The sequence below is a fragment of the Gloeobacter violaceus PCC 7421 genome (assembly GCF_000011385.1).
Taxonomy (GTDB): Bacteria; Cyanobacteriota; Cyanobacteriia; order Gloeobacterales; family Gloeobacteraceae; genus Gloeobacter; species Gloeobacter violaceus.
In genome coordinates this window covers 56,839-280,053 of record NC_005125.1, presented here as the reverse complement: position 1 = coordinate 280,053, position 223,215 = coordinate 56,839, and the positions used below count along the sequence as shown (strand labels likewise).

The window sequence follows — 223,215 nt, the reverse complement described above, 5'->3', positions numbered from 1 at the left end:
GATCCGGCTGCGCAGCCGGGCAGAGCCACCGCAGCGGCGCCACTGCGAAAGAAGTACCGAATTCTTGAGCGATTCCCGTTCGGTTTTTATCTGCTGAAGCCGTTTATTATCCAATTGTTCACTCCTGTGGCAGGGACTTGAACTGTTGGGAGCGGCAGCGCATTCGAGGATTTCATAATCGATGTGGTGAACAATATTTGCGCCTTTGTTGCGCTCATCGCCCTGCAAGGCTATGGCCGAGAATTACCGTTAACCCTCCGCAAAGTGCTTTCAAAGTTTGATCCCCGCATTGGATCTTTCGACATTGAGCGAGAATCCACCAAAGAAAAATTCAGCATATTTGTCAGCAACTTGCTGCGCCTGACAAAACAGAAAAGCTTCTTCGGCTGTCAAACAACAACAGAAATCGAAGATGCGGCCATTGACTGGATCGAAAAACCCTTGCCTTCCGCGTCGGTGCGGGATTCGGCCTATGAAGACAGACAAAAATCGATGTCAGGACGCAATGACATTGCCGATAGGTAGCGTGGATTGTTGTGGCTCGGACTGTCGAACCCGAGCGGTCTGTCCGCCGAAAGTGGGCCTGCCCGTCGCAGAAGTGCTCGAATATAGTAGAAGGCTCCCATCGCTGCTCCATGCTGACGCACCTTCGCATCGAGAATTTTGCCCTGATCGACAATCTGGCGCTGGACTTTGCCGGTGGGCTCAATGTGCTTACCGGCGAAACTGGAGCGGGCAAATCGATCATCCTCGACGCGCTCGATGTCGTACTCGGGGGCCGGGTGAGCGGCGCCCAGGTGCGTACCGGCGCCCAGCGCGCCGTGATCGAAGCCACTTTTGGTCCCTCGGCCGCCATCGCAGACTGGCTTGCCGCTCAGCAGATCGACTCGCTTGAGGAAGGTCTGGTGGTCGTGCGCGAAATCAGCGGCAAGACGAACCGCGCCCGCGTCAACGGCGTACTCGTCAACCAGGCGGTGCTGCGCGAGTTGCGCGAGCAGCTGCTGGAGATCACCGCCCAGGGCCAGTCGCTGCAGCTCGAGAAACCGGAAGTGCAGCTGGAATTGCTCGATAATTACGGCGAGATTGCCCCCCGGCGCGAACGGTTCCGCCAAGTCTACGAAACGCTGCAGCGGCGCAAAGGCGAGTTGGCCCGCAAAAAAGCGGCGCGCGACGACCGTCTCCAGCAGTTGGATTTGTTTCGTTTTCAGTTCGAGGAGCTGTCGCGCGCTGCTCTTGACGACCCGCAGGAGGAGGAGCAGCTGTTGGCCGACCGATCCCGACTCGCCCACGCCGTCGAGCTGCAGCACAACAGCCTGAAGCTCTACGAGATGCTCTACGAAGGAGCCCTGGACCAGCCGGCGGTCACCGACCTGCTCGGTCAGTCTTCAGAATTGTTGATCCAGATGGGCGAGTACGACGCGAGCCTCGTACCGCTGGGCGAAATGCTCGAAAACGCCCTGGTGCAGGTGCAGGAGTGCGCCCGCGCCGTCAATCGCTACGGCGAGACGGTCGAATCGGACCCCGAAACCCTCGAATACACCGAGAAACGCCTGCGCCAACTCAAGAACCTGCGCCAGAAGTACGGACCGACCCTCGCCGATGTGATCGCCCATTACCGAAATCTGGAGCGGGATCTGGCCGCCATCGAAGGTAGCGGTGAAGATCTGGAGGTGGAGGAGAGGGAACTGGCGGGGGAGACGCGGCGGGCCACTGAGCTGGCGGCCGAATTGACCCGGGCGCGCACCGAGGCCGCCGGGCGGCTCGAAGGCGACCTGGTGCGCGAACTCGCCCCGCTCGGCATGGGCAAGGTCCGATTTGCCGTGCGCATCGAGCCTTCTCGCCTCGCTTCCAGCGGTGCCGACCGGGTGGGCTTTTTGTGGAGCCCCAATCCCGGCGAACCGCTCCAGCCGCTCACCGAAACCGCCTCCGGCGGCGAGATGGCCCGCTTTTTGCTCGCCCTCAAAGCCTGTCTGGGGGGAGCCGATCGCATCGCCACCCTGGTATTCGACGAAATCGATGTCGGCGTCTCCGGACGGGTGGCCCAGGCGGTGGCCGAAAAACTTTTGCAGCTCGGGGCGTCCCACCAGGTGCTCTGCGTTACCCACCAACCGCTGGTGGCCGCCCTCGCCGACAGCCACTACCGCGTGCACAAGGCGGTGCTCGCCGAGGCCGGCGAGGAGCGCACGGTGGTGCGCGTCGAGACCCTCAACAAAACCGAGGCGCGCCGCGAGGAGTTGGCCCAACTGGTGGGGGGGCACTCGGCCCACGAAGCGCTCGAATTTGCCGGTGCCCTGCTGGCCGATGCCGACCGCCGCCGCAGCGCCGTGCGCCCGTGAAGGGTGCGGCGGCCGGTGCGCTTTGCGGAGCATTCAGGCGGGAGCAGCTGCCGGAGCGGCGACCGGCTCGGGCACCCAGCTCTCGCCATACTTGTTCTTGAGTGCCTGGAAGGCTTCGACCTGCCCCGGCGCGTACTCCCCGGGCCGGCCCCATTGCAGAAACAGGCTCATGGGCGCTTTTTGGCCGTCTTCTTTGAGAAAGCGCACGGCATAGGTGGTGAAGTTGCCGCGCTTGGCGGGCAGTGCTTCGAAGCGGACGAGCTTCACCTCGGCCATGTTCAAGTGAAACTCGAAGTGCTCGCTGTGCAAATTGGCGTAGTGGGGCAGGTGCGGGACGTAGAAAGGATTTTTGAGTTCGCCCCGCGCTTCGAGCACGGCCGTGTCGTTGGTGACGATAAAGCGCAACAGCCCCAGCGCGCCGCATTCGTCCAAAAATTCTTTGAGTGTCATGGCCATCGCCGCCTCCCGAATGCAAGCCTCATGATAGCAGCGGCCGGGGGGATCACTGGCGGCCGTTCGACTCGTAGAGCTTGAGGTAGCGGCTGGTGTCTTCTGTGTAGCGATCGAGGCTGAACGAACCGGTGGCGCAGACGGTGCGGGTGGAGGTCGCTACATCAAAACTGACAAAGGTGACATCCATGGTGTAGGAGATCGGTTTTCCCTTGACACCGCCTCCCAGCGACCATAGCTGATAGGCACTGGCCGCTACGAAGCGCCGGAAAATTTGCGTGTCCGCCGGGTCCGGGCTGATGTCGAGGTAAAACGTCCGATTTTCGAGGATCTCGGGGTTGTTCTCGTTGCCCCGCAAATTGCCCTCGAAGTTCCAGTTGTCCTGCACCGTGCTGGTGCGGTTTTTATACGTCTTCTTGATGAGGACGGCGTAGGACTTGTCGATTCCCAGCTCGCGGATGGACTTTGCGAAGTAGGCGACGCCGTAGATGTTGTCCTTCGAGCTAAAGCGGTGGGTCAGGGCGGCAGGATTCTCGCTGCCGATGACGATGGGCTCCCTGGAAAAAAGGATCTTGCCCGCGTACTTGCTTGGCGCTGCGCTCTGGGCGGCGGTGGATGCCGGGCGCCACAGCCAGGGGACAAGTGCTCCGCCCATCAGCACGCCTCTTCTAGCCAGGGTGTAACGCTCCTGTGGCTGCATAGGCGAGGTCTCTTTTCTCGGCCGTTACCTCTAGGGATAGTTATTCGTGGACGGCAGCCGGGGGAGTATCCGGGCTGTTGGAGCGCTTGAGGGGCAACTCGGGCACCAGCAGGCCCAACAGCAAAGCAATCAGGGGCAGAGGCAGGCTCGCCTGGTAGACCCGCGCCACCGCCTCGGCAAACGAGCGCCGCACGGCAGTACGCACCTGCGCCTCGGTGCGTCGGCGCACCTCCGGCGTGAAGCGGGGAGCCATCTCCGTTCCCAGGGCCGCCAGTTCCGCAGCGGCTTGCTCGCCGCCGTTGCGCAGCCGTCCGGGGTCCAGGTGGGTCGCGAGGCTCGCCGGTAAGCGGGCGGCCACCGGCTGTAGGGAGTCCACCAGGGCAGTATTCAGGTAGGCCACCAGCAGGGCTCCGTACAGGGCGGCGCTCACGGTCTGGCCGAGTTGGGCAAAAAACAGCCGCCCGGCGGTGGCCACCCCGACGTACTCGAAGGGCACAGCGTTCTGCAGCGCCAGGTTCGCCTGGGGAAAGGTAGCCCCGGCCCCGAGGCCGAAGATGGCGATCGAGAACCACACCTGGGCGATCGTGGTCGTGAGCGAAAGTTGGGTGAGCAGAAAAATGCCTATCGACATCAGCACCAGGCCGACCAGCATCGCTGCTTTGTAGCGGCCGGTGCGCTGCACGACGAGGCCGCTGATAAAGGAGCTGACGAGCAATCCCAATGTCTCGGGAATCAAAGCCACCCCCGCCTCGGTGGCCGACGCCCCCATCACGTTCACCAGAAACACCGGCAAGAACAAGATGGCGACGATAAAAGTCGCTCCGACCATCACCGACATGGCGCAGATGAGGCTGAAGATTGGAATGCGAAACAGCGACAGCGGCAAAATCGGTTCTTTGGCGCGCAGCTCGGCAAAGACAAACAACCCAAAGCTCACCGCCGCCGCCGCGAGTAGACCTAGCACCAGGGGAGAATCCCAGGCATATTTTTCTTTTTCGAGGCTCAAAGCGACCAGCAGCGGCACGACTGTGAGCATCAACAGCACCGCTCCCCAGTAGTCGATGCTGCGGGTGAGGCCGCTATTGAGGCGGGGCATGAAGGCGACGATGAACGCCAGCGCCAGCAGGCCGAAGGGCAGGTTGATAAAAAAGATCCAGTGCCAGCCGAGGGTATCGGTGAGCACCCCGCCCAGCAGCGGTCCCACGATGCTGCTCAGGGCGAAGACGGCAGCGATGATCCCCTGCAGTTGGGCGCGCTCCGCCGGCACGTACAAGTCGGCGGGGATCGTGAGGGCCACCGAGGTGATTGCCCCGGCCCCCAACCCCTGGATGCCCCGAAACACGACCAGCATCAGCATCGAAGGTGCCAGACCGCACAGAAACGATCCCAGTAGAAAAATCGCGATGCCGATCAGCAAAATATTTTTGCGGCCGTAGAGATCCGAGAGCTTGCCCAGAATCGGCAGCGAGGTGGTGCTCACCAGCAGATACGAAGCCGAAGTCCAGGCCAATAGATCGAGATCCCCCAGGTCCGCCACGATCTTAGGCAGGGCGGCCACGACGACGGTCTGATCGAGCGAGGTCAAAAACAGGGCAATCAGCACCGCCCCCATCACCAGGCGCTTGGTGCGCTCGTCGAGGGCCGTCGTGTAATCGATGGGTCGCTGGTACTGCACAACAGAGTCCCCGGTCACAAGCGCGCATTTACGATGATACCGCCCGAAACTGGGCCGTCGGGTTTTCACACGACTGTCCTGACCGAGCGGCCATCTGAACACCTTCAGCACCATGGCACCCCCCAGGTTCGACGCCGGTGCGAGATGCGCTCTGCAAAAGGTCGACTTCAATAGTCAATCGAGTTTACAATAAATATTCAATTGCGGCACTGTAAACTAGCTGGTTGTACATCATGCTTGGTGAGCGCATTAAACTTGCCCGCCGGAAGGCGGGTTATTCGCTGCGGAATCTGGCGGATAGGATGGGTGGTCGCGTTTCTGCTCAGGCCATTGGCAAATACGAGCGCGGCGAGATGGTACCGGGTTCGGACAACCTGATTGCGCTGAGCCGGGCTCTAGAGGTCTCCGTACCCTACTTGCTGGATAGCCAGGGGATAGAGCTGACCGGCGTGGATTTTCGTGCCCAAGCCGGTATCACCGGAGCAGAGAGGGCACGTGTGCAGACTGAAGTTCTGGAGTGGGTGGAACGCTACTTGCAAATCGAGCGGATTTTAGAACTGGATGACGGGCAATGGGAGATGCCCTTTGCTGAGCCGCGCAAGCTTGCCAGTGTTCAGCAGGCCGAGTCCCTTGCTGAAGAGGTGCGCAACCGCTGGAATTTGGGTTGGGATCCCATCCCAAACGTGACCGAACTATTCGAAGAGCAGGGCTTTAAGGTACTGGTAGTCGGTTTGCCGGCAAAAGTGTCGGGTTTTACTTGTCTGGTACATAGAAGCCAAGCCCAAAGTGCAGTTCCAGTCGTCGTGGTCAATGAGATGTGCTCGATCGAACGCCGTCGGCTGACTATGGTTCACGAGCTGGGGCATCGTCTTATCGATCCCGAGCCGCTTTGCACAAGTGAAGAAGAGAAGGCGGCCACCCGTTTTGCCGGTGCCTTTCTCATGCCAAAAGAGCATCTGATCCGCGAATGCGGCCGGGAAAGACACAAGTTGAGTTACCAGGAGCTTATTGATCTCAAACAACTCTATAAAGTGAGCGGCGCTGCCCTGCTTGTGCGCCTGCGCGACATTGGCGTCATCTCCGATGCCTACCTCACCTATGCCTTCCAGTCGTTTGCGAGAACCTGGCGCAGCCAGGAACCGGAGTCTCTAGAACGCGACCCCACTTGTGCCAAACTTGAACCGGCCCAGCGGTTCGAGCGGCTTTGCCATCGCGCTCTGGCAGAGGGTCTGATTTCCTTGAGCAAAGCTGCAGAACTGCTCCGTCGCCCTGTAAAGGTTGTCGAAAGCGAATTGAAGGGTCCAGTTGCTTCCGATGCGGATCATCATCAGTGATAGCAGTTGCCTAATCGATCTGCACAAAGTGGCTCTGATCGACGCTCTACTGCAACTTCCGTACGAGGTGGTAATCCCAGACTTGCTGTTTGCAGATGAACTTCTCAGCTTCAGCGCTGAGGAGCGAAAAGCCATGATATTGCATGGGCTGAAGGTGCTCAGCTTACCGGGCGAGGGTGTGGTGCGGGCTTCAGACCTGTCCGGACGGCACCCTAGGCTATCGCTCTATGATTGTTTCGCGTTGGTGCTAGCGGAGCGCACACCTGGTTGCATATTGCTTACGGGAGACAACGAGTTACGGCGCTTGGCCGGTACGCAGTGCATCGAGGTGCATGGAGTGCTGTGGGCTATCGACGAAATGCACCGGGTTGGTGCTGCGGCAAGTGAACTGCTTTATTTAGCGCTTCAATCATTTGAGGTTGAGCCCACGGTGCGTCTGCCGCGTTCGGAGATACAGCGACGACTGGCGTTGCTTAGAAAAAACCTACTGCCGTGAACCGCGATATCTCCAGCCTCGATGAGAATATTGCATTTCAAGAAACGACGCGAGAAGCTACAACAGCGTTAACCGAAGGAAAGAGGCCCAGGACTTTTTGACAGTGAGCATAATTGGCAGCGTGCACTTGACTATCAGTGGCGACGGGCGATGGCTGGAGGAGTTCAGGGCACGCGCCGAAGCCAGGACGCCGTACACGCGGGATCTGCACTTCCCCAACTTCCTGCCCCGATTAAAAGCGCTTGGCGCGCATGTGCTTTCAGACGAAGGGAGCCGCCTGAAGGTGGGTGTCGGCATAGTGACGACGGGTATTACCCCCAAAGGCAACAAATGGCTTAATTTCAAGCCGGATCCCGATTGGCCGGAGCCGGTCGAGTTGCCGAAAGACGCGAACACCAAGCTGATCGAGCGGTCGGAACGACACCTGGTCTACACGGCCTGGCAGAAAAGCTTTTGGGCGCCAAGGGTCATCCACTTTCTGGCGCGCGCACACCCAGAACTGGAGTTTTGGTACAAATTCCGTTTCGAGGCGGTGTACGGTTGGGGCAGAGCTAAGGGGCGGGACGTGTTCCACAACCAGTTCAGTGGCGAGGGACAGGAACAGCACTGGCTTGACTTTGAGCTGTGGGAGTACAACCCGCAGTGCAGTCTGTAGTAGCAGCTCGGGCATCCGTAGAATTGAACAGTCCTGTTTACTCGCTCAAACTTACAACCTGCTGGTGAGTACGCTGCCTTGCCTGGAACTGACCCAGCGGGCTTTGGGCGTGTTGCCGCTCCAGGCGCTCGAGGTAGTATTGCAACTGCTCGGACCACTGGCGCAATGCATCGAGATTTTCACGCGCCTGCTCAAGATGTTGGCGGTGGGTTTGCAGGTCAACTCTCAAACGTGGCCGCTCAGACATTAGGGCAACTCCAATCGCTACGAATTCAAGACCCTTCACTTTGGAGAGTACGGTGTTTCGCTAATATTCCTCGACAATACCTGGTGTCACTGCTGCTGGGCAGGAGCCGCCGCTGCCGGGCTTGCTTTGGGAGTGCCGCCCGCGAGGCGCAAAAGCCACTGTTGCACATCGTCGATGCAGGTGAAGACCACTGGTACGACGATGAGGGTGAGCAACGTCGAAGTGACCAGGCCCCCTACCACCGCCACGGCCATGGGAGAGCGCACCTCGGAGCCCGCCCCCAAACCCAGGGCGATCGGCAGCATGCCCGCGATCATGGCGATCGTGGTCATCAAGATCGGCCGCATGCGCGATTCGCCCGCCTGTAACAGCGCTGTGCGCCGCGGTTGGCCCGCTTCGATGGCCATCAAGCCGTACTCGACGAGCAAAATGGCGTTCTTGGTGACCAGGCCCATCAACATGATGATGCCAATCAGCGCGTACAGACCCAGGGACTTGCCGAAGAGTAACAGCCCCAGCACCACCCCGCCCAGGGACAAAGGCAACGAGACCATGATCGTGAGCGGATGCAAAAAGCCGCCGAACAGCAGCACCAGCACCGCGTAGATCAAGAGCACCGCCGCGCCGATGGCGAACCCAAAGCCTTCGAACACGTCGCGCTGGTTCTCGGCGTCGCCGGTGAGCTGCTCGCTCACCCCGGCGGGCAAATTGCGCAACGCCGGCAGCTGGTGCACCTGCGAGAGGGCCGGTCCCAGTTCGGTACCCGGCAGCAGATTGGCTCCCACCGTCACCTGCCGGGCGCGGTCGTAGCGGTCGATCTGCGCCGAACCGCTGCCCAGGTTCACCTCCGCCACCGCCTTGAGGGGTACCAGTTCGCCCGTTGCCGAAGCGACGCGCAGGTCGCGGATCGCCTCCAGGTTGCCTCGGAAGGCCGCATCGAGCTGCACGCGGATGTTGATCTGACGGCCCGGCAGGTTGAACTTGGCCAGATCCGCCTCCCGGTCACCGAGGGTGGCAATCAGGGCCGTGCGGGCAATCGCCTGCACCGAGACCCCCAGTTCGGCGGCGCGGTCGAACTTTGGGCGCACCTGGATTTCGGGGCGCAGGATCGCCGCCGATGAACTGACGTCGGTGAGGCCCGGGAGCGAACGCATCTGGTCGGTCAGCGCCGCGGCGGTGCGGCGCAGGGCGACCGAGTCGTCGCTTTTGAGCACGATCTGCAAAGTCTTGATGCTGTCCCAGTTGCCGCCGGAAAAAGCGAAGCGCACACCGGGAATCGCGATCAATTCCTCGCGCACCGCCGCTTCGAACTTTTGCTTGGAATTTTTGCGCTCGGACTTGGGTTTGAGGGAAATATAAAACTTGGCTTCGTTGATCTTGCCGCTGTTGTCGTAGGTGCCGACGGTGGTCTCCAGTTTGGAAACTTCCTCGCGGCCCATGACGATCGCGTTGACCCGCTCGACCGCCAGGCGGGTCTGGGCAAAGGTCGCCCCCGGCGGCAGCTCGACGGCGAGGGTGCTCTGGTTGTCGTCGACCGCACCGATGAGCGAGGTGGGGATGGTCTGAAACAGGGTGAGGCTCCCGGCGAAGAAGACCCCGGCCACTGCGAGGGTGACCCAGCGGTGGTCGATCGCCCAGCCCAGGAACCGGTCGTAGAGGCGGGCGAGCGCTCCTTTGCCCTCGGCCTCCGGCAAAGGCTGCATCAGGTAGGCCGCCAACAGCGGGGTGAGCATGCGCGCCACCACCAGCGAAAAGAGCACCGCCGCCGCCACGGTGATCCCGAACTGGCGGTAGTACTGGCCCTGGATGCCGCCCATGAAGGCCACCGGCACGAAGACCGCCACGATCGTCATCGTGGTCGCCACCACCGCCAGGCCAATTTCGTCCGCCGCATCGAGGGCCGCTTGAAAGGGCGACTTGCCCATGCCGATGTGGCGCACGATGTTTTCGATTTCGACGATGGCGTCGTCGACCAGAATGCCGATCACCAGGGCCAGGGCCAGCAGCGTCATGCTGTTGAGCGTGAAGCCCAGGGTCTTCATGACCGCAAAGGTTGGAATCGCCGAAAGCGGCATGGCCAGCCCCGCGATCAAGGTCGACCGCCAGTCGCGCAGAAATACCCAGATGACCACCACCGCAAGAGCCGCCCCCAGCAGCAGTGCGTCCACCGAGGCTTCGTAGGATTCGCGCACAAAGTCGCCCACCGTCCAGGTGGGATCGATCCGGATGTCGGCGGGCAGGATTTTTTTGAGTTCGGCGACCTTCTTTTCGACCCCCTCTTCGACATTCACCAGATTGGAACCTTTGGAGCGCACTACCTCAAAGGCCACTCCCGGCTTGCCGTCGAGATAAGCGATCTGGCGCGGCTCGGTGGTGCCGTCCAGCACGCGGCCCAGGGTGTCGAGGCGCGCGTAGCGCCCGTCGGAAAGCAGAATCTGGGTGGCGGCGAGCCGCTCGACGGTGGCGGCACTGCCCAGGGTGCGGATGGCCTGCTCGCCGGGGCCGACTTCGCCCCGGCCGCCGGGCAAATCGATGTTGAGGGCGCGAATCTGACCGTTGAGCTGATCGGCGGTCACCCCGAGGGCCTGCAGGCGGTTGGGGTTCAATTCGATGCGCACCTCGCGGGTGACGCCACCGGAGCGGTAGACCCGCGAGACCCCCGGCACCGTCAGGACTGCCCGGGTAATGGTGTTGTCCACCAGCCAGCTGATTTCGGCGTTGGTGCGTTGCTTCGAGTAGACCGTATAGCCCAAGATCGGTCCCCCCGCCTCGTCGTTGCGCCGCACCACCGGCGGGTCAATGCTCTGGGGCAGTTGGGCGCGAATTTTGGTGACCGCGTCGCGCACGTCGTTGACCGCCCGGTCGGTGTTGGTGCCCAAGAAAAATTCGACCCGCGTCACTGAAGACCCGTCGTTGACCGTCGAGGTGAGACGCTTGACGTTGCCCAGACCGACCACGGCGTCCTCGATCTTGCGGGTCACCTGGGTCTCCAGTTCACTCGGGGCCGCCCCCAACTGGGTGACAGTCACCGAGACGGCCGGAACGTCGATGTCCGGTTCGGCGGCGATGCTCAGGTTCAAAAAGGCGGCCACCCCTGCCACCGTCAGCATCAAGAAGAGGACGACGGTGGGCACCGGGTTGCGGATCGACCAGGCGGAGATATTCCAGCGCATCGAATCACCCCAAAGTGACGCCCATGAAAGGCGACAAGAGTTGTTTTCTAGTGTAGCACGCTCGATTACGCGGAGCCTGTGATACGTGTCCGCGCACAAATTCTACTTGGACTTGCCGGGCTTCTGCTGGGAGTTGACCTGGGCGCGGTAGTCTTTGAGTTTGCGCAGTTCTTCTTCGTATTTGCTGTCGAGTTCGGCGGCTTTTTCCATCGCGCCGACCGCTTCATCGAGGCGCTTGGCTTCGACCAGTTCGGCGGCCTGGTTGTTGTAGGAACCGGCCAGAGGCACGGTCGTCTTCTCGCGCAGGCTCTTGTCGTAGGTGCGCGCCGCCTCCAGATTCTCGATCGCCGCCGCCCACTGCTGTTTGCCGATCGCTTCGCTGGCCAGGTTGAAGTGGGAGGCCGCCAGGTTCTGCTTCGCCAGCTCGTAGGTCGGATCGACCAGCAGCGCCTCGCGAAACGCTTCGACCGCCTCGGCGTTCTTGCCGTCTTTTTGCAACTCGACGCCACGGTTGTTGGCGAGGACCGCTTTGTTGCGGGTCTCGGCCTCCTGGATCTTGCGCTTTTGTTCCGCTTCCTGCTTGGCTGCCTCTTCTGAACCTGGCTGCTGGGGCTGCTGCTGGGTGGTGCTGCCCGGTCCCTTGTACTCCGGTGCCTGGGCAAAAGCAGGGGCATAGCTTGCCGCGAGGCAGGCCGCGCCGAGCCATGCCAGCCAACCCGGTTGATGCCGTTTTTGCATGGAACCACTCAAGAAAATAAGCCTGAACTATGATATCGTCCACGCTGCGGCGCGCGGCGACGAAAGATAGGCCATGGGTGACAATCGGACAAGCGCGACGGTTGGTGACGCCCTCTTCGACGCGAGCGGCCTGTACCGCTACGCGCTGTGGCGGCGTTGGGATGCGATGGGCGAGCAGGTCGTTTTTATTCTGCTCAATCCCAGCGCCGCCGACGCGGCTCGGGACGACGCGACGATTCGCCGATGCCTGGGATTCTCCCGGCGCTGGGGTTTTGGCGCTCTGGCGGTCGTCAATTTGTTCGCCTGGCGCACCGCCAATCCGCGCGCGCTTGCCCGAGTCACCGACCCGATCGGCCCCGACAACGATCGGGTACTGGCGCAGGTCTGCCGGGGCGCCGGACGGGTCGTGGTGGGCTGGGGCAACCATGGCGCTCTCCATAGGCGGGACCAAGCCGTGCTCGCCCTGATCGACGGCGAGGCACACTGCCTGGGACTCACCCGCCGGGGTCAGCCCTGCCATCCGCTCTACCTGCCGGGCGAGCGGCGCCCTGAACCGTTGCGCGCCAAATCAACAGGCAGGACGCACAATCGAGAGTAGACGCGCCAATAGACTGCCATGCCGATGGTCGCCGTGCGAATTGCCCTGGCTGCGCTGTGGCTGGGATTTGTCGCCTATGCCTTTTTGGGGGGGCCGCCCGAGACCCGGAGCCCTCTCCAACAGGCCGCCTCGCTTGCGGATCTGGCCCTGGGCCGTGGCGAACCGCTCTCGGTGGCACTGTTCAACCTGATGGGGCTGATTCCGCTTGCGTATCTGTTCTTGCTCGTTCCCGACGCCCACGGCGAAAAGTTGCCCGCCTGGCCCTTCGCCGTCGCTTCTTTTGCGGTGGGAGCTTTCGCGCTGTTGCCCTACTTGATCTGTCGGCGGCCCCACGGTGTATGGCCCCACATCCCACCAGCCGGACGGGCTGCGCGGCTGTTCGATTCGCGCTGGTTCGCCCTGGCGGTCATGGCGGGTGTGGCGGGCTTGTTCTGGTTCGGTCTTACCCAGGGGAACTGGGCTGCTTTTGCCGAGCAGTGGCGCACCTCCCGCTTCGTGCATGTGATGGGCCTCGATTTTCTGGTGAGCACGGCGCTGTTGCCGCTGCTCATCGGCGACGACCTGCGCCGCCGCTCGGTCAAGCGCACCTGGCCCCTGTGGATAGCCTGTGCGCTACCGTTGTTCGGCCCGCTGCTCTACCTGGTGCTCAGGCCATCTCTGCCCGCACGCGCCGTCTGATTCCATCCGCAGGGGGAAGGAGGTCCCCGCCGTTGCTCCTAGGCTTGGGGTGAGGAACTCAGGAGCCACGTCCATATATGGATGAACAACAAAAAGTATCGGCGGACGTCGAAAAAGCGTTCGAGCAGGGAGTCGGCATGATCCAGCCCGCTGAAGGCCAGCCCGCGCCGGGCGCCCAGGACGGCAATGCCGGGGCAGGGGTCTCAGGCGAAGAGCTTGATACGATCGTCGAGCAGGCCCTCGACAGCGAAGCGCCCGAGGCGGCCCGCTCGGTGGGGGTGCGCAACGCCGTCGAGCAGTTCAATGCTCTCGAAGTCGACGACAAACTGGCGGTGCTCTACTACCTGTACGAGGCGATGGGCGAGTCGGTCACCCCCGCCGCCCCGGGTGCTGCTGATATCGAATTGACCACTGCCTTCTTCGGTGAATTCAACGCCCTCACGGACGGCGATACCCAACTAGAGGCGATGCGCGCCCTGGTGCGCTGCGAGGACAACACCCTCGGCCGCGAGTACGGCAAACTGAGCGAGAATAACAAACTGGTTATCTGGTACCTGCTTGCCGAGCGCATGGGCGACGACGTGATCGGCATGCCCGACGATTACCAACTTGGCGATCTCGGCCAGCAGAATCTGGTGCACGTCAAGGAACTGGATTTCGAGCAGCAAATCACTTTCCTGCGCGATGTCGTCAATCCCATGGGCCACGATCCGATCGAGCGAGCAGTCTAAAGCAGGCTGACAAGCAATGGGCGGGGACGGCAAAAATCGCCTCTCCCGCCTGTGCTTGCGGAGAGTTGTCGGAAGGCATTGCATTCTCCATAGAAACAGAAAATCGATGTCAAAATGTTTCATTCCTGAGGGAGAAGGCTCACCATCTGTTCTGGCTTACTTTGGTCAGTGACGTTCAAGAGGCGCATCGAAATATGGATGAGCAACAAAAAGCAGGTACAGTGAACGAGGCGAACATCGGTTCTGATCTCGAACAATTGCAGGAGACGGATCAGCCCTTGCGCAGCGAAGCGCCCGAGGCTGTTCGCTCCGCGCAATTGGAGCATGCGGTCGGGCAGTTCAACGCACTCGAAGTTGACGACAAGCTGGCCGTACTGTACGGCGTCTACAAGTTGTCCGGTCAAGCGATCGACTCTGCGACACCCGACGATGCCAATTTCGAGATGACCCGCGAATTTTTTGGCGAGTTTGATGCCCTGCCCCAGGGCGAAGCTCAGCTTGAGGCGATGCGCGCGTTGCTGCGCCGCGACGGCAATGCCATCGGTCACATTTATAGCCGGTATACCGAGACCGAAAGGTTGGCCATCTGGCTGCTGCTGGCCAAGCGCATGGGCAGCGACGTGATCGGCGTGCCCGCAGGGTACCAACTGAGCGAGCAGGCTCAGACGATACTGGCGCTGGTCCAGCCCCTCGATTTCGAGCAGCAGATTACCTTCCTGGGTGATACCGTCAAGGACACGGATCGCTAAGACCCTATAGGAAACCATCGCAGCGGAGGGCTGTCCGCCCTCCGCTGCCCGGCAATGGAGGCCCCTTTGCAGACGACTGAACCGATTGACCGCCAACCCGACTCTATAACTCTACCGACGCTCATCGAAAGTTACGTCGACACTTTCAACCGACACGACCTGACGGCTCTAGGCAAGTTGTTTCACCCACAGGCAACGCTTGTTGCGCCAATCAACGTACAAGTGAAAGGCCGCGAAGCGATCGTCGATTATGTTGCCTTTAAGGCAAAGGGAATGTCCATCGAAGTCGAGAACATTGCCGTCGAAGCGGACACCGTGATCCTGGGCGGCCGGGTACGCTGTCCGGCTTTTCGCGTGCGTGCCCACTGGCATTTTCGGATTATCCAGGGCTCGATTGCCCGGCTGCATTTGCGGCTGGTAGCTTCGATGCAGGAACTGTTACCCCTCAAGGATGCAGGTTACGGCGAATAAATTCAGCGCACCCGCAGCGGTTCGAGCAGGGTCAACTGCAGAGGCTGATCGCCCTTGATAAACACCACCGGGGTGCTGGCGACCGCGGCCCCCACGCCGGCCCCCAGCCCGCCTCCAGCCAGGATCGGGATCAGTCCAAGGCCGCCGGTAAATATCGAGACGATGGCGCCCCCGGCTGCACCGATGAGCGCTCCGCTGCCCGCTTCCGCCCCGACGTTGCGCCTCGGGTCGGTCTGGGTGGGCAAAGCCTCGGTCTGGGCCTTGAAGTTGTAGATCCGGTCTCCGATGGCCACCCGTTCAGCCACGAAGCGCGAGCCTTCCGGCCAACTGGAGTTGTCGCGCGGCTCGCGGCTTGCGGTAGCCGGATCCTCGGGCTCCTTGGCCGCCACGGGTCTAAACGATCCCCAAACGGTACTACCCTTGGGGATGACGACGTCCCCGGAGCCGTCGCGCACGTCGTCGGCCACCTGCAGCGTCATCGCCAGGGTGTCCGACGGGTTGTAGACCAGTTCGCGCACCGCCGAGGCGTTGAACTGGGTACCCTTGGGCAGGTCGTACTGGCTGGTAATCACCTCGAAGGTGGGAACCGCCGCGGGAGAAGCCGCAGGCATGGCTGTCTGCGGTGTCCCAGAGGCAGGCACTACGGGGGTGCGCGGTGCCACCTGGGGCGGCGGCGGGATGATGCGCGTCGGCCCGGGTGAGCTGAGCGAGGGCGGGTTGGGGGCGGGTTTAGAGAAGTTGAACTCCCTGGCGGCGACCGTCATCGGGGCCAGCAGACAGCTCGCACTGAAAATAGCGGCAAAAGCCCGACGCATAAAGCCTCCACACAAAATGCGCTAAGGGGTTTGAAATGGCGCAAACCTGCACCGAGATTACCACAAGAACTAGATATGGTGTGCAACTTTACCCTCGTCGGGGAGCAATCGCTAGCGGTGGCTGAGCCCGGATAGGCTCCCCCTAGGGACCGAAAAATGGTAGTCTCACCAACACCACCGGCTGGCATCGGGTGCTAGTTAGTGGTCTGTTTCGGTTGCGGTGGAGAAAAAAGATTGAAAAAGATAGAAGCAATTATCAGGCCTTTCAAGCTCGATGAGGTCAAGATTGCCCTGGTCAACGCGGGCATCATCGGCATGACCGTCAGCGAAGTGCGCGGTTTCGGCCGCCAGAAAGGTCAGACCGAGCGCTACCGAGGCTCGGAGTACACGGTGGAATTTTTGCAGAAACTCAAAATCGAAGTGGTGGTCGACGATGGGCTGGTCGATCTGGTGATGGACAAGATTATGGTGGCTGCCCGCACCGGCGAGATCGGCGACGGCAAAATCTTTGTCTCGGATGTCGATCGGGTGGTGCGCATTCGAACCGGTGAGCGCGACGACGAAGCGCTTTGAGAGGCGTTGGGTGTCATACCGGCTCCGTTTGGGTTGTCAGGTCGGGCCGAGGTGTCAGGTATCGGGTGTCGGGGTGAGCTTACCGACACCCGATATCTGATACCCGATGCCTAGAGCCCCAGTACTTTCTCAAAGCGCTCAAAATCAAAATGGCGATCGAGTAGCTGCTGAATTCGATCGACTTTGGCCGATTCGCGAAAGCGCGCCTGGCCGAAGAGGCGATCGACGATCTCGGTGGTGGCGAGGGTGTCGTGGCCGACGGTGAGGACCGGCACCTGCAGTTCTTCGGCGCGGGCCAGGACCATCTGGGAGGGGGCGAGATAGCCGGTCAGCACCAGGCAGGTGGTGGAAGTCTCCAGGGCCGCAAGCTGAATGTCGGTGCGGTCTCCGCCGGTGATCACAGCTTTGTTGACGGCGTTGCGAAAATATTTGAGGGCGGCGCTGCCGCTCATCGCCCCGATGTGCACCGATTCGACCATCTGATCGAGCCGCTCGCGGCAGCAGAGCACCTCCGCGCCCAGGGTACCCACCAATTCCCCGACGCTGACGCTCTTGAGGGTGGTGTCGGCGGGCAGGACGCCGAAAACACCGATGCGCTGGCGCTCCAAAAACGGCACCAGCACGCTGCCCACATCCTCCTGCTGGTCGACCGGCACATCGTTGAGGATCACTCCCGCCAGTCGATTGCCCAACTGCGAGCGCAAGATGAGCAGCTGATCGATCACCAGATCTTCTTCGTAGCGGCAGACCAACAGCACGCGGGCGGGCAACTGCTCGGCGAGCACCTGCAGCGTCAGCTCGAAAACGGCTCCCTCCTGCGGCGTGCCGGCCCCTTCGATGAGGCGCACCAGCCCCGGCTCCTCGGGAGCAAAATCGGGCAGCCGCTCGCGGTAGTCGACGGTGTCCTCGCCACTCAGGCGGCGGCGGACGCTGGCGCGGTCCAGAAAGACCAGCGGTACCGGCGGTGGCACCGAAGCGCCCAGATACTCGTTCATCAGCACGCAGTCGGCGTCGCGCCACTGCCCGGCCGCCTCCACGGCAATGGTGCCCAGGGGTTTGGCGTAGACCACCTGCCGGCCCGCCGCGCGCAGACGCAATCCGAGGCCGAGGGCGATGGCGGACTTGCCGCTGCAGGGGGTAGTCGAACCGATGAGCAGATTCATGGGAACCGATGGTGAGGAGTATTGGAAAAGAGTCTAGGTGAGAAGCACCGGTAAAGGCTATAAATCTGGGTTGGCCTTTGCAGGAGCGCCGGATGTCCGAACGGTTGGTCGTCTTCGATCTCGACGGTACGCTCATCGATTCGGAAGGGGGAATTGTGCTTGCCATGGAGCGTACGGCCCTGGCCCTGGCCCTGCCTGGGGGCACCGTCGAGCGCTGGCGCAAGCTCATCGGCATGCCCCTACGCGAGCAAATGCCTGCGATTTTGCCCGCGGAGCGCCTCGCGGAAGCCCCCCGGGTGGTGGAGTGCTACCGCGAGGTTTACCGCGAAATCATGCTGCCCATGAGCCGCCCCTTCGCCGGCACCGACGCCCTGGTGCGCGCCTTGCACCGCCGCGGGGTAATGCTGGCCATCTGCTCGGGCAAGCGCGGCCGCTCGATTCGGGAGGTGCTCGCTCAGGCGGGATGGCTCGAATTTTTTGAAACGATCGTCTCCCCGGACGAAGTGATTCGGGGTAAGCCCGACCCCGAATCGCTCAAGCTCGCCCTTGCCCTCACCGGCTTCGGGGTGGGCGAAGCGCTGATGGTGGGCGACACCACCCTCGATATCGAAATGGCCCGCGCCGCCGGGGTGGCCTGCTGTGCGGTCACCTGGGGCACCCACGGGCGCGAGGAGTTGGTCTCTGCTCGGCCGGATTTTTGGGTCGAGACGGTTGAAGAACTGGCCGGGCGCCTCGACCGTTGGCTGGGCTGGAGCGCTTGAGGTTGCCCGGACAACGGCCAGTTGGATGGAACCTCAATGGGCAACGGTTGCATTTCTGACACCTGGCGGTTGGCTTTGCACGACAGTCTGTGGAGCGAGAGGCGGAACCCCCTTCGGGTTCCCCTCTCGCGCTCTCCAACCTCCCCGCCTCGCGGGGCTGCCGGCCCCCCGACACCCCCCGGACTTATTGGCATGGTGGGCGGGAGAGTCGGTGGATGGGCTCGGTTTACTCTTCCAGTGCGTGCACGCTTTGCGTGTCGACTGCGGCGAGAAGTGTGTCTGGCAATAGTGGGGCGATTTGATTAGGGACTGGGGCGGTTGGGGCACAAGCCGTGCGAAATCTGATAAACCGGAAAACATAGGGCGTCTGCTCCAAAACTTGCGGGCGGCTGAACTGAACCAACGGGTACAGCGTCGAAAGTCCAACACCGAATGTCGAGGCAATCGCATGCGCAGTGCACTGGTTTTGTTGCTTATCGGGTCTCTGGCGCTTCCGGGCGCGGTCCAGGCCCAGACCTATCCTTACCAGGGCTCCTCGCCCTATGGATATGCCAATGGGGCCTATCCTCAGACCGGTGGGACCAACAGCGCAGCCCGGCGGGCACAGCTTCAGCAGCGCTGGGCGCAACTGAGCCCCCAACAACGGCAACAAATCATCCGGCGCTACCAGATGAAACAGCGCTCCCAGGGCGGTGCGGGCCGACCCGGCGGATTCGCCCGGCCTTGAGGCACTGCCCTTTTGCCCCAAATGACTTCCTCTTTCCATAAACAAGATATATTGTCTTGATTGATTGTGTTTATGGTGAGGGGTAGAAACATGCGCGCATTTGCGAAGCGCCTCGGCGCGGCGGGGGTTGCAGCTTGGCTGGTCGGCGCCGTTCCGCCCGTCCTGGCGGCCGAGGAAACGAGCTTTGATTCCGGGTATGCTTGCTGACTGTGCGGGGCGACCGGTTGCGCGTACGCCTCGACACCTCGACGGGCGCATCGACGCCTTTTACCACCTCCCAGGGCCGCATCGGGCGCATCGACTACGCCAACACCACCGGCACCGGCGACACCTTCGACGGCCGCGGCCCGGTGGACATCGACAAACTTTACTAAGACCTTCCGCTGTCGTTCTTGGGCGGTACCGACAACCTGCGTGTCCGCTTTGGGCCGCTGTTGCAAAATATCGAACTGTTGGGTTGCAACAAGTACCCCCAGACCGAGGGCCAGCACTTCCGCTGCGCAACTTCCGGCACGACCCGCTGCTGATCCAGATTCTGGACGACAACCACCCGGGTGCCCACATCGACTGGCGCATCAGTCGCGAGTTTGCGCTGCGGGTGCTCTACCTGGCCCTCGACGGCGGCTTTGCGGGCGGCAGCCCGACTACCCCGGGAGGTGTTCCCTTCGGCGGGTCGGGTCTGTTCGGGGGCAGCACCGCCGCGGCCTACCGATTCCGGCTAACCGATCGCCTCTCACTCACGCCGGAGGTGTACTGTATTCTGGGAGCCAACAACGTCAACCAGCAGGGGCTCACGATCGGCAATGTGCGCGCGACGTTCGAATTTTAGAGCAGGTTTCAGGGAAAACCGCTGTCCATCAAACTGTCGTGGTGTTCAAACTGCTTCGCTTGCCAATACTTTCGCAGCCCAACGACCAGCCACACCCTTCGCCGCAGTCGACACGCGTCGTGCAGGCCCTAAAAGAATAAACCCATCCCACCCACCAAGCCTCGTTCCCGACCATGCCGCTAAGTCCGGGGGGTGTCGGGGGGCCGGCAGCCCCGCGAGGCGGGGAGGTTGGAGAGCGCGAGAGGGGAACCCGAAGGGGGTTCCGCCTCTCGCTCCACAGACTGTCGTGCAAAGCCAACCATCAAACGCCAAAAATCAAGCGGCGTCGTAGTCGCTCAAAAGCGCCTCGACAAACTCATAGCTATTAAACGGCCGCAGATCGTCGATCTTTTCGCCCACGCCCACAAAGCGAATCGGCAGCTGCAGCTGCTCGACAATCGCCAGAGCGATCCCCGCCTTGGCCGACCCATCCAATTTAGTGATGACCACACCAGTCAGTCCCGCCGTCTCACCAAAAACCTTGGCCTGCTGCAGCCCGTTCTGGCCGGTAGTCGCATCAAGCACCAACAACGATTCGATGTGAGCATCGATCGCCTGCTTATCGATGATCCGGCGCACCTTGGCCAGCTCATCCATCAAGTTCTTCTTATTCTGCAAACGGCCCGCCGTATCGACCAAAAGCAACTCGACATCGCGGGCCTTCGCAGCGCTGATCGCATCGAAGACGACCGCCGCCGGATCGGCCTTTGGCGAAGGATTGGCCACCACCGTCACCCCGGAGCGCTCGCCCCAAATCGACAACTGCTCGACCGCCGCAGCCCGGAAAGTATCACCGGCAGCGATCAATGTCCTATATCCCGAGCGGGTGGCCAGCGCCGCGATCTTGCCGATTGTCGTCGTCTTGCCGACGCCGTTGACCCCGACGATCAACCACACATTGAGCTGACCACGCTTGGGAGCAAAACCGGTCGGGTCGTCCCCTTCGAGTTCCAGCTGTTTGCGCAGCTGCGATTTAAGAAAAGGCATCACCTGGTCACCGGGGAGCGCTTCGCGGCGCACCCGCTCCTGCAGCGCCGCTAGAATCCGCTCGCTGACGGTGATCCCCACATCGGCCTGCAGCAGCAAACCTTCGAGTTCCTCCAGTTCATCGGGACCGATCGGCCCCCGCCCGGCCAGCGCCTTGACGTTGTTGACCAGGCTGCGGCGGGTGCGCCCGAGCCCGGCGCGCAATTTCTGCAGCCAGGAAATTTCTTCGACAGTGACATCTTCAGGGCGACGACCCTGGGCTGCGAGCACCTCCGCCGACCACAAAAATCCGGGATCCAGTTCAAAGCGGGGCTTTGGCTGAGCAGGCGGCGTCTGGGCAGCGGCCGGTGGCGGAGGCACCACAGGTTCAGGAGCAGGCGGCGGCTCGGGGACCACAGGCGGCTGCACCGGCGGTGCCTCGGGAGTCCGGGGGCGATTGAGAAAGCGCCGCCAATCGAAGACGGGCGGCTCCGCTGCAGGCGGTGCAGCCTCAGCGGCCGGGGGCTCAGGAGCAGCCGGGGCCGGGGGTTCGGGAGGTGATTCGACCGGCCGATTGCGATTGAGAATGCGGCGCCAATCAAACAGAGGGGCACTCGCCGGAGACTCCGGCGGCGGTTCGGCCGGTGGGGCGGGCGGCGGCGGTTCGACCGGAGCGCTCTCGGCCGCCGCCGGTTGAAAAATTGGCGGCGCTTCGACAGACGGCACCACCTCCTCAACTGTCGGCGGTTCCTCAGCCGGCGGCAGCACTTCAGCCGCCGGCGCCTCAACCGTTTCAGCCTCAAAAACCGGGGATATCTCCACCGCTGCAGGCAACTCGGGCTCTGGCGGTTCCACAACAGGTGCCGATTCTTCTTCAGCCACCAGCAAAGCAGGCAGTACCTCGGCTTCCGGCAGTGGCTCGACCGGTACTTCGGCCACCGTCAACGGCTCCGACTCCACCGGCAAAATTTCTTCCTCAGCCACCGGTGCCGCAGGAAATTCCTCAACTGGCGGCTCAACAACCGGTTCTGCCACCGGGGGTTCCGGCACTTCCACCACTGGGCTTTCAAAAGCGGGAGCCGCTTGCACCGATGCAGGCGGAGCCTCGGCGACGGGCGGTTGGGGAGCCGGTGGCGGCTCGACGGGGGCAGCGGGCCTGGTGCCATACAAAACTGCCTGCCAGTCGAAAGCGGCAGGACTGACCGCAGCAGGCGGTTCCGGGGCCGGGGGAGTTGGAGCGACAGCTGGTGGCGGCGGTGGCGGGATGACCGCCTCGGTAACCGGTGGCGTTGCGGTAGAAGGCGGTGGTGGCTCGACCGGTGCGGCGGATTTGGTGCCGTACAGGACCGCCTGCCAGTCGTAAGCGGGCGCACTCGGCGGCTCGATCGGCGGTGCCGTGGGCGCTTCTTCAAAGGCGGCGGGGGCCTCCGGCTCCACCGCAGGCTGCGCGGCCAGTTCCTGGTTGAGCTTTTCTTGGGCGAGGCGTGCCCACTTCATGTAGTCGGGCTCAGCGGCCGGTTCTTCTACTGGTGCGGGCGGCTGGGCTTCGACCGGCTCCTGGGCTTGGGTGGGTTCGGGAGTGGGCTCTTCTTTTTTGTCCTTCTTGATAAATCGATTGAACCAGTTGAAGACCATAGACGCCCCGCGACACCTCTTCTTCTTTTCATCCTAGTCGGCACGCTGCGATCTACCAGAGACCTCCCGTTACCGCAAACCGAGGATGCTCGTCAGCCAAACGGTTGAGCGGTACACACAAAAAGCCTGGGACAAATTGCATGAATCGTCAAAGCGGAGGCTAAAGAGTTTTGGGAAAGAGCCTAAAGAGTTTTAGGAATCGGGCAATCCCCACCTTCAAACGAAAGTATTGATGTTTAAAAACCTGTCTGCCCGGGGCGACACCGATGGAGTGAAGTCGCCCTCAAATCTCGCCTACCAAAAAGCTTGCCTTCAAACCTAAGGAGACGACCGTGCGATATCCATTGTTCATCTTGACTTCTGTGGTGGTGCTAAGCGCCGGTGCCCTGCCGACCCACGCCCAATGGAACCTTACCGGCAACGCAGGGACTACCCCGGGCACCAACTTCGTCGGTACCACCGACAACAAAAATCTGGTCCTCAAGGCGAACAACACCACCGGGTTGCGGATTTTCCCGGGTGGTCCCCCGAGTGTCGTGGGCGGCAGCTACAAAAATAGCGTCACCTCCGGCGTCAAAGGCGCAGCCATTGGCGGCGGCGGCTCGGAAATCAGCCCCCATCAGATCACCGACGACTACGGCACGATCGGCGGCGGCGTCCAAAATCAGGCGGGCGACGGTGCCGGAACGGTTGCCGACGCCGCCTACGCCACGGTGAGTGGTGGGTTTGGCAACGATGCCACCGCCTACGCCGCCACGGTGGGCGGCGGCTACGGCAACAGCGCCCTGCAAAGCGATGCGAGCGTGGCCGGTGGTTCTTTCAATCTTGCGGACGGCACCGGTGCGGGCGTGGCCGGAGGGTTGTTCAACGACGCTGTCGACGATTACGCGGCGGTGGGCGGGGGCTACGGCAATCTTGCCTCCGGCTACCTCTCCACCATCGCCGGGGGCTACTTCGGCGAAGCGACCGGCTCCTACTCCGCCATTTTGGGGGGCTACTTCAACGAAGCAACCAGCACCGGCAGCGTCGCCCTGGGCTGGCGGGCCAAGGCGGTAAACGCCGGAGCTTTTGTCTGGAGCGATCAGTCAGCCGGGGATTTCTCCTCCACCGCCGCCCACCAGTTTCGCGCCCGCGCCTCGGGAGGGGTGACCTTTTTCACCAACAGCGCCGCCACCGTGGGCGCCACCCTCGCCCCCGGCTCCGGCTCCTGGGCGGTGGTGAGCGACCGCGCCCTCAAGGGCAACTTCACCCCCGTAGACGGCGTGCAGGTGCTCGAAAAGCTGGCCGCGCTCCCCATCGGCACCTGGAACTACACCAGCCAGGATCCGGCTGTGCGCCACATCGGACCCACCGCCCAGGATTTTCGCGCCGCCTTTGCCGTAGGCGAAGACGAACGCCACATCAGCACCGTGGATGCCGACGGGGTGGCTCTTGCCGCCATCCAGGGCCTGCACCGGCTGCTTGCCGCTAAAGACGCGCAAATCCAACACCAACAGCAACAGCTCGCCGCACTCCAGCGGCGCCTAGAAGCGATCGAGTACGTCGTCCAGACGCCGCAGTCTCCGTCCTATCGCGCCGCGGCCCACACCCAGTCGGCCAGCCGCTGAATCTATTCCCACCAGCCAGAAGGAGCAAAACGATGCATTTCTATCGCAAGTTTCATTGGGCGGCAGCGGCGTTGCTGTTGTCCGGCGCACCGGCTTTTGGCCAGAATCTACCCCTGGTCGATCTGCAGGCCGAGGCGGCCTGCGCGCAGAAGCCGAGTCCGCTCGAGCGCGAAGCGCGACAACTGCGCCTGCAGGCAATCGTTGCTTACGAACAGGGCGAAAGGGAGCAGGCTTTTGGTGCGCTCACCCAAAGACGGGCGCTGCAGCAGGGGTTGCACCAGGAGCGTTCCGCCTGCCGCGGGCGCTAAGGGGTGACGTTGGTCGGTCTACTCCCTGAGTCAAGCCGCATCTGGCGGTGATCGGTGCCGCCACTGGATTGCACAGGCCCTGCTCGAACGCCACGGCGAAATCCGCCAGACCCTGCCAAACCCCACCAGACCGGTGGAGAGGTTCCAGGGCTTGGCGGCGATGTCGTGGGTGATGGCGCTCATGGGCTCAATCCTAGATAAGCAGCGCGAGAAAACGCTCAGCGGTGACGATGGGCGGCGCGAAGGCGTCGGCAAGGCTCAACAGGTCTTTGTCGCCGGTCACAAAAAAGTCGGCCTGACCGGCGACGGCCAGGGCAAGCAAAGGGGTGTCGAGCGGATCGCGGCAGGGTAAAGTCACAGGTTGGACAGCGGGCATCTTTACAGGGGTGCAGTATGGCAAATAGTCGGCAAGCAATTCGTGTTGTTCCTGGACGGAAAGTCGAAATTTGGGGTAGCCGAGGGCACGGATCAGCTCCGCCGTGGTGAGGGTACAGACAAGCGGCCGGCAGCGGCCCTGCTGCCACTGTTGGCGCAGCGGCGTCAGCCGTCCTTGAACGAATATCAGGGCGGAGAGGACAACGTTGGTGTCCAGCACCACCCGGGGCGGCAGGGTCATTTGCGCGGCTTGCGCGCCCAGCTCACGGCATCGGCGATGTCTTGTTCCTGCAGGCCGAGTTCGGCCAGTTTGGCGCGCACTGCATCTGAGCGCTGAATGCGAACCGGCGTCAGGATAATCCGACCGTCTTTGACTTCTACCTCGAAGTATTCGGCCGATCCCACGGCGTTGGTCACCGCCCTGGGTAAAGTCAGCTGGTTTTTGGCTGTGAGCTTGGCGAGCATGGCGAATTTTGCAAGGATAAAAAGTAAGGAATCCTTACTTTAGTGTATTGCATTCGAAAGTCAACCTGCCGCTGTCTGCGAAGAGACATCCGGATCGAGCCGGTTTGTCACTTGCCGTCCTGGGCGTAAGCTTCCATCGGCAGGCAGGAGCAGATCAGGTTGCGGTCGCCGTAGACGTTGTCGATGCGGCTTACCACCGGCCAGAACTTGTGCTGGTACAGCCAGGGAGCCGGGTAGGCGGCCTGGGCACGGCTGTAGGGGTGCTCCCAGCTATCGGCCAGTAGCACCGCCGCCGTATGGGGGGCGTTCTTGAGCGGGTTGTCGGCGCGGTCGGCCTCACCGCGCTCGATTGCGGCGATTTCGTGGCGGATGGCGATGAGCGCCTCGCAAAAGCGATCAAGCTCTTCGAGCGATTCGCTCTCGGTAGGCTCGATCATGATCGTGCCCGCCACCGGCCAGGAGACCGTGGGCGCATGAAAGCCGTAGTCCATCAGCCGCTTGGCGACGTCGTCCACCTCGATGCCGGCGGTGGTTTTGAGCTTGCGCAAGTCCAGGATGCACTCGTGGGCCACCAGGCCGCCCGCGCCCTTGTAGAGCACCGGGTAGTGGGGCGCCAGGCGGTGGGCGATGTAGTTGGCGTTGAGGATCGCCACTTTCGTCGCCTCGGTGAGCCCTGGCCCTCCCATCAAGAAGATGTACACCCAGGAGATGGTCAGGATGCTGGCACTGCCCCAGGGAGCGGCGGCCACCGCGCCGATGCCCGCCTGGCCGCCCACCTGGGAAACCACCGGGTGGCGGGGCAAAAAGGCGGCCAGGTGGCTTGCCACACCGATGGGTCCCATGCCGGGACCGCCGCCGCCGTGGGGAATGCAAAACGTCTTGTGCAAGTTGAGATGGCAGACATCGGCCCCAAAATCCCCCGGGCGGCACAGCCCTACCTGGGCGTTGAGATTGGCGCCGTCCATGTAGACCTGGCCGCCGCGCCCGTGGACGATCGCGCAGATGCGGACGATCGCTTCCTCGAAGACGCCATGGGTCGAGGGGTAGGTGACCATCAAGGCGGCGAGCCGCGCGGCGTGGGTCGTCGCCTTGGCCTCGAGGTCGGCCACGTCGATATTGCCCTGCTCGTCGCAGGCCACCGGCACCACCTGCATCCCCGCCATCACCGCCGAGGCCGGGTTGGTGCCGTGGGCAGACTGGGGGATGAGGCAGACATCGCGGTGCGCCTCGCCACGACTGTGGTGATAGGCGCGGATGACCAGAAGACCGCTGTACTCGCCCTGGGAACCGGCGTTGGGCTGCAGCGAGACGGCGGTAAAGCCGGTGATTTCGGCCAGGGCCGCCTCCAGTTGCTCGAAAAGAATCTGGTAGCCCCGCGCCTGCGACAGCGGCACAAACGGGTGGAGCTTCGCAAATTCGGGCCAGCTCACCGGGAGCATCTCGGCGGTGGCGTTGAGCTTCATCGTGCACGACCCGAGCGGGATCATCGACGTGGTGAGCGACAGATCCCGGCTTTCGAGCCGACGCATATAGCGCAACAGCTCCGTCTCGGAGTGGTAGCGGTTAAAGACCGGATGGGTGAGGTAGGCGCTCTGGCGTCCAAAAACTTCCGGCGCCTGCACCTGGCTCACTTCCGCGGCCAGCTCGGCGATCGTAAAATCGGGCTCGCCCTCCAGGGCAAAAATGGCGAGCAAATCTTCGAGATCGCGGGTGGAGGTGGCCTCATCGAGGCTGACGCCGATCGTCCGCTCGTCCAGCACCCGCAAGTTCAGGCGCCGCGCCTCGGCGCGCTCGACGATGGTCCGGGTATCGATCCCGTTCAACTCGACGCGCAGTGTGTCGAAGTAAGGAGCGCTTCCCAGAAGGTGGCCAAGGCGCACGAGTCCGGCGGCGAGCGTGCGCGTCAGGCGGTGGATGCGTGCGGCGATGCGGCGCAGGCCCACCGGACCGTGGTAGACCGCATACATGCCGGCCATCACCGCGAGCAGCACCTGGGCGGTGCAGATGTTGCTGGTGGCTTTGTCGCGGCGGATGTGCTGCTCGCGCGTCTGCAGCGCCAGGCGCAGCGCCCGCTGACCGTGGGCGTCGGTAGAGACCCCGACGATCCGGCCGGGGATCTGGCGCTTGTAGGCGTCGCGGGTGGCAAAGTAGGCGGCGTGGGGACCGCCGTAGCCCATCGGCACCCCGAAGCGCTGGGTGTTGCCCACGGCGATGTCGGCGCCGAATTCGCCCGGGGGCACCAGCAGCGCCAGGCTCAATAAGTCCGCTGCCACGGTCACAAGCGCCCCGGCGCGGTGGGCCGCTTCGACGAAAGCGCGGTAGTCGAACAGGGCTCCGTCGGTGGCCGGGTATTGCACCAGGGCACCGAAGCAAGGCTGCACTTGAAAATCGAACGCACGGTGATCGCCCACGATCACGTCGATCCCTAGGGGCAGAGCCCGGGTCTGAACGATGGCGATCGTCTGGGGGTGGCAATGCTCGGAGACAAAAAAGCGCTTAGCCCTGCCCTTGGCTTTGATCCCGAAGCTCATCGCCATCGCCTCGGCGGCGGCGGTACCTTCGTCGAGCAGCGAAGCGTTGGCAATCTCAAGGCCGGTGAGATCGATCACCATTGTCTGAAAGTTGAGGAGCGCTTCGAGACGACCCTGGGCGATCTCGGCCTGGTAAGGCGTGTACTGGGTGTACCAGCCGGGGTTTTCAAGAATGTTGCGCTGGATGACCAGCGGGGTGATGCACTCGGCGTAGCCCATGCCGATGAACGAGCGGAATACCCGGTTTTGAGCGGCAATCGCCCTCAGGCGCGCCAGCACCTCGTATTCGCTAAGGCCTTTCGGCAGCCGCAAAGGCCGTTCCATGCGGATCTGGGCGGGAACGGCGCGCTCGATGAGCGCATCGAGCGACTCAAAGCCCAATGTGGACAGCATGCGCTCCACCTCCCGCCCGTCCGGGCCGATGTGGCGCCCCGCGAAGCGGTCGGTGTAGTCGAGATGTCCTTTGCCATTGGCCAGGGCGACGGCAGGGATGGTTGTATCAGGCGCCGGCTCGGAAGCGTCCTGCCAGAAGGTGTGCAAATCCAGTTCGCGGTCGATGGTCGGTTCGCTCATCGCAAAACGCTCAAAATAGAGGGCCGCCGGTCGGTGCAGCCAGAATCTTTACATCTAAAAGCTTAACTTTTGTGGGCCTCTTGCGGTAACGCGCTCACAATCCGCCCGCGGAAGGGTGTGTTGCCTGCCGGTAACCTCCAGAGTGGAAGAATGCCCGTGCCGGTCCCGATGGAAGCCGCGGGAATTGCATTGTCTCAAGAGGAAAACCTATGAATGTCACTGGTAGCGGAATCGATCCGGCACCCGCAAACGAAGGGTTGCCTGCCGGCAGCGTGCTTGCCGGCACTTTTGCCGACGAAACGACAGCCCGGCAAGCGATCGACGAACTGTCGCGGGCCGGCTACGCCAACGAGCAGATCTTGGTGGCGGCCCTAGAGCGCCACGAACAGGACGATCTTGTCAAGCAAACCGAAGCCGAGCCGCTCAACAAAGAAAGCGTCGCCACCGGCGGCTTCGGCGGCGCCCTGGTGGAAGGCTTCGCCCGGCTGCTGCCCAAGGGTCGCGGTGTCGCCAATATCGTTTACTCGACGCTGGTGCGCCTGGGCTTTACCGAGGAGCAGGCCCGTTACTACGAACGGGCCTACGAGGCCGGTCGCATCCTGGTGGTCATCGAAGCGGTGCGCGACGCAAATACTGTGCTTGCCGTCCTGGAGCGCCACGGAGCCGACATCGGTCCCGGCACCACCACCGGCCGCACCGTCGAGCAGCGCGATACGACCGTTTCCACCTCCGGCTCCACCCCGCCATCCACAGGCCCGGTTGGTCGCCATCCCGACGAACCCCAGAACCTTTAATGCTTCTAGTGCGTGCTCCCTTCCCCTATGGGGGGAGGGGCCGGGGGTGGATTTCTAATGCACCAAGCCGGAGCGCAGGGCGAGTACTGCCGCCTGGGTGCGATCGTCGGCGCACAGTTTGCTGAGGATGTTGCGCACGTGGGTCTTGACGGTGCCCACGGTGATATAAAGCTGCTGAGCAATCCCTTCGTTGGAATGACCCTGCACAATCAGCTGCAGCACTTCCAGTTCGCGCTCGGTGAGGGGCGAAGCCTCAAGAATCTGCGCAAGCTCAGGATCGGCCGCCTGGATCACCGTCTGGCGAGTGCCGGGAGCGGCGTGAACCGAGCGGGAGCGCACTTCGTTCAGGACGATGCCTGCCACCGACGGATCGATAAAGCTGGTGCCCTCATGGGTCTTTTCTACAACCTGAAGCAAATCTTTTGAGGCGATATCCTTCATGCAGTAAGAATCGGCACCCGAGGCAAAGGCGGCAAGCACCGTCTGGGAATCGTCGCGCATCGTGAGGATGAGCACCAGGATTTCGGGGTGTTCGCTTTTGACGCGCCGAGTCACCTCGATACCGTCGATCCCCGGCAGCCCCACGTCGACAATCGCCAGGTCCGGCTTCATCTGCTCGATGAGCCTGAGCCCCGCTTCGCCGTTGGACGCATCTCCGAGCAGCTTGATATGGTCGGACTGGCTGAGGGCCATGCGCAGACCGGCGCGGGTAAGATCGTGATCTTCGACAAGTACAACGCGAATCGGGTCCATGATGATGCCTCAGCCTTTGGATTGGTGTCTTGACTTTCAAGTACACCACGTCGGCAGCAAACAAGTCGTCTGCCGCAGGACAGAGCGTGCACTCGATGTACTTGTCTTATTTTCAGGGCGCTCAACGCACCAACCAGAAGGTGTCCTGGCGCCTAAAGGCCCAGCGCGGCACCCCGTCGGCGCCGATCATCATGTCCTCCTCCTGGGCCATGCGCACTTTCTGGCCACCCCACTCGGCCACCGGCACGGTCGCCTGCAGTTCGATGGAGAACCACTGGTTGGGGATCACGGCGTGGTCGCCCCGGCCGGGCACCCCCTCCTGGCGATCCCACAGGCCGATGAGCGGACCGGCGCCGTGGCCGTGCAGACCGATGGGGTGGGAATAAATGGTGCCGTCGATATTTTCGGCGCGCATGCGCCGCTGGGATGCTTCGAGAACAGCGTTGCCGGAGCGGCCCGGGCGGGTCTCCTCCAGGACGATGTCCTGCAGCCGATTGGAGCGGGCAAGGGCGGCTTTTAGCCCTGCGGGCGCATCGCTCTCACCGTCCTTGAGCACGTAGGCCAGATGCTGGGTGTCCGTCTGCAGCCGCAGCGCCACGATGCCGGTGTCGCAGTGGAGCACGTCACCTTTTTGAATGACCGGGTCTTCGCCCAACTGCTCCTCGGTGAATCCCCGGCGCTGCAGGTCGACAGAGGGCTGGAACCAGGCTGCCAAACCCCGTTCGGCGATAAACTGGCGCATCCACCAGACCACGTCGCCGGTGCGCGTCACCCCCGGGGCGATTACCTGACTGGAAAAGGCGGTCGAGATCATCTGCCAGGTGAGTTCATTGAGCTTGCGGTAGAACGCTTCTTCCTCCGACAAACGCACGGCGATCAAATCGACCGCAAGACCCTCCGCGCGGCGAAAGCGCTTCGTCCACTCGGGGCCGAGCGCCTCGCTCATCCCTTCGTACTCGCCCGCACTGAGGCCGTCGGCAAAGGCGAAGGTGCGCGAGACGTTGATGGCAATCGTCCTGGGCCGGCGCTCCTCGATCACCTCTTTGAGCATCTGCCACTGCTCGTCGCCCCACAGTTCCGCCTGGCGACCCCCCACCGCCGCTTCCACCTTGCGCTCGGAGCGCCGGGCGGTGTAGACCCCGCCCTGGGAACCGCCGCCTAAAGCCAGCATCTCCACACCTTTGTCCGCGCCGCGATCATAAAATACATAAATCGTCCGGCGGCGGGCCGAGAAAGTCGTCGGAGCCACCAGGGCGCTGAAGACCGGGTCTTCGTTGTACTCGCGCATCGGGATCACCCACATCTGGGCGCCGTAGCGGCGCATCAAGGGCGGCAAAACCGTTTCCATCCGCTTTTTGAGCCACTGCTGCTGCACCTCGGCCTGCTCGCGCATGGTGCCGAAGGGGCGCAAGGAAGCGTCGGCCCGCACCGGGGAGGCCGCAGCCAGAATCAGCAAACCTACCAGGATCGCTCGTTTCATCGTCGCCGATTGGGGTGTGTCGGTAAACACACGTAGTATAGCGGCGCACAGGTCTGCCGATGGCGCTTTGAGTCTGCAACTCGGTGAGTAAAGCCAAGTGCAGCGGGGGCACGAGATTACTGCCGAGGGTAGTGACGCTGGGGATCAAAACTTACCAACATGGAATTATCAGAATCGCACGGTGTACAGCCCATGAACAGCCGCGGTTTTCCGGGTATTCCCAAAGAAGGATCGTGGACACGCAAAGCGAGGCGGCAGGCCGCCGGGCAGGACCAGGTGCTCGTCACCCCACCGCCCGCCGACTGGCGGCCGCAACCGTATCTGGAGGGTGTGGGCGGTCTGGGAGAAGTGCTGGTTACCCTCAAAGAACTGGTCGAGCTGCCGCTTAAAAAACCGGAGGTTCTCGAACAGCTCGGCCTCGAACCGGTGCGCGGCGTGTTGCTGGTCGGCCCGCCCGGCACCGGCAAGACCCTCACGGCCCGTGCTCTGGCTGAGCAACTCGGGGTGCGCTTTCTGGCCATCATCGGCCCGGAGATGATGGGCAAATACTACGGCGAGGCCGAATCGCGCCTGCGGGGGCTATTTGCCAAGGCGGCCCGCCTCGCCCCGTGTCTGTTGTTCATCGACGAGATCGACGGCCTCGCCCCGGATCGGGCCAGCACCGACCACGAGGCCGATCGCCGGGTGGTGGCCCAACTGCTCGGGCTGATGGATGGAGTGACGAAGACCCCGGGCGTGGTGGTCCTTGCCGCCACCAACCGGCCGGACCACCTCGACCCGGCCCTGCGCCGCCCCGGCCGCTTCGACCGTGAGGTACGCTTCGGCGTGCCCGATCGCGACGGGCGGCTCGAAATTCTGCGCATCCTCACCCGGCGGATGCCCTTTGACGAAACGGTGGACCTGGAGGCGGTCGCCGATCGGGCGGTGGGCCTGGTGGGAGCCGACCTCAAAGGCCTTTGCCAGAAGGCGGCCTACCGGGCGTTGCGCCGCCAGGGAGGCAACCTCGAAAGCGCCCCGGGCATGAGCGTGAGCCAGTCCGACTTTGTGGCCGCCCTCAAAGAAGTGAAGCCCGCGGTGCTGCGCGCAGTGCAGGTGGAGGCTCCGGCGGTGGCTTGGGAGGCGGTGGGCGGTCTGGAGCCCGTCAAGCAGACGCTGCGCGAGTCGGTGGAAGGGGCGCTGTTGTATCCGGAACTCTACCGCCGCGCGGGGGCGAAGGCCCCCCGGGGCATCTTGCTCTACGGGCCGCCCGGCACCGGCAAGACGTTGCTCGCCAGAGCCGTCGCCTCCCAGGCGCGGGCCAACTTTATCGCCGTCAAAGGCCCCGAGCTGTTGAGCCGCTGGGTGGGAGCTTCCGAGCAGGCGGTGCGCGAGCTGTTCGCCAAGGCCCGCCAGGCGGCCCCCTGCGTGATCTTCGTCGATGAAATCGACACGCTGGCCCCCGAGCGGGGCAGCGGCGGCGCCGATTCGGGAGTGAGCGACCGGGTGGTGGGGCAGTTGCTCACCGAACTCGACGGCCTGGAGGAAGCCGGGGCGGTGTTGCTCATCGGCGCCACCAACCGCCCGGAGGTTCTCGACCCGGCCCTGTTGCGCGCTGGCCGCCTCGATTTGCAGCTCAAAATCGACCTGCCCGATCGCGAAAGCCGTCTGGCCATCCTGCGGGTGCACAACCGCGAGCGGCCCCTGGCGGGCGTCGATTTGGAATTTTGGGCCGGAAGCACCGAGGGATGGAGCGGCGCGGATCTGGCGCTGTTCAGCAACCAGGCGGCCCTCGCGGCGGTCCGCCGCCACCGTGAAGCCGGCCACACCGACCCGGCTCGGATTGTCCTTGGGCCGGACGACTTCGAGGCGGCCTACCGCACGCTCAAGCAGCAGCGCGGGGATTGACGGCCGGGGCGGGCGGTTACGATGAATCCGGGCTCGGGGCGAATCGATGGACAAGCGCCGACGGGCTTTGCGGGCTGACGTCGAGTAGGGTTGTTTCGCAAGCCGGAGGTCCACACCCGCCATGATCGACATTGCGGTGAAGCTGCTTGGCCCAGGCGACGAGGTCGTGCTCGAGGGGGTGGCGCTGGAGGTGTTCGACGGCCCGGTCGACCCGGCACTGGTGCGCGCCTTTTTGGCCGAGCCGGGGCACTACATCGTCGTCGCGGTGGACGGGGGAACCGTTGTAGGCTTCGCCTCCGGCGTCCGCTACCTACACCCGGACAAACCCTGGGCCTTGTGGGTCAACGAGGTCGGCGTCTCGCCCGACTGGCAGGGCCGCGGTATCGGCAAGGCTGTGTTGCGCTGCTTGCTGGAGGCGGGGGCGGCGGCGGGCTGTACCGAGGCCTGGGTCGGCACGGAGGCGGGCAACGCCCCGGCCCGGGCCCTCTACCGTGCGGTTGGCGGGGCGTTGGACTCGGAGGCGTTTGTGACATTCTCCTTCCCACTGGGCTGCGGATCAGCCGACCCGGAACAAAACGAATCGGCGCCCACGCGCGCTGAAAATCCGGGTGTCGATTGCCCCTAGTCCACCACGGTTTCTCCTGGCCTCCGTCTGATTGGACTGCTCCCAAAGGGTTGGACCAGCCTTTGGGGAGTAGCCCAATGGAGTTTTGAGACAGTCGTTTGGAGACGAGCAGGCGATCTTCGGGACGACGTCCCGCAGGACGACTAGGATATTCGGGAAGTTGCCTGCTCGATCAGCATGTCCGCAGCGAATCATCGGATCTTGTGCACCGCCCTGGCCGCCGCGCTGTCCCTCGCCGCCTGCGGCGCTCCCAAGTACCAACCCAATAACCGCACCCTCCCGGTCAGCAAGGCCGAGTACGGCGAGCGCTGGCCCCTGGCGGTGCAATCGGGCGCACTCGATTGCCCGTTGCCGGGGGCGGTGGTCCTCAAGGCCGACGGCAAGACCTACGCCCTCAACGGCACCGCCGAATCGACCGCCAAATACCAGTTGGTGGACGGTATATTGACTGCCAACCCGTCCGGGGGCAAGGTCGATTCCCAGACCAAGATCGCTCTGCTGCAGCCGCTGGTGGACGCCGGATTGCAGCTGTGTACCGACTAGCCGCCGGGAGGCCCGATGATGTTTGAAGATGTCGCCATTGCCCTGCCGGTGCGTCCAAACGATCTCGACAGTTTTGGTCACGTCAACTACGCCACGGTGTTGGAGTACATGGAGGCGGGCCGCTGGGCGTGGCTGTCGCACCACCACAAGATGGAGCAGGCAAGCAGCGTGCTGCCGGTGGTCTCGCGCCTGGAAATCGCCTACCACCGCGAGATCCGCATGGAACAGGTGCAGGTGAACACCCACCTGGAGCCGGGGGAAGAGTCGCCCTACTACGTGTTTTTCAAGCAGACAGTGGGAGTTGTGCGCGAAGGCAGGCCGATTACTGCGGTCGAAGCGCGCGTGCGCATGGTCTTCATGGACGCCGTCAAGCGCACCCTCACCACCAAGCAGGCGTTTCTCGACAGCAAAGACAGTTAAAACCGGTGCGATACTGGGCCTTGGTAGTAGGAGAGGGCGCCGGGGATGCTATTTGGGAAAACAGCGGCACTGGCCGGTGCCGTACTTGCAGGTCTGCTGTTCGTGCCGCCGGTTTGGGCAGGCAAGATCGTCGATGGGGATCTGTCACTGGAATTTACACCGCCGCCTTACTTTCAGACCACCAAGAATCCGCCGGGAAAGCCCATTCACTACGTGCTCACCCCCCCGGACAAATCGGTCGCCATCTCCACGGGCTCCCAGTTCGACCGCAATCTGCGCAACGCCCCGCCCTTTGACCCGGCCCCGGCCAAGGCTTTCTGCGCCCGCGCCGCCGCGGTGATCCCCAAGGAAGTCACACTCCAGAAGAGCAACCGCTTTTTGCTGGACAACCAGAATGGCGTCGAGTGCCGGTTCGCCGCCCCGAACGGCCGCACCATCCACTGGGTCGCCGCCCCGGTACCGGCTCAGCTATTGATGTTCATGGCCGACTGGCCCAAACCGCCCAGCAAGGAGCAGGTGGCGACCTTTCGGCAGTTTCTGGGCGGCGTGCAGATTTTTTAGCCCCGGCCGGGCTGCAGCCGCACATTGCGTACCGAACCCAACTGGTTGATGGGGCCACGCACCTGGAAGGAGAAGTTGCGCGGCTGCTGTTGGGGAAGTTTCAAGATGCGGCCGAGCAGATTGCCCAGCAGGCGGTCGCCGTCCATCGACACCGCCCCGAGGGGGTTCTGGGTGAAGCTGCCGCGCACCTGCAGGTTGGCCACCTCGTCGACCAGGCGCAGGGTGCCGTCCGCCTGCATGTTGAGCGCAGAGCCGGTGTAGACGAAGTTGTCGGTGCGCGCCACGCCGTTTTGCACCCTGAAGTTACCACCCAGGCGCTGGAATTTGCCGGTGTTGAGCCGGCCGACCGACAGCAGCAGCGTATCGAGACTGAAGCCCTGGCCGCTTCCCAGCCCCTCGGCCACCCCCAGGATGGGCCCCATCAGATTGAGTGTGGCCAGCCGCCCGTTGGTGACATTCATCGATCCCTGCCCGTTCAGCGACTGGAGGAATTGATTTTGATTGCCGCCTTTGGCCTGGAAGGTGAAGTCCATGTCGGTGCGGCCGAAGATCTGGTTGGGCGGAAAGTCGATGAGTTGGCGGGCAAGGGTATTCGCCTCAGCATCGCGCAGGTTGAGGTTGCCCTGCACCGCCTGGGTTTTGAGATCCGTGCGCAGATCGCCCCCCATGCGGCCCCCGGCCGTGTTGAGCCCAAAGTCGTTCAGGACCAGCACCCCCCGGTTGAGCTGGACTTTGGTGCGCAGCTGCTGGAAGGTGAGGCGGCTGACCACCCCCTGGTCGATGGCCAGTTGGCCCTGGCCGCGCAGGGAGTTGAGATCCGCTCCGCCGGAGGATCCTTCCTTTTTGTCACCCCCGGAAGCGCTCGCCAGCAGCCGGTCGATGTTGAGCCGGGCAAGGCGGGCATCGAAGGTGAAATTGGGGTCTTTGAAGTTGCGGACAGTGCCTTTGAGCTGACCCCGGCCCTCCGGGGTCTGGAAGGTGAGCCCCGGGGTGCTCGCTTGATCGCCCGCGACATTCACCGGCCCGGAAAGGCCGCTGATCCCTCCCAGCAGGCCAGGGATCGCCACGCCCTGCAACTTCAGGGCCGCCTGGAAGGCTGCCGAGCTGGCCGGGCCTTTCAAACTCAGATCCAGCCCGGCCCGGCCGGCACTCACGCCCAGATCCGCTACCTGGGGCACCAGCTTTGTGATGTTGGTCAGGTTCAGAGGCTGGGGGGTGCGCGCCCGCAGATCCAGACTTTGCGCCGGGGTGCCGGGTTGGCGGACGGTGCCGCCGCCGTCGAGCACCAGCCCCGCCAGGGCCAGGCGGGTGTTGGCGAAGGTGAGTTGGGCGGGGGTATAGGTGCCCCTCAGCACCAGCCGCTGGGCGGGAGTGAGATTGAGATTGTTGAATTTGAGTTCATCGAGCTTGGCTAGATCCAGATTGCCGGTGAAATCGAGTTTGTTCGTGGTGCCGCCCGCCGTAAATTCCATAGGTACGGCACCTTTCGCCTGGATGGGAGGCGGTGATCCCAGCAGTGCAAAGACCTGGGGGAAGTTGAGCGTGCCTGTGCCCGCTACTTGCAGCGCCCCCGTCGGGCCGAGGCTGCCGCCGACACGGATGTCCGACCCGGCAAGCCGTCCGCTGAGGTTCTCGAAGCGGTTTCCCTGCGGGCCAAGCTGCACGGTGCCGCGTAGATCTTCGACGGGTTTTTTGAGCCCGCTCAGCCCCACCCGCGCCCCTTGAAACTCAACACGACCCTCCGGCTGAGCGCCCCGGATACGCAGATCCACGGCGGCACGGCCCCCGAGGCTGGTGACATTGTCGAGGGCGCGGCTAGCCACTAACTCCGAAGTGAGGATCGACCGCGCCACCCCCAGATCGAGGCTCGGGCTTTTGAAAATAAGTTGGGGTTGGGTTTTGCCGGTGCGATAGCCGTCGATAGCGCCGGTCAGCTCAAAGGGCGAAGGGCCGATACTGCCTTTGAGAGCTTGAAATTGCACCCGGTTGGCCCCGAGCAGGACGGTGCCGTTCAGGCTTTCGAGCGGTTGGGGAAGCCGGGGGTTGCGCAGGGTGAGTCCCTTGAGATCCACCCGCCCGGTGACCAGCGGCTGTGCAACGGTGCCCAGGATGGCCAGATCCGTCGCTATCTTCCCACTGCCGGTACTTTGGGCAATCCACGGCAGCAACGACGTGGGCAGGGCTGCTACAGGCAGGCTGCGGCGGGCTGTAAACGGGTCGAACTCGCCCGTTTTCACATTTAAATCCAGCGCCTGGCCCGGTTGGTTGAAAAAGCGCGGCAGCGTGCCTTTGGCGTCCGCCGTCAGTTCGGGCAGTTTCAATTGCAGCCGCTCGACCGCCACTTGCTGGGGGCCAAACGTCAGATCGCCATCGAGATCCACACTCCGGGCCTTCCAGGCCGTCTTGCCCCAGACTTCCGGCCACAGCCATGCGAGCGCCTGCGCCTTCACCTTGCCTTCGAGCTGATCTTGACTCAGTTCCCAGCGCACATCGAGGTCGAAAAGTCCCTTGAGGCCCGCAAGCGCCGGCTGTCCCAGGAGCCCTACCACCTGATCTGCCGCCAGTTGCTGCGTCTGCAGGCGCAGTTCACCCCCCCAGGCAGCGGCGGGATCGCCCTTCGGGAGTTCGATCGTTCCGGCCACGGCCAGGGGCGTCTTCTCGCCCAGATCGCCTTTGAAAGTGATATCGAGGTCGTAGGGATTTTGGGGTCGCAAATCGAAAGCGACATTGCTCAGACGCAATTGCCGCGGGGGATTCTGGGTCTGGTCGGTGACGCGCACGGTGCTGTCGACCAGACTGACCGCCGGACCGCTGTAGCCGGTTTGCCCCGGCCCGTCCGGACCCTGCGCCGTCAAAAGATCCGCAACGTTCCATTGGCCCGCCGGGTTGCGCTGCAATGCCAGATCGAGCCTTTCGAATTCGAGACGCTTGAGGACGACCTGGCGCGACAGAAGCGGCCAGAGATCGACTTCCACAAAAACGCTGCGCGCATCCAGTTGCTTCTCGCTGCCGCGCAGATTGAACAGTTCTACCCGGTCCGCCCGCAGGCCGATGCCTCCCAGGGTTTGCACCTGCAATTTGCCGAGCCTGACCCGACGGCGCAAGGTCTGGGCGATAGCCTCTTCGAGGGGTTTGCGCAGACCGTCGCTGTCGACAAACAGCGGAACGAGCGCCAGAGCGGTCACGCCCGCTCCCACCAGACCGACCGTGGCTGCAAGGGAAATGATTGCCCAACGGGGGATCCTGCCCCCGGCTCTGCCGCTGGAAACTGTCATGGCAATTAGCCTTTTTTAAAGCATGATTTAAAAGTAGCCCGGACTCAAATCCAAGCCTACCGACGATCGTAGCGCCGTGGGGCAGTTATGGAGTGGTAGGCCGGTGGCGTGGTGGTGAGTTCGCCCGGATTCTACAAACAGGGGAAATCCGCCATCGAAGAAGAATTTCGTACCGGACGAATGGTGCATCGCTACCAGGTAGTCCGTCTGTGGGAGCAGGATCCGGCCCTTTTGCTCAAGCAGCCCGCCCTGATGCCGCCGGCGGCTCTCGCCCGCACCGACAGGCCGGAACAACTTCTGGTCCGAGTTGCTGAGCGGATCGCTACGATAGAAGCACCCGGCCCACGGGCAAATACCCTGGCCTACGCGAAGATACTGGCAGGTCTACGTTTTGCTGAGACGGTCATCGACGAGTGATTGCGGGAGGAGCTGATGCGTGAATCTGTAATTTACCAACGCATTCTGCGCGAAGGTGAAATCGATGGTATGCAAAAGCTTCTACTCAGGCTGTTGACACACCGGTTCGGCCAGATTTCCTCCGAGGTTATCAATCAAACTGAAGCGATCTTCTAATGAAAGTGGGCAGCTTGAACGTTTAAGTGAGGCAGTACTTGACGTAGCTGACCTGGGGCAATTCTGTCAGCAACTTTGAAGACAATCGCCGTTTATCACAGCCCCTCAATTTTGCCCGTAAGTGGCTTGTTCATGGACGGGCAGAATTCGATCGGGAGCAAGGACTTGTGAGATTTTGTAAGCCCTGATACGGCAAGAATTTACATCTACCTTACAGCCTCCGACAGACCGACGCGGGCATCGCCCCGTAAAGTGGCAACGTCACCCCTGTGCGCCCTACCGTCCGAGGAGCCTTTGCCGATGCGCTCGAACATCTCCGCCTGGTCGATCCGCAACCCGGTGCCGACGATCGTGCTGTTTTTGATTCTGACTCTGGGCGGGCTCGCTTCGTTTGGCGGCCTGGGGATCGATCTTGACCCGAATACCGACCTGCCGACGGTGGGGGTGACCGTCACCCAACTCGGGGCGGCACCCACCGAGCTTGAGACCCAGGTAACCCGTAGAGTCGAGCAGGCGGTCTCCAGCATCGGCAATATCCGCCACATCTATTCGACCGTCCGCGACGGCAGCTCGTTTACGCGCGTCGAATTCAACCTGGGCACCAACCTCGATCGCGCCACCAACGACACCCGCGACGCGATTACCAAGATCCGCGCCCAACTGCCCCAGGGTATCGACGAGCCGGTGATTCAGCGCTTCGACGACGGCGGCTGGCCGTTTATCGGCTATACGATCTCCTCCGATCGCCGTGCGCCGGTGGAACTGAGCTGGCTGGCCGAAAACCGGATCGCCCGCGAATTGCTCACAGTGCCGGGGGTCTCCCAGGTTCTTTACTTCGGCTCCAAGCGCGAAATTCGCATCGACCTCAATCCGGTGCGCCTCAAGGCTTTGGGGATCACCGCCGATCAGGTCCACGCCCAGATCCGCGCCCTCAATATTGATCTTCCCGGCGGCCGGGGGGAGGTGGGTACCACCGAGCAGGCCATCCGCACCCTGGGCAGCGCCGCCACGGTCGAAAATTTGCGCTCGGTGCGCATCGCCCTACCGGATGGGCGCCATGCCAACCTCGAAAGCCTCGGCACCGTCACCGACGGCACCGCCGACCAGCGCTGGCTCGCCTACTACGACAGCCGCCCCGCCGTGGTCTTCCAGGTCGTGCGCGCGAGCGGCACCAACCTGGTGGGCGTCGAGGAGGCGGTGCAGGCAAAGGTCAAGGAGATCCAACAATCCCTTCCCGATGACATCAAGTTGCAGCTGCTGTGGACGACCGGCGATTTTGTGCGCGAGTCCTACGACGCCTCGGTGGAGGCGGTGCTGTTGGGGGCGGGCCTCGCGGTGGTGGTCATCTGGCTGTTCTTGCGCGACTGGCGCGCGACCCTGATTGCCGGACTGGCTATCCCCCTTTCGGTAATCCCGACTTTCGCGGTGATGCGCATGGCGGGTTTCACCCTCAACAACATGACGATGCTGGCCCTGGCTCTGGTGATCGGCATTCTGGTCGACGACGCCATCGTCGAACTCGAAAACATCTCGCGCCACATCGGCATGGGCAAGTCGCCCTACCAGGCCGCCGTCGAGGCCGCCGATGAAATTGGCCTCGCGGTGGTGGCGACCACGATGACGATTGTGGCGGTGTTTTTGCCGGTGGCCTTCATGGAGGGCATCCAGGGCCAGTACTTTCGGCAGTTCGGCTGGACGGTGGCGGCGGCGGTGCTCTTTTCGCTGGTGGTGGCGCGCATGCTCACCCCACTGATGGCGGCGTACCTGCTGAAACCCCACACCCACGCCCCCGGCCGGTCGCTCTTGACGCGCCTCTACGAAGGCGTGCTGGGTTGGTCGCTCGCCCACCGCCGGATCGCGCTGCTGCTGGCCGGGGCCTTCTTCGCCGGTAGTCTGGCACTCATTCCTCTGCTGCCCACTTCGTTTATCGGGCCGATCGACCGGGGCCAGAGCAGCCTCGAAGTCGAACTGCCCCCCGGATCGAGCATCGAGACCACCCGCAAGGCGATGTTGCAATTGGGGTCGCTGGTGCAGGGACACCCGGCGGTGGAACACGTCTACGCGCGGGCAGGCTCGATCGACTCCAGTTCGACCCCCAACACCGGCAGACTGGTGATCACCCTCAAGCCCAGAGACAAGCGCCGCCAGACCCAGCAGCAGTTCGAAGCCGAGATGCGGCCCATCCTCAATCAGGTGCCCGGGGTACGCCTTTCCTTCAGCGGCTGGGGCGGTAAGAACGTCCAGATTGTCCTGAGCGGCGACAACACCGTCGAACTGGAGCGCGCCGCCCGAGACCTCACCGACCAGATGCGCGGCCTGCCGGAACTGGTCGATGTCAATTCCACCGCGGCGATTCTGCGCCCCGAGATTCAGGTCAGACCGCTACTGGACCGCGCCGCCGAGCAGGGGGTCTCCGTTGCCGCTATCGCCCGCACCGCCCAGATTGCCACCTTGGGCGACAGCGAGGCCAACCTGGCCAAATTCACGTTGCCCTCCCGCCAGATCAACATCCGCGTCCAGCTCGACCCGACTTTTCGCACCGATTTCGACACGATCGGCGATTTGCAGGTGATGGGCAACGGCGGAGCGCTGGTTCCCCTCAAGTCGGTGGCCCAACTGGCGATGGGCAGCGGCGCGATGCAAATCGAGCGCTACGACCGCGCCCGCCAGGTGACCATCGGGGCGAATCTGGCCCCGGGCGTCAATCTGGGTCCGGCCTTGCAAAAAGTGCACGAACTGCCGGTCCTGCGCAATCTGCCTGCGAGCGTCAGCGAAAAACTGGCCGGGGAAGCCGAGAACCAGCGCGATGTGTTCAACGGTTTCGGCGGAGCGATTGCCGCTGCCATCCTGCTTATCTACGCAGTGCTGGCGCTGCTCTTTGGCGGCTTCTTGCACCCGCTGACGATCATGATGTCCTTGCCGCTGTCGCTGGGCGGGGCGCTGGTCGGCCTACTGGTCTTCCAAAAATCCCTGGGTCTCTACACCCTCATCGGCATCGTCATGCTGATGGGCCTGGTGTGCAAGAACGCCATCTTGCTGGTCGAGTACTGTCTGGTGGCGATGCAGGCGGGCCGGCCGCGCACCGAGGCGATTTTGCAGGCGGGTGAGGCGCGCATGCGGCCCATCTTGATGACGACCGTGGCGATGATCGCGGGCATGCTGCCGATTGCCCTGGGGATCGGTGCGGGCTCCGAGGCGCGCTCTCCCATGGCCGTGGCCGTGGTGGGCGGGTTGCTCACCTCCACGGCCTTGACGCTGGTGGTTGTCCCGGTTGTCTTTACGTTTGTCGATGATCTGCAAAGCTGGTTCTGGCGGCTTGTCCAGCCACGCACCAAAATCGCACCGGTTCCGGCGGCGCTCGAAGTTCCTCCGGCGATGGCTACGCCGCAGGAGTAAGCCGACGGCAAGGGTGGACAAAACAGGGGGCTGCACCGGGGAGCGATCTCCGGTGTTTTTTTGACTGCTATTGCGCGTGAGTACTTGCGAACCATCGCCAAGCGCGTGCTGCGACGCCTATCCCGTTGGGAAAGTGCTGCCGTCCAGACTGCGCGCTTGGTGTCGATGTATTTCTAGCGCACGGGGTGGACCCTAAAAAATGCTGTTTGTCCGTTAAACGGCGCACTTTCCCTGAACAATCGATAGTGGAAGGTAATCGGATTCGACTCGGACTGTCATCCCTTGTTCATGTGCAAGGCTTGCTAATGCCAACAGGTCATAGGCAAGGAATAGCCTCGAATCTAAACGTGTTTCGTCGTCTAGATCACAAAGTTCGTGGTGGCATTCGAGTGCTATGTATAAGGACTTATTGAATGCTTCTTCGTCCTTGCGCATGAGGTTGAACAACAGTTCCATTTGTGAAATGGCTTTGAGGTACAGATATTCTTCCGAACAGAAGTGGAGTTTATCTGGCTTGGCATTGGTCATGGCTGCTATCAGATGGTCAGCAGCATCGTCTTTGCCCTGCCAATAACTCTGCAACGCCGAAATATACGAATAGGTAAACTCGTCGTATCTGGTGCTCGAACGGCGCAACAGTTCGAGAGGAATGCGACAGAGATTATCGAGCACAGGTAAGTCGCGGCAGATGACCGCCAAGTAATAACCTGAACACCAGGCAGAACAATTAACTCCTGAATGATCGACTTTGGCAGGCAGCCGAATCGATGTATCTTTGCTTAGATAAATCTCAAGTTCACTTTCTGAGGTTGATGCCAAAGCGAATAAAGCGGCAGCGGATTTTGCTGCCAGTTGAATTGATTCGCAAATCTCAACTGATTCAGGGAATGAAACAGATAGATAACCTGCGTAGCCTTGGACTAACGAAGATAGCATTCTCAGGGAGCTAGAATTATGGCTTACAGTTAAACCTTCATAAATGGTGTCAACCAGTTGCTTCGCTTTAATGGTCTGCTTGTTCATGAAGTTAATGTCTGTTTGGTGCCGTGTTATTTTTTCCATTTTGGACTTCCTTTTTGTTCTTGCAAAGGCTTATTTTAGGTGAAATTCTCGCACTTGTACTGCACCTATCTGTGAAGTTCCGTTCCTATCTTTGATTGGCAGTTGAACTTTTAGATATTGAACATTCCCCTTTTGTTTTGCAGCGAGCAATTCAGTGCCAATGGATTCATCTTTTCCCTCCATCGTTTTTGCGATTGCTTTGAAGTACTCAGAACTGCCTTGCTGAGCCGTGCCGCGTTCTGTCCGTCTTGCCCCCAATCGACTGCTGCCGCCTTTCGCTTCAATGACCACAAAGGTCTCGTTGCCATCTTCGCCTTTCACTTTCCACACCTGGTCGAAATCCCCGGACTGCGATTTGCTGAATTCTGACCCATCCGTCCGCTTAGGATAGGCCAGTGTCGCATTCTCGCCGTAGGTCTTGTGCATGTACTCCTGTGCTGCTTGCTCGGCCAATCGTCGGCTGCGTTCGTTCATCTGATAGCTGGCTTTGGCCGCCTGTTCCAGTGCGCGCTCGGCGAGGGTGTTGTTGGTGTCGAAGACAAAACTCTATTTGCTTATCAAACCGCACATTTTCCCTGAACGATCGACAGCGGCAGATAATCTGATTCGACATGCACGGCCATCCCCTGTTCGTAGGCTAAACTCGACAATGCCAACAGGTCGTAGGCGAGATAAAAATCGGAATCCAAACGAGTATCTTCGTCGAGGTTGCACAACTCGCGGTGGCTCTCCAGCGCTGTGTACAACGACCGATTGAAAGCCTCTCCATCTTTGCGCATTAGCTGGAACATCATCTCCATCTGCGGCACGGCCTTCAGATACAGGTATTCTTCCGAACAGCACTGGATTTTCTCCGGTTTGGCGTCGGCCATCGCCGCCATCAGGTGCCGGGCGGCGTCGCGTTCGCCTCGCCAGTAACCCTGCAACGCCGCAATGAACGAAAACATAAACTCGTCGTATCTGGTGCTCGAACGGCGCAACAGTTCGAGGGGAATGCGGCCCAAGGAATCGAGCACGGTCAGGTCGCGGCAGATGGCGGCAGCAAAGAAACCCGACATCCAAGCCGAACAGTTGACTTCGGATTCATCGATTTTGGCCGGCAGTCGAACTTTGATGTTGTTGTCCAGGTAAACCTCCAGTTCTTTTTCCGAGGTTGATGCCAGGGCAAATGCGCCAGCCGCGAGTTTTGCAATCAGTTGTATTGCTTTGCAAATTTCGTCCGATTCGGGTTGAGTAACGGACAGGTAACCGGGGTAACTTGGGAGTATAAAGAACAGCGTGCTCAAGGAAAGGACATTGTGATCTGAGATGATGCGCTGATAAATCTTATCAACGAGCTGTTTGGTGTCAATCGTTTGTTTAATCATAAAGTTCATGTCGGTTTGATGGCGCGCTATTTTTGTCATTCCTGGCTCCTTGATTTCCTTGTATACGATTATGAAAGATCAAACTCTCGAATTTTTGCGGAGTTGATTTGTGAGGCTCCTCCCTGCTCTTTGATCGGCAGTTGAATTTTCAAATATTGAACTTGCCCAAGGTCTTTTTTATCGATCAATTCAGAACCGATGGTCGCACCTTTTTTACGCATATTTTCAGCAATTGCTTTAAAATACCGAGGGCTGCCTTGTTGAGCTATTCCAGATGGAGTCTTTCGGGTACCCAATCGACTGCTGCCGCCTTTCGCTTCAATGACCACAAAGGTCTCGTTGCCATCTTCGCCTTTCACCTTCCACACCTGGTCAAAATCCCCGGACTGCGATTTGCTCATGTGCGAACCGTCCACCCGCTCGGGATAGGCCAGGGTCGCACGCTCGCCGTAGGTCTTGTGCATGTAATCCTCCGCCGCCTTCTCCGCCATCCGCCGCGAGCGTTCGTTCATCTGATAGCCAGCTTTGGCCGCTTCCTCCAACTTGCGCTCAGCCAGAGACTCATCACCGACAAGGGCTGCCTGACGGTGCTCGGCGATGGCCCTATCGCGCCGTTCGCGCCAGGCGTCACGCTCGCTGAGCAAATGTTCGTACTGCGCCGTCTGCTCCAGCGTGAACGGCTCCTCCGCTCCTTTGTAACTGGCTGCAAAATCAATCTGCTCTGACCGGGGAACCAGTTTGTCCCCGGCTACTGTGTAGCGCGGCAGATTTTCCGGTTCCCCGGCAAACTCCGGATTGCGGTCCAGGCGCAACCGGCCGCTCTCTTCGAGCACCCAGCGATAGCCTTCTTCCTGGATGCGGTCATGCGCGTCGCGCGGCTTCTCCAGACCGCGAAAGTACGCCTCTTTCGGACCATTCCAACTCGACGACGGTTTGCCCGGCAATTGCAGTTCGGCACTGCCACGTTCGGCGAGCAGTTGCTGATAGCGCCTTTGCACCTGCACGTCGGGATGAACCGCCAGGGGCGATTGCCACAGCGGCGCGACTGGAGCCACCGGCGGCGGCGCCTCGGGTATCGGTGCTGCGGGCGGTGGTGGAGCCTGCGGGCGGGCCGTGGCAGCGGGCAGAATACTCTCGGGATTTGCCAGAGCGGGCGGTGGGGCGAGTGTGTCCGGATGGGGAAGCAGCCAGGCATCGAGGTCTTCCGGCACGCCCCAATCGTCGTTGTCGCCCCGCTCTGCTGTCCCCAGCGCGAGACCATCCTCCTGCCCCGTCCGCCTCGGCAGCTCGGGAGCCACCCGCTGCGCCGCTCCTATCACCCCCTGGGTCGCTTTTTCAAAGCCGAAGGCCATCGTCGCGTTCATCGCCATCTGCGCCGGGCTCAACTGCTGCAGACCACTGGCGAGCACCTGTTCGTACTTCTGCTGCAGGCTCAGTTGCTCATCGAAAGCCACCTGCGCGCCGGTGGACAGCATGCTCGCCCCGGCGTTGTGCACCGTCTCAGACGCCAGTTTCTCCCCCACCAAGCGCGCCGCCGCCTGTACCATCGCCGATTCGGCCGCCTGCTGTCCGGCAATGCGTCCCACCGCCCCGGTGATTGCCCCTCGGGTGATGCCACCGACCGCCGCCGCTCCGGGAATCGGCACTGCCGAGAGCGCCCCGGTGGTCGCTCCTGAAAGCACATCCTCCCCCGCCTCGGCCAGGGTGTATCCATCACCGGAAACGGCGGCATCCCCCGCACCCAAAGCCACGCTCGTGCCTGCTCCAGCGGCAGTCGCGCTCAGCATCGTCGCAGCCACCCCGGCTCCCGCTCCGGCGGTGGCCACCGTCACCCCGAGGGCGGCGGCGGCGACCAGTCCTGTCTTCAGCATTTCGCCCCCGGCCTGGAAGCCTTGCTCGAACTGGCCGACCTGGCTATCGACCGCCGTGACGGTTTGGGCCACCAGTCCCGGCTGTAGCTTACCCTGGGCGTCCTGGCCGCCGAACAGTTCTGTGCGCAGTTGCTCGACTTGAGCGCTGCGACCGGCACGGATGGCCGCTTCCAGTGCGCCCAGCCTGGCAGCCAACTGCTCGAAGCGCTCGGCGGTCTGCTCTTGGACGGCGGCGGCAGAATCTTCTTCGAGCAGTTTGTGCTCGCGCTCTTCGTCTTGGCCGCTCAGCCGGTCCCAGACATCGCCCACCCCATCGGCGACGGCGTTGACGGCGGTGTCGGTCCATTGGTTGATTTTGTCGGCGGCGCGCTCCAGCACGGTGCCGTCCTGGTGGAGGATCTTCTGAAAGTGGCTGTCGACCTGGGCACGGTAGGCCAAAAGTTGGGCGAGCAGGGCCTCCAGTTGGGCCAGTTGCTGCGCTTGCAGAGCCTCAGTATCGTCTTCGGCCGGTGCTTCTGTGAGAGGCGACTGCGGGTCGGGGGGGTCGGTGGCGGCGGGCGGCGGAGGCGGGGTGAGTTCGAGGTGCAGGGCAAAGCCCGCCACCGGTTCGAGTGCATCCTCCTGCAGCGGCAGGTCGTCCTCCAGCGTCTGCTCGGCTGCTTCAAGCTCTTGCTCAGCGTCCGGCAGTGCATCGGAATCTGTCAGCTCGGGCGCGTCGGGCTCTGCCGGGTCAGGCTCAGTGTCTTCTGCCAGTGCACTCTGCTCTGGCTCGCCAGGGGACTCGAACGCTTCCTCGTCCCAGATGTCGGCTTCCCAATCGGGTTCACCGACAGCGGCGGCAGGAGTGTCCCAGAAGGCGAGCGGATCCCAGCCGGACGCTTCTTGCTGATAGGCGAGCGGTGGGGGCGATTCCTGGCTGGACGGCTCGGTATCAGGCATTTCCCCTTGAGGCGCTTGGAGTGTTTGCAAACCGCCTGGACAAGAAAAAATAGACCGACAAACATCAGTGCAGGAGACGCGATCTGCTGGTCTTAGGGACAACCTCGAAAACTTGAAAGGTCGATGTTGGCGCTTGTTGTGCGCCTCCAGCCGCTCCGGAGCACCTGGAGCGGGTCGTTCAGCAGAAACATTTCTACCCCAGGTGGCGCGGCAATCTCCCCCGATGGCGGGAGAATAACATCGGGTGCCGGAAGTGGCTCTGCTTCCTGTACCGGAGGACAACGTTGTTCAAGAGGACAGTTACGATGCGTATTTTCTCCCCTGGCCTGCTCCTGGCCGGTGCACTGCTGCTGAGTAACATCGGAACGGCCCATGCGGCCGAGTGCATGGCCCTCAAGCCGGTCGGCAGCACCGAGGCCGGCACCAGCGTCAAAAAATCCATTTCCCCGGCGGCGGTCGAAGCCCCTCCGGCGATGGTGGCTCAGCAGGAGTGAGCCGACCGACAGGTGTGGACAAAACAGGGGGCTGCACCGGGGAGAAATCTCCGGTGTTTTTTTCGCTCCTAGTGGCCAGACAGGATGCAATCGATAGTCCGAAGCAGGCATCGACGGGGTATGCTCGCTGCTGTGCAGCACCTTAGAATGTTGCTTTCAATGGAACCGCTCAATCGCTTCGAATTTCCCCTTGCCAAAGCAGAGTACTTGTTGAATTACACCACCGCATCAGGAAAAGGTGGCGACAAGCAAAATTTTTGGCGGGTGTTAATGGGTTTTGATTCTGCTGTCGAAATTCAAGCGGCTATTTTGGCGCAGATCTCCTCGGATCTTTTGCAGCTGCAAAGCCAAAATGACTTCGGTGTACTCTATCGCGCCTATCTTCGTCTTACGGGACCCTCGGGTCTTTCGCGACGAATTCGGACGATCTGGATTGTTCGTTTTGAAGAATCCGTGGCTAGATTTGTTACAGCGGTACCGCAACGCACAGGAGAGTCGGGTGAGTAAGTATTCGCTGTTTGATGCCGTCAGGCTTAAAGAATCCGTAGTGCTCGCGGAAGGAGGAACAGCTGGAGCAGGAACTCCTGGAGCGATCGTTGAAATTTTCGAGGACGGCAAAGCCTACCTTGTCGAATTATTCGGCAATTGGGTCAAATATGATTCTCAAGGACAACTTGCACCTGCCCATCCGGATGAGCTCAATGTATTTCAAGAGACCCTTGGTGTAGAACTGGCCTATCCTCACCAGCTTCAGCTGATTGCACCGGCAGCGGAGGCCGCCGGGGTGCGCACCCGGTTGGCGGTGCTACTGGACAAGCTTCCAGAATCGCTACTACTGCAAGTGCACGATTTTGCCGATTTGCTGAATCAGCAGCGGATTGCTGACAAATCCTCGTGATTTTGCGGCATTGGGACAATCTTGGACAGAAAGCCCAGCGGCGCGCCCTATGAAGGTTGAACGGCTGGTGGCTGGAGCGCCCCCAACTGCTGCATCAAAGCCAGATCGTCGCGCACCGCCCAGTGCTCCGCCAGTTTGCCGCCTTCGACCCGCAATATGTGCATCTGCTGCTGCCGAAACGCCCTGCCCGTGGGGGGCAGGCCCAGGATGCTCCCGGTGTGGGTGCCGCTGAAGGTGCAGCGCATCGCCACTTTGTCGCCCTCGGCAAAGAGGTCTTCGATGGCGTGGTGGTGATCCGGAAAGCCTTCGGTGAGCATGCTCACCACGAAGCGGATCCCGGAGGGACCGACCGAGGGTACCCCCGGCGGGGTGGCGTGGTTGATCCCGTCCGGCGTCACCAGTTCATCCGCCAGCGCCAGGTTGCGGCGGTTGAAGACTTCTTCGTAGAACTTGCGGACCAGGGCTTTGTTGGCCTCGGCGGACATGGGCGCCTCCCAATGACATTCGTTAAAAGTACGCGCCCGCCCCCCGACAGGTTCGCGCCCTGGCGGAGACACCGGAGAATGTAGTACGCTGGTAGTATGTCGCACGGATGCGACGTTCGTTCGAAAGTAGGTGGGCCATGTTGATCGACACGATCAAAGCGGACAGTCTCGAAGCGCGCAAGCGCAACAGCCGCGAACCCGGGGTGCACGCGCTGCGCGCCAATTTGCTCGGCACGTTGTTTGCCGAGGCGGCCAAAGTCGGCAAGGACGCGGGCAACCGGCCGAGCGCCGACGAAGAGGTGATTGCCGTTGTGCGCAAATTCCTCAAAAACCTGGACGAGACGATCGCTGCCCTCGAAAAAGCCCACAAGGACACCACCCTCCAGCGCTCCGAAAAGGCGATCTTAGAGAGCTACCTGCCGCGCCAGATGGACCGCGCCGAGTTGACGGCGGCGGTAGAGCAGATTGCAAGCACCCTGGCCGACCGCTCGCCCAGGGCGATGGGCGAAGTGATGAAGCAGCTCAAAGAGCGCCACGGCGGCCAGTACGACGGCAAGACCGCAAGCGAAGTCGTCCGCGCCGTCTTGCACTCGGAGGTCGGTAGATGAGCGAGGAGCGGACCTTTATCAAGCTCGACCAGTTTTTGAAACTGGTGGGCGCCGCCCAGACCGGCGGTCAGGCGAAGATCCTGATTCAAGAGGGTGAGGTACTCGTCAACGGCGCAGTCGAGACCCGCCGAGGCCGCAAACTGCTGGCAGGAGATCAAGTGACTCTTGCGCAGATGAACTATACGGTCCAACTGAATGAATCCAGCCCGTAGCCAAAATTGGTTTGAGGTTTGACACCTGACAGTTGGCTGGGCACGACAGTCTGTGGAGCGAGAGGTGGAACCCCCTTCGGGTTCCCCTCTCGCGCTCTCCCCCTCCCCGCGTCGAGGGGCTGCCGGCCCCCCGACACCCCCCGGACTTCAGGGCACGGTTGGGAACGAGCATTGGTGGGTGGGATGGGCTTATGCTTCCAGGGCCTGCACGATGCGTGTCGACTGCGGCGGAGAGTATGGCTGGTCGCTGGGCTACAAATGTATCAAGGAGTGAGGCAGCTTAGGTATAGGGTGCACGAAACCCGATAGGCAACTGTTTTTCCCTGACACCTGGCACCTGACGCCTAAAAAATTAAGCAACCGCATCGCCTTCGCTCTCAATCCTCCGCAAGAATGCGGTAGATCTCGCGGCGGGAGCGCTCCAGCACCTCGCGCACTTTGTCCACCCGCCCCTGGTTGCCGGGCCGGGCGGTTTCCATCACCGCCGCCGCCAGGCCCAGCATGGCGTCTTTGAGTTCCATCAGCGCCCCCACAGCCTCCGTCCCCTCAGCAGTGCCCCGCTTGCGCCGGCTCGAATTTTGCCCTTCGACCAGCAGTTGCCTGCCGCTGTCGGTGATCGTGTAGACGCGCTTGCCCTCCAGCATTTCGCTGGTAAGATAACCGCCTTCTTCGAGCAACTGCAGCGTCGGGTAGACCGAACCGGCACTCGGGCGATAAAAACCGCCGTGGCGCCTCTCCAGTTCTTTGATCAGTTCGTAGCCGTGGCGGGGCTGCTCCGCCAACAGCTCCAGCAGCAAATATTTGACGTCACCGCGGCGGGTGCGCGGCTCGTCGCCAAAATTCCACGGCCCCCCAAAGCCGAAGGCATTCGCAAACTTGGTCCAGTCCGGCCCGCCGCCGCGACAATCGCGCCGGCTTGCAAATTCAAATGAAAATGGCCACCCCTGCGAGAACATAGCTGTGCCCCTTTGCTCCAGAGTCCTCCCAAGCTAGCACAGCTAAAACCTATCGCGATATATCGTTTCAGCAGATGCCCTCAGGGCGCCTGAAACTTGCAATGGTCCTTCTTGGTGCGGCCCAGATCAATCGAGTGGCCCTGACGGCTGGCCGACCAGCGCTTCGAGTTCACCGAGCAGCGGCTGAATCTGGACGTCGTAGAGGATGCGGCGGGCGTCAGCGGCGGCAAGGCGGTGTTCGAGGTCGTGTTTTTGCTGTTGGAGTTGCTCGCGGCGCTGCTCCGCCTCCCCCAGGCGCTGGGCAAGCCGTTCGCGCTGGTGTGGTCCGTCGCCCAGCCGGGCCAGATGTCGCTCGCAGGCGGTCCGCTCGCGTTCAAGCCGCCGATGCTGGCGGTCGATGGATCCGGCGAGATTCGCCCAGTGCTCCTGGGCGCGTCTTTGAGCAATTTCCAGATGCTGGCGCTCCTCGATGTCGAGATGCCCGTCCGCGATAAGCCGTTCGGCAAGCGCCGCCTGGTGGGCCTTGCGCTGCGACAGTTCCGCCTTTTGGGCGCTCAGCAGCTGTTCGCACTCGTCGCTTTGCCTATGGTCCAGCCGCTCGCAGGCGGCCAGCCCCTCGCTCAGCAGCTGGATCTGCTCGAGAGTGTCCTGCCATTGCCGCTGCCAGAGGTGCCGCTCCTCAGCAAGCGGCACCTCGGCCGCACCCTCGGCCCACAGCTGCTCCAGGGCGCGGCGCAACCGCCGCACCACCGCTTCGCCTCCGGGCAGCGGGCGCGGGTCAGGGTCGAGGAGATTGCCCGGTGCGGTGTGGCGGCGGGACAATTCCTCGCTCTGCAGCGCCAGCGACTCTCGCCAGGCGGCAATCTCCTCAGCCTGGGCGCGCAGATTCTCCCGGCAGTGCGCCATACCGACCAGCAGCGCCGTCAGCGGTGCGTCGGCCGCCTCCAGGCGCTCCACCCGGCCGGCCGCATCGATGTGGGCGAGCACCAGCGCGCCGGGGGCAAAGCGGCCAGCCGCCCCACAGCCCACCTCGCCCTGGGCACTCGCCCAGCAGTACTCGTCCAGTTCCTTGGCCAACAGTTGCAGCGCCCGCTGCTCCAGAAAACCTTTGCGTTGAACGCTTGCCAGGTAGCGCACGGCAATCCCCATCCTCAAGGACCGCCACAGTCTACCCGGCCGCTCCCCGGACGCCCAAACCGCCGCCGCGCGGGGGCGACGGGGCTGTGCGGCGGTGTGTGGCGCACGCGCAGAAGGGCAACCGGCAGAGCCGCCGCGCCAAGATAGACCGCAGTTCGACCTGACGGGGAAGGGCCATGCGAGGCGATTTGCACGACATCGACATCCGCACGCTCATCGAGTGGCTGGCTGCCCGGCGCTCGACCGGCGAACTGCTGGTGGGCGCTCCCGACGACCGCTTCTGGTCGGTGTTCTGGGACGGCGGTCGCTTGTGCTCATGTGCCGAGCAGGAGCCTGGACTCCTGCAGCGTCAACTCGACGAACTGGTGGTTCTGGAGGAAGGCTGGTTTTGCTTCGACGCGGCGGCCGTGCCCCCGTCCGGAGGGCAGGGTGTCGAGGCTGCAGTTTGGCTCGACCGGCTTGCGGCCGGCCCACCACCCTTGTCCCCGGCACCACCAGCCCCCACCGGGCGCGTGGTCTGCATCGACGACAGCACGGCTGTCCAGCGGTGGGTAGCCGATTGCCTGGAGGGAGCCTGCCGTGAAATCCGCGCCTGTAGCGACCCGCTGCAGGGGCTCGCGGTGTTGCGGGAGGCCCCCGCCGATCTTGTGTTGCTCGACAGCGCCATGCCCGGGCTCGACGGACGCCGACTCTGCCGGGTGCTGCGCCGGTTGCCGGGCCTGAACCGCATTCCCGTCCTCTTGATGGTCGACGGCGACGAGCGGACCGAGCAGGCCCATGCCCGGCTGTGCGGCGCGGCGGCGGTGCTTGCCAAACCCTTCAGCCGGGGTGTCCTGCGCTCGCTGGTGGCGCACTGGCTGCCCGGTGCACCGCTAGGCTAGAAAATCAGCACCTCGCGGTCATAGTTGAGCGGTTGCGGCTCGACCTCCCAGACCAGGCCGTCTCCAGGTTCAAGCCGCACATCGATATACAGTTCGTCCACCGCCGTCTGGGCCACATCTTCGTTGTTGGTGAACGGCTGCAGATCCTCGGTGAGCAGCCTGAGCTTCAAGCCGCCGGGGATACGGCCGGCCAGATTGCGCAGCTCAAAGCGCCAGGTATGCTCTTGCTCTTCGTAGAGCGGATAGATGCGCAGTTCGTAGGGCTGACCGGCGACAACCATCTGGCGCACCAGCGTCCGGCCCGCCATCTGATGGCTGCTGCGGCCCCCCGCCTGGGCGGTGCGCAACTGCCAACCCTGGCTGTGGCCCAGCTCGCTCACCCCCCGGCGCAGCCATTCGCCGATCGACCACTGCCCGGGCAGGCCCACCCGTTGCTCATAGAGCCGCTGGCGCCAGCCGCCGTGGCCGACAAGCGGCGCCCAGCACTCCTCAAAGGGCACCTCCAGCCGGGGAAAGGCCACCTCCGCCCTGCCGAGCCGTTCGATCAAGTTGCGGGCCTGGGTGAGCGAGAGTGAGCCCAGGGGCGCGGGTCGGCTCTGCAGGGGTACCTTGAGCTGCTGGGCCGTCCAGATGGTATGCAACTCGGGATGGATGTCGCAGCCGGCCAGGCAGTAGGTGCGGTCGGCGTCGTCGCGCTGGGCGCATTTGAGCAGCCGGGCGCGGCTGACGTAGCCCCAGACGCCCACCAGTTCGCGCTCGCAGTCGACTTCTACCGGCAAATAATAGTCTGCCGCCCACTCGGGGATATCGACCCATTCGCGTGGGATGCGCACTTCTTCGCGGTCGACCTGCTCGGTGGGAATGCACACCAGCCGCATCTGGCCGCAGGTGATCGCGGTGCCGTTGAGAAATTCGTGGAAGTTCGCCAGGGCTTCCACCGAAGGCCAGACCCGCGCTCCAGACTCAAAATCTTCCTGAATCCAGGCAAGAACGGTCGTTTGGGCCAGTCGATTGAGATAGGCATTCCAGCGGGCACCGGCGTGGGAGAAGGCGCGCAGCTCCAGGTCCAGCGCCGCCGTGGGAATTTCAAGCCAGAGGGTCTGCGGACACAGCACAGCAGGGTCGATGGTCACAACAATTTACTCCCCTTCGTCGGAAGGTTGGAAATGCATCTGAAGCCACTCTTCGAGCAGTCGGTTCATACCTTCCACTACATCCAACTCCAGAGAATCATGCAGCTTTTGTTTGGCCCACTGGCCCAGGGCGGTGGCCAGTTGCTTTTTAGCCCGGTTCATCCAGCGTGAGACCGTGTACTGCTTGATGCCCAGCTGCTCGGCGATCTCTTGCTGGTTGAGCTGCTCGCCGTAATACAGTTCGAGTACCCGCTGCAGGGGGGTTTCGAGCACTGCGAGCGTCCCCACCAGCACCGAGCGCAGTTGTAGCCGAAAAGCCTGTCTGTAAGCTTCCTCCTCGCGCTCGCCCGCAGCGTCGAGGGGATTCAAGTCGGGGTCCCGCAGCAACTCGATGCCGTCTCCTTGCTCGTCGGTACTTCCGACGCCAATCGAGAAGTTCTCGGGTGTGAGCATCTGACGTAGGGCTTTGGCGCTCAGTTCGAGCCATTCTCGAAACTGCCCGGCTGCCGCCGGCTGGTGTAGCTGCGGCTCTCGGCGTACCGTGTACAGCCCGGCCATGCGCTGCCAATCTTGCTCGACGGGCGGCTGCAGATGGCGGGTGCCCGCCGGGGGCACCGGCACGTAGGTGTCTTTGTAGCAGCGGCAGGCGAGCAGAAAACTCTTGATCTGCCGCTCGTCGTAACCTTGCCGCTGTAGGGCTTCTTCCAGGCGCTTGAGGCTGTACTTGCGCAACAGCGACCAGGTCGTGCACACTTCCGCCTCGTGAAATTCGCGCAAAGCTTTGTAGAGGATATTGCGAAAGACGCGGGTGGCAAAGCGCTTCAGATCGCTGCCCCGCGCCGGATTAAAGCCTTGCAGCACCAGATCGACATTGGCCACGGCCGTCTGGCAGAGATCCGTGAGGGTCAATTGCCGGTGGAAGCCCGCCCGCACGAACCGGGCCGACCAGTAGGCCGGCTCGTACAAAAACGCAATCAGATGGGCGCGGGCAAAGCGGTCCTCGCCCCCCCTCCAGCGCTCAAACCAGAACAAGCACCACTGCTCGACAGACTGTACTCCGGCGGGTTGCCTCTGCAGATGCGCCTCCATATTGCGCCGCAACTCGCCATCCACCCGCCAGCCGATCCACTGGCTGTCGTCCAACATCGCGTAGGTGCAAAACACCTGAACGATCTGTGTACGCGGTTGCATGGGTACCCCCGGAATGGGACAGGACTGAGAGCGGCAATGGGGCGGCAGGAGCCTACGGCATCAGGCCGTACATTCTATCGGAGAAAGCCGAAATTAAGAAACGATCGGTCACGAATGGTTAACCCGGCACTCTGCCTGCATAAATCTTCAAACCCGGCGCTAAATGAACACAGGAGGCTTCGGTTCCCTCTTCTGGTGTGCCAAGCCGGTCCTGCAGTTGCCTGCAACCCGCGCGTCGGGTCGGCCCCCCTTCCGCTTCCCTGGCCTCGGCGCAATGATTGGCGCGGTTGCAAGTGCTGCTTTTTATCCCAGGCCCATCGATATTCAAAGCAAGTTTTCGAACCACCCAATAGTCAAGAAAAAACTCCGACCGTAGGGTCGGGGTTTTTGGCTTTTGTTGTGGCACCTTAGCGCAAGCTGACGCGGTCCCTGTCGGCAAATTCGACGCTGTAGACGCCGCTGAGTAGGGCGGGCGGCGGTGCGGCGCGGGCGATGCGCTCGCGGGTCACCCGGGTCAGTTGATCGGTGGTGGGCGCGTAGAGGTCGGTGGTGAGCTTCGGGTAGAGCCCGATGCCGAAGATGGGCACCAGCAGGCTCGCGATGATAAAGACCTCCCGCGGTTCGGCGTCTACTAGATCTTCTTCGTGCACCACCGCGTGGTTGAGGGTGCCGTAGAAGATTTCCCGCAGCATCGAGAGCAGGTAGATGGGGGTGAGGATGACCCCAAAGGCGGCGAACAGCACCACCAGGGCCTTGAACTGGAAGCTGTAGGCGTCGGTGGTGGCCATGCCCACGAAGACCATCAACTCGGCCACGAAGCCGCTCATGCCGGGCAGCGCCAGCGAAGCCATCGAGCAGGCGGTGAACATCGCGAAGATCTTGGGCATCTTGGGGGCGATGCCGCCCATCTCGCTGAGGATCAGGGTGTGGGTGCGGTCGTAGGTGGCCCCGACCAGGAAGAACAGCGACGCGCCGATCAAACCGTGGGAAATCATCTGCAGCATCGCGCCGCCCATGCCGATTTCGCTGAGCGAACCGACGCCGATGAGCACAAAGCCCATGTGCGAAATCGACGAGTAGGCGATTTTGCGCTTGAGGTTGCGCTGGCCGAAGGAGGTCAAGGCCGCGTAGATGATGTTGACGATCCCCAGCACGATGAGCAGGGGCGCAAAGAGCTGGGTGGCTTCCGGGAAGAAGCCGACGTTCATGCGGATGAGCGCGTAGCCGCCCATCTTGAGCAGAATGCCCGCCAGCAGCATGTGCACTGGAGCGGTCGCTTCACCGTGGGCGTCCGGCAGCCAGGTGTGCAGCGGGAAGATGGGCAGCTTGACCGCGTAGGCAATCAGCAGGCCCAAAAAACAGAGATTCTGAAAAGTCGGGTCGTAGTTCTTCGCGGCCAGTTCGACCATATTGAAGGTGCGCAGGTCGCCGTAGAAGTACATGGCGAGACCGACCACCAGGATAAAAAGCGAACCGACGGCCGTGTAGAGGATGAACTTGGTGGCCGCGTACAGCCGCCCCTTGCCGCCCCAGATGGCGAGCATCAGGTAGACCGGCACCAGTTCCAGTTCAAAGAACAGGAAAAACAGCACCATGTCCTGGACGGCGAACACGCCCACCATGCCCGCGAGCATGGCGAGCATCAAAAAGTGGAACATGCGTGGCCTGAGGGTCACCGGCCAGGCGGCGAGGGTGGCCAGGGCCGTGATGAAGCCCGTGAGCAAAATCAGCGGCATCGAGAGGCCGTCGGCACCCACCGACCACTCCAGCCCAATCTGGGGCATCCAGCGGTAGCGTTCGGCCAGCTGGATGTCCGGATTGCTCAGGTCGTAGCTGGTAAAAAAGGCGGCCACCATCAGGACAAAGTCCACCAGACAGACGGCAAAGCTGTACCACTTGACCTGCTTTTCGGGGATGAGGGGCACCGCGAGGGCCGCCACCAGGGGCAAAAGAATGATGACAGTCAACCAAGGAAACATGTTTTGCACCTGTGCTTAGAGAAGGCCGAGCACGGCGACAAGGCCGAGCAGCGAACCGAAGATGATGAGCACATAGAACTGGGCGCGGCCCGACTCGAAGTACTTGAGCCCCTCGCCCGCAAGCAGCGTCGTGAGGCCCGAGAAATTGACCACGCCGTCGACACCCTTTTGATCGACTTGCAGGGTGCCGCGGGCCAGAAGGCGCGAGGTCTTGACAAAGGCCTGCTCGTAGAGCCAGTCGAAGTTCCACTTGTTGATAAAGAACAAGTAGACCGCTTCGAAGCGGCGGGCGATCTGCCCCGGCAGTTCCGGCCGCAGGATGTACAGATAGTAAGCGAGGGCGATGCCGCCCACCGACAGCAGCGTCGAGGAGCCGGCAATCAGCAGGAAGTGGCCCAGCTCGAAGGTATGTTTGGCGCCGTGGTAGCCGCTGCCCTCCTCGAGAAAGTGGCCGAAGGCGTTGTCCCAGGGCAGACCCACAAAGCCGATCAAAATCGACGGCACCGCGAGCACCACCAGCGGCAGGGTCATCGACCAGGGCGACTCGTGGGGCGTGCCGCCGTGGCCGTGTTCCTCGCCGTGCTCGTGGCCCTCACCGTGGCCGTGGGCCGCCAACTCATCGGTGTGCATCGCCCCGGGACCGAAGCTGGGCAGACTGCCAAAGCCGCGCACGACCCCTTCTCTATCGACGTTCTGCCGCCAGGCGCGCACCGCCGTAAGGGCCGCCGCGTTCTCGCCGCGGTAGGCTCCTTCGAAGGTCATAAAGTACATGCGGGCCATATAAAAGGCGGTGATCGCGGCGGTGAACGCCCCGATACCCCAGAGCACCAGGCTGTGATCGAAGGTGGCGCTCAAGATTTCGTCTTTGGACCAGAAGCCCGAGAAGGGCGGAATGCCGCTGATGGCGAGCACGCCAATCAAAAAGGTCGCCGAGGTGATGGGCATGTACTTGCGCAAACCGCCCATCAAACGCATGTCCTGGTTGTCGTGGACTCCGTGGATCACCGAACCGGAACCCAGAAACAACATCGCCTTGAAGCAGGCGTGGGTGACCAGGTGAAACAGGCCCGCCCCGTAGGCGCCCACCCCCATGGCCATCATCATGTAGCCCAGCTGGGAGATGGTCGAATAGGCGAGGCCCTTCTTGATATCGTTTTGGGTGATGGCGATGGTGGCACCGACAAAGGCGGTAACGGCACCCGTCCAGGCGATCACCTCGAGCACCCCCGGCACCTCGGAGAAGACCGGAAAGACGCGGGCGACCAGGAAGACCCCCGCCGCCACCATCGTCGCGGCGTGGATGAGGGCGGAGATGGGCGTCGGGCCTTCCATCGCATCCGGCAGCCAGACGTGCAGCGGCACCTGGGCGGATTTGGCCATCGGACCCATGAACACCAGCAAACAGTAGACGACCACCAGGGCGAGCGGCACCGCGCCGCTTTCGATGGCGGCCTGAATGGCCGGGGCGAGGCCCGGAAAATCGAACGTGCGGGTGATCGAGTAGACCCCCAAGATGCCCAACAGCAGCCCGAAGTCGCCGACGCGGTTGACGATAAACGCCTTTTGGGCGGCATCGGCCGCCGCCTTCTTATAGAACCAGAAGCCCACCAGCAGGTAGGAGCACATGCCCACCAGTTCCCAGAAGACATAAATCTGGATCAGGTTCGGCGAGACCACCAATCCCAGCATCGAGCAGCTAAACAGGCTCAAATAGCAAAAAAAGCGGACATAGCCGGGATCGTGCTCCATGTAGCCGTGGGAGTAGATCATCACCAGCATGGCGACGCCGGTGACCACCGTGAGCATCGCCGCTCCCAGATTGTCGACCGTAAAGCCCATGGGTACGACGATGCCGCCCATCGCCGCCCACTCAAACTGCCAGGTATACGCTTCGTGACCGCCGACAGCCTGAAACAGAATCAGCAGCGAATGTACGAAGGTGACGGCGAGGGTGCCGATACTCAGTGCCGCCACCGGCAGGCGCTGGCGCTTCGTCCACTCGGGCACCGAGATAAATCCCAGGCCCACCAGGGTCGCCGCCGCCAGGGGCAGCACCGGAATCAGCCAGGCAAACGTGTAAACCCATTCCATGAGACTTTCCTTGTCAAATCCCTGCAAAAACGACCGCACACGGGGTCAATCGCCCGAGCCGGGCAAGTGCAATTCCTTCCGAGAGCTTATTGTAAGCAACCCAATCAAAGGAATCTTTCCGGATGCAGATTTTTTTAACTGGAATGCAATAAAACTTTGCATCTCGGTCGCAACAGCAGGGAGTGCCTTTCCTGGAGTGTAGGCAAGCTTCCGGTCCTTTCGAAGCAGCCTTAAGACTCTTTTCAGATACCCTGGATATATTGCGAGATCTTTACAAAAATTCCCGCGGGTAAAGGAGCGTGACATGGCGGTGTTTCGATCGCTCTCGGAGGTGGCGACGCCCTGTGCGGTGGCGCTGGGCAACTTCGACGGCGTTCACCTCGGCCATCAGGCGGTGATCCAGGCGGTCCTGGGCCGGGCGGGCATCCCGACGGTTCTGACCTTCGACCCGCATCCGCGCGAATATTTCACGGGCAAAACCGGGTTTTTGCTGGCCCCGGAGCGCGAGCGCACCGCCGCGATTTTGGCCCTGGGGATCGCCCAGGTGCTGGTGTTGCCTTTTGATGAACTACTGGCGGCCACCGAGGCGGGCGCCTTTGTCGAGCAGGTGCTGGTGGCGGGGCTCGGGGCGCGCTTTGTCTCGGTGGGCTGGAACTTTCGCTTCGGCAAGGAGCGCGCCGGCACCACCGAGATGCTCCAGAGCTATGCGCGCGCGGGGGCGTTTGATATCGAGATTCTGGCGGAGCGGCAGGTAAGGGGCCGGCGCGTCAGCAGTTCGGTGATTCGCGAAGCTCTAGGTTGCGGCGATCTCGATCTGGCCCGGTTGCTGCTCGGTCGCGCCTACGGCCTCGAAGGCGAGGTGGTGCGAGGCGATCAGCGCGGCCGTTTGTTGGGATTTCCGACTGCGAATTTGCAGGTGAGCGGGCGCAAGTTTCTGCCCAAGGACGGTGTGTACCTGGTGAGTGCGCGCTGGGGAGTGCAGCAGCGCTGGGGGTTGCTCAATCTCGGGCTGCGCCCCACCTTCGACGGTCTGAAACGCACCATCGAGGTGCATGTGCTCGATTGGGAAGGCGATCTGTACGGCCAGCACATCAAGATCACCCTGGAACGCTACTTGCGCCCTGAGCAAAAATTCGGCTCGCCGGGCGAACTGGTGGCGCAGTTGCACCGCGACCGCGAAGCAGCTCTCAAAGAGATTGCCGGTAACCCGTAGGTGCTTACCGGCGATCGCGCAATTCTTCGATCAAATCCCGCACTGCATCGACACCGCTACGCGCCCAGAAGGCGGACTCGCGGGCGGCCTGGGCAGCTTCGCGGGCGGCTTCTGCCGCTGCCTGGGATGCCCGGGCGCTTTCTGAGACGGCCCGCGTCAGTTCACCCACCATATGCGCCAGGCGCTCGATGTGCCGACTCTGACGCTCCACAACGGCCTCCAGGCGATCCAGACTGCTCTGCTGTCGATCGGCAGCGTCCCGCAACCCCTCAATGCCCGATACCAGACGCTCCAGGCGCAGGTCAATGCTGTCCAAACGTTGTTCCATACCGAACTCAGCCCAGGGACACCGCCTATCGTATCTTCAGTGGGGATTGCGCTGTCCAGCCGACCTGCTTCCTGGACTGGTATTCATCCTGACACCTACCCTACGCCCCCGCCGCTTCTTTGGCAGCGTACATCACTTCGAGGGTAATCTTGTCCCGGCCGCTTTCGCGGGCGAATTTTTCGGTGTTGCGCTTGACTTTGGAGCGCACGAAGCCGGGGATCTTGGCCAGTTCGCGGGTAGCGGCTTCGTCCCACTCGAGATCGCTCTGGGCGGTCATCGTCTTGGTGATCACTTCTTTGGTGTCGTGGCCCCCGAACACCTCCAGCAGGTGATCCTCCATACCGAGGGTGAAGGAGTTGTAGACCAGGTCGGCTATCTGGTTGGTGCCTTCGTAGCCCAGGAACGGCCGGTAGCCCACCGGAAAGTTCTGGATGTGGATGGGAGAAGAGATCACCCCGCAGGGGATGTTGAGGCGCTTGCCGATGTGGCGCTCCATCTGGGTGCCGAAGATGGCGGCGGGTTCGGCTGCGGCGATGCGGTCGCCCACTTCGGCGTGATCGTCCGAGATGAGCACCTCGTCGCACAGATCCGCCACTTCCGCTTTGAACCACTCGGCATCGTACTTGCAAAATGTCCCCGCCCAGACGACGCGCACGCCCATCTCGCGCGCGAGGATGCGGGTCATGGCGGCGGCGTGGGTAAGGTCGCCGTAGACCACGGCGCGCTTGCCCTGAAGGTTCTGGCAGTCAATCGAGCGCGAGAACCAGGCGGCCTGGGAGACGAATAATGTTTGCGAACGAATATACTCTTCGTATTCGACCCGAGCGCCCTGAGTATTCAGGATCTGCTGGACGGCCCGGATGAAGCGGGCGGTCTGCAGGATGCCCATCGGGGTGATGTCGATCAAAGGCTGGCCGGTTTGCCGCTGGAGGTACTCGGCGGCGCCGCGGCCCAGTTCGCGGTAAGGCACGACGTTGAACCAGGCGCTGGGCATCTTCTGGATGTCGTGCACCGAGCAGCCTTCCGGGGCGACGACGTTCACCTCGACGCCCAAATCTGCCAGCAACTGCTTCAATTCGCGGCAGTCGTGGTGGTTGTGAAATCCGAGCGTCGAGATGCCCAGGATGTTGGCTGTGGGCTTTTCGCTGCGGGCCGGGAGATTACCTGCCAGTTTCTCGATGTAGTAGCTGACGATCTGCGTCAACGTCCGGTCCGCCGCGGTGAACTCGTTGTACCGGTAGTGGTTGACGTCGGCCAACAGCACGTCGGCTTTGGACTGCTCCTGGGCGCGGGCCACAAAATTCTGCAAATCCTCCTGGAGGATCGACGAGGTGCAGGTGGGGGTGAGCACGATCAGATCGGGGGCTTCCTCCTGGTCCTTGCGCACGATGTTGGTGACCACTTTGTCCTGGGAGCCGCGGCCGAGCACCTTGCGGTCGACCACCGAGGCGGTGACCGGGGTAAAGTCGCGCTCGCGCTCGAGCATCGAGCGCATGACGTTGAAGTAATCGTCACCCAAAGGCGCGTGCATGATCGCATGGACGTTCTTGAAGGAGGTGGCGATGCGCAGGGTGCCGATGTGGGCGGGGCCGGCATACATCCAGTAGGCAAGTTTCATGGCAAATTCTCCGCGCACAGTCTGGTATTCATCACAATACGCCCAGTTAAGCTATCTGCCGCCTGGGACACCCGTTTTAAGAGCGCTGGTTTTTGTCGGGTCCCTCGGCCTGCTCGATGCCCTGTTCGAGCCGCTCGACAATCGCCTTGGCCGCCTGTCTGAGCGCACTGCCTTGCGCATCGCCCACGGTAATGTTGCGCACCTGAATATCCTTCCAGAGCACCCGTCCCTGCTGATCGACCAGTTCGAACTGCAGCACCACATCCGCCGCCGCGTTCTGCGACAAGCCCACAAAACCGCCGGAGATATACGTCGAACTGCGCACCAGCCCGAGCATCACCGCGTCCACCCCGAGGGCGCGCGCCAACAGTTTCGGGTCGGTAGTAAGGATCTGCGCCGGTTCCAAACCGAGTTGGGCCAGTTGCGAGAGCGCCTCGTCCGGGCCTTCGACCTCCCAACCGAGGGCGTCGCCCAGGCGGGGGGCAATCAGTTGCCCGAGGCTTTCGGGGGTATTGGTGACTTCGTTGAATAGCGATGAATTGGGACCGACCTCCGGACCCAGCAGGGCGACGCGCTTGACGTCTTTGAGGGCATCGTTTTTGAGCAGCGGCGGCAAGTCGGTGCGCCAGCCTTTTTGTTTGATCTCGTTGTAGATGCCTTTGGAGAACTTGTTGGCGATGTCGTGGGCGGTAATCACCAGGGCGTTGGCCAGAAGCACCGTGTCGGTCTTGCCGGCAAAAAAAGCGCTGTCGGAGTTGACCACATCGCCCTTCCAGAGGGATTTGCCCGTCGCATCGAACGCTTCGGCGCGGCTGAAGACCCTGGGCTGAAAAAACTGCGGCACCAGAAAAGCGGCGATCGGGCTGATGAGCGAGCTGAGCGCTTCGAGGCTGCGGTTGGGCATATCGACGCCGATCGGTTCGCCCGCCAGGATGATGTCCGCCCCGAGCAGTGTGGCCACCTGACGAATGGCGTCGGGGTTGCCCATCACCTGATTGCGGCTCAGCTCAAGGCTATCGAGCACCGATTGCACCTGCAAAGGCGGCACGATCTCATAGCGCCGGGTCCAGAGCAGATCGCCGCTAATCACATCGGCGACGTTGGGATAGCGGCCGTAGCGCGGCTGGCCCGTCTCGAAGCCGACCACCGCCACCCGCGGCAGGCTCAAAGCGGCAGCCGGGTCGGGGGGCTCGGCAAGCAGCAGCCGGTTGCCCCCGGAGACGGCGTCGCTAAAGCTCCCCGCCGCCGGCAGGCTGTCTTTGGTGCTGTCCCAGGCGCGCACTTCGGCGGGTTTGCCCTCGCCGCCAGGCGGGTGCAGCGACCAGAGTCGGCCCTTGTCGGCACTCATCGCCACATCCATCGCCGCCACCGGCAACGCCTTGTCGAGCACCGCCCGGGCGTTGAACGGGTCCCACAGCAGCATCCGGCGGTTGGTGAGTACCCAGAGATGGCGATTGTCGAGGGCGCCCAAGACCCGCTGGATGCGGGCCTCCTTTTTGGAGGCCCCGGCGATGCGCAATCGGCGCACGGCGGTGTTGGAGCGGGTGTTGACCACGATCAGGCTGTCGTCGGCCGCCATCAGATAGAGCAAGTTGCCGTCGCGGCTGAGGGCCATCTGGGGTCGGGCCGGGTCGAAGGCCGCCTCCAGCGGGGCGCTCACCGCCCCGGTCACCGGGTTGATCGAATAGACGCGCGCGGCGGGCTCGGGCAACAAGTCGACCGCCGAGACGTACACGCGCAGACCGTCGGCGGTCACCACCAGATCTTTGGGGTTGGCGATGTCTTTGAGGGTAGCGAAGACCTGCACCGTGCGCGCCACCGGGTCGACGCGGTAGAGGGTGGTCACTTCCTCACTTTGGATGCCCAAGTAGGCGGTGCGGGTGCGCGGGCTGTAGTCGAAGCCCACCAGCCGCCGCGTCTGCGCTTCGCTCGCCTGCAGCACCGGGATGTCGGAGTCGCTTTTTTTGAAGCTCGCGGAGACCACCGGCGCCGGCAAAGGGATCTGCTCCACCAGGCGCCCCTCGGCGTCGATGAGGCTCACCGCCCCGTCGCCCGCCACCAGCAACTGACCGTCCGCCGTGCGCGCGGCGTTGTGGTAGACGTTGCCCACCGGCAGGTTCAGCGTCCCGGCGAGCTTGCCGGTCTCCAGATCCACCCGGCGGACTTCCTGGGCTTTAGGAACCAGCAGATAGCCCGTGGCGCTCCAGGCCGCAGTGGCTTGCCACCCCAAAATCCACGCCGTGCCCGCCACCAGCACTACCTTGCCCCAGAAGCCTTGCACCGCGCGCCCTCAAGCTCTGTAGCCCCAATGATAGCCACAGTAGGCCGCCTGTGCGTTCCGCAAAAGTAGTCACACAGATAACAATTTACAGACCGTTACCCATTGCACCGGCTTGCGGAGGTGTGGTGGTGCCGGGGTGACCGCCTCGAAATCGAGCATCTGCGCCAGGCTGCCTATGAGCGCCGATCTTCCGGGCTTCGACTTGAAACGTTCGTTTGAACGGTGCGCGCAGGCGGAACTACCGAAACGGAAGTCGAACGCTTTTGTCGGGTACTGGCGGGGATCGTCTAGTTCCCTTGCCCTGGAGGACTGCCGCTGGAGGTTTGACCGCGCCGGAGCGCTCCAGAGTTTGCCGGTAGTGTCCCCGCTATTCTTTCTCACTAAATCTGGAATTTGCTATTGACTTCTCGAATGCAGGCCAGTATCTTGTCTGAGTCCCCAGCAAAAAAACGCGCTTCTGGCTGCGCAGTCCGGCAAACTTGTCTGCCTTTGGGCTGCGGGATAGCGTCTTGCTTTCGACCTGGCTCAATACCGCGATTTTTCAGCCGTTTCCGGCTTGAGCGCGCCGAGTCGGTGCTCCTTTATCTCCAAAGTTGATGGGTGCCATGCTGCCTATCGGCTTTGGGCAAGGGGGCCATTTGGCCCTTGACGCGGCGTGCACCTGCGCACGCTCAGTAAAACTTATCTAGCCTTCCTCTGGTGGTTCCTTATGAGAAATGCCTTCCTGAGTCGTTGGCGTGCGGCTTTGCGGCGCGCTGTCTGCCTGCTGGTGTTGTTCGTCTACTGCGGTGGTTTCGCGCTGCAGGCGGCGAGCGCCTCGGTGGATGTTGTCAGTGGCCACTACGCCTACGACACGGTGGACTTGGTCCTGGGCGGGCGCTACCCGCTGATGCTCCAGCGGCACTACCAGAGTTCCGAGCAAGACCGCACGCCGCTCACTTCTTATCCTGGTCCCTTTGGCCCCGGTACCCACATGGGCCTCTACAGCCTGCGCGCCGCCCCGGTGCTCGATGTTGCCGGGCAGATCACCAAGGTGCGGCTGTCCCTGCCCACCGGCGGGGCGCAGCTGTTTGCCACTGGGGTGAGCGGTGCTCCTGCGGGTTCCTACGGCAACGCCAACCCCAGCGACCCGATTCGCGGCTCGTTTACCGTGAGCGGCAACGCCACAAGCAGCACGCTGGTGCTGACGCTCGAAAGCGGTCTGGTGCTGAGCTTTTCTGCGACCCTGAGCGGCACGCGCCAGCTCAACAGCCTCACCGACCGATTTGGCAAGGCGATCACCTTTAGCTACAGCGGCAACAACCTCACCCGCGTGCAAGATCCGTTTGGGCGGCGCATCGACTTTACCTACGACGCAACTTTTACCCACCAGGTGCGCACCGCAACGCTCTACGACAACCAGGGTGCCGTCGGCGGCAGTGTGCTTTACGAATACAACAGTGCCGGGGACTTGCAATATTTTCACAACGCCATGGACGGCCAGTCGGTGAACAACCCGGACGGCACCACGCGCACCGTCAACGGCCTGACCACCTACGAATATCAAAATCACTATTTGACGAAGATCACCGACCCGCGCGGCACCGTGCGGCTGACCAACAGTTACGAGAATTTCAACACCAGTGGACAGGCAGGACGGGTCACTCTGCAAACTTTGCCGGGTATGGACGGCAGACCCGGTGCCAACGGCGACCAGTACACCGCCGACGATGTGCTCGCCCAGTACGTCTACAGCACCGGCAGCACGGCGGTCAACGACGCCCTCTACAAGACTTCCGACAAACAAAATTGGGATAAAGTTACTTATAATTTTGATGCCTCGACGCAGCAGATTACCGCTTTCAGCTACGCCATCGATGCCGCTGCGACCTACGGTTTCGAGTACGATCCGAGCACGCGGGATCTGACGCGTTTTACCAACGCCTACGGCCAGCAGACTCGTTTCGATTACGACGGAAGCTACTTTCGCCACTTGAGCGGCATCGAACTGGCGGATTCCGGACGGACTTCCTACAGTTTCACAGCCCCCTTTGGACAGATCGACAGCGTTACGACGCCCAACAACCAATCGACCTACTACGAGTACAATGACCCGGCGGGCAGCTACGAGAACAGCGGCTACAAAGGTTCGCTCAAATCGATCGCCGACCAGTTGCCTGAGAACACCTCTTTTGAAGCTTACAATCCCTACGGTCAGGCGACGCGGGTGGTGGACGGCCAGGGCCGCACCACCGAGTTCGAGTACTTCGATTACCCGAACAACTACATCACACCGGGGACCGCCAACCAGGATCCGCATTATATTACCGACCCTTCGGGGGTGCAGACCTGTTTTCGTTACGACACCCTCTCGCGCCTCAAAGCGGTCTTTTATTGCTATCAGTTCGAGCAGACCAATCGCTGGACCGAATACAGCTACGACACGCTCAACCGGCTCATCAAGATCACCAGCCCGAGCGATGCAAGCAACACTCGGCGCATCACCGAATTTACCTACGACGACAACTCGAACGTCACCAGTGTCAAAGCCCCCAACGGCGTGCTGACCACCTACACTTACGACCCCATGGACCGGGTGGCCACCCGCGCCCAGGCAGGCCGCACCGAGTACTTTTCTTACAACAATCTTGGTTTGCTGAGCAAGTACAAAAACGCCCGGGGTCAAGAAACGCTGTACGAGTACGGTTCCAAGCAGCGCCTGCGCTACGTCACTTTTGCCGACGGTACCAAGCTCACCTACTCCTACAACACCCTGGACCAGGTGGCCTCGATCACCGATAGTAGCGACGCTTCCGGCGCCCGCAACGTCTATTTCGAGTACTTTACCGGCACTGACCAAGTCAGCCGCCTGAAAACCGAGCGGATCGGCACGGGCGAGACAGTCAGATACTTCTATGACGCTTCCGGTAACCTCACGTCGATCAAAAAGGGGACCAGCGACGCCAGCGCCACCCCACTCATCAACTACGACTACAAAGACGACGACGCCAGTCTGGCGACAGCTGGGTTGTGCGGCAATAGCACCTGCGACCAAAACAACGCCGTGGTCGGTTTCGAGTACGACCCGGACGGTTCGCTCAAGTCCATCAACTACCCCAACAGCATCAAAGAAGAACTGTTCTACAACGACGGCGGCGAGGTGGAGCGGGCGCTCTTTAGCGGTCCGGGGGGTACACTGCTTCGGGAAATCGCATACCAGTACGACTATTCGACGCGCGGCTATTTGACTAGCCGCACCGAATCGGGGCCTTCGACGCCGAGTGTGGCCACCTCCCAGAGCTACAGCTACAACGAGACCGGGGAATTGACCGGGGCCACCACCCCGGCGGGCAACTATACCAACGCCTACGACAAAGACGGCAATTTGACTTCCAGCAGTCGGCCGGGCGCTTCGACCACACCAAGTTACGAAGCGGGCACCAACCGGATGACCGCCTTCGAAGGGGGCACGCTTATCTACGACGGGAGCGGCAACCTCGTCGAGCAGAACGTCGGCTCCACCAAGGTGACTTTCACCTACAACGCCCGCAACCAGCTGAGCAGCTACACCAACAACGCCGGCTTTACGGTCAGTTTTGTCTACGACGCGCTCGGGCGGCGCATGGGCAAGACCATCAGCGGCACGACCACCAGCTATTTGCTGAGCGGCAACCAGGTCATCGAGCAAAAAACCGGTTCGACGACGCGGCGCTATCTGGTGGGCCTGGGTCTCGATGAGGTGTTCATGAGCCGCGAGGGGAGCACCGACGAGTATCTGCTGCACGACCCGCTCAACAATTCGGTCGTCGCGGCGGTCAACGGCTCGACCCAGGCAATCAAGACCGGCTACGGCTATTCGCCCTTCGGTCAGGTCACTGCCAGCAACACCAGCAGCAACAACCTGTGGCTGTTTGCCGGAGCGGAGGCGGTCAACAGCGCCAGCGTCGTCTACCACATGCGCTCGCGCTACTACCACGCGGGCAACCAGCGGTTTATGGCCGAGGACCCGATTGGTTTTGCCGGTGGGGACACCAATCTGTACCGCTATCTGGGCAACGCTCCTGTGACGACGAGCGACCCGACCGGCCTGAGGCCCGATGTGCGCCCGCGCGGGGTGGCAACGTTGCCCGGATTGAGCATCAGTACCCCCGAGGCTCCGCGTGCTACCGGGGCAGCCGAGAGCATCTCGAAAGAACGGGCCACCCTTTCGCCTTCAACAATCTCCCGGCCGGTCGAGCGGCTGGCCCAGTCCGCCCAGACCAAGTCCGTCAAATTGGGCCAGCCCGGCTCCAGAACCGACACCGCCCCCGGTCAGGATACGCTCGATTGCACGCCTTTGCCGCTGACGGTCGTGGCGGGCCAGAGCCTGGGCAACATCTGCGGTTATTTCGAAGGGCCGAACAGCGACCTGGTCGATGGCAGCGTCCGGGTCTCGCCGAGTGCCTCCGGGCTGAGCGCGAGCATCAGTCCGGATCCGGTGTATGTTTACAGCACTTTCACCGTCAGGGTGCAGACGAGCACCGCCACGCCACCGGGGGTCTACACCCTGACGGCCGACGGCTACTCGGTGTATGACGGCACCTACTACCAGCCCGATTCGGTCACTTTCGAGGTGCTGCCGCCCGCACCGCAAATCAACAGCATCAGTCCTGGCCGGGGAGTGACAGGTTCCACTGTTACCCTCAGCGGCGCCAATCTCAATTACGCCCCGACCGTCCAATTCGATAACCGCCTTACCGCCACGATCACTTCCACTTCGGCAAGCGAAATCAAGGCGATTGTGCCTTCGGGCTTGCCGAGTTACTACGGCGTGCCGGTGAATGTCACCACCAAAAGCGGCACTTCCAACAATGCGACGTTCACGGTGATTGTGCCGCCGTCGATCTCAAGCTTCAGCCCGAGCAGCGGCAAGGCCGGGGACAACATCGCCGTCACCGGCGCGGATTTTTACAACCTGTACGGCGCGGCCTTCAACGGCACGGCCGCTTCGATTCTCTCGGTGTCCTCCTCGGGCACCCAGATGAACCTGTCGGTGCCCTCAGGTGCTTCCAGTGGTCCGATCAGCGTTTCGACGGAGGCGGGCACGGCCACCAGCCCCAGCAGCTTCACGGTCAACGCCCCCCCGTCGGTCAGTTCCCTGTCGCCTACGGCCGGGGCGGTCGGGGCGAGTGTGACGGTCAACGGCTCAAACTTCACAGGCGCCTCCTCGGTCAAGTTCAACGCTACTGCCGCCGGCTTTTCGGTTGTCTCCGCAAGCCAAATCTCGGCAACGGTGCCCACCGGTGCCACCGACGGGGCAGTCTCGGTCACCACGGCGGGAGGGACAGCCAGCGGCGGCTTCTTCGACGTACAGGCCACCCCGACGATCAATTCCTCCGGGGGCGTGGTCGGCAATCCGGGCAGCGGTGTCTTGAGCGCCAGCGCCTCCGACACCGTGCTCATCAACGGGACCAATCTCAACACCCTCAACTCGGTGACCATCAACGGCATCGCGGCTTATGCCGTTGCCGTCAGTGCCACCCAGATCCAGGTCTCCTTGCCTGAGAACGCCACGACTGGGCCTTTGGTGGTCCAGGCAGCCGGGGTGAATCTAACGGCCTCGTCGAGTTTCAAGGTCAACGCCTCGACGGCTCCCCCCTCGGCGCATCTGGATCTGGTGGGCGTGCTTGGGGCGTTGCAGTTGCTGGCGGATGTCGGTGGGCTGATCCCTGGACTGAACGTGCCCTCCGCTGTGCTGGGTATCGGCGCTTCGATTGTGCTCGGAGACGCAGCCAGTGCGGCCGGGTTCGGGCTGACATTCTTGCCCTTCGGCGGGTTTGCCAAAGCCGGGGTGGGTCTATTCAAAGCCAGAACTGGTCTGAGAAATGGGATTGTCGCTGCGAGCCGGGCATGCGGGTGTTTTGCCGAAGGCACCGAGGTCCAAACCGAGACCGGGACCAAAGCGATTGAGAAGGTCGAACCTGGCGAGAAAGTCCTCGCCAGGAACGAAAAGACCGGCGAGCAGAATTTGCGCAGGGTCCAGAGCACTTTCCAGTTCGACGATAGGCCCGTTTACCGGTTGGAGTTGCGCGAAACGGGTGGGCAGGGTGAGCGCGACACGCTGACGGTGACCGGGGAGCACCCGTTCTTCCTCAAAGACAAGGGCTGGACAGCGGCAGAGCGACTGAGAAGCGGGGAGCGGGTGCAGGCGGTCGATGGCAAGTGGCTGCGGGTCGTTGGATTGCAGCCGCAACAGCAGAGGGCAAGGACGTACAATCTGGAGGTCGAGGGGGAGCACACCTTCTTCGTCGGCGACACCCGGGCCTGGGTGCACAACGAGTGTCTGCCGACCGGCTTGGCTTCTCAATACTTGGACGTGACGCGGCGAAAAACTACTACCAGAAATATCCGAACGGATGTATCTGTTGATGAATTTAGGGAGAACCTGTTGGATAATGGATTCGCCGAACTGCCAGCAATTGAAGCGTTGAAAGGAGATATATTGCGCTTCTCAAAAGGGGCTACTGAGTACTATCTGCGCAGTTTTTCGAAATCTGGTCCCCCAACTGCCGAACTCCTAGTCAACGGTGAGCAGGTACTAAAGCTGCGGCTTAAATAGCTGGAGAAATACATGCCCTATATCACTGATCCAGACAGGTTCATTGCCCTTTATTCCATCGCAAAGAAATTCCCTGGCATTGACAAAGCAGAAGATCCTGTTTTTGCCAAAACATCCATTTTCTTTGACCCTGATAGCTTGCGGTCTAAGGGGTTTTTCGCTTTCCTGAAAGAGGCACTAACAATCAGTGCCGACAGATCTTTCGTGTACATAACGGTGGAGCCGGATCCACTAGAAGGCATCATCAGGCATGGAGAGAGGACAGGAACCTTCTTTCAACTCTACGGTACCTACCCAGCGGTGGGGTTCACGACCGAGGATACCGAATCCGACTACTATCCGACGTTGAATAGCTTCTCTCCGCCCGTTGTATTTGTCGCTAGCACGTACGCAGTTTTTCCACCCTCCTTAGGCTGGTGGATCTACGGCGACGTAGAGCTTGATTTAGCCTACTTCCATGCCCCACAACCAACGTTCGATCGCATCGAGGCTGTCTACGAATTTGAGCACATACCAGTGGAGGAAGTGTTGGAGGCGGTGAAGCGTTTGCACGAAGGGTAGAACCCGCCCAAGTCTACACGGGCGGATCAAGCTGGACTGCAGACGAGCAACTGAAGCTGCGGTAAAGCGGCTGAGGTAAATCCGACGGCTTCGTCGAGCTTCAAAGTCAACGCCTCGACGGCTCCTCCTTCTGCGCACCTGGACCTGGTGGGAGTGCTCGGGGCGTTGCAGGTCTTGGCGGATGTTGGCGGGTTGATCCCCGATCTGAATGTGCCTTCCGCCATTTTGGGCATCGGCGCTTCGGTGGTGTTGGGCGATGCGGCGGGGGCGTTGGCCTCCGGTCTGGCTCTGGTGCCCTTCGGCGGGTTTGCCAAAGCCGGGGTGGGTCTATTCAAAGCCAGAACCGGTCTGAGCAGAGGGATTGTCGCTGCGAGCCGGGCATGCGGGTGTTTTGCCGAAGGCACCGAGGTCCAAACCGAGACCGGGACCAAAGCGATTGAGAAGGTCGAACCTGGCGAGAAAGTCCTCGCCAGGAACGAAAAGACCGGCGAGCAGAATTTGCGCAGGGTCCAGAGTACTTTCCAGTTCGATGATAGGCCCGTTTACCGGTTGGAGTTGCGCCAAACCGATGGGGATGGTGAGCGCGACACACTGACGGTGACCGGGGAGCACCCGTTCTTCCTTCAGGGCCAAGGTTGGACGGCGGCAGACAAGCTGCAAGCCGGGGATCGGGTGCAGGCGGTCGATGGCCGGTGGTTGCGGGTCGTTGGACTGGCAGCACAGGAGCAGAGACAAAGGACGTACAATCTGGAGATCGAGGGAGAGCACACCTTCTTCGTCGGCCACAACCAAGCCTGGGTGCACAACGAATGTATCTCGTTGTACAGAGCCGTCCTTGATAAGGAATTGCAAGATATCAAATCGTCTGGTGTTTTCAGGAACCCATACGGCATCGAGATCAAGTATTTCTCTGTCACTGCTGAGGGTGCAGCCCGTTACGCTCGTTCTCAGTTTATAAACAGGCCGTTTGAAGGACCGTACACTCTGTTGAGAACACGTGTTCCTTCTAGTTTGCTCGCGAATCCGCAAGTCACAAGATTAATTTTGGACAGAGGCATTGGTGGAGTAGACACTGTAACGATTCCGACAGAACTGCTGAAGAATTTGTCGCCTCCAACGATGTTGAGAGCGGCCCCTCTGCCCTCACTTAAATAACGGATACACAAGCGGTGATGCAATGATTAACGGGCCATTCTGCATACAGTTTTGCGAAGGAGTATTTGCGATTCATGTTCAATTCTGACGAAACGCTCAATAGGACAAGTCTATCACCTGATATTCTTGCCAGAATCTACCTTTACACAGAAGAGAAGGGAGGACGAATGTCGCCCTGGCCTAAAATTAAGCATGGCTGCGTACTCATGTTGGAAAATGAAGCATTTGACTGCACGTTCACTGCGGATGACGCATACATTCATCTTCAACCTGGCTCGACTTCAATCCTTGCCGTAAAATTTCTATTTTCAGATTCCGTAAAACCTCGCCTTAGACCGGGTACACAATTCAAGCTGTGGGATGGAAAAGAAATAGGAGAGGGTGAGGTTCTTGCTGTTTATTGATCAGTAATTTATCGCACTGTAACTATTCAGGTCGCATAGAAGGAGCTGTGATTCTTGCTCAGCAAGTCTTTCAAGCGAAAAAGCTGAAAAAGCTATTATCAATAATGATCGCTGCAAGCCCTAATTCTCCGTGCTTATTGACAATGAAGAGTTGTTTTTCCTGAAAATTCAATTCTGGAATCTGCTCTGTGACTGCCTTTAAGGCACCTGAATAGTTACATCGCACTTTTCGTTCCTGACCCGGAAAAACTGCAAGCTTGTGATTCAGCCGCTGTTATACAAACACTGTCCAGCTTCTAAGTATGGGAATCGGAAAAACCGAAGGTCTTTCTGACGAGAGCCTCTCCCTGAGCAGACTTTAAGCCCTGAAGGTTCAGAATTTCCCAGGTCACCTACTGATGACGTGAAGGCCACCCCGAGCATCAACACTTCCGGCGGGGTGGTCGGCAATCCAGGCAGCGGTGTCTTGAGCGCCAGCGCCTCAGACACCGTGCTCATCAACGGCACGAATCTCAACACCCTCAATTCGGTGACCATCAACGGCATCGCGGCCTATGCGGTGGCGGTCAGTGCCACCCAGATCCAGGTCTCGCTTCCTGAGAATGCCAGTACCGGTCCCTTGGTGGTCAAAGTGGCCGGGGTGAATCTGACGGCTTCGTCGAGTTTCAAGGTGAACGCCTCGACCGCTCCTCCTTCTGCCCATTTGGACCTGGTGGGAGTGCTGGGGGCGTTGCAGTTGCTGGCGGATGTCGGTGGGTTGATCCCGGGTCTGAACGTGCCTTCCGCCATCTTGGGCATCGGAGTGGCGGCGGCTTTGGGTGACGCGGCGGGGGCGTTGGCTTCCGGTCTGGCGCTGGTACCGTTCGGGGGGGTTGCCAAAGCCGGGGTGGGTCTGCTCAAGGCCGGAACCGGTCTGAGCAGAGGCATCGTCGCCGCGAGCCGGGCGTGCGGGTGTTTCTCGGAAGGCACCGAGGTTCAGACCGAAGCTGGGGCCAAACCCATCGAGCTTGTCGAGCCGGGTGAGAAAGTCCTGGCCAGAAACGAGCAGACCGGCGAGCAGAGTTTACGCCGGGTGAAGAGTACTTTCCAGTTCGATGATAGGCCCGTTTACCGGTTGGAGTTGCGCGAAACCAATGGGCAGGGTGAGCGCGACACGCTGACGGTGACTGGGGAGCACCCGTTCTTCCTCAAAGACAAGGGCTGGACCGCGGCAGAGCGACTGAAAAGCGGGGAGCGGGTGCAGGCGGCTGATGGCAAGTGGCTACGGGTGGCCGGACTGGAAGCGCAACCGCACAGGCAGAGGACGTACAATCTGGAGGTCGAGGGGGACCACACCTTCTTCGTCGGCCACAACCAAGCCTGGGTGCACAACGAGTGCCCTCTGTTTAAGCTCAACACGCGAGTCGTGGAACAGCTTAAGGACAAAAGATTGGGTGGTCTGGCTGGTCAACTTACAGAAGAGCGATTGAACCGCCTGATCAACGAACCTGGTGCAAGGCGATTCCTGGATGCGGGTCCGATTAATGTAAGCCCCTTTGACAAGCCAAACATAAACGTCATCCAGGAGGTACAAGGTCGTTTGCTAAGAATCACCGTAGCAAGTGACAAGTTTGAGATCATTTCGGTTGGACCGATCAGGGAGAGGAACATTATTAACTCAATTAGGAGTGGTCGTTATGTTCCGTTTTAGTTTCACAAGTTTAAGGAGCTAATATGTCCGAGAATAGATTTTTCTTGGGTGCGGCGATTGAGATGAGTAAAAGGGCTGAACAGGCACAAGAGTTTTTTACTGCATTGTTTGAGCCCGATGAACGACCATTTTTCGTCTCGGACTCGGCGACAATCCATGATATCTATATGGATGATTTGGGGATCGTTTTTGAGAAATGCCTCAAATATTACGGAATTCGTCTCAGCGAACACATGTTCTCAAAGCCTATTTGGCAGGTCTTAGACTTTTTAGAAGCTAACCGTTCTATCAAATAACTTTGTAGCATCCCTTCCGCCCAAATCGACCTGTCGGTGGGAGTGCCTGGTCAACTGGGATAGGTGCCGGTGCCCGGTTCGGCTTACTAAACTACCGCCACACCGCCAGGTATCCCTGATCTGTCACATAGGGATTTTTCAACGAAAGCACGGCCTTTCAGCTCACGAAGATTCAACGTTTCGCCCGTGTTTGACAGATCAGGGCTATAGCTGTCGCCTAGAACCTTAGGACACATGGATCAAGTGCCAATGAACTTGGACATCGTCAAAAAGTCCTAGCCTAAGTGGCGACAGCTATACTTTGCAAAGGGGTACTCGTAACTCATGCCTAATTCTGATGAGCAGTACGATAGACAAAGTCTGAAACCGGATATTCTTGCCAGGATTTACCTTTTCACTAAGGAAGAAGGCGGAAGGGCATTACCTTGACCAGAAATGAAGCATGGCTGTGTGTTTATGTTGGAAAGTGAAGCTTTCGACTGTACGTTTTCCATGGATCAAGCGTACATTTATCTTCAGCCCGGCTCGACTTCGGTTCTTCCCATAACTTTTTTGTTTCCTGAGTACATAAAACCTCGACTTAGATCCGGTACGCAATTTAGACTATGGGATGGAAAAGATATAGGAAAAGGCGAGATTCTTACTGTCTTTGATTAATCATTCTTCGTACTGTCCATCCCAGAAGTGTTGAATGTCAGGAATTGATCCTACAAAAACAGCTCGAAGTCGTGTAAACTTCGAGCTGTGTTCAATTTCATTATGTTGAGACAATGCTACTCGATTTTCCGCAACTTGTCAAAACCGCTCTGTCTTCCTTGCCCAATGATGATTTTCCTGTTCTCGATTCCAGGCTCTTTTTCAGTTGCTGGCTTGCCCTGGTGATGGACAAAAGTACCGTCAGCATGCGGGACCTCTTCAAACGCGTCAACCACACTGGCATCCCCGTCGATATCTCCACTTTTTCCAAAGCCTGCAAGTCCCGCTCTCTCCAAATCTTCGAGCAGTTGTATCAGGCCTTGCTGGTCCGGGTCAGGCGAGAACTGCCCGCTAAAAAACTACATCCTTGCCCAATTGACTCAACGGTAGTCGGCTTGACAAGCAAATTGCTATGGGCACAAGACTATCACCAGGTCAAACTGCTCACCTGCCTTGAACACGGCAGCGGCACCACCGAGGGTAGCCTGATCAACTTTGGCTACGACCACGATTCTAATTTTGTTAATGAAATGCTTCAAGCGATTCCTGAAAATGGCGTAGGTATATTCGACCGGGGCTTTGCAGGACTGGAATATCTAAAAAATGCCCAGGCATCAAGCAAATATTTTTTAATGCGCATCCCGAGCAACTACAAGCTCGCCTTCGAGGGCAATGCTGGACGGATGCGGGTGGGAACGGGCAAAGAGTCCGGGATGTATCGAGTGGTCAACTTCTGCGATATCGAGAACCGGGCTGAGTATCGATTGGTCACCAATTTGCCTGGCGAGGGCGAATGGTTAGTCAGGGACGAGGAGGTGATGGAACTGTACCGTCAACGCTGGCAAATAGAGCTGTTATGGAAGTTTCTGAAAATGCATTTGAAGCTGAAGCGGCTGATGACAAAAAGTGAGAATGGCATCCGGATGCAGCTCTACATCACCCTGATTGCCCACCTGTTGCTGGAACTGGTGAGCGTGCCGAAGATTTGGGGGAGCCAACGGTTGGATAAGTTGCGCTACTTGCAATGTTGTATGTGCCAAGAAATCAGTTATGTGCATTGGCTAGGAAAATTACTCGGTAGCCAGAGGCGTAGAGCGCGGCTGCCCAGAGCGTGTACATATGTCCATTGATTCAACATTTCTGGTGTTGGGGGTGTTGCAGCTGTTGGCAGATGTCGGTGGGTTGATCCCTGGTCTGAATGTACCCTCGGCTTTGTTGGGCATCGGCGCTTCGATTGTGTTGGGAGACGCGGCGGGGGCGGCGCTGTCGGGTCTGGCGTTGGTGCCATTTGGGGGCTTTGCTAAAGCAGGTGGAAGAGTACTCTTGGATACCAATGCTGTTATTCGATTCCAGGATGCTCTAAAACTGATCAACTCAGGAGAGAAACCCTTCGTCACTCGCCAAACCTTGATGGAACTCCAAGATTTGGTGACAAGAGGGGAACTTGACGGACTCCCGAGTGTCGCTCGCAGGCTGCCAATTTTCGAGGAGTCCGTGGATGTGACAACACAGGCTAGACTCCGTAGAGCGATTTCTGATTTTACACTCATGAACAATCCAAAGATCGTTTCTTACAGCTCTATCAAAGGACTTGATGGTGATGCGATTATTGGTACAACTGGCTTACTGAGTGGAACGCCAGTGATCACTTTTGACAAAGCATTTTATAATGCGCTCGTCAAACTTGGGGGTATCGGAGCAGCGAGGATCTCTCCATGATTGAGACAACCGACTCGGCTCGTTCGGGTAGCTATGGCATCAGCTTCGAGGGCCATGGCTATCTCGATTTTGGCTGGAGGGATGCTTGCGTAACGTTTTATCCCGAACAAGACCTACCTATTGACTACAAGCACAGTAGCCTATTAACCGGAAGCATGTTTATCGACTTCTGGAAAAGTGGAGACTCGCGCTACGGAATACTGCTGAATCATACTGGAAAAGACGTTTATCATTTCGACGCGGTCGCAAAAAAGCTCACCATTGCTATTCAACTCAATCGAGAGGAATGTGACGACTTCGGCCTTTATTATACAAAATTTGAACCAGTTTACGAAGATATTTTGCTCATCTATGAGAAGGGTGTTGTACTCCTTGATAAAGAGGGTTCAGTCTGCTGGTTCAAAGATCATCACAAGCTTGACTACCATTTTAGGGGGGTTTATCACAGGTATATCTGGTTTGAAAGCGAATACAAAGGAAAATGGAAGTATGCTGTCAGCAACGGGGCGGAATCACTCCAAACAGACGAATAATATATAACTGATTATCTTCGTTTCTTTTTTGTGCCATATCGGGATCTTTTTGGCGGTATCAATCTTGTCCTGCCGAGGTTCTCATCCCTGACATGGCAGCCACCACGGTGGTGGTCAGCGCCACGCAGATCCAGGTCTCGCTTCCGGAGAACGCCAGTACCGGCCCTCTGGTCGTGAAGGCAGCTGGGGTCAACTTGACGGCCGCCTCCAGTTTGAAAGTCAACGCCTCGACTGCCCCACCATCAGCGCACCTGGACTTGGTCGGGGTGTTGGGGGCGTTGCAGTTGCTGGCGGATGTCGGTGGGCTGATCCCCGGTCTGAACGTGCCTTCGGCTTTGCTGGGCATCGGCGCTTCGGTTGTGCTCGGAGACGCAGCCAGTGCGGCCGGGTTCGGACTGACATTCTTGCCTTTCGGGGGATTTGCCAAGGCCGGGGTGGGTCTATTCAAAGCCAGAACCGGTCTGAGAAATGGGATTGTCGCTGCGAGCCGGGCATGCGGGTGTTTCGCCGAAGGCACCGAGGTTCAGACCTAGACTGGGGCCAAACCCCGGGAAATCGATGGGAACGGCGACCGCGATGTGCTGACGGTGACCGGGGAGCACCCGTTCTTTCTCCAAGGCCAGGGCTGGACAGCCGCAGACAAGCTGCAAGTCGGGGAGCGGGTGCAGACGGTCGATGGCCGGTGGTTGCGGGTCGTTGGACTGGCAGCACAGGAGCAGAGGCAAAGGACGTACAATCTGGAAGTTGAGAGGGACTACACCTTCTTCGTCGGCAATACCGGTGCTTGGGTGCATAACGAGTGCATAACCGATATTTTGTTGCCCTACGGTAATCCAATAGGACAGCCGGGAAGCAGCCCAAGCATTAGAGAAGTTCAAGGCGGCATATATGAAGCACTCAACCTGTTTGACAAGTTGACTCAAGGCGGAAGAGTTGAGATGAATCCTGGGTACCCAGGTCTCAGGATTATTCGCTCCGATGGCGGTGTCATCGGGCTTAGAACACAAGCAACCCGAAGTCCTCGAACAGCTGCTACAGTAGACATCAACGTTCCGGGAATTCCATTCAAAAAAATAAAATTTAACCCTTAGTGGAGGAAGAGCCGTGGCACTGAGTTCAGTGCACAACTCCATTCTCGTTGAGAGTTGTGAAGACTACGTTGGCCTATGGTCTGTCGTTTGGCATTTCCACAAACTACTCAAACAACATGACTCAACCAAGATTCGATACCAAACGCTGCAAATAATAGAAGAGTTGTTGCGGGAGGGATTGATTCAAGCTGGAAGTTTTTCGAGTGATGGGAGTTTTGTGGTTTGGGAAATACAACCGATCGAAGTTATTAAGCGTATAGAGAACGAATGGGATGCTTTGGGTAGAGACCCAAACTTGGGTGAAATTGCGTGGTTCGAAGCAACGGAGAAAGGAGCGTTGGAGGCAAGCCGAATCAAGAACTAGCTTGCCTAGTAGCCGTATTGGAACGTTTCTCTTCGGGCAGGCTTGAATTTGGTGGGTGTGTTCGGGGCGTTGCAGTTGCTGGCAGATGTGGGCGGGCTGATCCCCGGGCTGAACGTGCCCTCGGCTCTGTTGGGCATCGGGGTGGCAGCGGCACTGACGCGGCGGGGGCGTTGGCTTCTGGCCTGGCTCTGGTGCCGTTCGGGGGCTTCGCCAAAGCTGGAGTAGGTCTGCTCAAAGCCAGAACCGGTCTGAGCAGAGGGATCGTCGCCGCGAGCCGGGCGTGCGGGTGTTTCGCCGAAGGCACCGAGGTTCAGACCGAGACTGGGGCCAAACCCATCGAGCTTGTCGCGCCAGGCGAAAAAGTCCTCGCCAGAAATGAGCAGACTGGTGAGCAGACATTGCGCCGGGTGAAGAGCACCTTCCAATTCGACAACCGGCCGGTCTACCGGCTGGAGTTGCGGGAAATCGATGGGAACGGCGACCGCGATGTGCTGACGGTGACCGGGGAGCACCCGTTCTTTCTCCAAGGCCAGGGCTGGACAGCCGCAGACAAGCTGCAAGTCGGGGAGCGGGTGCAGACGGTCGATGGCCAGTGGCTGCGGGTGGCCGGACTGCAGGCGCAGGAGCAAAAGCAAAGGACTTACAATCTGGAAGTTGAGAGGGACCACACTTTCTTCGTCGGCGACTCCAAAGCCTGGGTGCACAACGAGTGCCCATCTGTGGTTACAGAAGAGATAATTAGAGCCGCGCTTCAAGACGCGCCTTTGAAGACCCTTCAAGGAAGCATTTCGCTTCCTGTTGTTGAACGGTATGTTCGGCTTCTCGAAGCAGGTAGCACTCCCCCGGCCATCAAAGTCGCCGATGGGGTTATTATTGATGGAAACCACCGGTACGTTGCAGGAAGAATTTTTGGAACTGTGCCGCCACAAATACCCGGTGTCCTGCGGGCAGGTGTCAAACCCAAAGCTCTCGGTGATTTAAAAATTGATATAGAGGATTACGGAAGCAAATGATTTCGATCGAGTGTGAAACCGGAGAAGTAGTTCATCTTCAAGTTGATACACTTGAGAAAGCGGATTTGAAGGGCTACAACCTGCACCGTGCCATTCTATCCGGAGTGAATTTAAGAGCTGCCAATCTTCAAAAAGCGGACTTGCGCGGCGCAATTTTTGACGATGCATCCCTTGCAGAAGCCGATCTGTCGGAATCGCGCATGATGAACTCGTGGTTAAGAAACGCAGACCTCACCGGGGCGATTCTAACGAAGGCGCGTCCAATTGCCACGGATTTCGATGGTGCGAATTTGACAAAAGCGAATTTAGAAGGCGCAGATATCGCTTGGGCAAGTTTTAAAGCCGCAAATCTTTGCGATGCGAACATGCTGTGCAAGCGCTTGGAAGAAGCGAATTTTGAGGGAGCTTTTTATAACTTAAGAACCCTTTGGCCAAGGGGTTTTGATCCCTCGAAAAAGGGGGCGATTCTGGTGAATAGCTGAATACACAAGTAATAGAAAAATAGGTTTTACAGGCAATCCTAACTGGCGAACTGAAGAGTTGGGTTTGATACCTGTTATACCGGGCTATCCAAGCCGATAACATTGAAGTCATGCAGATCCAGGTATCCTGTTAACGACGAACGCCGGCACCGACCCCTTGGTGGTCAAGGTGGCCGGGGTGAATCTGACGGCTTCGTCGAGCTTCAAGGTCAACGCCTCGATGGCTCCTCTTTCTGCCCATCTGGACCTGGTCGGAGTGCTCGGGGCGTTGCAGCTGCTGGCAGATGTCGGGGGATTGATCCCAGATTTGAACGTGCCCTCGGCCCTGCTGGGCGTCGGGGTGGCGGCGGCACTGGGCGATGCGGCGGGGGTGTTGACTTCTGGTTTTGCTCTGGTACCGTTCGGGGGGTTTGCCAAAGCAGGTATCGGTCTGAGAAATGGGATCGTCGCCGCCAGTCGAGCGTACGGCTGTTTCGGCGAAGGGACCGCGGTCCAAACCGAAACCCGGGCCAAACCCATCGAACAAATCGAACCGGGCGAGAAGGTCCTCGCCAGAAGCGAGCGGACCGGCCAGCAGAGTTTACGCCGGGTGAAGAGCACCTTTCAGACCGGCGAGCAAACTCTGCGAAGGGTCAAAAGCACCTTCCAATTCGACAGCCAGCCAGTCTACAGGCTGCAGTCGCGCGAAACGGGTGGGAATGGTGAGCGCGACACGTCGACGGTGACCGGGGAGCATCCGTTTTACCTGCAAGGCCAAGGCTGAACCGCCGCGGACAAGCTCGAAGTTGGCGAGCGGGCGGGTGCAGGCGGCCGATGGCAAGCGGCTGTGGGTGGCTGGGCTGTAGGCTCTGGAGCACAGGCAGAGGACGTACAATCTGGAGGTCGAGGCAGACCATGCCTTCTTCGTCGTTTTTTTGTTTGGGCTCGGGGCACTGTTTCGAATTTCTTATCTGTATCGATGCTTGGAATGCTTGTTCAGAGAGGATGAGACCCTACTTTGTCGCCTCTTGAACGCCTGGAGAGAGAACGACTTCTACGTACGTACAAGTCGGCTCGTCAAACCGGGAACTCTCGTCCGCAAAGGGCGAGAAGTGTCACTCATTGTCCTGCTCGCCGTCACGGGGACGGCTCTTGCGAAAGGCCGGTTTGGGCAGCGACTGAAACGCTCGTGGCGGGGGATCGCTGACAGCAAGGGTCTCGTAGAGGCTTTTGATCACACCGCTAATCGGGATGGCCAGCAGCACCCCCAGCAGACCCGCGATCTTGGCGCCGATGAGCAGGGCGCCGAAGATGAGCACGGGACTCAGTCCGGTAAAGTTACCCAGGATGCGCGGGGCGAGCACGTTGTCTTTGATCTGCTGGATGAGCACCGAGGCGGCAAGGACCCACAACGCCAGCCACAGATTCTGAGTCAGGCAGATAATCACGACCAGGCCGATACCGAGGGTGGCGCCGATAAACGGAATCAGCTCCATTGTCCCCACAAACAGAGCCAGCACCAGCCCGAAGGGCACATTAAGGAATAGATAAGTGGGTGTGAGCAGCAGCGCCATAAACAGACCCAGTACGAGCTGACCGGTGAAAAAGCCGCGCAGGTTGTACTGGAGCGACTCAGAAAAACGCAGCCGGATGTTCGCGGGCAAAAAGCCGATCGCCTCGCGCCAGAGCTTCTCGCCTTCGAGCAGCATGTAAAAGGCGATGACCAGGATCAAGATAAAGTTCAGCACCCCGGTGAACGTACCCAGCAGAAATTCCACCGACTGCGGCGAGGTGATCACCTGCAGCTGCTCCTGCAGCCTGAGGCCGAAGCCGCCCACCAACCGATCGACATCCACCGGCAGCCCCAGGTTGCGCGCCCACTTCAAGAACGCTTCCAACTGCAGCGAACCGGAGCGGATGATGTCCGGCAGCGAAGCGATCAGTTGCGCCGTCTGCTGCGAGACGAGCGGTCCGAGGGCCACCGCCAGGGTACCGACCACCACCCCCGCGCTCGAGTAGACCACCAACACCGCCGCGAAGCGCGGCAGGCGTTTGCTCAACAGCGCCACCGGGTAGCTCAACAAGAACGCAATGATCCCGGCGATCACAAAGACGCTGATGAATTCACGAAAGTACTCCAGTACCTGGAGGGCCGCCCAGCCCGCAGCCACCAATAAAAGCCAGGTGAGCAACGTGCGTTGCAGGTTCGTCAGCATCGGCATTGCAACCTAGTGTTACATGAGTTTGGGTGGCGCAAGCGCCCGCGGCAATCGCAAAAGTACTCGTTTTGTGATGAATATTGCTTGCATTGGGTTACGAAAAGCGAAGAACTGTGGACTATTCGCGAGGGGCTCCCCCATGATGAGTGCACGGGGAACGCTATTCAATCGGCATGGGGTACCGACCGTGGCAGAAACAGCACAGGGCAAGCCGGCAGAGGCCCGCAAAACTCGGCAAAGCGCTTCATTTGAGAGAGACTCGGTAGGGCTTTACCTGCAAGAGATCGGCAGGATCCCCCTGCTCAAGCCCGAAGAAGAGGTGATGCTCGCCCGGGCGATTGCCCAGGGCGGCCCCAAGGGCGAGTGGGCCAAGCGCAAGCTGGTGCAGGCCAACCTGCGCCTGGTCGTGTCGATTGCCAAAAAGTATCTCAACCGCGGCGTGCCGTTCCTGGATCTGATCCAGGAAGGCTCGATGGGCCTGATTCGCGCCGCCGAAAAATTCGAGCACGAGCGCGGTTACAAGTTCTCGACCTACGCCTACTGGTGGATCCGCCAGGCGATTACCCGGGCGGTCGCTTCCCAGGCGCGCACCGTGCGTCTGCCGGTGCATCTGGTCGAAAAAATCAACCGCGTCAAAAAGGTCCGTCGCACCCTCGCCCAGGAATTGGGCCGCACGCCGAGCCAGGGGGAACTGGCCGAGGCGCTGGAATTGGCCGAAGAGGATCTTGAGCACATCCTGCGCGCCGCCCGGCGCACCGTGTCCCTCAACATCACCGTCGGCAAAGAGGAAGACACCGAGCTGATTCATCTCATTGAAGACAGCCAGACCGACCAGCCCGACGTGCACATCGACCGCGAGTCGATGCGCGTCGAGGTGAGCGATCTATTGGATCGGCATCTCACGCCCCGCGAGCGCGACATTTTGCAGTTGCGCTTCGGGCTGCGCGACGGCCAGCAGCGCACCCTCGATCAGGTGGGCAGAATGTTCGACCTTTCGCGCGAGCGCATCCGCCAGATCCAGGCCAAAGCCTTCCGCAAACTGCGCCGGGTCCGCCAGCGCCAGCGCCTGCAGGACTGGATCGGGATTTAGAACAGGTTCCGGACATCCGGTGCCAAATTTCTTAGGCGGCTTGGAAATCTTTCCAGGCCGCCTGCTGCTATCTGTGTACCAAGATAGGGGCTGCCGTTCTCCGGTTTCCTTGCTGATGCTTATTGACATTCTTGTATGTTCTTGGGGTCGGGAGATCTCTCGATAAAATCTACTCAGGGCAACCAGAGTAGGCGGGGACCGGAACGCTGCTGACATCCTTTGGCTACGCGCCCGCTCGGGAGAGGAGCGTCCGCCCCTCACACTTGTTCCCTCAGAGCGGACGGTATCTTAAGACAATTCTCGCTATTGCTCTTGCATGCACAAGGATGGTCCGAACAAGTACTTACTCCATGCAGCTCTGTGCTCGTATCTGAACAGGAGGTATTTCCATTGAATGAGGCTGTTTTGGGAATCGACATTGCGAAGCTGTCCTTTCAGGCTGCGCTGCTCGTCGCGGGCAAGTTGCGCTCCAAGAGCTTCCAAAATTCCCCCACCGGATTTGAACAACTGTGTGACTGGCTCAATCAGCAGCAACTCCAACACATACATGCTTGCATGGAAGCCACTGGTGGCTATCAGCAAGCTCTGGCTCATTATCTGCATTAACAGGGTCATACAGTCAGCCGTGAACCCCAAACGCATCAAAGGGTACGCCCAAGCTCAGATGCAACGTAGCAAGACCGACCAGCTCGATGCCACGGTAATTGCGCACTTTTGTGCGGCTCTACACCCACAGACCTGGCAGCCACCTGCCGAGGCCGTGCTCGTCCTGCAAAGCCTGCTACGTCGTTTCGAGGGTCTTCAGCAGATGCGCCAGCAGGAGGAGAACCGCCGGCAGATGCCTCAAGTGTGTGCGGAGGTCAAAAGCTCCATTGAGCAGATGCTCAGTTTCCTCGACCAGCAGATAGCTCAGGTCAAACAACAAATTCGCGAACACTTTGAGCAGCATCCTGATCTGAAGCACCAACAACAATTGCTCTGTTCAATTCCGGGGATTGCTGAGTTGACAGCCGCCCGGTTGTTGGGAGAGTTGCTCGGTTTTGCCCCCTTCGGCAATGCTCGACAACTGGCTGCCTTTGCTGGGTTGTCGCCCCGCCAGTATCAGTCTGGTACAAGTATCTCGGGCCGGACTCACTTGTCGAAGATGGGCAACAGCCGTATTCGCAAGGCTCTGTACTGTCCTGCGATTGTGGCGCTGCGCTATAACCCGAAGATTCAAGAATTTAGTGAGCGATTGTTAGCAGCAGGCAAGACAAAAATGTGTGTTGTCGGTGCAGTGATGCGCAAACTGTTGCACTATGCTTTCGGGGTCCTGCAGTCCGGTCGGCCCTTCGACACCCAAGCCCGCCAAGCCCAGGCCGGCTGAAATTGCCTTGAACAAAAGTAGAGTTCGCTCCCACTGGAGGGGGCTGAGTGCGTCAAAGGACACCCAGCCGCCTCTGTGCTGCCTGTGTAGCTGTGATTGCGCAAAAGATTTCGTTAAGAGCTTGACGGACAAGACGGTATCTCCCCAGCCTTGAAGGCCGGAGATTCCTTCCTGCTTCACTGGCCCGGTACTCCGGTGACCTCCACAGGCTTCTTGACGGCGTATCCCGCCGCTGCACCCCAGACGGACTGGAGAAATTCCAAGTTGAAGAGGTCGCTACGCTCTTGGTCTGTTTGTGCTTATAGGAGTCCGGCGAAGGATATCCCGCAAAGGGCGTCCCCAGCGATGTGTGCATATTGTCACAAAGCCGCCCTCGAAGGGCGGGGCTTTGAACCCAGTGCCCTCGGTAAGCTGTCTTTAACGCAACGGGGGCGCTCCGATGATGCAGAGCGCCCCCGTTGCCTTTGCATTGGGCAGCTAAAAGATATTGCCGAAGAAATCGCCAATCCCTTCACCAATTTCCCCGACCGCTCCGAAAAGATCAAAATCACCAAGTTCCGAGGCGACGTCGCCCACATCGCTGAAGGCGTCGCCCAGCAGATCGCCTTCCTCTCCAGGTTCCTCCCCGGGCAAAGAGCCTTCCTCTTCTTCAAGCTGCGCTAATTGTTTTTCGCCGAATTCGCCCTCCATCTCATCGTCCTGGACCCCTGTACCGAATCCGCCCTGCATCTCAGCATCCTCGGCACCCACGTCGAAGCCGCCCATCGCCGTGAAGCTCTCGTCCTCGCCGTATCCCTGGGCAAAACCGAAATCATCCCCACCCATCATCCCGCCGTAGGGTTGCTCGAAACCGGCTTCCAACCCCATAGAACCGTAGTCCGTCATCCCGGACATGTACGGATCGCCCGCCGTCGCGCCGACATCGCTATACCCTCCAGGAGCATAGGCGTCAGTATACATATCCGAGCCGGCAACCATGCCGGCACCCGAGGCGTAGCCCATACTCTCCCCGCCGTAGGGGTCCGTTTGCGCACCCGCCTGGGCAGAGGCACCCTGCGTTCCGTCATCTTCTTTCATTTCGCTGAGAATCGCATCGCCGCCCACAACGGTTCCGATTCCAGCGGCGAGTTGGCTGAGAAATCCACCGCCAGCAAATACCATTTCTGCCCTCCAGGATTCTATGTAGTACTCTGCGGCCAACCAGGAGTGTGTCGTCCTGATTGCCCCTTCGCCTGAGAAAGCGCCGGCTGGAGCGCAAATGGCTCACGATCGTTCAGGAAAGATCAAAAAATGCTTCAGAAATCCGCGCAAAGCACACTCTGCCGGCACAGCTCGTTGCGCATCCCGTGAGCACTTGAACAGGGCAGGTCGATGAGCAGGAGTACGTTTGCCCATGAATGGTCATTGGGTGAGCTCCCCACTCAAGCACACCCGGTGCACGCAACGGAGCCGCCTGGATTCTAAAGCGCCTTTCCGTTGCTGTAGAAGCAGCCGTTCGGCTGAAAACCTGGCTGGGCAGCCGTTTTTACCCTGACCTCCGACACCTGAAAGCTGCTCTAAACTCCTTCAATTGGATATTTAGCTGCTTTCCAGGCTGTCAGTCCCCCTACCAGTTCAGCGATATGCTCATACCCTGCACCACGCAACCTGGATGCGGCCTCTGCCGTTTGTTCATCCGTCTCACCATAAACATAGATGTCACGGACTTGTTCGAGGCTGTCGTTAGCACGCTCAATCAGTTCGCCCATGGGCATTGCAATAGCTCCTGCAATGTGCCTGGTGTTGAATGCATTTTTATCTCTGACATCAACAATGGTCAGAGCAGGTTCGCCCCAATCCAACCGTTTCTTCAAGGCGCTAACATTGGATCTATCCTGAATGGCTTCAGGAGTAGGAATGAACCGAAATAGCTTAGCCATATTTCACCGACTTGGTAGAGATTATGCTCTGAACGCTGTGCTGCTAAGTCAATAATCCTGAAAACAATGAAGCATTCTTCCTGAAACCCAAGCGACTCAAGGATTGGTCTCATAAAACCTTCAGCTTTTCTAAGGTCACTTACAGACGTAATTGTCAATAAGTAAGTGCTCTTGATTGAAGCGAAGTTTCGGCCCGGGAGCACCCTGTACCATTTGGGCTCTAGCGGAAAAAACTCGATTGTTTTGGGCTCTTGCTTATATTTCACACTGTAACGCATCTGGAAGCTTGGATGTAAACTTCGTCACTCGTTAAAGCCGAGACAGCATTTTAGCAATAGATTCGCAAGAGTTCCGTTTATGTCGCAAAAAATAAAAACACTATCTGCGGTGTTTTACGTGGAGCTTTTTCGCCTACTTGTAGCGCTTTTAGGAATTTTTGCGACAGAAGTCACATGAGTCTTCCCTGCCAGAAATCCCTCCACCTCGGAAATTGATGATCTCTAAGGAGTGATGGCAGTTGCCCCTGCGGTGGAGTATGCTGGCGGTAAGTTAAAAAATCTTCACATTCGAGGTTTCGTTCCATGGACTCCAATAAGAGTGTTGAGAACAATGGTCAAGACCGTAATGCTTTTGTCTTCGGTCTATCTCCTCAAGCTGAAATTTGGAACGGACGATTGGCTATGCTGGTAGCTACCTACGTCCTACTGAAAGACGTGCTGCACCTGTTCTAAACTCCCCGTGCTAGGATCTCAGGAACACTTCACTGGCCTCGGCGAATCGACAAGGTGAAGTGCAGCAGTTGAGTTCTGCGCTAATGCGCGCAAAGACGCATACCCCCCACAAAATAAAGCGGACGCAGGCTGCGATATTCGTCACGACTGCAGGAACCGCCACGAGCGTACCTTCTTCAAGATGCTGATGCAGTGCACTTGTCTTGCTGTGGAGATCGCGCACCCGTAGATTTGACGGTGCCAACCCGAAATAGTTCTTTGGATCTATGCCTTGGTTAAAGGCAGGCTCAAGTCCATGTTTACCACGAGGGGACGATGTTGATGACCGTATTTTCTTCTGCACCTGAACTTGCCCTTCTCGGATCAACCTTTGCCCAGGTCGATCCTTCAAACTTATCGGTCTCAGATTCGCTGACCTATGGTCAGTTCAATCTGGTTTACAACGCTTTCTCGTTTGCCATCGCGGCAATGTTCGCATCTGCCCTCTTCTTCTTCAGCGCTCAGGCACTCGTCGGTCAACGATACCGGTTGGCCTTGCTTGTTTCAGCAATTGTTGTGAGTATCGCTGGGTACCACTACTTTCGGATCTTCAATAGTTGGGATGCTGCCTACGTTCTGGAGAATGGCGTGTATTCCCTGACTAGCGAAAAATTCAACGACGCCTACCGCTATGTGGATTGGCTGTTGACCGTGCCTCTGTTGCTGGTGGAGACAGTGGCAGTGCTGACGTTGCCTGCAAAGGAGGCAAGACCCTTGCTGATCAAACTGACGGTGGCTTCAGTTCTGATGATTGCCACGGGCTACCCCGGCGAGATTTCTGACGACATTACGACTCGCATCATCTGGGGTACGGTCAGCACGATTCCCTTCGCCTACATCCTCTATGTGTTGTGGGTCGAACTGTCCAGGTCCCTTGTCCGCCAGCCCGCTGCTGTACAAACCCTGGTCCGCAACATGCGGTGGCTGCTGTTGCTCTCCTGGGGTGTTTACCCGATCGCATACCTTCTACCCATGCTTGGAGTATCCGGTACGTCCGCGGCTGTCGGCGTTCAGGTTGGCTATACGATCGCAGACGTGCTGGCGAAGCCTGTATTTGGTCTTCTAGTCTTCGCGATTGCACTCGTGAAAACAAAAGCAGATCAAGAAAGCAGTGAACCACATGCCGCAATAGGTGCTGCTGCAAATAAATCGGGAGGCAGTCTTATCTCCTAGAAGGAAGCGGTAGCTTGGACTGCTACCTCGAAGAGGTGAAGCAAGGAGAACTGTCCCAGGGCATCTCCTTGCTTCACCTCTTTTTTTTGGCTTCGACTGCTTAGCACGTTGCCCGCGGACGAGAATTGTTGCTCTACCTCCATGAACATCACCCATTTGTGCAACGCCAGAAACTTGGTAGTCTATTGCATCTTGCTCTGGCGTTGCTGCCATTGGGGCGTTGAGGTATTTCGAGGTATTTTTACCGGTTTCGATGATCCGAGCGGCGGGATTCGAACCCGCACTGGAAGGATTTTAAGTCCTCTGTCTCTGCCGTTGGACTACGCTCGGTTAGGTATTCATATAAGCCGCACAGTCTGTACTGTTCGGCTTTGACATTATCTCCCGTCGCCACACATTTTGCCTGCCGGTGCGTGTGCCGACCTATCGCCCAATCCATGGCCATGTACCCCCCGTTTCCTCAAAGTCCGGCGTGTCTGGCCAACACAGAAGAAGATCGCTCCCAGGGTGGAAAGTCCGGCGACTCCTCGCGTTGTAGAACTAGATGCTGTGACTTCACCCAAAGCGAGTGTCATGCCGCAGTACTTTGGCAAGTTACCCACCAACGGTGCTCCCTGGTCTGTTCTCGCCAACGTGTGCGACCTGGAGCGCGACGGGCGGGGGATTACCGTCGATTGTGGTGGACCGAAGTTGCGCGTCGGCGTGCTGGCTCCCAATCTGGTCCGCGTGCGCCTGACGCCGACGGGCGCATTTTTTCCGCAGCGCTCCTGGGCGGCAAGTAAGGAGGACAGCGCGTGGCCCGAAACAGAATTTTCAATGCACCAGCGCGCAGGGAGTATCGAGATTGCCACCGAGCACCTGCGGGTGGTCGTAGAAAGTGAGCCTTGCCGCATTGCCTGCTACGACCGCCAGGAGCGCCCCTTTGCCTGTGATAGTGCGCCTGCGATGGGCTGGCATACCGGTGCGGTTGCCGCGTGGAAAGCGATCGAAGCCGGAGAGCACTTCTACGGCTTCGGCGAGCGCACCGGCCTACTCGATAAACTCTCCCAGCGCAAAACCAACTGGACAAGCGACGCCCTCGACTACGGCTCGCTCACCGACGCGATGTACCAGGCGATCCCGTTTTATATCGCGCTGCGGCCGGGGCTGGCCTATGGCGTCTACTTCAACACCACTTTTCACAGCCACTTCGATCTGGGCGGCGACGAGCCGGGGCGGTTGCGTCTGGAGACCCAGGGTCCAGAGCTGGATTATTACCTCATCTACGGTCCCACCCCGGCCGAGGTGCTGGCCACCTACACCGAACTGACCGGAAAAATGGAATTGCCGCCCATCTGGGCCTTGGGCTATCACCAGTGCCGCTGGAGCTACGGCAGCGAAGCCGAGGTGCGCGAGCTGGCCTATGAATTTCGCAGCCGCCGGATCCCCTGCGACGTCATTCACCTGGATATCGACTATATGCGCGGCTACCGCGTCTTTACCTGGAGCCCGAAACGCTTTGCAGATCCGTCCGGTCTGATCGCGGATCTGGCGGATCAGGGCTTTCGAACCGTCGCCATCGTCGATCCGGGTGTGAAGTACGAACTGGATGCGGGCTACGCCGTCTTCGAGGAGGGCCTGCAAAAAGACTATTTCGTGCGCCAGGCGGACGGACGGCTCTTTCACGGGTACGTCTGGCCCGACAAGGCCGTCTTTCCGGATTTTATGCGCGCCGAGGTGCGCGCGTGGTGGGGCAGTTGGCACAAACAGCTCACCGAAATGGGCGTCGCCGGCATCTGGAACGATATGAACGAACCGGCCATCGACGATCGCCCCTTCGGCGACAGCGGCAACAAAATCAGCTTTCCCCTCGATGCGCCCCAGGGCGATCTCGCCGAGCGCACCACCCACGCCGAGACCCACAACCTCTACGGACAGATGATGGTGCGCGCCTGCCGCGAGGCGATGGCGCGCCTGCGGCCTGCCGAGCGTTCTTTTGTGCTCACCCGGGCGGGCTTCGCCGGGGTGCAGCGCCACGCCGCAGTCTGGATGGGGGACAACCAGTCGCAGTGGGAGCATCTGGAGATGTCGCTGCCGATGCTCCTCAACATGGGCCTGTCGGGGGTAGCCTTCGTGGGGGCCGACATCGGCGGCTTTGCCGAGAACGCGACGGCGGAACTGTTTACCCGCTGGATGCAGGTGGGCATCCTCTATCCGCTGATGCGCGCCCACTCGGCCCTCGGCACCGCCCGCCACGAACCCTGGGTCTTTGGCGAGCGGGTCGAAAATATCTGCCGCGAGTACATCGAACTGCGCTACCGGTTATTGCCCTATCTCTATTCGCTGTTTTGGCGCGCATCAACGGCAGGGGAGCCCGTCCTGAGACCACTTCTCTACCACTATCCCGACGACGAGCGCACCTACCATCTGCACGATCAGGTCATGCTCGGTCCTGCACTGATGGCCGCCCCGGTGCTGCGGCCCGGGGTCGATTGCCGGGCGGTCTACCTGCCAGGGGGCACCTGGTACGACTGGTGGAGCGGCAAAGGCCATACGGGGCCTGGCTGGATCCTCGCCCCGGCCTCCCTCGAACGGCTGCCGCTTTTTGTACGGGCGGGGGCCGCCATCCCGATGGCACCGGTGAGGCAACACACCGGCGACTGGCCACCCACCGGCCTGATCTGGCGCGTCTTTCCCGGCCATGGTACCGGCACACTCTACGAGGACGACGGACACAGCTTTGCCTACCGGAAGCACCAGTGGACGCTCACCACCGTCCGAGTCGAGGGCACCCGCGTCACCTTCGACGAACGCCACGGCGACCACCCCAGGCCCGACCGCGACGTCCAAGTCGAACTGGTCGGCCGGGGAACACAGTCGTTTCACGACGATGGTTCGGCGCGGCAATTGCAATTTGATCCATAACTCAAAAAAGTGCTCTGTGAACAGTTTGCCCAACGATGATCCGACTAGCTGGACATTGACGATGGAGAAACTTCGAATCAGACGGATCAATCCTCGTTGGTCTGGGGGCTGTCGGGGCTGTCGAGTTGCACAAGTTTGATGTGTTTGCGGCCGATCTGAATTTCAAACTCCGTGCCGGGCTCCAATCCCATTTGCCGCGTGTAGGCAGTACCGATGAGCAAGTTGCCGTTTTGCTGAACCTGGATGCGATAACTTGCTTTGCGTCCGCCGCGTACCCCTTCGCCCTCTTCGTGGCGCGGGATGAGAGAGATATTGTTTGCTTGCAAGATTGCACTTTGAAAGGCGAGCATTTTGACCCGCTTTTGTCCCGACTTGGTGGTGGTCGTGTATCCGGCAAGTTCGGCAAGCTGCTTGGCACTTTTGCCTTGATTTTCTTTGATCAACTTCAGTAAATCTCTGCCTTGAAGTGGTGCCATCTTTACTCCGCTGTCGGTTGTACAAATTAATCTGAAGCATAGTACAACAGTTCTACCCGATGCAAACTGATCGCTGCATCACAATTTGAATCGTGGCTTTAATAACCCCAGGCTGCAGTGGTGAACCGCCGCCGCCGCCCCATCAGCACGAACACCACAATCGCCGCCACCAGCGCGGCGAGCACCGGCACAAAGATCGCCAAAGCCGACATCAGTACCGATCCCAACAGTTCAACAGTAGATTGCACCGGATTGGCCAGCCCACCGGTTTCGACCGAACTGGCATCGCGCACAAGGCTGGTGGCTCCGGGCACCGATGCTCTTGGTATTATCGACCCATGACTTTTAGCGCCGTCCAGTCCGAAATCCGGCCCGTGCAGTGGAATGGGCACACCTGCGTGCTCATCGATCAAACGGTCCTGCCAGGGATCTACCGCACCATCGAAATTCGCACCAGCGATCAGATGGCCACCGCCATCCGCACGATGATCGTGCGCGGGGCGCCCGCCATCGGGGTGGCCGCCGCCTTCGGCATGGTGCTGGGTTGGCAAGAAGCACCCCAGGGCGATCCGATCACCCACCTGGAGCGGGTGGCCGCCACCCTGCGCGCCACCCGGCCCACCGCCGTCAATTTGTTCTGGGCTATCGACCGGATGCTCACCGTCGCACGCCGGGATCCGAGCTTCGCGCGCCTGGAGCGCGAGGCGACGGCCATCCTCGAAGGGGACATCGCCACCTGCCGCGCCATCGGTGAGCACGGCCTTCTGGCCCTGCCCGCCGCCCCCGAGCGGTTGCGCCTGCTCACCCACTGCAACGCCGGAGCGCTCGCCACCGCCGGTTACGGCACCGCCCTCGGGGTGGTGCGCTCCGCCCACCGCGCCGACAGACTCGAGCGCGTCTATGCCGACGAGACCCGTCCGCGCCTGCAGGGGGCGCGCCTCACCGCCTGGGAACTGGTGCACGAGCGCATCCCGGTCACGGTCCTGGCCGACACGATGGCCGCCCACGTCATCGGCCGGGGGCTGGTGGACGCGGTGGTGGTGGGGGCCGACCGGATCGCCGCCAACGGCGACACCGCCAACAAGATCGGCACTTGCGGCGTGGCGATTATCGCCAGGCACTACGGTGTGCCCTTCTTTGTAGCCGCCCCCTGGTCGACGGTGGACTTGAATCTGTCGAGCGGAGAACAGATCCCGATCGAACAGCGCGACAGCGAAGAGATGCGCGCCATCGAAGGCGTGGCCCTCTGCCCGCAGGGCGTCGAATTTTATAATCCCGCCTTCGACGTCACCCCGGCCTCTCTCGTCACCGGGATCATCGTCGAGAGCGGCGTCTACGCACCCGGCGAACTCGCGGCGGCCGGACAGGTCCGACTTGGGCGCTAGGGGGCAGTGCCCTGGACTTTCCGCGGCGGGTAAGCGGTAATACTTACCCGGGCAACGGCCAATTCGGGCGCTTTGCGCGCGTCGGTGCACATTTCGTTATATTTGATGGGAGCACAGCAGAGCAAAGCATGAATCTGAGCGATCTTTCCCACCCGAACCAGCTGCGCGATCTTTCTGTCTCTCAACTCGGCCGACTGGCCCAGCAAATTCGCGACAAGCACCTGCAGACGGTGGCGGCGACGGGTGGTCACCTCGGCCCCGGCCTGGGGGTGGTCGAATTGACCCTGGCTCTCTACAAGACGCTCGATCTCGACCGCGACCGGGTGGTATGGGACGTGGGCCACCAGGCTTACCCCCATAAGATGCTCACCGGGCGCTACGCGAACTTTCATACCCTGCGCCAAAAAGACGGCCTCGCCGGCTACCTCAAGCGCGCCGAGAGCCCCTTCGACTGCTGGGGGGCGGGTCACGCCTCCACGAGCATCTCAGCAGCTTTGGGAATGGCCCTGGCGCGGGACTTCCAGGGGCTCAACCGCAAAGTCGTGGCGATCATCGGCGACGGGGCGCTCACCGGCGGCATGGCCCTCGAAGCTCTCAACCACGCCGGGCATCTGAGCAAGACCAACCTGATGGTTATCCTCAACGACAACGAAATGTCCATTTCCGAAAACGTCGGGGGGCTGTCGCTCTATCTCAACCGGCTGCGCACCGACCCGGCCCTGCGCCAGATCCGCAGCAACCTCGAGACGCAACTGCGCAACATTCCGCTGGTCGGTCCCACGTTCAGCCCCGAATTCGAGCGCTTCAAAGACACCGTCAAGTACATGACCATGACCCGCTCGAAGGCGGGGGTCATCTTCGAAGAACTGGGCTTTACCTACCTGGGTCCCATCGACGGCCACAACCTGGGCGATTTGATCGAAACCTTTGAATTTGCCCATTCGCTGCCGGGGCCGGTCTTCTTGCACGCGATCACCGTCAAGGGCAAGGGCTACGAGGTGGCCGAGCAAAACCAGATCAAGTACCACGCCCAGAGTGCTTTTGATCTGGCCACCGGCAAGGCCAAACCGGCCAGCAAACCGACCCCGCCCGCCTACACATCGGTTTTCGCCCAGACCCTGGTAAAACTTGCCGAGCAAAACGAAAAGATTGTGGGCATCACCGCCGCGATGCCCACCGGCACCGGTCTCGACAAATTCAAAGAGCGCTTTGCCGATCGTTACTTCGATGTGGGCATTGCCGAGCAGCACGCCGTGACGATGGCGGCCGGCCTGGCTGCCGACGGGATGCGTCCGGTGGCGGCCATCTACTCGACGTTCCTGCAGCGCGCCTTCGATCAGATCATCCACGACGTGGCGATTCAGGATCTGCCGGTCTTCTTCTGCCTCGACCGCGCCGGAGTGGTGGGCGAGGACGGCCCCACCCACCACGGCGTCTTCGACCTGGCCTACCTGCGCCAGATTCCTGGTCTGGTGGTGATGGCCCCCAAGGACGAGGCCGAATTGCAGCGGATGATGGTGACCGGCATTCAGTACACCAAGGGCCCGATCGCCGTGCGCTACCCACGCGGATCGGGCTCCGGCGCGCCGTTGATGGCCGAGGGCTGGGATCCGGTACCGATAGGTAAAGCCGAGGTGCTGCGCAGCGGCGACGACTTGCTCATCGTGGCTATCGGCACGATGGTTCACCCGTCGCTGCAGGCGGCGGCGCTGCTGAGCGAACACGGCATCGACGCGACGGTGGTCAACGCCCGCTTCGCCAAGCCCCTCGACACCGAATTGCTGTTGCCTTTGGCCCGCCGCATCGGCCGGGTGGTAACGGTCGAAGAAGGCTGCCGCATGGGCGGCTTCGGCTCGGCGGTGCTCGAAGCGCTCATGGACGGCGGGATTGCCGTGCCGACCCTCAGAATCGGCATCGACGACAAATTTGTCACCCACGCCGGCCGCTCGCAACTCCTCGACCTGCTGGGATTGACCCCGAGCGGCATTGCCAAAACGATCCGCGAAAGCCTGTCCACCGAACCGGTAAGCGCCCCGCGCGCCTGAGCAAGCTCCCCTGCGACTGAGCGCCATCGGCGAGCGTCTGGCGGCCCAGCCCGGCTGAAGAGCTGACAGAAGGGCACTGTCTGATTTCAACCGTGCCGCTTCACCCGGGTTCGGTATCACACGGGCGTGCGAGCCGCCTCCGGGTGCAGTGCCGCAAAGATCGCCTGGCAATCGCGCACCAGTTGGGCGAACATCTCCGGGGAGATTGCCTGTTGGGCGTCGCTAATCGAGCGATCCGGATCGGGGTGCACTTCGACCAGCAGCCCATCGGCACCGCAGGCGACGGCAGCCCGGGCCATCGGCAGCACCAGTTCGCGTCGCCCCGTGCCGTGGCTCGGGTCCACCACCACCGGCAGGTGGGTGAGCGTCTTGAGGGCGGGCACCGCCGAGAGATCGAGGGTATTGCGGGTGTGGGTCTCGAAGGTGCGGATGCCCCGCTCGCAAAGGATCACATTCGGGTTGCCCGCCGAGAGGATGTACTCGGCGGCAAGCAAAAATTCCGTCAGGGTCGCGGACATGCCCCGCTTGAGCAATACCGGCTTGTCGGTGCGCCCCACCGCCAGGAGCAAATCGTAATTTTGCATGTTGCGGGTGCCGATCTGCAGCACGTCCGCGCGCGCGGCCACCTTCTCGACCAGCGCCGGGGTCATCACCTCGGTAACTACCGGCAACCCCGCCGCCGCCCCGGCTTCAGCCAGATAGTCGAGGCCCGCTTCGCCCAGACCGCGAAACTGGTAGGGCGAAGTGCGCGGCTTGAAAGCCCCGGCCCGCAGCATCGAGGCGCCGCCCGCCTTCACCAGCCGGGCGGTGTGCACAATGTGCTCGCGGCTTTCGACCGAACAGGGACCGGCCACGAAGGTGAGGCCACTGCCCACGGTGATGCCGGGGGCAATCTTGATCGCCGTGGCCGGTAGACCGCTCTGGCGGCTCGCGAGTTTGTGGGGCGTGCTCACCCGCACCACCCGGTCCACCCCGCCCAGGCTGCTGAAATCTCCCGGCGAGACGGATTCATCGAAACCGATGATGCTGATTGTCGCCTGCTGCACACCGTAGCAGGGGTGACCCGCCAGACCCATTTCGTTGGCGCGCTGACACACGGCCGCGATGTCGGCCTCGGTGGCTTCCGGACGCATAATGACGATCATTCCGCCTCACTCAAATAGATACAAAAGATACACAACACCGGTACTCATAATACACAATGCCCATCCCAAAAGGGGGTTTAAGCATCCCTGGGGACTCACCCACCCAAAAAGTTAAACTGGAAAGACAGCCCCAAGCCAAGCGATGCTTACCATCCAACGTCCCGCCATCGATCCCCGCCTGGATCTGTTTGCTGAGATCGAGCGGCTCAAGCGCGAGTTGAACGCGGTCATCCTGGCGCACTACTACCAAGATCCCGACATCCAGGATGTGGCCGACTACATCGGCGACTCGCTCGGCCTCTCGCGCCAGGCCGCCGCCACCGACGCCCGGGTAATCGTCTTCGCGGGTGTGCACTTCATGGCCGAGACCGCCAAGATTCTCAACCCCACCAAACAGGTGCTTCTGCCGGATCTGGCCGCCGGTTGCTCGCTTTCTGACAACTGCCCGTCCGACCGGTTCGCCGAATTTCTGCGGGCCTACCCGGGCCACATCGTCATCTCCTATATCAACTGCTCGGCGGCGGTCAAGGCACTCAGCGACATCATCTGCACCTCGGCCAACGCCGTGGCCATCGTCAATCAGATCCCCAAAGACCAGCCGATTGTCTTTGCCCCCGACCGCAACCTGGGCCGCTATGTGATGGCGCAGAGCGGGCGGGAGATGGTGCTGTGGCCGGGGACGTGCATCGTGCACGAGACTTTTTCGGAGCGCAAGCTGATCGCCCTCAAGGTGCGCCACCCCGACGCCGAGGTGATCGCCCACCCCGAGTGCGAACCGGCGGTGCTGCGCCACGCCGATTTTGTCGGTTCGACCACCGCTCTACTCAAGTACGCGGGCACCAGCGATAGGCGGGCCTTCATCGTGGTCACCGAGGCGGGCATCTTGCACCAGATGCAAAAAGCCCACCCCGACAAACTGTTCATCCCAGCGCCGCCCGAGGCCGATTGCGCCTGCAACGAGTGCCCGTTCATGCGCCTCAACACCCTTGAGAAGCTCTACCTGTGCATGCGCGACCGCACCCCCGAGGTCACCCTCGACGAAGCCACCCGCCTGCGCGCCCTCACGCCCATCGAGCGGATGCTCGCGATGAGCCCGAAGTAACGCTCAACCGGTCCAGCGGCGCAAGATGTCCAGGTAACTGAGCGCCACCAGGGTATCTGACACTTCGAGTGCGTCGCGGGCGCCAACGACGGCGTTCGCCGCTTCGTCCGTCTCGTCGGCTCCCTCGATGCCCACACTTTGCAGCGGCTGCGGTGTCAGGATATCCGCAAGTTCGACACTCGCTTGCATTCCGTTACCGAGCCAGGTGTGAACGGTTCGTCTTTTTTTGACCTCGACGATCCGTACCCCCTCTGCCTGCTGGAGCCACTGCCACAAAGTCGCCTGCTCCACCGGGCCATTGGCCGTCGGCAAAACAACGCCCAGCACCGCTGCCAGTTCGCGCACCGCCTCTGGAGGAACCGGAAATCGGTAATCCTCGCGCGGATCTTCAAGCCACAACTGCAAAGGGCCGTTGACGCCCACCGGACGCTTGAATTTGAGGCTGCCCTCGCCAAAAGTGCGAAATTTGACGTTCGCCGTGCACTGTGGAGTCCACAGGTAGCTGTCCGTTTCCTCGCGAACGCCGGGCTGGGCGGTAGGCAGTGCTTCGATGCGCTCGCGCACCGCCGGATCCAATGGTCCGAATCCGCGCCATTCCCAGTGCAATCCGTAGGCCATCGCTATTATTTCTGCACTGGCGAAAGTACCGCCAGCGCTTCGTGGAGCAGAGCCCGGCTGCAGACAGAGATGAAGTTGCCGCCGAAGACGACGTCGTCCTCTTTGCCCTCCAGGGTGGCCGCCACACCGCCCGCTTCGCGCACACAGGGCACCAAGGCGGCGGTGTCCCAGGGATTCATCAGGGTATCGACCGCCAGATGCAGCCGCCCCCGGCAGACCAGGGCGTGCTGCACGCAATCGCCCACGAAACGAAACTTCTTGGTGGTGTTGATGAGGGCCGCGAGCCGGTAAGGGGTCTGAGCGGCCTGGTGTTGGATGTCCGAGCAGTGGGCACCGGTTGCCGAAGCGAAGGCCGCTTGCAACTCCACCTCCGGGGCTGCGCGTACCCGCACGGCCCGCCCGCCGCTGTAGGCGAACCAGCAGCCCAACCCCCGGCCCGCATAGACGGTCTCGCCCATCGCCGGCATGTGGATCACCCCGACTACCGGTTGACTGTCCTCCAATAGGGCAATGAGCGTACCGAACATCGGTAGGCCGAGCACAAAGGAAGTGGTGCCGTCGATGGGATCAATGACCCACTGCTCGCCGCTGACGGGCCTTGCCTCCCCCCCGAATTCCTCACCGAGGATTTTGGCCCCCGGATACGCCCCGGCGATGCGTTCGCGAATCACGCGCTCAGCCGAACGATCCGCCGCAGTCACCTCCGAGCCGTCGCCTTTGTATTCGGCAACCGCCGTGCGAAAGTGCGGCATGATCGCCTCCTCGGCAACCCGCGCCAACTCCAGGGCAAAATCCAACTGCTCGCGGCGCCTTTCGTGTTGCCCCATCTGCTTCTCCTCTGAATCGAATCCACTCCCGCTTCACCGTCTACACCCACCGGGCAGCCCGTCGCCCAGAAACCGCAAATGACAAATGACAGATATTGAAATTTGTCATAGCCTGTGAGAACCTGGGCGTATAGCCATCTATTTCAGGATACGAGCCATGGAACAGCGGCAATTGGGCAAAGGGGGACCGCGCGTATCAGCCCTCGGCCTCGGGTGCATGGGGATGTCGGATTTTTACGGCAAAGCCGACGAACAGGAGAGCATCGCCACAGTCCACCAGGCCCTCGACGCGGGGATCACCCTGTTCAACACCGGCGATTTTTACGGCATGGGGCACAACGAAATGTTGTTGCGCGAGGCGCTTGCAGACCGACGCGAGCAGGTGTTTCTCTCGGTCAAATTTGGTGCCCAGCGCGCCCCGGATGGGACGTTTCTCGGTTTTGACGCCCGCCCGGCGGCGGTGAAGACGGCTCTCGCCTACACCCTGCGCCGGCTGGGGACGGACCATGTCGATCTCTACCAGCCCGCGCGCATCGACCCGGCCGTGCCCATCGAGGAGACAGTCGGCGCCATCGCCGAAATGGTCCAGGCAGGCTACGTCCGCTACATCGGCCTGTCGGAGGCGTCCGCTGCCACAGTGCGCCGTGCCCACGCCGTCCATCCGATTGCGGCGCTGGAGATCGAGTACTCGCTGCTCACCCGCGACATCGAAGCTGAGGTGCTTCCGACCGTGCGCGCACTGGGCATCGGGCTGGTGGCCTACGGGGTGCTCTCGCGGGGGTTACTGAGCGATCGGGCCACCGGCACGTTCGCGGCGGACGATTTTCGGGCGCACCTGCCGCGCTTTGCGGGGGAAAATCTGCAGAACAACCTCGCCCTGGTCGAAGCGCTGCGGGCGCTGGCGGCCGAAAAAGGCGTGGGGGTGGCACAGCTGGCGATCGCCTGGGTACTGGCGCGCGGCGAGGACATCGTACCTCTGGTAGGCGCGCGGCGGCCCGCCCGGCTGAGCGAAGCCCTGGCTGCCGCTCAGGTGCATTTGAGCGCCGAGGATATGGCGCGCATCGAGGCGGCTGTGCCCACCGCCGCTGTGGCCGGGACGCGCTACAGTACGGATCAAATGGCCATGCTGGACAGCTGAGCACCGGATAAGCTTCCGGCAGTGTCCACTGGGCCGCAGCCGCCACTGCAGTGTCCGACACCACCCGCTCCCGCATTCTCGAAGCCGCCGAACTGCTCCTGCGCCGCCACGGTCCGGCCAAGCTCACCGTGACCGACGTGGCTCGCCACCTGGGCATGAGCCACGCCAACGTCTACCGGCATTTTGCGAGCAAAGCCGACTTGCTCGACGCCGTCGCCGAGCGCTGGCTGCACACCGTCTCAGGAGCGCTCGAACCGATCGCCCTGGCCGACGGGCCGGCGGCGGAGCGCCTGGAAGACTGGGCGGTGGGCCTCTGGCAGCAGAAGCGGCGCAAAATCAGCGACGATCCCGAGCACTTTGCGATGTACCACGGCGTGGCCGAGGCGGCGCGCGGCGTCGTCGCCCGCCACGTCGAGACGCTGCTGGGTCAACTGGAGCGCATCCTGGCCGACGGCGCCGCCTCAGAAGAGTTTCAGATGACCGACCCGGCGGCCGCCGCACGGGCGGTCTGGAACGCCACGGTGCGCTTTCACCACCCGCACCTGGTAACGGCAGATCCAGCCTGTGAAGCAGAACTGCGAGCCGTCCTTGCCCTGGTGACAGCCGGGCTGCGCACCGGGGCGCTCTAAGGCGGGTGGAGTTGTGCCGCCGGGGAGCCAACGCTTACGCTGGGTACACTCAACGGACGCAGCGATGAACGAATTTCCCGCCGATGCCGGATTCGCCCGGCCTGCCCTGCCGGGTGACCATGACGACGAGCACCTGCCGGAGCTGGAGGGGGTGGAGGAGTTGTCGCTGGCGATCGGTCGGCTCACCGACCGGCTCGACCATTTCGCCGAAGAACTCGAACGGCGTACCGACGCCTACCGCAACGGGGCTCGCCGCGCCATTCCCGAACCGGAGACCGTCGAGCGCTGGGAAACTTTTATTCTGCGCACGCGCCAGGAATTCGACACTTTAAGCCGGCTGGGCTGGCCGCTGTAGGTGCTTAATTTAATGAACTGGCCAGGATGCGCGCGAGCGTCGTCTCCACTCGCCCGATCGGTCGCCCCCGCCAGGGGGTCTGGTCGCAGCGGCCCCGCAAATAGCGAATCGCCGTGTTGCCCACCGGTGCCCCACTCAAAAGCAAAAACTTGTGGATGGCCGAGGGCTTCGCCGGTTTCGTTTGCAGGCAACCTACCAGGATGGGCAGTCGGAGAGCGTTCATCGCTTACACGCGTTCTGAAAAGTTAATGGTCAGCCTACCCGTTGCGACTTGTCGATCCCGTAGATCGAGTAGAAGTCTTCATATTCCAACGGTAGTGCACCAAGCTCTTGGATGATCGTAGGCTACTTTTTGATTACTTATGCACCATATATAGTGGGCTTCTATAGGAGTTAGGTATACTTGTCGGCACAAGTATCCAGCCAGATCTTTGACGCGTCGCCCTGGGGATCGGTGAAGCGGTGGTCCGGTATTGGGTAGGAGTCTTACTCAATCTTGGCTTCGCGCAGTAGCCCAACCAGCACGCCGCCGCTCACCGCCGCACTCACCAGCGGACGCAGGAAAACGGTGAGCGCCGGGCCAAAATAGCCCAGCGCGAGTACTGCAAGCAGCGTGACGATCGGGCCGATCGCCAGGGCGATCGTGTTGCCCAAAATCCACCAGCCGAACTGGGGAAACTGTTTGCGCACTGCCCACCACTGGGCCACCCCCAGACAGGCGCCGACCACCGTCATCCCCAGGACATTGCTGGGCAAATCCGGTAAGCCCATCCGGTTGAGGGCCAGCCACTCCGTCGTACCGCCCAGGAGCGATCCCAGGGCGGAACCGAGGGCAGTCGCGCGGATCCAAGGGGTGCCGGCTTTGAGATAGCGCCCCAACACCACCGCCTGCGCCAGACCCAGGGCCGCCCCGACCACTAACCCGGCGACGGCGGCTCCCAACACCGAGCCAACCGCTTCACCCAGGGGCCGGGCAATCGCCCCACCCGCGAGTGAGCCCAGCGCATAGGCCAGCACCCACTGCAGCCAGAGGTTCCAACCGACGGTCTGTGCGTTCTTCATCGATACCTATTGTGGGGCCGGAGGCTGACCGAGTATAACAGGGCACAGCGCCGATGCCGGTTTGCAGCCCATGCTCAGGCCGTCTGCAGATGGGTCGACCGGCCGGTGGTTTGCCGATAGTCCTTATCGCTCCAGCAGCGCGGCAGCAATTCGCCCGAAGGAAAGACGAGTTCCGCTTTGCTGAAGACTTCTATCTCCTGCACTTCCTCACCGGCTTGCAACCGACCCGTGACCACGGTTTTGAGTGGATTGAACAGATCATCAATGCTCAATACTTCGACCAGATCACCATCCATTTGAGTTTTTAAAAACATGGCGTCTCCCTCCCTTCAAGCTGAAGGTTTCTTGCTTTCCATACTGGCCAGCGGCAATTTCGTCGGAGAGAAGCCGTAAGATCTATTTACCCAACTACTCCCGTCGCAAACGTGTCCCCAAAAGCTTACGCCGGTGAGTCGGGGTGCTGGTGGTTAAAAAGCCCGGCCAGACGGCTGTCGCCGTCCTCTGAACCGGTCGGCTTGAAACCGCTTACGGGTGAAATCCTGGTTCGCAGCACTTGATCCTGCGAGGCTACAAACGATGAAACCCGCCGATAAGCGGGCTTTGGGCAGTGGGCCGTCAGGGATTCGAACCCTGGACCAAGTGATTAAGAGTCACCTGCTCTACCGCTGAGCTAACGACCCGATCCAGGCTAGCACCTCGATTTGGCTGTCGCCAAGGCTGTTGTCAGTCGAACCGACCCTGGGTTAGCATGAATTCTCACTGAGAGCGCTGTTGCTCTACCCGCCCTCATCGTCTAGAGGCCTAGGACACCGCCCTCTCACGGCGGCGACACCGGTTCGAATCCGGTTGGGGGTATGCAAAACGTTTACCAGGTTCCTGTCAATCCGGGAACGGGGACACCCATGAACCAGGGCTGGACCTACTGCGACCGCATCGGCCCCGAGTCCGCGGGTTTGACGGTGCTCGAATATTACCTGTTGCGCTACCGCCACTCCGGCGACCACGAGTGGCAGGCGCGCATCGAGACCGGACAGGTGCTTCTCGATCACAGGTCCACCAGCTCCACCGAACTTTTGCGCTCCGCCCAGGTGCTCACTTACTGCCGTCCGCCCTGGCAGGAGCCTTCGGTGCCGCTCGATATCGTCATCATCTATGCCGACGAACAGGTGCTGGTGGTGGCCAAGCCCGGCGGGCTGCCGGTGCTGCCGGGGGGCGGCTTTCTGGAGCACACGCTGCTGTGGCAGGTGAGGCGGCGCTTCGCAGGCGAGGAACCGCCTGTACCCATTCATCGCCTGGGCCGGGGCACCTCGGGACTGGTGCTGCTCGCCCGCACCCACTCCAGCCGCGCCGCCCTCAGCGAGCAGATGCGCCGGCAACGCATCGGCAAGCTTTATCGGGCTCTCGCCTCGGGTACCGGGATGCGCGATCGCTTTACGATCCGCCAGCCCATCGGCAAAGTACCCCACCCGCTGCTTGGTACCCTCTGGGCCGCTGCCGCGGACGGCCTTCCCGCCCGCAGCGACTGTGTCGTTCTGCGCCGCCAATGCACGGACAGCCTGCTTGCGGTGGCGATCTCCACCGGCAGGCCGCACCAGATCCGTATTCATCTGGCGGCTGCCGGTTATCCCCTCGTAGGCGATCCGCTCTTCGGCCCCGGTGGCGTTGCCCGCCTCGACAACGACGCTTCGGTGCCCGGCGACGGCGGCTATTTTCTGCACGCCCACCGCCTGTCTTTTTTGCACCCGACTTCCGGCCGCCGACTGGTTCTTGAGTGCCCGCCGCCGCCCGAACTCACCTGAGGGCCACCCCCGGCGGTGCACAAATATTCTAATAACTCAATCCCAGGAAATATCCCTTTCAATGGTTGTTCATTCGTGGTTTGTACGGAACATTGAAGTATACAATCTAACGCTCAAAGTGCCGCGTCGGATGCGCTCAGCATTTAGCGGGCGGTGCAGCGAATCGATGTTGAATTTTATGGCCAGGAGGGTCATCCGATGCTTGCCGCGCAAACCCAACCTAAGTTATTCGTCACCGAATGTGGAGTGGTCCTGTTCACCTATTTGGGGCTGACCAAATTCAAAGATGATCTCTATGATGCCTGGCAGACCGCGGTCGAGTTGATGGACGGTCAGACGGTGCACGGCACGGTCGTGCGGCCCCCCGGAGTGCTGCCGGACCTCGAATGCGCCGACGATCTAGCCCAGCAACTCTGGGAGGAAGACCGCGCCGCCTGACGGCGGGTCGGCCATAGGACTGCGGCGAGCAAATCTCAAGCAAAAAGTGAACAGTTTTCAGTCTGGCTTGCGCCTGCCTGGTACCGGACGATACGGATATCGACCTCAGTGCGAATCACTTCAGGAGACGTAAGTTATGGACAATGCGATGCGCGCGGCTTCCCGCCGGTCTGTGCTTCTTGCCGGTGCGGCCGGAACGTTGAGCCTTATGGCGGGTACGCGGCTTGCTTTCGGTCAGGACAAAGGCGATCTGGCCATTTTGCAGGCGGCCCACGATCTCGAAAGCCAGGCCATCTGGGCCTACGGGGCAGCGGCCGGTAAGCTCTCCAAGACCGATGTGGGTAAAACCGTGCTGGAATTGGCATTGCGCAACCAGGCAGATCACAAAAGCCACCGCGCTGCCCTCGCGGACGCCATCAAGAGCCTCGGCGCCACCCCCGCTCCCGCCAAAGATTCCTACGACCTGTCGGCCTATCTGAAGGCGGGCGAAGGCGGGCTCGATTCCGACGCCAATATCGCCAAGCTGGCCCTGGCCCTCGAAATCGACGCGGCCCTCGCCTACCAGTCGGCTTTCGGCAAGCTTAAGACCCCGGCCTTGCAAGCGGCGGCCAGTTCGATTCTGCCCGCCGAGGCCGGTCACGCCACGGCCATCCGTGCGGTCTTCCACGGCCTGATGCCCACAGTGCAGGAGGTGCCCGCCGCCTTCTTGAGCGCCCAGACCCGCAAAGACTGGATCTTGAAGGTGTAGCCCCCGATGTTTCGACCGTTGCCGACTCTGGCACTGGTACTGGCGGCGGTGCCCGCGGCGGTCCTGGCCGCCCCGGCGCCGCCCCCTGCCACCGTGATTGCCATCGAATCGTTCCAGTTCACCCCCGAAGCTGTCGTGATTCCCAAAGGCAGTCGGGTGACTTTCCTCAACAAAGATGCCGCCCCTCACACCGCCACCCCAGAGGAGGATGGAGCAAAATTTGCCGGGACAGGCAGACTGCTTGCCGGTGAGAGCAAGACGCTGACTTTCCCCGACAAGGGCGTGTACAACTACTTCTGTGAGTTTCACACGACTATGAAGGGGCGAGTCACTGTTCGATAGGGTCATGTGTTCTCCGGTTCCTCAAGCCAATCGGGGGCAAGAAATGACCGCCTCAGTTGAGCGAATATGGGGTTGAGTGAACCAGGCACATCCAAAATTGTCTCACTGTCGCCCAGCCGGACGACACTGGCCACGATACGTGTGCCATCCGGCCAGACCAGACCTTTCGGGAAATCCTGTGGCAATCAGCCGACATTGATTTTGGCTCGCAGCAGAGGTTTGCCGTTGGGCTCGATAAATCCCGGATTGGCCAAAAGCCGCTCGGCGGCTTCGAGAAGCTCGGGTTTATCTTGGGCGATAGCAGGGCCACCCGGTACTCGCGCTGTCGTGGAGATCACGAAGGCCGTCCCAAAAATCAGAATGTAGCCAGTGCTTTTCACAGCCATCTAACTGCCGCAAACGGCGATGCCCTTGCCGGTGGTGCGCCCCATCTAACCGGCTTCCGAGCGTAACGGCAGTTGCTGGCGGAAGGCATCGATGTCCATAGCATCAAGGACAGCGATGCCAAGCCGAGCCAATGCGTCCACGTCAGTGATGGCTTGCAAGGCTGTCAGCACATCCTCCGGCATCGGGCCAAATTTATGTTCCAGTTGGTGCTGCAAGAATTGCAGCCTGGCGCGCCGGTCTGCCTCTCGTACGAGTTCTTGGGTCAACTCCTGAAACAGCGGCGTCTCTTGCAACAAGCTCAGCATCGACTTTGTCCTGAAAAATGCTTGAACAATCCTTCTGTCTTTGAGCGATGCAAGCAGGCCCGTGACAGCCAGCACCTCGTTTCGCTCCTGGCCCGATTCTATCTCTGACTCGATAAGCGCGGTGCAACGCTCCAGCAGGCTCGACACATCCTCCCCACGCATCAACGGCACAAGCGGCATCAACCCCACCAGGCCGGAGGCAAGTAGCAGTTCGGGATCTTGTTCCCATAGCCGGATCACGTCGTACTCCACCCGCACCCGGCCCTGCTCGAAGCGGTCGGGCACCTGCCGGGCCGCCTCACTATCCTTGAGCAGGATTAGCACCTGATCAGGGACCTGGCCGTAACGGTTGAGCACGAACAGGGCGTAGGTAGCCATACGAACGGGCATTTCCTCGCTCAGGTCACCTTTTTTGACCAGGGTCTGGAACTCAATATGCAAGTGCGATTCGTTCAGTCGAAATGGGATAGCGATATCTCAAGGATGACTGGCAAGAAGTGAAAGGAGGTTCATACTCCAAACACACCTTGACAACTGATTCATCATGAGAGTGAAAGTCTCTCCCCGCAGGTACAGTGGTGACAGCATCATCCCTACGGTAGCGACTGGCCATCAATCCGTAAAGCGGGATGAAAAGGCGATATCTAATAGCCCTAGCTTGGAAACTCGCCCAGCAAGAATCCACGGGTAGCGAAAGCAAAGATGCATTAATTGCCGTTACGATTAACCAGCCAAATTGGGCTGACAGGCTGGAGCCAAAAGGCGAAGGATAAGGGATAGGCGTTCTACATGCGACCTGTTTGTACTCCCGACAAAAACCCGGCAAATGAGCATCACCCTACAGATTCAATCAATGGTGAATCGGAACGAAGTAACCTGTTGCTAGTTCTCAGGACTCGGTCGATGCCTGAGCAGATGCCAACCGCATGCTCGCGACAGGAAAGATTGCCTAAAAAGCCAATGCCCTGAGTAATGTCAGGGACATGCTGACGTAGGCACGATGACCAGGAATGAATAGGAGCCAGTAGCAGTGCACAGATCCAAGACACGAGAGCAATCTTCGATGGTGGAATGGAATTCTCTCAATTGGCGTCAAATCCAACGCAGAGTATTCAAGCTGCAAACACGCATATTCAAAGCCTCGCAACGTGGTGATTTCAAGGCAGTCCGTAAACTCCAGAAACTACTGATACGTTCTTGGTCAGCAAGATGTCTTGCCGTACGAAGGGTGACTCAGGATAATCAGGGCAAGAAAACAGCTGGGGTTGATGGAGTCAAATCCCTCACCCCAAAAGCGAGACTTGCACTCACCAAAAACCTGAGAATAAGCGAGAAGGCAAAACCAATGCGACGGGTCTGGATTGCCAAACCCGGCACTCAGGAAAAACGCCCTCTTGGTATCCCGACGATGACAGACAGGGCGCGGCAAGCTCTGCTTACTCTCGCCCTGGAACCTGAATGGGAAGCTCGCTTCGAGCCAAACAGCTACGGGTTCCGACCAGGACGCTCATGCCATGATGCACTCCAAGCCATCTACAACGCGATACGGCAACAAAGCAAATTTGTTCTTGATGCCGATATCGCGAAATGCTTCGACCGCATCGACCAGCAAGCACTGCTCAAGAAAATGAACACATCCTCAGCTATCCGTCGGCAAATACGCGCCTGGCTGAAAGCAGGAGTGATGGAAGGTAGTGAACTATTCCCCACACCGACAGGCACACCCCAAGGCGGCGTGATTTCACCCCTGTTAGCGAATATCGCTTTACATGGCATGGAAGAACGAGTCAAACAGGTGTCCAAGATGGCACAACTGATCCGCTATGCTGACGATTTTGTGTGTATCCACACAGACCAACAGATAGTGCAAAGTTGCCAGACGGTCCTGGAGGAATGGCTGGCAGGCATGGGATTGGAATTGAAGCCAAGCAAAACACGGATAGCTCACACTCTTCTTTTAGAAGAAGGGCAACCGGGTTTCGACTTTCTGGGGTTTACCGTTCGACAATTTCCCGTTGGCAAGTACCATACAGGAACGAATAGTCGCGGCAAACCCCTGGGCTTCAAAACGATTATCAAACCAAGCAAGAAGAGCATCAAGACTCACACCGAAAAGCTGAGAAGAATAATCCACAAACATAAGGCACAGCCTCAATCATTCCTGATTGAGCACCTCAATCCGATAATTCGGGGATGGACACATTTCTTCTCTAAAGTTGTGAGCGGAGCCACGTTCAAGAAGCTGGACAGGACTCTCTACATGCAATTGAAAGCTTGGGCAACCAGTCATCATCGCAACCAAAGTCAGAAATGGCTGGCCAGGAAATACTGGCTAACGATTGGCACGCAAAACTGGTGCTTTGCCGTCCAAAAAGGGGAGGGAATTAAGCGCCTGGTTCAACACTCAGATAGGCCGATTACTCGGCACGTCAAGGTGAAAGAACGCCGTAGCCCGTACGATGGCGACTGGGTGTACTGGAGTAATCGGATAGGACAGCATCCGCAAATAAAAGCGGAAGTAGCCCGACTGCTGAAATCCCAGACAGGCAAGTGCACTCACTGCGGGTTGTATTTCATGAATGGAGAGTTGCTGGAAGTGGATCACCGGAAGCCGAAACGATTCGGCGGAAGGAATATTTCATCAAATAAGCAGCTACTTCATCGACATTGCCACCATCAGAAAACCGCCGCTGAGCGCATCCAACAGTTACAATCCCAATCGAGGATAACAGAAGCGGAACGTCTTCAGCTACAAGCCAAACGGCAAGCACTGCTGGAAGATTATCAACCCTACAAATCCAAGAAAAGGTTGACGGACGCAGAATGGATGCAACAGTGGCACTGAGATAGAGGTACTCATGACAAGAGCCTGGTCATCGAGGAGCCGGATGAGGTGAAAGTCTCATGTCCGGTTTTGAAGACCAGCCGGGTGGGCGACTGCCCGGCTGAGTTTAATAAGGCGCTCTTGCTGCCCGTCGTCGCGGTAGCGGATCAAAAAATCGGCCCGGCGCTGCTGAGCGACGATCACCGAGTTGAGTTCCTGCTCCCAGACAGCTTGCGGCCCGCGCAGCCAGGCCAAAAAATGCCGACTGTACAAGGCGGCAAGGCCCTGCAGGCTTGTATCAAAGGGGCGGCGCTCGGTCCCAGCCACGCGATTGCTCTCAGTTCCCGGCTATTTTGACCCGACCTATTGAATGGCTAACCGATACTTCCACTGCACGCGGCTAACCGCCGCAGACAGCGATGCCCTTGCCGATCGTGCGTTCCAGAAATGCGGCAATGCGACGGTAGGCGATCACCCGGTTGGTCAGTTTGCGGATGCTGTGGCCTTCGTCGGGAAAGCGCAAATATTCGACATCGCCTCCCTGGGAGCGCAGGGCATCTACCAGTTGGTCGGCTTCGCCCACCGGGTCGCGCGGGTCGTTCGCGCCGTGCAGGACCATCAAAGGCGAGCGCACCTGCTTGACGTAGGTGATCGGGCTCAGTTGGGTAAAAAATTCGCGCTCGGCCGGGTCGTCGATGTTGCCGTACTCGTAGCGGTCGGAAGCTTTTAGTTGCGGTGAGGCGCCTTCGAGGGCGGTAACCCAGTTGGAGACGCCCACGAAGCCCACACCGGCCTGGAAAACGTCCGGCAAAGTCGTGAGGGCGGCAAAGGTCATGTAGCCGCCGTAGGAACCTCCCATCACCGCTACCCGCCGGTTGTCGAGGTCCTGGGTGCCCAGCCATTCGACCGCCGAAGCCATGTCCTTGACGGCGTTGGGGCGCAATCGGCCGTTGTCGAGGCGGGCGAAGCGCTTGCCGTAGCCGGTGGAACCGCGGAAATTGAGATCGAGTATTGCGTAACCTCTGGCCACCAGATACTGGGTCGCAGCGTCGAAGTCGGGCCGCGCCTGGGCGGTGGGGCCGCCGTGGACCATCACCACCGCCGGGGGGAGCGTGCGGGTCGTCGCCCCGGCAGGCCGGTACAGCAGGCCGTAAATCGTTTCGCCGTCGTGGCTTTTGAAGGACACCGCTGCGGGAATGACGAAGGTGCTCTCGTCCAGACCGCCGGTGGCGGATTTGGTGACCCGCTTGAGGTCGCCGCGCTGGGCGTTGAGCACCCAGACATCCCCCGGCACCTGGGGACCGGACACCTGAAAAGCCAGGCGTGGGGCGCGCTCCGCCCAACTCAGCGTCTGGATCACGCCTTTGGGTAGACCGAGAATCGGCACGGTCCGATTGGTGCGCAGATCCCTTAGCCGCGCCTCGGAGAAACCACCGACGTTTTCACTCCAGGCTAAGTAGCGGCCGTCGCCCGAGAGGGCCACTGCCTCCACGTCGTGGGCCGGAGTCTCGACGGTGCGCAGTTTGCGGGCGGCAAAGTCGTAGTAGGCGAGGGCAGCAAAGTCGCGATCTTGATTGGTGGAAAGATAAAATCCTTTACCGTCCGGCGTCCAGGCGATCTGGGTGTAGGCGGAGGCTTCGGGCGGCGCGAGCAGATCGCTCGCCTGGCCCGTCGTCAGATCCAGATAGAGCAGATCGTTGGCATCCTCGCCGCGCACCCGCGAGAGCACCAGGGCCTTGCCATCCGGCCGCCAGGCTACCGGGTAGATCCCCGCCTGGCCGCTCAAGACCCGGCGCGTCTGGCCGGTGGCGACGGTGAGTACGTAGACGTTGAAATCGGCTTTGCCCGGCTCGGTGGCAGCGTAGGCCACCTGGCTGCCGTCGCGCGAGAAGCCCCCCCAGACTCGAAACGAATCGGCGGGGGCGACCAGTTCGCGCTCGCGCTTGCCGTCGGGGGAGATGAAATAGTAGCCCTCGCGCTCGTCGCCGCCGCGATCGACCGAGTAGGCGATCCCATCGCCCGCCGGGGACCATGCGGCGATATTGACGCTCTCGCCGAAGGTGATCTGGCGCGGCCCGTCCGGACCGTTGACCCACAGTTGCGGCTGGCCGGAGACGCCGGTGCGGTAGACAAGTTCGCCCCCGTCGGGCGAAAGGGACGGATTGACGGCGGCGCGGGCGTTCAAGTAGCGGGAGATGTCGGCACAGCGAGCGCCTGCAAGCCCCAGGCTGCCCGGTACCGGCACCGGCACATCCTCGGGGGCCGAGGGGGCCGGGGCGGGTGGTTTTGTCTGGGCCGCCGCCCCCGCCGAGGCGGCAAGTAAAGCCAGGGACACCAGAACGCTCCAGAACTTGCCGCCCACCACAAACACTCCTGCCGGGCTCGCCCTTGCACCAGTCTCATCACATCGAGCCCAGTGTACCCCGGCGGCGGAGCGCTCCTGTGTCCGGTGCGACAGATTGGCCCGGCAGGACGGATGGAACGTATTGAAAGTCACTGAACGACTCGGGAACCGGTGACACCATGGGCCAATCCCCGCTTCGGGGAACCGCGGACCGCGCATGGACCTGGCCGATTTTGCTTTGCACCGATGGACACGCCGCAGCGTTCTGACCCTGGGCGGGCTCGCGCTTGCCGGCTGTACCGGCGGTGGGGACGGCGCGACGCGCCCGGCGGGGACGTCCTTTGGGATCGTCGATTGGGTCGGCTACACGCCGCTCTATATCGCCCGCGAGAAAGGCTATCTGCCCGAGGCGTTCAATGTGCGCAACTTCCCGAGCCCCGGCCAGGGCACCCTCGCCTTCGCGGGGGGCAAGCTCGAGGGGGGGGCCGAGGTCACCGCCGGGGCGGTGGATGTGCGGGCGAAAGGAAAGGATCTGCGCGTGGTGATGGTGGTCGATCGCTCGGTGGGGGGCGACGGCATCCTGGCGCGCCACAGCATCCGGGATCTGGCCGACCTCAAGGGGCGCAAAGTCGCCCTCGAACTGGGTTCGGTGAGCCATTTTTTCTTCTTGCAGGCGATTGCCGGGGCGGGACTGAGCGGTCGAGACATCACGATCATCAACACCCCACCCGACGCCGCCGGGGCCGCCTACCGCAGCGGCCAGGTGGAAGCGGCGGTCACCTACGCGCCTTATTTGGGTTCGGCCAACCGGGCGCAGGCCGATGGGCGGATTTTGTTCGATTCTGCGCGCCTGCCGGATGCGATTAGCGACATCTACGTCTTCGATGCCCGGTTTGTCCAAGCGCACCCCGAGGTGGTACAGGGCTTCGTGGATGCTGTCTTGAAGGGGCTGGCCGACTTGCAGGCCGACCCCCAGGCGGGCTACGCCCTCACCGCCCGTCTGCTCAATATCACCCCGGCGGAAGTCGAAGACTATCTGCGCGGGCTGCAACTGGCGGACCTTGCCCTCAACATCGACATGCTCACCAACCCCAACAGCAAAAGCTATCTGCCGAACGCCCTGCAGTCGCTCGCCCGCTTCCTCAAAGACCAGGGCCAGATCCCGGCCGTTCCGGATCTGACCAACGTCGTCGATCCCCGCTTCGTCCTTGCCGCGCGCGCTACCCAGAGATGACCGACCCACCCACCCTGCAAATCCGGCACTTAAGTAAACTGTTCTCCACCAAAAGCGGGCCGCTGCTGGTGCTCGACGATATCTCGATGAGTGTGAAAGCCGGGGAATTTGCCTGCCTGGTGGGCGCTTCCGGCTGCGGCAAATCGACCTTGCTCAATATCGTCGCGGGCCTCGAGGACCCATCGGCCGGCGAAGTGCTCCTGAGCGGCAGTCCTGTGGCCGGACCGGGAGCCGACCGGGGCATGGTCTTTCAGAACTACACGCTCTATCCCTGGCTGAGCGTGCGGGGCAATGTCGAGTTTGGTTTGAAGCTGCGCAAGCAGAGCGCGCCCGAACGGCGCGAGCGGGTCGATCATTACCTGGAGATCGTGGGACTTGCCAAATTTGCCGACAGCCTGCCGCGCGCCCTTTCCGGCGGCATGAAGCAGCGCGCCGCCATCGCCCGGGCAATGGTCAACGAACCGCAAATTCTCTTGCTCGATGAACCCTTCGGCGCCCTCGACTGCCAGACCAAAGAGACGCTGCAGGAATTTTTGCTCTCCGTGGTGCGCCGCACCGGGATCACGGTGCTGATGATCACCCACGATGTCGAAGAGGCGGTGTTTCTGGCCGACCGCGTCTACGCGATGTCGGCCCGGCCCGGCCGCATCGCCCGGGAGGTGCACGTGTCCCTGGGCCGGGATCGGTGCTTGGCTTGCAAGCGTACCGCCGCTTTCCAGCAAATCGAGCAGGACATCTTGGACCTGCTGCGTGCCCGCGTACCCCTCGCCGAGGAGACCCGATGAGCAACACCGTCGATACGACCGCACGCCCAGCGCGGAGCGGCGAGCCGTTTCGGCCACGCCCCCGGCCACTTTTGGGCATCCGCACCGACGTCCCTAAAAATGCCTATCTGCTCGCTATGACCCTGTCGATCGCCGTGCCCCTGGCAGGTTGGGTGCTGCTCAGCGTCGGCGGTCGGGTGGACCCGCTGTTTGTGCCCACTCCCCTAGCGGTGTGGCAGGCGGCGGTGCGCCTTGCCCAGAGCGGTGACTTGCTAAACGACAGCCTGGCCAGTCTGTCGCGGGTCGGACTCGGGTTTTTGCTCTCGGCCCTGGTGGCCATTCCCCTGGGGCTGCTCATCGGCACCTTCAAGCTCGTCGAGGGATTGTTCGAGCCGGTGCTCGGTCTGTTTCGCTATATGCCCGCCGCCGCCTTTATTCCGCTGATTATTCTCTGGGTGGGTCTCGATGAACCGGCCAAGGTCGCGATCATCTTTATCGGCAGTTTTTTCTACAACACACTGATGGTGGCCGACGCCGTCAAGTTCGTGCCCGCCGATTGGCTGAAGGTGAGCTACACCCTCGGGGCGGGCCGGCGGGACGCCTTTTTTCGGGTGATCCTGCCTGCCACCTTGCCCAGCGTCATCGACACCCTGCGCATCAACATCGCCACCGCCTGGAACTTTGTGGTGGTGGCCGAACTGGTGGCGGCCAACTCCGGGTTGGGCTACCGGATCCTCGTCTCGCAGCGCTTTTTGAAAACCGACGAGATCTTCGTGGGCATCCTGGTCATCGGCCTGATTGGCCTGGCTATCGACGCGCTGTTTAAGTGGCTGTTCCGGCTCGCGGTGCCCTGGGCGGTGGACGCTTAAATCGTCGCCCGGCCACAGACCCTACGGCTCCGGCGTCTCTTCTGTCAAAACGGAGCGCTCAGATCCGTCCGCCCAAAAAGCGAGCGATTCGGCGAAGGCTTGCGACTGTTGGCTCACCATCCAGCAGGCACTGAGCACCAATTCCCACCAACGCTCGATCGCCGCGTATTCCGTCAGCCGATAGTCGGCCCAACCCAAGCCGTTTTTCATCCGTTTGAAGCGCTGCACAATCCGGGCGCGCAAACGGTAGTAGTGACCGACGATCCCGGGTAAATCGCCTTCCAGGTCGGTCATGATCAGCCGTGTCGTTTCTACCGGCAACAGCCTGGGATCGGTAGTGACAAAGCAGAAACGCGGCGTCAGCCTGCGGCCAAAAAGAGCCTCCCGGATGTAGTACGGCTGGTGCTCATCAGCGTCGAAGACGCAGTTGAACTGCCGCCACCGTGTCAAGCGAATGTTCCTTCCTTGCGGCATCCATACCCCCTGGCTACCCCTGAGCATCACTGCGTATTTGAATCCCCAGCCCTCCAGCGCTTCGATGAACTGTCTGCTTTCTCCGTAAAGACAATCGGCTAATACCATCTCGAAACAAAACTCCTGCCCCATCAACTCTTCAATAATCTGCACAGCCAACTGTGACTTGCTTTTGTACTGGTCAGAGGACTTCAGTTTGTGCTCGGGTTTGAATACTTTAAAGGTCAGCGGAAAAACAGCTCCATCCAACACGCCGCAGGCATTGACCGAGACGATTCCATTTTCGACTCTACCTAGATTGGTGATGTACTGCCTGGCGGCGTAATCCGTAGTTCGGCCTTTTTTTCTGTCGCCAGTTTCGTCGATGCACAAAAGAAACGGGCGTTGCCGCAAAGTCTGCCGCACCAGATTTAGGCGTTGTTGCCGTAAAATTCTTGCATCCCAGGGCGAGTTGGCCACGAAGTGATGCAAAGCCTGAGCGTCTTCTGTGCCAAGGACTCTGGCGATTGCAGGCAAAGTTTTTCTTGGCGACACGGCTATCAAGCCGAAGTGGAGAAGCTTGAAATGTTCAAAGGACCGAACATCTACAAACAGGTGTTCGTAGGCCCTGCAATAACAATCAACTAAGGCGACGGTCTCTGTCGCTGTTCTGGACAAAGTCATGGCCGATTACTCCTACAAAAATCTGACCATGGCAATCAGCTTACCCGATTTGACAGAAGAGGGAAAAAGTTCAATGTTTTCGCGAATAAGTGAGTGCCAGCAATCAACTTTGAGCGGTCGTTACAAATTATTTCTTTCTTTGCGATTTAGTGTTGACGCAGGACAATCCGACATGTAAACCAATAGCAGTGTAGTGGAAAACGCGGGTCTAAGCTATGTAGACCATGTTGCATTATCTGTAATTCTCCCTACGGAAAGCAATCCTATGAGCTTTGATACTATGGTTGCGAGCTACGCAAGTGCTCGCCGCGTCAGGAAACAGCTGTCCAAGGAAGTCCGCAGGCGCTCTACACCCCGAGGAATAGCATCATTCGCCTTTTGTTTTGCAGTTTATTTGTTAGCATTTACAGGATTTTTGCTGTTGCCCTGGTGGTGGGCTAAGGCGATATGTAGCATTGCGCTCGGCCTGGCAATTGCGCAGCTGTTTCACGTGGGTCACGATGCAGGTCATGGTGTGCTCACCACAAACAGCACCCTAAATGTGTGGTTGGGTCGCGTGGCGTTTTTGCCCCTGCTGCACGCCTTCAACCTCTGGGATGCCAACCACAATCAACTTCATCATATCTATACCAACTTTGCTCCTCTGGATCGGTTTTGGGCGCCGCTCTCCAGGAAAGAATACGACGAGCTATCCCCGCTCCATCGCTTTGCGCAGAGGATGTACAGAAGCGGTTGGGGAAGCGGTGTTTACTACTTGAATATTTGGCGGCAGTTCTTGCTTGTGCCAAATCCGCTGCTCCAGGACAAAATCAAATCCACCCTGGATACCTGGTTGGTGTTTGGTTTTGGTTCAGTGCAGATATTGCTGCTGATCTGGGTGCCAAATTGGCTGGCAGATGTGACGGGATGGCCGGTGATGCCGTGGTGGGTCTCCATTCTCGGTGGATTGGTTGTGCCCATGCTCATCTGGAGCTGGCTGTTGGGAACGGCAACCTATCTGCAGCACAACCATCCGTCGATCGCCTGGTACAGCAAGTTCGAGGAATGGTCCTTCTACCGGGGTCAGGTGGGTTCAACGGTCCATATCAAGTTGCCCGCTTTTTGGCGGCTGCTCACCTGGAATTTAATGGAACACACGGCGCACCACGTCGATGTCGGCATTTCGTTTGCCAAACTCAACGACGCCCAACAACTGCTCCAGAAAGCCTACGGCGAGCACATCACCGCCGATGCGCTCTCCTGGGGCAGTTTTCTCGATACCCTCAGACGGTGCAAGCTTTACGACTACGAGAATCACCGCTGGTTGGATTTTGACGGCAACTCGACAATTGCCGGCACCAACCTGCGAGTTCCCGAACAGCCGTAATCGGGCAACGTCGGCGGGTCAATCCTGGGCTGCAACCGGCTGAGTAGCCCTTGCCGCGAGCAATTCACCCACTAGCGGAACGACCCAACCGGCAGCGGCGGCCAGAAATTCCGGGTCGTCGTTGAGGCAATCGAGGCGCGTGCAGGGGATCGCCTTTTGCTCGAAGCACCGCATGATCGCTTCGACATCCAGGATCGTCTCGTGGTTCTCGGTCACAAAGCCGATCGGGCAGAAGACGAGGGTGCTTGCCCCAACGGTGAGCAAATTGCGCGCCGCCTGGGGGACATCCGGGGTCGTCCACTTGCCGGGGGTGTCGTGGTTGAGCCAGCCGATCGAAATGAGCGGATAGCGGGTGATGAGCCGCTCGCGCACCCGCTCGTAGAGAACCTGGCTCTCCTCGATGCCGGTGGTGAAGCCCTTGACCTCGTAGGGCGAACCGTGGTTGACGAGCACCAGGCCGATGCGCGAGGGCTGGTGGCGGACGGACAAGCGGAGCAGGTGGCTTTCGATGTGGCTTGCCAGCCGCTCGTGAAAGTCGCTCTCGTTGTAAAACGATGGTAAATAGCGCAACTCGTCCACCCAGCGCTCCTCCTCGGCCAGGGCCTCGTTGATCTGCTGGAGTGCCAGGCCGCTGGTAAAAATCGAATCGATGACCAGCAGCGGATAGACCAGCAGACGGCGAAAGCCGCGGGCACGGATCTGGGCCAGCACCTGCTGGGGGAGGTACCCTTCGCAGAAATTGAAGGCTTTGAAGATTTCGACTCGATCGCCGAAGTGCTCCTGCAGGTGCCGGGCGATCCCGGCGCGCTGGGCTTCGAAGACGTCGTTGTGGGGCGAGCGGAAATTGTCTCTTCCTGCCCACTCCCGCCGGTCTTTGCGCGCCAGGGTGCCCGCCAGCAACTTGAAGCCGAATTCGGGAATTTTGAGAAACTTGGCAGTGAGCAACCGCAGGGCCATCTCGTTGTAGGCGGCAAAATTCTGGTATTCTTCGACTTCGCCGTAACCCACCAGCAGCACCGCCACCCGCCGTTCGTCGTTCAAAGCTTCGCTCCTGCACCTGTTCTACCCCACGCTATCATCCCCAGGGGAGGGATAGGCGAGCAATGGTCTCAAAGAAGAGGTTGATCGTGATCCCGGGCGATCAGGGTTCGCCCGCCAAGCGCGCCGCCACCGTAGCCTTTTGCGCCGCCTTGGGCCTACCGCACCGCCTGCTCGCCCCCGAAGCGCCGCCATACCTGCCGGGATCCGTGCGCGCACTGCTGGCCGATTGCACAGGTTGCTCGGTAGTGGTGATCGCCTTCAGCGCCGGGGTGGTGGGGGCCGCCGCCGCTTTGCAGCGCAGCTATCTGGTTGGCGCCGGGATCACGATCGAAGCGTTGATTGCCCTGGACGGCTGGCTGGTGCCGCTGTTTCATGCGTTCCCCATCTACCGGCTCAGCCACGACGCATTTACCCATCGCACCTCGCTACCTTTTGGCATGGGCCGTACCAACTTTTTTGCCGACCCGGCCGTGGCCCACCTCGATCTGTGGACCGCTCCCAATCGGGTAGTCGGCTGGCAAGTCACCGGCAATACGCGCGTCCCCACAACGGCCCTCGCCTTCATTTACAGCCGCCTGCGGGAGCATAGCTGCACAGCTGACTAGAACGCCGGGAACACTTTCAAGATCGAATTGTCCCCCCTGAAGGGGGAGCGACAGTACAAGGACGACACAGGGGATTGGCCGCGCTGCTGGTAGTATTAAGTAGTATTTTATGCTATTAATTGCTGACAGCCGATCCGCGCTTGAAGGGTGGTGCCATGCGACCTGCAGAAAAGCTCTCAATCACCCTGCCCTCCGAAATGGCAGACTTTATCCGCCAGAAGGTCGATTCCGGTCTGTACGCTTCCAACAGCGAGATCATCCGCGAGGCCCTGCGCGGCATGATGGAACGCGAACGACGGCTTGAGCGGCTGGATACTGCGATTGCGCGGGGACTTGCCGATGCCGAAGCGGGTCGAGTGCAGGATATTGACCAGATGCGCACAGAACTGCGCGACTCCTTTACGAATGGCCCTGAGCATTTTCCTGTATGAGGGTCGTCATCACAGCAGCGGCAAGGGCCGATTTAGTCGCCATTGGCAGTTTTATCCGGCTGCACAACCTTGAACGGGCCATAATCTTTGTCGATGAGTTGTTGGACCGTTGCCTTGCTCTGGCGGATATGCCCCGTGCCTTTCCACTTGTTCCGCGTTATGAGCAGTTCAACATCCGACGCTGTGTCTATCGAGATTACCTGATTTTCTACCGCGTCCGTGGATCGTTGATTGAGATTGTGCACATCCTGCATGGCGCACAGGATTACGAAACGCTGCTGTTCCCAAGCCCATAGAACACGAACTTCACGCCCCGGCTCTCGGTTGCCTTCACTCCCGCACGGGTGCGCTCGCTGATGAGGCTGCACTCCAGCCCGGTCAGGACCCCGATCATCTGCCACATGGCCCGTCCGGTCGGCGTGGTCGCGTTAATCGCCCCGGTCAGGGACTAGAATTTCACGCCGCGCTGCTTCAGATCATCCAGCAGGCGCGATCAGGGCGCGCAGTCTCCGGCCTGGCGGGTCGAGTTTTCCGGTGCGTCTGTGCCCGGCATTGGGCATTGTGGCAATCCGCTCGAAAGCCTCAAAAAACCCGTCAATCAACCGGTCCGCAGCCTCGATGTTGTCTCTGGCGATGTAATTCCTTATTTCGGTGAGATCACGCTCGGCCTGCTCGGAGATATTGAAGCGGGTCACGCTTCAGTCTTCCGCTCGGCTCGGTGCTGAGCCAGTCGCTCGCGCACTTGCTCACCTGGACTCGAACGACCGGCTGCCAGATCTGCAAGACCCACATCGATATCCGCGTTGAGTCCTTCCAACCGCTTTAGATAACGCTGCTCTAACCTTTGCTGCCCCTGAGGCGTTGGAACATGCTGGCGAGGGTGAAGCCCTGCTTGGCGTTGGGGGATTTAAAATCCACCAGCAGGACGATGCGTTCGCGGTCGCTGCGGTTCCAGGCCTCGTGTTCGGTGGTGTCGTCGAAGACAATGCTGCCGCCTTCCTGGACGCTGCGCGTCTCGGGGCCGACGCGCAAACCACAGCCGGGGGGGATGATAAGGCCCATGTGGTAGCGCAATAGCCCCGCCGGTTCGCCCCGGTGCGGGGCGATGTGCAAGCCGGGGGCCATTCGGGAGAACACCGCCGTCATCATGCCGGGGATTTTCTTGACCAGCGCGGCTGTTTGCGGACAGAGTTTGCAATTTTTGCCGAGGGGCACCCCGTAGGTGTAGAGCGCAAAGATGTCCCACCCCTCGCCGTAGTACTGCTTTTCGGGCCAGGCAAAAAAGTTTTGATTGTCCAGTTGCTGCAGTTCGGCCAGGATGACCCGCCAGTTGGCCTCCAGGTGCGCTGCAAAAGGGTAATCTTTGGTATCGAGAAACATAAATGCGTTCAGTCCTTGTCCTTGGCGATCCCGAGTTTGACCAGGGCGCACCACGCCGCCTTCGGGAAGATCATCAGCAGGGCTCCGACTCCCATCGCGACAGCGCGTATCCAGGCTTCGGGTCCATCGAGCCGACTGACCATCTGCCGGACAAACACGACCCAGTCGCGGCCCTTTTCGATTTCACCGCGGAAGGTGATGGTGTCGATCGGTCTTTGATCTGAATCCACGGCGCCGGGGGCCGTGCGGCCAACCGGGCTTTTCCCACTGGACTGGTATGGATCTTCCAAGAATTTCACCTTGCTCAGCCGCCAACTAGTTTAATCTTGAAGCCCAACTTTTGGAGAATGCCCGCCACTTTCTCGCGGTGTTCGCCCTGGATCTCGATTTCGCCGTCTTTGACCGTGCCGCCTGCACCACACTCGCTTTTGAGCAGTTTGGCTAGTTCGTCGAGTTGGGCCTCGGGTAGGATGAGGCCGCTCACCATGGTCACCACCTTGCCGCGGCGGCGCTTGCGGTCGTGGGCGAGGCGGGCGGTTTGCTTGTTGGGCGCGATAAATTGCGGCTCACACACGCAAACGCTTTCCAGTTCGCCGCAGATCTCACAGCGCGGCTGGGGGCGCGGGTGGGTGGAATAGACGGTGCGATCGGGGCTCATCCTTCCAGGATAAGGCGAAGCGCGGTCTAAGGCGTCGGTGCCGGCGGACGATCCAGTTCGGCCGAGGGCCGCGAAGGGTTCGTTTCGGCGGGCTCTTCCGGATTTTGCGGCGATGCGGGTGACTCGGGAATATCCGGCACCTCGGGGGGCGGTTCGGCCGTTGCGGGGGAGGCCGCGCTGTCGGTTTCGTTCGGGCAGACGAGTTGACCTTGATCGCTCTCGTAGCATTCGCCGGTCGGCTCGGGCTCGGGGGAAGGCTCCTCCAGACCCTCAGGCAATTCGGCCGGGTACTCCTCACCCATCGGCGGCGAGACTTCGAGCGGTTCGCTCTGCTCCAGGGCAGGAAATGCCTTGACCGGAAAAGTCGCCATCACCCGGCCCATGTACCGGCCCCAGAGAACGGCTGCCAGGGCGCTGCTGCCGCGCGTCGGGCGATTGTCGTCGTTGCCCAGCCAGACGCCCGTCACCAGTTGGGGCGTGTAGCCCACAAAAAGTAAGTCGCGGTAGTTTTCGCTGGTGCCGGTCTTGCCCGCCGCCGGGCGATCGATGGCGGCTTTGCGGCCGGTGCCGTTGGCGATGACCTGCTCCAGCATGCGGGTGACGGTGGCGGCGACCGCCGAAGAAAGAGCCACCCGGGTGCGCGGTACCGCCGCGTAGAGTACTTTGCCTTGCGAATCGACAATGCGGCGCACGGCGGTGGGTGCCACATGGACTCCGCCGTTGGCGAGGGTGCCGTGGGCGCTGGTGAGTTCCAGCAGCGTCAGCTCCGAGGCCCCGAGGGCCATCGCCGCCCCCGTGCGCAGGCGGCTGCGCACCCCCATGCGGCGGGCGACATCGACAACTTTGTCCTCGCCCACGCGCGTAAACAGTTGTACCGCGACAGTGTTGCGCGATTCTTTAAGGGCGTTCACCAGCGTCATCTCGCCGTAGTAGCGGCGATCGGCATTTTTGACCTGATAGGCGCCGAAGCGGACCGGCCGGTCGCTTAGTATGTCCTCCGGGCGGCTGCCGGATTCGATAGCGGCGGTGTAGACAAAGGTTTTGAACGTCGAACCCGGTTGGCGCAGGGCCTGCACGGTGCGGTTGAACTGGCTTTTTTGATAGTCGCCGCCGCCTGCCATCGCCCGAATTTCGCCCGTGGCCGGGTCGAGGGTGATGATCGCCCCCTGGCCGACGCGCCGGGAGCGGTAATCGGCCAGCGCACCGCCGAGCGCTTTTTGGGCCTGCGCCTGCATCTGTGGGTCGAGGGTCGTCTCGATGGTCAGCCCCCCCGGAACGCTCTCGGTGCCAAGCAGGCTCGCCAGCTGCGAGCGCACGTAATCGACGAAGTAGGCGGCCTGGGTTTTTTCGGAGCGGGGGCCGGGTCTGAGCACCACCGACTTTTTGCGGGCCGAGGCGTACTGCTGTGCATTTAGATATCCCACCTCGACCATGTTCTTGAGCACCACATCGCGGCGCTTGCGCGCCAGGGTCTTGTCGATTAGCGGCGAGTAGCGGCTGGGGGCCTGGGGCAAACCGGCGAGCAGCGCCGCTTCGGTGAGGGTGAGCTTCTCGATGTTCTTGCTGAAATATAGACGTGCCGCGTCCGCGACACCGTAGGCGCCGGAGCCGAAATAGATCTGGTTGAGGTAGAGGGTGAGAATTTCTGCTTTGGACAACTCCTGCTCGATGCGCGCGGCGATCAGGATCTCTTTGAACTTGCGCCAGAGGGTGCGCTCCTGGGTCAAAAACAAATTGCGCGCCAATTGCTGGGTGATGGTCGAGCCGCCCTCGCGCACCTCCCCCGCCTCCGCGTCGCGCCACAGCGCCCGGCCGATGCCGATCAGATCGATGCCGGGATGGTTGTAGAAGCGCCGGTCCTCGGTGGCGACGACCGCCTGGACCAGGTATTCGGGTATTTGCCGGTACTTGACCTGCTTGGCCGGACCCCGGGCGGCGCTGTAGAGGCGCGATCCGTCCATCGCCTTGACGATGAGCCGGTTTTCGGGGGTAAAGCGGCGTACCTGCTGGGCGGTGGGCAGATCCCACAGCAGGGCAAACCACAGGCCCAGCAGCGCCCCGGCGAGCGTGACGACAATGCCGATAAACCACGCTCGGCGATGGCGGCGCCAGGTATCGGCCATGGACGCAAAAAACTTGGCGGTCATCGGCTCCAGCGGGCGGGCAGGCGGGCGATACGTAGGATCAGTCTAGCGATCCGAAGCCATGGCCGCCTCCACTGTGTCGAAGACGCCGGGCGCCCGCGCCGCGTTCCGGGCAGGCTCAGCCGGTGTGTTCGTTGCGCCAAACTTCGACGGTGGTCAGGCGGGCGTCGATCTGTTGGCTGAGGGCGCGGATCTTGGTGGAGAGGGTCCGCAAATGGATGGTCAATTCGTCAAATTCTGCCTGCAATAACGCCCGGCGCTGGCAAGCCATCGGGTCGGTACCGGTCACCCGGCGCAGGTTACGGTCGAGCACAAGTCGCTGCTGGTGAATTTCTCTGGCTTCGCGGTAGAGGAGGTCGCGCTTGCTGTGTAGAGCCTCTAGATCCATCGAGAACCGTCTCTGTGTTCGGCACCGGTCAGTATATCCGCTGCATCGGAGCCTGTTTTGCGCGTGCAAGAACTTGTCACAAAGCCTGGTGCTTTGGTTTAAAATTGTGTGCTGCCGAAGTATTTGCCAGGAAGAGAACACCGTGCCGAATATCAAATCTGCCATCAAGCGGGTCGATGTGGCCGAGCGCAACCGCCAGCGCAACATCGCCTACAAATCGATGATCAAAACCTTCACCAAAAAGTTCATGACCCGCCTGGGCGAATATGCCCAATCGCCCTCCGAAGCGGTGCTTACCGAGGTGCAGGCGCTTTTGAACCAGACCTTCAGCCGCATCGACAAGGCGATCAAGGCGGGCGTCATCCACACCAACACCGGCGCGCGCAAAAAATCCCGCCTCGACGCCGCGCTGCGCACCGCCCTCGCCAAAGCGCAAGCCAAGGCCGGCTAGCGCCATGTCTTCCTTCGAAATCGAGTCGCTCCTGCACGAAAACCGCCGCTTCGCCCCGCCCGCGGGCTTTGGCGAGGGCGCCTGGATTAAGAGTCTCGAGCACTACCGCGAGCTGTGCGCGCGGGCTGAGGCCGATCCGGAGGGTTTCTGGGCGGATCTTGCCCGCAGTGAGCTGCACTGGTTCACCCCCTGGCAACAGGTACTCGATTGGCAGGAGCCCACGGCCCGCTGGTTTGTGGGCGGCAAGCTCAATCTTGCTTATAACTGCCTCGACCGGCATCTCCAGACGCGCGGCGACAAGGTTGCCGTGCTCTGGGAGGGCGAACCGGGCGAGGTGCGTGCGCTTACCTACCGCGAACTGCACGCCGAGGTCTGCCGCTTCGCCAATGCCCTGAAGGCGCTGGGGGTCGGCAAGGGCGACGTGGTGGCGATTTATATGCCGCTGGTGCCGGAGGCGGCCGTCGCGATGCTCGGCTGCGCGCGCATCGGGGCACCCCACACGGTAGTCTTCGGAGGCTTCTCGGGCGACGCGCTGCGCGACCGGCTCATCGATGCCCAGGCCAGGGTGGTGGTCACCGCCGACGGCGGCTGGCGCAAAGGGGCGATTGTTCCCCTCAAACCGCGGGTGGACGAGGCGGTGGCCCAGGCTCCCGGCGTGGCTCATGTGATCTGCCTGAAGCGGGTAGGCCAGGAGGTGGCCATGGAGCCGGGGCGCGATCACTGGTGGCACGAACTGGTGGCCTCCCGGAGCGCCGAGTGTCCGGCTGAAGCGATGGACTCCGAAGATTTGCTGTTTATTCTTTACACCAGCGGCACCACCGGCAAGCCCAAGGGCGTCGTGCACACGACTGGTGGTTACAACCTCTATACCCACATCACCAGCAAGTGGATCTTCGATCTGCACGACGAGGACGTCTACTGGTGCACCGCCGACGTAGGCTGGATCACGGGCCATTCGTACGTGGTGTACGGGCCCCTGTCGAACGGGGCGACGACCTTTATGTTCGAGGGTGCCCCCAACCAACCCGACCCCGGCCGCTTCTGGCAGCTCATCGAAAAGCACCGCATCGGCATTTTCTATACCGCCCCGACCGCCATTCGCACCTTCATCAAGTGGGGCGACGATTGGCCTGCCCGCTACGATCTTTCTTCGCTGCGGCTTCTAGGCACGGTGGGCGAACCGATCAACCCCGAAGCGTGGATGTGGTACCACCGGGTGATCGGCCAGGAGCGCTGCCCGATCGTCGATACCTGGTGGCAGACCGAGACGGGCGGGATCATGATCACCCCGCTTCCGGGGGCGACCATCACCAAACCCGGCTCGGCGACGATGCCTTTTCCGGGCATCGTCGCCGATGTGGTCGACCGCGAGGGCAACAGCTGCCCCCCCAACCAGGGCGGCTATCTGGTGATTCGCAGGCCCTGGCCCTCGATGCTGCGCACGGTCTACCGCGACCCGGAGCGCTACCGTCAGAACTACTGGAGCCAGGTTCCCCACGCCTACTTTGCAGGCGACGGTGCCCGCCGCGACGAAGAGGGCTACTTCTGGGTGATGGGCCGCGTCGACGATGTGATCAACGTCTCCGGCCACCGCCTGGGCACGATGGAGATCGAATCGGCCCTGGTCTCCCACCCGGCAGTGGCCGAGGCCGCCGTGGTCGGCCGACCCGATGAGATCAAAGGCGAAGCGATCGTCGCTTTTGTGACGGTCGAATCGGAGGTCGAGACGACGCCTCAGTTGCTCGAGGAGTTGCGTGCCCACGTCGTCAAAGAAATCGGCGCCCTTGCCCGCCCGGAGGAAATCCGCTATGCGGAGGCGCTACCCAAGACCCGCTCGGGCAAGATCATGCGGCGGCTGTTGCGCTCGCTCGCCTCGGGAAGCGACCTGACTGGCGACACCTCGACCCTCGAAGATCGCTCGGTGCTCGAGAAGCTGCGCGAGGGCTAAAATCTGCGCGGTTGTATGAGTTATAGCGGTGGCCCGGTGAAAAATTAACCGCATAGTGAGCCTTTCGAGCCCAAAATCTCGCTTATTAAATAGACCCTCGAACTGCCTGCCGTCTGGAGAGCCTGCGGCGGGTTGCGCCGTGGAGTCGGGTTGCCGGACACGGACGAAGCCGCCCTATCCCACCCATCAGCACAAGATGTATTACCTTGCCACCGAAGAGTACCAACGCCTGCCTTCCCCGCTGGCTGACCGCTACACCGTTGTCAATCGCTCTCCGCTGGTGGTGCGCGACCTTTACCCGGAGCGCGAAAGTACACCCCCCGATGTCACGCTGGACACGGCTCAGCCTTACCAGCGCCTCAACCCATGGCGCTGGGCGATCCCGGAGGTGCATGCCCAGTTCACCCCCGGCCGGTGCCTGTTGCTCGAAAACGCGCCGCTGGAGGAAGACGGCGCTCCCTGGCCCACCTTGGGGCAGTCCTGGCCCATGGCGGAGCCGCTGCGGCAGTTGGGCTGGTTGTTGCAACTGGCGAAACTTTGGGAGCCGTGTTGTCGGCAGAAGGTCGTATCTTCGCTGCTCGCGTCGGCCAATATCGGAGTGCAGGGCTGGCAGGTGCGCCTGTTTTATCTCACTCAAGACCGGGTGCCGGTATCTTTGCAGGCCTTGGCGGCAAGCTGGCTCTCGCTCACACCGATGGTGGGCGAGCTGCGCGCCGTGGTCCAAGCACTTGCAGCCGGAAAATTCGCTCGGATAGAGGTGCTGGTGGCGGCGCTGGAAGCTCTGGCGGTACAGACGAACACCGGTTGTCGGGTGCAGGCGGTAACCAGCGCCACCCACCCGGGGCGCCGGGAGCTGAATGAAGATTGTCTGGTCTATGATCCCCAGGGCCGCTTCGCCGTAGTCTGCGACGGCATGGGCGGACACGAAGGGGGCAAACTGGCCAGTTTTCTGGCCATCTCTTCGCTTCAGCAGGACTTTGCCTGCTTGAGCTATCAGGATTCCCCCCCCTCCGAGCTGCGCGCTCAACTGGCGGGTGCGGCGCAGCGGGCCCACCAGCGGCTGTGGCGGCTCAACCAGCGGCAGGGGCGCAGCGGGCGGCGGCAGATGGGTACGACCGTGGCAGCCTGCTTTTTGAGGGGACCGTTGCTGCACACGGTGCATGTGGGCGACAGTCGCGTCTATCTTATCGACCGGCGGCACTGCCAGCAGTTGAGCGTCGATGACGATGTGCTCAATCTGGAGGTGAGTCTGGCGCGCACCACCCGCCGGGCGCTGCACCGGCAGTCCGGCAGCGGCAGGCTGACCCAGGCGCTTGGGGTGATTCCTCCGAACGACCTCAAGCCCACCACCCGGAGCTTTTTGCTTCCGGAAGATTGTCTGGTGCTGCTGTGCAGCGACGGACTCTCGGACGGCGACTTTGTGGAACGCCACTGGCGCGAGGCGTTTTTGCCATTGCTCGATAGGGGCAATCTCGAAGCTGCGGGCGCTGCGCTCGTTGAAATGGCCCTTTTGGAGCTGGGGCACGACAACATCTCGTTCGTGCTGCTCAAGTACGCCGCTGCTGCGCCCCGCACCGATGCCGGCTGACCCGCACGCTGCCGTGAAGCGCCTGTAGCTGGGGCCTTGCTGGAATAATTTCGTCCTGCAGATTCGGTGAGCTTGCCCGGCTGCTGGTGCACTACCGTCAGCGTGAGGATTGAGAATCAGCTGCAGTCGGCACCCCCGTTGAGATGGGTGGTTTTATGCGAATCGCAGATATACGGACGGCCCAAAAGCTTGCCAGGCCGTGCGCGATTCTCAGACCATTTCCGCAAATATCTCTTTCAGGAAGACAATTACACCCCAGGAGTGGAGATTTCGGCAAACTTCTGCACAAAATGTGGTTTCCATTCACCTCAATTGCGGAGCAGAGCAAAATATGGCCCTGATTCCTTGTCCCGAATGCACACGTCCGATGTCACAAAAGGCAGATTCTTGCCCGAATTGCGGGTACAACCTCAAACGTGCTCGCGAAGAAAAACAGCAACTCACTCAGGGGATAGCCCTGACGGTCTTTGGCCTTTTGGGTGTCGGTGGCGTTTATGTCGGTTTCACGGACCTTTTCTATTGGGGTCTGTTCGGCTGGCAGATCGACGCGCTGATCGGCGCGGCCGGTGCGGTGCTGCTCGCCCCGGTCGTGCAGCACCGCACCGGCCCGGCAAGCGGTAGAAGTCGGGAGGCCCGAGTTCTACAACGAACTCGGGCTGTTCACCCGGACCGTAACCTTCCTGGGGCTCACATACAATCGGGATCGTCGGTGATGCCGATGGGCGTCTCCGTGGTGTGGTGTGCCCCTTCGGTGCCCGCGGGCAGCGGGCGGGCGTCCGGGCGTTTCTCGGTGGCGAAGATGACGTCGAAGACCTTGCCGCCCATCCCGGTGGCTTCTGCCCCCTCCAGCCTGCTCACCCACCGAAACCAGTTGCCGTGGGCGTCCGCGACTTTGGTGGGCCACATCGTCAAGGAGATGGCGGTCGCCCCGGCGTCGGCATAGGGCCGCAGTTCGTCCGGCTCGGACAGGGCGTTGTGGTTTTTGTCCGTCCACAGCAGCAGCGAGCCGAAAACCGCGTCCCCGGCGGAGATCACCCCGTCGCCGTTGCCGCCGTTGTCGGCTTTGTCGAATTCGGCCAAGGCGTGGAAGCCATTTTTGGGCAGCTTGCCTCTGGACGGTTGTAGGGCGTGATTGCCGAACAGTTCGGTGCCGTCGTCGATTTTGCCGTTGGCGTTGCGGTCGAGGGCCAAAAAGGCGTCGTCGGAGCCCGCGGCGGTCCAGCCGGTGCGCGTGAGCTTCCCTTTGCCGGAAAAATCGAAGCGGACACCCGCGGCGGGACCGGTCAAGCGGAACCCGTCCCCGTCGGTGTCCAGCAGCAGCGGCGTGGGGTTGCAACTCTGGTAGAGGAGATAGACAAACAACAATCGGTAGTTGGACCCGGTCAGGGCGTTCAGGTTGTTGAAACTGCCGGTGGCGACGTTGCTGCCGGCGTTGACGCTGACGGGGACCCTGACGTCCGGGGCGGGGGAGGGCTGATCGAGGACCGCTTCTTCTGCCTCGTAGTATTACGTGAGTTCGGGTTAAGCGCTGAGCAGATCCACATCCGAGGCCACCGATGGCTTGTTCGGTTTGTGGCAATAGGCAATCAATCCACACACCAGGTTCACCAGAAAGTTCACTTCGCTACGATGACGGGTGTGCTCTATCTGCGAAATGTTCTTCAGCTGGTCATTGATCGCTTCGATGATCCCGCGCTTGCGCAACAGCAGCTTGTCCGTCATCACCATCAGTCGATTGGTCATCTTGCGCCGCAACTTGGTAATCAGCGCAATCCCCAAATCTTCCCGCAATTGCCTGCCAAGCTTGCCACTGATATAGCCGCGGTCGCCAAACACTTTGCCGTGCAAGTCTTTGAGCAGTTCGGGCACGGGCTTGCGATCATCGGTATTCCCAGGCGTGAGAGTCATCGCCAGCAGTTCACCGCGCTCGTTGACCACCAGGTGCAGCTTGAAGCCGTAAAACCAGCCCACCGAGCTTTTGCCCCAAGCGGCCAGGCCGGCAAAGACTTTGTGGGCGTGGACGCGGCGCACATGGCAGACGTGTAGCGGGGTCGAATCGATAAAACTGATGCCGGTGCAGGGACCGAAACAGTGGCGCAGATAGGTACTCAGCGGCAGGAGGGTAGAAGGCATCCATTCAACGAAGCGCGGGTAGCTGACCAATCCAGGAAAAGCGCTTCGCCAGTAAGCGCAGACCATCTCGGTGTAGAAGGCCTTGAAGTGGCGGTAGGCGGACTGATGAAAAGCAATCAGAATCGTCAGGATTTCACTCAGGCAGAGGCGGCGTGGCCGTCGCCTGTGTCGCAGACCATCGGCGAGCAATTGTTGCTGCCAGAGCGGCTCGAAGCGTCGGCAGAAGTCATCGACATGGCAAAAGAGGGCTTCTAGACTGGGCATAGCGAGCGGTCCGTGGCTTGTGATGTGCTAATCCCAGCCTAGACGGACCGCATTTCCTTATCCCGAACTGACGTTAGTATTCGTACATGCCCAAGGGCACGTTCGCCGTCGCCTCCTCTTGGAACTGGGTGATGGTGCCAATCGGCATGCCGGTGAGCGTCTGGGCCGTCGGGGTCAGGGGGGGCATCCCGGTGGGGGTGCCCTTGGTGTAAGGAGTGGATTTGAACTGCCAGTGGGTGGCGGTGGGTCCGGAAGTTTTGACCTGGAAGTTGTTGGAAGTCTGGGGGACGGCGGCGGTCTGCGACAGGGCGCAGGCCAGCACCGCGGCGAGGGCGGCGTTTGTGGCGCGGGGCATACAGTTGCTCCTGATAGCGGAAGGGGAACGTAGGCAGTTCGGCAAACGGCTGCGGCAGTGCCGCGCGAGCACCGAGGCCAAAATTCGTTGTACCAATACCACAACACTATGTACCACAATTTGAATCCCATGTGGGGGTTTGCGGCACTTTGTAAGAACGCATTTCGTTCCGAGGCGGGCAGAGAAACGGAGGCCTTCGGGATTTCACACTATACCTGAAAAGCCACAGGCCAGAATGAGTAGTAGACGGTTGCCTTGCCTTGGCTTTGCCGCCGCAAACGCGCCAGCCTCGCCCGCCATTTCTTCATCGCTCGGCTGGCAGGCGCGCGGGGCCGGGTCGGCTTGCCCCGGAAGCACGGGCAACCGCAGTGCGACGGTACAGCCGCTTGCCGGTCTGTTTGGCGGTCTGGGTAAAGATTTTACGGGCGGGTCGCCCGGCTCATTGTCCGACCGGTTGTTGGTAGATCAGTACTTGCTTGCCCATCGGCATCAGGCCCTCGCGGGACTTGGGTTTGGCGACGGCGAAGAAGACGTCCCACGCCCAGCGGCCATTGGTCGCCCCGCTTTGGTCGTACACCCTGGCGCGGTAGCGGAAGGCGTTGCCGTGGCGGTCTTTGAGCGGCGACTGGGCGTACTCCAGGGCCAAGCGGGCAATTCCCTTATCCTGCAGGGCAACCAGCTCCGCCGGTTGCGAAATGCCGTCGTGGTTGGCGTCGAGCCACAGACGCAGGCGGTAAAAGACCGTGTCGGCGGCGGAGATCGCTCCGTCGCCATTGCCGCCGTGGGCGGTCTTATCGAACTCGGCGAGGGCCAAAAAGCCGTTGGGCTCGACGCTGGCGGGCTGGGCGGTGTGGTTGCCGAAAAGCTCCCGGCCGTCGTCGATGGTGCCGTTCTCGTCGCGATCGAGCACCAAAAAGGCGTCATCCGAGCCGGTCTCGGTCCAGGCGTTTTTGGCGATGCCGCCGCGGCCCTGCAGGTCGAAGAGGACGCCCCCGTCGGCGGCGGTGAGCGCGAAGCCGTCGCCTTTGGTATCGATGAGGATGGGCGAGATGGCAAAGTTGATGCCGACGTTGGTGAAATTGTTGACCGTCTCGTAGCCGTAGCCGCAGCCCGGGCCGCTCTCCACCACCGTCTGGTTGAGGCTGGAGACGTAGTAGGTGACGTTGAAAGCCGGGAAGAAGTAGGCCGGGTCGTCCTTGCCGTCGCCGTCGAAATCGCCCACCAACGGATACAAGTAGCCGTCGATGGGTTGCCCGCCGTAGGCGACGACGGTCGTCTGCAGGTTGGTGCCGCCGTTGGCGGAGGAGCGAAAGACGATGTCAAAATTCGTGCACACCCCGTCCGGGGAGAAGGGGCAGCCGTTGTAGGTCGAGGCGTTGACCGCGGCCGGGTCCACCTTGCCGTCGCCGTCGTAGTCGCCGGGCAGCTCGAAGACCATGGTGCCGCCGGAACTGGTTTTGAAAGGCCCATGGGTGCGGGTGACGCCGTCGGAGCTTTGCTTGATCTGGTAGGTGTACGAATTGGCGTCGAAGGCGGCGCGGTCGGCCCGGCCGTCGCCGTCGTAGTCCGCCGGGATGGGCCGACCGACGAAACCGGCGGCGGGGAAAGCCCCCAAAGATGCCCCCCGTCCGGGTATCGACGCCGAGGCGACCGCACCGCTCCAGCCCGAAGAAGCGCCGCGGGTGTAGTGGGCCAGGCCACCGGAGACACCCGGGGCGACGACCGAGAGGTTGCCGCCGGTGGTGTCGATGAGCAGCGGGTTGCCGGTGACGGAGGTGGCGAAATCCGCCTGCTTGGTCCAGGCGCTGCCGCCGGGCAGCAGGCGGTACTCGGCCAGGCCGCCGGTTTGCTTGATCGCTATTGCCTCCAGGGCGCCGTCGCTGGTGCGTTTGGCGAAGGCCGGGGTGCCGCTCAGGCCCGAGCCGAAGCTGGTTGCGCCCCAGGTGGTGCCGTAGACCCTGCTGAAGGCGGTCAGGCCGCCGGAGCTGTTGCCAACCAACGCCCACATATTGCCATTGACCGTCTCAAGCAGCGTGGGGTTACTGACCACGCCCGAACCGAAGTCGGCGATTTTTTGCCAGCTGCCGTACGGAGGCAGCTGGTAATGCGCGAGGCCGTTGCCGTTGGGTACCACGACCTGCAGCGAGCCGTCGAAAGCGAGCCGGATGAGTGAGGGGTTGCCGAATACGTTCGAGCCGAAATTGGAGAAAAGCCCCCAGGAGGTGTTGTAGACCTTGCTGTAGGCGCTCAGGCCGCCGGAGCTGTTGGGGGCGACCACCCACATGTTGCCGTTGACGGTTTCGACTAGGGACGGATTGCCAACGATTCCCGAGCCGAAGTCGGCGACTTTTTGCCAGCCGGAACCGCCTGCAGGCAGCTTGTACTCGGTGAGGCCGCCGGAGGTGTTGCGGTACACGGCCCGCAAGGAACTGTCGTATGCCAATCGGATCAAGGCGGGGTTGCCAGTAACGCCGGAGCCAAAGTAGGCAGGGGGGTTCCAGGCGGCAGTGGAGGAAGATGAGCGGTACATCCACGCGAGGGTGCCGCTTCCCGTGGGGGCAACGGTGTGGAGGGTGCCGCTGCTGGGAACACGAATGATTCTTCCAGAATTGCGCAGCAACGAACTGTAGATGGAAAACCAATCATTAGTGGTACTACGGAAGACAGTGCGATCTGAGACGCCATCGGCATCGAAATCGTCAACCGCAGGTATATCTGTACTAGAATTGCCAAAATTTCCCAGAGTAACAGTTTGATTGACAGATGAAAAACGTGCTACCCAATTGCTGGTAGATTTATCAAAATAAGAAGGGTCTGCTCTTCCATCAAAGTCGAAGCCAAATCCTCCAGAAATAGAATAAGTGTTTGGAACGGCTGATGCGGCTAATTTAAAAAGTGCAGTTGAAGAGTTGGTTTCACTAGGACAAGTAGACCAGTCACCAGTACTGACATTGAAATAGTAAGGATCATGTTTGTTATCTGATGTGTTGTAGTTGAGGCTAGAGCGACCAAAGTAAACCATAGTCGCGCGTCCATATGGAAAACCCAAGTTTTTAATGAACTTGACAGGAAGAATTGGAAACAACCGTAGAAAACCAGGACCAATGCTAACAGATGGTTTGTCGGTGAGATAGCCGACCAATAGTCTGCCATTGGCAAAAAGTGGAGCTATATATTGAATCTCTCTTGTGCCTTCTGGAGCCTCGTAGTATACCGGTGTCCCTCCGATGGTTACATTCTCCGCAAGAACTATACCTATACCTTCGCCGAGCGCGTAGATGTCAACTTGATTATTCACAATGGTTGTGGCAGTAGTAGCAAACTCCTGTGCATTTGCGATTCCAGAGGTCGTAAACACCAGAATACAAGACAAAACAATGCCCTCTGAGAGATGAGAAAGTATCGAGCCCTTACTGCTTGATCTCAAATTTAATATACTCATGTCAAACTCTCGCGTATCTTTGTACACCATAAAATATACACTTATCTTCTCAAAAGGTGTTGTTCGCTGAAATACAATAAAGCCTTTTATGTAGGTGCTTCACAGGCTCATAACTTAGCGTTGGCACAGCTGGCAAGTCTGTCAAGCAAGTAAGGATAGCAGTTGGAGAGTACAAGGTGGACTTGGCCAACGATCTACCACTTGGGCAGATTTAGGGATATATGCGAGAACGGGCCATAAATAAATCAAGTGACTTGCCTCTCGTTCTACGGTAAATGGTACCTCCCAAGCGCTTCGCACTATGAGAGGCAAGGATAAGATGGATCCACATCTGCTCAAGTGGTGAGATGTGCTTACTTGTATTACTTAATAGAGAGGGCTTGAAACAATGTACGATAACTTTGATTGGGAAGCGCTATGGGTGCTTATGCTATCAGCTATTGAAGCGCGACGTTTGGCAGCCGTGCAAATTGGAACAGAACACCTTTTACTCGGTATCGTTCGGCAAAAACACAGTGTTGCTGCTCGCATACTCACTTCTGCTGGATTCACTCGCGAAGTAGCACGCAAAGCGATAGCGCGCACTTTCGGCCGCGGTTCTAGGAGCACAAAATGGTGGAATGTAGAAATTTCTTTTACTGCTGATGCTAAAAGAGCGTTGGAACTTGCACCTGCCATTTTGCAGGAGTTTGGCGACTTGCAGGTCGATACGCGGCATTTGTTACTGGCCGTTATTCGTGTTGATAGTGCACGAGTCGAAAGGCTATTTGAGGATACCGGTGTAGAACTAGCAGATTTAGAAGAATCCCTGCTGTCACGCTGGCAGAATTCGTGATGCGAATGCTAAAGTGGGTTACTTTTTCTAGTGTCTTGAGCTGTCTTTATTCCCTTACGACACTCGGTATACACATAGGCCTGGTACCTATGAGCAATTTGCGAACGGACGCAATACAGTCTCATAAGGAAGACTAGAGCATCGGTCCAGAACCAGCAGTTGACGGTAGAAGCCGCATCCTCTTTTCTGGAGACGACCTCTACCTCCTTCGCCTATGCAGCCTTCTGTCTGGCAGCCGCCAGTGGAACCCTCACCCGCTGAGCAGGCTATCCTCAAGCGTATCCGTCGCGCCAAGCTGTTCGTTTTCCTGCGCCGCATCCGCCATCAACTCTTCGACGCCGCCTTCCAGAGCGAACTGGCCGGCATCTACAAAGACAGCCCTTGCGGTCAGCCGCCCATCCCACCGGCTCAACTGGCCCTGGCCACTGTCTTGCAGGCCTACACCGGTATCTCCGACGACGAGACCATTGAAGTGCTCACCATGGACCGCCGGTGGCAGATGGTGCTCGACTGCCTCGATTGCGAGGAAGCCCCCTTCGGCAAAGCCACCCTGATACGCTTCCGCCAAGCGCTCATCGCCCACGGCCTCGACCGTCGCCTGATTGAGCGGACCATCGAGTTGGCCACCAGCGACGGCGGGTTCGGCTCACGGGCGTTGCGGGCGGCCCTCGATTCGAGCCCTTTGTGGGGAGCCGGGAGAGTCGAGGATTCTTTTAATTTGTTGGGCCATGCAATGCGCAAGGCATTGAGGATCATGGTGTGCCAGACGGGGGTGGGACTGGCGCAATGGGCTGAGCAGACAGGCACCACACTCGTCGCGGGCAGCAGTTTGAAGGCTGCCCTGGACATCGATTGGAGTCAACCGGACGAATGTGCCGAAGCTCTGGGAAGGCTGCTCGGGGCGCTCGAATCGCTGGAAAGTTACTTGGACGGGCAAACTCAACCCCCTCAGGCTGGGGTCGCACGGTGTCTGCAAGCGGCCGAGCAAGTCCACCAGCAGGACGTACAACTCAACTCGCGCGGACAGTTTGTCCTTCGGCGTGGAGTCAGCCGCGAGCGGCGCATCAGCATCGAAGACCCCGCGATGCGCCACGGCCGCAAAAGCCGGGCGGTGCGCATCGATGGCTACAAGCGCCACGTGCTCAAAGACATCGACAGCGGCCTGGTGCGCGCAGTGGGCATTACTGCGGCCAACCGACCGGAAGCGGCGGTGACAAGGGACATCGAGGCGGACCTGGAGCCTCAGCGGGTGAAGTTGATTGAACTGCACATCGACCGGGCGTATCTGAGCAGCGAGTGGGTCAGACTTCGTCCAGAAGACTTGCGTATTTACTGCAAAGCCTGGCCGGTTAGAAATGGGCCGTACTTCCAGAAGACGGCCTTCGTGCTCGACTGGGAGGCGATGCGGATTCGTTGTCCACAGGGCGTCACCCAGCCTTTTGAGGTGGGTGGGAAAGTGCGGTTTCCGGCCGCGCGCTGTCGGCGCTGTCCCCTACAGGAACGCTGCACGACCAGCCCCAAAGGTCGCAGTGTCTCGATCCATCCGGACGAACTTCTGCTGGTCGAGTTGCGCGAACGCCAGCAGACAAAGGAGGGTCGAGCGAAGTTGCGTGAGCGCGTGAGTGTCGAGCACAGTTTGGCGCACATCGGTCAGTGGCAGGGACGCCGAGCCCGTTACCTGGGCGTGCGCAAGAATCTATTCGATTTGCGTCGGGTGGCGGTGGTGCACAATCTGCATGTGCTAGCCCGACAGGAAGCCGCTGGGCGTTCACAGGCGGCTTAGGTTCTGGACCGATGCTCTAGCTGCAGGTGGCTATTGGCTTTTGCGCTGTCTTGCGCCCAAATTTATTGGCCCTTTTACCCCGGCTCACCATATTTCTTGGTGAGTGCCTCAATGATGTCCGCGGTGATTGAGGTCCGCCGCCGTTTCGCTTCGGCCACCCAGTGGGAGCGCCGAGAGAGGCGGACCTTGATCGAAAGGTTGACATAAGGGTCGCCTTCTAGAGAACTTGCTTCTTCTGGTTTGCTGGCATGCTGGCTTTCTGGTTTTAAGGCATTCTGGTTTTCTTGGTTTCTGGCTTCCCTGATGATCTCACCAAACTTTCCGGTCATGTCGCCTCCAGGATTTCAAGGACCTCTTTACCTAAACGTCAGTTCGGGTTAAGCATTGAGCTGGTCGACATCCGAGGCTACCGACGGCTTCTTCGGTTTGTGGCAGTAGGCAATCAATCCACACACCAGGTTGACCAAAAAGTTCACTTCGCTGCGATGACGGGTGTGCTCTATCTGAGAAATGTTCTTCAGCTGGTCGTTGATCGCTTCGATAATCCCGCGCTTGCGCAACAGCAGCTTGTCCGTCATCACCATCAGTCGATTGGTCATCTTGCGGCGCAACTTGGTCATCAGCGCGATACCGAAATCCTCGCGCAATTGCCTCCCAAGCTTGCCACTGATATAGCCGCGGTCACCAAATACCTTGCCGTGCAAGTCTTTGAGCAATTCAGGCACAGGCTTGCGGTCATCGGTATTCCCAGGCGTCACGCTCATCGCCAGCAGTTCACCGCGCTCGCTGACCACCAGGTGCAGCTTGAAGCCATAAAACCAGCCCACCGAGCTTTTGCCCCAAGCGGCCAGAGCGGCGAAGACTTTATGGGCGTGGACCCGGCGCACATGGCAAACGTGCAGCGGCGTCGAATCGATGAAACTGATGCCGGTGCACCGGCCAAAACAGTGGCGCAGGTAGGCACTGAGCGGCAGGAGGGTAGAAGGCATCCACTCGACAAAGCGCGGGTAGCTGACCAGTCCAGGAAAAGCGCTGCGCCAGTACCCCCAGACCATCTGTGTATAGAACGCCTTGAAGTGGCGGTAGGCGGATTGGTGAAAAGCAATCAGAATTGTCAGGATTTCACTGAGACAGAGTCGGCGTGGCCGTCGCCGGTGTCGCAGACCATCGTCGAGCAGTTGTTGCTGCCAGAGTGGCTCGAAGCGTCGGCAGAAGTCATCGACATGGCAAAAGAGCGCTTCTAGACTGGGCATAGCGAGCGGTCCGTGGCTTGTGATGTGCTAATCCCAGCCTAGGCGGACCGCATTTCCTTATCCCGAACTGACGTTACCTAAAGCACGGTAATCCGTCCACACCAACCGGGCGCGTGGGTTCGACACGTCGCGCACGGGGACGCCCTCCAGCGCGGCCTTGGCGAAACCCGCGCTGCGCCGGATCAGTGTCCGAAACACCGGCACGCCGTTCTTGTCGAGTTCGTCGCGCATCGCTTCGCCTTCCCTGCTGGGTCGGGGCGGCACGATGGCCACCAGGGCGCGATAGCGGGCCTGGCCGAGGGCTTGGGCGGTTTCGAGCATCGGCCGCAGCGACAGCACGTCCGGTGCGGTGGGCAGGATGAGCAGATCGCAACCCTTGGCCAGTTCCTGCAGGTCGGTGCCGTCCGGCCTGGCCGGTGTGTCGATGATGATCCACTCGGCACCGGTGACGGCTTTCATCGCCTGCCGCTCGTCTGCAACAGAGAAGGGCAGCTTGCCCCGTTGCGCCCATTGCATCGAGGTGCGGTTGGGGTCGCCGTCGATCAGCACGGTGCGGCCGTGATCGCTGAAAAAGGTTGCCAGGTGAACGGCGGTGGTCGATTTGCCCACCCCGCCCTTGTAGCCGGTCAAAGTCAGGATTTTCACGAACCAGTCTGGCTTTTAATGGACCAGAATACCAGAAAGCAAGAATACCAGAACTGGCGACTATTCTGCGGCGGCGGCCTGGGGCTGCGGCGGTCGCTCGGGCTTGGGCTTGCGCTCGAAGACCTGCAGGTTGGGCTGCTCCAGTTGGAAGTGCCTGCCACCGATGGAGACGCCCATCTGGCCAGTGATCACCGCCACCCACAACGGGTAGCGGGCGGTGGTCTGCACGAGTCGCTCGAAAATCTTGGGTCGGACGGTGACCATCACCCGCACGTCACCCGCCTGCACGAAGAAGCGCCTCCAGCCGTCCTTGAGCTTTTGGGCCTGGGGCAGCTGGTTAATTTTGATGGCGATATCCATGCGCCCCGACACGGGCTCGGGGATAGGCGGCGGTGGCACGGCTGAGCCCTCTATCGGGGGTTCACGCCAAGCATCGTAGCCGACCGGCCGTTAGGAAGGGCATATCTGGAAAAAAACTTTGGTAAATCGGCCCGGCGACACCACATGTGGTGGGTAAAGATCGGGTAAGCTATTCGCAATTGAGAAGCCTAACACAGAGCCTTGAACTCCCTGGCTCTGCGGGAACCGAACAGGGTTTTATACACCTGAAAGGTCTAAAGCTCTCAAGCCACAAACACTGGCTTGGACTCTACCGATAATGTACGCAGAAATTTTTGAGAGCGAAAGAGCCCCGGCCCTCGCCGAGCAACAAGGACCGACCCGCCGCCCTGGTCGTGCGTTGCCCTTCTACACCGGCGGTCTGGCGAAGGCGCGCAGGCAGACGGCCGAGCAGGCCCGCGCACTGGTGGAGGAGCTGGCCACAGATCACCGATGGACCGGTCTGGTGCACGAGCGGGTCAGCCGCAGCCGGGCGCACACGATCGGGCGGATAGTCGAAGCGGTGATCGGCCTTGTGGATCGGGCGGGCTACTGCTGGGCGAGTGCCGAGACGATCGCCGACTACGCAGGATGCGACCGCTCGACGGTGTTTCGGTTGTGGCCTGAGATCGAATTTGCCGGGCTGCTGGTGTCGGTTCGCCAGGCGCACGGCCCCAACCGGGTCTACCTAGGCGCGACACTGATCGATCGGATGCTGGCACTGCTGAATACGACAGGATGGGCGGCCAACCCCGCCAGCCCGTTTTGGCTGCGCTACCGCCAATGGCTGGGGCAGTCGGTCGCCTATCGCCACAGCCGTGCTGCACTTGAGCCGAGTGCACTCAAGAGCCGTCTTAATTTGACACCCAATTGTCATAAAAGACGTCTGATCAACAAATTCAACGTTCCGAGCACTTGGCTGAGCCCAGAGCATTCCCCCCCCAAAGCGGCTATCCGTTACCCACATCTTCGTTCCCATCGCCCGCCATCGCTGAGCGGGCGATGAGCCACCCTGCTGCCAAATCCTCCAGCCGCTGCCAGCCTCGCCACAGCGTCTTCACCCCAGGCTCACCGTCCCCTTTACGACCGACAAAGCCTCCCAACTGCGCTATCCACCGCACCGCCTGACGTAAACTCGGCGCCTCCTCGGGCAACTGCCGACTCTGGGTCATCCGACAATACAACGCCTGCCACTCGTGCTGCGCCAACGCCACCGTGCACGGCAACTCCGGCTCGCTGCGAGACTGGTAAGTCAATTGCAACAACCGCCACGCCACGATGCAATAGACTGCCAACGCACGCTCCAAACGCTGTGCCGTCTCCAACTGCAACTGCTCCACCGCGCAACCACTTTTGAGAATGTAGTGATAGCGCTCGATTAACCAGCGCAGCGTGTACCGGTGCACACAGGCCAGCGCCTGCTCCAGCGTGGTCACCGGCTGGCTACTCAACAACCACCAATCGATACCCTCTTCGCCCGCAGGCGGGTCCACTTCCCAGGCGCGCACCACCCACACCGACACCGGCGGTTGACCTTTGTGCGTCTGGTCATTGCGACCCGGCTGCAACTGCACTGCTTGCCAGTACACCTGCAACCTCGCCTGGCGCGCCGCCCGCCCGGGACGGCGCGCCAGGTCGCACCGATAGTGGCCCTGGGCTGAGGCACCCGCGAAAACCTCGAACAGCAACGTTTTGGGGGTGGCCAGCCGACGTTGGCGCGCGGCGCGCACCAAGAGATGCAACTGCGGCGGGCGCGGTGCCGCAAACAAGCCGAACATGTCCGACTCGCGGTCGCCGATGAGCACCGCTTCGCCCCCCGGCGGCACATAGCCTTTGGCAGCCGCCAGACCGTCCAGCCAGCGTTGGGATTCTTTGTGCTGTTGGGGACGCTTTTGGCGTCGAGCGGCCAGATGCTCCACCTGGGCCGCACGGGTCCAGACTTTCTGCCAGCACAAGCCGAGGGCGACGGCGTCGGGCCGCACAGCCAGAAGCGAGTGGACCAGCAGTCCCTGGCTTTCGGGCTTGGACAGATGGCCCAGCCCGGTGGTGTGGGGGTGGGCAGTGAAGTTCAACTCGGTGGTGTCTTGAATCAGCAGCACCAGCGGTAGGGCAGCCAGGCGGCCGGCGGTGGCACTGGCATGGGCCTGGCGGATATCTGCAGGGTGGCACTGCGGGTTGTCCAAAAAGCGGTAGGCGGCTTTGAGGGCGGCGGCATCCTCGCAGGCTTGGGGCAGAGAGGCATGGGGTTGACGGGCGAGGCTGGAGAGCAGCTGCTTGAGTCGGGTGTGGCGACGGGCATCGCCCAAATCGAGGTGTTGCAGTTCGTGTTCGGTCCAGGGGTCGATGGTCGGCATGGGCCACGGCTGAGCCAGTACGCTCCCAGTGTGACTGGCGCACAGCAGACAGAGGCGCTCTCAAAAATGTGGGTAATGGATAGCCAAAGCGGAGAGGATACCACGGCCACTCCTACAGGCAAGGGTGCGCTTCGCCCTCCGCTTTGCTCCGGCCCTTGCCTTCCGTCGCTCGGCCGTGAAACCGAACAGCTTTCGGGGGGGGGGAATGTCTCACACACAGGCGGCGGCTCGGCAGAGCAACCACGACCACCCAAAACAATCGTCACCCCCGGGCGGGCGCGGGTACCCGAAGCGCTGCAGGCCGTGCTCGACCGCTGGCCAGAGGTGAGTGCGCGCCTCGACGATCGCTGTCTGCGCAATCTGGTCGCCTACAGGCACGAGTTGCGACGCATCGACCAGGTGTTGGCGATGGCCGACGCCCAGCCTGCTGGGTCCTTCTGGCGCGGGGTGAGCGCCTGGGTGACGATGGCCCTCAAGCGCGGCATAGTGCCGGTTAAAATGAAGATATCTTTCCGGTGCTGCCCATGGTGCATGCCCTGATCTGGTTGCCCTTGCTCGCTCTGTTTAGCTTTTTGAGTTGGGCGGGTTGGAACGAATATCAAAAAGTCCAGGCTTACAGCCACTGGGCCAAAGATTTCGACAACGCCAAGTACGACGTATTTGCGATGCTTGGCCGCCGGGGCGACCGGCTGGTCTGGGGCAGACCGACCCGGCAGGGGCCGACTGAACTTCAACAAATCTCGCTGCAAACGGTTAGAAGCGTCGCCCTCGCTGTCGACGGCCGGCCGGCCAGCCCCGACGCCCCACCCGCCAGGGCTCGACGCATCGCGCTACAGCTCGCCCTCGAGAGCGGCCAGCAAATATCTATACCCTTTACCGAGACGGGGCTGGCCGCCCGCTGGTGTAAACTTCTGCAACAATATGTCTCGGGTGGACCGGATTGCCCCAAGGAACTGATTCAATAGTCGGTAATTATGCTTTGCCCATTCTGCTCGTACTCTGACAACCGTGTCCTCGAGTCCCGTCTGGCCGAGGAGGGGGAGAGCGTGCGCCGCCGCCGCGAGTGCAAACAATGCCGACGGCGCTTCACGACCTACGAGCGCATCGAATTTGTCCCAACAGTCGTGATCAAGCGCAATGGGCGGCGCGAAGCGTTCGATCGCTCGAAGGTGTTGCGTGGGGTGATGATCGCCTGCGAGAAGACCGACGTGCCGGCGGAGCTCATTGAGCAACTCGTCGACGATCTGCAGGCCGAGTTGCAGCAGCGCTCCAGCCGCGAGGTAACCAGTGCCGAGATTGGCGAGATGGTCCTCGCTCTACTCAAGCCCCTCAACGAGGTGGCCTACGTGCGCTTCGCCTCGGTTTACCGCAAGTTCAAGGGTGTCGCCGACTTTGTGAGCGAACTGCAAACCTTCGAAGCGAACGCTGAGCTCGATTCGCTCAAAGCCCGCCTGGAGCGGCTTGCCGCAGCGCACGACCAGTCCGCCGACTGACGCGGGCCGATGGACGAGTGCGAGGCGGTACTGGGTGCGAACGCGGCGTTTTATCGGGCGTTTGAGAAGCGCGACATAGAGGCGATGGCTGCCGTCTGGTCGCAAGGCGCGGCGAGTCTTTGCATCCACCCCGGCCGGCCGGCGCTGCGCGGCTGGAGTGCGGTTCGTCAGTCGTGGGAGCAAATTTTTAAAGTCACTGCCTACATCGAAATCGAAACGGAAATCCTCACCTGCGAAGTTCAGGGGACACTCGCCTACGTCGTGCTGATGGAGAAGGTATTGCAGGCGGCGGGCGGCCAGAGTGCAAGCGTGCAGTCGATGGCGACCAACGTCTTCGCGCTTCTGGGCGGCTCTTGGTATCTGGTGCACCACCACGGCAGTCCCATCCGCCGCTAGGTGCAACAAAAATTGAACTTCTGCCGTTGAACCACTCGGGGAAGCGCAGCGATTCTTAGCGTTTTGGATCCGTGGCGCATATGTATAGGCGATAACAGATCTATCCAGTTTGGTGTGCATCATGATCATCAATCGCAGGCCAAACGAGGCGGTGCTCTGGCTGGAGTTTGCCATTCACATCGCGGTGTTGTTGGCGGTCTTCTTCCAGATGGCCCTTGCGCTGCAAGCCGTTCAACAGCTGGGAGCGGGTGAGGTCTATACCCTGCCGCCGGTGCTCGTCCGTCCGGCCGCCTAGGCCGCATATACCCTAACGAAAGCTGGCCGCCACCGGTACGTGGTCGGAGGGCGAGGGTTGGGCGCGCGGTTGCGCGTCGATCCAGCAGGCGGAGCAGCGCTCGGCAAGCGGGCTGCTCACCCAGATGTGGTCGATGCGCATGCCGAGGTTGCGTCGAAAAGCCGCCGCCCGGTAGTCCCACCAGCTAAATTGGCCCGCCGCCGGCGAGTGCAGGCGAAAGGCGTCGATAAAACCCCAGGTGCGGATGCGCTCCAGGGCGGCGTGTTCGTCGGGATGAAAAAGGACCTTGCCCGCCACCGCCTTGGGATCCCAGACATCGCGCTCCTCTGGGGCAATATTGAAATCCCCGCACAGCAGCACCGCTGCCTTTGGATCGAAGTCGGCAAGCAAGTACTGGCGTAGGCGCTCCAGCCAGAGTAGCTTGTAGGCGAATTTTTCGGAACCCGCCTCCGAGCCGTTCGGGACGTAGACATTGATGATCTGGGTGTCCTCGACGGTGGCGGCGATCAGCCTGCGCGGGGCGTCCGCCTCGTCGCCGGGCAGGCCGCGGCGCACGACGGTAACGGGTTTGCGGCTGACGATGGCAACCCCGTTGTAGGCTTTTTGGCCCGCGAAGGCGACTTCGTACCCCAGTGCTTCAAAGGCGGCAACCGGAAAGCGTTCATCCGGAACCTTCGTCTCCTGCAGGCAGAGCACCTCCGGCCGGTGTGCCGAGAGCCAGGCGCATACCCCCCCCAGGCGAACATTGATCGAATTGACGTTCCAGGTGGCGACGGTCAGATTGGACATGTCTTCGAGGCTACCACCCCCCTAACTCTGTCGCGGGGCGAATTCCCAGAATATCGCCAAATGTTAAGATATTGACGATAGATTCCGAGGGCATCACGCAATGTACAGTTACCCCGACGCTTCCGGCCTCAATAGACAGCGGGAGCAGCGTGCCTCCAACCTGCCCGGGGCGTTTGCGGCGATGGGCATCTCCCTCGCCCTTACCGGAGCAGTCTCCTGGTGGGCGTCCGCCCTGCCCGGCATCGACGCCTGGTTCTGGCCGCTGCTGATTGTGCAGCTCGGCCTGCTGCTGGCGATTGGCACTGTCCGTTCCTGGTCCAAAAACGCCGACAACCTCTCGCTGATTTTGCTATTCGTATTTGCTGTCGTCGAAGGTCTGGTCCTTGCCCCGATCACGGCCATCTATTTGGCCTCGAGCGTCGGGCAGGCGGTCGTGCTCAAAGCCCTGGCGGCGGCGGGCGCCACCTTCGGCGCCGGGGCCATCTACGGCTGGACGACCAAGCGGGATTTGAGCAATCTGGGCAGCATCTTGATCATGGCGGTGCTGGGCATCGTCATCTCTTCGCTGCTCAACGTCTTCTGGCTCAAATCGCCCGTGACCGACCTGGTAATTTCCTGGATGACGGTGATCGTCTTCACGGCCTTCACCGCCTACGACCTCAACATCGCCCGCGACAACCGCTTCGGCCAGACCGCCGGACAGATCGCCTTGAGCCTCTATCTCAACTTCTTGAATCTGTTTTTGGCGTTCCTGCGCATCTTCGGCGGCGGCGGCCGCGACTGACGGTCGACCTCTCCCGCTGAAAAAGGGGCCGCCAAGGTCCCTTTTTTCGTGCTCTGCCTGGGGATGATCAGGCGAAAACACTAGGAGCCACAAAACTTAACAAAAAGCCCCTTTTCTCCCCTATATAGGGGAAGTACATTAAGTACATGCCTGCACTCTCCCCCCTTCCAGGATAAGTCTAGCCCCTCACTTTTTTTCTAGGCGTTGGCCCTTTCGCGTTTTGTCGCGGAGGGCTTTTCGCTTTTTAGCCCCCGCGGCGCAAAAGTCCGAAGCCGTAGCCGTGGGACGATGTCAGCAGGTGTCCGCCTCCCCACAGCAGGCTGCGGGTGCTGCCGATGCCGAGCACCAGGGCGATGAACGGATCCACCAGGCAGGTCTTCATCAAGAAGGCGGTGCTGTCGAGGCCAAAACCGAGATTGAAGACGTAGTTGTGGGCACCCAGCCCCAGCAGGATGTAGTAGCTGAAGTAGGCGGTGCAGATGCCGGCGAAGCCTGCCGCCCAACCGAGGATGGACCGGTTGCCCACGGGCAATAGGCTCGCGGCGAGGCACAGCGGTGCGAGGGTGGCCGAGACCATCAGCGCATACTCCAAAGTCGGCACGGTGTTTTTTTGCCACGAGAGGAGCAGGACCATCCACCCGTCGACGGTGGCGTCGCGGGCAAACAGGGAGCGCGTGGCGCTCACGGCGGTGTAGGGATCGACAGTACCGCTGAAGACCCGGTCGATTTCTTGGGCGGCGCTCTCGAACGCTTCGCTGGTGGTCACCCGCGAACGCACGACGGCGAGGACGGCCTGCACATCGCCGCGGCGCTCGGCGAGGCAGGGTTTGAATTGGCCCACCGGCAGGGTGGCGCACTGGTTGTAGAGATTGCGCACCAGTTGCTCCATGCCCACCCGATACTCGGCCAGCAAGATGGTGTCGTGCAGATCGAGCGGTCCGGTGGCGGTGGACAGCGTGGTCAGCTCCCGGCCGCTGTAGTTGGAGACGATGTCCACCAGCGTGTAGGGCACGGTGCGGGCGGAGTTGATCCAGCCTGCCAGGTTGCTGGTGCCGCTGCCGGTGTGTACCAGCCCAAAGATCACCAGCAAGGGCCAGAGGAGTTCCGACAGGGCGGGGGTAGAATCCTCTTCGATGAGGCCGCGCAAGAAAAACGCCCCCCAAACCAGCAGCGCCAGCCCCGCCACCACCCCGGCCGCCGCCTCCAGACCCCGCCACAGGCCGCTGCTAAACAGGCTCTGCCACAGGCCGTCCCAGTACAAGCGATTCTGGGAGGCCGCCTGTTGGGCGAACTGCGCGAGCCCTTCCGCGGCGCTATCCGGGGTGGTCCAGGCGAAAAGAAAGCTCACCGGGGCGCCTCGGCGGTCGAAGTTTTCCAGGCGAAGGTTTCGCCGGCGGCAAAGGCGGCGGCGGCGGTGGCGAGGGCCTGCTGCGAGCGCTGGTGGTAGCGGTCGCGCACCTGTTCGTCGAAGGCTTCGCCGACATCGGAGACGAGCATCTGGAGGTTGCCCAGGCCGCCCACGAAATCGGTCTGGAGTTTGAGCGATTCGAGCGAGGTCGAGACGATCGACGTATTGACCAGGGCCATCTGCTGGTTCATCTGCTTGAGGGCGTCCTGGGTGGAGGGGGCGGCCTCGGCGGTGCTCGCGTAGGTGACGGCGCGGTTGGCGGAATCTTTGAGCTTGGTATGGAACTGGTCGTTGTTCTTCTGGATGCGCGTCTGGCTTTCGGCGGAGAGCCGGTCGGTCTGGGTGGCGCGCGCCAGGGCGCGGTTGCTCTCGCGGGTCACCAGATTGCGCATCAGCGCCCTCGGGGCAAAAGGACCGAGGTTGAACGGGTCGCCGTTGTCGTCCTCGTTGAGGCTGAGCCCGAGGGCAAAGGTGTCGGGCAGGCCCAATTCTCCAAGAAAATCATCGAATTCGAGATCTTCGAGCTCGCCGTAGAGGGCTTCCATCTGCTCTTGATAACTGGCGCTAATCGTTTCGTAGGTCGAATCCTGCACGCTCTTGATAAAGGCGAGCAGGTCGTTGACGTAGGTTTGCAAAGGCTTGGGCGCCTGCTGGGCGGCGGCGGCGGCGGCCATCAGCAGACCCACGGCAAACACGAGACCGAGGATTTGGATACGGGCAAATTTTTGCATGGGCGAGCCACCGACGGGGAGGTACCCCCCACTACTAGGCGACGCAATGGGTGTGCCACAACCGCATCGGTGCGACCGGACAGCAACCGGACATCAGGGGTTCGCGCGCGTGCGGATTTGCTGCTTGAACTCGCGCACAGCGGCGGATTGTCCGATTTCCAGCCCCTGCAGCACCAGGCTACTCAGTTGTTGCACCGCAAAACCCGGCAGTACCCGGCTGTGGTCCGCCTCGACGTACTCTCCGTCTATCAGGTGCTGGACGATCAATCCCTGGCCGCGCCAAGTCCATACCTCCGGTATCCCCAGCCGCCGGTAAATCGCCAGACGCACACGCGAGGAGCTGGAAACATCCACTTCGACTGCCAGATCCGGCGGCGGGCTCACCTGCAAATCGATGCGCTCAACGCCGAGAATCTCTGACTGGTGCGCTATGTAGTAACACTCGTCGGGTTCGATCGCTCTGGCCAGATCCGGCCTACGCATGGTCCACGAGCCTATGCCTTCCACCGCAATGTCCATCTCGTCAGCCCAGGCTTCGATAAATCGCGCGATCAGTTTTTTAATTTTTTCGTGGATGTTGAGAGGGCTCATGATCTCCAGCACCCCCTGGTCATAGGCCAGGCGGATTGCCCGGCTTTCTCCCAACTCGTCAAGGAGCCGCTCAAAAGTCTCCCAGCTGATTCCCTCCAGCCAGATGCGTTGCTCGCCTGTCTGCAGTAGTGCTGCCGTCAACATTGCCTTGAGCCTCCAGCGTTGCCATCAAGATAGCAAACTCGTACTGAACGCTTGGCGGGTATTGCGCCCGATTCGGAAACAGGATAGGGGGATGGGAGTGCTGCCTCAATGGGGCAGAACAAGGCGCGCTGCTGGTGCCGGGGGTGCGGATCAGCCCGGCGGGGGCGAGGGGTGAATCGCCAGGCCAAGGGTGAGCTTGCCGGCTTCCACTTCGCAAGTCTCGATGCCGATTTCGAGTGTGGCCGCACCGAGGCGCAGGTGCAAGAAATTCAGCGCCCCGCTACCCGCACAGGTGGTTGCCTGGAGTTTCAAAGGAGTGCGCCCGGCAGCCTTCGCCTCGCAAAATATGCCTTCCAACTCCAGCAAGCCGGGTTGGAGGCGCATCGCGAGTTGTTCGACTGCGCCTGCAATCGAACGCTCCCCCAGCTGTAGCGAGAGCATCTGCAAATTGCCCTGTACCCAGGGGGAGGCGAGTAAACCGTTGATGCCCGCAAGCGGCAACAGCACGCGGGCCAGGGCACGCTCGACATGGGGAAGCCGGATACGGGCAAACGCAAGGCTACCGGAGCGGATATCGACCCCGGCGCTGGTGTCGTCGCGCGATTCTGGGTCGAAATGCACCTCGGCCTCGACCGCCAGTTCGTCCTCACCAGGCTTGAGATCAAGCAACGCCAGCGCGATTTGGCCGAACTGCACGCGCACATCCTGAAGACACAGGCTACTTTCCCGTTCGCCGGGGCAGGGTGTCGCTGCCAGGGTCAGCCGCTCGCGCCGGCCGGATTCGTGCAGCAGCAGTTCGACTGTTAGTTGCAGCCGGCCGCTCTGGTGCAGATGGATTTGGAGCACATCCACCGCCACGTTCACCGTCTGCCCGTCGGCGCGGAGGACCAGATTCTGGAGGTTGCCCCGCCTTCAGTGAAGGGCTGGCGGCGGTGAGAATCGATTCTCCCGGGTGGGGCTACATCGACCGCACAGGAAAAGTGGTGGTGGAGCCAAAGTACATCCGGGCCTGCGATTTCAAAGATGGGATAGCCCGGGTGCGGACGTTCGACCTGTACAACAAGCGCATAGACAGAACCGGGCGCGAATTGCCCCGATGACTTGGCTTCAGCAGCCTGCTCAAAGGGATTGCGGCTCGATGGGAGGCCCGCCCGTTTCCTGCGGAAGAAATGCGTCGTCGACGATCTGCGTCGTACTGTACGGGCAGCTCTTGCCGACGAGGCTGCGAGGCAGTTCGGTTTCGCGTTCAAAGCTGAAGGTGGCCCCTATGAAAGCAACTGGAACCAGTTCTTCCAGCAAAGGCCGCAAGCTTGGGCTTTCGTGAAAAAGCCTGGAGATCCGATAGCGCTGCTCGGCGATCGTCGCCAGCCAACTTTTGGAGCGTTTTTCAGCTTGATACTGCCACTTGAGCAAATGCAGGATCAACACCTCCAACCGGCTTTCGAGCGCTCTGCGTTCAGACCTGCCCAAGCTTTCCAACTCCTCAGCAAGGTTTTCAAGATCCAGCCTGTCCAGGCGGCCTTCGCGCAAAAGCGTCGCCTGCGCAAACGCCCAGGCATGGAAGTCCTCGTCGTAGCCGACACGTTCGCGGGTTTCAGTGTCCACGGGCTCTCCCTGGTTCATGTTTCAAAGGTAGCCGAATGGCACTCAGCAGCCCGCTTGCACCAAGAGGTCATCGACGCGCTCGCGCCGGACGGCTGCTGCGCGAGCACGCGGAAGGCTATGCCCGATTAATCGGCTCAGCAGGAAGCGTCGCCAATTTGGGCACCTAGATGTGATCTTTTGTTCATATTTTGTGGTAGTCTGTTGCTGTCGCAATCCAATGCGACAGCGACCGCGAACGACACGCCTTGTCAGGCAAAGGAGCGATCAGATGGGTAACCCTGTCGTCTATTTCGAGATCGGCTGCCGCGACAGCAGCAAGACCGCCGAATTTTTTGCGCAGGTGTTCGGCTGGAAAGGACTGCCCGAAGGTCCGGCAGTCTCTATCCGGACCGGCAGCGAGGAGGGCATCCAGGGCATGATCAACTCCCTCGGCCACGAACCCCACAATTACGTGACCTTTTACATACAAGTCGAAGATCTGCAGGCTGCCCTCGACAAAGCCGAATCTCTCGGAGGCAAGACCTGCATCCCACCGACGGAAGTGCCCGGCAGCGGTCACTTCGCCTGGATGAGCGATCCCGAAGGCAACACTATCGGTCTCTGGAAACCGCTTCAGCCGTAGTTTTCGGTTGAAATTAGTGGGCCATACTCAACAAAGATGAGCACTATGCCTACGCCGTGGCGCTATGATTCCGAGTGGCCGAACATAGCGTGCGTCCGCTACTCATTTCGGACTTGGAGCTGCACCTATCTTTTGGAGGAACCGATGGCAGTAAAGCGTATCGTAGCCAACATCGCGGCCGATAAGGTTGAGCATGCTGCCGCCTTCTATGCGGACGTTCTCGGATTGCACTTGGTCATGGACCAAGGCTGGATCATGACGTTCGCTGCCAACGGTCGATCTGCGCCGCAGATCAGCATCGCCAGCGAGGGCGGATCGGGCACTCCCGTGCCGGACCTGTCGATCGAAGTGGACGACCTTGACGAGGTCCATCAGCGGGTCGTCGCTAAAGGGCTGAACGTTGAATATGGCCCGACGAGGGAGCCGTGGGCGGTACGGCGTTTCTACGTGCGTGACCCGTTTGGCCGCCTGATCAACATTCTGGCCCACGAATAGCACTGAACGGAGTCGAGCCATCGGCCACGGCGACCGGCGGCGATGTCGAATCTGCAAAGTACGGATTAGGGACGACCAACGCCATCGCGACTGGGACTGTGGGAATATCAAATTGAATTGGGGATGTGCACGACCGCTTGTGTCGGGTTCCCCGTCAAGGAGATGCCCGATGTTGTGGTTGCTGTTGGGCCTGCCGCTGCTGGCCCAGACTCCGGCACCGCCGCCGGTTGAGCCACCCGTTCCTGCGCCGTCTATCGAACCGGCTCCCGTCCTGACGCCCCCGCCGCCGGACGCGGCGACACTCAAAATCGGCGGCTATACGATTTTGACTTTGCGTGGCCCCGACAGTACCGCGCGCGTCGAGCAGGCTCTCCAGCGCTTCGCAAACATCGTGGGCGAAGCGCCCCAGCCGCAGCTATTCGTAGCGGTGCGCGGCAACGACGGCGGAGCGATCATCCTGGTCAACGACCGGGGACTTGTCGAACTGTCCCCCCGCGACACCGCCCCCAACGGTACTTCTCGGGTGCTGCCCATCGCCCGGGTCTGGGCGGGCCGCCTCAAATCGGTGCTCACCAACCCGACGGTCCTCAAGGGTCTGTTCGTCTTCAGCGGCCTGCCCGAGCGCATCGCCTACAACAGCGCCGAGTACGTGCGCGGCCCTGCCCCCGTGCGCGACGTGGGCCGCTTCACCACCGACGGCAGCCGCACCACCCCCGACCCCGAAGGCAAGACCTGGGTGCTCTTTTGGGATTCGCAACTGCCCCTGCCGCAACCGACCCTTTATATGCTCAACCGCTATCGCGAGTACGTGCCTTATACCCGTCAGTAAACTGACCCGATTTCGTAAGATGGTGGGCAGTCGATTTGCTTTCTCTATGCCCCCAACCCGCTCCCGCCGCCTGTTTCTGGGCTGGTTCGGGACCACCCTGCTCTCCAGTTGCACAGCCACTGCCCCGGTGTCGAGCGCTGGACCCGACTGGGTGCTCGTCCGGCAGCGGGGGTTTTTGCGCACCGCCGCCGATCCACTGGTGGGGGCGCCGTATTTTTTCAAGCGCGCGGGCGAGTACACAGGTTTTGAGTGGGAGATCCTTTCGGCGCTGTGCCGCCAGTTGCGCGTAGGGCTGGAGATTGTGGAGGTGGCCTGGCCGGAGCAACCTGATGCGCTCGTCGCCCAGAAAGTCGATTTGTTGCTCAATGGTCATGAATTGCCGCCCTCCGGTGAAGCGGACACCCCCCGCCCGCCTTTCGAATCCACCCGGCCCTACTACCTGAGCAGCCAGCAGTTGCTGGTGAGTGCCCCGGCGGCCGAGGCCCCCGCCAACTTCGCGGCTCTGGCGGGCCGACGGGTAGGGGTAATCGACCAGAGCGGCGGCTGGGCCTTGGTAAGCGCTTACAACCGCAAAAGCTCACCGCCCATCTCTGTGGCGGGCTTTCGCAATTTGCAGGATCTGCTTGCGCAGTTGGAAGGGGGTGGGTTGGACATGGCGCTTATCGAAGCGCCGGTGGCCGCCTGGCAGGCGAGGCAACACAAAGGCTGGCGACGGGTGGGGCCGGGGTGGCTGCCGGTGGCGCTCGTGGGGCTGGTGCGTACCCAGGACCGATCGACCCGCGAACAAATCGATCTGGCCCTCGGCAAACTGGTGGCTGCAGGTCGGTTGCAAGCTATTCTGCGGCGCTGGGGACTTTGGAACGAACTGCAGAACCGATTGGTGTTTTGAGTTGCCCCTGCTGATGGTGTGGTCTGTTGGCTTTGCACGATAGTCTGTGGAGCGAGAGGCGGAACCCCCTTCGGGTTCCCCTCTCGCGCTCTCCAGCCTCCCCGCGTCGAGGGGCTGCCGGCCCCCCGACACCCCCCGGACTTCAGGGCACGGTGGGGTGCGAGACTTGGCGGGTGGGATGGGCTTATTCTTCCAGTGCGTGCACGACGCGTGTCGACTGCGGCGAAGCGGTTCGCTGGTCGTTGGGCTGCAAATGTCTTCTCTTCAATCCACCCCCAGCGTCATCAGCAAATACGCATAATCAAAGGCGACTTCTTTGAGGGCGTCGTAGCGGCCCGAGGAACCGCCGTGGCCAACGCCCATGTTGGTCTTGAGCAACAACACGTTGTTGTCGGTTTTGCGCTTGCGCAGTTTGGCTGCCCACTTGGCGGGTTCCCAGTAGGGTACCTGGGAGTCGTTGATGCCGGTGGTAAGCAGCAAGTTGGGGTAAGCCTTCGCCTCGATATTGTCGTAGGGCGAGTAGGAGCGGATGTAGCGGAAGTATTCGAGTTCGTTCGGATTGCCCCACTCTTCGTACTCGCCCACGGTTAGGGGCAGGCTCGGGTCGAGCATAGTGTTCACCACATCGACGAAGGGCACCTTGGCGATCGCCGATTTGAACAGTTCCGGCCGCAGGTTGACAACCGCCCCCATCAATAATCCCCCGGCGCTGCCACCGTAAATGGCCAGCTTTTCGGCAGTAGTGTACTTTTCTGAAATTACTGACTCGGCGCAGGCAATAAAATCGGAGAAGGTGTTTTTCTTTTTGAGCAACTTGCCGTCGTCGTACCAGGCGCGGCCCATCTCTCCGCCCCCCCGGATGTGGGCAATCGCAAAGGCGAAGCCGCGCTCGAGCAGGCTCAGCCGGCCGCTCGAAAAGCCCGGGTCCATGCTGATCCCGTAGGCGCCGTAGCCGTAGAGCAGCAGCGGTTGGGTGCCGTCTTTGGCCCGGCCCTTTTTGTAGACCAGCGAGATCGGCACGCGCTCACCGTCCGGGGCCACGGCCCACTGCCGCTCGCTGGTATAGAGCGCCGGGTCGTAGCCGTAGACGGTCTCCTGCTTTTTAAGTTCGCGGGTGCGGCGGCGCAGGTCGTAGTCGTAGACCGAGGACGGGGTGACTAGCGAAGTGTAGGTGAAGCGCAACTGCTCGGTGTCGAACTCGGGGTTGCGCGCCGGGAAGAACGTGTAGACCGGCTCGTCAAAGGCGACCGGCTGGAACGCCTGGGCCGCGAAGTCGTAGACGCGCATGCGCTTGAGGGCGTTCTCGCGCTCGTAGACTACCATGTACCCCTTGAACAGGTCGATGCCGTCGAGTTTGACGTCGCTTCTGTGGGGTAGTCGTTCCTGCCAGTTGGCGTGGGCGGGATCGGCCACCGGCGCCTGCAACAGCTTGCCGTTTTTGGCGTTCTCGTCGGTGAGGATGTAGAAGCGGTCGCCGCGATGATCCACCGAGTAGAGTACCCCTGTCCGGCGCGGTGCAAAGGTTATAAAGCGGCCGGTCGGATCGTCGGCTCGCAGGTAGGAGACTTCGGAGGTCTGTTTGCTGACGGATGTGGCGAGCAAGTAAGCATCGCTGCGGGTCTTTTCCAGACTCAAAATGAACAACTCGTCTTTTTCTTCGAGGGCGACCGGATCGGTTTTAGGCTCAGTGCCCAGGGTGTGGCGACAGATGCGGTAGGGGCGGTTGGCGGCGTCCTGGACGGTATAGAAAAGCGTCTTGTTGTCGCCGGCCCAGTCGAAGCCGTAGCCGCTCGCGTTGGTCAGTTGTTCGGCCAGCGTTTCGCCGGTTTTGAGGTCTTTGATAAAGATCGTGTAGACTTCCGCACCGGTGGTAGTGACGCTGTAGGCGATGAAGTGCTGGTCGGGGCTCATCTGGTACGTACCGATGCGAAAGTAGCTCTTGTCCCTGGCCAGTTCGTTCTGATCGAGCAGGATCGCTTCGGCCGCTTCGAGGCTACCCGGTTTGCGGCAGAGAATCGGGTATTGCTTGCCTTCTTCGGTACGCCGGTAGTAGTAGTATCCTCCCCACAGTTCCGGTGCCGTCAGGTCGGTTTGCTTGATGCGGGCGAGCATTTCGGCATAAAGCGTCTGCTGCAACTGCTCAGTCGGTTGCATAACCGCCTCGGTGTAGCGGTTTTCCGCCTCCAGGTAAGTAATGACAATTGGGTTATCCTTCTCGCGCAGCCAGAAGTAGTCGTCCACCAGGGTTTCACCGTGGAGGGTCCGGCTTTTGGGGATCACTTCGGCAATGGGTGGTTTCATTGGTGATTGTCCAGGAGATGCAGTGAGTGCAGCAAAGACCCGTGACGGCCCCAGGCCCGCAAAGGCCGCCAGGACCGGAACCGTTCTTCTTGAAAGCATGGCATCCGGCTTACCAGCGATATCGGCCAGAGAACATCGATCCCGAAGTTTTTTGGTTGCACAACTTCATGCAACGGGCACGTCCGGCCGCTTTCCAGGCTATCGTAAGCCTGGTACCCGAGGCTACGCCATTGGATCCCCAGCATTCTTCTCCTTCCACCGCTGTCGGCGCGCTCGGCGTGCTCATCCTGGCCGGTGGCCACAGTTCGCGCATGGGCCGCGACAAGGCCCTCGTCGAGATTGGCGGCAAGCCGATGCTCAGGCGCGTCTGGGAAGCGGCACGCGGCGGCCTCGGGGCGGGCGCGCCGTCCTGGGCCGTCACCCCCTGGCCCGAGCGCTACCGCGAACTGTTGCCCGGGTGCATCTGGATCGAGGAGCGCTACAGCGAAGGCCCCTTTGCCGCCTTTTTGCAGGCGTTGCCCCACATCCAGAGCGAATGGGTGTTGGTGCTCGCCTGCGACCTGCCCGACCTCGAAGCCGGGGTGATTGGCCGCTGGGCGCGCGCGCTCGGGGGCGCTCCGGATAGCGCCCTGGCGGCCCTGGTGCCCTCAGCTAAGGGCTGGGAGCCTCTGTGCGGTTTCTACCGGCGGCGCTGTTTTTCTTCGGCGATGCAGTATCTGGCGGAGGGGGGCCGCTCGTTCCAGGGTTGGCTGGAGCGCATCGAGATTTTTGCCCTGGCGGCGGACAGGGACATGCTGCGCAATTGCAATACGCCGGAGGATCTGTCCGAAGAAGGGGAGCGGGCAGTGTTTTGATGCAGGGTAGCCAGGAGATCCAGGGCATCTTCAACGCCATTGCGCCGGTCTATGACCAGATCAATGACCGGATGAGCTTCGGTTTGCACCGGGTCTGGAAGAAGATGGCCATCCGTTGGACCGATTGCAAGCCGGGGGATACGGTGCTCGATCTGTGCTGCGGCACCGGCGATCTGGCTTTTTTGCTCGCCCGGCGGGTGGGGGTCGCCGGTACGGTCTGGGGGGTCGATTTTGCCGCCGCCCAGCTGGCCCAGGCCCGCCGCCGCGATCGCGAAGGGCGGGTGCGTTGGCTCGAAGCGGACGCCCTGGATTTGCCTTTTGCCGACGACAGCTTCGACGCGGTGACTCAGGGTTTCGGACTGCGCAACGTCGTCGATATTCCCGCCTGCTTCGCACAGCTGCGTCGGGTGCTCAAACCCGGCGGCCGAGCGGTGATTCTCGATTTGCACGCCCCGGCCGACGCCGGGTGGCGGGCTTTTCAGCGCTGGTATCTTGAAGGCTGGGTCACGGCACTCGGCCGCGCCCAAGGCCTGGAGGCCGAGTACGCCTACATCGCCCCGAGCCTGGAGCGCTTTCCTACAGGAGACGAGCAGGTGCGGCTGGCCCAGCAAGCCGGATTTAGCCAAGCGAGCCACTATCCGTTGATCGGTGGAACGGTTGGGGTGCTGGTGGCGCAATAAGCCGCTAACGGGGTGAAGGAGTGATGCAGCGCACGGTATAGATTTATGTTCAGCCTATGTGCGGTTGACATGTCCTGGTCTAATCACTGCTATTTATCCAAAGATAATCAGCAACGTTGCTCGTACTGCTTCTTGATCTGCTGAGGCTAATTGCCCTAGTTTTCTAATGATCAGTTCCGTTTCCACGGTTGCCAAAACGGGCTTTGTAACAGATGCTTTGAGCAGACCTGCTGCTTGCCAATCAGCTATTAAAACTTCACCCGGATACTGTGGTGTTTGGATCTGGCTGGTGACAGCCATCAAAATAACGTCAGGATAACGAGTCTGATAGAAAGAAGAACTCACAACAACAGCAGGACGTTTCTTCTTGGTTTTGAGATCGCTGAACGGGAATGCAACCAGAATGATATCTCCAAAATCATAGGGTATCGTAGACGGCATCTTCGGTATTGTCCCAAATCCGACGGAAGGAATCTTCCGACAGCGCACTGCTCGCTTGTGTCAGGCGCGCCTGTTCGCGTTGATAAAGAAAATCGACGAAATCCGCAACTTCCGCGAGTTTCTCCGGCGGCAGGCTGCGAATTTTGTCAAATAGATCTTTCTCTTCGCATTGCATGTCGGTTTCAACCCTTCTTGGTTCCTTAACCATATTTCTGAACAAACTGTCATGCAACGTTTTTTTCTTGCGAACACGCCCCAGAAATGACGTTCCGGGCGCAACAGCCTATTCGCTAACCCGGCTTGCTCCTAAGCTAACGGGGTGAAGGGGCGCGGTCGCGGCCGAGAGGCCGCCCCCCCGCACCGCTGCCCAGCAACCGCCCGCCAATCAACCCGTCGAGGCTATACCGTCCCGCTCCCACCAACAAAAAGGCGAACGACACCGCAGCGTACAACAGGGCCAGTTCTTTTTCAGCAAAAGGCTGGGAGCCGTGCAGGATGAAGCCTGCCACCAGCATCGTAAAGAGAACCGCCGCCGCCGCCGGCCGGGTCAAAAGGCCAACTGCCAGAAGAATGCCCCCCACCAGTTCGGCAAGGCCCGCCGACCAGGCAAAAAAGACCGGCGCCGGGAAGCCCAGGCTCGCCACCGTCTCCACCAGCCCTTCGTTGGGCGGCACCTTGCCGAGGCCATGGACCGCCATCGTGAGCCCAGCAAACACCCGCAATACCAACAAGCCCACATCCGCCAGAGGTGAAGCGCCTCCGTAACCGCCAATCAACAAAGCAAGGATCCGATGCATGGCTGCCAACCTACGCCGAAACGTCTACAGACTAGTATCTCCAGCTTTGGATCGACCTGCGTCCCGGGAGCGATATCAGGCAGCCGGGCTACGGCTTACCCATCCAGGGCAGTCGGTGTACGATAACGAAGCTCAATTACACAACCTGTCATGCAGAAAGTACCCGTCACGGTGATCACCGGCTTTTTGGGAAGCGGCAAAACGACCCTTATCCGCCACATCCTCACCCACAATCAGGGGCTGCGCATCGCCGTGCTGGTCAACGAGTTCGGCGAACTGGGCATCGACGGCGAACTGGTCAAAGCCTGCGGCGGCTGCGGTGAGGAGGACATCATCGAATTGACCAACGGCTGCTTGTGCTGCACGGTGCAGGAAGAATTTTTACCCACGATGCAGAGGCTGATCGCCCGCCGCGATGAGATCGACCACATTTTGGTCGAAACTTCCGGCTTGGCGCTTCCGAAACCGCTGGTGCAGGCGTTTCGCTGGCCCGAAATTCGCAATGGCGCGACGGTTGATGGGGTGGTGACGATTGTGGATGCCGCTTCCGTCGCGCGGGGCGGCCTGTTCGAGCGCACGAGCGACGCCCCCGGCCACGGCGCAACGGAGGAAGAACTTGTTGAGCTGTTCGAAGATCAACTGGCCTGCGCTGACCTGGTTCTGCTCAACAAGAGCGATCAGGTGGCACCGGCGGATCAACCGGCCGTCGAAGCGCACCTGCGCGCTTTGCTGCCGGATTCGGTCAAGCTCATCGCCGCAAGCCACAGCCGGGTGGACCCGCGCACTTTATTGGGTCTGGGTCAGGCGGTCGAAGAGCAGATCGCCAAGCGCCCCAGCCACCACGACAGCGAAGCAGAACACGACCACGACGAAGACATCCGGGCGCTCAGCGTGCGGCTGGAAGGACCGCAAGATCCCGACCGGCTGGTGGCCGCACTGCAGCGGCTGGTGCGCTCCGACGAAATCTACCGGGTCAAGGGCTTTGTCCATGCCGCCGGTAAACCCCTGCGCCTGGTGATCCAGGGGGTAGGTCACCGCTTCGAGCGCTACTTCGACCGTCCCTGGGGCAAAGATGAAACCCGCCGCACCGATCTGGTGATCATCGGCAAAGATCTGGAGGCGGAAACGATCGGGCGGGCACTGGCCGAGGGCGCTCTCACAGCTCCGCGGCCAGATGCCAGTGCGCTCCCGAAAACTGCAACTTGAGTCCTGCAGGCAAGCTGGGCACCCCGCGCTGCAGCAGCAGGCCCCGCCCTTCGAGATTGAGCAGCTGCGAGCCGCGGAAATTGGTGGCGAGCGGTTCTTTCCAGTGCGTGTGGCCGCTCATCACCAGGGGGACGGGAGCGCGGCCGAGTACCTCGCGCACGGCCCGATGGCCGCTTAATTTGAACTCAGGCGCGTCCGGACCCTGGTGCAGCAGCATCACGTCCGGCCGGGCACCGACGAGCTTTTTGAGCGCGCGCACAAAATCTTTTTCCTTGCGGCGCTGGGGCTTGACCGGATCGCCGATGATCCCCCCGAGGCCCGCCACCCGCAGACCGCCCAGGTCGACCACCTCGCCGTCGAGCAAATGGATGCCGGGTTCGGACAAAAAAGCGGCGCGCTCCTTGGCGGTGCCAAAGTCGTCGTGGTTGCCCGCCACCCCCGCCACCCAGCGAAAGTGCCGCGCAAAAGCCCGCCACACCGGGCGCACATCGCCGATGCCGCCGCGCCGGTCGAGTTGGGGACGCACGAACAAATCGCCGCACAGCAGCACCCCTACCCGAGCGGCCCCGGGTAAATAACCGCCGCCCGCGAGTTTCGCCAACTCCGCCGCTACTGCCTCCCCGAGCAAACGGGGCGCCTCTTCGCCCGCCCGCTCGAAGATCCCCTGCAAATCCGAGCAGGCAAATACCGCGTCGCACCCCTCGGGCAGCCGGTCCACCGTCGCGTGGGACAATCCGAACCAGCGGCTTCGCACCTCACCGCTCGGGGCGACGGCACGGTAGGGAATGGCATGAAAAGGCTGCTTGTGGACGGCTTGAACGCGCATGGGACCCCGGGCCGCGACCGGAAGTAGTCTAACACTACATATAGTGTCAGGACTACAGAAAGATGCTTGGGGCCGCAGGCTCAGCCGACGGTCTGGGTGGTGAGCATCGCCGCAGGCGGCTTGGCGTGGGGCCAGGCGAAGGCGTGGCGGAAGCTCGCCTCCTGGCAGGCTTTGAGCTGCTTGAAGTCGATGACGTCGTTGGTGAGCAGATTTTCGTACTCGAAGGGCAGCCGCACATCGTGCAGACCGGCGTTGTCGGTGCAGATGGCGATGTCGACGCCCGCTTCAAAGCAGCGCTCGAAGACGGGACGCAGCTGGCCAATGTCGCTCAGGGTACCGGTCTTGATATAGGTGGTCGGGCAAATTTCCAGACACTGGCGGCGGGCTGCCAGTTGCGGCAGAAGCTCCGGGTGCAGCAGCGGAATTTGAATGCCGTGGCCGATGCGGCAGACGTAGGGCAAGAGCTGCGGGTAGATGCCGTCTTTGGTCTCGTATAGATGGGCGGTGGTCTTGATGCCCATGGCAAGGGCGTATTTGTAGAGATCTGCAAACGTCTCGAGCCGGGCTGCATAGTGGCTGTCGCCTCCGGCCACGTCGATACCGCAGATATATTCGGGCATCGAGGCGGCCAGATCCACGATCGCCCGGTTGACCTTATCGCTGAGGCGGCTGTGCATGCAGAGGATCTGGCTGGTGACGATCGGGTACTCGGGAGAGCGGGCGGCATCGCCGATCGCGCGCACCACCTCGGCCATCTGGGCGATACGCTGATCCTCGGCCAAGTTGCGGTCGGTGCGCAGGTAGGGCGTGTAGCGGATTTCGAGGTAGGCAAGATTCTCGAAAATATAAGCGCCCCGGATGAGGCGCATGACAAAATAAGGCAGGGCATCGAGCGTCTGGACGTGCTCGACGAGGGTGTGCAGTTCGAGGTATTCTTCGAGGCTGCGGCGGGGGCGGGTAAAAAAGGCTTCGAAATCTTTGTATTCGGGATACTGCTCGGCGAGCGGGTGATCCTGGCGCACCAGGTAGCGCCAGAGGATCCGGGGGACCACCGACCCGCCCAGGTGACGATGAAGTTCGGCGTGCAAAGACATAAGTATCGGCTCGGCGGATGATTTTGTTTATTATCTCCCAGCCACCCCAGATGTGGGGCCGGCCCTGGACCAAATTTTTGGTTGCCCTGCCCTAGCCGCCGCGCCAGACCTGGTAGAACATCAAGCAGCCGATGATTACAAATCCCGCCGCTGCGCCCAATTGCAAGTAGGTGGGAGGAATAAGCTTGCTCAGCCACGCGCCCGCCAGCACCCCCAACAGGCTCGCCAATACCAGCGCCAGCGAAGAGCCCAAGAACACCGCCCAGGGCGAGCCCGACTTGGCGGTCATCAAAAATGTGGCGAGCTGCGTCTTATCCCCCAACTCCGCCAGGAAAATGGCCCCAAAAGTGACGCCCACCAGTTTCCAGTCCATCGCCTTGCCCGCGCATTGTTACGAATGCTTCAACTAAGATAGCAGGCTCTTTTCGGTCCGCCCGCCCCGGTTTCGGTCTGAGCAGATAGACTGGCCCTAATTGGTGCGGGCACTTCGGGGCCACCCGTGGCGTCTTGCAGTCCAGACCATCACTACCAGCACAGCGCAATGATCGAAAACACTATGCAAGATTTCTTTCGAAAGAGTGTCCTGCTCACGGTCATCCTCAGCCTCGTCGGCTCCGCCGCGGTGACGGCCGCCCCCAAGCAGCCCGTCAAGCTGCGCGCCGAGTACGAAGCCAGGCTCGAAGATTCACCCAAGGCGATCGTCGATGAAGTCTGGCAGACGGTGGACCGCGAGTTTGTCGATCCGACCTTCAACAAACAAAACTGGATAGCGGCGCGCGAGCAGTTGCTGGGCCGCGACTACAAAAGCAAAGAAGAAGCCTACGAGGCGATTCGCAATTCCTTGAAGGTGCTGGGCGATCCGTACACCCGCTTTCTCGACCCGCGCGAATTTCAGGCGTTGCGCGATCAGACCAGCGGCGAGCTGGTGGGGGTCGGCATCCAACTGGGGGTCTCCCAGGCGAGCAAACTGCCGGTGGTGGTCAAAACCCTCGAAGATAGCCCCGCCAGCCGCTCGGGCATCCAGGCCAAAGACGAGTTGCTCGCCGTCGACGGCAAAGCGACCGCCAAGCTCGAAATCGGTGAGGTCTCCCGGATGATCCGCGGCGATCGCGGCACCCAGGTGACGCTGTCGGTGCTGCGCTCGGGGCAGAAGATGAGTTTTACGATCACCCGTGCTCCGATCGAGCTGAAGGTGGTCACCAGCTCCCTCAAAGAAGAAAATGGCCGCAAAGTAGGCTACATCCGCCTTGCGGAATTTTCTGAAAAGGCTCCCAACGAGATGCAGCGGGCCTTTGCCAAGCTGAGCGAAGCAGGGGTGCAAGGCTGGGTACTCGACCTGCGCGGCAACCCCGGTGGCCTGCTCGATGCCGCCACCCGCGTGGCCAGCCTGGTGCTCGATCAAGGCACGATCGTCTCGACGGTCGATCGCGCCGGCACCCAGGATCAACTGACCGCCGACCGCCATCCGGTGACCAACCTGCCCCTGGTGGTGCTGGTCGATCAAGGTTCGGCCTCGGCCAGCGAGATTCTCGCCGGCGCCATCCAGGACAACCGGCGCGGCACCCTGGTGGGCATGAAGACCTTCGGCAAAGGGGTCATCCAGCAGGTGAACGCCCTCTCCGACGGTTCCGGGGTAAACGTCACCATCGCCCACTACCTGACCCCCTCCGGCAACGACATCCACAAAAAGGGCATCCAGCCCGATGTGGTCGTGGCCTTTCCGGAGGAGGCGCGCAAGGCTCCCATCGAGCCTGCCACCGGCGCCGACATCCAGTACCAGCGCGCTGTGACGGTGCTGGCCAAGCTCATCGAGACCAAGCCGGCCACCAACGCCCGCAAGTAACTCGCTGTTTCGAGCGTCCCGGTCCGCAACCGTGGGCCGGGACGGTTTTCCTCAAAGATCCCCGGAAGGGAATGGGACAATAGAAACAACACCAGACGAGCGCGATGGCCATGGCACACAACCGTAATTTCACCGAGGAAGCCTACGTCCTTGGCAACCAACTCGTAGACAAAGTCAAAGAAGCGATCCAGGAAGGCAACGTTCGCCGGATCTTGATTCAAGATCCTCAGGGCAAAACGTTGCTGGAAATCCCCCTCAACATTGGCGTGGCCGCCGGGGCGGGTTTGTTGTTCTTTGCCCCCTTGCTTGCGGGTGTCGCGGGTGTCGCGGCGGTCGTCTCCCGCGCCAAGGTCGTTATCGAACGCTACGAGGATCCGGCGGCTAAAAAACCGACCGGCAACGAGCCCCGGCCCATTCAGATCGAGGACGAGGACGACCCGCCCACTTGATTTTCTTAAGCACTTTTGCAGGTAAGCTTGTGCGATACTTCCTACGGTCTTGAGGAAGTGTCCCATGCGCAAGTTCTTGAACCTGGTGCCGGCGCTGATGCTGCTGGCTGCGCCCTGTTACGCCCAGGGAGTGGTGATGGTGGCTGGAGGCGGCTCCGAGGGCGACATTGGTGATACCGCCAGTTGGTCCTACCGGCTCTATCCGACCTTGATCGAAGCGGGCGATGTCAACGGCGACGGCCGCGTCACCGTTGCGGTGATCGCCGACTCCTCCCAGAGCGAATTTATTCCCGAGTACTTCGAGTGGTTGGGGGCGGACGATGCCTTTAATGTCCTGGTGGCTACCCGCACCCAGGCCAATGACCCGGCGGCGGTGGACCGGGTGCGCGATGTGGACGCCATCTTCATCAAAGGCGGCGATCAGGGTAAGTACTACGACAACTGGAACGACACCCGCCTGGAGGATCACATCCGCTATGTGGTCCAGACGCTGGGGGGCGGCGTGGGGGGCACCAGCGCCGGGGCGATGAGCCAGTCGCAGTACGCTCTGGCGGGGGAAAAAGATTTGATTTCTCAGGACGTACTCACCAACGCCCAGACGCGCTATCTCGACGACGCGGACGGCGGCAGCGGCATCCACGCCGACTTTTTGGGTTTTGTCGCCAATACCGTGATCGATTCGCATTTTAACGATCGGGGACGCCTCGCCCGTTTGCTGGGCGTCATGGCGAAAGTAAACGAGGATTTTGGTCTGACGACAGGGCTTTTGGGCATCGGCCTGGGGGATCTGACCGGGCTTGTCATCCGCGGCGATCGCGCCGAGGTGATCGGTCAGGGCTCAGTCTCGTTTTTGCAGGCAACACCCGAAACCGTCACCCATAGACCCGGCGGGGCGCCTCTCTACATGACCAACGTGCGGGCGGACGTGCTCACCGAGGGCTGGAGCTTTAACCTGAGCGGGCGCGCAGTTGCCGCGCAGCCGGCGGGGGTCGTGACGGTGAGCTACGCGGGCGACAGCGCCGCCAACCGCGGTGCGCTTACCATCCAGGGCAGCAAAAAGGGCAACGAGCGCCTCTATGCCCTCAAGCCCACTTATTTTCCCCAGAGTTACGGCCTTGTCCCTACGACCGCAAGCACCTACATTTTTAATTCCCTTGGCCTCAACGACGCCCAGAACCCGGACAACCGCGGCGCTATTCAGGAAACGGCGCTCAGAGCCCTCTACGACTATCCGCACTACACCGGCATCTTGTTGTCGGTAGGCGCCAAGCTTTCTCGGACCCAGAGCAGCCCTGATGCGATCGCGTTCGGGGCCGGTACCGGCGGGTCGGAGGCGGCAGCCATCGTGCTGGACGGTAAAAAGATTGAAGCGAGGGGCCTCTCACCCTACGCCGCGCCCACGGACTCTGGGAACGGCTCGCTGCGCGCCGCCGCTTTGGTTAATCTACGCGTGCATATCCTGGGCCAGACCGGCATCTGGGGTACCCGCTACAACACCCGCACCCATACCTTGCAACAATAAGTTTCAAGCGGCAGGAAGACTCTTTGGCGTCGCAGTATCGGCAACCGGCTCAACCGAAATTTGCAAGGTGTAGAACTTACTCGCCGTGTTGCCGATGAGCATCAGGGCCGTTGCATTGACCCCCGCGCCCACCAGCGCCCCTACGAACAACGGCACGCCTTTAAGCAGGAGTCGCTCCGCCATCTGCTTACCCACAAGGCGGGCCAGTTGCTCGGTGCCTATCCTGGCCATCTGCTGACCCACCGCCTGCTTGAGCGCCTGGGTGCCTGCCCCGGCCAGGCGATCGACGCCGGAACCCAGGGCCAGTACCAGGACCGCTTCGCCTTTGCGGTCGGGATCACCCAGATCCAGTCCATAGAGGCAGGCAATCTCGTAGATCAGTTCGATTTCGAGCATCACCGTAGCCACCACGTCCGCCGCCACCATCGGCAGGTTGATACCCGGGGGCAGCAGGCCGCTTGCCACACCCACTCCACCCGCGAACACCGCCTTGCGTTGGATAAGCCGCTGGGCCAGTTCGGGCGGCGACTCGCCGGGGTGTTCGATCTGGAGTGTCGTTACTGTCTCGCGCACTTTCTGGACGTTGACCTGATCGAGCAGTTGCAAGATCCAGTTGGCGCCGATCGTGCGGCCAATCTGCTGCATCCAGTCGCTGGTACGCACCGCCTGCAGCGAATCGCCCAACCGCGAACGCGCAGCCGCCACCCAGGTCACTACCTGTGGGCCGATCTGACCTTCGACTATGCGGCTTGCACTCTGAAGGCGTTCCTGCACCAAGTTGCGCAGGCTGTCGCCCAGAGGAGTATTCGGTGTCCTCGCCGCCGGTTGTTGCTGAGTCATCGCTGCAATCTATCCATCGCTAAGACGATCTTAAGCACTGCCCCTGGGTTTATGCTCCTTCCCCTGGGCGGATCTGGCGGTGGACGCCGGGCAGATCCCGCACCAAGATGGGAGGGAGTACGCGCGAGGTAGGCATGCAGGGCAAGGTGGTTTTGATTACGGGTGCAAGCGGCGGGATCGGTTCGGCGGTAGCGCGCCGGATGGCTGCTCAGGGGGCTTCGCTGGCACTGGCGGGGCGTACTCAGGCTTCGCTCGACGCTCTGGCAGCCGAGTGCGAAGCGGCCGGCAGTCCCCAGACCCTGGCCATGGCCACCGACGTCACCGTCAAAGAGCAGGTGGATAATCTCTACACCAAGGTGGCCGCTACCTTCGGTCAGCTCGACGTTGTGCTCAACGCCGCCGGCCTTGGCATCCTCAAGCCCATTCAGAACCTGAGCGAAGCAGATCTCGACCGGCAGATGGCCGTCAACCTCAAAGGCACCTTCTTGAGTTGCCAGGCGGCGGTGCCCCTGATGAGCCAACAGTCGGGGGGGGGCCACATTTTCAACATTCCGGGCATCCTCGGCCAGCACCCGATGGCGACGGCCGCCGCCTACTGCGCCTCCAAGTACGCCGTCGTCGGCCTCACCAAGTCGATGGCCCTCGATCTCAAGCGCGCGGGCGTCAAATTCACGCTGCTCTACCTGGGTGGGGTGAACACACCCTTCTGGGACAACGCCGGCATGCGCGTTCAGCGCGACAAAATGTTGAGTGCCGAGACCGCTGCCGAGGCTGTCGCCTTTGCCCTCGCCCTCCCCTCCCCCGGTGTTCCCAACGAAATCGTCATCCAGCCCGACAGTCACCAGTTTCTCTAGTGCCCGGAGGTTCAGCGCATGACCCACGCCAACGATCTACCCCGGCCGGTGACCATCGAGCGGGACGATTCGCCCCTCAGCGCGCTGCAGGATCTCTTCGAGCGCATCCGTCAGGTGCATGCCCTCGAGCACGCCACCATCTGGGTGCTCTCCGAACAGGATCCCGATCTCAAATTGAGCGGTTTTTCGACCGATCGGGGCTTTTTTATCTATGGCCCGGTCGACACCGGAGCGCTGCTGCGCGCCGCCCACCGCGCCCTGGAGCGCATCAACCGGGGTGAAGAGAACCTGGCTATCCACCCGCGCTGCGGCACCAACCTCTCGGTGGGAATGCTGATTACCGCCGGGGTCGGTTTAGGAGCGAGTTTGTTCTTGCCGCGCCGTCCCCTGCCGCAACTGGTGGCCCTCGGCACCGCAGTGGTGGCAGCCTCCCAACTGGCCACCGGCCTTGGAGCCCTCGCCCAGCGCCACCTCACCACCTCGATTCCCCGCAACCTCGAAATTGCCGGGGCGCGCACGCTCTCCGATCTGGCCGGCCGCCACAGCCACTTCGTCGAGACCCGCTACATCGGCTAAGACCGCAAACAGAAAAACGCCGCGCCTTCCAGGGGGCGCGGCGCCGCAATCGACATCTAAAAATCGGCAAAGCGAAAACGGTCGCAAACGAGCCGACCCCGAACCGGACCACCTTCACTAGAAAGTACGCGCGTTACCCTGGAGCGGATCGCCGTGGCAGCAAAAAAGATCCTTACCCAGCCAGCAGCCGTTCCAGCAAAGGCCTGTAGAGCGCTCCGCCGCGCAAACGCGCCTGCCAGCGCTCGGGGATCGCCTCGATACCTTGCTGGAGCCCGGCGATCCCACCCGCCAGACAGGCGGTGGTGTCGGTGTCGTTACCTAGCGAGACGGCAAGCTTCACCACCTGCTCATAGGCTCCCCCCGCCTCCACCGCCCAGTGCCAGTTCACCATAGCGATTTTCTGCAGCCTCGAATTTGTCGAACCTCGTACACAAGATGGCTTGGCCGATTGCCGCCGCCACTTCCAATGAACGAACTACACCGGTTGGTATCTCGGTCGTTACTCCTATTGAAAAACAAAAACAAGTGAGGCTATATCAGATCCTAGACGCTGAAAATCATACGTGTTTAGAGTAACAATATAGTCAACTTTTGCCTTTAGTGCGGCCTGAGCTATAATCGCGTCATAGACGATTGCGCCATGAAGAGACTGGATGCTCATTCGAGCAAAGATAGCGAGATAATCACCTTCGTCAAGGTTAACAGCAGTGAAGTTAACCAATAGTTGGCGGATAGCCTTTTCTGTATTTCTAGGACTTAACTGCGGCTATGCTTTCCCGGTCATATACCGATAATATTCACTGAGTGAATGAGTGGAAATATAGCCCTCGGCAACGCTAGAGATAACTTCTTGCAATAGGGGAAGGCACCTCTCCCTATCGGGATGGCCTGGAACAGAGCTTGCAATAAGGGTGTTTGTGTCGAAAAGTAATCTCACTCTTCTCGCATGCTTCGGATTGCATCGACCAAATCTGTGTCCACTCGCGTGTGAACAACTGGTAATCCGTCAATAATCTCCATGGAAGCTTCTTCGATATTGGAATCAATTTCAGAAATCTGTTTCTCGTCCAGCTCGACTTGGCTGTCTAGTCCTTCCTCAAGCCAAAAAGTCTCAGCCTCGAACACAGTTTGCCATTCCTTCTGAGTCTTTAGCGCTATCTTTACCTCCCATAGCAGCAAACCAATACACAATAGACCGAGCAGGAAAGCTAACCAAATGGAACCGAAGATTTGCGGTCGAATCACTACGAGCCTGAGCGCAAATGCTTCAATCACTAGGATGATAAACAACATGACTATCGGAGGTATCAGGTTTGCCCGAAATTCTGTGATATGCTCACGTCGTACTTCTGGCTTGACTTCTAAATTTCTCCAAAGCCTAGCCTGAGCCAATTCGACATCTGTGGGCTTTGATTCCGAAAATCGCAGTTGCATAGGTTTCTGGCGGTAAAATATGTACAAAGAACTTGGATTCCAGTTCGTCGGAAGCTCTTGAGCAAAACGAACAACAGTACGTCTCTTGCGCTCTACACTGACACGAAATAATAAGTATGGCGCAATCAACATCAGCGACCAAAGAGAAGCTGCGAAAGCGAACTCTATCATAGTGATGTGGATTTGTTCCGATCTCCCAAGCCCCTCAAGAAAACTCTTCCAAGAGTCTTGATAACCAAGAACCAAATCAATGACCTCTTTTCGTTGAGCTACTGGCAAAATCCAGTAAAAAGTTACACATATTGCAGCTATAAAAAGGTAGCCTTTGTACTTTGAATACCAAGGCTGCTTAGGCTCATTTTCTTGAACGAAAGTTTTGATGTCATTGTAGAGATAACGTATTTGCTCGCCGTGTCTAGGAAGTTGCCCTGTCAATCCTTTGGCAATTTGCTTAAGAGTGACGAGCAATAGACGCTGCAGAGGTTCTCGTTCGAGCTGGGCGCTCACGTAGTCAACAGCATAGAGAAAGATTTGAGGAATCTGCTCAATCTTTTCTCGCCAGGAGTGCTTCGAATGTAACCTCAATTCGCGCAAGCGTTCATCTAAGGATGAAAACTCATTCTGGACATGTTTTATGTAATTTGCGTAGCGCTCGAACACCAATGTGGCATCACTCTGAATCTGGTCAATCCTTTCGTTCACCTCATCGACTCCTGAAAATGCACTCGAGCTAAGCAAATTCTATACATAGCAGAGGCTTTTTGCCAGTAAGCATACTCTAGCAGGCAAAGGCTCAGGTTGCATTTCTGTAAAGAGAAGCCTAGCCGTCTAGCAGTCATATTCAATAGGGCGCATTGCAGAATCTGGGAGAAAGCTCAAAGCAACTGTTACTGTGCTAGAAGTCGCTCCAGCAAAGGCTTGTACAGTTCACTGCCGCGCAGGTGCCGCATCCAGCGCTCAGGGATCGCCTCGATACCTTGCTGGAGTCCGGCGATCCCACCTGCCAGACAGGCGGTGGTGTCGGTGTCGTTGCCCAGCGAGACGGCAAGCTTCACCACCTGCTCGTAGGTTTGCCCCGCCTCCACTGCCCAGCGCACCGAGTGCAGACAGTCGACGACGTAGGCTCCCCCCCGGCCCCTGGGCGGCGCTTCAGGACGAATCTCCGCGTCCAGTTCGCGCAGGGCCATCGGTTCGGCGGCATAGAGTGTCCTTACCGTTGCCGTAGCGGCAGCCCACGGCTGGGCTGCCCCCTCGAGGATGCGCCGTGCCCACAGGCAATAGAGCGCGCAGCACAACTGCGCACGGGCGTGGCCATGGGTAATTTGCGACTGCAAGGCCGCATCGCGGGCCAGTTGTGCGTCCCCGCCGCGGTGCCATAGCGCCAAGGGCAACACCCGCATCAGTGAACCATTGCCGTTGGCTCGCTCATCCGCCGCCCCGGCCCGCAGAGCGGGAGTGCCGGCCTTGAGGGCCGCGAGCGCCTCGCCCGTCTGGACGCCGACATCGAAGACGCAGCCATCGACGGCCAGATAACCTTCGTCGTGCCAGGCCAGCAGCCGACGGCCAACATCCTCGGCATCGAGCCGTCCGCAGTCGAGCAGCGAGGCGAGCAGACACAGCGCCTGCGCCCCGTCGTCAGACCAGGTACCGGGCGGGACCGCGTGGGTGGGGGTGTAGCCGGGGGGCGGCTCGAAGTTGATCAGGCCGATGGGGGGCAGGTTGGTGGATGGGTTGAACTCGTAGGGCACCCCGAGGGCATCCCCCACCAGCAGACCCACCAGACCCCCCGCCAACCGCTCTCGGTGTGTCGGCATGGGATTATCGGTTGCGGGCAACGTCGATTATCCCCCAACGCCTGCGCGATCTCCGTAGACTTTGGACGAAAGGCAGGCGCGGACGGACGAAGCTTACAGGTAAACTATTAGAAACTATCGCCGCCGTCCTCCATGCCCGCCGACATCCCTTCGCCGAACCAGATGATCGCACCGCTTGAGACCCGCACCGACGCTCGAGGGCACCTCATGATCGGCGGCTGCGATGTGGTCGATCTGGCGCAGCGCTTCGGCACACCCCTGTATATTCTCGACGAGGCGACACTGCGCGCTGCCTGTACCCAGTACGTCGAAGCGTTCAAGCGCCACTACGCCGGGGATTTTCGGGTGCTCTACGCCTCGAAGGCCTGGAGCAACCTGGCGATCTGCGCCATCGTCCATCGCTGCGGCTTAGGCATTGACGCGGTCTCGGCGGGCGAAGTCCACACGGCCTTGCGGGCGGGGGTACCCGGCGAACTGGTGTACCTGCACGGCAACAACAAATCCGAAGCGGAGATTCTCCTCGCCGCAGAAGTCGGTGCAACGGTGGTGGCCGACAACTGGCTCGATCTCGAGATTTTGAGTGCTATCTCTGCCGAGTGTCCGGTACGGGTGATGGTGCGCGTCGCCCCCGGCATCGACATCCACACCCACGAATACATCCGCACCGGCCACCTCGACAGCAAATTCGGCTTCGATCCGTCCGAACTCGCCGCAGTACTCGCCTACCTGGCGCGCATTCCCAGCCTCAGAGCCGTCGGTCTGCACGCCCATATCGGCTCGCAAAGCTTCGAGCTTGCTCCCCACGGCGATGCCGCCCAACTGCTTTTGGAGTGGTACCCCAAGGCACTGGCCCTTGGCCTGTCGGATTTCAATGAACTGAACGTGGGGGGCGGCCTGGGGATCCGCTACACCGACGACGACGACCCGCCCGCCATCGACGAGTGGGTAGGCACGATCTGCCAGGCAGTGACGCGCACCTGCAATACCTACAATTTACCCCTGCCAAAATTGTTGTGCGAACCGGGCCGCTCGCTGGTAGGCCCCGCCTGCGCCACGGCTTACACCGTCGGTTCCACCAAGACCATACCCAGCATACGTAAATATTTCTCCGTAGATGGCGGCATGTCTGACAATCCCCGGCCCATCACCTATAAAGCGCTCTACACGGCCGTTGTCGCCAACAAGATGCACGATGGACGCCGTGAGAAGGTGACCGTGGCCGGCAAGCACTGCGAGTCTGGGGACGTGCTGCTGCGCGATGTTGAGCTGCCTCCACTCGAGAGGGGAGATTGCCTGGTCGTCTTTAGCACCGGTGCGTACAATTGCAGTATGGCTTCAAACTACAACCGTATCCCTCGTCCAGCGGCGGTGCTTGTCAGTGACGGCGAGGCGACCCTCATCGTCAAGCGTGAGAGCCCGGACGACCTGTTGCGCTGCGACTGTCTACCGGAACGACTGCAGACATGAACGGCCCCCTGGAACAACTGTCAGGCGAACTGGCTCTGCGACCGCTCATCATTTCGATTCTCGATTGGGCTGCGGTGGGCCTGCTGCTCTACCTGGCCTTTCAGTTGATCCGCCAGACCCGCACGGTCTGGCTCATCCGGGGTTTTTTGATCCTCTCGGGCGCCTTTTTTCTGAGCAACTTGCTTGGATTGACCACCCTCAATTTCATCCTCGATAAGATCTTGATCGGGGTGGCGGTGGCAGTGCCTGTCATCTTCCAGCCGGAGTTGCGCCGTTTTCTTGAGCAGTTGGGCCGGGGCGAGATCTTCACATTGCTCAAGCCCGATCGGGTGCCGGACTTCGAGAAAGAAGCCCTCGACGAGTTGCTTGACGCCGTCCAAGATCTGTCTGAGGAGCGCATTGGTGCCCTCATAGTGATCGAGCAGAGTCCCATCGACGACCGGCTCTTGCAAGATCCGGGCGATACGATGGATGCGGTTCTTTCCAAGAGCTTGCTGTTGACCATCTTTTATCCAAAGACGCGGCTGCACGACGGCGCGGTGCTCGTTCGCGACTGGCGCATTCAATCGGCGAGCGTTATTTTGCCGATGTCCACCCAGATCCCGGCGCGGCAGTTGGGCACCCGCCACCGCGCAGCGATGGGCATCACCGAGCAAACCGACGCCCTGTGCATCGTCGTCTCCGAAGAGACCGGTTCGATCTCCCTCGCCGAGCGCGGCAAATTGCAGAGGCCGCTCACCGTCGAGCAGCTGGCCGAAGCGCTCAACCGCCGCTACCGGCGCGACCAGCCTCCCTCGGTGTTTACCATTCCGGCGCTGAGCGACTGGACGCGCAAGCTCTTCCCCGCCTCCTCCAGCCAATCGGGCAACAGCGACTAAATCGATGACCACCCCGCATACGCTCCTGCGCAGCCTGCCCTCCGATCTTGATCCCAATCGCCTGCCGCGCCATGTCGCCGCCATCATGGACGGCAACGGCCGCTGGGCGTCAAAGCGCAACCTTCCCCGAGTGATGGGCCATCAGGCTGGGGTGAGTGCCCTCAAAGAGCTGTTGCGCTGTTGCAAAGACTGGGGCATCGGTGCTCTCACGGTCTATGCCTTCTCGACGGAGAACTGGAAGCGGCCGCAATACGAGGTCGAATTTTTGATGGCCCTTTTTGAGAAAGTGCTCAACCACGAGCTTTCGGAGATGGTGGATGAGGGGGTGCGCATTCGCTTCGTCGGGGCACTCGCCCATCTGCCCGGAGCTCTGCAGAGTGCCATCGAGGGAGCGATGGCGGCCACAGAGGCGAACACGGCGGTCGAGTTCACCGTCGCCACCAACTACGGTGGCCGGCAAGAGATCGTCAATGCCTGCCGCGAACTGGCCGAGCAGGTACGGTCAGGCCGTCTCCTGCCCGAGCAGATCGACGAGAAGCTTTTTGCCCAGCACCTCTACACCCGCGAGCTTAGCGATCCCGACTTACTGATCCGCACCAGCGGCGAGCAGCGCCTGAGCAACTATTTGCTCTGGCAGATGGCCTATACCGAAATTTATGTAGCCGACGTGTTATGGCCCGACTTTGACCGAGCGGCCTTCCACGCTGCGCTGCAATCCTACCAAGGTCGCCAGCGTCGCTTTGGTAAGGTGTGAGATCTCCCCCGGCCCCCCCTTGGGAAGGGGGGGCCGGGGGGGTCAAATCCTTGCCTTGACCGTGAAGGCGTAGGTCTCCCCAGTCTCCAGTCGAAAATCATTCTTTTCGAGAAACCGCTGCAGGGGTTCTTTGATCAAGGCCCGGCCCAGGGATGGATGAATTTCAAGCTGGCCTCCACTCAGGAAATGCCAGCGAAATGTCCAGACGTACTGGCCACCCTCGGCGTCACCTTCCAGCCAGCCTCCAGACAGGGAGCGGGCACTGACGCGCAGGTTGATCTCGGTTTGGGGTAATCGGCCGCTTGCCACGCGCCTGCCCTCTACTGCGATTTTTTTATCTTAGAAGCTGATGGCGAAATGGCGCGCTTGAAAATGTTACGGTGGTTAAAGTGTCTATCGAGTTGCCCGTCCGTGAGCCAAACCGCCGCACCCGCTATTACTCTGTCATTCGACGCTGCAAGTGTCGAACCTATGCAACTGCAGCAGCTTTTTGATACTGGTGCCTTCTGGGCGCGCAACCGGCAAATCGGTAGGATCGAGTGTATGCTTGCCTGCAGCAAGCCGGTGGTCGCCGCTTATGCCGAAAGCCGATTGGTCGGTTTTGCCCGCGCTACCAGCGATGGTGCCTTTCGAGCCACAATCTGGGATGTGGTGGTACATCCGGACTACCAAAAACTGGGTCTCGGACGCCGCCTGATTGAGGCGCTTTTGGATGAACCGGCAATACGCGATGTCGAGCGCGTCTATCTGATGACGACCTTTCAGCAAGGCTTTTACGAAAAACTGGGCTTCCAACGCAACGCTTCGACGACGATGCTGCTGATGCGCTCAGACGAAGTGGGCTGACAGCAACCGCAGCTACAAAATCAGGCGGGCCACGGTTTTACTGTGGCCCGCCTCGATCGTATGAATTTGCGATGCGCTTAGCGGCGAACGGCATAACCGGAAACGAGCGCGACAATGAATACCAAGATCGCCGAGCCGAGGATGGTCGGGATCAAAGACACATTCGCCAGGGCAGGACCGAAGTTGCCAAACAGAGCCGCACCCACCCAGGCACCAATGACGCCGAAAACAGCGGCGACCAGAAAGCCCCCCGGGATGCGTCCAGGTACGATCGCCTCGGCAATGACAGCACAGATGCCGGCTACGACCAAAAACAAAATAAAGCTCAAGATCCCCATGTCCTTTGAACTCCACTGGAGTGATGCTCTTATTCTAGAAACCCCGGACTGCGGGAGCGTCCGCCAGAGGATTGAACTCGTGGGTGCCCCTTTTGACAGGGGACAACGCGATACAGCTATGTCTCAAGGACGGCCGCCCGGACGGGAATTTTCGGCGTCTTTGATACCCAACTGGTAGACTCCGGCACCGATGGACACCATCAAACCGCCGGCCAGCGCCCAACTCCCTCCCAGAGTATGGCGCAGAACGATGAACACGACCACCGCCAGGATCAGCGAAGGCAATATGCTCAAGATCGAGGCGAAAAGCTGGTTGCGCTCCTCCCAACCTTTCGGACGGCGCTCGAGCGTCTGGGCGGTGTAGATGGCTCGATCGGCGTCGTTGAGCCATCCGCACAGCACGTCCACCAGACGGCCGTTGAAGCGGGAAAAACACAAGTAAAGCGCCAGCGACCAGAGGCTGATGCCTGCAGCCACCGCCGGTGACAGTCCGAATTTGTAAAGAAAAAAGTCGATCACATTTTGTAAAGATCTCGCCCTGCTACCCAGGGTACACCGCGCCGATGAGAATAACTACTTAGGCACAAATGCCTGGTGCGGGTTTGCCCAGGTCGAGCGATAAACTGGAGCAGTTGTCCAGGAGAACAGCGTGCCTACCCTCGGGGTCAACATCGATCACGTCGCTACGATCCGTCAGGCGCGCCGCACCGTCGAGCCTGATCCGGCGGCGGCGGCGGTACTGGTGGAACTGGCGGGTGCTGACGGAATTACCGTCCATCTGCGCGAAGATCGCCGCCATATTCAAGATCGCGATGTCGAGATTCTGCGGCGCACGGTACGCACACACCTCAACCTGGAGATGGCCGCCACCCGGGCGATGGTGGACTTTGCTCTGGACGTGCGGCCGGACTACGTGACGCTGGTACCCGAACGGCGCGAGGAGGTGACCACCGAGGGCGGCCTCGATGTGGGCGGTCAGATTGCATCGGTGGGTCTGGCGGTCGAGCAGTTGCAATGCGCAGGCATTCCGGTGAGTTTGTTCGTCGATCCGGATGCCGCTCAACTGCAAGCTTCGGCCCGCACCGGAGCCAAGTTTGTCGAACTGCACACCGGACGCTACGCCGAGGCCAGGGGCGAGCAGGCCCAGCGCAGCGAACTGGCGCAGCTTGCCGCCGCCTGCGATGAAGCCCAGGCTCTGGGTCTGCGGGTCAATGCCGGTCATGGCCTGACGTACTGGAATGTCGCACCGGTGGCGCGCTTGTCGGGTATGGAAGAACTCAATATCGGACACTCGATTATTGCCCGGGCGGTGCTGGTGGGTCTCGAGCGGGCGGTGCGCGAAATGAAGCAGGCGATGATAGCTGGATGAAGACTGTTCGCCTGCGGGCCGCCGCCAAGATCAATCTCTACCTCGAGATACTCGGGGTACGCCCCGACAACTTCCACGAATTGGTGATGGTGCTGCAGAGCGTTGATCTGGCCGACACCGTCACCCTGCGCGCCGCGCCCACGACCAGGGTGAGTTGCTCCCATCCATTGGTGCCCAACGACCGTACCAATCTGGCGGTAAGAGCGGTCGAAGTGCTTCAGAAGCACACCGGCATCGACGAAGGAGTCGAGATTGTCATCGAGAAGCGCATCCCGGTAGCGAGCGGTCTGGCGGGCGGCTCCACCGACGCCGCCGCAGTGCTGGCGGGGCTCAACGTGCTTTGGGATCTCGGCTTGACCCAGAGACAGCTGCAGTCTCTGGGTGCTCAAATCGGCTCGGATATTCCCTTTTGTGTGACAGGCGGCACCGCCCTTGCTATGGGCCGGGGTGAAGTGCTCTCGCCTCTGCCGGCCCTGAAGGGGGTCTACTTAGTGCTGGCCAAACTCGCCGATTTGCAGGTATCCACCGCCTGGGCCTACCAGACCTACCGGCGCGAGTATCTGAGCGAGGGTACCGCGCCGCGCGCCCGCACCAGTGCTCTGCTCTCGGCGGTGGCCAGCCAGGAGGTTGCCCGCATCGCACCACTGTTGCACAACGACCTGGAGCGCGCCGTGCTGCCCGCCTACCCGCAGGTGAGCGCGCTGCGCGAACACTTGGTGAGCGCCGGGGCACTGGGGGCAATGATGTCTGGCTCCGGCCCGGCGGTGTTTGGCCTTGCAAGGGACCGCGCCCACGCCGAGGCTGTTTGTGCCGTCCTTGCGGGTGAACCCGGACTGGAACTGTTCGTCTGCAAAACCCAGCAGGCGGGCATCCTGATGGAAGAATCGGAGTCCTCCGACTTGTAAATTTCCCACAAATAGATTTAAACTGGGGCGCGTTGCTGCCAGCCGGAGATGGACTGTATGCTCTTCACCCGCCCGCTGCGTGGTTTTTCGTTGGTCGAGATGGTGCTTGCCCTCGCTGTCGGGGCGGCCTTGGGTCTGGCGGCGGTGACGGTGGGACTGTACTGGCGGGGTGAAGCGCAGCGGCGGCTCCTGGGCGCCTCGGTGCCCCTCATTGCCCAGGCGATGCGCCAGTACGCGCGCGCCCACGGCAGTCTGCCCGATCTGGCCGTGGCGGAAGATAGCGATCGCTGGTTGGTCCTCTACACGCCGCCGGGATCGACCACCCTCCCGGACGGCGCCCGCCGCACACTGCCGGACGGCATCGCTTACCAACGCCTGCAGACGTATGTGCCTTCGAGTATTCCCTTTGGCCAGGTCCCCGGGCGGGTGCGGCTCACCGGCACCGGTTGCGAGCCGACGGACCGTCTCACCGAATGCACCTTGAGCATCGTGCCATGAAAAAATTTGTGCAATTGCTGTTGACGATCGGCGTACTGCTCAGCGCCATGTTCGTGCTGGTCAATCGCCTGGGGGCGGCTCCTACCCAGCGCACCGGCTACCTGATCGGCATCCAGGAGTTGAACAACCTCGGGCCTATTGGCGACAACGGTGTTCTGAAACTTGGGCCGGTGGATCTGACCGGTTTGCCGATGCCTCCGGACTTTGTGACCGCAACTGCCGAAGCGCAGATGGGCATCGCCAACAGTTGCGTCAAGCTGGAGATGCTGCTCAACTACACCTACAGCGGTCTGACCGGGGTGCCCAATAACATGGCGGGCAGTACCGACAACACCGACTGTCAGGTCAATGGCGGCGGCAACCAGAAAGACGAACGGACCTATACCCTTGCTTCGGTAACGGCGAATATCGACGACAGCCAAACGTCGATGTCGCTGTCGGTCTTTGCCTACTTTTTCGGCAACAACGAGAACGCGAGCAAAGTGACCCTGCGCACGGTGCGCCTGAGTTACTACAGCCTCGAACCACCAACCGCCGGGGCCGCCCAATCGGTGCAACTGGTGCCTTCCGCATTTAATGGGTTGGTGATCTACCCGTCGGTCGCGACGTTTTTTGGCAAGTACTTTGTCTATATCGATAATCAGCGCTACGAGCCGGCGATCGATACCAACGGCTATCTCAAGGGCAACCTGCTGGGTTCAGCCCTCGGTGCCCGCCAGATTGGCTTCTTTTTGCCCGAGAACAGCCTCTATCAAAGTTCGCTGCTGTACCTGCAAAATGGCGATCCTGCCTCGGCCCAGAAACTCACCGTCCAGGGGATGACCACCAAAGGAACCTACACTGCGCCCGGCGTCTACGGCAATCCGATCGGTCTGCAGGCGCTCGATCTGCGCGAGGTGAATTGGCTTTCAGGCTATCTCATCCCTTATCCGAAGCCCGCGACCCTGGTGGCCATTCCGGCGGCTTCTACTGTGGCAAGCGGCCAGACCTTGCGGGTGACACTCTCGATGAGCGGCATCGACCCCGGTACCCTGCGCGCCCGCATCGGCAGCACCGAGACCTACCCCGCCGCCACCAACAGCCCCAAGTGGCGCGAACTGATCGACAAGGGTAAGGGGGCCATTGAGCTGAATCTGAGCGGCAGTACGGGGCAGTCGGTGCCTGTGATCTTGATGGCGCGGCCCCTCGACAGCGATCAGGAATTGGCCTATTCGTTTGTGGTCACAATCAAGTAAGCCGGAGGTCAGGGGGGGCTGACAGGATCTCGTGCAAGAAAGGCGGCGCCATGTATGTTGGATGTGCCTTGTTTGCAGTGCCGACCGTGCCCTTCCATTGGAACGACCAATACACTCAACCTGGCCGACAGAGGTTTCTGCTGCCGACCCTGCCGACCCCGCGGCCTCGGAGGGGTTGGTAATGGCCTGCTCCCCGGAAAATCTGCTCGCCGAAATTGCGGCACTACGCGAACACAATGCCCGGCTGGAGGCTTTGCTGGGCGAAGGTCGGCTCAAAGCGCCGGCCCTGCTTGAAAGTGAGGAGCGCTACCGCTCGCTGATCACCGTCACCTCCGCCATCGTCTGGACCGCGGGGAGCGATGGGGCGATTGTCGAGGAGGTGCCTTCCTGGGAAGAATTCACCGGCCAGTCCCCCGAGCAGTACCAGGGCTGGGGTTGGGTCGAGATGCTCCATCCCGAAGACCGCGCTTCCACCGCCGAAATCTGGCGGCAGGCCAACGCAAACAAGCGCCCGGTGGAAGTCGAATACCGGCTGCGGCGGCGTGACGGCGAGTATCGCCACATGGTCGCCAGGGGCGTGCCGCTGCTGAATGCCGGGGGCCGGTTGTGCTCGTGGGTGGGCACCGTCACCGACATTCACGATCGCAAGGTGGCCGAGCAGCAGCGCGAGTTGCGACTTCTGCAGGCGAAGCGGCATACCACCCGCCTGCAGAAGCTGGCCGAGGCGTCGCTTGCCATCAATTCGGCTCTGTCGATTCAGCAGGTGCTGCAGGGGATCACCGAGCAGGCCGCAGCCCTGATTGGTGCCCATATGGCCCTCACCAGCCTGACGCCCGAGCGCGACTGGGCGCGGGCGGTGCATACGGTGTACCTGTCGGACAAGTATCGCTACTGGCACCACGGCGAAGCGCGCCTGGGCGGCGTCGGGATCGCCGCCGATGTGTGCCGGACCAACCGGCCTGCACGTCTGACCCAATCCCAACTGGAGGGCCATCCGCAGGGCCGGCTGCTCGCCTTCGGGGCCACCGACCGACCGGCGCTGCGCGGCTGGCTCGCCGCCCCGCTGGTGGGGCGCGACGGGCGCAATATCGGCCTCATTCAGCTGTCGGACAAGCACGAGGGCGATTTTAGCGAGGAGGACGAGGCCATCGCCGTGCAACTGGCGCAACTGGCCTCGGTGGCAATCGAGAATACGCGGCTATTCGAAGCGGAGCAAGCCGCTAAGGTGGACGCCGAGGAGGCCAACCGCCTCAAAGACGAGTTTCTGGCCACCCTCAGCCACGAACTGCGCTCACCGCTGACGGCAATTTTGGGATGGACCAAGCTGCTGCGCCAGGTGGATCTGGGCGCGGTGCGCGCCGCCCACGCCCTGGAGGTGATCGAGCGCAACGCCCTCGCCCAGAACCAGCTCATCGAAGATCTGCTCGATATCTCGCGGATCGTGGCCGGCAAGCTGCGCATCGAGGCGGCCGCGGTGGATCTGGCCGGGGTGATCGAGGCGGCCATCGGCACCGTCCGCCCGGCCGCCCAGGCAAGGGCCATCGAAGTTGACACCGAGATCGAACCGGGGGTGCCGCTTTTGATGGGCGATGCCACCCGTCTGCAGCAGGTGGTCTGGAACTTGCTTGCCAACGCGGTCAAATTCACTCCCAACGGCGGCCGGGTGCGGGTGCGGCTGTCCCGGCGCGGTACCGCCGCCGAGGTCGCCGTCAGCGACAGCGGCCTGGGCATCGCCCCCCATCTGTTGCCCCACGTCTTCGAGCGCTTCCGCCAGGCGGACAGCTCCAGCACCCGCTCCCACGGCGGTCTGGGTCTGGGTCTTGCCATCGTCCGCCAACTGGTCGAACTGCACAGCGGCACCGTCTCGGCCGCGAGCCCCGGCGAAGGGCAGGGGGCGACTTTTACGGTGCGGCTGCCCTTTGACGGAGCACGGACATTGCTCGCGGGCGACCACTCCCCCGGCGACTGGACGCGCGAATCTCCCACCGCCTGCTGCGGGCGGCTCGACGGCCTGCGGGTGCTGGTGGTGGACGACGAACCGCAGGCGCGCGAACTGGTGCGCACCACCCTGGAACTGTGCGGTGCGCAGGTGGCCACGGCGGGCTCGGCCGCGGAAGCCCTGGCTGAGGTACGCCGATCGAAGCCGGCGGTCCTGGTCAGTGACATCGCCATGCCGGGTGAGGACGGCTACGCCCTGCTGCGCCAATTGCGCCTGCTCGAAGCCGAGTGCGGCGGGCGCATCCCCGCGGTGGCCCTGACCGCCTACGCCCGCGTCGAGGACCGCCGCCGGGCGCTTTTGGCCGGTTTTCAGACCCATCTGAGCAAACCGGTCGAACCGAGCGAGTTGGTGGCGGCGGTGGCCAATTTGAGCTGTCAGGCCGCGATCTGAAGCCCTATGGCTTAGTCGCTTTAGCCTGGGCGGCTTTCTGCTTTTGCTTTTCTTTTTCTTTGGCCCGCTTTTCTTTTTCTTTGGCCTGCTCGCGCGCCAATTTCGCTTCGAGAGCCTGGCGCTCGGTCTCTTCGGCTTTTTTGTCGAGATAGTAGTCGTAGTCGCCCTCGTAAGCCACCAGTTCGCCTTCGCGGATTTCGACGATTTTGGTGGCGACGCGCTGGATGAAGTAGCGGTCGTGGGAGACGATCACCGCTGAGCCGGTGTATTCGCGCAGAGCCTCTTCAAGAATTTCTTTGCTCGGAATATCGAGGTGGTTGGTCGGTTCGTCGAGCAGCAGAAAGTTACTGGGGCGCAGCAGCAACCGGGCCAGGGCGAGGCGCGATTTTTCGCCCCCGGAGAGGGCGGAAACTTTCTTAAAGACCGTGTCGCCGCTAAAGAGAAACCGCCCGAGCATCGTGCGCACTTCTTCGTTGGTGAGTTGCGGCGCTTCGCCGTGCAGCGTTTCGAGAACGATTTTGCCCATGTCGAGGGTCTCGGCCTGGTGCTGGGCGTAGTAGCCCGCAAGTACGTTGTGGCCGAACTCGATTTTGCCGGTGGTGGGCTGCTCTTCACCGATGAACAACCTGAGCAGCGTCGATTTGCCGGCACCGTTGGGACCCAAGAGGGCGATGCGCTCGCCCTTGAGGATCTCCAGATTCGCTCCCAAAAACAAAATTTTGTCGCCATATTCCAGCGACAGATCGCGCACGAGCATCACCTGCTTGCCGCTTGCGGGGGCCGGGGCGAAGCGAAAGCGCAGCGTCCGCTCAGTACCCACCGGTGCCTCGATGCGCTCGATTTTCTCGAGCTGCTTCTCGCGGCTTTTGGCCTGGGTGCTGCGGGTGGCCGAGGCGCGAAATCGGTCGACGAAGGCCTGCTGTCGGCCCAATTCGCGCTGCTGGCGCTCGTAGGCCGAGAGCTGCGCGTCGGCGCGCTCGGATTTGGCCGTCTGGTAGAAGCTGTAGTTGCCGCTGTAGGTGCTCGCCATCCCCCGTTCGACTTCGACGATCTTGGTGACGATCCGATCGAGAAAGCGCCGGTCGTGGGAGACAATCACCATTGCCCGGTTGAGATCTTTGAGGTAGCCTTCGAGCCACTCGATGGTCTCAAGGTCGAGGTGGTTGGTCGGTTCGTCGAGCAACAGCACGTCCGGTGCAGTGAGCAGCAGTTTGCCAAGACCGATGCGCATCTGCCAGCCGCCGCTAAACGTCTCCACGGCCCGATCGCCGTCGACGTCGTTGAAACCCAATTCGGGCAGCAATTTTTCGACTTTGCTCACCAGAAGGTAGCCGTCGAGAGCCTCGAAGTGGGACTGCAGGCGGTCGATTTTTTTGAGCAACCGGGTGAGTTCCGCCTCCGACGCGCCGCCGGCGTCCGCCAGGGCCAGATTCGCTTCGTTGAGTTCATGCTGCACGGCCTGGGCTTCCTCGAAGACCGAGAGCAACTCTTCGCGCACGGTGCGGCCCGGGGTGACCATGAATTCTTGGGCCAGGTAGGCAATTTTGACGTGGCTCGGGCGGACCACCTGGCCGCTGGTCGGCTCCTCGTGTCCCAGGAGCATCTTGATTTGGGTCGACTTGCCCGCACCGTTGGCGCCCACCAGCCCGATGCGCTCGCCCGGGAGCACCTCCCACGTACAGTCGCGGAGCACTTCTCCGGTCGGATAAATCTTGCTGACCGATTCGAGCCTGAGCACGGCGGCTTGCCCTCACTACACCTACACAGTGTAACGGATCTGCAACATCATTCCGGGTAGCCGTCCAAACCCGCGCCACAATAAAGCATGAGCGATGTGGACCGGTTCAAACAGGCGGCAGGAGAACTGGTGGCGGAGGCGGCCGAGGTGCTCGACGCCTATCTGGCCATCGACGACCGGATGTTTTCGTGGAAGAACACGTTTGGCTGGAACGACGTGAGCCCCCTCAAACCGCTGGTACAACCGCTCATCGAGCGGCTCTTGGCGGTGAGCAAACAAATCAAAGATCTCCAGGGCGCAGCGGGCGAACTGCCGGAGGAGATTCCCGAAAAAGCGCCGCTGTTGGGTCTGTTCAAAGTCTTTGCCAATTACGTCGAGTCGCTGCGCTTCGCCGTACAGACCATGGGCCGGGTGCTCGAACACATCGAGACCCGCCGCCTCAACGGTGCAGAGTTCAAAAAGACCCGCTACGAGTCGGACCTGCTTATCTACAAAAGCCAGATCGACAAGTACCAGCTTTACGGCGAACAACTCAACACGCTCATTCGCCAGCTACGGTAGGCAATGCCGGACCGATCGGGCATCGAGATTGCCTACCCGGTGCAGTCGCATCGTGCGCCCGAGCCAATGCGACAATGGCAGCAAAGACTCGTCTGAAATCGCCCATGATCCGCGCCCTCGAAGGCCAGCAGGGTAATCAAAAAAGAATCGGCTGAATTTTGCGCAGCACCTCTATCAGCAGTTCCTCAGAGCATAAACTGATCGCGGCTGCCCGCCGGGCTCGGTAATCAAGCGAGCGCAGTTGATCGGCCATGATTACCCCTGTCACTGCCTGTCCTTCAGGGATAAGTACGTAGAACGGATTTTTGCGCTGCGTGTTGCTGACAGGACAAACGAAGACAAAGCCAAGCCTTTCATTAAACAGAGTCTGGCTGACCACCAGGGCTGGGCGAACCCCTATCTGCTCATGCCCGGCTTGTGGATCAAAACTGAGCCAAATGAATTCGCCGCGCCGGGGAACGTACTCTACCAAGCTTCTTTCCCTTCGGGTTTGCCCCAATCGACCTCGTCTTCGACTTCAAGCGGGCCGACAAGTAACTCCTCAAGGCTGTACTCTTTGACCTCCCGCACAGGCCGAACAACCAGAGCCCCGGCTTCTACACTGCATAGGAGTGTGGTGTGGGGCTTGAGACCAAGTTGGATCACAATCTGCCTGGGAATGCGAAAAGCGAGGGAATTCCCCCAGCGGGCCACTTGCGACTTCACACTTTCCTCCCATGCATTGTCGTCTGGATATCCAGAGTATATCCTTCGGCTGACCTATCTGGGCTCCCCAGGCTTTTGTTGGAACGCGGCACCCACGGCCCTTACGGTTGTGGGTGCCGCCAGTTGTCACTATCGGCGCCTCAGCTCATTCCTGCTCCCACCGGTAGCTCATGGGAGGACACGCGCGACACCGGGATCGGGAGTTTGCGTCCATGCCCGTTGGAGACCTGCTCGCTCAAGAGCTTTTCGGCCGTGCCGTCGGCTTCGAAGTCTTTGCGGAACGCCTGGATGATGTCGGGGATCGCCGGGGCGATGGTGGTGACCGCCGCGATAAGCGCACCCAGGAATTTTTCCTGTTGCTGGGAGGCACCGTCCGGCTGGTAGTCCTTGTTCAGTTGGCCAACGACATTGACGATCATCGGGGCGAGGCGCACCGCAGCGCGCAGCACCGAGCCGAAGAATTTCTCCTCGACCTCCTCATCAACCACAGCCTTGTCGATCTGATAGTCCTTGCGCAGTTCCTGGACGATCTCACCAACTACCGGAGCGACCTGCCGGATCACCCGCAGCAGCGAGCCGAAGAACTTTTCGTCGGCCTGTTCGGACTCTCCCATCTGGAAGTCCTTGCCTAGAGCCTGGACAATACCGGCGATGGCCGGCGCCAGTCGGAGGCCCGCCCGCAGGACGGCACCGAAGAATTTCTGCTCATCTTCTTCGGAGGCAGCCGGTTCGTAATCCTTGCGCAGATCCTGGCGCAGCCTTTCCAACAGGTTCGAAAGGGTGGGAGAGAGCGTCAGGGCTGTCTGCAGAACAGCTCCAATGAATTTCTCTTCGCCCTCGGGTGTGCCGCTGCCGTCCGGCTGGTAGTCCTTGCGCAGACCCTCGATGATCTGCGAAACGGTTGGTGCCAGATGCAACGCCATGCGCAACGCCGCACCCAGGAATTTCTCATCGGCCTCCGGCGACGCATCGACCTCGAAATCCTTACGCAAAGCCCGGATGATCCTCGGAATATAGGGAATCACACCGCTGCCGATGCCGATGAGGGCACCCAGGAATTTTTCCTGTTGCTGGGAGGTACCGTCCGGCTGGTAGTCCTTGTTCAGTTGGCTAACGACATTGGCAATCATCGGGGCAAGGCGCACCGCGGCGCGCAGCACCGAGCCGAAGAATTTTTCCTCGACCGCGTTTCTGTCAGTCTGCGATTTGGCGATCGTCCAGGTGCTCATCGAAGAAACCATGGCTTGTTCTCCTGTAAAGGATTTACCGGTCGTGCCGCGGAGCATATCCCACAAGCTGTTCAGCCAGTTGCTGGAGCCGGTGGCAGGTGCGTCGGGCGGGGGCGGCGGGATCGAACCCATCGGCTGCAGCGTGATAAAGGTGTAAGAACCGAGATCTTGGGGAGTGTCGGGTTCTTTGACCTCCGGGGTCTGTTTGAAGTTGAGATTGGACAGTTCGGCGGCGACCGCCTGCAACAGCCGAGCGTTGGATAAGCGGTCGTAGGAGGGCAGCGACTGGCCCGCCTTGGTCAGGGCGGTGACGATGCCGTAGGTGAAGGCGGACATGCCGTTGGTGCGCGACGTGCTGGCAGCGGCGGTCTGCTCCGCCCGGCAGGCGCTGAGCACCAGGCCGTTGACCCGCGGCGCATCCGCCTTCTGCCGGGCAATGGCGCTCGTGGCCATCAACCGCATTGCGCCCGATTTCGAGGCGGCCAGGGGCGGTTCGACAGGACCGCCGAAGGCCTTGAAGGGCAAGCTGACGGTTTGATCCAGCTCCACGGCAATTTCTTTGGAAAGATCCTCCGGAATCCACACCTTGTTGCGGGTGCGCTCTTCGCTCTCGTCGGTGGACACCACCAGCAAAAATGGCTTCTCCATGCCGCCGGAATGACAACTGTCCAGGATGACTGTGAGCATCCCGGGCGGCAATCCCTGGGTTTTGGCGCTCAGTTGCTGATCGAAGAAAAAGCCGTCGTGCAGGCACAGGCACTCGCGCAAAATGCCTTCCAGTTCGGTTCGAAAACCGTGTCCGCTAAAATACAAGATCCGGCGCGCGTCCTGCTTGCCGTTGGCGGAACGGCTCACGCCACTCAACAACCAGTCCAGGCCATCGGTGACATTTTTGATGGTGGCTTCAGCGTCGTACAGAGTGCGCAACTGTTGAGTGCGAAGTCCGTAGGATGGGGATTTCAGCACTTCGATAAATTTTCTCGCATCCTCCAGACAACTGGGCAAATCGTTGGTCGTACCCGGGTAGTCGTTGATTGCAACGATCAGGGCTTTGATGTCAGCCATGGGCATATCTCCTGTTAGAAAAAAGCTCCAACAGAGGCCGAAAGGGATTCATTCAAACTCAGGTGCTAAACTTTGTTGCGATTGATCCCTGTCTGCCGTGCCGAGCTAAGGGCAGAACGGGTGCACCGATGCTTCCATCTATCCTGTATACTTATTTCCTGAAAAATATGCCGATTGGGAAATCAAACTATAGATAATTGTTACTCTTGGAAACAAACAGGATCGGTCCTGCAAGTCCAGGGGAAATTGCCGCCTTTTACAGGATGATTTCCAGTTGGTACGACTTCCCACAAGTTGGTAAGTGATTGGCTGTTTCCAATTGCTGGTTTCTTCAGCGGCAGGATAAAGCCGATTGCACTTAGCCGGCGGGGCTGTCCACAATACGCTCTCTCGATTGGCGGGCGTTAGGCGCCCGCCAGAACCAGGCTTTCAATCGCCTCGGCCCGCGTCGGCAAAGCGGCGGTCAGCACCTCAGTACCGGTCTCGGTGACCAGTACATCGTCCTCGATGCGGATGCCGCGCACGTCGGCAAATTGGCCGAGCCGTTCCCAATTCACCGCATCGGCGTACTTTTCGCGGTTGAGCGGATCGCCAAACAGGACAGGCACCTGGTAGAAGCCCGGTTCAATCGTGACGAGCATACCGGCGGCCAGGGGGCGGTTGAGGCGCAGATAACCGAGGCCGAAGCGTTCGGAGCGCTCGCGGCCGGGGGCATAGCCCGCCAGATCCCCCAGATCTTCCATATCGTGCACATCGAGACCCAGCAGATGGCCGATGCCGTGGGGAAAGAACAGGGCGTGGACGTCGCGCTCGACCAGGTCTTCGGGTTTGCCGCGCAGGATGCCCAGATCCACCAGCCCCGCCGCCATTACCGCGCAGGCGAGTAGATGCAGATCGCGGTACTCTACACCCGGTTTCATCGAGGCGATGCAGGCATCGTGGGCGGCGAGCACGATGTCGTAAATCGCCCGCTGGGTAGGTGAGTAGCGTCCCGAAACGGGCCAAGTGCGGGTGATGTCGGAGGCCCAGCCCAGTTCGCTCTCCGCACCGACGTCGGCCAGGAGCAGATCGCCGGGGGTGAGGGTGTGGTGGTACTGCTCGTTGTGGAGCACTTCGCCGTGGACGGTGACGATGCTGCCGTAGGCGGTGGCCATGCGGTTGGCGATGATCACCCCTTCCATGGCGGCGCGCACCTCCGACTCGTACTTGGCCTTGGGGGTGACCCGCATGCCCGCCTGGTGAGCGACGACGCTCACGGCGGCAGCCCGCCTCAGTTCACCCAGGGCCGCCTCGTCGTGGGACAGGCGCAGGACGATCACCGCCTCAGCCAGGGCGCGGTCGGCCCTGTCCAGTTCGTGGGAGGCCGGGAGCGTTCGTTCCAATAGTTGGGTCTGACCCGCGCGGGTGGTAGTGTCGGTAGCCGGCAATGTCGCCGCCCCGGTTGCGCGCGCGCCCAGTTCCGCAAGCGGATAGGCGGCGTCGGCTCCGACAAAGGTGGCCACCGCCTCCCGGCCGGGTACCTCGCCGTGCCACAGGGCGTGGGCCGGACCCGGTTCGTCGAGGAACAGCTCCAGCTTGCCGCTATCCAGGCGGATTGCGGCACCCTCCAGGGGCACCCCGGCAAAGTACAGAAAGTGGCTATTGGCCCGAAACGGATAGGTGTTGGCCGGATAGTTGCGCCCGATGCTCTGGCCGGACCAGAGGACGGCAGGTCTCTCCACCAGGGCGGCAAGCCGCCGCCGTCGCTCCTTAAGGGCCTCGGCCATCGAAGGACGCTCCATCCATGCCGTCATCGCCTTGCTCCTTATTTTCCGAAGAACCCTGGCACCAGGATAAGGGCGTCGCGCACGGTGACCGCGCCGACCGCCTTGAAGTCTTCCTTGCGCAGGATATAGGTATTCACCGTTGTATCGCGGATACGGGCCGGACGGCGGGTGGCCGTTACGGTCAGTTCATCGAGGAATTCGCCCGGCGGCAGCGGGGCCGCCTCGTCGAGGGCGCCGAGGCCATCGGGGGTGACGGCGGCGGGCGGAGTGGTGACCACCGTCGGTTCACCCTGGGCCAGCACCGGGGCAGCGAGCAAACCCACCAGCAGGGGCAGAGAGAGCGCAGAATATTTCAGCATCGAGGGAATCTCACAAGGTTTAGAGCGCCTACCTCAATTTTACGTTCGGCGGCGGCGGCCGGTTGCGATAGGGTAAGCCTATGCTTCCCGAACCGCCCCCCGAGGCCAGTTTTGCCATCCGCCGCTACTGCTTCGAAGATATCGAGCCTATCTATCAGGCCGTGCGCGAATCGATGGCGGATCTGGCCCCCTGGATGCCCTGGTGCCACGCGGGTTACTCCCGGGAGGACAGTGCCGCCTGGGTGCTGACGCGCGAGGACGACTGGAAGTCCGACCGCACCTACGACTTTGTCATCTACGAGCGCACCAGCGGCGACATCGTCGGGGGAGTGGGACTCAACCACCTCAGCCGCGCCTACCGGCTGGCCAACCTGGGCTACTGGGTGCGCAGTTCGCGTACCCGCCGGGGAGCAGCAAGCACCGCCGCCCTGCTGGTGGCCCGCTTCGGTTTCGATTACCTGGATCTGGAGCGCCTGGAGATTATCGCCGCCCTCACCAATACCGCCAGCCGGCGGGTGGCCCAGAAGGTGGGTGCCAGATGCGAGGGACTTTTGCGCCGCCGGTTGCCTTTGGGAGACCACATCCACGATGCGGTACTCTACTCGCTCATCCGCACGGATTTAGTGAGCTGACAGCTCAGCTTCTCTCGGAGCGGTTGTCCAGGTTGGTGTCGTCGCCGAAGAGGACGGCTTCTTTTTCGGTGAGCGCCTGGGCTTCGTCAACGATGTCTTCAGCCTCGTAGTTGGCAAAGGCCATGGGCTGATCGACCGGATCGAGGGTAAGGCTCTCGGCAAACTTGCGGATTTTTTGTTCTTCCTCGTTGTCCGAAAGATCGCTCATCAGACCTTCGTCGAGCATGGCCAGAAACTTCTCGTTCGCTTCTTTGACGTACTCGTAGCGCGCCAGACAGCGGCGATAGAGATCGGTGACCGCCTGACGCACCTCCGGGTCGAGCCCCTCGGCGGCGGCGGCCTCCTCGGCCTCGGCCTCGACCGCATCGGTGTCGGTGAGCAACGCCTCACCGCTAGCGGGGGCATCGACATCTTCGATAGCTTCTTCAAGTTCGCCGAAGTATCGAGAGCGCAGTTCGCGCAGACGGTTGAGCATGGTCCAGTTCAGAATCAGGGCCTACCCAGTCTCCTGCCTGCTGCGGGTGAAAGCTTCTATCGGCCGGTGGAACTTCGCATCTACTGTGCAAACAGACCGTCAAACTGCGCCGCGCGGGCCGCCAGGCGCAAGATCGCCCTTGCCTGCTCGCTTTCGATGTAAAGGTGATCGATCAACGCCGTAGCCTGAGTGCCATGCCCCATTGTGGCGTGAACCGCGGTGGCGGCGGCGCGAGAATCGGGAAAATCCGTCCTATTTGGCGGACCAGGAGAAGCAAATGCCCAAGGACTACGTTTTATATATTCGTGGTGAGCGGCACGGACAAAGAGCACGGCGTTGCCGAACTGAGCTGGGAGCAAAGGGCGCGGGTGGCCACCCACGACGTCGCCCCCCAGTTGCAAAAGTTGCTCGCCAACCTGGGGGGGCGCTTGCCGTGGCTGAATTATATTCACCCGGGCGACCCGGTGGCCTACCCGCTCGATCCGCTTATCTTCGACCTGGTGGACGGCGAACGCCGCCACCTGGAAGTGGAGGACGTCCTCGCCACCCGCAACGACCTGTTTGGAAGCGTTATTGACCTGGTTCTCGAGCAAACAGAATTTGCCCTGCTCAACGGTGGCACAGCCCACGACAGTTACTTCTCCAACCCCGGTGTCGCGGCGCGTATCGCCGGAGCGGTCAAAGCCGCCGCCCGCCGGGGCTAACCTTTGCCCACCGTCAGTTCGGACTGCACTTGCTTGACGCCGTTGATCTCCTTCGCAAGTTTCATGGCCTTGTCGATATCGGACTGGACCGGTACGCGGCCTTTGAGAGTGACATTGCCCTCTTTGGCTGTGACGGCGATCGAGCCTTGCTGGATGTTGGCTTCGAGTTTGCTGCGCACTTTGCTCTCGATGTCACCGTCGCTCACCTGGCCGGTGGCATCGCTGCGCTGCTCGCGCGCCCGGATATCCGATTCGAGCTGGCGCTTGCGCGTGTCGCTCGCGGCGTCGTCCTTAGCCTCGGCCCCCGACTCGCCGGTGGCTGTCTGGGCACCATCCTGCATGGCATTCTCGGCGCGCTTGCCGGCGTTGTCCGCCGTGTTTTCCATCGCCTGACCGGTGCGATTGGCGGCTTCACCGGTCGCTTCACCCGCGTTCTCCCGTTGGGTCTCGGCGCGCTGATCGGAGGCCGTTTGATCCTGGCGGACGCCCTCAGCGGTCGTGTTCGGGGTGCTGCAAGCCGCCAGACCGACGATCAGCGGCAGGCTCAGCAAAAGGGCCTGGGTCTTTTTCATAGTTGAGATAGCTCCTGTTTGTTAAAAAATCGAGAAGGTCCATGGCAATGCTAGAAAAAGCGACCCGGCATTTCCCTCTGTCGCTGGGGGGCTTCTCGGCGGGCCGCATCTCTGCCGTGTGGCCAAGCAAAAGCCGGACTGACCCAAAGGTCAGCCCGGCTCAATGGCAAATCAGATTTAGACTTCGGGGAAAAGCGTGATCGAATCGCCTTCTTGAAGGGTGACGATGGCGCGCTTGTAGCTCGAGCGTGTGCCGAGGTACTTGCCCACGCGGCGCTGGCGGGCCGGCGGGTTGAAGGTGTTGACCTTGGTCACCTTGACGCTGAATAACTCTTCGATCGCTTGGGCAATCTGGATTTTGTTGGCACCGGGGGTGACTTCGAACAGGTACTTGTTCTCTTCGAGCAACCGGGTGCCCTTCTCGGTGATCAGGGGGCGACGGATGATGTCGGCCAGGGCGCGCTTGGTTCCGCTACTCATGCCACTGCTCCATAGGTCTCTTTGATGAGTTCAAGGGCGGGACCGGTGACCACGATCCAGTCGGTGGCGAGCAAGTCGCGCACGTTGAGGTTGCCGGCGGTGATCACTTTGACGTTGGGGAGGTTGCGCGCCGACAGATAGGTGTTGGTCTGTCGCTCGCGCAGGATCAGGAGGATCGACTGGCTCGCCATATCGACACCCCAGCGCTCGAACGCCTGCACCAGTTCCCTGGTCTTGGGGGCGGCAAGCTGCCCCTCGAACTCGTCAACGACAATCAAATCTTCCACGCGGCTCTGCAGGGCCGTGCGCAGGGCAAGCCGCCGCTCCTTGCGGTTCATCTTGATCTCGAAGTCGCGCGGCTTTGGGCCAAAAATAACGCCTCCCTTGCGCCACAGCGGCGAGCGGATCGAGCCCGCGCGGGCGCGACCGGTGCCTTTTTGTTTCCAGGGCTTCCTGCCGCCGCCGCGCACCTCGCCGCGGGTGAGGGTGGAGGCGGTTCCCTGGCGGGAGTTGACCATCTGCCGCTTGAAGGCCAGATAGACGACGTGGGAGGCGGTGGCCGCGGAGGCGACGGGCAAATCGAGATCGACCTCGCCGGTCGCATTGCCCTGCCAATCTTTTATCGAACAAGTTGCCATTGTCTTTGCTCACACAAATTGTGTTGGGGGCTCTAGCCCTTGGCGCGCCCGACGCTCTTGGCGGGCGAGATCATCAGCAGGCCGCCCTCGACGCCGGGCAGGCCACCTTGAATCAAGATCACGTTGCGCTCGGGGATCACCCGCACCACCGTCAGTTTGCGCACGGTGACGCGCTCGTTGCCCATGCGGCCGGGCATGCGCTTGCCGGGGAAAACGCGCCCGGGTGTGGTGCCCGCGCCGATCGAACCGGGTGCCCGATGGTTCTTCGAACCGTGGGCCATCGGCCCGCGCCCGAAGTGGTGGCGCTTTTGGCCGCCTGCGAAGCCCTTGCCGATGCTGGTGCCGACGACATCGACCAGTTGACCCGCCGCAAACAAATCGACGGTAATCTGCTGGCCGGGAGTGTATTGGGAGCTGTCGGGAAGCCGAAATTCGCGCAGATGGCGCACCGGCGCCTCCAGACCGGCCTTTTTGCAGTGGCCGACCTCCGGACGGGTCAAGACCTTCTCGCGGGCCGTACCAAAACCCAGCTGCACAGCGGTATAACCGTCGGTGGCTTCGCTTTTGACCTGGGTGACGGGGCACGGCCCCGCCTCGACCACCGTCACCGGTATCGCCCGACCCTCTTCGTCAAAAATTTGCGTCATGCCGAGCTTGCGGCCCAGGATGCCCAGTGACATCGCTTTTCTCCCTGACCAGAAATTAGGGACCAAACCGTGGGCTTTGTCTTGCCCTGGGTTTGAATCACAAGCTCTTATGATACCAGGGGGGCTCCGGTTCTGTCCAGGGGAGCGAACAAGCGCTCGGCGGGGCGGTACATTAGAAAGACGGCTACCCATCCATAGGTAAAAACGCTCTTGTCTGGGAAAACCTACCGGGCCACCGGCATCAACCTGCGGCGCATGCCCCTTGGCGAAAGCGATTTGCTCATGACGATTCTGACGCGCGAGAACGGCCTGGTGCGGGCGGTCGCCCGAGGAGCGCGCAAGGCCAACGCCCGGATCGGCGGGCGCACCGAGCAATTTGTCGTCAACGACCTGCAGCTGTACCGGGGCCGCAGCCTCGACCAGCTCACCCAGGCGGAGAGCTTGCGCACTTTCCCGGGCCTGCTGCAGGATCTAGGCCGCCTCACCGCGGCGCAGTACCTGGCCGAAGGGGTGCTGCAGGAAGCCACCGAGGGCCAGGCCCAAGAAGACCTTTACGATCTGCTGTTGGTCCACCTGGAGCGGCTCGCCGCCACCCCTTCCCACCAGATCGCCGCCCGCCTGGTGCACGGGGTGTATCAGTTGTTGGCCGTGGGCGGTGTGGCGCCGGAAGTGCATTTTTGTACCGTGAGCCACCGGCCGATTTCAGCCGAATCGGCCGGTTTTAGCGTCGAAGGGGGTGGGCTCGTGGCCCTCGAGTGCCTGTCCCACGAGCGGGTGGGTTTTCGCCTCGATATCGAACAGGTGGCGGCCTTGCAGCTATTGGCCGATGCGGATCTGACGCCCGCGAGCCTCGATTGGAACTATCTGTGGATCGGTTTGGAGCGGCTGTTGCGCCGCCATATCGAATTCCACTTTGACCGGCCGCTCCGGGCAGCGACACTGCTGGAGATCTGTTTTGAGCCGCTCGCCGTCCCGGCGGCTGCTTCGCCCCAATAACCCGACGGCGCGTTTTTATGGCACCCACGACCCAGGATTCCTCACAGCAGCACAAAACCCTCGGTTTTCGCGACGTCCTGCGCAACCGGAATTTCCTGTTTTTGTGGAGCGGACAGGTCTTCTCGCAACTGGCCGACAAGATTTTTCTGGTCTATATGATCGCGCTGATCGCCGTGCACTTTACCGAGGCGCTCACCGCCCAACTGTCCTCGGGGATCATGATCGCTTCTTCCGTCCCGGCCATCTTGTTCGGTTCGGTGGCCGGGGTCTACGTCGATCGCTGGCCCAAAAAGACGGTGCTCATCGTCTCCAATCTGCTGCGTGGTCTATTCGTACTGGTGGTGCCCTTCTTACCCGTTCAGTACGCCTTCTGGCTGGCGCTCACTTTCTTGGTCTCGACGCTCACTCAATTTTTTGCGCCGGCGGAGACGGCGGCGATCCCGCTGATTGTCGAGCGGCGCGGGTTACTGTCGGCCAATTCGCTCTTTACCGCCACGATGATGGTGGCGGCGGTGGTCGGTTTTGCCATCGGCGAGCCGCTGCTGAGCCTCATCGGCGGGGCGGACGACGGCCACTGGATCGTGGGCGGCGCCTACGTGATCGCTTCACTGCTCATCGGGTTTATGCACACCGGCGAGAAGGAATCTCTCAAGCACCGCCCCGAGCCGAATCTGGCCAAAGACCTGCGCGAAGGATTCGTCTACCTCAAGCAGAACGCCGGTGTGCGCTTTGCCTTTGTGCAACTGGTTGTGCTCTACAGCGTCATCGCCGCCCTCACGATCCTGGCAATCAACCTGGCCCCCGCCATCGGCCTCAAGCAGGAGCAATTCGGCTTCCTGCTCGCCTCGGCCAGCGGCGGTCTGGTGGCAGGAGCGATCGCGGTGGGCAAGTTCGGCAACCGCCTACCGCGCCCGAGCCTCGCCCTGGTCGGGGCGATCTTGATGGGAGCGGCATTGATTGGCCTGTACTGGGCGAGCAATGTCTGGTCGGCCCTCTCGCTCACTTTGTTGTTGGGTCTGGGGGGCGCCTGCATCGGGGTGCCGATGCAAACCCTGATCCAGGAGCAGACCCCCGAGCAGATGCGCGGCAAGGTCTTCGGCCTGCAGAACAACCTGGTCAATATCGCCCTCAGCCTGCCTCTGGTGCTCGCGGAGCGGGCCGCTGCCCTGTTCGGTCTGCGTCCTGTTATTCTGGCTCTAGGTCTGGTGGTGCTGCTGGCAGGGTTCGTGAGCAAATGGTTCTCCCGGGACCTCTCGAAATGATCCGATGCATATAGCCTGGCTGGGTAAGAAGACCCCTTTTTGCGGAAACGTTACCTACAGTCGCGAAGTGACCAACGCCCTGATGGAGTTGGGACACCGGGTCAGTTTTCTGCATTTTGTCCAGGAAGAAGAAATACTGCCGCCGCGGGCGGATTTGGGGGAAGTGACCCTGCCATGTCTTTACAAGTCCCAGGCATACACCATTCCGTCCCTGCGGGCGCGCAAGGTGTTGGTCGATTCGCTGCGCGAGTTGAAGCCCGACCTGGTGCACGCGAGCCTCACCCTCTCGCCCCTCGATTTTGCCCTGCCCGAAATTTGCGAAGAGTTGCGCCTGCCGTTGGTGGCCACCTTCCACCCGGCCTTTGACCGGCGGCGGCGCAACTTTGCCGCCAATACCCAGTACCTGATGTATCAGTGGTACACCTCGACCCTGGCCAACTACGACCGGGTGATCATCTTCTCGCAATTGCAAAAGGATCTGCTCATCCGCCTGGGCGTGCCGGGGCGGCGCATCGCGATCATCCCCAACGGCGTCGACACTGCTCGCTACTGCCCCGGCTACTCGCGCATCAAAGACGAACTGCGCGCCGGACGGCTGTTTGTTTATATGGGCCGCCTCACGGTCGAGAAAAACGTCGAGCAACTACTAAAAGCCTGGAAGCAGGCGGGCATGCACGCCCTGGGCGCCCGGCTCGCCATTATCGGTGACGGTCCCCAGCGCGCCAACCTCCAGAGCTTCTACGGCACCGAGGAGGGCGTGCGCTGGCTTGGCTACCTGGCCTCCGAGCAGCGCCGCATCGAGATTTTGCAGGGGGCGGACGTGTTTGTGCTCCCGTCGCTGGTCGAAGGACTGTCGCTGTCGCTTCTTGAGGCGATGGCCTGTGGTACCGCCTGTCTCGCTACCGACGTCGGTGCCGACGGCGAGGTGCTGGCCGGTGGGGCGGGGCTGCTGGTCAACCCGCTGCGGGTGCGCTCGGAGTTGCGCACGCTGCTGCCGATGCTCGGCGAGCAACCGGAATTTACCGCCCTGTTGGGTCAGAAGGCTCGCGCCCGCGTCATCGAGCACTATACGCTCTCCTCGAACATCTGGGCACTTGAGAACTTATATGCGGAAGTGCTTGAGCGGACCCCCGCCCGACTGCTAAAAAATTGACGGACAATTTTTTAAGCAAGCCGGTGCAGCCGGAGAGTCTGCGGGCAACCACCAAGCGCTGGGCCAGACAAATCTGAAGCTACGAAGCCGGGCGGCGCGGGGTGAGCCAGCGGGCGGCGAGCACCCCGCCTAAAAAGCCGAACAGGTGGGCCTGCCAGGAGACCCCCGCCTGCAGGGGCAATACCCCCCACAGCGCGCCGCCGAACAAAAAGCCGACCCCGAGGGCGACGAGCACCGACTGCCAGCTGCGCTCGAAGTAGCCGCGCAGCAGCAGATAGCCCAGATAGCCGAAGACGACGCCGCTCGCCCCCAGGTGCACCGTGTTGGTCGGGGCAAACAGCCAGACCCCCAGGCCGCTCACTAGCGTGACGATGAGTGTCACCCAGAAAAAATCTTTGAAGCTGCGGGCCATGATCAGCCAGCCCAGCACCAGAAAGGGCACGGTATTGGCGATCAGGTGCCCGAAGCCGACGTGCAGAAAGGGTGCGAAGAAAATATTGACCAGCGAATCGAGGTCGCGCGGGTGGATGCCAAATACGTCGAGGTAGCGCCCGGCGAAGAGCACCTGATCGACGATCTCGATACTCCAGAAGGCCGCCACCGTCCCTCCCAAGATCTGAGCCTGGCTTTTGATCGTGCGGGCTATCGACTGGTTCTCGCTTTTTTTGAGCATGACACCCTCGCGCGCGTCGGTCTGAGATCGCCTTGATCCTAGCCCAGTGAGCGGCCAAGCTTTAAAACTGCACGCGAACGGTCTGGATTTCGTAGGGACCAAGCTGCAGTGAAGCTTGCCCATCTTGCACCGCAAGCGCTGCGATGGGTCTTTCAAGCAAATCGGTCTTGACAACGCTTCGCACGGGGATGGCGAGGCGCAGGCGAGCAGCAGCCGGTTGGCCCTGCGATTCATAGAGCCGGAGAAGCCAGCCCTTGCCGTCCTCGACTTGTTTCCAGGCGGCCACCACCACCTGCGGGTTGTCCAGCTGCAAAAAGCTCTCCGGCAGCGTTCCGGGGTGGATGGTCTGCGGGAGCGCGTGCAAAGGCGTATTAAACTCCAACCCCGCCCGAACAGTGGCGGCCTCGCGCCAGTCACCCGGGTGCGGGTAGAGCGCGTAGCGAAAGCTGTGCTCCCCGAGATCCGCCTTCGGGTCGGGCCACTCCGGACCGCGCAACAGCGACAGCCTGAGCAGCGTACCAGTATCTGTCCGGCGGGCGTCGTGGCCGTACTTGCTGTCGTTCATCAGGCTCACCCCGGAGCGCGCATCTGCGACATCGGCCCAGCGCAGAGCGGGTACCTCCCACTGGGCTTTGCGGGCGGGCGTGTCGCGCAGCGTGCTTCGCTCGATCGTGGCAAAAGGAATTTCGTAGGTAGCCTGCTCGGAGCGCACTGCCAGGGGAAAAGCGGCTTTGACAAAGACGTGGCGCTCCTGCCAGTCGACGCGGTTGGCGATCTCCAGATGGGGTGCGTCGCGGTACAAAATCAGATCCTGCTCGAAAGTCGATTGGCGAAAGCGGCGCACCACGCGCACCACGGCGCGCACCGGACCTTGCTCAACCGTTTGGAGTGAAACTAGGGTGGGCGCTTCGAGAGGATGTTTTTCGTAGTCGGGATCGATGTTCCAGGCGTCCCAGTACTGGCCCTCGTCTTTAAAGAACTGCAGCCGGTTGCCGGGACCGTTCAAGGTCTCCCGGCCGGTGCGCTTGTCGAAAATGCTCGCGAGATCCCCAGTGCGCGGGTCCACTTCGACGCGCAGATAGGCATTCTCCAACCCGGTCGTCGCCGGTGCCGGTGCGTCCGCCGGACGCAGCCAGAAAACTTTGTGGCCGATCCCCGGCACGCCCGCCGCCCAGAAATGGAGCCAATCGCCCGCCGCCTGGACCGGCACGTCCTTGCCCGTGCGATCGACCGCCACCAGTCGGGCACCGCGCAGGTTGCCCGGTGCGGGCAAAGCCACCGGGGCGTCGCGGGGGGTGGCGAGGCTGTTGAAGACGACCACGGGTAGGCCCGCCCCCTGGGTATCGGCCTGGGCTGCGAGGGCGCGCAGTGCGCCGGTGCGCAGATCTTCTCCCGCAGCTTGCGCTTCGCGCCATTCGCGGTCGGCCTGCTCGTAGACCGCCGGGATGGCCGATCCCGGCAGGATGTCGTGGAACTGGTTGAACAACACTTTTTTCCAGATTACTTCCAGTTCGGCGGCGGGATATGCGGTGCTCTGGAGGACCGTACTGGCAGCGGAAAACTTTTCGGCCTCGGCCAGTGTCACTTCCATACGCCGATTTTTCTGCTTCTGGCCGGCGTGGGTGGTGAAGGTGCCGCGGTGAAATTCCAGGTACAACTCGCTATTCCAGGTTGGGAAGCGGCGGGCCTTGGGGTCGGCTGCCGCGAGTTGCTCGAAGTAGGCGAGGGCCGTCGTTTTTTCAATCTTCGGATAGACGGGCGAGGAAGCGAGCCGTTCGGCCTGATCGAGCATGTCCCGGGTCGGGCCGCCGCCGTGATCCCCGACCCCGTAAATCCACATCAATTTTGGAAGACCGGTGTTTTTTTCGTAGGCGCGAGCTTTTTCGGCCATCGGCACCGCCTCGATCTGGGCTCCCAGGAGGTTGGAGAAATAGGTCAGGATCTTCGAGCCGTCCGGTCCTTGCCACCAGAAGATCCGGTGCGGAAATTTGGTGGTGTCGTTCCAGTCGAGCTTGGTGGTCAGAAAATAATCGATCCCCGATTTTTTGTAGATCTGGGGCAGTTGCCAGGTGTAGCCAAACGAATCGGGGTTCCAGCCGACGCGGATATCCCGGCCAAAGCGGCTTTGAAAGTACTGCTTGCCGTAGAGCACCTGCCTGACCAATGACTCGCCGTCGGGCAAATTGAGGTCCGGTTCGACCCACATGCCCCCCACCAGTTCCCAGCGCCCGTCGTTTACACGCTGCCGAATTGCATCAAACAATTGCGGCCTTTCGCGCTCCAGCCACTGGTAGGACTGGGCGGTGCTCTGAGCAAAGTCGAGGCGAGGATGGTCCTCCATTAACCCAAGGGCCGAGCGGAAGGTGCGTTCGATCACCTCCTTGGTCTCCGGTACCGTCCACAGCCAGGCCATGTCGATGTGGGAGTGGCCGAGTAAGGCAATCGTGCGCGCTCGGGTGAGTTGGGCCGTAGGGACAAGCCTTTCACGCGAACGGGTGAGCGACGCTTCGAAGCGCGCTTGATCGCGCCGGGAAAGGGCGCGCCAGTCGAGAGCGGCAAGTGCCCGGTCGAGGGCGGGACGCCACTGGCGGCGTTCGGTGGGGGTGGCGATCTCCTTGAGATAGCTATCCACCACTTCCAACTCGTCGGCCAGTAAACCCGGATCGGTGCGCCCGGCGGGGGCGTCGATGTCGAGGCGCGACTGGCTGAGAGCACCGCTGTCGTGGCCAGGACTGGTGAGCTTCACGGCAATCAAAACGCGCTCTCCCGGCCGGGCGGCAGCGGTGACAGGCACCCGCTGGACCGCGTCGTAGAGATCGCCCGCCTGCACAAAGCGGCCGCCCACATAGATTTCGGCTTTTTCGGCCCACCAGATGAGGTTGAGGTGCACCCGGGTCCCGGCGCTCGCGTAGCCCTGCCAGTCGCGCGGAATTGTCACCCACTGCCTGAGCCAGAGCACCCGGCGGCCCTTCGGCCAGCCGATGTTGCCTTTGGCGTCGGGTTTGGCCACGGGCCAGGCGCTGTCGTCGAAGGCGGGCGAGGCGGCATCGGGCAGATCTCCCTGGTGCGACTTCCAGCCTGCAATGAGCGGCACGCGCGAGACGGAGCGTAGTTTGACCAGGCTTTCGGGTAAGGGAGCGGCCAGGGCTACAGCGGGGGCAGCCAGGGCGAAGGCGGCAGCAGCGAGTAGGGGGGCGAACCGGTGCAAGGGCTAGATCCCTTCCACGCCGATATTCAAGAAGCGGGCGATCGCCGAAACTTGATCTTCGACCGCCGCGAGCGGTTGGGGCTGGCCGACCGGCGAGAGGCGCAGATCCCGCGCCCCTTTGAGTTTGAGAAAGTAGGCGCGGCGCGGGTTGAGCCCTTCTTTGATCTGCACCTTGAGGCCCAGAATATTTTCGAGCGGATGGACAATCTCGATGATGCGGTTCTTGCCGGGGAAGCCGCGCCGGAAGAGGGTCACTTTTTTGTTTTGTTTGTCGAATTCGTTGTAGCCGGAGCCGACATCGAGGGCGAGCACCAGCCAGTAGTAGAGCGAAAAGAGGGTGGCAAGCGCGCCGTAGAAGATCATCGTCACCCCCTGCGGAAAGCGCGTCAGGCCGCGCGTGTCGCTAAAGGGCAGCAGGTTGGTTTCGACAAAGGGCGACAGACCCGCGAATAAAAAGCCCAATCCACCCAGGGTGAGCACCAGGGCAAAAAAGTAGGTGCTGGGCCTGCGGGAACCTGGCACTTCGAAGCGCAAAACCTTGTCCGTTTGATAAATTGCCGGTGCGGCCATGGGCCTGATTCCATCGAGGATTGAAACACTCTTGATCTTATATGCGCTTGCGGACGGATGCCCGGAACTCAAACAAAGGGAACGAAGGTGCGCAGGAACTTGCGGATCTTCAGCAGAAAAATGAGGTTCTGCAGTTGCGGGCTGATCTTGGGTTCGGTCTTCTGCACTTCCTGCAATTCCGATTGCAACCGGGCATAATCGCCCAGGCTCAGCCGCTCGCCGCTCACCGCCGAATTGCCGTAGCCCGGCTCCTCCAGGCGCAGCACCTCCTCGGGCGTCTCCTCGGCGGGCGGAAATTCGTAAGGAGGAGCAGCCAAAGCACCACCGGCCGCAGCCATCCAGGCGGTCATCCACAGCGCTGCAGCCCACATGCGTCCGGCAGTCATGGCGCCATCTTCCCACATGCGCCGGTGCCTGTTGCTAGTGTTGCTGGCGGAAGTGCAGCGGCGGGGCACGCCGTCAAGAAGCCTGTGGAGGTCACCGGAGTACCGGGCCAGTGAAGCAGGAAGGAGTCCCCCGAATTTATCCGTGGGGAGATACCGTCTTGTCCGTCAAGCTCTTAACTGAACGTGAGTTCGGGTTAAGCATTGAGCTGGTCGACATCCGAGGCCACCGACGGCTTGTGCGGTTTGTGGCAGTAGGCAATCAATCCACACACCAGGTTGACCAAAAAGTTTACTTCGCTGCGATGACGGGTGTGCTCTATCTGCAATATGTTCTTCAGCTGGTCATTGATCGCTTCGATAATCCCCCGCTTGCGCAACTGGACTGAACCCCTAACGTGAGACAATGGAATGGATCCCTTGGCTAAGACAGGTAGTTAAGCAGGGTCTGGCATAGTCAACCGCTGCTCGAACTCAGTGGGAGGCAGATATCCGATGGATGAATGCAATCTTTTCTGATTGTACACCTCCTCCAAAAAATCACCTATCCGATTTCGTGCCTCCGTCATGTTCTCGTATTCAAACATATAGACTTCCTCATACTTCAAGGTCTTCATGAAACTCTCTGCCTTCGCATTGTCGTACGGATTTGCTCGACGACTCATACTGATTTGAATTCCTCTGTCTTTCAAAATCGCTGTGTACTCTTTCGAGGCATACTGCACACCACGGTCCGAGTGATGCACCAATTCTGACCCGAATGAGCGCGAGGTAATCGCCATTCTCAAGGCCAGAACTGCCAACCCCGCATCCAGAAATCTTTCCAGTGACCAGCCAATCACTCGGCGACTGAAGGCATCCAGAATCACCGCCAAGTACACAAACTCCCCTGACAAACGAATGTACGTCAGATCCGCCACCCACAACTGGTCGATTCCGCTCAACTGCAGGCCCGCAGACAGGTTCGGGTAAACGGTCAAACCATGCTCCGAATCCGTCGTTTTTACAAACTTCTGCTTGCGCAAGCACAGCAGGTTATCCTCGCGCATCAATCGTTGCACCCGCTTGCGGTTGACAGTCAACCCCTGACGTTTCAATGCGAATCTGATGCGCCGAGAGCCGTAACTTGGCCACTCTAGAGCAATGGCTTGAATCCGGACGCGCACCTCCATATCGCTGTCGCTTTTCTGGAGAGCACCTTTGCACCGATAGTATTCGGCTCGACTCAAACCCAACGTCCGACACGCTTGGGCAATGGAAAGCCCGCCTTGAGCATCCGACTGTTCCGCCACCAGTTGCAGCATTATTTGTTGCCATCCGGGCGCGTCGGTCGGCTTCTGCTCTCGAGACGCGTCAAGGCCTTTTTTAAAAGGACGTTCTCCATGGTTAACTGGCCAACCATCCGTTCCAACTCAGCAACCCGGGCCTCTTCGTGATAGGTACGACCATTGCCTGAGAAGGCCTCCTCCGCGTACTTGGCGAGTTGTTGGCGCCATTGGGTAATCAGTGTCGGATGGATTTGGTGCTCGCGGGCAACCGCGGCTATGGTCTGGCCGGCTTCGATCTGGGCAAGGATGTGAAGTTTGAGCTCGCGAGAGAAGCGCCGTCTGGGCAGGGACATGGAATTTTGCTCCTGTGCTTAGTGGAGCTTAACTCTCTGTCTCAAATTACGGGTCCAGTCCAGTCCGTCGCGAGAACCGCCTCGTGAACATGCTCGCCATCATCAATCAGATAGTTTTCGATGGCGAGCGAGACCTGCTGCACCTTGCACACTTTCGAGGATGGAGTGTAAAAAGACGCTCAGTAAAGCTATCCAGCGTCTATCTGGGCTTCAATGACATCCTGGATACTCGTCGACACGTTCGACAGCAAGTTGTAACCGGTGTAGTACTCGATGTGATCGACACTCACGCGATACCAGCGCCAGTCGTCGTCGCGAATTCCCTGCACATTGGGCATCTCGACTGCGATTACCCGCGTGTTTGTATTCACACCGCCCACACCTTGGCCTGGATAATCGAGCACGACGATCACCTTCCAGACGTAGGAAGGGACCGAGATGTACTGCCCGGAGTAGTTGCTCTGGAAGTAGTTGTCGTTGTCGTCGCCTCCGGCGATGATATAAAGCTCCTTGCCCTGATTGACCAGTTCGCGGCAATACTCTTCAAGCTCCGCCCATGGTCCCTGGTTGTTGTCCGGCGCCTGCGGAAGGATGTTGGTCATCAAAAAAGTGGCGGAGTTGTTCTGCGTCGAACTGGTGCGGTCGGCCGAAGGGGTCATATGCCCCCGGTCGTAGCCGCTGTTGGTGTAATCGTCGCTCGCCACCCGGTACCAGCCGCTGGGCAAAGCCGAATCGGGCCGAAAATCGTTCTGGCGCGAAGCACTGCCCAACCAGCTGCTGTTGAGCTGCCAGCTCACCCAGTTGGGAATTTTGTCGTAATCGCTGTAGGAAAGGGCATACTGCGATTTAATCAGCAGATAGTTATACGAATAGCTGGTACTTGTCACGGCACCGCTCGGATTACCAAGGGTGAGATGCACACTCGATGTTTGGGCGTTTGAAGTTTTAGGGGCCAACAAAAGCAGTGCCGAGAGCACTGCGCCGACGATGCCCGTGCGCTTCAAAAAAATGTTGCGAAACATAGAGCAAAAACCACTTGTAAAAGTCTACATGACCATAAAGTTGGATTCGATGGGATGTCAATGGCGCAATCTTTACCCATTCCTACTGCGCCCTTAATCAGAATCGTCTAGGGGCAAGCCGACGGGCGCAAATCGAAACAAGTTGCCAGGGGCTGCCTGGGCGTTTAGGCTGGTTTGTATGCATTTTCCTCACCACGCCGCCGACCTGGACAGCCTGCAGGCGTTGTACGAGCAGTACAAACAGCAGTACGCTGCTGCGCTCGAAACGCTCCAACGTCAAAAGCAAAACAGCCTGGAGCAGATCTACGGCGCCGCTCTCGGGCTGGCGGGCTGCCTGGCGGTACTCGACAACAACGACCGCGAGCTGTTTCAGGCGATCGACCGGGCGGCGCTCGCGGTGACCGACACTTTGAGGCTGGCGCAGGCGCCTGCAGGGCAGCGGGACGCACAACTGTATACGGTGAGCAACGATGTCTGCCTGTACACCACCGGTTCGACCGCTTTCACCCAAGCCCGCCACTGGATCGAGGGTTTTTGTCTGGCGGTGGCGGCTCGCCGGGATATCCAGCTTGAAACGCTGCTTGAAATATCCAACGAGCTGCTGCGCCAGTCGAGCACGGTGGCTCCCGAGTATGCGTATCTGACAATTGATGCGCTGCGCGCCTTTTCCCTGCGCCAACCGATGCAGGCGCGCCGGGCCCAGTTGGCGCTGCGCTCAGCGCTGCAAGAAACCCAGTTTGACCTCCAGGCGCTGCAGGTGCGCACCAGCGAGGTGCAGCTGCTGGTGGCCCTGCTGGAGCGCAACGGCAAAGCCTTCAACGATGCGATGCTCAAACACCTGGAGGCGCATCGGGAATACTGGAGCGCCCCCGGCCGCCGGGCCAATCCGCGCGGCTGGCTGTCGATTGTCGGTGTGGGTCTTGCGACGATCTTTTTTAAAGTCGGTGAAACGCTCGCAGTGGAATCGCATTATCTGCCCGACGTTTTGATCCGCGCTCGCTTCGGCGGTTGAATTGTCAGGGCGTGCGCCTGCGCAGCGCGTCGAGCAGTTTGACCATCTCGGCGGGCATCGGGGACTCGAAGGTGAGCCGCTCGCCGGTCACCGGGTGCTCGAAACCCAGGCGAAAAGCGTGCAGCGCCTGGCCGTTCAGGGTCGCCGGCACTTTGACCGAGCCGTAGAGCGGATCGCCCGCGATCGGCCAGCCTTTGTGCAGGCAGTGGACGCGGATCTGGTGGGTGCGGCCGGTCTGCAGGCTGAATTCCACCAGCGTGAAGTTGCCCAGACGCTCCAAAACGCGCCAGTGGGTGCGCGCCGGGCGGCCTTTGGGGTGTACGGCCATCTTCTGGCGATGGACCGGGTGGCGGCCGATGGGGGCGTCGATCGTACCGGTGGTCTCGGCGGGGGCACCGGCGATGATAGCCAAGTAGTCGCGCCGGGCGGTCTTCGCCTGGATCTGTGTCTGCAGGTGCTGATGGGCGCGGTCGGTCTTGGCGACTACCAGCAGGCCGGTGGTGTCCTTGTCCAGGCGGTGGACGATGCCGGGGCGCAGCACGCCGTTGATCCCGGAGAGGTTCCGGCAGTGGGCGAGCAGGGCGTTGACCAGTGTGTCGTCGCTGTGGCCGGGGGCCGGGTGAACGACCAGGCCCCTGGGCTTGTCGATGACGATGAGTTCTTCGTCCTCGTAGACGATATCGAGGGCGATGGGCCGCGCTTCGATGGCGAGCGGCTCGGGAGCGGGGATCGTGAGGGCTACCGCGTCACCGGAATGCACCAGGTCGCGGGGGCGGCAGGGCCGGTTGTTGAGCAGTACCAATCCCTGGTCGATGAGCGCCTGGATGCGGGCGCGCGAAAGGTCCGCCACCTGCTCGGCCAGCCAGCGATCGAGGCGCATCGCCGACTGGTCCGGCTGCACGGTGAGCGTCAGCCAGGTCGCATCGGCGGCGGACACGGGTTTACCCTCCGGTGGTGTCGGTGGGTTCGCGGATCTGCTTGGAGGCCGGGCGCGCGGGGGCTGGGGTGCGACTTTCGGAACGCAGCGTGCCGATGAGCAGACAGGCCAGTCCCAGGTTGATGGCGATGTCGGCGCCGTTGAAGACCGGAAACTGAATCAGCCTGAAGTCCAGAAAATCGGTGACCTCGCCAAAGGCGAAGCGGTCGAAGCCGTTGCCGACAGCCCCGCCCAACAGCAGACCGAAGCCCATCTGCTCCCAGGAGCCCAGGTGCGGACCGACCAGCGCGTAGACGCACAAACCGACGCTCACCAACAGCGAGATCCACTTGAGCCAATCGCTGCCCCCGGCAAACAGGCTGAAGGCGGCGCCGCTGTTTTTGACCAGCGTCAGGTGAAAGACCCCCGGCCACAGAGCGATGCTCTCCCCCGGCGCCAGCTGGGCGACCACCCAGACCTTGGTGAGCCGGTCAAGGGCGATAGCCAAGATGGCCGCCAGCCAGAACCAGGGATTTTTCGCGCTCACGAGGTGCCGCTCCTGCGGGTCATAAAATCTCCATCAGCCTAACCGCAAAACGCGCTAGAGCGCAGCGAGGACGGTGCGGGCGGCGGCGACGGTGTAGTCGATGTCCTCCTCGGTGTGGGCGAGGGACATGAACCCCGCTTCGAACTGCGAGGGGGCCAGGTAGACGCCGCGCTCCAGCATGCCCCGGTGGAAGCGGGCAAATTTTTGTAAGTCCGAGCGCTTGGCGTCGGCGAAGTTGCGCACCGGCCCCTCGGTGAAGAACAAAGTGAACATCGCCCCCACCCGGTTACCGGTAGCGGCGTGCCCCGCCTCGCGCGCAGCGGCCAAAAGACCGTCCGCAAGGCGCGCCGAGAGTCCTTCGAGCCGCTCGTAGGTGCCGGGGCGCTGGAGAATCTCGAGGGTCTTGATCCCGGCGGTCATCGCGAGCGGGTTGCCGCTCAGGGTGCCGGCCTGGTACATCGGCCCGGCCGGGGCGACCATCTGCATGATTTCGCGGCGACCGGCGTAGGCGCCCACCGGCAGTCCGCCGCCGATAATCTTGCCCAAGCAGGTGAGATCCGGTTCGATGCCATAGCGGGCCTGGGCGCCGCCGTAGGACAGCCGAAAGCCGGTCATCACCTCGTCGAAAATCAGCACTGTCCCATGGGCATGGGTGAGATCGCGCAGACCTTCGAGAAAGCCGATTTCGGGCACCAGGCAGCCGGCGTTGCCCACCACCGGTTCGAGAATGAGCCCTGCGACGTCGCTTGGGTACTGCTTAAAGAGCGCTTCGACGGCGGCCAGGTCGTTGTAGGGAGCGGTGAGGGTGGCGGCGGTGGTCGATTTGGGCACGCCGGGCGAATCGGGCAAGCCGAGGGTGGCCACCCCCGATCCCGCCTGGACCAGCAGCATGTCGGCGTGGCCGTGGTAACAACCTTCGAACTTGATAATCTTCTCGCGGCCGGTGAAGGCGCGCGCCAGGCGCAGAGCCGACATCGTCGCTTCGGTGCCGGAGTTGACGAAGCGCACCATCTCGACGGCGGGGATGGCGTCGATCACCGTGCGGGCCATCTGGTTTTCGAGGCGGGTCGGCGCGCCGTAGCTGGTGCCTTTGGGCAACGCTTCGCGCAGGGCCGAGATCACCTCCGGGTGGGAGTGTCCGACGATCGACGGTCCCCAGGTGTTGATGTACTCGATGTAGCGGTTGCCGTCGACGTCCCACAGATAGGCGCCCTCGGCCCGTTCGATGAAGACAGGCTCGGAGCCCACGGATTTGAAGGCGCGCACGGGGGAGTTGACCCCGCCGGGCATCAGCTGCTGGGCCTCGGCGAAGAGCCGGTGGGACTGGGCAGTTTGAAAAGCGCTGGTGACCATCGTTCTCCCGCTACTCTCTAGACACACGATTTTGCTCAACCAGATTAACCTACCGCACCCGGCCCCCGGCAAAGCGTACAATGCACTCGCCCGCCCCATTGCGACGATGATCCCGAGTCTCACCCTCAATTTTTCCGGCGGCAGCGTCGCCGTTGCGCTGCCCGCCGCCGCCGTGCGCTCCCTGGATGCCGAGATGCAGACGCTGCTTGAACACCTGCGCGCCGCCTCGGCCCAAACCGGCAAAAAGACCCCCCGGCCGTCCAGCGAGTACCGCTACAGCGGTGAAGTGTTTCTGGAAGTCTTCTGCAACCCCAACCTCTGGCCCTCGCCCTTTGCCGCCCGGGTGCTGGTCACCCTCAAGACCAGCCAGGTGCGCCTGTCGGTCGAAGTGGACCTGAACCAGTTGCGCGAGGATATTCAAGTATTTTTGCAGGCGGTGTAGAGGCAGGCGGCATGGTCGCGCTGGTGGTCAAAATCGGCACATCGAGCCTGAGCGACCCGAGCACAGGGGATTTGCGCCTGGCGACGCTTGGGGGGCTCGCCGAGACGCTCACGCGGCTGCGGCGCGCGGGCCACCGGATCATCCTGGTCAGCAGTGGGGCGGTGGGGGTCGGCTGCGCACGGCTCGGCCTCAAGGAGCGCCCCGCCACCGTGGCGGGCAAGCAGGCCGCCGCCGCCGTCGGGCAGGGGCTGCTGATGAGCATGTACGATCGCCTCTTCGGAGCGCTCGGCCAACCGGTGGCCCAGGTATTACTCACCCGCCAGGATTTGATGGACCGCGTCCGCTACCTCAACGCCCGCGAAACGTTGAGCGAATTGTGGCGACTCGGGACGGTGCCCATCGTCAACGAAAACGACACGGTGGCCACCGACGAGTTGCGCTTCGGGGACAACGACGCCCTCTCGGCGCTGGTGGCGGGGCTGGTCGAGGCGCAGTGGCTGGTGCTGCTCACCGACGTGGCCGGGCTCTACTCGGCCAACCCGCGCCTCGATCCGCAGGCACGGCTTTTGTCCGAGGTGACCGAGATTTCTGAAGAACTGCTGCAGTCGGCCCGCGGGCGCAGCCTCTGGGGCAGCGGCGGCATGGCGAGCAAACTGGAGGCGGCGCGCATCGCCGCGAGCGCCGGGGTGGCCACCGTGATCACCGAGGGAAACACCCCGCAAAATATCGAGCGCATCCTGGCGGGCGAAGCAATCGGCACCCGATTTGCCCTGGCGCGGCCCGGGGGGCGTCTGTCGCTGCGCAAGCGCTGGATCGGCTACGGTCTGGTGCCCGCCGGGGCGCTCCACCTCGACGAGGGGGCGGTCCTGGCGGTGCGCGAAGGGGGCAAATCGCTGCTGCCGGCCGGGGTGAGGGGCGTGGAAGGCCGCTTCGAGACGGGAGCGCTGGTGCGGCTCATCGACGGGCAGGGCCTCGAATTTGCCCGGGGGCTCGTGAATTATTCCAGCGAAGAACTGGAAAAAATCCGCGGCCGCAAAAGCCATGAGATTGCCGCGCTTTTGGGTATCGAAGGACAACCGCCCACGGCCGTGCACCGCGACAATCTGGTCACCCTTTCTTGAAAAAGCGCTATATTTAATGCCTGCTTCCAAAACGATGGGGATTGGCCCCGTTTCTATCCACTTGTAGGCACATGCATAAGATGATGTCCTTTCAGCCCCAAGAAAAGCTCACCGGTGTCGTCGAGCTTGAACATCTGCAGAAGCTCTGCGAGGACGATCCGGCCTTTGAGATCGAGTTGCTGCAAACGTTTATCAGCGATGCTGAGGAGCGACTGCAGCAGGCCTGTCTGGCGGTGGCGCGGGGCGATTGCCTGGCGCTGCAGCAGCAGGCCCACCAGTTGAGTGGCGCTAGCGCCAGCGTCGGCGCGCCCGCGATTTTGTTTTTGGCCCGCCGCCTCGAAAGCGGGTGCTGCAGCGGCGGATTTGCCGAAGCGCCCGAGTTGTGCCGCCGCATCGGCGAGCATCTCGAAGCGGTGCGCGCCTTTGCCGCCCAACGCCGCTGCAGCCTCCAGCCGGGCTAGCTGGCACCCCGGCCCCTGCGCATTAAGATGGTTTGAGGGGTACCAGTGGAGGCCAACTTGGACAAACCGAACGATGCAAGGCCCGTCCGGTTGCGGCGGCACGCCGTCTGGGCGGCGGCACTGGCAAGCGCGGCGCTTGCCGGTTGCTCGGCCGAGGTGCTCTCCAGCACCGCCGGTCCCGCCCCCAAAGAGGTTCTCACCGAGACCTGGACTTACATCAACAATGAGTACGTCGATCCCAAGTTCAACGGCCAGGACTGGTGGAGTGTGCGCCAGACCTATCTCGAAAAGCCCGCCGAGACCAGCGAGCAGGTCTACGAGCAAATTGCCTCGATGCTCAAGACCCTCGACGATCCGTACACCCGTTTTTTGAATCCCAAGCAGTTCAAGAGCCTGCAGACGACCACCAGCGGTGAACTCTCCGGGGTGGGTCTGCAGATTACCCTCGACACCGAGAGCGAACTACCCGTCGTCATTGCCGCCGTCGAAGGGTCGCCCGCCTTTCGAGGCGGTGTCAAAGCCCGCGATTTGATCGTCGAAATCGACGGCCGACCGACCAAGGGTCAGGCCCTCGACGACGTGGCCGACCGGCTGCGCGGCAAAATCGGCTCCCAGGTGAATGTCGGCTTGCGCCGCGGCGAGCGCACCTTCGATGTCACCCTCACCCGCGAGACCATCCAGGTCAACCCGGTCACCAGCCAACTGAAGCGCCTCGACGGCCGACCCATCGGTTATATCCGCCTGTCCCAGTTCAACGGCAACGCCGCCCAACAGGTCCGCCAGGCGATCGAGAAGCTCGAAGCCCAGGACGCGGCGGGCTACATCCTCGACCTGCGCAGCAACCCCGGCGGTCTATTGGAAGCGGGGGTCGAAATCGCCCGTTATTGGCTGACGCCGGGTCAGACCGTCGTCTACACCGTCAACCGCCAGGGCGAGCGCGACCAGGCCCGCGCCCAACGCGCTCCCCTCACCGCCCGGCCTCTGGTGGTGCTCATCGACGGCGGTAGTGCCTCGGCGAGCGAAATCCTGGCCGGCGCCCTGCAGGATAACCGCCGCGCCCAACTGGTGGGCACCAAATCCTTCGGCAAAGGGCTCATCCAGGCCATTCACCCCCTTAAGGACGGCTCGGGTCTGGCCGTTTCGATCGCCCGCTACCAGACCCCGTCGCGGCGGGACATCCACAAACAAGGCATCGAGCCCGACGTGAAAGTGGAACTGCCCAAGAGCTTCTCGCTGGAGCAGTTGGCCACCGACGCCGACAGCCAGTACCAGGCCGGGGCGAAGGCGCTCTCCCGCGCCCTGGCTTCTAGCCAGTAACCACCATGCCGGTGCACCTCTATTGGGGAGAGGACGCCTACCGCCGCGGGCAGGCCGTCGAGCAACTGCGTGCCGCTGCGGTCGAGCCGGCCTGGGAGGCGTTCAACTTCGGGCGCTACGCGGGCGAGGCGCTCATCGATGCGCTCAACCAGGCGGCAAGTGCACCGTTTGGCGGCGGCGGGCGCCTCGTGTGGGTCGAAGAAGCGAGAATCTTCAGCCACTGTCCCGAGGGCGAGTTGGCCGAACTGGCCCGCACCTTGCCGCATCTCCATCCCAACGGCCATTTGCTGTTTACTTTGCAGGGCAAGCCCGACGGACGCCTCAAATCGACCAAGCTCGTGGCCAAAGTGGGCGAGGTGCGCGAATTTTCGCTCATCCCTCCCTGGCAGGAGGCGAAGCTCAAAGCCCAGGTGCAGCAGATGGCCCAGGAGCGCAAAGTCACCCTGAGCGCCCCGGCTTTGCAACTACTTACCGAGGCGGTCGGCAACGATACGCGCCGCCTCGACAACGAACTGGAGAAGCTCGCCCTTTTTGCCCAGGGCCGCTCCGTCGACGCCGAGGCGGTGGGTGCGCTGGTGGCCACTACCGCCCACACCAGTTTTCAATTGGCCGCCGCTTTGCTGGCCGGGGAAGCCGCCACTGCCCTGCGCGTACTCGACGAACTGCTGCGGCGCAACGAACCGGCCCTGCGCATCCAGGCGGTGCTGGTCAACCAGTTTCGGACCTGGTTGTGGGTACGGGTTCTCATCGAAGCGGGCGAGCGCGATGCCCAGGCCATCGCCGCCGCCGCCGAGATCGCCAATCCGGGGCGGGTCTATTTTTTGCAAAAAGAAGTGGAGCGCACCTCCGCGGAGCGCCTCGGACGGGTCCTGCCGATTTTGCTTGGACTGGAGGTGGCGCTCAAGAGCGGTCGCCCCGAGCGCGCCGCCCTCGAATCGGCGGTGTTGCACATCGTGAATGCCCTGCGCTAGCCCCCAAACAGGGGGGATTGAAACTCCCGGCGGCAGCTCCCCCATTATGATGAGGGCGCAGTTCCATCCCTCTGCCCCATGTTTCGAAAAAAGTCTTCCGTTGTCCCGGTGGCTGTTTTTCGCCGCCTCTGCGCCCGCCTCGACGAAGTCGAGCAGACCCTCGACGAACTGGTCAGCCGCAATGAGCGTCTCGAACGCCAAAACCAGGCCCTCGAGCTGCAGGTGCGCCGGTTGAATCTGAAACTTTCAGAAGCGCCGCTTCCCCCTGCGCCGGTGGTCGCCGAATCCGCTTCCCATCGCGCCGTTGCCGCTCCGGCCACCCGGCCCCTGATGTTCACCAAATGGACCGAGCCTGTCGAGGAGGAAGAAAGCTTCCCCGCCCCTCGGTTCGCCGCAGAAAAGTCCGCATTGCCGGAAGGACCGGGCTGGTTGTTTTGGGTGCTGACCCTGTTGGTGGCCGCCGCCGCCGGGGTGGGAACGTTTTATGTGGTCCGGCCGCTCACTTTCGGATTGTAAAGTCCGCTTTGTTTGCCGGGCCTCAACCGCTATACTCATACCTGCTTTCCTCCCCGACCTGTCTACCCATTCAGGAGATCAAAGCTTGGCCAGACGCAAGCGCGTGAATCCCCGCCGCCTGGAGGGCAAGCGGATTCTCGATCTAGTTCCCCGGTTCGGGCTCGAATGCTGCGAAGAAAAATCGGTGACCGCCGCCCGGCGCTTTATCGAAGCCAACCGCATCCAACCGCCGGCTATCGTGGTTGTCCATCGCTCCGAGCGCATCCAGGAGCGATATTTTTGGGGTTTTAAGGGCCTATTTAGCGCCCAGTACGTCGAGGAAAACCATTTCACCTTTCCTTCGCTGGCGCTGTTGCGCGCTCAACTGAGCGGCGAAGCCCAGGGCGACTCGGTCGCCTGAAGATCACCGATGGCCCTCAAAATCCACGTTCCACCCCATCCGTTCGTGACCAATCTGCTGGCCGTCTGCCGCAGCGAGGCCACGCCCACCCCGGTCTTTCGCGCCGCAGTGGCCGATTTGGGCCGCTGGCTCACCTACGAATGCGTGCGCGACTGGCTGCCGGTGCTCGAAGTCGGCGTGAAAACACCCCTCGACGTGATCACCGCCGCCCGCATCGTCGACAGCAGTGTACCGGTGGCGATCGTGCCGGTGCTGCGCGCCGGGCTCGCGTTGCTCGACGGGGTGCTGCCGCTGTTGCCGGCCGCCTCGGTCTACCACCTGGGCTACGCCCGCGACGAGCGCACCCTCGAAGCCGCCTGCTACCTCGATCGTTTGCCGCCCCGCTTCGCCCCCGAGACGCGGGTGCTGGTACTCGAACCGATGCTTGCCACCGGCGGCACCGCCACTGCCGTCGTCGCCAAGCTCGTCGAGCGCGGCGCCGATCCGGCCCTGGTGCGGATCATTTCGGTGATCTGTGCGCCCCCGGCGTTGCAGCGTTTGGGGCTAAGCTACCCGAGCCTCGCCATTTACACCGCCATGATCGACGAGCGGCTCGACGAGCGCGGATTTATCGTGCCGGGTCTCGGCGACGCTGGGGATAGGGCCTTCGGTACCGGGCATCCCCCAGGCGTAGGATGACATGGTGCGCCTGCTAACATAGGCGCAAACAATTGCGTTCGGTGATACGATGTCCATCCGCGTTGTCGTTGTCGATGATCACCCGGATGTGCTGCTCGGTGCAGCCGCCTATCTGGGCAATTGCCCCGACATCCGCCTGGTGGCCCAGGCCCAGACGATTGCAGAAGCCCTCGTTGTGATCCGCGATCACCAGCCCCAGGTCGCCCTGGTCGACCTCGAACTGCCCCGTGCCGCCGGTGAATCGGCGGAGTACCTGGGGGGACTGGCGATCGGCCGGGCCATCCGGGCGGGCGGCTGGCCCACCCGGCTCATCATCATGACCGGTCACCAGGATCGCTCCGGGCTGGTGGCTGCCCAGCCTTTCGTCGACTGCAAGCCCCGGGTGGTCTACGACTATCTGCTCAAGACCGCCACACCCCAGGAGCGCATCGAGGCGATCCGCCAGGCCGCCCAGGGCGTCGGCCGCCCCCTCAAGCTCGATGTGCCCAAGCTCACGCCCCGCGAGCGCATCGTGCTGCGCTATATGGCCCTGGGGCTCGAAAACGGCGAGATTGCCCAGAAGCTGGTGGTGGCGCCTTCGACGGTCGCTTCCCATGTCAAGTCACTGATGGCGAAGATTCTTTCGGAGCCCGGTGTCGAGGACGGCCAACTGCGCCGTACCCGGACGCTGTGTGTGCGCCGCGCCCTGGAGTACGGCATCTTGCGGCCTGATCAAATCAACCGCAATCACCTCGGGCGCGACCCGGTGCGCTGAGCCTCGCTGTCCGCCCGCTGGAACCCGCCCGGCGGGCGCGAGTCTACAATAAAAATTACGAACCATTTGCAGGCGGGGCGGGCGATGGGTGTCAGCAAGATCCGGCGAGGCGGTGTTGCCGTGGCGTTGAGCATGGTGCTGTTGGCTTGCCAGGGTGTGCCTTTGCTCGCGGCGTCGGTGCAGCAGCTTGAGCAGACCGTGTCCGGCTCGGGTCTGGTCGGCTCTCAATTTACGCTCAAGCGCGACAAGGCCAAGCTCAACATCCAATCTGAGCAAATTTTTCCTAACCGCGACGAACTGAAGCTCGCCTTGATCCAACTGGCGAGTTTGCTCGAAGGCGCCGACCCCGCCATCAAAACCGTCACCTTGCGCGCCTATCTGCTGGGCAGCCCGACGCCGCTCGAAGGTTCGATCGCCCCGAGTGCGGCCACCCAACTGCAGCGCTCGGGTGACCCCGAGATGCTCGAAAAAATCCGCCTCGCCTCGGTCGCTGTCCCGGCGGGCAAAAAACCGGGCAAGCTCATCGCCGCTTCCAAACCCACCTCCGAGGAGCCGGGCGGTATCCCGGTGCTGGGAGATCCGATCGATCCGCCCGCGGGTAAGGGCAATCTGCCGGTCTTGGGTGAGCCGCTCTACCCCGGCCAGGCGGTGGCCGACCCGGCCACCGGCGGCGGACCTTCCGACAGCGAGCGGCCCTTTCGCACCGGCGTGAGCGTACTGCGCGCCGGTAGCCCGATCCCGGTGCTCCTGGAGCGCGAGGTCGTGGTCGAAGGCGAATCGCCTGTGCCCATCCAGGCGGTGGTGTTGCAGGACATCCTCAGCGACGACGGCGAGCTGATGATCCCCGGCGGCAGCCAGGTGCGCGGTACGGTCGAACCCACCCCGAGCGGCGCGCGCCTGACGCTGCGCGAACTCTATGTCAACGACCGCCAGTACACGATCCGGGCGGTCTCCCAGGTCTATCCTTCGCAAACCAGCCGCTCCGGCGGCAACCAGGGCACCGGCATGATGATTGGCGGCGTCGCCGGGGGGGTGGGCGGCTCGCTTTTGGGCCGTTCTGTCGACCGCAGGTGGGGCGGTCTGTGGGGTGGCCTGTTGGGCGGTTTGCTCGGTTCATTTTTGGGCGGTTCGATGTCCCAGCCCCAAACCCGCACTACTGTTGCCATTCCGGCGGGTACTGCCAATCCGCAGTTGCTTGAAGATTTGACGATTGGCAATAACTGAGGCAGGTTCCAGGTATCAGGCTTGAAATACCTGACCGACACTAAAACTCCACCCGCGACGGGCGTTCGTTGCTGCTTGGATCTTCGAGCACCAGGTGGGCAAATTCGATGTCGTCGTAATCGGGGGTGCTGTCCACCGGAAAGCGCATGCTTCCCCCAAAACCGAACAGGCCGCCCAGCATGCCGCCGAAGCCCCGGCTGCTCATCACCGCCCCACCCCGGTTGCCGCCCACTGGATGGGTCTCCAGGCGCAGTTCGTTGTTGCCGCGTACCAAAAGCCAGCGGGGAATGGTGACCGGGAGGTTGTCGCCGTTGACGAAGATCTGTTTGATCAGGCTGCCGTTGAGGTAGACGCGCAATCCGTCGCTGGAGGTACCGTACAGGGGCAGCTGCGATTGGCCGGCTGCTACCGATTCGGGGGTGTCGAGGCCGATCAGCGAGCCGATGCGCAGGATCATGTCGCGCTGGGGGAGGCGATCGAGGGCGAAGGTTTTGGTGTAACTGCGGCCCTGGGCGGGTTGGCGAAATTCGGCGTAGTTGGCCGAACCGGGGCCGAAACTGTTGTCGCCCAGGTGCACCAGGCCGTCGTCGACCACCTGCAGCCGAGGGCTCAAGCGTTCGAGCTTGAGCTGAAAGCCGCCGCCGCCCCGCGAGGCCATCGCCGTCGGAGCATAGTTGGAGGCCTTGGCCGTCAAAATCTTGCCGGCGCTCGATTTGGGCAGTTGAAAGCGACCCTGGGAATCGGTGCGCACGGTCACCCCTTCGTCCGGGAGCGACACTTCGACACCCGCAAGCGGCCTGCCGGTGGTCTTATCCACCACCACGCCGCTGTCGGCGCTATTGAGATCGATAGACGCACCCGAGGTATCGGGGGGAGCAGTCCTCTGGTTTTTAGCCGCACTCGCACTGCGACCGGCGGGAGCAGGAGCGACCGCGAGTCCCGAAAGACGCCTGTCGAGCATCTCGCGATCGGTGGCGGTGATCTTGCCGTCGCCGTCGGCGTCGGCGGCTTTGATCTGCTCGTCCTGCAGCAGCAGCGAGCCTTCCAGGTACTCGTCGATGAGGCGGATGTCGCCCGCATCGACGCGGCCGTCGCCGTTGACGTCGCCACTTTCGGCCCAGGCCGGAGCGGCTGCAAGCAAGGCAAGACCAACCAAACACAGAACGCGGATCATGGGGGTGATAAACCTAGGGTCTATCAGCAATGGACGTGGCGTCGGGCTTTCAGGGTTCCCGGCGCTCCAGCGCCTTGCCGCTCGGATCAACAATCACCAGATGGGTGAACTCGATATCGTCATAGTCTAGCGAATCGGGGGATAGGGCCATGTCTCCCAGGCCCAGCCCGCGCATCTTGCCCAGGAAGCTGTCGGGTTCGATGACTACGCCGCTGCGGTTGATGAGCGCCGCCTCGAGGGCGATCTCGTTGGCGCCCGGGCGCAACAGTTGCCGCGGCAGAGCAATGGCGATGTCGTCGCCGCCCAGGAGCAGTTCGCCGATGATCCGGCCGTTGAGGCGCACTTTTACCCCGCCCGCCCGCTGCTCGCGACGGCCGGCGGCCGGTAGATTCGATTGACCGGCGGCGATCGATTCTTCGGTGTCGATGCCGATGAGCGAGCCGATGCGCAGTTGCAGATCCTGGCCGGGAAGACGGCCGAGCGCAAAGGTGCGGGTGTAGCGGGTGCCGGCGGCAGGGGCCTGGAATTGCCGCGCTCCTGCCGAGCGGCGGTCGTAATTGTTGTCTCCCAGATGCACCAGTTCGTCGTCGAGCACCTGCACGCGCGGGTTAAGGCGCTCCAGCTGCAGCTGAAAACCCCGCTGGCCGCGGGTAGTCACCGACGAAGGCACGTAGTTTTCGGCGCGGGCCGAGAGGATTTTGCCGGAGGCAGTGCCAGGTAAGCGAAAGCGGCCTTGCGCGTCTGTACGCACGGTGATCTTTTCGTCCGGCAGCGACACTTCGACGCCTGCGAGCGGCCTGCCGGTCGCTTTGTCCACCACCACACCGCCGTCGGCACTGGTCAGATCCACCTGACCCCGACTCGCGCTGCGGCCAGGCGCCGCGGACCCCGCCGCAAGACCCGAAACGCGCCTATCGAGCATCTCGCGGTCGGTGGCGGTGATCTGCCCGTCGCCGTCGGCGTCGGCGGCTTTGATCTGCTCGTCCTGCAACAGCCGTGTACCGCCTAAATACTCGTCGATGAGCCGGATATCGCCCGCATCGACGCGGCCGTCACCGTTGACATCACCGCTCGCCGCCCGGGCCGCGGCTCCCGCCGTCCAGACGCCCAGGCAAACAAATAAAAATACAATTCGGCGCACGGGGCACCTCCCGAGTTCAGGGACCGGGCGGCGACGGCTTTTTACCGAGTTCGCCCTCCAGCTTGCCGTCGACGAGCGATCCGGTCGGATCGACGATCACTAGATGGGCAAATTCTATATCATCCAGATCGAAGCTGCTGCGGGTCGCCGTGCCGTACAGGCCGGTGACGGGCTTGGATATAGATATATTGTTCTGATCGTAAGGATCGACGCTCAGCATCAGCCGGTTGGTGCCGCGCTGCAACAGCCAGCGGGGCAGTTTGACTTCGAGGTCGTCGCCGTTGAGGACCAGCCGCTCGATGGCCGAGCCGTTGAGGAAGATGCGCAGGCCGCCTCTGGGCAGGATGCGGTCGGTGAGGCCCGACTGGCCCGCCGCCACCGATTCGGGCGTGTCGAGGCCGATCAGCGAGCCGATGCGCAGCGTCAGATCCTCGCGCGGAAAGCTCGTCAGTTCGAAGGTTTTCTCGAACCGGCCGCCGATGCTGCGCAGGTTGAATTGCAAAGCCCCTGCCGAATTGGGATCAAAGTCGTCGTTGCCCAGATGGTAGAGGTTGTCGTCGACCACCATCAACTGGGGGTTCAACTGTTCGAGCAACAGCCGGTAGCCGCCGCTGCCGCCGCGGGCGAGGGTGATCGACTGGGGTGCGTAGCTGGAAGCTTTGGCGGTGAGGATCTTGCCCGCCGGGGCGCGGGCGAGCTTGAAACGGCCCTGGGCGTCGGTGCGCACGGTGATCCCTTCGTCGGGCAGCGAGACTTCCACACCGGCGAGCGGTTTGCCGGTGGCCTTGTCGAGCACGACGCCGCCGCTGACGCTCTGCAATTCCAGTTGGCTTGCCGGACCGGATTTGACGGTAATGCCTTCGAGCCGCCGCTTGAGCAGGTCGCGGTCGTTGCGGGTCACCTTACCGTCGCCGTCGGCGTCGGCGGCTTTGATCTGATCGTTTTGCAACAGCAGATCGCCGCGCAGGTACTGCTCGACGATACGTATATCGAGATCGTCCACGCGACCGTCGCTGTTGACGTCGCCGCTGGCAGCAGGCAGGCTCTGGGCCAAAAGTAACAGGCTGGCGGCAGTAATGAAGAGGACTTGGCTTCGGTGGCGCACGCGCATTGCTTCAATCTCGCCGCATTATAACGGTTGACCCCTCCGGCAAAACGGCCTAAAAGGCGCCACGATTGAACAAACAGAAAGCCCTGCCACCCACGCCATTGTGGGCGCAGCTAGGTTTTTGGGCGGGATGGGTGCAAGCCCTGCCGCAAAGGCAAGGGCGGTGCGGGGTCGCGCCCGCATATGAGGTTCCAGTAGGCCCAGGAACGAGCATCGAACACACCCGGCGGTGTATTGTCGAGGACTTCACAGTACTCGTTCAGCCCCACAGTGCCCTGCAGTGCCCGTAAGTCCTCGGGCGTACCGTAAGTCATGACGTGCGCCAGAAAATGCAATGGCTCCCCCAAGGCCTCGGCTGGGGGCTTGAACCACACCACGCGCTCAGCGACCGCCAGCAATTCCGGTGTCTGTGGCAATGGTTTCATCGCCTAAACTCCTGATTCGGTCGTTCGATATAGGGGGTCAGTACTGGCAATTGGTTTACATTGACCGCCGTGACTGCTGCACTGAGCCGCGCCCGGACTGCGGCGGGTAAGGTGGGCAGATCGTCGAAGTAGCTCAGCGCCTTGAGTGCTATCAGCGGGTTGAAGCTGCGCCCATACACGACCGCACCGGCTGCCAGTGCTGTTGGCAGGTCAATTCCGTGCTGCAGCAGAGCGTCGATATCAAGATAATCCTTGATTTCCGCTCGCTTTTGCACCACGGCCACTTTGGTACCGGCAATATCCAGCAGCGAAGCTACCTGCAGCGGCATCGCCTGCACTTGCTCGTGCAGTGCTACCTGACCCAGGCCGAGGCCGCCGAAAAAGGACACCAGCACCGGGCCGCCGCGCTCGACGCGGCAGGTCAGCGTGTTGGGGGCAAGCTGAACCCGTTCCGCGCCCTTAAGATAGGGCAGCGCGTAAGCGAGCTGATCGGGATCGAAGGGGACATTGCAGAAAAAATCGAAATCGACCGATGTGCGATGCCCCAGGTGCAGCGCGAGTGCTGTGCCTCCGTAGAGCGCGAAGGCTTCTGGCGTGGCGCCCAGCTCCGGCCACAAGGAGCGTTGTGGCGGGGGCAGCATAGCTAGATTGGGGATGAAGACCCGGCTTTGGTGGCGCACGCGCATCGCTTCAATCTCGCCGCATTATAACGGTTGACCCCTCCGGCAAAATGGCCCTAGCGGCACCCTTTTTCGCCCAGCTGATCGAGGCAGCGCTTGCGCTCGGCGGCGCTGAGATCTTCCCAGCGCACGTCGCGGCGGAAGACGGCGCCGGTGGGTCCGCTGAGCATCCGGGGCAGCCGGGCGATGTCAAAGACTTTGAGGGTTTCCATGTCGTAGGTGGTGTAAGTCGTTGCGAGAGTGGCCATGTCGATGTCGATGACTGTGAGCGGGTGCCAGGGCCGGAGGTTGCCGTCGATAAGCGGGCGGGGACCGGAACCCAGGGCACCGGCGTGGAGCAGTTGCAGTTGCCCCCGGTAGGCGGGGTAGTAGGAGTGGTGGTGGCCGCTGATGTAGGTGTGCACGCGGTAGCGCTCCAATAGCATCCGCAGTTTCTCGGCATTATCAAGAATTTCGCCCGGTTCGTCGCGGCCTACCGCCACCGCGTACAAAGGCAGATGGCCGATGGCGACGCGCAACTTCGCGTTCTGGGCGGGGGCGCTTGCCAGGGCTTTTTCGGCCCAGGCCAGTTGCTCGGCCGGGATGCGGGCGCAGGAGGCGTCCCAGACCAGATAGAAAATATCGTTGGCGGCGAAGGTGTAGTAGAACGGAAATTCGCCCCGGTCGATAAAGGCGAGCCCCGAGTCGTGGGCGGGGTCGCGCCAGTAGCCCGCGGTGACGTCGCGCTCCAGTTTGTAGAGATAGTTGCCCCGGATGGCCCGCTCGCAGGAGGCGTCGTGGTTGCCGACGGTGAAGCCGAAGGGCAGGCGTGCCTTGCGCAGCGGTGCACCGATGAGCCGGTCGTAGGCGGCCCACATCGCAAGCAGCCGCTCGCGCTTGAGCGACGGCGACTGTCCCGCCACCAGGTCGCCCCCGCACAGCACGATGTCGGGCTTCCAGCCCGGGATCAGGGCGATCGCGCGGGTGACCTGCGGTTCGTACTCCACCGAGCCGTAGTAGCTGTTCAGGTCGCTAATCACCACCAGCCGCACATCGCCCCGCGGCGGGGCAAACATGCCCTGGGGGCCGACAGGCCGGGGGAGGGCGGCCTGGGCGTTGTCGGCACCGGGGGTGGTAGTAGGTCGAGCTCCTCCGGCGGGCCACAGCCTGGCCGCAGCGACGCCCACGCCCACCGCCCCCAGACTGAATCCCCCCAACAGCAGCAATCGACGCCGTACAATACTCATTGCGATTCCCTGTTCCCGCAAGAGAATAGCAGTATTGGCGCCCGTCCGGCCAGGTGCGATCCGACCGATGGGGATATGGCAGAATGACGTCATTGCAGTGGACATCACAAACGCATCGGCCTTGAATTTTTCTAAGAATCTCCAGCGCTGGTTCAGTGAATTCCGTATCCAGACCCGTCTGCTCGCGGCGGCGGCGCTGATTATTTCGCTGGTGCTGGCAAGCTTTACTTTCTGGGCGCTTAATTACATCCAGGAGGACGCCCGCCGCAGCGACCAGCGCTTTGGCGAAGCGGTGGGCAATTTGCTCGCCGCCACCGCCGCCCCGCTCATCGCCCTCGATCAATACCCCCAACTGGGCGAATTTACCGAAGAATTCCTGGCCAGCAACGCCGACAACATCCTCTATGTCCTTTACGCCGATTCCAAAGGCGACATTCTCTACGGCAGTCCCTTCAATACCAACGACACCCGGGCCAACGCCCCCGTACCCGCCCTCATCCGCCACATCGAACTGCCGCCGGTGCTTCCGGCCAAGCGCCAGCACCGCACCCCCCGGGGTCTGGTGACCGATATTTTTGTGCCCATCGAGTACGGCGAGCGCCAACTGGGCGTCGTGCTGGTGGGCATCAACCCGGAGGCCAACCTGGTGAGCCGCTCCGACCTGACGCGCGATGTGACCGTCGCCGTGTTCGTCCTGGTCTGGATCATCGCCATTCTGGGTTCGGTCTTCAACGCGCTCACGATCACCCAGCCGCTCAAAGAGTTGGTGCAGGGGGTACAGCGCATCGCCCAGGGCAACTTCAAGCAGCGGGTCACCCTGGCTTACCCGGGAGAAATCGGTGAACTGATCACCAGCTTCAACCTGATGGCCCAGCGCCTGCAAAGCTACGAAGAACAAAATATCGAAGAGATCACCGCCGAGAAGGCCAAGCTCGAAACGTTCATCGCCACGATCGCCGACGGCGGCATCCTGCTCGATTCGTCGCTGCGCATCCTGCTGGTCAACCCGGCGATGCTGCGCATCTTTGGGTGGGGATCCAGGGTGGTGGGCAAGAACATCCTGGATCTGTTGCCGGTGGGCATGCGCGCCGAGGTGGAGGAGCCCCTCGACTCCGTCTCGCGCAACATCCTGGAGCAGGCCGAGTGC

The 223,215-nt window shown here is 61.2% G+C and carries 235 protein-coding genes, 3 tRNA genes and 1 pseudogene (1 of these 239 only partly in view); 125 read left to right on the top strand and 114 right to left on the bottom strand.

Features of this window, described 5'->3' with window-relative positions:
• Positions 1-183: 183 nt before the first annotated feature.
• Positions 184-525 (top strand): hypothetical protein, encoded by a 342-nt coding sequence (locus tag GLL_RS01460; RefSeq protein ID WP_011140276.1) that lies wholly within the window; start codon positions 184-186, stop codon positions 523-525.
• Positions 526-635: 110 nt separating this feature from the next.
• Positions 636-2,336, top strand: coding sequence for a DNA repair protein RecN (gene recN / locus GLL_RS01455; RefSeq protein WP_011140275.1), 1,701 nt, complete (start codon positions 636-638; stop codon positions 2,334-2,336).
• Positions 2,337-2,369: 33 nt separating this feature from the next.
• On the opposite strand, the gene GLL_RS01450 is transcribed toward recN, so the two are convergent.
• Genes GLL_RS01450 through GLL_RS01440 form a run of 3 tightly spaced genes read right to left on the bottom strand, consistent with a single transcriptional unit; the run spans position 2,370 to position 5,161 of the window.
• Positions 2,370-2,792, bottom strand: a complete 423-nt coding sequence (locus GLL_RS01450; protein ID WP_011140274.1) for a ChuX/HutX family heme-like substrate-binding protein — start codon at positions 2,790-2,792, stop codon at positions 2,370-2,372.
• 46 nt (positions 2,793-2,838) lie between these two features.
• Positions 2,839-3,486: a hypothetical protein gene (locus tag GLL_RS01445; protein ID WP_011140273.1), complete on the bottom strand. Its 648-nt coding sequence runs from the start codon at positions 3,484-3,486 to the stop codon at positions 2,839-2,841.
• A gap of 40 nt (positions 3,487-3,526) precedes the next feature.
• On the bottom strand, positions 3,527-5,161 hold the full coding sequence (locus GLL_RS01440) for an MDR family MFS transporter (protein ID WP_197530093.1): 1,635 nt from the start codon (positions 5,159-5,161) through the stop codon (positions 3,527-3,529).
• A gap of 233 nt (positions 5,162-5,394) precedes the next feature.
• Here GLL_RS01440 and GLL_RS01435 point away from each other — a divergent pair, with 233 nt between their 5' ends.
• The 3 genes from GLL_RS01435 to GLL_RS01425 all read left to right on the top strand — a co-directional run bounded on the left by GLL_RS01435 (position 5,395) and on the right by GLL_RS01425 (position 7,646).
• A complete protein-coding gene (locus GLL_RS01435; protein WP_011140271.1) occupies positions 5,395-6,495 on the top strand; it encodes a helix-turn-helix domain-containing protein in 1,101 nt (366 codons plus the stop codon).
• The gene (locus tag GLL_RS01430) at positions 6,476-6,991 is read left to right on the top strand and encodes a PIN domain-containing protein (protein ID WP_164928479.1); all 516 of its coding nucleotides are present in this window, start codon (positions 6,476-6,478) and stop codon (positions 6,989-6,991) included. Before GLL_RS01435 ends, GLL_RS01430 begins: the two co-directional genes overlap by 20 nt.
• A gap of 121 nt (positions 6,992-7,112) precedes the next feature.
• Positions 7,113-7,646 carry a hypothetical protein gene (locus GLL_RS01425; protein ID WP_164928478.1) on the top strand — a complete coding sequence of 178 codons (534 nt, stop codon included), beginning with the start codon at positions 7,113-7,115 and terminating at the stop codon, positions 7,644-7,646.
• 37 nt (positions 7,647-7,683) lie between these two features.
• On the opposite strand, the gene GLL_RS01420 is transcribed toward GLL_RS01425, so the two are convergent.
• The 3 genes from GLL_RS01420 to GLL_RS01410 all read right to left on the bottom strand — a co-directional run bounded on the left by GLL_RS01420 (position 7,684) and on the right by GLL_RS01410 (position 11,804).
• Positions 7,684-7,893 carry a hypothetical protein gene (locus GLL_RS01420; RefSeq protein WP_164928477.1) on the bottom strand — a complete coding sequence of 70 codons (210 nt, stop codon included), beginning with the start codon at positions 7,891-7,893 and terminating at the stop codon, positions 7,684-7,686.
• An 86-nt stretch (positions 7,894-7,979) separates the two neighbouring features.
• Positions 7,980-11,066, bottom strand: a complete 3,087-nt coding sequence (locus tag GLL_RS01415) for an efflux RND transporter permease subunit (protein ID WP_011140268.1) — start codon at positions 11,064-11,066, stop codon at positions 7,980-7,982.
• Positions 11,067-11,168: 102 nt separating this feature from the next.
• The gene (locus GLL_RS01410) at positions 11,169-11,804 is read right to left on the bottom strand and encodes a hypothetical protein (protein WP_011140267.1); all 636 of its coding nucleotides are present in this window, start codon (positions 11,802-11,804) and stop codon (positions 11,169-11,171) included.
• A 73-nt stretch (positions 11,805-11,877) separates the two neighbouring features.
• Here GLL_RS01410 and GLL_RS01405 point away from each other — a divergent pair, with 73 nt between their 5' ends.
• The 5 genes from GLL_RS01405 (at position 11,878) to GLL_RS01385 (ending at position 15,031) form a co-directional block, all read left to right on the top strand.
• On the top strand, positions 11,878-12,402 hold the full coding sequence (locus GLL_RS01405; protein WP_011140266.1) for a DUF1643 domain-containing protein: 525 nt from the start codon (positions 11,878-11,880) through the stop codon (positions 12,400-12,402).
• Between the two features lie 18 nt (positions 12,403-12,420).
• Positions 12,421-13,080, top strand: coding sequence for a hypothetical protein (locus tag GLL_RS01400; protein ID WP_011140265.1), 660 nt, complete (start codon positions 12,421-12,423; stop codon positions 13,078-13,080).
• Between the two features lie 77 nt (positions 13,081-13,157).
• A complete protein-coding gene (locus GLL_RS01395; RefSeq protein WP_011140264.1) occupies positions 13,158-13,811 on the top strand; it encodes an orange carotenoid protein N-terminal domain-containing protein in 654 nt (217 codons plus the stop codon).
• A gap of 65 nt (positions 13,812-13,876) precedes the next feature.
• Positions 13,877-14,560 carry an orange carotenoid protein N-terminal domain-containing protein gene (locus GLL_RS01390; protein WP_164928476.1) on the top strand — a complete coding sequence of 228 codons (684 nt, stop codon included), beginning with the start codon at positions 13,877-13,879 and terminating at the stop codon, positions 14,558-14,560.
• 66 nt (positions 14,561-14,626) lie between these two features.
• Positions 14,627-15,031, top strand: coding sequence for a nuclear transport factor 2 family protein (locus GLL_RS01385; RefSeq protein WP_164928475.1), 405 nt, complete (start codon positions 14,627-14,629; stop codon positions 15,029-15,031).
• Positions 15,032-15,033: 2 nt separating this feature from the next.
• Here GLL_RS01385 and GLL_RS01380 read toward each other — a convergent pair whose 3' ends face one another.
• The gene (locus GLL_RS01380) at positions 15,034-15,846 is read right to left on the bottom strand and encodes a hypothetical protein (RefSeq protein WP_011140261.1); all 813 of its coding nucleotides are present in this window, start codon (positions 15,844-15,846) and stop codon (positions 15,034-15,036) included.
• 234 nt (positions 15,847-16,080) lie between these two features.
• Here GLL_RS01380 and GLL_RS01375 point away from each other — a divergent pair, with 234 nt between their 5' ends.
• Complete coding sequence (locus GLL_RS01375) at positions 16,081-16,419, top strand: P-II family nitrogen regulator (protein WP_011140260.1); 339 nt, start codon at positions 16,081-16,083, stop codon at positions 16,417-16,419.
• A gap of 110 nt (positions 16,420-16,529) precedes the next feature.
• Here GLL_RS01375 and GLL_RS01370 read toward each other — a convergent pair whose 3' ends face one another.
• Positions 16,530-17,582, bottom strand: a complete 1,053-nt coding sequence (locus tag GLL_RS01370; protein ID WP_011140259.1) for a phosphotransacetylase family protein — start codon at positions 17,580-17,582, stop codon at positions 16,530-16,532.
• Between the two features lie 92 nt (positions 17,583-17,674).
• On the opposite strand from GLL_RS01370, the gene GLL_RS01365 reads away from it, so the two are divergent.
• The 4 genes from GLL_RS01365 (at position 17,675) to GLL_RS01350 (ending at position 19,899) form a co-directional block, all read left to right on the top strand.
• A complete protein-coding gene (locus tag GLL_RS01365; protein ID WP_011140258.1) occupies positions 17,675-18,343 on the top strand; it encodes an HAD family hydrolase in 669 nt (222 codons plus the stop codon).
• A gap of 448 nt (positions 18,344-18,791) precedes the next feature.
• Positions 18,792-19,070 carry a hypothetical protein gene (locus GLL_RS01360; RefSeq protein WP_011140257.1) on the top strand — a complete coding sequence of 93 codons (279 nt, stop codon included), beginning with the start codon at positions 18,792-18,794 and terminating at the stop codon, positions 19,068-19,070.
• Between the two features lie 200 nt (positions 19,071-19,270).
• On the top strand, positions 19,271-19,444 hold the full coding sequence (locus GLL_RS01355) for a hypothetical protein (RefSeq protein ID WP_164928474.1): 174 nt from the start codon (positions 19,271-19,273) through the stop codon (positions 19,442-19,444).
• Between the two features lie 83 nt (positions 19,445-19,527).
• Entirely contained in the window at positions 19,528-19,899 is a 372-nt protein-coding gene (locus tag GLL_RS01350) for a hypothetical protein (RefSeq protein ID WP_164928473.1), read from the top strand.
• A gap of 315 nt (positions 19,900-20,214) precedes the next feature.
• Here GLL_RS01350 and ftsY read toward each other — a convergent pair whose 3' ends face one another.
• Complete coding sequence (gene ftsY / locus GLL_RS23370; protein WP_011140255.1) at positions 20,215-22,539, bottom strand: signal recognition particle-docking protein FtsY; 2,325 nt, start codon at positions 22,537-22,539, stop codon at positions 20,215-20,217.
• 332 nt (positions 22,540-22,871) lie between these two features.
• Here ftsY and GLL_RS01340 point away from each other — a divergent pair, with 332 nt between their 5' ends.
• The gene (locus GLL_RS01340; protein ID WP_011140254.1) at positions 22,872-24,146 is read left to right on the top strand and encodes a tail fiber domain-containing protein; all 1,275 of its coding nucleotides are present in this window, start codon (positions 22,872-22,874) and stop codon (positions 24,144-24,146) included.
• Between the two features lie 32 nt (positions 24,147-24,178).
• Positions 24,179-24,454, top strand: coding sequence for a hypothetical protein (locus GLL_RS01335; protein ID WP_011140253.1), 276 nt, complete (start codon positions 24,179-24,181; stop codon positions 24,452-24,454).
• 30 nt (positions 24,455-24,484) lie between these two features.
• On the opposite strand, the gene GLL_RS01330 is transcribed toward GLL_RS01335, so the two are convergent.
• The 4 genes from GLL_RS01330 to gcvP form a co-directional block, all read right to left on the bottom strand.
• Positions 24,485-24,637, bottom strand: coding sequence for a hypothetical protein (locus tag GLL_RS01330; RefSeq protein ID WP_164928472.1), 153 nt, complete (start codon positions 24,635-24,637; stop codon positions 24,485-24,487).
• Positions 24,638-24,647: 10 nt separating this feature from the next.
• On the bottom strand, positions 24,648-25,070 hold the full coding sequence (locus GLL_RS01325; RefSeq protein ID WP_011140252.1) for a putative toxin-antitoxin system toxin component, PIN family: 423 nt from the start codon (positions 25,068-25,070) through the stop codon (positions 24,648-24,650).
• On the bottom strand, positions 25,067-25,294 hold the full coding sequence (locus tag GLL_RS01320) for an AbrB/MazE/SpoVT family DNA-binding domain-containing protein (RefSeq protein ID WP_011140251.1): 228 nt from the start codon (positions 25,292-25,294) through the stop codon (positions 25,067-25,069). Before GLL_RS01320 ends, GLL_RS01325 begins: the two co-directional genes overlap by 4 nt.
• Positions 25,295-25,401: 107 nt before the next feature.
• Positions 25,402-28,398, bottom strand: coding sequence for an aminomethyl-transferring glycine dehydrogenase (gcvP, locus tag GLL_RS01315; RefSeq protein ID WP_011140250.1), 2,997 nt, complete (start codon positions 28,396-28,398; stop codon positions 25,402-25,404).
• 209 nt (positions 28,399-28,607) lie between these two features.
• On the opposite strand from gcvP, the gene GLL_RS01310 reads away from it, so the two are divergent.
• The gene (locus GLL_RS01310; protein WP_011140249.1) at positions 28,608-29,192 is read left to right on the top strand and encodes a general stress protein; all 585 of its coding nucleotides are present in this window, start codon (positions 28,608-28,610) and stop codon (positions 29,190-29,192) included.
• A gap of 54 nt (positions 29,193-29,246) precedes the next feature.
• Here the strand turns inward: GLL_RS01310 and GLL_RS01305 are convergent, their stop codons facing one another.
• The gene (locus GLL_RS01305; protein WP_011140248.1) at positions 29,247-29,945 is read right to left on the bottom strand and encodes a response regulator; all 699 of its coding nucleotides are present in this window, start codon (positions 29,943-29,945) and stop codon (positions 29,247-29,249) included.
• A gap of 121 nt (positions 29,946-30,066) precedes the next feature.
• Positions 30,067-31,425, bottom strand: coding sequence for a M24 family metallopeptidase (locus tag GLL_RS01300; RefSeq protein WP_164928471.1), 1,359 nt, complete (start codon positions 31,423-31,425; stop codon positions 30,067-30,069).
• Positions 31,426-31,617: 192 nt separating this feature from the next.
• Between GLL_RS01300 and GLL_RS01295 the strand changes: the two genes are divergently transcribed.
• The 5 genes from GLL_RS01295 (at position 31,618) to GLL_RS01275 (ending at position 35,458) form a co-directional block, all read left to right on the top strand.
• Positions 31,618-33,309 (top strand): AAA family ATPase, encoded by a 1,692-nt coding sequence (locus GLL_RS01295; RefSeq protein ID WP_197530091.1) that lies wholly within the window; start codon positions 31,618-31,620, stop codon positions 33,307-33,309.
• Between the two features lie 121 nt (positions 33,310-33,430).
• Positions 33,431-33,934 (top strand): GNAT family N-acetyltransferase, encoded by a 504-nt coding sequence (locus GLL_RS01290; RefSeq protein WP_011140245.1) that lies wholly within the window; start codon positions 33,431-33,433, stop codon positions 33,932-33,934.
• A 177-nt stretch (positions 33,935-34,111) separates the two neighbouring features.
• Positions 34,112-34,477 (top strand): YebY family protein, encoded by a 366-nt coding sequence (locus GLL_RS01285; protein ID WP_011140244.1) that lies wholly within the window; start codon positions 34,112-34,114, stop codon positions 34,475-34,477.
• A gap of 15 nt (positions 34,478-34,492) precedes the next feature.
• On the top strand, positions 34,493-34,897 hold the full coding sequence (locus GLL_RS01280) for an acyl-CoA thioesterase (protein ID WP_011140243.1): 405 nt from the start codon (positions 34,493-34,495) through the stop codon (positions 34,895-34,897).
• Positions 34,898-34,942: 45 nt separating this feature from the next.
• The gene (locus GLL_RS01275) at positions 34,943-35,458 is read left to right on the top strand and encodes a hypothetical protein (RefSeq protein WP_011140242.1); all 516 of its coding nucleotides are present in this window, start codon (positions 34,943-34,945) and stop codon (positions 35,456-35,458) included.
• Here GLL_RS01275 and GLL_RS01270 read toward each other — a convergent pair.
• Entirely contained in the window at positions 35,455-38,733 is a 3,279-nt protein-coding gene (locus tag GLL_RS01270) for an AsmA family protein (RefSeq protein ID WP_011140241.1), read from the bottom strand. The two genes, GLL_RS01275 and GLL_RS01270, sit on opposite strands and share 4 nt — an antisense overlap.
• 114 nt (positions 38,734-38,847) lie before the next feature.
• Here GLL_RS01270 and GLL_RS01265 point away from each other — a divergent pair, with 114 nt between their 5' ends.
• The 3 genes from GLL_RS01265 to GLL_RS01255 all read left to right on the top strand — a co-directional run bounded on the left by GLL_RS01265 (position 38,848) and on the right by GLL_RS01255 (position 42,702).
• The gene (locus tag GLL_RS01265; protein ID WP_164928470.1) at positions 38,848-39,150 is read left to right on the top strand and encodes a hypothetical protein; all 303 of its coding nucleotides are present in this window, start codon (positions 38,848-38,850) and stop codon (positions 39,148-39,150) included.
• A 15-nt stretch (positions 39,151-39,165) separates the two neighbouring features.
• Positions 39,166-39,306 (top strand): DUF4351 domain-containing protein, encoded by a 141-nt coding sequence (locus GLL_RS01260; RefSeq protein ID WP_011140239.1) that lies wholly within the window; start codon positions 39,166-39,168, stop codon positions 39,304-39,306.
• Positions 39,307-39,606: 300 nt separating this feature from the next.
• Positions 39,607-42,702: an efflux RND transporter permease subunit gene (locus tag GLL_RS01255; RefSeq protein WP_011140238.1), complete on the top strand. Its 3,096-nt coding sequence runs from the start codon at positions 39,607-39,609 to the stop codon at positions 42,700-42,702.
• Between the two features lie 213 nt (positions 42,703-42,915).
• Here GLL_RS01255 and GLL_RS01250 read toward each other — a convergent pair whose 3' ends face one another.
• From GLL_RS01250 to GLL_RS01235, 4 genes are all read right to left on the bottom strand, one after another.
• Positions 42,916-43,725, bottom strand: coding sequence for an immunity 49 family protein (locus GLL_RS01250; protein WP_231848309.1), 810 nt, complete (start codon positions 43,723-43,725; stop codon positions 42,916-42,918).
• Positions 43,726-43,794: 69 nt separating this feature from the next.
• The gene (locus GLL_RS01245) at positions 43,795-44,238 is read right to left on the bottom strand and encodes a hypothetical protein (protein ID WP_011140236.1); all 444 of its coding nucleotides are present in this window, start codon (positions 44,236-44,238) and stop codon (positions 43,795-43,797) included.
• 83 nt (positions 44,239-44,321) lie between these two features.
• Complete coding sequence (locus GLL_RS01240) at positions 44,322-45,170, bottom strand: immunity 49 family protein (protein WP_011140235.1); 849 nt, start codon at positions 45,168-45,170, stop codon at positions 44,322-44,324.
• Positions 45,171-45,199: 29 nt separating this feature from the next.
• On the bottom strand, positions 45,200-47,941 hold the full coding sequence (locus GLL_RS01235) for a hypothetical protein (protein ID WP_011140234.1): 2,742 nt from the start codon (positions 47,939-47,941) through the stop codon (positions 45,200-45,202).
• Positions 47,942-48,246: 305 nt separating this feature from the next.
• Here GLL_RS01235 and GLL_RS01230 point away from each other — a divergent pair, with 305 nt between their 5' ends.
• The 3 genes from GLL_RS01230 (at position 48,247) to GLL_RS01220 (ending at position 49,333) form a co-directional block, all read left to right on the top strand.
• Positions 48,247-48,435 carry a hypothetical protein gene (locus tag GLL_RS01230; protein ID WP_011140233.1) on the top strand — a complete coding sequence of 63 codons (189 nt, stop codon included), beginning with the start codon at positions 48,247-48,249 and terminating at the stop codon, positions 48,433-48,435.
• Between the two features lie 120 nt (positions 48,436-48,555).
• A complete protein-coding gene (locus GLL_RS01225; protein WP_197530090.1) occupies positions 48,556-48,942 on the top strand; it encodes a DUF6883 domain-containing protein in 387 nt (128 codons plus the stop codon).
• A complete protein-coding gene (locus GLL_RS01220) occupies positions 48,935-49,333 on the top strand; it encodes a hypothetical protein (protein ID WP_164928469.1) in 399 nt (132 codons plus the stop codon). The genes GLL_RS01225 and GLL_RS01220 overlap by 8 nt, the downstream gene beginning before the upstream one ends.
• Positions 49,334-49,380: 47 nt before the next feature.
• Here GLL_RS01220 and GLL_RS01215 read toward each other — a convergent pair whose 3' ends face one another.
• The gene (locus GLL_RS01215; protein WP_164928468.1) at positions 49,381-49,818 is read right to left on the bottom strand and encodes an ester cyclase; all 438 of its coding nucleotides are present in this window, start codon (positions 49,816-49,818) and stop codon (positions 49,381-49,383) included.
• Positions 49,819-49,955: 137 nt separating this feature from the next.
• On the opposite strand from GLL_RS01215, the gene GLL_RS01210 reads away from it, so the two are divergent.
• Entirely contained in the window at positions 49,956-50,426 is a 471-nt protein-coding gene (locus GLL_RS01210) for a GatB/YqeY domain-containing protein (protein WP_164928467.1), read from the top strand.
• Positions 50,423-50,638 carry an RNA-binding S4 domain-containing protein gene (locus GLL_RS01205; RefSeq protein WP_011140229.1) on the top strand — a complete coding sequence of 72 codons (216 nt, stop codon included), beginning with the start codon at positions 50,423-50,425 and terminating at the stop codon, positions 50,636-50,638. The genes GLL_RS01210 and GLL_RS01205 overlap by 4 nt, the downstream gene beginning before the upstream one ends.
• A gap of 377 nt (positions 50,639-51,015) precedes the next feature.
• Here GLL_RS01205 and GLL_RS01200 read toward each other — a convergent pair whose 3' ends face one another.
• Positions 51,016-51,594 carry a PadR family transcriptional regulator gene (locus GLL_RS01200; RefSeq protein ID WP_011140228.1) on the bottom strand — a complete coding sequence of 193 codons (579 nt, stop codon included), beginning with the start codon at positions 51,592-51,594 and terminating at the stop codon, positions 51,016-51,018.
• A 126-nt stretch (positions 51,595-51,720) separates the two neighbouring features.
• A complete protein-coding gene (locus tag GLL_RS01195; RefSeq protein ID WP_164928466.1) occupies positions 51,721-52,731 on the bottom strand; it encodes a hypothetical protein in 1,011 nt (336 codons plus the stop codon).
• Positions 52,732-52,907: 176 nt separating this feature from the next.
• On the opposite strand from GLL_RS01195, the gene GLL_RS01190 reads away from it, so the two are divergent.
• Positions 52,908-53,612 carry a response regulator gene (locus GLL_RS01190; RefSeq protein WP_011140226.1) on the top strand — a complete coding sequence of 235 codons (705 nt, stop codon included), beginning with the start codon at positions 52,908-52,910 and terminating at the stop codon, positions 53,610-53,612.
• On the opposite strand, the gene GLL_RS01185 is transcribed toward GLL_RS01190, so the two are convergent.
• The 4 genes from GLL_RS01185 to GLL_RS01170 all read right to left on the bottom strand — a co-directional run bounded on the left by GLL_RS01185 (position 53,609) and on the right by GLL_RS01170 (position 60,006).
• Positions 53,609-54,745, bottom strand: coding sequence for a DUF1822 family protein (locus GLL_RS01185; RefSeq protein WP_011140225.1), 1,137 nt, complete (start codon positions 54,743-54,745; stop codon positions 53,609-53,611). The genes GLL_RS01190 and GLL_RS01185 overlap by 4 nt on opposite strands.
• Before the next feature lie 6 nt (positions 54,746-54,751).
• The gene (locus GLL_RS01180; RefSeq protein ID WP_011140224.1) at positions 54,752-55,936 is read right to left on the bottom strand and encodes a sigma-70 family RNA polymerase sigma factor; all 1,185 of its coding nucleotides are present in this window, start codon (positions 55,934-55,936) and stop codon (positions 54,752-54,754) included.
• 407 nt (positions 55,937-56,343) lie between these two features.
• Complete coding sequence (locus GLL_RS01175; protein ID WP_231848301.1) at positions 56,344-57,915, bottom strand: NAD(P)H-quinone oxidoreductase subunit 4; 1,572 nt, start codon at positions 57,913-57,915, stop codon at positions 56,344-56,346.
• 15 nt (positions 57,916-57,930) lie between these two features.
• Positions 57,931-60,006: an NAD(P)H-quinone oxidoreductase subunit 5 gene (locus GLL_RS01170; RefSeq protein ID WP_011140222.1), complete on the bottom strand. Its 2,076-nt coding sequence runs from the start codon at positions 60,004-60,006 to the stop codon at positions 57,931-57,933.
• Between the two features lie 304 nt (positions 60,007-60,310).
• Here GLL_RS01170 and GLL_RS01165 point away from each other — a divergent pair, with 304 nt between their 5' ends.
• Positions 60,311-61,219: a bifunctional riboflavin kinase/FAD synthetase gene (locus GLL_RS01165; RefSeq protein WP_011140221.1), complete on the top strand. Its 909-nt coding sequence runs from the start codon at positions 60,311-60,313 to the stop codon at positions 61,217-61,219.
• Positions 61,220-61,223: 4 nt separating this feature from the next.
• On the opposite strand, the gene GLL_RS01160 is transcribed toward GLL_RS01165, so the two are convergent.
• From GLL_RS01160 to GLL_RS01150, 3 genes are all read right to left on the bottom strand, one after another.
• Positions 61,224-61,547: a hypothetical protein gene (locus tag GLL_RS01160; RefSeq protein ID WP_011140220.1), complete on the bottom strand. Its 324-nt coding sequence runs from the start codon at positions 61,545-61,547 to the stop codon at positions 61,224-61,226.
• A gap of 100 nt (positions 61,548-61,647) precedes the next feature.
• Positions 61,648-63,165: a ferredoxin:protochlorophyllide reductase (ATP-dependent) subunit B gene (gene bchB, locus GLL_RS01155; RefSeq protein ID WP_011140219.1), complete on the bottom strand. Its 1,518-nt coding sequence runs from the start codon at positions 63,163-63,165 to the stop codon at positions 61,648-61,650.
• Between the two features lie 76 nt (positions 63,166-63,241).
• Entirely contained in the window at positions 63,242-65,446 is a 2,205-nt protein-coding gene (locus GLL_RS01150) for a YncE family protein (RefSeq protein ID WP_011140218.1), read from the bottom strand.
• A gap of 709 nt (positions 65,447-66,155) precedes the next feature.
• Between GLL_RS01150 and GLL_RS01145 the strand changes: the two genes are divergently transcribed.
• The 16 genes from GLL_RS01145 (at position 66,156) to GLL_RS01070 (ending at position 82,790) form a co-directional block, all read left to right on the top strand.
• Positions 66,156-72,023 carry an IPT/TIG domain-containing protein gene (locus tag GLL_RS01145; RefSeq protein ID WP_164928465.1) on the top strand — a complete coding sequence of 1,956 codons (5,868 nt, stop codon included), beginning with the start codon at positions 66,156-66,158 and terminating at the stop codon, positions 72,021-72,023.
• Between the two features lie 12 nt (positions 72,024-72,035).
• Positions 72,036-72,584: a hypothetical protein gene (locus GLL_RS01140; RefSeq protein ID WP_164928464.1), complete on the top strand. Its 549-nt coding sequence runs from the start codon at positions 72,036-72,038 to the stop codon at positions 72,582-72,584.
• 165 nt (positions 72,585-72,749) lie between these two features.
• Positions 72,750-73,739, top strand: a complete 990-nt coding sequence (locus GLL_RS01135; protein ID WP_164928463.1) for a polymorphic toxin-type HINT domain-containing protein — start codon at positions 72,750-72,752, stop codon at positions 73,737-73,739.
• 74 nt (positions 73,740-73,813) lie between these two features.
• Positions 73,814-74,143: a hypothetical protein gene (locus tag GLL_RS01130; protein ID WP_164928462.1), complete on the top strand. Its 330-nt coding sequence runs from the start codon at positions 73,814-73,816 to the stop codon at positions 74,141-74,143.
• Positions 74,144-74,546: 403 nt separating this feature from the next.
• On the top strand, positions 74,547-75,833 hold the full coding sequence (locus GLL_RS01125) for a polymorphic toxin-type HINT domain-containing protein (RefSeq protein WP_011140215.1): 1,287 nt from the start codon (positions 74,547-74,549) through the stop codon (positions 75,831-75,833).
• A gap of 23 nt (positions 75,834-75,856) precedes the next feature.
• Positions 75,857-76,129, top strand: a complete 273-nt coding sequence (locus GLL_RS01120) for a hypothetical protein (RefSeq protein WP_011140214.1) — start codon at positions 75,857-75,859, stop codon at positions 76,127-76,129.
• Between the two features lie 770 nt (positions 76,130-76,899).
• Complete coding sequence (locus tag GLL_RS01115) at positions 76,900-77,955, top strand: IS4 family transposase (protein ID WP_011140213.1); 1,056 nt, start codon at positions 76,900-76,902, stop codon at positions 77,953-77,955.
• Positions 77,945-78,544, top strand: coding sequence for a PIN domain-containing protein (locus GLL_RS01110; protein ID WP_164928461.1), 600 nt, complete (start codon positions 77,945-77,947; stop codon positions 78,542-78,544). The genes GLL_RS01115 and GLL_RS01110 overlap by 11 nt, the downstream gene beginning before the upstream one ends.
• Entirely contained in the window at positions 78,541-79,077 is a 537-nt protein-coding gene (locus GLL_RS01105; protein WP_164928460.1) for a hypothetical protein, read from the top strand. The genes GLL_RS01110 and GLL_RS01105 overlap by 4 nt, the downstream gene beginning before the upstream one ends.
• A 92-nt stretch (positions 79,078-79,169) precedes the next feature.
• Complete coding sequence (locus GLL_RS01100; RefSeq protein WP_011140212.1) at positions 79,170-79,610, top strand: hypothetical protein; 441 nt, start codon at positions 79,170-79,172, stop codon at positions 79,608-79,610.
• A 21-nt stretch (positions 79,611-79,631) separates the two neighbouring features.
• Entirely contained in the window at positions 79,632-80,168 is a 537-nt protein-coding gene (locus tag GLL_RS01095) for a polymorphic toxin-type HINT domain-containing protein (protein WP_269446196.1), read from the top strand.
• A 13-nt stretch (positions 80,169-80,181) separates the two neighbouring features.
• Positions 80,182-80,532, top strand: a complete 351-nt coding sequence (locus tag GLL_RS01090) for a hypothetical protein (RefSeq protein ID WP_164928458.1) — start codon at positions 80,182-80,184, stop codon at positions 80,530-80,532.
• 42 nt (positions 80,533-80,574) lie between these two features.
• Positions 80,575-80,757 (top strand): hypothetical protein, encoded by a 183-nt coding sequence (locus GLL_RS01085; protein ID WP_164928457.1) that lies wholly within the window; start codon positions 80,575-80,577, stop codon positions 80,755-80,757.
• A complete protein-coding gene (locus GLL_RS01080) occupies positions 80,703-81,545 on the top strand; it encodes a polymorphic toxin-type HINT domain-containing protein (protein WP_164928456.1) in 843 nt (280 codons plus the stop codon). The genes GLL_RS01085 and GLL_RS01080 overlap by 55 nt, the downstream gene beginning before the upstream one ends.
• Positions 81,542-82,027 carry a pentapeptide repeat-containing protein gene (locus GLL_RS01075; protein ID WP_164928455.1) on the top strand — a complete coding sequence of 162 codons (486 nt, stop codon included), beginning with the start codon at positions 81,542-81,544 and terminating at the stop codon, positions 82,025-82,027. The genes GLL_RS01080 and GLL_RS01075 overlap by 4 nt, the downstream gene beginning before the upstream one ends.
• Positions 82,028-82,184: 157 nt before the next feature.
• Positions 82,185-82,790, top strand: a complete 606-nt coding sequence (locus tag GLL_RS01070) for a hypothetical protein (RefSeq protein ID WP_164928454.1) — start codon at positions 82,185-82,187, stop codon at positions 82,788-82,790.
• Positions 82,791-83,121: 331 nt separating this feature from the next.
• Here GLL_RS01070 and GLL_RS01065 read toward each other — a convergent pair whose 3' ends face one another.
• Positions 83,122-84,222: an AI-2E family transporter gene (locus GLL_RS01065; protein WP_164928453.1), complete on the bottom strand. Its 1,101-nt coding sequence runs from the start codon at positions 84,220-84,222 to the stop codon at positions 83,122-83,124.
• Positions 84,223-84,412: 190 nt separating this feature from the next.
• On the opposite strand from GLL_RS01065, the gene GLL_RS01060 reads away from it, so the two are divergent.
• The 3 genes from GLL_RS01060 to GLL_RS01055 all read left to right on the top strand — a co-directional run bounded on the left by GLL_RS01060 (position 84,413) and on the right by GLL_RS01055 (position 86,681).
• The gene (locus tag GLL_RS01060) at positions 84,413-85,315 is read left to right on the top strand and encodes a sigma-70 family RNA polymerase sigma factor (RefSeq protein ID WP_231848300.1); all 903 of its coding nucleotides are present in this window, start codon (positions 84,413-84,415) and stop codon (positions 85,313-85,315) included.
• Positions 85,316-85,675: 360 nt separating this feature from the next.
• Positions 85,676-85,921: an IS110 family transposase gene (locus GLL_RS23580; RefSeq protein ID WP_407919991.1), complete on the top strand. Its 246-nt coding sequence runs from the start codon at positions 85,676-85,678 to the stop codon at positions 85,919-85,921.
• 19 nt (positions 85,922-85,940) lie between these two features.
• Positions 85,941-86,681 carry an IS110 family transposase gene (locus GLL_RS01055; protein ID WP_197530088.1) on the top strand — a complete coding sequence of 247 codons (741 nt, stop codon included), beginning with the start codon at positions 85,941-85,943 and terminating at the stop codon, positions 86,679-86,681.
• Positions 86,682-87,158: 477 nt separating this feature from the next.
• On the opposite strand, the gene GLL_RS01050 is transcribed toward GLL_RS01055, so the two are convergent.
• The gene (locus GLL_RS01050; protein WP_011140205.1) at positions 87,159-87,842 is read right to left on the bottom strand and encodes a hypothetical protein; all 684 of its coding nucleotides are present in this window, start codon (positions 87,840-87,842) and stop codon (positions 87,159-87,161) included.
• A 395-nt stretch (positions 87,843-88,237) separates the two neighbouring features.
• Complete coding sequence (locus GLL_RS01045; RefSeq protein WP_011140204.1) at positions 88,238-88,600, bottom strand: rhodanese-like domain-containing protein; 363 nt, start codon at positions 88,598-88,600, stop codon at positions 88,238-88,240.
• Between the two features lie 1,046 nt (positions 88,601-89,646).
• Between GLL_RS01045 and GLL_RS01040 the strand changes: the two genes are divergently transcribed.
• Positions 89,647-90,543: a bacteriorhodopsin-like gene (locus tag GLL_RS01040; protein WP_011140202.1), complete on the top strand. Its 897-nt coding sequence runs from the start codon at positions 89,647-89,649 to the stop codon at positions 90,541-90,543.
• A gap of 257 nt (positions 90,544-90,800) precedes the next feature.
• Here GLL_RS01040 and GLL_RS01035 read toward each other — a convergent pair.
• Positions 90,801-90,873, bottom strand: a tRNA-Leu gene (locus GLL_RS01035).
• A 243-nt stretch (positions 90,874-91,116) separates the two neighbouring features.
• Between GLL_RS01035 and GLL_RS01030 the strand changes: the two genes are divergently transcribed.
• On the top strand, positions 91,117-93,447 hold the full coding sequence (locus GLL_RS01030; RefSeq protein WP_011140201.1) for a glycoside hydrolase family 31 protein: 2,331 nt from the start codon (positions 91,117-91,119) through the stop codon (positions 93,445-93,447).
• An 86-nt stretch (positions 93,448-93,533) separates the two neighbouring features.
• Here the strand turns inward: GLL_RS01030 and GLL_RS01025 are convergent, their stop codons facing one another.
• The gene (locus tag GLL_RS01025; protein WP_011140200.1) at positions 93,534-93,923 is read right to left on the bottom strand and encodes an AbrB family transcriptional regulator; all 390 of its coding nucleotides are present in this window, start codon (positions 93,921-93,923) and stop codon (positions 93,534-93,536) included.
• Between the two features lie 98 nt (positions 93,924-94,021).
• Positions 94,022-94,237 carry a DUF4126 domain-containing protein gene (locus GLL_RS01020; protein ID WP_269446167.1) on the bottom strand — a complete coding sequence of 72 codons (216 nt, stop codon included), beginning with the start codon at positions 94,235-94,237 and terminating at the stop codon, positions 94,022-94,024.
• Between the two features lie 24 nt (positions 94,238-94,261).
• On the opposite strand from GLL_RS01020, the gene mtnA reads away from it, so the two are divergent.
• Both mtnA and dxs read left to right on the top strand, forming a co-directional pair.
• Positions 94,262-95,308: an S-methyl-5-thioribose-1-phosphate isomerase gene (gene mtnA, locus GLL_RS01015; RefSeq protein ID WP_011140199.1), complete on the top strand. Its 1,047-nt coding sequence runs from the start codon at positions 94,262-94,264 to the stop codon at positions 95,306-95,308.
• A 128-nt stretch (positions 95,309-95,436) separates the two neighbouring features.
• Positions 95,437-97,353 carry a 1-deoxy-D-xylulose-5-phosphate synthase gene (gene dxs / locus GLL_RS01010; RefSeq protein ID WP_011140198.1) on the top strand — a complete coding sequence of 639 codons (1,917 nt, stop codon included), beginning with the start codon at positions 95,437-95,439 and terminating at the stop codon, positions 97,351-97,353.
• 116 nt (positions 97,354-97,469) lie between these two features.
• Here the strand turns inward: dxs and aroF are convergent, their stop codons facing one another.
• A complete protein-coding gene (gene aroF, locus GLL_RS01005) occupies positions 97,470-98,498 on the bottom strand; it encodes a 3-deoxy-7-phosphoheptulonate synthase (RefSeq protein ID WP_011140197.1) in 1,029 nt (342 codons plus the stop codon).
• Between the two features lie 142 nt (positions 98,499-98,640).
• Here aroF and nadA point away from each other — a divergent pair, with 142 nt between their 5' ends.
• A complete protein-coding gene (nadA, locus tag GLL_RS01000; RefSeq protein WP_011140196.1) occupies positions 98,641-99,600 on the top strand; it encodes a quinolinate synthase NadA in 960 nt (319 codons plus the stop codon).
• 3 nt (positions 99,601-99,603) lie between these two features.
• Here nadA and GLL_RS00995 read toward each other — a convergent pair whose 3' ends face one another.
• Positions 99,604-100,218 (bottom strand): hypothetical protein, encoded by a 615-nt coding sequence (locus GLL_RS00995; RefSeq protein ID WP_011140195.1) that lies wholly within the window; start codon positions 100,216-100,218, stop codon positions 99,604-99,606.
• 5 nt (positions 100,219-100,223) lie between these two features.
• Positions 100,224-101,045, bottom strand: a complete 822-nt coding sequence (locus GLL_RS00990) for an inositol monophosphatase family protein (protein ID WP_011140194.1) — start codon at positions 101,043-101,045, stop codon at positions 100,224-100,226.
• Between the two features lie 157 nt (positions 101,046-101,202).
• On the opposite strand from GLL_RS00990, the gene GLL_RS00985 reads away from it, so the two are divergent.
• The 3 genes from GLL_RS00985 to GLL_RS00975 all read left to right on the top strand — a co-directional run bounded on the left by GLL_RS00985 (position 101,203) and on the right by GLL_RS00975 (position 103,167).
• Positions 101,203-102,183 (top strand): aldo/keto reductase, encoded by a 981-nt coding sequence (locus GLL_RS00985; RefSeq protein WP_011140193.1) that lies wholly within the window; start codon positions 101,203-101,205, stop codon positions 102,181-102,183.
• A gap of 50 nt (positions 102,184-102,233) precedes the next feature.
• Positions 102,234-102,812, top strand: coding sequence for a TetR family transcriptional regulator (locus GLL_RS00980; protein ID WP_011140192.1), 579 nt, complete (start codon positions 102,234-102,236; stop codon positions 102,810-102,812).
• Between the two features lie 64 nt (positions 102,813-102,876).
• Positions 102,877-103,167 carry a hypothetical protein gene (locus tag GLL_RS00975; protein ID WP_164928450.1) on the top strand — a complete coding sequence of 97 codons (291 nt, stop codon included), beginning with the start codon at positions 102,877-102,879 and terminating at the stop codon, positions 103,165-103,167.
• Between the two features lie 4 nt (positions 103,168-103,171).
• On the opposite strand, the gene GLL_RS00970 is transcribed toward GLL_RS00975, so the two are convergent.
• The 4 genes from GLL_RS00970 to GLL_RS00955 form a co-directional block, all read right to left on the bottom strand.
• Entirely contained in the window at positions 103,172-103,390 is a 219-nt protein-coding gene (locus GLL_RS00970; RefSeq protein ID WP_011140190.1) for a hypothetical protein, read from the bottom strand.
• A 263-nt stretch (positions 103,391-103,653) separates the two neighbouring features.
• Positions 103,654-104,229: a hypothetical protein gene (locus GLL_RS00965; RefSeq protein WP_011140189.1), complete on the bottom strand. Its 576-nt coding sequence runs from the start codon at positions 104,227-104,229 to the stop codon at positions 103,654-103,656.
• Positions 104,230-104,303: 74 nt separating this feature from the next.
• Positions 104,304-104,543, bottom strand: coding sequence for a hypothetical protein (locus GLL_RS00960; protein ID WP_011140188.1), 240 nt, complete (start codon positions 104,541-104,543; stop codon positions 104,304-104,306).
• A 294-nt stretch (positions 104,544-104,837) separates the two neighbouring features.
• Positions 104,838-104,909, bottom strand: a tRNA-Lys gene (locus tag GLL_RS00955).
• A gap of 102 nt (positions 104,910-105,011) precedes the next feature.
• Here GLL_RS00955 and GLL_RS00950 point away from each other — a divergent pair.
• The 5 genes from GLL_RS00950 to GLL_RS00930 all read left to right on the top strand — a co-directional run bounded on the left by GLL_RS00950 (position 105,012) and on the right by GLL_RS00930 (position 107,556).
• Positions 105,012-105,084: transfer RNA gene (locus GLL_RS00950), tRNA-Glu, on the top strand.
• A 47-nt stretch (positions 105,085-105,131) separates the two neighbouring features.
• Positions 105,132-106,028, top strand: coding sequence for a pseudouridine synthase (locus GLL_RS00945; protein WP_164928449.1), 897 nt, complete (start codon positions 105,132-105,134; stop codon positions 106,026-106,028).
• Positions 106,029-106,226: 198 nt separating this feature from the next.
• The gene (locus tag GLL_RS00940) at positions 106,227-106,466 is read left to right on the top strand and encodes a hypothetical protein (protein WP_164928448.1); all 240 of its coding nucleotides are present in this window, start codon (positions 106,227-106,229) and stop codon (positions 106,464-106,466) included.
• Between the two features lie 136 nt (positions 106,467-106,602).
• Positions 106,603-107,214, top strand: coding sequence for a DUF4439 domain-containing protein (locus GLL_RS00935; protein ID WP_011140185.1), 612 nt, complete (start codon positions 106,603-106,605; stop codon positions 107,212-107,214).
• 6 nt (positions 107,215-107,220) lie between these two features.
• A complete protein-coding gene (locus tag GLL_RS00930; RefSeq protein WP_011140184.1) occupies positions 107,221-107,556 on the top strand; it encodes a cupredoxin domain-containing protein in 336 nt (111 codons plus the stop codon).
• 185 nt (positions 107,557-107,741) lie between these two features.
• Here the strand turns inward: GLL_RS00930 and GLL_RS00925 are convergent, their stop codons facing one another.
• Together GLL_RS00925 and GLL_RS00920 are read right to left on the bottom strand one after the other, a co-directional pair.
• Positions 107,742-107,894 (bottom strand): hypothetical protein, encoded by a 153-nt coding sequence (locus GLL_RS00925; protein ID WP_164928447.1) that lies wholly within the window; start codon positions 107,892-107,894, stop codon positions 107,742-107,744.
• Between the two features lie 93 nt (positions 107,895-107,987).
• Positions 107,988-108,689 (bottom strand): Rpn family recombination-promoting nuclease/putative transposase, encoded by a 702-nt coding sequence (locus GLL_RS00920; RefSeq protein ID WP_193345477.1) that lies wholly within the window; start codon positions 108,687-108,689, stop codon positions 107,988-107,990.
• A 622-nt stretch (positions 108,690-109,311) separates the two neighbouring features.
• Between GLL_RS00920 and ltrA the strand changes: the two genes are divergently transcribed.
• Positions 109,312-111,093: a group II intron reverse transcriptase/maturase gene (ltrA, locus tag GLL_RS00915; protein ID WP_011140181.1), complete on the top strand. Its 1,782-nt coding sequence runs from the start codon at positions 109,312-109,314 to the stop codon at positions 111,091-111,093.
• 57 nt (positions 111,094-111,150) lie between these two features.
• On the opposite strand, the gene GLL_RS00910 is transcribed toward ltrA, so the two are convergent.
• Entirely contained in the window at positions 111,151-111,399 is a 249-nt protein-coding gene (locus tag GLL_RS00910; protein WP_164928402.1) for a hypothetical protein, read from the bottom strand.
• Positions 111,400-111,472: 73 nt separating this feature from the next.
• On the bottom strand, positions 111,473-113,437 hold the full coding sequence (locus GLL_RS00905) for a S9 family peptidase (protein WP_164928446.1): 1,965 nt from the start codon (positions 113,435-113,437) through the stop codon (positions 111,473-111,475).
• A gap of 196 nt (positions 113,438-113,633) precedes the next feature.
• On the opposite strand from GLL_RS00905, the gene GLL_RS00900 reads away from it, so the two are divergent.
• Genes GLL_RS00900 through GLL_RS00890 form a run of 3 tightly spaced genes read left to right on the top strand, consistent with a single transcriptional unit; the run spans position 113,634 to position 116,283 of the window.
• The gene (locus GLL_RS00900; protein WP_011140179.1) at positions 113,634-114,650 is read left to right on the top strand and encodes an ABC transporter substrate-binding protein; all 1,017 of its coding nucleotides are present in this window, start codon (positions 113,634-113,636) and stop codon (positions 114,648-114,650) included.
• Positions 114,647-115,435 (top strand): ABC transporter ATP-binding protein, encoded by a 789-nt coding sequence (locus GLL_RS00895; RefSeq protein WP_011140178.1) that lies wholly within the window; start codon positions 114,647-114,649, stop codon positions 115,433-115,435. Before GLL_RS00900 ends, GLL_RS00895 begins: the two co-directional genes overlap by 4 nt.
• Positions 115,432-116,283, top strand: a complete 852-nt coding sequence (locus GLL_RS00890) for an ABC transporter permease (protein WP_011140177.1) — start codon at positions 115,432-115,434, stop codon at positions 116,281-116,283. Before GLL_RS00895 ends, GLL_RS00890 begins: the two co-directional genes overlap by 4 nt.
• A 21-nt stretch (positions 116,284-116,304) precedes the next feature.
• Here the strand turns inward: GLL_RS00890 and GLL_RS00885 are convergent, their stop codons facing one another.
• Positions 116,305-117,420 carry an IS701 family transposase gene (locus GLL_RS00885; RefSeq protein WP_011140176.1) on the bottom strand — a complete coding sequence of 372 codons (1,116 nt, stop codon included), beginning with the start codon at positions 117,418-117,420 and terminating at the stop codon, positions 116,305-116,307.
• Positions 117,421-117,685: 265 nt separating this feature from the next.
• On the opposite strand from GLL_RS00885, the gene GLL_RS00880 reads away from it, so the two are divergent.
• Entirely contained in the window at positions 117,686-118,786 is a 1,101-nt protein-coding gene (locus GLL_RS00880) for a fatty acid desaturase (RefSeq protein WP_164928445.1), read from the top strand.
• An 18-nt stretch (positions 118,787-118,804) separates the two neighbouring features.
• Here the strand turns inward: GLL_RS00880 and GLL_RS00875 are convergent, their stop codons facing one another.
• The gene (locus GLL_RS00875; RefSeq protein WP_164928444.1) at positions 118,805-119,827 is read right to left on the bottom strand and encodes a ferrochelatase; all 1,023 of its coding nucleotides are present in this window, start codon (positions 119,825-119,827) and stop codon (positions 118,805-118,807) included.
• Between the two features lie 62 nt (positions 119,828-119,889).
• Here GLL_RS00875 and GLL_RS00870 point away from each other — a divergent pair, with 62 nt between their 5' ends.
• From GLL_RS00870 to GLL_RS00860, 3 genes are all read left to right on the top strand, one after another.
• On the top strand, positions 119,890-120,432 hold the full coding sequence (locus tag GLL_RS00870) for a hypothetical protein (protein WP_011140173.1): 543 nt from the start codon (positions 119,890-119,892) through the stop codon (positions 120,430-120,432).
• A gap of 119 nt (positions 120,433-120,551) precedes the next feature.
• Complete coding sequence (locus GLL_RS00865) at positions 120,552-120,863, top strand: type II toxin-antitoxin system ParD family antitoxin (protein WP_197530086.1); 312 nt, start codon at positions 120,552-120,554, stop codon at positions 120,861-120,863.
• Positions 120,860-121,159, top strand: a complete 300-nt coding sequence (locus GLL_RS00860) for a type II toxin-antitoxin system RelE/ParE family toxin (RefSeq protein ID WP_011140171.1) — start codon at positions 120,860-120,862, stop codon at positions 121,157-121,159. Before GLL_RS00865 ends, GLL_RS00860 begins: the two co-directional genes overlap by 4 nt.
• On the opposite strand, the gene GLL_RS23575 is transcribed toward GLL_RS00860, so the two are convergent.
• The 7 genes from GLL_RS23575 to GLL_RS00825 all read right to left on the bottom strand — a co-directional run bounded on the left by GLL_RS23575 (position 121,129) and on the right by GLL_RS00825 (position 125,433).
• Positions 121,129-121,296 carry a recombinase family protein gene (locus tag GLL_RS23575; protein WP_407920006.1) on the bottom strand — a complete coding sequence of 56 codons (168 nt, stop codon included), beginning with the start codon at positions 121,294-121,296 and terminating at the stop codon, positions 121,129-121,131. The genes GLL_RS00860 and GLL_RS23575 overlap by 31 nt on opposite strands.
• Positions 121,297-121,339: 43 nt before the next feature.
• Entirely contained in the window at positions 121,340-121,558 is a 219-nt protein-coding gene (locus GLL_RS00850; protein WP_011140170.1) for a type II toxin-antitoxin system RelE/ParE family toxin, read from the bottom strand.
• Between the two features lie 142 nt (positions 121,559-121,700).
• Entirely contained in the window at positions 121,701-122,243 is a 543-nt protein-coding gene (locus GLL_RS00845) for an aspartyl/asparaginyl beta-hydroxylase domain-containing protein (protein WP_011140169.1), read from the bottom strand.
• Positions 122,244-122,251: 8 nt separating this feature from the next.
• Positions 122,252-122,473, bottom strand: coding sequence for a hypothetical protein (locus GLL_RS00840; protein WP_164928442.1), 222 nt, complete (start codon positions 122,471-122,473; stop codon positions 122,252-122,254).
• A 74-nt stretch (positions 122,474-122,547) separates the two neighbouring features.
• The gene (locus GLL_RS00835) at positions 122,548-122,901 is read right to left on the bottom strand and encodes a translation initiation factor (RefSeq protein ID WP_011140167.1); all 354 of its coding nucleotides are present in this window, start codon (positions 122,899-122,901) and stop codon (positions 122,548-122,550) included.
• A 26-nt stretch (positions 122,902-122,927) separates the two neighbouring features.
• Positions 122,928-125,048 (bottom strand): transglycosylase domain-containing protein, encoded by a 2,121-nt coding sequence (locus tag GLL_RS00830; RefSeq protein WP_011140166.1) that lies wholly within the window; start codon positions 125,046-125,048, stop codon positions 122,928-122,930.
• Between the two features lie 115 nt (positions 125,049-125,163).
• Entirely contained in the window at positions 125,164-125,433 is a 270-nt protein-coding gene (locus GLL_RS00825; protein WP_011140165.1) for a hypothetical protein, read from the bottom strand.
• Positions 125,434-125,575: 142 nt separating this feature from the next.
• Here GLL_RS00825 and rpsT point away from each other — a divergent pair, with 142 nt between their 5' ends.
• From rpsT to GLL_RS00810, 3 genes are all read left to right on the top strand, one after another.
• Positions 125,576-125,884, top strand: a complete 309-nt coding sequence (gene rpsT / locus GLL_RS00820; RefSeq protein WP_011140164.1) for a 30S ribosomal protein S20 — start codon at positions 125,576-125,578, stop codon at positions 125,882-125,884.
• Positions 125,885-125,888: 4 nt separating this feature from the next.
• Positions 125,889-127,832: an acetate--CoA ligase gene (gene acs / locus GLL_RS00815; RefSeq protein WP_011140163.1), complete on the top strand. Its 1,944-nt coding sequence runs from the start codon at positions 125,889-125,891 to the stop codon at positions 127,830-127,832.
• Between the two features lie 196 nt (positions 127,833-128,028).
• Positions 128,029-129,420, top strand: coding sequence for a PP2C family protein-serine/threonine phosphatase (locus GLL_RS00810; RefSeq protein WP_164928441.1), 1,392 nt, complete (start codon positions 128,029-128,031; stop codon positions 129,418-129,420).
• A 370-nt stretch (positions 129,421-129,790) separates the two neighbouring features.
• On the opposite strand, the gene GLL_RS00805 is transcribed toward GLL_RS00810, so the two are convergent.
• The 5 genes from GLL_RS00805 to GLL_RS00785 all read right to left on the bottom strand — a co-directional run bounded on the left by GLL_RS00805 (position 129,791) and on the right by GLL_RS00785 (position 134,624).
• Positions 129,791-130,018, bottom strand: coding sequence for a hypothetical protein (locus GLL_RS00805; protein ID WP_164928440.1), 228 nt, complete (start codon positions 130,016-130,018; stop codon positions 129,791-129,793).
• Between the two features lie 89 nt (positions 130,019-130,107).
• Positions 130,108-130,782, bottom strand: coding sequence for a hypothetical protein (locus tag GLL_RS00800; RefSeq protein ID WP_011140160.1), 675 nt, complete (start codon positions 130,780-130,782; stop codon positions 130,108-130,110).
• A 159-nt stretch (positions 130,783-130,941) separates the two neighbouring features.
• On the bottom strand, positions 130,942-131,817 hold the full coding sequence (locus tag GLL_RS00795; RefSeq protein WP_011140159.1) for an IS982 family transposase: 876 nt from the start codon (positions 131,815-131,817) through the stop codon (positions 130,942-130,944).
• 73 nt (positions 131,818-131,890) lie between these two features.
• Positions 131,891-132,172, bottom strand: coding sequence for a hypothetical protein (locus GLL_RS00790; protein WP_164928439.1), 282 nt, complete (start codon positions 132,170-132,172; stop codon positions 131,891-131,893).
• A gap of 439 nt (positions 132,173-132,611) precedes the next feature.
• The gene (locus GLL_RS00785; protein WP_164928438.1) at positions 132,612-134,624 is read right to left on the bottom strand and encodes a VCBS repeat-containing protein; all 2,013 of its coding nucleotides are present in this window, start codon (positions 134,622-134,624) and stop codon (positions 132,612-132,614) included.
• Positions 134,625-136,002: 1,378 nt separating this feature from the next.
• On the opposite strand from GLL_RS00785, the gene GLL_RS00780 reads away from it, so the two are divergent.
• Positions 136,003-136,449 (top strand): Clp protease N-terminal domain-containing protein, encoded by a 447-nt coding sequence (locus GLL_RS00780; RefSeq protein WP_011140156.1) that lies wholly within the window; start codon positions 136,003-136,005, stop codon positions 136,447-136,449.
• 214 nt (positions 136,450-136,663) lie between these two features.
• Positions 136,664-138,232 (top strand): IS1182-like element ISGvi6 family transposase, encoded by a 1,569-nt coding sequence (locus GLL_RS00775; RefSeq protein ID WP_011140155.1) that lies wholly within the window; start codon positions 136,664-136,666, stop codon positions 138,230-138,232.
• Positions 138,233-138,306: 74 nt separating this feature from the next.
• On the opposite strand, the gene GLL_RS00770 is transcribed toward GLL_RS00775, so the two are convergent.
• The 4 genes from GLL_RS00770 to GLL_RS00755 are packed head-to-tail and all read right to left on the bottom strand — an operon-like array spanning position 138,307 to position 140,529.
• Entirely contained in the window at positions 138,307-138,561 is a 255-nt protein-coding gene (locus GLL_RS00770) for a hypothetical protein (RefSeq protein ID WP_164928401.1), read from the bottom strand.
• 48 nt (positions 138,562-138,609) lie between these two features.
• A complete protein-coding gene (locus tag GLL_RS00765) occupies positions 138,610-139,485 on the bottom strand; it encodes an IS982 family transposase (RefSeq protein WP_011140154.1) in 876 nt (291 codons plus the stop codon).
• Between the two features lie 57 nt (positions 139,486-139,542).
• Complete coding sequence (locus GLL_RS00760; protein WP_011140153.1) at positions 139,543-140,130, bottom strand: ParA family protein; 588 nt, start codon at positions 140,128-140,130, stop codon at positions 139,543-139,545.
• A 60-nt stretch (positions 140,131-140,190) separates the two neighbouring features.
• Complete coding sequence (locus tag GLL_RS00755) at positions 140,191-140,529, bottom strand: hypothetical protein (RefSeq protein WP_011140152.1); 339 nt, start codon at positions 140,527-140,529, stop codon at positions 140,191-140,193.
• 259 nt (positions 140,530-140,788) lie between these two features.
• Here GLL_RS00755 and GLL_RS00750 point away from each other — a divergent pair, with 259 nt between their 5' ends.
• On the top strand, positions 140,789-141,514 hold the full coding sequence (locus GLL_RS00750; protein ID WP_011140151.1) for a hypothetical protein: 726 nt from the start codon (positions 140,789-140,791) through the stop codon (positions 141,512-141,514).
• Here the strand turns inward: GLL_RS00750 and GLL_RS00745 are convergent.
• Entirely contained in the window at positions 141,459-142,862 is a 1,404-nt protein-coding gene (locus GLL_RS00745) for an IS4-like element ISGvi2 family transposase (RefSeq protein WP_011140150.1), read from the bottom strand. The two genes, GLL_RS00750 and GLL_RS00745, sit on opposite strands and share 56 nt — an antisense overlap.
• Positions 142,863-143,165: 303 nt before the next feature.
• Between GLL_RS00745 and GLL_RS00740 the strand changes: the two genes are divergently transcribed.
• The 5 genes from GLL_RS00740 (at position 143,166) to GLL_RS00720 (ending at position 145,046) form a co-directional block, all read left to right on the top strand.
• Positions 143,166-143,402, top strand: a complete 237-nt coding sequence (locus GLL_RS00740; RefSeq protein ID WP_164928437.1) for a hypothetical protein — start codon at positions 143,166-143,168, stop codon at positions 143,400-143,402.
• A complete protein-coding gene (locus GLL_RS00735) occupies positions 143,387-143,827 on the top strand; it encodes a hypothetical protein (RefSeq protein ID WP_011140148.1) in 441 nt (146 codons plus the stop codon). The genes GLL_RS00740 and GLL_RS00735 overlap by 16 nt, the downstream gene beginning before the upstream one ends.
• A 9-nt stretch (positions 143,828-143,836) precedes the next feature.
• A complete protein-coding gene (gene nrdR, locus GLL_RS00730; protein ID WP_011140147.1) occupies positions 143,837-144,355 on the top strand; it encodes a transcriptional regulator NrdR in 519 nt (172 codons plus the stop codon).
• Between the two features lie 9 nt (positions 144,356-144,364).
• Positions 144,365-144,751 carry a nuclear transport factor 2 family protein gene (locus GLL_RS00725; RefSeq protein ID WP_011140146.1) on the top strand — a complete coding sequence of 129 codons (387 nt, stop codon included), beginning with the start codon at positions 144,365-144,367 and terminating at the stop codon, positions 144,749-144,751.
• Between the two features lie 121 nt (positions 144,752-144,872).
• On the top strand, positions 144,873-145,046 hold the full coding sequence (locus tag GLL_RS00720; RefSeq protein ID WP_164928436.1) for a hypothetical protein: 174 nt from the start codon (positions 144,873-144,875) through the stop codon (positions 145,044-145,046).
• A 12-nt stretch (positions 145,047-145,058) separates the two neighbouring features.
• Here the strand turns inward: GLL_RS00720 and xth are convergent, their stop codons facing one another.
• Positions 145,059-145,835 (bottom strand): exodeoxyribonuclease III, encoded by a 777-nt coding sequence (gene xth, locus GLL_RS00715; protein ID WP_011140144.1) that lies wholly within the window; start codon positions 145,833-145,835, stop codon positions 145,059-145,061.
• 100 nt (positions 145,836-145,935) lie between these two features.
• On the opposite strand from xth, the gene GLL_RS00710 reads away from it, so the two are divergent.
• Positions 145,936-146,619 carry a Bax inhibitor-1 family protein gene (locus GLL_RS00710; protein WP_011140143.1) on the top strand — a complete coding sequence of 228 codons (684 nt, stop codon included), beginning with the start codon at positions 145,936-145,938 and terminating at the stop codon, positions 146,617-146,619.
• Between the two features lie 244 nt (positions 146,620-146,863).
• On the opposite strand, the gene GLL_RS00705 is transcribed toward GLL_RS00710, so the two are convergent.
• From GLL_RS00705 to GLL_RS00690, 4 genes are all read right to left on the bottom strand, one after another.
• A complete protein-coding gene (locus tag GLL_RS00705) occupies positions 146,864-147,967 on the bottom strand; it encodes a hypothetical protein (protein WP_011140142.1) in 1,104 nt (367 codons plus the stop codon).
• A complete protein-coding gene (locus GLL_RS00700; protein WP_011140141.1) occupies positions 147,964-148,758 on the bottom strand; it encodes a hypothetical protein in 795 nt (264 codons plus the stop codon). Before GLL_RS00700 ends, GLL_RS00705 begins: the two co-directional genes overlap by 4 nt.
• 93 nt (positions 148,759-148,851) lie before the next feature.
• Positions 148,852-149,493, bottom strand: coding sequence for a Uma2 family endonuclease (locus GLL_RS00695; RefSeq protein ID WP_011140140.1), 642 nt, complete (start codon positions 149,491-149,493; stop codon positions 148,852-148,854).
• Between the two features lie 150 nt (positions 149,494-149,643).
• Positions 149,644-150,357 (bottom strand): hypothetical protein, encoded by a 714-nt coding sequence (locus GLL_RS00690; protein ID WP_164928435.1) that lies wholly within the window; start codon positions 150,355-150,357, stop codon positions 149,644-149,646.
• A 68-nt stretch (positions 150,358-150,425) separates the two neighbouring features.
• Here GLL_RS00690 and GLL_RS23570 point away from each other — a divergent pair, with 68 nt between their 5' ends.
• A complete protein-coding gene (locus tag GLL_RS23570) occupies positions 150,426-150,593 on the top strand; it encodes a WG repeat-containing protein (RefSeq protein ID WP_164928434.1) in 168 nt (55 codons plus the stop codon).
• 19 nt (positions 150,594-150,612) lie between these two features.
• On the opposite strand, the gene GLL_RS00680 is transcribed toward GLL_RS23570, so the two are convergent.
• Positions 150,613-151,098 carry a DUF29 domain-containing protein gene (locus tag GLL_RS00680; RefSeq protein WP_231848298.1) on the bottom strand — a complete coding sequence of 162 codons (486 nt, stop codon included), beginning with the start codon at positions 151,096-151,098 and terminating at the stop codon, positions 150,613-150,615.
• 268 nt (positions 151,099-151,366) lie between these two features.
• Between GLL_RS00680 and GLL_RS00675 the strand changes: the two genes are divergently transcribed.
• The 4 genes from GLL_RS00675 to GLL_RS00660 all read left to right on the top strand — a co-directional run bounded on the left by GLL_RS00675 (position 151,367) and on the right by GLL_RS00660 (position 153,933).
• A complete protein-coding gene (locus tag GLL_RS00675) occupies positions 151,367-151,720 on the top strand; it encodes a VOC family protein (RefSeq protein WP_164928433.1) in 354 nt (117 codons plus the stop codon).
• 144 nt (positions 151,721-151,864) lie between these two features.
• Positions 151,865-152,215 (top strand): VOC family protein, encoded by a 351-nt coding sequence (locus GLL_RS00670; RefSeq protein WP_011140136.1) that lies wholly within the window; start codon positions 151,865-151,867, stop codon positions 152,213-152,215.
• Positions 152,216-152,384: 169 nt separating this feature from the next.
• Positions 152,385-153,044, top strand: a complete 660-nt coding sequence (locus GLL_RS00665; RefSeq protein ID WP_164928432.1) for a hypothetical protein — start codon at positions 152,385-152,387, stop codon at positions 153,042-153,044.
• Between the two features lie 46 nt (positions 153,045-153,090).
• Positions 153,091-153,933: a substrate-binding periplasmic protein gene (locus GLL_RS00660; RefSeq protein WP_164928431.1), complete on the top strand. Its 843-nt coding sequence runs from the start codon at positions 153,091-153,093 to the stop codon at positions 153,931-153,933.
• 264 nt (positions 153,934-154,197) lie between these two features.
• Here the strand turns inward: GLL_RS00660 and GLL_RS00655 are convergent, their stop codons facing one another.
• Positions 154,198-156,234: a S9 family peptidase gene (locus tag GLL_RS00655; protein WP_011140133.1), complete on the bottom strand. Its 2,037-nt coding sequence runs from the start codon at positions 156,232-156,234 to the stop codon at positions 154,198-154,200.
• A 230-nt stretch (positions 156,235-156,464) separates the two neighbouring features.
• Here GLL_RS00655 and GLL_RS00650 point away from each other — a divergent pair, with 230 nt between their 5' ends.
• Both GLL_RS00650 and ubiE read left to right on the top strand, forming a co-directional pair.
• Positions 156,465-157,088 (top strand): molybdenum cofactor guanylyltransferase, encoded by a 624-nt coding sequence (locus GLL_RS00650; RefSeq protein ID WP_197530085.1) that lies wholly within the window; start codon positions 156,465-156,467, stop codon positions 157,086-157,088.
• Complete coding sequence (gene ubiE / locus GLL_RS00645; RefSeq protein WP_011140131.1) at positions 157,088-157,768, top strand: bifunctional demethylmenaquinone methyltransferase/2-methoxy-6-polyprenyl-1,4-benzoquinol methylase UbiE; 681 nt, start codon at positions 157,088-157,090, stop codon at positions 157,766-157,768. The genes GLL_RS00650 and ubiE overlap by 1 nt, the downstream gene beginning before the upstream one ends.
• Before the next feature lie 93 nt (positions 157,769-157,861).
• On the opposite strand, the gene GLL_RS00640 is transcribed toward ubiE, so the two are convergent.
• The 3 genes from GLL_RS00640 to GLL_RS00630 all read right to left on the bottom strand — a co-directional run bounded on the left by GLL_RS00640 (position 157,862) and on the right by GLL_RS00630 (position 159,006).
• Positions 157,862-158,209 (bottom strand): type II toxin-antitoxin system PemK/MazF family toxin, encoded by a 348-nt coding sequence (locus GLL_RS00640; RefSeq protein WP_011140130.1) that lies wholly within the window; start codon positions 158,207-158,209, stop codon positions 157,862-157,864.
• Positions 158,187-158,417 (bottom strand): DUF2281 domain-containing protein, encoded by a 231-nt coding sequence (locus GLL_RS00635; RefSeq protein WP_011140129.1) that lies wholly within the window; start codon positions 158,415-158,417, stop codon positions 158,187-158,189. Before GLL_RS00635 ends, GLL_RS00640 begins: the two co-directional genes overlap by 23 nt.
• Before the next feature lie 103 nt (positions 158,418-158,520).
• Positions 158,521-159,006 carry a DoxX family protein gene (locus GLL_RS00630; RefSeq protein ID WP_011140128.1) on the bottom strand — a complete coding sequence of 162 codons (486 nt, stop codon included), beginning with the start codon at positions 159,004-159,006 and terminating at the stop codon, positions 158,521-158,523.
• A 150-nt stretch (positions 159,007-159,156) separates the two neighbouring features.
• On the opposite strand from GLL_RS00630, the gene cobW reads away from it, so the two are divergent.
• Positions 159,157-160,212 carry a cobalamin biosynthesis protein CobW gene (gene cobW, locus GLL_RS00625; protein ID WP_011140127.1) on the top strand — a complete coding sequence of 352 codons (1,056 nt, stop codon included), beginning with the start codon at positions 159,157-159,159 and terminating at the stop codon, positions 160,210-160,212.
• On the opposite strand, the gene GLL_RS00620 is transcribed toward cobW, so the two are convergent.
• The 3 genes from GLL_RS00620 to GLL_RS00610 all read right to left on the bottom strand — a co-directional run bounded on the left by GLL_RS00620 (position 160,163) and on the right by GLL_RS00610 (position 162,505).
• Positions 160,163-161,038, bottom strand: a complete 876-nt coding sequence (locus tag GLL_RS00620) for a metallophosphoesterase family protein (protein WP_011140126.1) — start codon at positions 161,036-161,038, stop codon at positions 160,163-160,165. The two genes, cobW and GLL_RS00620, sit on opposite strands and share 50 nt — an antisense overlap.
• Positions 161,039-161,118: 80 nt before the next feature.
• On the bottom strand, positions 161,119-162,132 hold the full coding sequence (locus GLL_RS00615) for an adenosine deaminase (RefSeq protein ID WP_011140125.1): 1,014 nt from the start codon (positions 162,130-162,132) through the stop codon (positions 161,119-161,121).
• A gap of 91 nt (positions 162,133-162,223) precedes the next feature.
• Complete coding sequence (locus tag GLL_RS00610) at positions 162,224-162,505, bottom strand: TMEM165/GDT1 family protein (protein ID WP_011140124.1); 282 nt, start codon at positions 162,503-162,505, stop codon at positions 162,224-162,226.
• A 183-nt stretch (positions 162,506-162,688) separates the two neighbouring features.
• On the opposite strand from GLL_RS00610, the gene GLL_RS00605 reads away from it, so the two are divergent.
• From GLL_RS00605 to GLL_RS00595, 3 genes are all read left to right on the top strand, one after another.
• A complete protein-coding gene (locus GLL_RS00605) occupies positions 162,689-163,975 on the top strand; it encodes a S41 family peptidase (protein WP_011140123.1) in 1,287 nt (428 codons plus the stop codon).
• Positions 163,976-164,085: 110 nt separating this feature from the next.
• Complete coding sequence (locus GLL_RS00600) at positions 164,086-164,424, top strand: DUF4342 domain-containing protein (RefSeq protein WP_197530084.1); 339 nt, start codon at positions 164,086-164,088, stop codon at positions 164,422-164,424.
• Positions 164,425-164,488: 64 nt separating this feature from the next.
• Positions 164,489-165,946, top strand: coding sequence for a cyanophycinase (locus GLL_RS00595; protein ID WP_011140121.1), 1,458 nt, complete (start codon positions 164,489-164,491; stop codon positions 165,944-165,946).
• Between the two features lie 3 nt (positions 165,947-165,949).
• Here the strand turns inward: GLL_RS00595 and GLL_RS00590 are convergent, their stop codons facing one another.
• Positions 165,950-166,786, bottom strand: a complete 837-nt coding sequence (locus GLL_RS00590; protein WP_011140120.1) for an EcsC family protein — start codon at positions 166,784-166,786, stop codon at positions 165,950-165,952.
• Between the two features lie 134 nt (positions 166,787-166,920).
• Between GLL_RS00590 and GLL_RS00585 the strand changes: the two genes are divergently transcribed.
• The gene (locus GLL_RS00585) at positions 166,921-167,640 is read left to right on the top strand and encodes an SDR family oxidoreductase (RefSeq protein WP_011140119.1); all 720 of its coding nucleotides are present in this window, start codon (positions 166,921-166,923) and stop codon (positions 167,638-167,640) included.
• A gap of 18 nt (positions 167,641-167,658) precedes the next feature.
• On the top strand, positions 167,659-168,216 hold the full coding sequence (locus tag GLL_RS00580; RefSeq protein WP_011140118.1) for a DUF6391 domain-containing protein: 558 nt from the start codon (positions 167,659-167,661) through the stop codon (positions 168,214-168,216).
• Positions 168,217-168,388: 172 nt separating this feature from the next.
• On the opposite strand, the gene GLL_RS00575 is transcribed toward GLL_RS00580, so the two are convergent.
• From GLL_RS00575 to GLL_RS00565, 3 genes are all read right to left on the bottom strand, one after another.
• Positions 168,389-168,613 carry an ADP-ribosylglycohydrolase family protein gene (locus GLL_RS00575; protein ID WP_407920005.1) on the bottom strand — a complete coding sequence of 75 codons (225 nt, stop codon included), beginning with the start codon at positions 168,611-168,613 and terminating at the stop codon, positions 168,389-168,391.
• A 536-nt stretch (positions 168,614-169,149) separates the two neighbouring features.
• Positions 169,150-170,352 carry a hypothetical protein gene (locus GLL_RS00570; RefSeq protein ID WP_011140116.1) on the bottom strand — a complete coding sequence of 401 codons (1,203 nt, stop codon included), beginning with the start codon at positions 170,350-170,352 and terminating at the stop codon, positions 169,150-169,152.
• A gap of 185 nt (positions 170,353-170,537) precedes the next feature.
• Positions 170,538-171,464 (bottom strand): ADP-ribosylglycohydrolase family protein, encoded by a 927-nt coding sequence (locus GLL_RS00565; protein WP_011140115.1) that lies wholly within the window; start codon positions 171,462-171,464, stop codon positions 170,538-170,540.
• Positions 171,465-171,596: 132 nt separating this feature from the next.
• Here GLL_RS00565 and lysA point away from each other — a divergent pair, with 132 nt between their 5' ends.
• Genes lysA through GLL_RS00550 form a run of 3 tightly spaced genes read left to right on the top strand, consistent with a single transcriptional unit; the run spans position 171,597 to position 174,563 of the window.
• Positions 171,597-172,931, top strand: coding sequence for a diaminopimelate decarboxylase (gene lysA, locus GLL_RS00560; RefSeq protein WP_011140114.1), 1,335 nt, complete (start codon positions 171,597-171,599; stop codon positions 172,929-172,931).
• On the top strand, positions 172,928-173,809 hold the full coding sequence (cdaA, locus tag GLL_RS00555; protein ID WP_011140113.1) for a diadenylate cyclase CdaA: 882 nt from the start codon (positions 172,928-172,930) through the stop codon (positions 173,807-173,809). The genes lysA and cdaA overlap by 4 nt, the downstream gene beginning before the upstream one ends.
• Before the next feature lie 4 nt (positions 173,810-173,813).
• A complete protein-coding gene (locus GLL_RS00550; protein WP_011140112.1) occupies positions 173,814-174,563 on the top strand; it encodes an isoprenyl transferase in 750 nt (249 codons plus the stop codon).
• Positions 174,564-174,605: 42 nt separating this feature from the next.
• On the opposite strand, the gene GLL_RS00545 is transcribed toward GLL_RS00550, so the two are convergent.
• Positions 174,606-174,872 (bottom strand): DUF3146 family protein, encoded by a 267-nt coding sequence (locus GLL_RS00545; protein WP_011140111.1) that lies wholly within the window; start codon positions 174,870-174,872, stop codon positions 174,606-174,608.
• Positions 174,873-174,974: 102 nt separating this feature from the next.
• Here GLL_RS00545 and GLL_RS00540 point away from each other — a divergent pair, with 102 nt between their 5' ends.
• Complete coding sequence (locus GLL_RS00540; RefSeq protein WP_231848297.1) at positions 174,975-175,409, top strand: GNAT family N-acetyltransferase; 435 nt, start codon at positions 174,975-174,977, stop codon at positions 175,407-175,409.
• Positions 175,410-175,486: 77 nt separating this feature from the next.
• Here the strand turns inward: GLL_RS00540 and GLL_RS00535 are convergent, their stop codons facing one another.
• Entirely contained in the window at positions 175,487-175,747 is a 261-nt protein-coding gene (locus tag GLL_RS00535; RefSeq protein ID WP_011140109.1) for a GlsB/YeaQ/YmgE family stress response membrane protein, read from the bottom strand.
• 123 nt (positions 175,748-175,870) lie between these two features.
• Positions 175,871-176,266: a hypothetical protein gene (locus GLL_RS00530; RefSeq protein WP_011140108.1), complete on the bottom strand. Its 396-nt coding sequence runs from the start codon at positions 176,264-176,266 to the stop codon at positions 175,871-175,873.
• A 130-nt stretch (positions 176,267-176,396) separates the two neighbouring features.
• On the opposite strand from GLL_RS00530, the gene GLL_RS00525 reads away from it, so the two are divergent.
• The 5 genes from GLL_RS00525 to GLL_RS00505 all read left to right on the top strand — a co-directional run bounded on the left by GLL_RS00525 (position 176,397) and on the right by GLL_RS00505 (position 182,143).
• The gene (locus tag GLL_RS00525; protein ID WP_011140107.1) at positions 176,397-177,116 is read left to right on the top strand and encodes a pyridoxine 5'-phosphate synthase; all 720 of its coding nucleotides are present in this window, start codon (positions 176,397-176,399) and stop codon (positions 177,114-177,116) included.
• Positions 177,113-178,021, top strand: a complete 909-nt coding sequence (ispE, locus tag GLL_RS00520) for a 4-(cytidine 5'-diphospho)-2-C-methyl-D-erythritol kinase (protein ID WP_011140106.1) — start codon at positions 177,113-177,115, stop codon at positions 178,019-178,021. Before GLL_RS00525 ends, ispE begins: the two co-directional genes overlap by 4 nt.
• 48 nt (positions 178,022-178,069) lie before the next feature.
• Positions 178,070-178,519 (top strand): prepilin-type N-terminal cleavage/methylation domain-containing protein, encoded by a 450-nt coding sequence (locus GLL_RS00515; RefSeq protein WP_011140105.1) that lies wholly within the window; start codon positions 178,070-178,072, stop codon positions 178,517-178,519.
• A complete protein-coding gene (locus GLL_RS00510) occupies positions 178,516-179,754 on the top strand; it encodes a hypothetical protein (RefSeq protein ID WP_164928428.1) in 1,239 nt (412 codons plus the stop codon). The genes GLL_RS00515 and GLL_RS00510 overlap by 4 nt, the downstream gene beginning before the upstream one ends.
• Positions 179,755-179,935: 181 nt before the next feature.
• The gene (locus GLL_RS00505) at positions 179,936-182,143 is read left to right on the top strand and encodes a hybrid sensor histidine kinase/response regulator (protein ID WP_164928427.1); all 2,208 of its coding nucleotides are present in this window, start codon (positions 179,936-179,938) and stop codon (positions 182,141-182,143) included.
• A gap of 4 nt (positions 182,144-182,147) precedes the next feature.
• On the opposite strand, the gene GLL_RS00500 is transcribed toward GLL_RS00505, so the two are convergent.
• On the bottom strand, positions 182,148-183,881 hold the full coding sequence (locus tag GLL_RS00500) for an ABC-F family ATP-binding cassette domain-containing protein (RefSeq protein ID WP_011140102.1): 1,734 nt from the start codon (positions 183,879-183,881) through the stop codon (positions 182,148-182,150).
• Positions 183,882-183,968: 87 nt separating this feature from the next.
• Between GLL_RS00500 and GLL_RS00495 the strand changes: the two genes are divergently transcribed.
• A complete protein-coding gene (locus GLL_RS00495) occupies positions 183,969-184,442 on the top strand; it encodes a hypothetical protein (RefSeq protein WP_011140101.1) in 474 nt (157 codons plus the stop codon).
• Between the two features lie 136 nt (positions 184,443-184,578).
• Here GLL_RS00495 and GLL_RS00490 read toward each other — a convergent pair whose 3' ends face one another.
• The 5 genes from GLL_RS00490 to GLL_RS00470 all read right to left on the bottom strand — a co-directional run bounded on the left by GLL_RS00490 (position 184,579) and on the right by GLL_RS00470 (position 189,566).
• Positions 184,579-184,914 (bottom strand): type II toxin-antitoxin system PemK/MazF family toxin, encoded by a 336-nt coding sequence (locus GLL_RS00490; protein WP_011140100.1) that lies wholly within the window; start codon positions 184,912-184,914, stop codon positions 184,579-184,581.
• On the bottom strand, positions 184,908-185,147 hold the full coding sequence (locus GLL_RS00485) for an AbrB/MazE/SpoVT family DNA-binding domain-containing protein (protein WP_011140099.1): 240 nt from the start codon (positions 185,145-185,147) through the stop codon (positions 184,908-184,910). Before GLL_RS00485 ends, GLL_RS00490 begins: the two co-directional genes overlap by 7 nt.
• A 140-nt stretch (positions 185,148-185,287) precedes the next feature.
• On the bottom strand, positions 185,288-187,441 hold the full coding sequence (locus GLL_RS00480) for a caspase family protein (RefSeq protein ID WP_164928426.1): 2,154 nt from the start codon (positions 187,439-187,441) through the stop codon (positions 185,288-185,290).
• 404 nt (positions 187,442-187,845) lie between these two features.
• Positions 187,846-189,234 carry an aminopeptidase P family protein gene (locus tag GLL_RS00475; RefSeq protein ID WP_011140097.1) on the bottom strand — a complete coding sequence of 463 codons (1,389 nt, stop codon included), beginning with the start codon at positions 189,232-189,234 and terminating at the stop codon, positions 187,846-187,848.
• Positions 189,235-189,245: 11 nt separating this feature from the next.
• Positions 189,246-189,566 (bottom strand): hypothetical protein, encoded by a 321-nt coding sequence (locus GLL_RS00470; RefSeq protein WP_011140096.1) that lies wholly within the window; start codon positions 189,564-189,566, stop codon positions 189,246-189,248.
• 80 nt (positions 189,567-189,646) lie between these two features.
• Between GLL_RS00470 and GLL_RS00465 the strand changes: the two genes are divergently transcribed.
• A complete protein-coding gene (locus tag GLL_RS00465) occupies positions 189,647-190,198 on the top strand; it encodes a GNAT family N-acetyltransferase (protein WP_011140095.1) in 552 nt (183 codons plus the stop codon).
• A 4-nt stretch (positions 190,199-190,202) separates the two neighbouring features.
• On the opposite strand, the gene GLL_RS00460 is transcribed toward GLL_RS00465, so the two are convergent.
• Positions 190,203-190,673, bottom strand: coding sequence for a hypothetical protein (locus GLL_RS00460; protein WP_011140094.1), 471 nt, complete (start codon positions 190,671-190,673; stop codon positions 190,203-190,205).
• A 305-nt stretch (positions 190,674-190,978) separates the two neighbouring features.
• Here GLL_RS00460 and GLL_RS00455 point away from each other — a divergent pair, with 305 nt between their 5' ends.
• Positions 190,979-191,377 (top strand): hypothetical protein, encoded by a 399-nt coding sequence (locus tag GLL_RS00455; RefSeq protein WP_164928425.1) that lies wholly within the window; start codon positions 190,979-190,981, stop codon positions 191,375-191,377.
• Here GLL_RS00455 and GLL_RS00450 read toward each other — a convergent pair.
• The 4 genes from GLL_RS00450 to rplC all read right to left on the bottom strand — a co-directional run bounded on the left by GLL_RS00450 (position 191,374) and on the right by rplC (position 193,747).
• A complete protein-coding gene (locus GLL_RS00450) occupies positions 191,374-191,949 on the bottom strand; it encodes a BON domain-containing protein (RefSeq protein WP_011140092.1) in 576 nt (191 codons plus the stop codon). The genes GLL_RS00455 and GLL_RS00450 overlap by 4 nt on opposite strands.
• A gap of 177 nt (positions 191,950-192,126) precedes the next feature.
• Positions 192,127-192,429: a 50S ribosomal protein L23 gene (locus tag GLL_RS00445; protein ID WP_011140091.1), complete on the bottom strand. Its 303-nt coding sequence runs from the start codon at positions 192,427-192,429 to the stop codon at positions 192,127-192,129.
• A complete protein-coding gene (rplD, locus tag GLL_RS00440; RefSeq protein WP_011140090.1) occupies positions 192,426-193,067 on the bottom strand; it encodes a 50S ribosomal protein L4 in 642 nt (213 codons plus the stop codon). The genes GLL_RS00445 and rplD overlap by 4 nt, the downstream gene beginning before the upstream one ends.
• Positions 193,068-193,099: 32 nt before the next feature.
• Entirely contained in the window at positions 193,100-193,747 is a 648-nt protein-coding gene (rplC, locus tag GLL_RS00435) for a 50S ribosomal protein L3 (RefSeq protein WP_011140089.1), read from the bottom strand.
• Positions 193,748-193,924: 177 nt separating this feature from the next.
• On the opposite strand from rplC, the gene recO reads away from it, so the two are divergent.
• From recO to GLL_RS00420, 3 genes are read left to right on the top strand one after another with little or no spacing between them, the layout of a single operon-like run.
• Complete coding sequence (recO, locus tag GLL_RS00430; RefSeq protein WP_011140088.1) at positions 193,925-194,710, top strand: DNA repair protein RecO; 786 nt, start codon at positions 193,925-193,927, stop codon at positions 194,708-194,710.
• A 17-nt stretch (positions 194,711-194,727) separates the two neighbouring features.
• Positions 194,728-195,972 (top strand): MFS transporter, encoded by a 1,245-nt coding sequence (locus tag GLL_RS00425; RefSeq protein WP_011140087.1) that lies wholly within the window; start codon positions 194,728-194,730, stop codon positions 195,970-195,972.
• 4 nt (positions 195,973-195,976) lie between these two features.
• On the top strand, positions 195,977-197,125 hold the full coding sequence (locus GLL_RS00420) for a glycosyltransferase family 4 protein (RefSeq protein ID WP_011140086.1): 1,149 nt from the start codon (positions 195,977-195,979) through the stop codon (positions 197,123-197,125).
• Between the two features lie 79 nt (positions 197,126-197,204).
• Here GLL_RS00420 and GLL_RS00415 read toward each other — a convergent pair whose 3' ends face one another.
• From GLL_RS00415 to GLL_RS00380, 8 genes and pseudogenes are all read right to left on the bottom strand, one after another.
• Positions 197,205-197,798, bottom strand: a complete 594-nt coding sequence (locus GLL_RS00415) for a rhomboid family intramembrane serine protease (RefSeq protein ID WP_011140085.1) — start codon at positions 197,796-197,798, stop codon at positions 197,205-197,207.
• A 61-nt stretch (positions 197,799-197,859) separates the two neighbouring features.
• Entirely contained in the window at positions 197,860-201,006 is a 3,147-nt protein-coding gene (locus GLL_RS00410) for an alpha-mannosidase (RefSeq protein ID WP_164928424.1), read from the bottom strand.
• 3 nt (positions 201,007-201,009) lie between these two features.
• A complete protein-coding gene (locus GLL_RS00405) occupies positions 201,010-201,576 on the bottom strand; it encodes a photosystem I assembly protein Ycf4 (RefSeq protein WP_011140083.1) in 567 nt (188 codons plus the stop codon).
• Positions 201,577-201,644: 68 nt separating this feature from the next.
• Positions 201,645-201,962: a hypothetical protein gene (locus tag GLL_RS00400; RefSeq protein WP_164928423.1), complete on the bottom strand. Its 318-nt coding sequence runs from the start codon at positions 201,960-201,962 to the stop codon at positions 201,645-201,647.
• Between the two features lie 194 nt (positions 201,963-202,156).
• Positions 202,157-202,342: pseudogene (locus GLL_RS00395) on the bottom strand (transposase); the annotation flags it as partial.
• A 54-nt stretch (positions 202,343-202,396) separates the two neighbouring features.
• Positions 202,397-203,263 carry an IS3 family transposase gene (locus GLL_RS00390; protein ID WP_011140081.1) on the bottom strand — a complete coding sequence of 289 codons (867 nt, stop codon included), beginning with the start codon at positions 203,261-203,263 and terminating at the stop codon, positions 202,397-202,399.
• Positions 203,263-203,580: a transposase gene (locus GLL_RS00385; protein ID WP_011140080.1), complete on the bottom strand. Its 318-nt coding sequence runs from the start codon at positions 203,578-203,580 to the stop codon at positions 203,263-203,265. Before GLL_RS00385 ends, GLL_RS00390 begins: the two co-directional genes overlap by 1 nt.
• Positions 203,581-203,768: 188 nt before the next feature.
• Entirely contained in the window at positions 203,769-204,602 is an 834-nt protein-coding gene (locus GLL_RS00380; protein WP_011140079.1) for a DNA/RNA non-specific endonuclease, read from the bottom strand.
• 178 nt (positions 204,603-204,780) lie between these two features.
• On the opposite strand from GLL_RS00380, the gene GLL_RS00375 reads away from it, so the two are divergent.
• Positions 204,781-205,614 (top strand): immunity 49 family protein, encoded by an 834-nt coding sequence (locus GLL_RS00375; RefSeq protein WP_011140078.1) that lies wholly within the window; start codon positions 204,781-204,783, stop codon positions 205,612-205,614.
• A 4-nt stretch (positions 205,615-205,618) separates the two neighbouring features.
• Here GLL_RS00375 and GLL_RS00370 read toward each other — a convergent pair whose 3' ends face one another.
• The 3 genes from GLL_RS00370 to hemL are packed head-to-tail and all read right to left on the bottom strand — an operon-like array spanning position 205,619 to position 208,430.
• Positions 205,619-206,551 carry an RluA family pseudouridine synthase gene (locus GLL_RS00370; protein ID WP_011140077.1) on the bottom strand — a complete coding sequence of 311 codons (933 nt, stop codon included), beginning with the start codon at positions 206,549-206,551 and terminating at the stop codon, positions 205,619-205,621.
• A 4-nt stretch (positions 206,552-206,555) separates the two neighbouring features.
• On the bottom strand, positions 206,556-207,077 hold the full coding sequence (gene lspA / locus GLL_RS00365) for a signal peptidase II (RefSeq protein WP_011140076.1): 522 nt from the start codon (positions 207,075-207,077) through the stop codon (positions 206,556-206,558).
• A gap of 54 nt (positions 207,078-207,131) precedes the next feature.
• Complete coding sequence (gene hemL / locus GLL_RS00360; RefSeq protein ID WP_011140075.1) at positions 207,132-208,430, bottom strand: glutamate-1-semialdehyde 2,1-aminomutase; 1,299 nt, start codon at positions 208,428-208,430, stop codon at positions 207,132-207,134.
• Between the two features lie 106 nt (positions 208,431-208,536).
• Between hemL and GLL_RS00355 the strand changes: the two genes are divergently transcribed.
• The 10 genes from GLL_RS00355 (at position 208,537) to GLL_RS00310 (ending at position 216,314) form a co-directional block, all read left to right on the top strand.
• Positions 208,537-208,872 (top strand): hypothetical protein, encoded by a 336-nt coding sequence (locus tag GLL_RS00355; RefSeq protein ID WP_011140074.1) that lies wholly within the window; start codon positions 208,537-208,539, stop codon positions 208,870-208,872.
• 11 nt (positions 208,873-208,883) lie between these two features.
• Positions 208,884-209,993, top strand: a complete 1,110-nt coding sequence (gene proB / locus GLL_RS00350; protein WP_011140073.1) for a glutamate 5-kinase — start codon at positions 208,884-208,886, stop codon at positions 209,991-209,993.
• An 80-nt stretch (positions 209,994-210,073) separates the two neighbouring features.
• A complete protein-coding gene (locus tag GLL_RS00345) occupies positions 210,074-210,454 on the top strand; it encodes an Hpt domain-containing protein (RefSeq protein WP_164928422.1) in 381 nt (126 codons plus the stop codon).
• 57 nt (positions 210,455-210,511) lie between these two features.
• Positions 210,512-211,771: a S41 family peptidase gene (locus GLL_RS00340; protein WP_164928421.1), complete on the top strand. Its 1,260-nt coding sequence runs from the start codon at positions 210,512-210,514 to the stop codon at positions 211,769-211,771.
• Between the two features lie 5 nt (positions 211,772-211,776).
• Positions 211,777-212,742, top strand: a complete 966-nt coding sequence (holA, locus tag GLL_RS00335; protein ID WP_011140070.1) for a DNA polymerase III subunit delta — start codon at positions 211,777-211,779, stop codon at positions 212,740-212,742.
• Positions 212,743-212,820: 78 nt separating this feature from the next.
• On the top strand, positions 212,821-213,258 hold the full coding sequence (locus tag GLL_RS00330; protein ID WP_011140069.1) for a hypothetical protein: 438 nt from the start codon (positions 212,821-212,823) through the stop codon (positions 213,256-213,258).
• A gap of 85 nt (positions 213,259-213,343) precedes the next feature.
• Entirely contained in the window at positions 213,344-213,658 is a 315-nt protein-coding gene (locus tag GLL_RS00325) for a DUF3155 domain-containing protein (protein WP_230841110.1), read from the top strand.
• Between the two features lie 9 nt (positions 213,659-213,667).
• On the top strand, positions 213,668-214,336 hold the full coding sequence (upp, locus tag GLL_RS00320; protein ID WP_011140067.1) for a uracil phosphoribosyltransferase: 669 nt from the start codon (positions 213,668-213,670) through the stop codon (positions 214,334-214,336).
• Between the two features lie 49 nt (positions 214,337-214,385).
• A complete protein-coding gene (locus tag GLL_RS00315) occupies positions 214,386-215,090 on the top strand; it encodes a LuxR C-terminal-related transcriptional regulator (protein ID WP_011140066.1) in 705 nt (234 codons plus the stop codon).
• Positions 215,091-215,174: 84 nt separating this feature from the next.
• Positions 215,175-216,314, top strand: a complete 1,140-nt coding sequence (locus tag GLL_RS00310) for a glycine zipper 2TM domain-containing protein (protein ID WP_011140065.1) — start codon at positions 215,175-215,177, stop codon at positions 216,312-216,314.
• A gap of 40 nt (positions 216,315-216,354) precedes the next feature.
• On the opposite strand, the gene GLL_RS00305 is transcribed toward GLL_RS00310, so the two are convergent.
• The 6 genes from GLL_RS00305 to GLL_RS00280 all read right to left on the bottom strand — a co-directional run bounded on the left by GLL_RS00305 (position 216,355) and on the right by GLL_RS00280 (position 222,068).
• On the bottom strand, positions 216,355-217,488 hold the full coding sequence (locus tag GLL_RS00305; protein WP_011140064.1) for a dockerin type I domain-containing protein: 1,134 nt from the start codon (positions 217,486-217,488) through the stop codon (positions 216,355-216,357).
• Positions 217,489-217,537: 49 nt separating this feature from the next.
• Positions 217,538-218,629, bottom strand: coding sequence for a dockerin type I domain-containing protein (locus GLL_RS00300; protein WP_011140063.1), 1,092 nt, complete (start codon positions 218,627-218,629; stop codon positions 217,538-217,540).
• Between the two features lie 16 nt (positions 218,630-218,645).
• Complete coding sequence (locus tag GLL_RS00295) at positions 218,646-219,734, bottom strand: dockerin type I domain-containing protein (protein ID WP_231848295.1); 1,089 nt, start codon at positions 219,732-219,734, stop codon at positions 218,646-218,648.
• 116 nt (positions 219,735-219,850) lie between these two features.
• Positions 219,851-220,162, bottom strand: coding sequence for a hypothetical protein (locus GLL_RS00290; RefSeq protein ID WP_164928420.1), 312 nt, complete (start codon positions 220,160-220,162; stop codon positions 219,851-219,853).
• On the bottom strand, positions 220,159-220,848 hold the full coding sequence (locus tag GLL_RS00285) for a nucleotidyl transferase AbiEii/AbiGii toxin family protein (RefSeq protein ID WP_011140061.1): 690 nt from the start codon (positions 220,846-220,848) through the stop codon (positions 220,159-220,161). Before GLL_RS00285 ends, GLL_RS00290 begins: the two co-directional genes overlap by 4 nt.
• Positions 220,849-220,898: 50 nt before the next feature.
• Positions 220,899-222,068: a metallophosphoesterase family protein gene (locus GLL_RS00280; protein ID WP_011140060.1), complete on the bottom strand. Its 1,170-nt coding sequence runs from the start codon at positions 222,066-222,068 to the stop codon at positions 220,899-220,901.
• A gap of 67 nt (positions 222,069-222,135) precedes the next feature.
• Here GLL_RS00280 and GLL_RS00275 point away from each other — a divergent pair, with 67 nt between their 5' ends.
• Positions 222,136-223,215: the 5' portion of a HAMP domain-containing sensor histidine kinase gene (locus GLL_RS00275; RefSeq protein ID WP_011140059.1), read on the top strand. Its footprint extends 855 nt past the window's final position; the window shows 1,080 of its 1,935 coding nt (coding positions 1-1,080); it begins with the start codon at positions 222,136-222,138; its stop codon lies beyond the right edge, outside the window.

What these genes read in the sequence shown, in the direction of transcription:
- recN (WP_011140275.1), top strand. Translation starts at nt 636, where the DNA reads ATGCTGACGCACCTTCGCATCGAGAATTTTGCCCTGATCGACAATCTG.
- GLL_RS01450 (WP_011140274.1), bottom strand. Translation starts at nt 2,792, where the DNA reads ATGGCCATGACACTCAAAGAATTTTTGGACGAATGCGGCGCGCTGGGG.
- GLL_RS01445 (WP_011140273.1), bottom strand. Translation starts at nt 3,486, where the DNA reads ATGCAGCCACAGGAGCGTTACACCCTGGCTAGAAGAGGCGTGCTGATG.
- GLL_RS01435 (WP_011140271.1), top strand. Translation starts at nt 5,395, where the DNA reads ATGCTTGGTGAGCGCATTAAACTTGCCCGCCGGAAGGCGGGTTATTCG.
- GLL_RS01430 (WP_164928479.1), top strand. Translation starts at nt 6,476, where the DNA reads ATGCGGATCATCATCAGTGATAGCAGTTGCCTAATCGATCTGCACAAA.
- GLL_RS01420 (WP_164928477.1), bottom strand. Translation starts at nt 7,893, where the DNA reads ATGTCTGAGCGGCCACGTTTGAGAGTTGACCTGCAAACCCACCGCCAA.
- GLL_RS01415 (WP_011140268.1), bottom strand. Translation starts at nt 11,066, where the DNA reads ATGCGCTGGAATATCTCCGCCTGGTCGATCCGCAACCCGGTGCCCACC.
- GLL_RS01410 (WP_011140267.1), bottom strand. Translation starts at nt 11,804, where the DNA reads ATGCAAAAACGGCATCAACCGGGTTGGCTGGCATGGCTCGGCGCGGCC.
- GLL_RS01405 (WP_011140266.1), top strand. Translation starts at nt 11,878, where the DNA reads ATGGGTGACAATCGGACAAGCGCGACGGTTGGTGACGCCCTCTTCGAC.
- GLL_RS01400 (WP_011140265.1), top strand. Translation starts at nt 12,421, where the DNA reads ATGCCGATGGTCGCCGTGCGAATTGCCCTGGCTGCGCTGTGGCTGGGA.
- GLL_RS01395 (WP_011140264.1), top strand. Translation starts at nt 13,158, where the DNA reads ATGGATGAACAACAAAAAGTATCGGCGGACGTCGAAAAAGCGTTCGAG.
- GLL_RS01380 (WP_011140261.1), bottom strand. Translation starts at nt 15,846, where the DNA reads ATGCGTCGGGCTTTTGCCGCTATTTTCAGTGCGAGCTGTCTGCTGGCC.
- GLL_RS01370 (WP_011140259.1), bottom strand. Translation starts at nt 17,582, where the DNA reads ATGAATCTGCTCATCGGTTCGACTACCCCCTGCAGCGGCAAGTCCGCC.
- GLL_RS01365 (WP_011140258.1), top strand. Translation starts at nt 17,675, where the DNA reads ATGTCCGAACGGTTGGTCGTCTTCGATCTCGACGGTACGCTCATCGAT.
- GLL_RS01360 (WP_011140257.1), top strand. Translation starts at nt 18,792, where the DNA reads ATGCGCAGTGCACTGGTTTTGTTGCTTATCGGGTCTCTGGCGCTTCCG.
- ftsY (WP_011140255.1), bottom strand. Translation starts at nt 22,539, where the DNA reads ATGGTCTTCAACTGGTTCAATCGATTTATCAAGAAGGACAAAAAAGAA.
- GLL_RS01335 (WP_011140253.1), top strand. Translation starts at nt 24,179, where the DNA reads ATGCATTTCTATCGCAAGTTTCATTGGGCGGCAGCGGCGTTGCTGTTG.
- GLL_RS01330 (WP_164928472.1), bottom strand. Translation starts at nt 24,637, where the DNA reads ATGAGCGCCATCACCCACGACATCGCCGCCAAGCCCTGGAACCTCTCC.
- GLL_RS01325 (WP_011140252.1), bottom strand. Translation starts at nt 25,070, where the DNA reads ATGACCCTGCCGCCCCGGGTGGTGCTGGACACCAACGTTGTCCTCTCC.
- GLL_RS01320 (WP_011140251.1), bottom strand. Translation starts at nt 25,294, where the DNA reads ATGCTCGCCAAGCTCACAGCCAAAAACCAGCTGACTTTACCCAGGGCG.
- gcvP (WP_011140250.1), bottom strand. Translation starts at nt 28,398, where the DNA reads ATGAGCGAACCGACCATCGACCGCGAACTGGATTTGCACACCTTCTGG.
- GLL_RS01310 (WP_011140249.1), top strand. Translation starts at nt 28,608, where the DNA reads ATGAATGTCACTGGTAGCGGAATCGATCCGGCACCCGCAAACGAAGGG.
- GLL_RS01305 (WP_011140248.1), bottom strand. Translation starts at nt 29,945, where the DNA reads ATGGACCCGATTCGCGTTGTACTTGTCGAAGATCACGATCTTACCCGC.
- GLL_RS01300 (WP_164928471.1), bottom strand. Translation starts at nt 31,425, where the DNA reads ATGAAACGAGCGATCCTGGTAGGTTTGCTGATTCTGGCTGCGGCCTCC.
- GLL_RS01295 (WP_197530091.1), top strand. Translation starts at nt 31,618, where the DNA reads ATGAACAGCCGCGGTTTTCCGGGTATTCCCAAAGAAGGATCGTGGACA.
- GLL_RS01290 (WP_011140245.1), top strand. Translation starts at nt 33,431, where the DNA reads ATGATCGACATTGCGGTGAAGCTGCTTGGCCCAGGCGACGAGGTCGTG.
- GLL_RS01285 (WP_011140244.1), top strand. Translation starts at nt 34,112, where the DNA reads ATGTCCGCAGCGAATCATCGGATCTTGTGCACCGCCCTGGCCGCCGCG.
- GLL_RS01280 (WP_011140243.1), top strand. Translation starts at nt 34,493, where the DNA reads ATGATGTTTGAAGATGTCGCCATTGCCCTGCCGGTGCGTCCAAACGAT.
- GLL_RS01275 (WP_011140242.1), top strand. Translation starts at nt 34,943, where the DNA reads ATGCTATTTGGGAAAACAGCGGCACTGGCCGGTGCCGTACTTGCAGGT.
- GLL_RS01270 (WP_011140241.1), bottom strand. Translation starts at nt 38,733, where the DNA reads ATGACAGTTTCCAGCGGCAGAGCCGGGGGCAGGATCCCCCGTTGGGCA.
- GLL_RS01260 (WP_011140239.1), top strand. Translation starts at nt 39,166, where the DNA reads ATGCGTGAATCTGTAATTTACCAACGCATTCTGCGCGAAGGTGAAATC.
- GLL_RS01255 (WP_011140238.1), top strand. Translation starts at nt 39,607, where the DNA reads ATGCGCTCGAACATCTCCGCCTGGTCGATCCGCAACCCGGTGCCGACG.
- GLL_RS01250 (WP_231848309.1), bottom strand. Translation starts at nt 43,725, where the DNA reads ATGAACAAGCAGACCATTAAAGCGAAGCAACTGGTTGACACCATTTAT.
- GLL_RS01245 (WP_011140236.1), bottom strand. Translation starts at nt 44,238, where the DNA reads ATGAACGAACGCAGCCGACGATTGGCCGAGCAAGCAGCACAGGAGTAC.
- GLL_RS01240 (WP_011140235.1), bottom strand. Translation starts at nt 45,170, where the DNA reads ATGACAAAAATAGCGCGCCATCAAACCGACATGAACTTTATGATTAAA.
- GLL_RS01235 (WP_011140234.1), bottom strand. Translation starts at nt 47,941, where the DNA reads ATGCCTGATACCGAGCCGTCCAGCCAGGAATCGCCCCCACCGCTCGCC.
- GLL_RS01230 (WP_011140233.1), top strand. Translation starts at nt 48,247, where the DNA reads ATGCGTATTTTCTCCCCTGGCCTGCTCCTGGCCGGTGCACTGCTGCTG.
- GLL_RS01225 (WP_197530090.1), top strand. Translation starts at nt 48,556, where the DNA reads ATGCTCGCTGCTGTGCAGCACCTTAGAATGTTGCTTTCAATGGAACCG.
- GLL_RS01215 (WP_164928468.1), bottom strand. Translation starts at nt 49,818, where the DNA reads ATGTCCGCCGAGGCCAACAAAGCCCTGGTCCGCAAGTTCTACGAAGAA.
- GLL_RS01210 (WP_164928467.1), top strand. Translation starts at nt 49,956, where the DNA reads ATGTTGATCGACACGATCAAAGCGGACAGTCTCGAAGCGCGCAAGCGC.
- GLL_RS01205 (WP_011140229.1), top strand. Translation starts at nt 50,423, where the DNA reads ATGAGCGAGGAGCGGACCTTTATCAAGCTCGACCAGTTTTTGAAACTG.
- GLL_RS01200 (WP_011140228.1), bottom strand. Translation starts at nt 51,594, where the DNA reads ATGTTCTCGCAGGGGTGGCCATTTTCATTTGAATTTGCAAGCCGGCGC.
- GLL_RS01190 (WP_011140226.1), top strand. Translation starts at nt 52,908, where the DNA reads ATGCGAGGCGATTTGCACGACATCGACATCCGCACGCTCATCGAGTGG.
- GLL_RS01180 (WP_011140224.1), bottom strand. Translation starts at nt 55,936, where the DNA reads ATGCAACCGCGTACACAGATCGTTCAGGTGTTTTGCACCTACGCGATG.
- GLL_RS01175 (WP_231848301.1), bottom strand. Translation starts at nt 57,915, where the DNA reads ATGTTTCCTTGGTTGACTGTCATCATTCTTTTGCCCCTGGTGGCGGCC.
- GLL_RS01170 (WP_011140222.1), bottom strand. Translation starts at nt 60,006, where the DNA reads ATGGAATGGGTTTACACGTTTGCCTGGCTGATTCCGGTGCTGCCCCTG.
- GLL_RS01165 (WP_011140221.1), top strand. Translation starts at nt 60,311, where the DNA reads ATGGCGGTGTTTCGATCGCTCTCGGAGGTGGCGACGCCCTGTGCGGTG.
- GLL_RS01160 (WP_011140220.1), bottom strand. Translation starts at nt 61,547, where the DNA reads ATGGAACAACGTTTGGACAGCATTGACCTGCGCCTGGAGCGTCTGGTA.
- bchB (WP_011140219.1), bottom strand. Translation starts at nt 63,165, where the DNA reads ATGAAACTTGCCTACTGGATGTATGCCGGCCCCGCCCACATCGGCACC.
- GLL_RS01145 (WP_164928465.1), top strand. Translation starts at nt 66,156, where the DNA reads ATGAGAAATGCCTTCCTGAGTCGTTGGCGTGCGGCTTTGCGGCGCGCT.
- GLL_RS01140 (WP_164928464.1), top strand. Translation starts at nt 72,036, where the DNA reads ATGCCCTATATCACTGATCCAGACAGGTTCATTGCCCTTTATTCCATC.
- GLL_RS01130 (WP_164928462.1), top strand. Translation starts at nt 73,814, where the DNA reads ATGTTCAATTCTGACGAAACGCTCAATAGGACAAGTCTATCACCTGAT.
- GLL_RS01120 (WP_011140214.1), top strand. Translation starts at nt 75,857, where the DNA reads ATGTCCGAGAATAGATTTTTCTTGGGTGCGGCGATTGAGATGAGTAAA.
- GLL_RS01115 (WP_011140213.1), top strand. Translation starts at nt 76,900, where the DNA reads ATGCTACTCGATTTTCCGCAACTTGTCAAAACCGCTCTGTCTTCCTTG.
- GLL_RS01110 (WP_164928461.1), top strand. Translation starts at nt 77,945, where the DNA reads ATGTCCATTGATTCAACATTTCTGGTGTTGGGGGTGTTGCAGCTGTTG.
- GLL_RS01105 (WP_164928460.1), top strand. Translation starts at nt 78,541, where the DNA reads ATGATTGAGACAACCGACTCGGCTCGTTCGGGTAGCTATGGCATCAGC.
- GLL_RS01100 (WP_011140212.1), top strand. Translation starts at nt 79,170, where the DNA reads ATGGCAGCCACCACGGTGGTGGTCAGCGCCACGCAGATCCAGGTCTCG.
- GLL_RS01075 (WP_164928455.1), top strand. Translation starts at nt 81,542, where the DNA reads ATGATTTCGATCGAGTGTGAAACCGGAGAAGTAGTTCATCTTCAAGTT.
- GLL_RS01065 (WP_164928453.1), bottom strand. Translation starts at nt 84,222, where the DNA reads ATGCTGACGAACCTGCAACGCACGTTGCTCACCTGGCTTTTATTGGTG.
- GLL_RS01050 (WP_011140205.1), bottom strand. Translation starts at nt 87,842, where the DNA reads ATGGTATTTGCTGGCGGTGGATTTCTCAGCCAACTCGCCGCTGGAATC.
- GLL_RS01045 (WP_011140204.1), bottom strand. Translation starts at nt 88,600, where the DNA reads ATGGCTAAGCTATTTCGGTTCATTCCTACTCCTGAAGCCATTCAGGAT.
- GLL_RS01040 (WP_011140202.1), top strand. Translation starts at nt 89,647, where the DNA reads ATGTTGATGACCGTATTTTCTTCTGCACCTGAACTTGCCCTTCTCGGA.
- GLL_RS01030 (WP_011140201.1), top strand. Translation starts at nt 91,117, where the DNA reads ATGCCGCAGTACTTTGGCAAGTTACCCACCAACGGTGCTCCCTGGTCT.
- GLL_RS01025 (WP_011140200.1), bottom strand. Translation starts at nt 93,923, where the DNA reads ATGGCACCACTTCAAGGCAGAGATTTACTGAAGTTGATCAAAGAAAAT.
- mtnA (WP_011140199.1), top strand. Translation starts at nt 94,262, where the DNA reads ATGACTTTTAGCGCCGTCCAGTCCGAAATCCGGCCCGTGCAGTGGAAT.
- dxs (WP_011140198.1), top strand. Translation starts at nt 95,437, where the DNA reads ATGAATCTGAGCGATCTTTCCCACCCGAACCAGCTGCGCGATCTTTCT.
- aroF (WP_011140197.1), bottom strand. Translation starts at nt 98,498, where the DNA reads ATGATCGTCATTATGCGTCCGGAAGCCACCGAGGCCGACATCGCGGCC.
- nadA (WP_011140196.1), top strand. Translation starts at nt 98,641, where the DNA reads ATGCTTACCATCCAACGTCCCGCCATCGATCCCCGCCTGGATCTGTTT.
- GLL_RS00995 (WP_011140195.1), bottom strand. Translation starts at nt 100,218, where the DNA reads ATGGCCTACGGATTGCACTGGGAATGGCGCGGATTCGGACCATTGGAT.
- GLL_RS00990 (WP_011140194.1), bottom strand. Translation starts at nt 101,045, where the DNA reads ATGGGGCAACACGAAAGGCGCCGCGAGCAGTTGGATTTTGCCCTGGAG.
- GLL_RS00985 (WP_011140193.1), top strand. Translation starts at nt 101,203, where the DNA reads ATGGAACAGCGGCAATTGGGCAAAGGGGGACCGCGCGTATCAGCCCTC.
- GLL_RS00975 (WP_164928450.1), top strand. Translation starts at nt 102,877, where the DNA reads ATGAACGAATTTCCCGCCGATGCCGGATTCGCCCGGCCTGCCCTGCCG.
- GLL_RS00970 (WP_011140190.1), bottom strand. Translation starts at nt 103,390, where the DNA reads ATGAACGCTCTCCGACTGCCCATCCTGGTAGGTTGCCTGCAAACGAAA.
- GLL_RS00965 (WP_011140189.1), bottom strand. Translation starts at nt 104,229, where the DNA reads ATGAAGAACGCACAGACCGTCGGTTGGAACCTCTGGCTGCAGTGGGTG.
- GLL_RS00960 (WP_011140188.1), bottom strand. Translation starts at nt 104,543, where the DNA reads ATGTTTTTAAAAACTCAAATGGATGGTGATCTGGTCGAAGTATTGAGC.
- GLL_RS00945 (WP_164928449.1), top strand. Translation starts at nt 105,132, where the DNA reads ATGAACCAGGGCTGGACCTACTGCGACCGCATCGGCCCCGAGTCCGCG.
- GLL_RS00940 (WP_164928448.1), top strand. Translation starts at nt 106,227, where the DNA reads ATGCTTGCCGCGCAAACCCAACCTAAGTTATTCGTCACCGAATGTGGA.
- GLL_RS00935 (WP_011140185.1), top strand. Translation starts at nt 106,603, where the DNA reads ATGGACAATGCGATGCGCGCGGCTTCCCGCCGGTCTGTGCTTCTTGCC.
- GLL_RS00930 (WP_011140184.1), top strand. Translation starts at nt 107,221, where the DNA reads ATGTTTCGACCGTTGCCGACTCTGGCACTGGTACTGGCGGCGGTGCCC.
- ltrA (WP_011140181.1), top strand. Translation starts at nt 109,312, where the DNA reads ATGGTGGAATGGAATTCTCTCAATTGGCGTCAAATCCAACGCAGAGTA.
- GLL_RS00900 (WP_011140179.1), top strand. Translation starts at nt 113,634, where the DNA reads ATGGACCTGGCCGATTTTGCTTTGCACCGATGGACACGCCGCAGCGTT.
- GLL_RS00895 (WP_011140178.1), top strand. Translation starts at nt 114,647, where the DNA reads ATGACCGACCCACCCACCCTGCAAATCCGGCACTTAAGTAAACTGTTC.
- GLL_RS00890 (WP_011140177.1), top strand. Translation starts at nt 115,432, where the DNA reads ATGAGCAACACCGTCGATACGACCGCACGCCCAGCGCGGAGCGGCGAG.
- GLL_RS00885 (WP_011140176.1), bottom strand. Translation starts at nt 117,420, where the DNA reads ATGACTTTGTCCAGAACAGCGACAGAGACCGTCGCCTTAGTTGATTGT.
- GLL_RS00880 (WP_164928445.1), top strand. Translation starts at nt 117,686, where the DNA reads ATGAGCTTTGATACTATGGTTGCGAGCTACGCAAGTGCTCGCCGCGTC.
- GLL_RS00870 (WP_011140173.1), top strand. Translation starts at nt 119,890, where the DNA reads ATGGTCTCAAAGAAGAGGTTGATCGTGATCCCGGGCGATCAGGGTTCG.
- GLL_RS00860 (WP_011140171.1), top strand. Translation starts at nt 120,860, where the DNA reads ATGAGGGTCGTCATCACAGCAGCGGCAAGGGCCGATTTAGTCGCCATT.
- GLL_RS00845 (WP_011140169.1), bottom strand. Translation starts at nt 122,243, where the DNA reads ATGTTTCTCGATACCAAAGATTACCCTTTTGCAGCGCACCTGGAGGCC.
- GLL_RS00835 (WP_011140167.1), bottom strand. Translation starts at nt 122,901, where the DNA reads ATGAGCCCCGATCGCACCGTCTATTCCACCCACCCGCGCCCCCAGCCG.
- GLL_RS00830 (WP_011140166.1), bottom strand. Translation starts at nt 125,048, where the DNA reads ATGACCGCCAAGTTTTTTGCGTCCATGGCCGATACCTGGCGCCGCCAT.
- GLL_RS00825 (WP_011140165.1), bottom strand. Translation starts at nt 125,433, where the DNA reads ATGGATCTAGAGGCTCTACACAGCAAGCGCGACCTCCTCTACCGCGAA.
- acs (WP_011140163.1), top strand. Translation starts at nt 125,889, where the DNA reads ATGTCTTCCTTCGAAATCGAGTCGCTCCTGCACGAAAACCGCCGCTTC.
- GLL_RS00810 (WP_164928441.1), top strand. Translation starts at nt 128,029, where the DNA reads ATGTATTACCTTGCCACCGAAGAGTACCAACGCCTGCCTTCCCCGCTG.
- GLL_RS00795 (WP_011140159.1), bottom strand. Translation starts at nt 131,817, where the DNA reads ATGCCCAGTCTAGAAGCCCTCTTTTGCCATGTCGATGACTTCTGCCGA.
- GLL_RS00790 (WP_164928439.1), bottom strand. Translation starts at nt 132,172, where the DNA reads ATGCCCCGCGCCACAAACGCCGCCCTCGCCGCGGTGCTGGCCTGCGCC.
- GLL_RS00780 (WP_011140156.1), top strand. Translation starts at nt 136,003, where the DNA reads ATGTACGATAACTTTGATTGGGAAGCGCTATGGGTGCTTATGCTATCA.
- GLL_RS00775 (WP_011140155.1), top strand. Translation starts at nt 136,664, where the DNA reads ATGCAGCCTTCTGTCTGGCAGCCGCCAGTGGAACCCTCACCCGCTGAG.
- GLL_RS00770 (WP_164928401.1), bottom strand. Translation starts at nt 138,561, where the DNA reads ATGACCGGAAAGTTTGGTGAGATCATCAGGGAAGCCAGAAACCAAGAA.
- GLL_RS00765 (WP_011140154.1), bottom strand. Translation starts at nt 139,485, where the DNA reads ATGCCCAGTCTAGAAGCGCTCTTTTGCCATGTCGATGACTTCTGCCGA.
- GLL_RS00750 (WP_011140151.1), top strand. Translation starts at nt 140,789, where the DNA reads ATGTACGCAGAAATTTTTGAGAGCGAAAGAGCCCCGGCCCTCGCCGAG.
- GLL_RS00745 (WP_011140150.1), bottom strand. Translation starts at nt 142,862, where the DNA reads ATGCCGACCATCGACCCCTGGACCGAACACGAACTGCAACACCTCGAT.
- GLL_RS00735 (WP_011140148.1), top strand. Translation starts at nt 143,387, where the DNA reads ATGGTGCATGCCCTGATCTGGTTGCCCTTGCTCGCTCTGTTTAGCTTT.
- nrdR (WP_011140147.1), top strand. Translation starts at nt 143,837, where the DNA reads ATGCTTTGCCCATTCTGCTCGTACTCTGACAACCGTGTCCTCGAGTCC.
- GLL_RS00725 (WP_011140146.1), top strand. Translation starts at nt 144,365, where the DNA reads ATGGACGAGTGCGAGGCGGTACTGGGTGCGAACGCGGCGTTTTATCGG.
- GLL_RS00720 (WP_164928436.1), top strand. Translation starts at nt 144,873, where the DNA reads ATGATCATCAATCGCAGGCCAAACGAGGCGGTGCTCTGGCTGGAGTTT.
- xth (WP_011140144.1), bottom strand. Translation starts at nt 145,835, where the DNA reads ATGTCCAATCTGACCGTCGCCACCTGGAACGTCAATTCGATCAATGTT.
- GLL_RS00710 (WP_011140143.1), top strand. Translation starts at nt 145,936, where the DNA reads ATGTACAGTTACCCCGACGCTTCCGGCCTCAATAGACAGCGGGAGCAG.
- GLL_RS00700 (WP_011140141.1), bottom strand. Translation starts at nt 148,758, where the DNA reads ATGCAAAAATTTGCCCGTATCCAAATCCTCGGTCTCGTGTTTGCCGTG.
- GLL_RS00695 (WP_011140140.1), bottom strand. Translation starts at nt 149,493, where the DNA reads ATGTTGACGGCAGCACTACTGCAGACAGGCGAGCAACGCATCTGGCTG.
- GLL_RS00675 (WP_164928433.1), top strand. Translation starts at nt 151,367, where the DNA reads ATGGGTAACCCTGTCGTCTATTTCGAGATCGGCTGCCGCGACAGCAGC.
- GLL_RS00670 (WP_011140136.1), top strand. Translation starts at nt 151,865, where the DNA reads ATGGCAGTAAAGCGTATCGTAGCCAACATCGCGGCCGATAAGGTTGAG.
- GLL_RS00665 (WP_164928432.1), top strand. Translation starts at nt 152,385, where the DNA reads ATGTTGTGGTTGCTGTTGGGCCTGCCGCTGCTGGCCCAGACTCCGGCA.
- GLL_RS00660 (WP_164928431.1), top strand. Translation starts at nt 153,091, where the DNA reads ATGCCCCCAACCCGCTCCCGCCGCCTGTTTCTGGGCTGGTTCGGGACC.
- GLL_RS00655 (WP_011140133.1), bottom strand. Translation starts at nt 156,234, where the DNA reads ATGAAACCACCCATTGCCGAAGTGATCCCCAAAAGCCGGACCCTCCAC.
- ubiE (WP_011140131.1), top strand. Translation starts at nt 157,088, where the DNA reads ATGCAGGGTAGCCAGGAGATCCAGGGCATCTTCAACGCCATTGCGCCG.
- GLL_RS00640 (WP_011140130.1), bottom strand. Translation starts at nt 158,209, where the DNA reads ATGCCGTCTACGATACCCTATGATTTTGGAGATATCATTCTGGTTGCA.
- GLL_RS00635 (WP_011140129.1), bottom strand. Translation starts at nt 158,417, where the DNA reads ATGGTTAAGGAACCAAGAAGGGTTGAAACCGACATGCAATGCGAAGAG.
- GLL_RS00630 (WP_011140128.1), bottom strand. Translation starts at nt 159,006, where the DNA reads ATGCATCGGATCCTTGCTTTGTTGATTGGCGGTTACGGAGGCGCTTCA.
- cobW (WP_011140127.1), top strand. Translation starts at nt 159,157, where the DNA reads ATGCAGAAAGTACCCGTCACGGTGATCACCGGCTTTTTGGGAAGCGGC.
- GLL_RS00620 (WP_011140126.1), bottom strand. Translation starts at nt 161,038, where the DNA reads ATGCGCGTTCAAGCCGTCCACAAGCAGCCTTTTCATGCCATTCCCTAC.
- GLL_RS00615 (WP_011140125.1), bottom strand. Translation starts at nt 162,132, where the DNA reads ATGTCTTTGCACGCCGAACTTCATCGTCACCTGGGCGGGTCGGTGGTC.
- GLL_RS00610 (WP_011140124.1), bottom strand. Translation starts at nt 162,505, where the DNA reads ATGGACTGGAAACTGGTGGGCGTCACTTTTGGGGCCATTTTCCTGGCG.
- GLL_RS00605 (WP_011140123.1), top strand. Translation starts at nt 162,689, where the DNA reads ATGCAAGATTTCTTTCGAAAGAGTGTCCTGCTCACGGTCATCCTCAGC.
- GLL_RS00600 (WP_197530084.1), top strand. Translation starts at nt 164,086, where the DNA reads ATGGCACACAACCGTAATTTCACCGAGGAAGCCTACGTCCTTGGCAAC.
- GLL_RS00595 (WP_011140121.1), top strand. Translation starts at nt 164,489, where the DNA reads ATGCGCAAGTTCTTGAACCTGGTGCCGGCGCTGATGCTGCTGGCTGCG.
- GLL_RS00590 (WP_011140120.1), bottom strand. Translation starts at nt 166,786, where the DNA reads ATGACTCAGCAACAACCGGCGGCGAGGACACCGAATACTCCTCTGGGC.
- GLL_RS00585 (WP_011140119.1), top strand. Translation starts at nt 166,921, where the DNA reads ATGCAGGGCAAGGTGGTTTTGATTACGGGTGCAAGCGGCGGGATCGGT.
- GLL_RS00580 (WP_011140118.1), top strand. Translation starts at nt 167,659, where the DNA reads ATGACCCACGCCAACGATCTACCCCGGCCGGTGACCATCGAGCGGGAC.
- GLL_RS00565 (WP_011140115.1), bottom strand. Translation starts at nt 171,464, where the DNA reads ATGCCGACACACCGAGAGCGGTTGGCGGGGGGTCTGGTGGGTCTGCTG.
- lysA (WP_011140114.1), top strand. Translation starts at nt 171,597, where the DNA reads ATGCCCGCCGACATCCCTTCGCCGAACCAGATGATCGCACCGCTTGAG.
- cdaA (WP_011140113.1), top strand. Translation starts at nt 172,928, where the DNA reads ATGAACGGCCCCCTGGAACAACTGTCAGGCGAACTGGCTCTGCGACCG.
- GLL_RS00550 (WP_011140112.1), top strand. Translation starts at nt 173,814, where the DNA reads ATGACCACCCCGCATACGCTCCTGCGCAGCCTGCCCTCCGATCTTGAT.
- GLL_RS00535 (WP_011140109.1), bottom strand. Translation starts at nt 175,747, where the DNA reads ATGGGGATCTTGAGCTTTATTTTGTTTTTGGTCGTAGCCGGCATCTGT.
- ispE (WP_011140106.1), top strand. Translation starts at nt 177,113, where the DNA reads ATGAAGACTGTTCGCCTGCGGGCCGCCGCCAAGATCAATCTCTACCTC.
- GLL_RS00515 (WP_011140105.1), top strand. Translation starts at nt 178,070, where the DNA reads ATGGACTGTATGCTCTTCACCCGCCCGCTGCGTGGTTTTTCGTTGGTC.
- GLL_RS00510 (WP_164928428.1), top strand. Translation starts at nt 178,516, where the DNA reads ATGAAAAAATTTGTGCAATTGCTGTTGACGATCGGCGTACTGCTCAGC.
- GLL_RS00505 (WP_164928427.1), top strand. Translation starts at nt 179,936, where the DNA reads ATGGCCTGCTCCCCGGAAAATCTGCTCGCCGAAATTGCGGCACTACGC.
- GLL_RS00495 (WP_011140101.1), top strand. Translation starts at nt 183,969, where the DNA reads ATGAGCGATGTGGACCGGTTCAAACAGGCGGCAGGAGAACTGGTGGCG.
- GLL_RS00480 (WP_164928426.1), bottom strand. Translation starts at nt 187,441, where the DNA reads ATGGCTGACATCAAAGCCCTGATCGTTGCAATCAACGACTACCCGGGT.
- GLL_RS00475 (WP_011140097.1), bottom strand. Translation starts at nt 189,234, where the DNA reads ATGACGGCATGGATGGAGCGTCCTTCGATGGCCGAGGCCCTTAAGGAG.
- GLL_RS00470 (WP_011140096.1), bottom strand. Translation starts at nt 189,566, where the DNA reads ATGCTGAAATATTCTGCGCTCTCTCTGCCCCTGCTGGTGGGTTTGCTC.
- GLL_RS00465 (WP_011140095.1), top strand. Translation starts at nt 189,647, where the DNA reads ATGCTTCCCGAACCGCCCCCCGAGGCCAGTTTTGCCATCCGCCGCTAC.
- GLL_RS00460 (WP_011140094.1), bottom strand. Translation starts at nt 190,673, where the DNA reads ATGCTCAACCGTCTGCGCGAACTGCGCTCTCGATACTTCGGCGAACTT.
- GLL_RS00450 (WP_011140092.1), bottom strand. Translation starts at nt 191,949, where the DNA reads ATGAAAAAGACCCAGGCCCTTTTGCTGAGCCTGCCGCTGATCGTCGGT.
- GLL_RS00445 (WP_011140091.1), bottom strand. Translation starts at nt 192,429, where the DNA reads ATGAGTAGCGGAACCAAGCGCGCCCTGGCCGACATCATCCGTCGCCCC.
- rplD (WP_011140090.1), bottom strand. Translation starts at nt 193,067, where the DNA reads ATGGCAACTTGTTCGATAAAAGATTGGCAGGGCAATGCGACCGGCGAG.
- rplC (WP_011140089.1), bottom strand. Translation starts at nt 193,747, where the DNA reads ATGTCACTGGGCATCCTGGGCCGCAAGCTCGGCATGACGCAAATTTTT.
- GLL_RS00425 (WP_011140087.1), top strand. Translation starts at nt 194,728, where the DNA reads ATGGCACCCACGACCCAGGATTCCTCACAGCAGCACAAAACCCTCGGT.
- GLL_RS00420 (WP_011140086.1), top strand. Translation starts at nt 195,977, where the DNA reads ATGCATATAGCCTGGCTGGGTAAGAAGACCCCTTTTTGCGGAAACGTT.
- GLL_RS00415 (WP_011140085.1), bottom strand. Translation starts at nt 197,798, where the DNA reads ATGCTCAAAAAAAGCGAGAACCAGTCGATAGCCCGCACGATCAAAAGC.
- GLL_RS00405 (WP_011140083.1), bottom strand. Translation starts at nt 201,576, where the DNA reads ATGGCCGCACCGGCAATTTATCAAACGGACAAGGTTTTGCGCTTCGAA.
- GLL_RS00400 (WP_164928423.1), bottom strand. Translation starts at nt 201,962, where the DNA reads ATGACTGCCGGACGCATGTGGGCTGCAGCGCTGTGGATGACCGCCTGG.
- GLL_RS00390 (WP_011140081.1), bottom strand. Translation starts at nt 203,263, where the DNA reads ATGCTGCAACTGGTGGCGGAACAGTCGGATGCTCAAGGCGGGCTTTCC.
- GLL_RS00385 (WP_011140080.1), bottom strand. Translation starts at nt 203,580, where the DNA reads ATGTCCCTGCCCAGACGGCGCTTCTCTCGCGAGCTCAAACTTCACATC.
- GLL_RS00380 (WP_011140079.1), bottom strand. Translation starts at nt 204,602, where the DNA reads ATGTTTCGCAACATTTTTTTGAAGCGCACGGGCATCGTCGGCGCAGTG.
- GLL_RS00375 (WP_011140078.1), top strand. Translation starts at nt 204,781, where the DNA reads ATGCATTTTCCTCACCACGCCGCCGACCTGGACAGCCTGCAGGCGTTG.
- hemL (WP_011140075.1), bottom strand. Translation starts at nt 208,430, where the DNA reads ATGGTCACCAGCGCTTTTCAAACTGCCCAGTCCCACCGGCTCTTCGCC.
- GLL_RS00355 (WP_011140074.1), top strand. Translation starts at nt 208,537, where the DNA reads ATGATCCCGAGTCTCACCCTCAATTTTTCCGGCGGCAGCGTCGCCGTT.
- proB (WP_011140073.1), top strand. Translation starts at nt 208,884, where the DNA reads ATGGTCGCGCTGGTGGTCAAAATCGGCACATCGAGCCTGAGCGACCCG.
- GLL_RS00345 (WP_164928422.1), top strand. Translation starts at nt 210,074, where the DNA reads ATGATGTCCTTTCAGCCCCAAGAAAAGCTCACCGGTGTCGTCGAGCTT.
- holA (WP_011140070.1), top strand. Translation starts at nt 211,777, where the DNA reads ATGCCGGTGCACCTCTATTGGGGAGAGGACGCCTACCGCCGCGGGCAG.
- GLL_RS00330 (WP_011140069.1), top strand. Translation starts at nt 212,821, where the DNA reads ATGTTTCGAAAAAAGTCTTCCGTTGTCCCGGTGGCTGTTTTTCGCCGC.
- upp (WP_011140067.1), top strand. Translation starts at nt 213,668, where the DNA reads ATGGCCCTCAAAATCCACGTTCCACCCCATCCGTTCGTGACCAATCTG.
- GLL_RS00315 (WP_011140066.1), top strand. Translation starts at nt 214,386, where the DNA reads ATGTCCATCCGCGTTGTCGTTGTCGATGATCACCCGGATGTGCTGCTC.
- GLL_RS00310 (WP_011140065.1), top strand. Translation starts at nt 215,175, where the DNA reads ATGGGTGTCAGCAAGATCCGGCGAGGCGGTGTTGCCGTGGCGTTGAGC.
- GLL_RS00305 (WP_011140064.1), bottom strand. Translation starts at nt 217,488, where the DNA reads ATGATCCGCGTTCTGTGTTTGGTTGGTCTTGCCTTGCTTGCAGCCGCT.
- GLL_RS00290 (WP_164928420.1), bottom strand. Translation starts at nt 220,162, where the DNA reads ATGAAACCATTGCCACAGACACCGGAATTGCTGGCGGTCGCTGAGCGC.
- GLL_RS00285 (WP_011140061.1), bottom strand. Translation starts at nt 220,848, where the DNA reads ATGCGCGTGCGCCACCAAAGCCGGGTCTTCATCCCCAATCTAGCTATG.
- GLL_RS00280 (WP_011140060.1), bottom strand. Translation starts at nt 222,068, where the DNA reads ATGAGTATTGTACGGCGTCGATTGCTGCTGTTGGGGGGATTCAGTCTG.